Annotated in this window: 209 protein-coding genes, 5 tRNA genes and 1 other RNA gene (1 of these 215 running past the window's edge); 128 read left to right on the plus strand and 87 right to left on the minus strand. The window is 56.2% G+C overall.

The window, feature by feature from the left end; all coding sequences use genetic code 11:
* Positions 1-419 carry the end of a methyl-accepting chemotaxis protein gene (locus tag SK58_RS05645; RefSeq protein WP_015571864.1) on the plus strand. The gene continues 1,129 nt to the left of window position 1, outside the view, so only the last 419 of its 1,548 coding nucleotides appear in the window; its start codon lies beyond the left edge, outside the window; its stop codon occupies positions 417-419.
* 2 nt (positions 420-421) lie between these two features.
* Here the strand turns inward: SK58_RS05645 and fucR are convergent, their stop codons facing one another.
* Both fucR and yghU read right to left on the minus strand, forming a co-directional pair.
* On the minus strand, positions 422-1,171 hold the full coding sequence (gene fucR, locus SK58_RS05650; RefSeq protein WP_040118106.1) for an L-fucose operon activator: 750 nt from the start codon (positions 1,169-1,171) through the stop codon (positions 422-424).
* Positions 1,172-1,247: 76 nt separating this feature from the next.
* The gene (gene yghU / locus SK58_RS05655; protein ID WP_003862465.1) at positions 1,248-2,114 is read right to left on the minus strand and encodes a glutathione-dependent disulfide-bond oxidoreductase; all 867 of its coding nucleotides are present in this window, start codon (positions 2,112-2,114) and stop codon (positions 1,248-1,250) included.
* A 183-nt stretch (positions 2,115-2,297) separates the two neighbouring features.
* Here yghU and gss point away from each other — a divergent pair, with 183 nt between their 5' ends.
* Positions 2,298-4,160 carry a bifunctional glutathionylspermidine amidase/synthase gene (gss, locus tag SK58_RS05660; RefSeq protein ID WP_015571862.1) on the plus strand — a complete coding sequence of 621 codons (1,863 nt, stop codon included), beginning with the start codon at positions 2,298-2,300 and terminating at the stop codon, positions 4,158-4,160.
* Positions 4,161-4,212: 52 nt separating this feature from the next.
* On the opposite strand, the gene pgaD is transcribed toward gss, so the two are convergent.
* From pgaD to pgaA, 4 genes are read right to left on the minus strand one after another with little or no spacing between them, the layout of a single operon-like run.
* The gene (gene pgaD, locus SK58_RS05665; protein ID WP_015571861.1) at positions 4,213-4,647 is read right to left on the minus strand and encodes a poly-beta-1,6-N-acetyl-D-glucosamine biosynthesis protein PgaD; all 435 of its coding nucleotides are present in this window, start codon (positions 4,645-4,647) and stop codon (positions 4,213-4,215) included.
* Positions 4,644-5,975 carry a poly-beta-1,6-N-acetyl-D-glucosamine synthase gene (gene pgaC, locus SK58_RS05670; protein WP_017692672.1) on the minus strand — a complete coding sequence of 444 codons (1,332 nt, stop codon included), beginning with the start codon at positions 5,973-5,975 and terminating at the stop codon, positions 4,644-4,646. Before pgaC ends, pgaD begins: the two co-directional genes overlap by 4 nt.
* On the minus strand, positions 5,968-7,905 hold the full coding sequence (pgaB, locus tag SK58_RS05675) for a poly-beta-1,6-N-acetyl-D-glucosamine N-deacetylase PgaB (RefSeq protein WP_048219495.1): 1,938 nt from the start codon (positions 7,903-7,905) through the stop codon (positions 5,968-5,970). Before pgaB ends, pgaC begins: the two co-directional genes overlap by 8 nt.
* A gap of 8 nt (positions 7,906-7,913) precedes the next feature.
* The gene (pgaA, locus tag SK58_RS05680) at positions 7,914-10,352 is read right to left on the minus strand and encodes a poly-beta-1,6 N-acetyl-D-glucosamine export porin PgaA (RefSeq protein WP_032668063.1); all 2,439 of its coding nucleotides are present in this window, start codon (positions 10,350-10,352) and stop codon (positions 7,914-7,916) included.
* A 668-nt stretch (positions 10,353-11,020) separates the two neighbouring features.
* Between pgaA and SK58_RS05685 the strand changes: the two genes are divergently transcribed.
* A complete protein-coding gene (locus tag SK58_RS05685) occupies positions 11,021-11,548 on the plus strand; it encodes a helix-turn-helix transcriptional regulator (RefSeq protein WP_045324834.1) in 528 nt (175 codons plus the stop codon).
* Between the two features lie 61 nt (positions 11,549-11,609).
* Here the strand turns inward: SK58_RS05685 and SK58_RS05690 are convergent, their stop codons facing one another.
* Both SK58_RS05690 and SK58_RS05695 read right to left on the minus strand, forming a co-directional pair.
* Positions 11,610-14,657 (minus strand): autotransporter family protein, encoded by a 3,048-nt coding sequence (locus SK58_RS05690; RefSeq protein ID WP_048219498.1) that lies wholly within the window; start codon positions 14,655-14,657, stop codon positions 11,610-11,612.
* A 116-nt stretch (positions 14,658-14,773) separates the two neighbouring features.
* Positions 14,774-15,088: a lipoprotein gene (locus tag SK58_RS05695; protein WP_017382737.1), complete on the minus strand. Its 315-nt coding sequence runs from the start codon at positions 15,086-15,088 to the stop codon at positions 14,774-14,776.
* Positions 15,089-15,263: 175 nt separating this feature from the next.
* On the opposite strand from SK58_RS05695, the gene SK58_RS05700 reads away from it, so the two are divergent.
* Together SK58_RS05700 and SK58_RS05705 are read left to right on the plus strand one after the other, a co-directional pair.
* Positions 15,264-15,896, plus strand: coding sequence for a response regulator transcription factor (locus tag SK58_RS05700; RefSeq protein ID WP_048219500.1), 633 nt, complete (start codon positions 15,264-15,266; stop codon positions 15,894-15,896).
* Positions 15,893-17,677, plus strand: a complete 1,785-nt coding sequence (locus SK58_RS05705; RefSeq protein ID WP_048219503.1) for a hybrid sensor histidine kinase/response regulator — start codon at positions 15,893-15,895, stop codon at positions 17,675-17,677. Before SK58_RS05700 ends, SK58_RS05705 begins: the two co-directional genes overlap by 4 nt.
* Before the next feature lie 76 nt (positions 17,678-17,753).
* Here the strand turns inward: SK58_RS05705 and SK58_RS05710 are convergent.
* Both SK58_RS05710 and SK58_RS05715 read right to left on the minus strand, forming a co-directional pair.
* A tRNA-Phe gene (locus SK58_RS05710) sits at positions 17,754-17,829 on the minus strand.
* A gap of 95 nt (positions 17,830-17,924) precedes the next feature.
* Positions 17,925-18,638 (minus strand): DUF554 domain-containing protein, encoded by a 714-nt coding sequence (locus tag SK58_RS05715; protein WP_017692680.1) that lies wholly within the window; start codon positions 18,636-18,638, stop codon positions 17,925-17,927.
* Between the two features lie 181 nt (positions 18,639-18,819).
* Between SK58_RS05715 and SK58_RS05720 the strand changes: the two genes are divergently transcribed.
* The gene (locus SK58_RS05720) at positions 18,820-20,958 is read left to right on the plus strand and encodes an ornithine decarboxylase (protein WP_048220426.1); all 2,139 of its coding nucleotides are present in this window, start codon (positions 18,820-18,822) and stop codon (positions 20,956-20,958) included.
* Positions 20,959-21,033: 75 nt separating this feature from the next.
* Here SK58_RS05720 and SK58_RS05725 read toward each other — a convergent pair whose 3' ends face one another.
* Both SK58_RS05725 and SK58_RS05730 read right to left on the minus strand, forming a co-directional pair.
* Positions 21,034-21,726, minus strand: a complete 693-nt coding sequence (locus SK58_RS05725) for a response regulator (RefSeq protein ID WP_015571854.1) — start codon at positions 21,724-21,726, stop codon at positions 21,034-21,036.
* On the minus strand, positions 21,716-23,353 hold the full coding sequence (locus SK58_RS05730) for an ATP-binding protein (RefSeq protein ID WP_017382937.1): 1,638 nt from the start codon (positions 23,351-23,353) through the stop codon (positions 21,716-21,718). Before SK58_RS05730 ends, SK58_RS05725 begins: the two co-directional genes overlap by 11 nt.
* Positions 23,354-23,698: 345 nt before the next feature.
* On the opposite strand from SK58_RS05730, the gene SK58_RS05735 reads away from it, so the two are divergent.
* Genes SK58_RS05735 through citG form a run of 8 tightly spaced genes read left to right on the plus strand, consistent with a single transcriptional unit; the run spans position 23,699 to position 31,010 of the window.
* Positions 23,699-25,060, plus strand: coding sequence for a 2-hydroxycarboxylate transporter family protein (locus tag SK58_RS05735; RefSeq protein ID WP_015571852.1), 1,362 nt, complete (start codon positions 23,699-23,701; stop codon positions 25,058-25,060).
* Between the two features lie 17 nt (positions 25,061-25,077).
* Positions 25,078-25,941: a fumarylacetoacetate hydrolase family protein gene (locus SK58_RS05740; RefSeq protein WP_015571851.1), complete on the plus strand. Its 864-nt coding sequence runs from the start codon at positions 25,078-25,080 to the stop codon at positions 25,939-25,941.
* 13 nt (positions 25,942-25,954) lie between these two features.
* Positions 25,955-26,977: a [citrate (pro-3S)-lyase] ligase gene (gene citC, locus SK58_RS05745; RefSeq protein ID WP_039269781.1), complete on the plus strand. Its 1,023-nt coding sequence runs from the start codon at positions 25,955-25,957 to the stop codon at positions 26,975-26,977.
* A gap of 16 nt (positions 26,978-26,993) precedes the next feature.
* Complete coding sequence (gene citD, locus SK58_RS05750; RefSeq protein WP_017382935.1) at positions 26,994-27,287, plus strand: citrate lyase acyl carrier protein; 294 nt, start codon at positions 26,994-26,996, stop codon at positions 27,285-27,287.
* Complete coding sequence (gene citE, locus SK58_RS05755; RefSeq protein WP_039269783.1) at positions 27,284-28,159, plus strand: citrate (pro-3S)-lyase subunit beta; 876 nt, start codon at positions 27,284-27,286, stop codon at positions 28,157-28,159. Before citD ends, citE begins: the two co-directional genes overlap by 4 nt.
* A 10-nt stretch (positions 28,160-28,169) precedes the next feature.
* Positions 28,170-29,693, plus strand: a complete 1,524-nt coding sequence (gene citF / locus SK58_RS05760; protein WP_039269785.1) for a citrate lyase subunit alpha — start codon at positions 28,170-28,172, stop codon at positions 29,691-29,693.
* The gene (gene citX / locus SK58_RS05765) at positions 29,690-30,229 is read left to right on the plus strand and encodes a citrate lyase holo-[acyl-carrier protein] synthase (protein ID WP_045347345.1); all 540 of its coding nucleotides are present in this window, start codon (positions 29,690-29,692) and stop codon (positions 30,227-30,229) included. The genes citF and citX overlap by 4 nt, the downstream gene beginning before the upstream one ends.
* Positions 30,207-31,010 (plus strand): triphosphoribosyl-dephospho-CoA synthase CitG, encoded by an 804-nt coding sequence (citG, locus tag SK58_RS05770; RefSeq protein WP_039269791.1) that lies wholly within the window; start codon positions 30,207-30,209, stop codon positions 31,008-31,010. Before citX ends, citG begins: the two co-directional genes overlap by 23 nt.
* Before the next feature lie 79 nt (positions 31,011-31,089).
* Here the strand turns inward: citG and SK58_RS05775 are convergent, their stop codons facing one another.
* The 4 genes from SK58_RS05775 to mutY all read right to left on the minus strand — a co-directional run bounded on the left by SK58_RS05775 (position 31,090) and on the right by mutY (position 35,170).
* Positions 31,090-32,346, minus strand: coding sequence for a nucleoside permease (locus tag SK58_RS05775; protein ID WP_015571846.1), 1,257 nt, complete (start codon positions 32,344-32,346; stop codon positions 31,090-31,092).
* Positions 32,347-32,617: 271 nt separating this feature from the next.
* On the minus strand, positions 32,618-33,694 hold the full coding sequence (mltC, locus tag SK58_RS05780; RefSeq protein ID WP_017382930.1) for a membrane-bound lytic murein transglycosylase MltC: 1,077 nt from the start codon (positions 33,692-33,694) through the stop codon (positions 32,618-32,620).
* A 124-nt stretch (positions 33,695-33,818) separates the two neighbouring features.
* Entirely contained in the window at positions 33,819-34,091 is a 273-nt protein-coding gene (locus tag SK58_RS05785; RefSeq protein WP_003862425.1) for an oxidative damage protection protein, read from the minus strand.
* A 26-nt stretch (positions 34,092-34,117) separates the two neighbouring features.
* Positions 34,118-35,170, minus strand: coding sequence for an A/G-specific adenine glycosylase (mutY, locus tag SK58_RS05790; protein ID WP_169803300.1), 1,053 nt, complete (start codon positions 35,168-35,170; stop codon positions 34,118-34,120).
* A 144-nt stretch (positions 35,171-35,314) separates the two neighbouring features.
* Here mutY and trmB point away from each other — a divergent pair, with 144 nt between their 5' ends.
* From trmB to SK58_RS05805, 3 genes are read left to right on the plus strand one after another with little or no spacing between them, the layout of a single operon-like run.
* Positions 35,315-36,034: a tRNA (guanosine(46)-N7)-methyltransferase TrmB gene (trmB, locus tag SK58_RS05795; RefSeq protein WP_015571843.1), complete on the plus strand. Its 720-nt coding sequence runs from the start codon at positions 35,315-35,317 to the stop codon at positions 36,032-36,034.
* Complete coding sequence (locus SK58_RS05800; RefSeq protein WP_003862421.1) at positions 36,034-36,360, plus strand: YggL family protein; 327 nt, start codon at positions 36,034-36,036, stop codon at positions 36,358-36,360. Before trmB ends, SK58_RS05800 begins: the two co-directional genes overlap by 1 nt.
* 56 nt (positions 36,361-36,416) lie before the next feature.
* Positions 36,417-37,133, plus strand: a complete 717-nt coding sequence (locus SK58_RS05805) for a YggN family protein (protein ID WP_048219507.1) — start codon at positions 36,417-36,419, stop codon at positions 37,131-37,133.
* A 51-nt stretch (positions 37,134-37,184) separates the two neighbouring features.
* On the opposite strand, the gene SK58_RS05810 is transcribed toward SK58_RS05805, so the two are convergent.
* The 6 genes from SK58_RS05810 to SK58_RS05835 are packed head-to-tail and all read right to left on the minus strand — an operon-like array spanning position 37,185 to position 40,900.
* Positions 37,185-37,523, minus strand: a complete 339-nt coding sequence (locus SK58_RS05810) for an endonuclease domain-containing protein (protein WP_048219509.1) — start codon at positions 37,521-37,523, stop codon at positions 37,185-37,187.
* Positions 37,524-37,579: 56 nt separating this feature from the next.
* A complete protein-coding gene (gene hemW, locus SK58_RS05815; protein ID WP_017382926.1) occupies positions 37,580-38,728 on the minus strand; it encodes a radical SAM family heme chaperone HemW in 1,149 nt (382 codons plus the stop codon).
* Positions 38,721-39,314, minus strand: coding sequence for an XTP/dITP diphosphatase (locus SK58_RS05820; protein ID WP_015571839.1), 594 nt, complete (start codon positions 39,312-39,314; stop codon positions 38,721-38,723). Before SK58_RS05820 ends, hemW begins: the two co-directional genes overlap by 8 nt.
* Positions 39,315-39,317: 3 nt before the next feature.
* On the minus strand, positions 39,318-39,614 hold the full coding sequence (gene yggU, locus SK58_RS05825) for a DUF167 family protein YggU (protein WP_023304404.1): 297 nt from the start codon (positions 39,612-39,614) through the stop codon (positions 39,318-39,320).
* A complete protein-coding gene (locus tag SK58_RS05830) occupies positions 39,611-40,177 on the minus strand; it encodes a YggT family protein (protein ID WP_015571838.1) in 567 nt (188 codons plus the stop codon). The genes yggU and SK58_RS05830 overlap by 4 nt, the downstream gene beginning before the upstream one ends.
* Positions 40,178-40,198: 21 nt before the next feature.
* Positions 40,199-40,900, minus strand: a complete 702-nt coding sequence (locus SK58_RS05835) for a YggS family pyridoxal phosphate-dependent enzyme (protein WP_017692690.1) — start codon at positions 40,898-40,900, stop codon at positions 40,199-40,201.
* Positions 40,901-40,917: 17 nt separating this feature from the next.
* Between SK58_RS05835 and SK58_RS05840 the strand changes: the two genes are divergently transcribed.
* Complete coding sequence (locus SK58_RS05840; protein WP_017692691.1) at positions 40,918-41,898, plus strand: type IV pilus twitching motility protein PilT; 981 nt, start codon at positions 40,918-40,920, stop codon at positions 41,896-41,898.
* A gap of 9 nt (positions 41,899-41,907) precedes the next feature.
* Here SK58_RS05840 and ruvX read toward each other — a convergent pair whose 3' ends face one another.
* The 8 genes from ruvX to metK all read right to left on the minus strand — a co-directional run bounded on the left by ruvX (position 41,908) and on the right by metK (position 49,047).
* Positions 41,908-42,324, minus strand: coding sequence for a Holliday junction resolvase RuvX (ruvX, locus tag SK58_RS05845; protein ID WP_006811925.1), 417 nt, complete (start codon positions 42,322-42,324; stop codon positions 41,908-41,910).
* Positions 42,324-42,884: a YqgE/AlgH family protein gene (locus tag SK58_RS05850; protein WP_006811924.1), complete on the minus strand. Its 561-nt coding sequence runs from the start codon at positions 42,882-42,884 to the stop codon at positions 42,324-42,326. The genes ruvX and SK58_RS05850 overlap by 1 nt, the downstream gene beginning before the upstream one ends.
* Before the next feature lie 74 nt (positions 42,885-42,958).
* Positions 42,959-43,906, minus strand: coding sequence for a glutathione synthase (gshB, locus tag SK58_RS05855; RefSeq protein WP_015571835.1), 948 nt, complete (start codon positions 43,904-43,906; stop codon positions 42,959-42,961).
* 31 nt (positions 43,907-43,937) lie between these two features.
* Positions 43,938-44,669 carry a 16S rRNA (uracil(1498)-N(3))-methyltransferase gene (rsmE, locus tag SK58_RS05860; RefSeq protein ID WP_017382923.1) on the minus strand — a complete coding sequence of 244 codons (732 nt, stop codon included), beginning with the start codon at positions 44,667-44,669 and terminating at the stop codon, positions 43,938-43,940.
* Between the two features lie 51 nt (positions 44,670-44,720).
* On the minus strand, positions 44,721-45,428 hold the full coding sequence (gene endA, locus SK58_RS05865) for a deoxyribonuclease I (protein ID WP_003860034.1): 708 nt from the start codon (positions 45,426-45,428) through the stop codon (positions 44,721-44,723).
* 94 nt (positions 45,429-45,522) lie between these two features.
* Entirely contained in the window at positions 45,523-46,020 is a 498-nt protein-coding gene (locus SK58_RS05870; protein ID WP_015571833.1) for a SprT family zinc-dependent metalloprotease, read from the minus strand.
* 58 nt (positions 46,021-46,078) lie between these two features.
* Positions 46,079-47,476 carry a galactose/proton symporter gene (gene galP, locus SK58_RS05875; protein ID WP_015571832.1) on the minus strand — a complete coding sequence of 466 codons (1,398 nt, stop codon included), beginning with the start codon at positions 47,474-47,476 and terminating at the stop codon, positions 46,079-46,081.
* A 416-nt stretch (positions 47,477-47,892) separates the two neighbouring features.
* Entirely contained in the window at positions 47,893-49,047 is a 1,155-nt protein-coding gene (metK, locus tag SK58_RS05880) for a methionine adenosyltransferase (protein WP_003860037.1), read from the minus strand.
* Between the two features lie 660 nt (positions 49,048-49,707).
* Between metK and yqgB the strand changes: the two genes are divergently transcribed.
* The 3 genes from yqgB (at position 49,708) to speB (ending at position 53,031) form a co-directional block, all read left to right on the plus strand.
* A complete protein-coding gene (gene yqgB, locus SK58_RS22155; protein ID WP_057979949.1) occupies positions 49,708-49,839 on the plus strand; it encodes an acid stress response protein YqgB in 132 nt (43 codons plus the stop codon).
* Between the two features lie 8 nt (positions 49,840-49,847).
* Positions 49,848-51,824 carry a biosynthetic arginine decarboxylase gene (gene speA / locus SK58_RS05885; protein WP_017382922.1) on the plus strand — a complete coding sequence of 659 codons (1,977 nt, stop codon included), beginning with the start codon at positions 49,848-49,850 and terminating at the stop codon, positions 51,822-51,824.
* 286 nt (positions 51,825-52,110) lie between these two features.
* A complete protein-coding gene (gene speB / locus SK58_RS05890; RefSeq protein WP_017382921.1) occupies positions 52,111-53,031 on the plus strand; it encodes an agmatinase in 921 nt (306 codons plus the stop codon).
* A gap of 3 nt (positions 53,032-53,034) precedes the next feature.
* Here speB and SK58_RS05895 read toward each other — a convergent pair whose 3' ends face one another.
* Complete coding sequence (locus SK58_RS05895; RefSeq protein ID WP_048219511.1) at positions 53,035-54,246, minus strand: MFS transporter; 1,212 nt, start codon at positions 54,244-54,246, stop codon at positions 53,035-53,037.
* 414 nt (positions 54,247-54,660) lie between these two features.
* Between SK58_RS05895 and SK58_RS05900 the strand changes: the two genes are divergently transcribed.
* The 14 genes from SK58_RS05900 to SK58_RS05965 all read left to right on the plus strand — a co-directional run bounded on the left by SK58_RS05900 (position 54,661) and on the right by SK58_RS05965 (position 67,355).
* Positions 54,661-54,984 (plus strand): Rieske (2Fe-2S) protein, encoded by a 324-nt coding sequence (locus tag SK58_RS05900; RefSeq protein ID WP_003860044.1) that lies wholly within the window; start codon positions 54,661-54,663, stop codon positions 54,982-54,984.
* Positions 54,981-55,289 (plus strand): recombinase-like helix-turn-helix domain-containing protein, encoded by a 309-nt coding sequence (locus SK58_RS05905; protein WP_017382919.1) that lies wholly within the window; start codon positions 54,981-54,983, stop codon positions 55,287-55,289. Before SK58_RS05900 ends, SK58_RS05905 begins: the two co-directional genes overlap by 4 nt.
* A gap of 10 nt (positions 55,290-55,299) precedes the next feature.
* Positions 55,300-56,322, plus strand: coding sequence for an aromatic ring-hydroxylating oxygenase subunit alpha (locus SK58_RS05910; RefSeq protein WP_006811913.1), 1,023 nt, complete (start codon positions 55,300-55,302; stop codon positions 56,320-56,322).
* A complete protein-coding gene (locus SK58_RS05915) occupies positions 56,322-57,071 on the plus strand; it encodes an SDR family oxidoreductase (RefSeq protein WP_015571829.1) in 750 nt (249 codons plus the stop codon). The genes SK58_RS05910 and SK58_RS05915 overlap by 1 nt, the downstream gene beginning before the upstream one ends.
* A gap of 12 nt (positions 57,072-57,083) precedes the next feature.
* Entirely contained in the window at positions 57,084-57,872 is a 789-nt protein-coding gene (locus tag SK58_RS05920; RefSeq protein ID WP_026094260.1) for an IclR family transcriptional regulator, read from the plus strand.
* Positions 57,873-57,950: 78 nt separating this feature from the next.
* On the plus strand, positions 57,951-58,877 hold the full coding sequence (locus SK58_RS05925; protein ID WP_015571827.1) for a VOC family protein: 927 nt from the start codon (positions 57,951-57,953) through the stop codon (positions 58,875-58,877).
* A complete protein-coding gene (locus tag SK58_RS05930; RefSeq protein ID WP_048219513.1) occupies positions 58,874-60,061 on the plus strand; it encodes an NAD(P)/FAD-dependent oxidoreductase in 1,188 nt (395 codons plus the stop codon). Before SK58_RS05925 ends, SK58_RS05930 begins: the two co-directional genes overlap by 4 nt.
* Before the next feature lie 25 nt (positions 60,062-60,086).
* Complete coding sequence (locus SK58_RS05935) at positions 60,087-61,343, plus strand: MFS transporter (protein ID WP_015571825.1); 1,257 nt, start codon at positions 60,087-60,089, stop codon at positions 61,341-61,343.
* Positions 61,344-61,353: 10 nt separating this feature from the next.
* On the plus strand, positions 61,354-61,884 hold the full coding sequence (locus SK58_RS05940) for a cupin domain-containing protein (protein ID WP_015571824.1): 531 nt from the start codon (positions 61,354-61,356) through the stop codon (positions 61,882-61,884).
* Positions 61,885-61,893: 9 nt separating this feature from the next.
* Positions 61,894-62,664, plus strand: coding sequence for an alpha/beta fold hydrolase (locus SK58_RS05945; RefSeq protein ID WP_032649465.1), 771 nt, complete (start codon positions 61,894-61,896; stop codon positions 62,662-62,664).
* The gene (locus tag SK58_RS05950; protein WP_047734789.1) at positions 62,648-63,442 is read left to right on the plus strand and encodes an SDR family oxidoreductase; all 795 of its coding nucleotides are present in this window, start codon (positions 62,648-62,650) and stop codon (positions 63,440-63,442) included. Before SK58_RS05945 ends, SK58_RS05950 begins: the two co-directional genes overlap by 17 nt.
* A gap of 9 nt (positions 63,443-63,451) precedes the next feature.
* The gene (locus SK58_RS05955; protein ID WP_015571821.1) at positions 63,452-64,222 is read left to right on the plus strand and encodes an aspartate dehydrogenase; all 771 of its coding nucleotides are present in this window, start codon (positions 63,452-63,454) and stop codon (positions 64,220-64,222) included.
* Positions 64,223-64,231: 9 nt separating this feature from the next.
* Positions 64,232-65,701 (plus strand): aldehyde dehydrogenase, encoded by a 1,470-nt coding sequence (locus SK58_RS05960; RefSeq protein ID WP_048219514.1) that lies wholly within the window; start codon positions 64,232-64,234, stop codon positions 65,699-65,701.
* A gap of 13 nt (positions 65,702-65,714) precedes the next feature.
* On the plus strand, positions 65,715-67,355 hold the full coding sequence (locus SK58_RS05965) for a thiamine pyrophosphate-binding protein (RefSeq protein WP_039269817.1): 1,641 nt from the start codon (positions 65,715-65,717) through the stop codon (positions 67,353-67,355).
* Positions 67,356-67,437: 82 nt separating this feature from the next.
* On the opposite strand, the gene SK58_RS05970 is transcribed toward SK58_RS05965, so the two are convergent.
* Both SK58_RS05970 and SK58_RS05975 read right to left on the minus strand, forming a co-directional pair.
* Entirely contained in the window at positions 67,438-68,706 is a 1,269-nt protein-coding gene (locus SK58_RS05970) for an OprD family outer membrane porin (protein WP_017382910.1), read from the minus strand.
* A 210-nt stretch (positions 68,707-68,916) separates the two neighbouring features.
* Entirely contained in the window at positions 68,917-69,675 is a 759-nt protein-coding gene (locus SK58_RS05975; protein ID WP_048219517.1) for a metalloprotease LoiP, read from the minus strand.
* A gap of 272 nt (positions 69,676-69,947) precedes the next feature.
* On the opposite strand from SK58_RS05975, the gene tkt reads away from it, so the two are divergent.
* The 7 genes from tkt to SK58_RS06010 all read left to right on the plus strand — a co-directional run bounded on the left by tkt (position 69,948) and on the right by SK58_RS06010 (position 78,338).
* Complete coding sequence (gene tkt / locus SK58_RS05980; protein WP_017382908.1) at positions 69,948-71,939, plus strand: transketolase; 1,992 nt, start codon at positions 69,948-69,950, stop codon at positions 71,937-71,939.
* A 356-nt stretch (positions 71,940-72,295) separates the two neighbouring features.
* On the plus strand, positions 72,296-73,315 hold the full coding sequence (gene epd / locus SK58_RS05985) for an erythrose-4-phosphate dehydrogenase (RefSeq protein ID WP_015571810.1): 1,020 nt from the start codon (positions 72,296-72,298) through the stop codon (positions 73,313-73,315).
* 49 nt (positions 73,316-73,364) lie between these two features.
* Positions 73,365-74,528, plus strand: coding sequence for a phosphoglycerate kinase (gene pgk / locus SK58_RS05990; RefSeq protein ID WP_032102947.1), 1,164 nt, complete (start codon positions 73,365-73,367; stop codon positions 74,526-74,528).
* Between the two features lie 92 nt (positions 74,529-74,620).
* Positions 74,621-75,700 (plus strand): class II fructose-bisphosphate aldolase, encoded by a 1,080-nt coding sequence (gene fbaA, locus SK58_RS05995; protein ID WP_017692704.1) that lies wholly within the window; start codon positions 74,621-74,623, stop codon positions 75,698-75,700.
* A 187-nt stretch (positions 75,701-75,887) separates the two neighbouring features.
* Complete coding sequence (gene mscS, locus SK58_RS06000; protein WP_032102946.1) at positions 75,888-76,742, plus strand: small-conductance mechanosensitive channel MscS; 855 nt, start codon at positions 75,888-75,890, stop codon at positions 76,740-76,742.
* Positions 76,743-76,887: 145 nt separating this feature from the next.
* Positions 76,888-77,523: an arginine exporter ArgO gene (gene argO / locus SK58_RS06005; RefSeq protein ID WP_003860085.1), complete on the plus strand. Its 636-nt coding sequence runs from the start codon at positions 76,888-76,890 to the stop codon at positions 77,521-77,523.
* A gap of 92 nt (positions 77,524-77,615) precedes the next feature.
* Positions 77,616-78,338, plus strand: a complete 723-nt coding sequence (locus SK58_RS06010) for an oxidative stress defense protein (protein ID WP_017382904.1) — start codon at positions 77,616-77,618, stop codon at positions 78,336-78,338.
* Between the two features lie 42 nt (positions 78,339-78,380).
* Here the strand turns inward: SK58_RS06010 and argP are convergent, their stop codons facing one another.
* The gene (gene argP, locus SK58_RS06015; RefSeq protein ID WP_003860089.1) at positions 78,381-79,274 is read right to left on the minus strand and encodes a DNA-binding transcriptional regulator ArgP; all 894 of its coding nucleotides are present in this window, start codon (positions 79,272-79,274) and stop codon (positions 78,381-78,383) included.
* A gap of 127 nt (positions 79,275-79,401) precedes the next feature.
* Here argP and rpiA point away from each other — a divergent pair, with 127 nt between their 5' ends.
* Positions 79,402-80,061: a ribose-5-phosphate isomerase RpiA gene (gene rpiA, locus SK58_RS06020; protein ID WP_003860091.1), complete on the plus strand. Its 660-nt coding sequence runs from the start codon at positions 79,402-79,404 to the stop codon at positions 80,059-80,061.
* 266 nt (positions 80,062-80,327) lie between these two features.
* Entirely contained in the window at positions 80,328-81,560 is a 1,233-nt protein-coding gene (gene serA / locus SK58_RS06025) for a phosphoglycerate dehydrogenase (protein WP_015571805.1), read from the plus strand.
* Between the two features lie 107 nt (positions 81,561-81,667).
* Here serA and SK58_RS06030 read toward each other — a convergent pair whose 3' ends face one another.
* The 3 genes from SK58_RS06030 to zapA form a co-directional block, all read right to left on the minus strand.
* A complete protein-coding gene (locus SK58_RS06030; protein WP_032102944.1) occupies positions 81,668-82,264 on the minus strand; it encodes a 5-formyltetrahydrofolate cyclo-ligase in 597 nt (198 codons plus the stop codon).
* 24 nt (positions 82,265-82,288) lie between these two features.
* Positions 82,289-82,472, minus strand: a non-coding RNA gene (ssrS, locus tag SK58_RS22165) — 6S RNA.
* A 41-nt stretch (positions 82,473-82,513) separates the two neighbouring features.
* Positions 82,514-82,843 (minus strand): cell division protein ZapA, encoded by a 330-nt coding sequence (gene zapA, locus SK58_RS06035; protein ID WP_003860096.1) that lies wholly within the window; start codon positions 82,841-82,843, stop codon positions 82,514-82,516.
* 167 nt (positions 82,844-83,010) lie between these two features.
* On the opposite strand from zapA, the gene SK58_RS06040 reads away from it, so the two are divergent.
* The 8 genes from SK58_RS06040 to SK58_RS06075 all read left to right on the plus strand — a co-directional run bounded on the left by SK58_RS06040 (position 83,011) and on the right by SK58_RS06075 (position 93,041).
* Positions 83,011-83,589 carry a YecA/YgfB family protein gene (locus SK58_RS06040; protein WP_003860099.1) on the plus strand — a complete coding sequence of 193 codons (579 nt, stop codon included), beginning with the start codon at positions 83,011-83,013 and terminating at the stop codon, positions 83,587-83,589.
* 31 nt (positions 83,590-83,620) lie between these two features.
* Positions 83,621-84,934, plus strand: a complete 1,314-nt coding sequence (gene pepP / locus SK58_RS06045; RefSeq protein WP_094089638.1) for a Xaa-Pro aminopeptidase — start codon at positions 83,621-83,623, stop codon at positions 84,932-84,934.
* Entirely contained in the window at positions 84,931-86,109 is a 1,179-nt protein-coding gene (gene ubiH / locus SK58_RS06050) for a 2-octaprenyl-6-methoxyphenyl hydroxylase (RefSeq protein ID WP_045356763.1), read from the plus strand. The genes pepP and ubiH overlap by 4 nt, the downstream gene beginning before the upstream one ends.
* Positions 86,110-86,121: 12 nt before the next feature.
* Positions 86,122-87,324 (plus strand): FAD-dependent 2-octaprenylphenol hydroxylase, encoded by a 1,203-nt coding sequence (gene ubiI, locus SK58_RS06055; protein WP_023295388.1) that lies wholly within the window; start codon positions 86,122-86,124, stop codon positions 87,322-87,324.
* 397 nt (positions 87,325-87,721) lie between these two features.
* Complete coding sequence (gcvT, locus tag SK58_RS06060; RefSeq protein ID WP_003860107.1) at positions 87,722-88,816, plus strand: glycine cleavage system aminomethyltransferase GcvT; 1,095 nt, start codon at positions 87,722-87,724, stop codon at positions 88,814-88,816.
* Positions 88,817-88,839: 23 nt separating this feature from the next.
* On the plus strand, positions 88,840-89,229 hold the full coding sequence (gene gcvH, locus SK58_RS06065) for a glycine cleavage system protein GcvH (protein WP_006811885.1): 390 nt from the start codon (positions 88,840-88,842) through the stop codon (positions 89,227-89,229).
* Between the two features lie 124 nt (positions 89,230-89,353).
* The gene (gene gcvP, locus SK58_RS06070; protein ID WP_032102940.1) at positions 89,354-92,227 is read left to right on the plus strand and encodes an aminomethyl-transferring glycine dehydrogenase; all 2,874 of its coding nucleotides are present in this window, start codon (positions 89,354-89,356) and stop codon (positions 92,225-92,227) included.
* 70 nt (positions 92,228-92,297) lie between these two features.
* Complete coding sequence (locus SK58_RS06075) at positions 92,298-93,041, plus strand: SDR family oxidoreductase (protein WP_048219521.1); 744 nt, start codon at positions 92,298-92,300, stop codon at positions 93,039-93,041.
* 2 nt (positions 93,042-93,043) lie between these two features.
* On the opposite strand, the gene SK58_RS06080 is transcribed toward SK58_RS06075, so the two are convergent.
* The 6 genes from SK58_RS06080 to SK58_RS06105 form a co-directional block, all read right to left on the minus strand.
* Entirely contained in the window at positions 93,044-93,544 is a 501-nt protein-coding gene (locus tag SK58_RS06080; RefSeq protein WP_048219523.1) for a protein disulfide oxidoreductase, read from the minus strand.
* Positions 93,534-94,136: a DsbA family protein gene (locus SK58_RS06085; protein WP_045141943.1), complete on the minus strand. Its 603-nt coding sequence runs from the start codon at positions 94,134-94,136 to the stop codon at positions 93,534-93,536. The genes SK58_RS06080 and SK58_RS06085 overlap by 11 nt, the downstream gene beginning before the upstream one ends.
* 1 nt (position 94,137) lies before the next feature.
* A complete protein-coding gene (locus SK58_RS06090; RefSeq protein ID WP_048219527.1) occupies positions 94,138-96,147 on the minus strand; it encodes a protein-disulfide reductase DsbD family protein in 2,010 nt (669 codons plus the stop codon).
* Between the two features lie 48 nt (positions 96,148-96,195).
* Positions 96,196-96,555 (minus strand): hypothetical protein, encoded by a 360-nt coding sequence (locus SK58_RS06095; RefSeq protein WP_003863427.1) that lies wholly within the window; start codon positions 96,553-96,555, stop codon positions 96,196-96,198.
* 124 nt (positions 96,556-96,679) lie between these two features.
* Complete coding sequence (gene bglA, locus SK58_RS06100; protein ID WP_017382891.1) at positions 96,680-98,113, minus strand: 6-phospho-beta-glucosidase BglA; 1,434 nt, start codon at positions 98,111-98,113, stop codon at positions 96,680-96,682.
* Positions 98,114-98,229: 116 nt separating this feature from the next.
* Positions 98,230-98,961 (minus strand): MurR/RpiR family transcriptional regulator, encoded by a 732-nt coding sequence (locus SK58_RS06105; RefSeq protein ID WP_015571796.1) that lies wholly within the window; start codon positions 98,959-98,961, stop codon positions 98,230-98,232.
* Between the two features lie 266 nt (positions 98,962-99,227).
* Between SK58_RS06105 and SK58_RS06110 the strand changes: the two genes are divergently transcribed.
* Positions 99,228-99,887 (plus strand): PAQR family membrane homeostasis protein TrhA, encoded by a 660-nt coding sequence (locus tag SK58_RS06110; RefSeq protein WP_003863433.1) that lies wholly within the window; start codon positions 99,228-99,230, stop codon positions 99,885-99,887.
* Positions 99,888-99,998: 111 nt separating this feature from the next.
* On the opposite strand, the gene ygfZ is transcribed toward SK58_RS06110, so the two are convergent.
* A complete protein-coding gene (gene ygfZ, locus SK58_RS06115; protein ID WP_048219529.1) occupies positions 99,999-100,979 on the minus strand; it encodes a tRNA-modifying protein YgfZ in 981 nt (326 codons plus the stop codon).
* A gap of 294 nt (positions 100,980-101,273) precedes the next feature.
* Here ygfZ and sdhE point away from each other — a divergent pair, with 294 nt between their 5' ends.
* Positions 101,274-101,540, plus strand: coding sequence for an FAD assembly factor SdhE (gene sdhE / locus SK58_RS06120; protein WP_003863437.1), 267 nt, complete (start codon positions 101,274-101,276; stop codon positions 101,538-101,540).
* Positions 101,521-101,931, plus strand: a complete 411-nt coding sequence (locus SK58_RS06125) for a protein YgfX (protein ID WP_017382887.1) — start codon at positions 101,521-101,523, stop codon at positions 101,929-101,931. The genes sdhE and SK58_RS06125 overlap by 20 nt, the downstream gene beginning before the upstream one ends.
* A 1-nt stretch (position 101,932) precedes the next feature.
* Here the strand turns inward: SK58_RS06125 and fldB are convergent, their stop codons facing one another.
* Complete coding sequence (gene fldB, locus SK58_RS06130) at positions 101,933-102,454, minus strand: flavodoxin FldB (protein WP_015571793.1); 522 nt, start codon at positions 102,452-102,454, stop codon at positions 101,933-101,935.
* Between the two features lie 101 nt (positions 102,455-102,555).
* Between fldB and xerD the strand changes: the two genes are divergently transcribed.
* The 5 genes from xerD (at position 102,556) to lysS (ending at position 108,649) form a co-directional block, all read left to right on the plus strand.
* Positions 102,556-103,452 (plus strand): site-specific tyrosine recombinase XerD, encoded by an 897-nt coding sequence (xerD, locus tag SK58_RS06135; RefSeq protein ID WP_003863442.1) that lies wholly within the window; start codon positions 102,556-102,558, stop codon positions 103,450-103,452.
* A 28-nt stretch (positions 103,453-103,480) separates the two neighbouring features.
* Positions 103,481-104,194: a bifunctional protein-disulfide isomerase/oxidoreductase DsbC gene (gene dsbC, locus SK58_RS06140; protein ID WP_023295380.1), complete on the plus strand. Its 714-nt coding sequence runs from the start codon at positions 103,481-103,483 to the stop codon at positions 104,192-104,194.
* A gap of 5 nt (positions 104,195-104,199) precedes the next feature.
* Positions 104,200-105,933, plus strand: coding sequence for a single-stranded-DNA-specific exonuclease RecJ (recJ, locus tag SK58_RS06145; protein ID WP_048219532.1), 1,734 nt, complete (start codon positions 104,200-104,202; stop codon positions 105,931-105,933).
* Between the two features lie 90 nt (positions 105,934-106,023).
* Positions 106,024-107,122, plus strand: a protein-coding gene (gene prfB / locus SK58_RS06155) for a peptide chain release factor 2 (protein WP_096147815.1) whose coding sequence is annotated in 2 segments (ribosomal slippage) — positions 106,024-106,098 and positions 106,100-107,122 — 1,098 coding nt in all. Because the reading frame shifts where the segments join, the coding sequence is not laid out codon by codon here.
* Positions 107,123-107,131: 9 nt separating this feature from the next.
* Positions 107,132-108,649 (plus strand): lysine--tRNA ligase, encoded by a 1,518-nt coding sequence (gene lysS / locus SK58_RS06160; protein WP_003863452.1) that lies wholly within the window; start codon positions 107,132-107,134, stop codon positions 108,647-108,649.
* Positions 108,650-108,697: 48 nt separating this feature from the next.
* Here lysS and idi read toward each other — a convergent pair whose 3' ends face one another.
* Positions 108,698-109,240, minus strand: coding sequence for an isopentenyl-diphosphate Delta-isomerase (gene idi, locus SK58_RS06165; RefSeq protein ID WP_003863454.1), 543 nt, complete (start codon positions 109,238-109,240; stop codon positions 108,698-108,700).
* A 163-nt stretch (positions 109,241-109,403) separates the two neighbouring features.
* Here idi and actS point away from each other — a divergent pair, with 163 nt between their 5' ends.
* Positions 109,404-110,144, plus strand: coding sequence for an amidase activator ActS (actS, locus tag SK58_RS06170; protein ID WP_022651807.1), 741 nt, complete (start codon positions 109,404-109,406; stop codon positions 110,142-110,144).
* 80 nt (positions 110,145-110,224) lie between these two features.
* Positions 110,225-110,298 (plus strand) — tRNA-Gly (locus SK58_RS06175).
* 251 nt (positions 110,299-110,549) lie between these two features.
* Here SK58_RS06175 and SK58_RS06180 read toward each other — a convergent pair.
* A complete protein-coding gene (locus SK58_RS06180) occupies positions 110,550-110,975 on the minus strand; it encodes a hypothetical protein (protein ID WP_017382883.1) in 426 nt (141 codons plus the stop codon).
* Positions 110,976-111,487: 512 nt separating this feature from the next.
* On the opposite strand from SK58_RS06180, the gene SK58_RS23045 reads away from it, so the two are divergent.
* The 5 genes from SK58_RS23045 (at position 111,488) to SK58_RS06205 (ending at position 115,362) form a co-directional block, all read left to right on the plus strand.
* A complete protein-coding gene (locus tag SK58_RS23045) occupies positions 111,488-111,631 on the plus strand; it encodes a hypothetical protein (protein WP_017382882.1) in 144 nt (47 codons plus the stop codon).
* 259 nt (positions 111,632-111,890) lie between these two features.
* Complete coding sequence (locus tag SK58_RS06190; protein ID WP_017382881.1) at positions 111,891-112,559, plus strand: isochorismatase family protein; 669 nt, start codon at positions 111,891-111,893, stop codon at positions 112,557-112,559.
* A 222-nt stretch (positions 112,560-112,781) separates the two neighbouring features.
* The gene (locus SK58_RS06195; protein ID WP_017382880.1) at positions 112,782-113,957 is read left to right on the plus strand and encodes an OmpP1/FadL family transporter; all 1,176 of its coding nucleotides are present in this window, start codon (positions 112,782-112,784) and stop codon (positions 113,955-113,957) included.
* A 63-nt stretch (positions 113,958-114,020) separates the two neighbouring features.
* Positions 114,021-114,650, plus strand: coding sequence for a winged helix-turn-helix transcriptional regulator (locus SK58_RS06200; protein ID WP_015571785.1), 630 nt, complete (start codon positions 114,021-114,023; stop codon positions 114,648-114,650).
* 100 nt (positions 114,651-114,750) lie between these two features.
* Positions 114,751-115,362, plus strand: a complete 612-nt coding sequence (locus tag SK58_RS06205) for an outer membrane beta-barrel protein (protein ID WP_032619086.1) — start codon at positions 114,751-114,753, stop codon at positions 115,360-115,362.
* A 59-nt stretch (positions 115,363-115,421) separates the two neighbouring features.
* On the opposite strand, the gene SK58_RS06210 is transcribed toward SK58_RS06205, so the two are convergent.
* Complete coding sequence (locus SK58_RS06210; RefSeq protein WP_048219535.1) at positions 115,422-115,820, minus strand: hypothetical protein; 399 nt, start codon at positions 115,818-115,820, stop codon at positions 115,422-115,424.
* A gap of 171 nt (positions 115,821-115,991) precedes the next feature.
* Here SK58_RS06210 and SK58_RS06215 point away from each other — a divergent pair, with 171 nt between their 5' ends.
* Positions 115,992-117,959, plus strand: coding sequence for an alkyl/aryl-sulfatase (locus SK58_RS06215; RefSeq protein WP_048219538.1), 1,968 nt, complete (start codon positions 115,992-115,994; stop codon positions 117,957-117,959).
* A 102-nt stretch (positions 117,960-118,061) separates the two neighbouring features.
* On the opposite strand, the gene SK58_RS06220 is transcribed toward SK58_RS06215, so the two are convergent.
* Both SK58_RS06220 and SK58_RS06225 read right to left on the minus strand, forming a co-directional pair.
* The gene (locus SK58_RS06220; protein ID WP_023295372.1) at positions 118,062-118,946 is read right to left on the minus strand and encodes an SDR family oxidoreductase; all 885 of its coding nucleotides are present in this window, start codon (positions 118,944-118,946) and stop codon (positions 118,062-118,064) included.
* A 61-nt stretch (positions 118,947-119,007) separates the two neighbouring features.
* Positions 119,008-119,397: a YdeI family stress tolerance OB fold protein gene (locus SK58_RS06225; protein WP_032649404.1), complete on the minus strand. Its 390-nt coding sequence runs from the start codon at positions 119,395-119,397 to the stop codon at positions 119,008-119,010.
* Between the two features lie 139 nt (positions 119,398-119,536).
* Here SK58_RS06225 and SK58_RS06230 point away from each other — a divergent pair, with 139 nt between their 5' ends.
* Genes SK58_RS06230 through SK58_RS06245 form a run of 4 tightly spaced genes read left to right on the plus strand, consistent with a single transcriptional unit; the run spans position 119,537 to position 122,028 of the window.
* On the plus strand, positions 119,537-120,040 hold the full coding sequence (locus SK58_RS06230) for a hypothetical protein (RefSeq protein WP_039269853.1): 504 nt from the start codon (positions 119,537-119,539) through the stop codon (positions 120,038-120,040).
* Between the two features lie 9 nt (positions 120,041-120,049).
* Positions 120,050-120,496: a DUF421 domain-containing protein gene (locus SK58_RS06235; protein ID WP_006811854.1), complete on the plus strand. Its 447-nt coding sequence runs from the start codon at positions 120,050-120,052 to the stop codon at positions 120,494-120,496.
* An 11-nt stretch (positions 120,497-120,507) separates the two neighbouring features.
* Positions 120,508-121,026: a 2-oxo-tetronate isomerase gene (locus SK58_RS06240; RefSeq protein WP_039269856.1), complete on the plus strand. Its 519-nt coding sequence runs from the start codon at positions 120,508-120,510 to the stop codon at positions 121,024-121,026.
* 15 nt (positions 121,027-121,041) lie between these two features.
* Positions 121,042-122,028, plus strand: coding sequence for an SDR family oxidoreductase (locus tag SK58_RS06245; RefSeq protein ID WP_040118062.1), 987 nt, complete (start codon positions 121,042-121,044; stop codon positions 122,026-122,028).
* Here SK58_RS06245 and SK58_RS06250 read toward each other — a convergent pair whose 3' ends face one another.
* The 7 genes from SK58_RS06250 to SK58_RS06280 form a co-directional block, all read right to left on the minus strand.
* On the minus strand, positions 122,029-123,654 hold the full coding sequence (locus tag SK58_RS06250; RefSeq protein WP_045907054.1) for an alpha-amylase family protein: 1,626 nt from the start codon (positions 123,652-123,654) through the stop codon (positions 122,029-122,031).
* Positions 123,655-123,662: 8 nt separating this feature from the next.
* Positions 123,663-124,673, minus strand: a complete 1,011-nt coding sequence (cydB, locus tag SK58_RS06255) for a cytochrome d ubiquinol oxidase subunit II (protein WP_015571779.1) — start codon at positions 124,671-124,673, stop codon at positions 123,663-123,665.
* Entirely contained in the window at positions 124,673-126,076 is a 1,404-nt protein-coding gene (locus SK58_RS06260; RefSeq protein WP_017382872.1) for a cytochrome ubiquinol oxidase subunit I, read from the minus strand. Before SK58_RS06260 ends, cydB begins: the two co-directional genes overlap by 1 nt.
* A 70-nt stretch (positions 126,077-126,146) precedes the next feature.
* Positions 126,147-127,019: a manganese catalase family protein gene (locus tag SK58_RS06265; RefSeq protein WP_015571777.1), complete on the minus strand. Its 873-nt coding sequence runs from the start codon at positions 127,017-127,019 to the stop codon at positions 126,147-126,149.
* 17 nt (positions 127,020-127,036) lie between these two features.
* Entirely contained in the window at positions 127,037-127,543 is a 507-nt protein-coding gene (locus SK58_RS06270) for a ferritin-like domain-containing protein (RefSeq protein WP_017382870.1), read from the minus strand.
* A gap of 61 nt (positions 127,544-127,604) precedes the next feature.
* Positions 127,605-128,102: a YciE/YciF ferroxidase family protein gene (locus tag SK58_RS06275; protein ID WP_003862851.1), complete on the minus strand. Its 498-nt coding sequence runs from the start codon at positions 128,100-128,102 to the stop codon at positions 127,605-127,607.
* Positions 128,103-128,192: 90 nt separating this feature from the next.
* Entirely contained in the window at positions 128,193-128,381 is a 189-nt protein-coding gene (locus SK58_RS06280; protein WP_015571775.1) for a con-10 family general stress protein, read from the minus strand.
* 453 nt (positions 128,382-128,834) lie between these two features.
* Between SK58_RS06280 and yjdI the strand changes: the two genes are divergently transcribed.
* Positions 128,835-129,065, plus strand: coding sequence for a 4Fe-4S mono-cluster protein YjdI (gene yjdI, locus SK58_RS06285; RefSeq protein ID WP_015571774.1), 231 nt, complete (start codon positions 128,835-128,837; stop codon positions 129,063-129,065).
* Positions 129,066-129,075: 10 nt separating this feature from the next.
* A complete protein-coding gene (locus SK58_RS06290) occupies positions 129,076-129,348 on the plus strand; it encodes a GNAT family N-acetyltransferase (RefSeq protein WP_003862848.1) in 273 nt (90 codons plus the stop codon).
* Between the two features lie 33 nt (positions 129,349-129,381).
* Here SK58_RS06290 and SK58_RS06295 read toward each other — a convergent pair whose 3' ends face one another.
* Positions 129,382-130,611 carry an amino acid permease gene (locus tag SK58_RS06295; RefSeq protein ID WP_015571773.1) on the minus strand — a complete coding sequence of 410 codons (1,230 nt, stop codon included), beginning with the start codon at positions 130,609-130,611 and terminating at the stop codon, positions 129,382-129,384.
* Between the two features lie 116 nt (positions 130,612-130,727).
* Positions 130,728-131,192: a multidrug/biocide efflux PACE transporter gene (locus SK58_RS06300; RefSeq protein ID WP_017382868.1), complete on the minus strand. Its 465-nt coding sequence runs from the start codon at positions 131,190-131,192 to the stop codon at positions 130,728-130,730.
* 101 nt (positions 131,193-131,293) lie between these two features.
* On the opposite strand from SK58_RS06300, the gene SK58_RS06305 reads away from it, so the two are divergent.
* From SK58_RS06305 to SK58_RS06315, 3 genes are all read left to right on the plus strand, one after another.
* Positions 131,294-132,160 (plus strand): LysR family transcriptional regulator, encoded by an 867-nt coding sequence (locus SK58_RS06305; protein WP_015571771.1) that lies wholly within the window; start codon positions 131,294-131,296, stop codon positions 132,158-132,160.
* Positions 132,161-132,252: 92 nt separating this feature from the next.
* Entirely contained in the window at positions 132,253-133,431 is a 1,179-nt protein-coding gene (locus SK58_RS06310; protein ID WP_017692722.1) for an acetyl-CoA C-acetyltransferase, read from the plus strand.
* Between the two features lie 317 nt (positions 133,432-133,748).
* The gene (locus SK58_RS06315) at positions 133,749-134,432 is read left to right on the plus strand and encodes an oligogalacturonate-specific porin KdgM family protein (RefSeq protein WP_003862842.1); all 684 of its coding nucleotides are present in this window, start codon (positions 133,749-133,751) and stop codon (positions 134,430-134,432) included.
* Positions 134,433-134,585: 153 nt separating this feature from the next.
* Here the strand turns inward: SK58_RS06315 and SK58_RS06320 are convergent, their stop codons facing one another.
* Positions 134,586-135,761, minus strand: coding sequence for an oligogalacturonate lyase family protein (locus tag SK58_RS06320; RefSeq protein WP_032619100.1), 1,176 nt, complete (start codon positions 135,759-135,761; stop codon positions 134,586-134,588).
* 300 nt (positions 135,762-136,061) lie between these two features.
* Here SK58_RS06320 and kduI point away from each other — a divergent pair, with 300 nt between their 5' ends.
* From kduI to SK58_RS06335, 3 genes are all read left to right on the plus strand, one after another.
* A complete protein-coding gene (gene kduI, locus SK58_RS06325; RefSeq protein ID WP_023304358.1) occupies positions 136,062-136,898 on the plus strand; it encodes a 5-dehydro-4-deoxy-D-glucuronate isomerase in 837 nt (278 codons plus the stop codon).
* Between the two features lie 63 nt (positions 136,899-136,961).
* On the plus strand, positions 136,962-137,723 hold the full coding sequence (gene kduD, locus SK58_RS06330; RefSeq protein WP_003862835.1) for a 2-dehydro-3-deoxy-D-gluconate 5-dehydrogenase KduD: 762 nt from the start codon (positions 136,962-136,964) through the stop codon (positions 137,721-137,723).
* Between the two features lie 312 nt (positions 137,724-138,035).
* On the plus strand, positions 138,036-139,451 hold the full coding sequence (locus tag SK58_RS06335; RefSeq protein ID WP_023304357.1) for an arabinose-proton symporter AraE: 1,416 nt from the start codon (positions 138,036-138,038) through the stop codon (positions 139,449-139,451).
* Between the two features lie 84 nt (positions 139,452-139,535).
* On the opposite strand, the gene SK58_RS06340 is transcribed toward SK58_RS06335, so the two are convergent.
* From SK58_RS06340 to SK58_RS06355, 4 genes are read right to left on the minus strand one after another with little or no spacing between them, the layout of a single operon-like run.
* On the minus strand, positions 139,536-140,822 hold the full coding sequence (locus SK58_RS06340) for an ABC transporter substrate-binding protein (protein WP_017382862.1): 1,287 nt from the start codon (positions 140,820-140,822) through the stop codon (positions 139,536-139,538).
* Positions 140,823-140,835: 13 nt separating this feature from the next.
* Positions 140,836-141,963: an ABC transporter ATP-binding protein gene (locus tag SK58_RS06345; RefSeq protein ID WP_023295369.1), complete on the minus strand. Its 1,128-nt coding sequence runs from the start codon at positions 141,961-141,963 to the stop codon at positions 140,836-140,838.
* Positions 141,964-141,975: 12 nt separating this feature from the next.
* Positions 141,976-142,878, minus strand: a complete 903-nt coding sequence (locus SK58_RS06350) for a carbohydrate ABC transporter permease (protein ID WP_032649385.1) — start codon at positions 142,876-142,878, stop codon at positions 141,976-141,978.
* Positions 142,871-143,761, minus strand: a complete 891-nt coding sequence (locus SK58_RS06355; RefSeq protein ID WP_006811834.1) for a carbohydrate ABC transporter permease — start codon at positions 143,759-143,761, stop codon at positions 142,871-142,873. The genes SK58_RS06350 and SK58_RS06355 overlap by 8 nt, the downstream gene beginning before the upstream one ends.
* A 544-nt stretch (positions 143,762-144,305) precedes the next feature.
* On the opposite strand from SK58_RS06355, the gene wzz(fepE) reads away from it, so the two are divergent.
* Positions 144,306-145,442, plus strand: a complete 1,137-nt coding sequence (gene wzz(fepE), locus SK58_RS06360) for an LPS O-antigen length regulator Wzz(fepE) (protein WP_017382859.1) — start codon at positions 144,306-144,308, stop codon at positions 145,440-145,442.
* 33 nt (positions 145,443-145,475) lie between these two features.
* On the opposite strand, the gene SK58_RS06365 is transcribed toward wzz(fepE), so the two are convergent.
* Positions 145,476-145,799: a cupin domain-containing protein gene (locus SK58_RS06365; RefSeq protein ID WP_032649382.1), complete on the minus strand. Its 324-nt coding sequence runs from the start codon at positions 145,797-145,799 to the stop codon at positions 145,476-145,478.
* Positions 145,800-145,934: 135 nt separating this feature from the next.
* On the opposite strand from SK58_RS06365, the gene SK58_RS06370 reads away from it, so the two are divergent.
* Positions 145,935-146,627, plus strand: a complete 693-nt coding sequence (locus SK58_RS06370; RefSeq protein ID WP_032649380.1) for an aspartate/glutamate racemase — start codon at positions 145,935-145,937, stop codon at positions 146,625-146,627.
* On the opposite strand, the gene SK58_RS06375 is transcribed toward SK58_RS06370, so the two are convergent.
* Complete coding sequence (locus tag SK58_RS06375) at positions 146,622-147,548, minus strand: LysR family transcriptional regulator (protein WP_048219544.1); 927 nt, start codon at positions 147,546-147,548, stop codon at positions 146,622-146,624. The two genes, SK58_RS06370 and SK58_RS06375, sit on opposite strands and share 6 nt — an antisense overlap.
* A gap of 120 nt (positions 147,549-147,668) precedes the next feature.
* On the opposite strand from SK58_RS06375, the gene lysA reads away from it, so the two are divergent.
* A complete protein-coding gene (gene lysA / locus SK58_RS06380) occupies positions 147,669-148,931 on the plus strand; it encodes a diaminopimelate decarboxylase (protein ID WP_032649377.1) in 1,263 nt (420 codons plus the stop codon).
* On the opposite strand, the gene SK58_RS06385 is transcribed toward lysA, so the two are convergent.
* Positions 148,901-149,938 (minus strand): LacI family DNA-binding transcriptional regulator, encoded by a 1,038-nt coding sequence (locus SK58_RS06385; RefSeq protein ID WP_003862814.1) that lies wholly within the window; start codon positions 149,936-149,938, stop codon positions 148,901-148,903. The genes lysA and SK58_RS06385 overlap by 31 nt on opposite strands.
* A gap of 299 nt (positions 149,939-150,237) precedes the next feature.
* On the opposite strand from SK58_RS06385, the gene SK58_RS06390 reads away from it, so the two are divergent.
* The 4 genes from SK58_RS06390 (at position 150,238) to SK58_RS06405 (ending at position 154,323) form a co-directional block, all read left to right on the plus strand.
* Positions 150,238-151,563, plus strand: coding sequence for a PTS sugar transporter subunit IIC (locus SK58_RS06390; RefSeq protein WP_032102923.1), 1,326 nt, complete (start codon positions 150,238-150,240; stop codon positions 151,561-151,563).
* 7 nt (positions 151,564-151,570) lie between these two features.
* On the plus strand, positions 151,571-152,998 hold the full coding sequence (locus tag SK58_RS06395) for a glycoside hydrolase family 1 protein (RefSeq protein ID WP_047734889.1): 1,428 nt from the start codon (positions 151,571-151,573) through the stop codon (positions 152,996-152,998).
* A gap of 78 nt (positions 152,999-153,076) precedes the next feature.
* A complete protein-coding gene (locus tag SK58_RS06400; RefSeq protein WP_003862809.1) occupies positions 153,077-153,850 on the plus strand; it encodes a GntR family transcriptional regulator in 774 nt (257 codons plus the stop codon).
* Entirely contained in the window at positions 153,847-154,323 is a 477-nt protein-coding gene (locus SK58_RS06405; protein ID WP_032669290.1) for a GNAT family N-acetyltransferase, read from the plus strand. Before SK58_RS06400 ends, SK58_RS06405 begins: the two co-directional genes overlap by 4 nt.
* On the opposite strand, the gene galR is transcribed toward SK58_RS06405, so the two are convergent.
* The gene (gene galR / locus SK58_RS06410) at positions 154,278-155,300 is read right to left on the minus strand and encodes an HTH-type transcriptional regulator GalR (RefSeq protein ID WP_003862806.1); all 1,023 of its coding nucleotides are present in this window, start codon (positions 155,298-155,300) and stop codon (positions 154,278-154,280) included. The genes SK58_RS06405 and galR overlap by 46 nt on opposite strands.
* Before the next feature lie 617 nt (positions 155,301-155,917).
* Between galR and aas the strand changes: the two genes are divergently transcribed.
* Positions 155,918-158,077: a bifunctional acyl-ACP--phospholipid O-acyltransferase/long-chain-fatty-acid--ACP ligase gene (gene aas, locus SK58_RS06415; protein ID WP_048219546.1), complete on the plus strand. Its 2,160-nt coding sequence runs from the start codon at positions 155,918-155,920 to the stop codon at positions 158,075-158,077.
* The gene (gene lplT, locus SK58_RS06420) at positions 158,070-159,263 is read left to right on the plus strand and encodes a lysophospholipid transporter LplT (protein WP_040118055.1); all 1,194 of its coding nucleotides are present in this window, start codon (positions 158,070-158,072) and stop codon (positions 159,261-159,263) included. The genes aas and lplT overlap by 8 nt, the downstream gene beginning before the upstream one ends.
* 92 nt (positions 159,264-159,355) lie before the next feature.
* Here lplT and SK58_RS06425 read toward each other — a convergent pair whose 3' ends face one another.
* The 3 genes from SK58_RS06425 to mutH all read right to left on the minus strand — a co-directional run bounded on the left by SK58_RS06425 (position 159,356) and on the right by mutH (position 161,568).
* Positions 159,356-160,396 (minus strand): NADP(H)-dependent aldo-keto reductase, encoded by a 1,041-nt coding sequence (locus SK58_RS06425; protein WP_015571754.1) that lies wholly within the window; start codon positions 160,394-160,396, stop codon positions 159,356-159,358.
* Between the two features lie 132 nt (positions 160,397-160,528).
* Entirely contained in the window at positions 160,529-160,747 is a 219-nt protein-coding gene (locus tag SK58_RS06430) for a YgdI/YgdR family lipoprotein (RefSeq protein ID WP_003862794.1), read from the minus strand.
* Positions 160,748-160,875: 128 nt separating this feature from the next.
* A complete protein-coding gene (gene mutH, locus SK58_RS06435) occupies positions 160,876-161,568 on the minus strand; it encodes a DNA mismatch repair endonuclease MutH (RefSeq protein WP_017692735.1) in 693 nt (230 codons plus the stop codon).
* A gap of 683 nt (positions 161,569-162,251) precedes the next feature.
* On the opposite strand from mutH, the gene rppH reads away from it, so the two are divergent.
* From rppH to recD, 12 genes are all read left to right on the plus strand, one after another.
* Entirely contained in the window at positions 162,252-162,782 is a 531-nt protein-coding gene (gene rppH / locus SK58_RS06440; protein WP_003862791.1) for an RNA pyrophosphohydrolase, read from the plus strand.
* Between the two features lie 12 nt (positions 162,783-162,794).
* Positions 162,795-165,041 (plus strand): phosphoenolpyruvate--protein phosphotransferase, encoded by a 2,247-nt coding sequence (gene ptsP / locus SK58_RS06445; RefSeq protein WP_015571752.1) that lies wholly within the window; start codon positions 162,795-162,797, stop codon positions 165,039-165,041.
* 229 nt (positions 165,042-165,270) lie between these two features.
* Positions 165,271-166,146, plus strand: a complete 876-nt coding sequence (lgt, locus tag SK58_RS06450) for a prolipoprotein diacylglyceryl transferase (protein WP_045340076.1) — start codon at positions 165,271-165,273, stop codon at positions 166,144-166,146.
* A gap of 6 nt (positions 166,147-166,152) precedes the next feature.
* The gene (thyA, locus tag SK58_RS06455) at positions 166,153-166,947 is read left to right on the plus strand and encodes a thymidylate synthase (RefSeq protein ID WP_015571751.1); all 795 of its coding nucleotides are present in this window, start codon (positions 166,153-166,155) and stop codon (positions 166,945-166,947) included.
* Positions 166,948-167,131: 184 nt separating this feature from the next.
* Positions 167,132-167,596, plus strand: coding sequence for a prepilin peptidase-dependent protein (locus tag SK58_RS06460; protein WP_040118054.1), 465 nt, complete (start codon positions 167,132-167,134; stop codon positions 167,594-167,596).
* The gene (locus SK58_RS06465) at positions 167,587-168,147 is read left to right on the plus strand and encodes a prepilin peptidase-dependent protein (protein WP_032619109.1); all 561 of its coding nucleotides are present in this window, start codon (positions 167,587-167,589) and stop codon (positions 168,145-168,147) included. The genes SK58_RS06460 and SK58_RS06465 overlap by 10 nt, the downstream gene beginning before the upstream one ends.
* Positions 168,144-168,542 carry a DUF2509 family protein gene (locus SK58_RS06470; RefSeq protein ID WP_023295357.1) on the plus strand — a complete coding sequence of 133 codons (399 nt, stop codon included), beginning with the start codon at positions 168,144-168,146 and terminating at the stop codon, positions 168,540-168,542. Before SK58_RS06465 ends, SK58_RS06470 begins: the two co-directional genes overlap by 4 nt.
* Positions 168,527-168,850, plus strand: coding sequence for a prepilin-type N-terminal cleavage/methylation domain-containing protein (locus tag SK58_RS06475; RefSeq protein ID WP_023295356.1), 324 nt, complete (start codon positions 168,527-168,529; stop codon positions 168,848-168,850). The genes SK58_RS06470 and SK58_RS06475 overlap by 16 nt, the downstream gene beginning before the upstream one ends.
* Positions 168,851-168,862: 12 nt before the next feature.
* The gene (gene recC / locus SK58_RS06480) at positions 168,863-172,237 is read left to right on the plus strand and encodes an exodeoxyribonuclease V subunit gamma (protein WP_048219549.1); all 3,375 of its coding nucleotides are present in this window, start codon (positions 168,863-168,865) and stop codon (positions 172,235-172,237) included.
* A gap of 139 nt (positions 172,238-172,376) precedes the next feature.
* A complete protein-coding gene (gene ptrA, locus SK58_RS06485) occupies positions 172,377-175,259 on the plus strand; it encodes a pitrilysin (RefSeq protein WP_048219550.1) in 2,883 nt (960 codons plus the stop codon).
* Positions 175,256-178,798, plus strand: a complete 3,543-nt coding sequence (gene recB / locus SK58_RS06490) for an exodeoxyribonuclease V subunit beta (RefSeq protein ID WP_032654855.1) — start codon at positions 175,256-175,258, stop codon at positions 178,796-178,798. The genes ptrA and recB overlap by 4 nt, the downstream gene beginning before the upstream one ends.
* The gene (recD, locus tag SK58_RS06495) at positions 178,795-180,615 is read left to right on the plus strand and encodes an exodeoxyribonuclease V subunit alpha (RefSeq protein ID WP_048219552.1); all 1,821 of its coding nucleotides are present in this window, start codon (positions 178,795-178,797) and stop codon (positions 180,613-180,615) included. The genes recB and recD overlap by 4 nt, the downstream gene beginning before the upstream one ends.
* 33 nt (positions 180,616-180,648) lie before the next feature.
* Here recD and argA read toward each other — a convergent pair whose 3' ends face one another.
* Complete coding sequence (gene argA / locus SK58_RS06500) at positions 180,649-181,980, minus strand: amino-acid N-acetyltransferase (RefSeq protein WP_048219554.1); 1,332 nt, start codon at positions 181,978-181,980, stop codon at positions 180,649-180,651.
* Between the two features lie 227 nt (positions 181,981-182,207).
* Between argA and amiC the strand changes: the two genes are divergently transcribed.
* Positions 182,208-183,461, plus strand: a complete 1,254-nt coding sequence (amiC, locus tag SK58_RS06505; RefSeq protein WP_017382840.1) for an N-acetylmuramoyl-L-alanine amidase AmiC — start codon at positions 182,208-182,210, stop codon at positions 183,459-183,461.
* 89 nt (positions 183,462-183,550) lie between these two features.
* On the opposite strand, the gene SK58_RS06510 is transcribed toward amiC, so the two are convergent.
* The 3 genes from SK58_RS06510 to SK58_RS06520 form a co-directional block, all read right to left on the minus strand.
* Positions 183,551-183,627 (minus strand) — tRNA-Met (locus SK58_RS06510).
* Positions 183,628-183,671: 44 nt separating this feature from the next.
* Positions 183,672-183,748 (minus strand) — tRNA-Met (locus SK58_RS06515).
* Between the two features lie 171 nt (positions 183,749-183,919).
* Positions 183,920-183,996 (minus strand) — tRNA-Met (locus SK58_RS06520).
* A gap of 208 nt (positions 183,997-184,204) precedes the next feature.
* Here SK58_RS06520 and mltA point away from each other — a divergent pair.
* Positions 184,205-185,302: a murein transglycosylase A gene (gene mltA / locus SK58_RS06525; protein ID WP_015571742.1), complete on the plus strand. Its 1,098-nt coding sequence runs from the start codon at positions 184,205-184,207 to the stop codon at positions 185,300-185,302.
* Positions 185,303-185,377: 75 nt separating this feature from the next.
* Positions 185,378-186,184: a tRNA cyclic N6-threonylcarbamoyladenosine(37) synthase TcdA gene (gene tcdA / locus SK58_RS06530; protein ID WP_017692742.1), complete on the plus strand. Its 807-nt coding sequence runs from the start codon at positions 185,378-185,380 to the stop codon at positions 186,182-186,184.
* Here tcdA and csdE read toward each other — a convergent pair.
* Positions 186,175-186,621: a cysteine desulfurase sulfur acceptor subunit CsdE gene (gene csdE / locus SK58_RS06535; RefSeq protein ID WP_017692743.1), complete on the minus strand. Its 447-nt coding sequence runs from the start codon at positions 186,619-186,621 to the stop codon at positions 186,175-186,177. The two genes, tcdA and csdE, sit on opposite strands and share 10 nt — an antisense overlap.
* Positions 186,621-187,826: a cysteine desulfurase CsdA gene (gene csdA, locus SK58_RS06540; protein ID WP_015571739.1), complete on the minus strand. Its 1,206-nt coding sequence runs from the start codon at positions 187,824-187,826 to the stop codon at positions 186,621-186,623. Before csdA ends, csdE begins: the two co-directional genes overlap by 1 nt.
* Before the next feature lie 191 nt (positions 187,827-188,017).
* Between csdA and SK58_RS06545 the strand changes: the two genes are divergently transcribed.
* The 4 genes from SK58_RS06545 (at position 188,018) to rlmM (ending at position 191,041) form a co-directional block, all read left to right on the plus strand.
* A complete protein-coding gene (locus tag SK58_RS06545) occupies positions 188,018-188,245 on the plus strand; it encodes a YgdI/YgdR family lipoprotein (RefSeq protein WP_015571738.1) in 228 nt (75 codons plus the stop codon).
* A 350-nt stretch (positions 188,246-188,595) separates the two neighbouring features.
* Entirely contained in the window at positions 188,596-189,513 is a 918-nt protein-coding gene (gcvA, locus tag SK58_RS06550; protein ID WP_003862758.1) for a glycine cleavage system transcriptional regulator GcvA, read from the plus strand.
* A 39-nt stretch (positions 189,514-189,552) separates the two neighbouring features.
* A complete protein-coding gene (locus SK58_RS06555; RefSeq protein WP_003862756.1) occupies positions 189,553-189,948 on the plus strand; it encodes a DUF423 domain-containing protein in 396 nt (131 codons plus the stop codon).
* Positions 189,941-191,041 (plus strand): 23S rRNA (cytidine(2498)-2'-O)-methyltransferase RlmM, encoded by a 1,101-nt coding sequence (gene rlmM, locus SK58_RS06560; protein ID WP_003862754.1) that lies wholly within the window; start codon positions 189,941-189,943, stop codon positions 191,039-191,041. The genes SK58_RS06555 and rlmM overlap by 8 nt, the downstream gene beginning before the upstream one ends.
* Positions 191,042-191,098: 57 nt before the next feature.
* Here rlmM and xni read toward each other — a convergent pair whose 3' ends face one another.
* The 5 genes from xni to queF all read right to left on the minus strand — a co-directional run bounded on the left by xni (position 191,099) and on the right by queF (position 197,513).
* On the minus strand, positions 191,099-191,854 hold the full coding sequence (gene xni, locus SK58_RS06565) for a flap endonuclease Xni (RefSeq protein ID WP_023295348.1): 756 nt from the start codon (positions 191,852-191,854) through the stop codon (positions 191,099-191,101).
* Between the two features lie 112 nt (positions 191,855-191,966).
* Positions 191,967-193,334 (minus strand): L-serine ammonia-lyase, encoded by a 1,368-nt coding sequence (locus SK58_RS06570; RefSeq protein WP_015571736.1) that lies wholly within the window; start codon positions 193,332-193,334, stop codon positions 191,967-191,969.
* 62 nt (positions 193,335-193,396) lie between these two features.
* On the minus strand, positions 193,397-194,686 hold the full coding sequence (locus SK58_RS06575; RefSeq protein WP_003862749.1) for an HAAAP family serine/threonine permease: 1,290 nt from the start codon (positions 194,684-194,686) through the stop codon (positions 193,397-193,399).
* A 503-nt stretch (positions 194,687-195,189) separates the two neighbouring features.
* Positions 195,190-196,554, minus strand: coding sequence for a nucleotide 5'-monophosphate nucleosidase PpnN (gene ppnN / locus SK58_RS06580; RefSeq protein WP_017382837.1), 1,365 nt, complete (start codon positions 196,552-196,554; stop codon positions 195,190-195,192).
* A 116-nt stretch (positions 196,555-196,670) separates the two neighbouring features.
* The gene (queF, locus tag SK58_RS06585) at positions 196,671-197,513 is read right to left on the minus strand and encodes an NADPH-dependent 7-cyano-7-deazaguanine reductase QueF (protein WP_015571734.1); all 843 of its coding nucleotides are present in this window, start codon (positions 197,511-197,513) and stop codon (positions 196,671-196,673) included.
* A gap of 69 nt (positions 197,514-197,582) precedes the next feature.
* Here queF and syd point away from each other — a divergent pair, with 69 nt between their 5' ends.
* The 8 genes from syd to SK58_RS06625 all read left to right on the plus strand — a co-directional run bounded on the left by syd (position 197,583) and on the right by SK58_RS06625 (position 205,917).
* A complete protein-coding gene (gene syd / locus SK58_RS06590) occupies positions 197,583-198,128 on the plus strand; it encodes a SecY-interacting protein (protein ID WP_032619128.1) in 546 nt (181 codons plus the stop codon).
* A 632-nt stretch (positions 198,129-198,760) separates the two neighbouring features.
* Positions 198,761-199,090, plus strand: a complete 330-nt coding sequence (locus SK58_RS06595; protein WP_032649340.1) for a YqcC family protein — start codon at positions 198,761-198,763, stop codon at positions 199,088-199,090.
* Positions 199,087-199,872, plus strand: coding sequence for a tRNA pseudouridine(65) synthase TruC (gene truC, locus SK58_RS06600; protein WP_015571733.1), 786 nt, complete (start codon positions 199,087-199,089; stop codon positions 199,870-199,872). The genes SK58_RS06595 and truC overlap by 4 nt, the downstream gene beginning before the upstream one ends.
* 15 nt (positions 199,873-199,887) lie before the next feature.
* Positions 199,888-200,337, plus strand: a complete 450-nt coding sequence (locus SK58_RS06605; RefSeq protein WP_032619131.1) for a flavodoxin — start codon at positions 199,888-199,890, stop codon at positions 200,335-200,337.
* A 308-nt stretch (positions 200,338-200,645) separates the two neighbouring features.
* Positions 200,646-202,001 (plus strand): galactarate/glucarate/glycerate transporter GudP, encoded by a 1,356-nt coding sequence (gene gudP, locus SK58_RS06610; protein WP_003862734.1) that lies wholly within the window; start codon positions 200,646-200,648, stop codon positions 201,999-202,001.
* Complete coding sequence (locus SK58_RS06615) at positions 202,001-203,341, plus strand: enolase C-terminal domain-like protein (RefSeq protein WP_045333289.1); 1,341 nt, start codon at positions 202,001-202,003, stop codon at positions 203,339-203,341. Before gudP ends, SK58_RS06615 begins: the two co-directional genes overlap by 1 nt.
* Before the next feature lie 15 nt (positions 203,342-203,356).
* A complete protein-coding gene (gene gudD / locus SK58_RS06620) occupies positions 203,357-204,694 on the plus strand; it encodes a glucarate dehydratase (protein WP_048219556.1) in 1,338 nt (445 codons plus the stop codon).
* A 77-nt stretch (positions 204,695-204,771) separates the two neighbouring features.
* Complete coding sequence (locus SK58_RS06625) at positions 204,772-205,917, plus strand: glycerate kinase (RefSeq protein WP_048219557.1); 1,146 nt, start codon at positions 204,772-204,774, stop codon at positions 205,915-205,917.
* A gap of 50 nt (positions 205,918-205,967) precedes the next feature.
* Here SK58_RS06625 and barA read toward each other — a convergent pair whose 3' ends face one another.
* Positions 205,968-208,727: a two-component sensor histidine kinase BarA gene (barA, locus tag SK58_RS06630; protein ID WP_048219559.1), complete on the minus strand. Its 2,760-nt coding sequence runs from the start codon at positions 208,725-208,727 to the stop codon at positions 205,968-205,970.
* A gap of 57 nt (positions 208,728-208,784) precedes the next feature.
* Between barA and rlmD the strand changes: the two genes are divergently transcribed.
* The 5 genes from rlmD to eno all read left to right on the plus strand — a co-directional run bounded on the left by rlmD (position 208,785) and on the right by eno (position 216,467).
* Positions 208,785-210,083, plus strand: a complete 1,299-nt coding sequence (rlmD, locus tag SK58_RS06635) for a 23S rRNA (uracil(1939)-C(5))-methyltransferase RlmD (protein ID WP_023295343.1) — start codon at positions 208,785-208,787, stop codon at positions 210,081-210,083.
* Positions 210,084-210,134: 51 nt separating this feature from the next.
* Positions 210,135-212,366, plus strand: a complete 2,232-nt coding sequence (gene relA, locus SK58_RS06640; protein WP_003862722.1) for a GTP diphosphokinase — start codon at positions 210,135-210,137, stop codon at positions 212,364-212,366.
* Positions 212,367-212,433: 67 nt separating this feature from the next.
* Positions 212,434-213,225, plus strand: a complete 792-nt coding sequence (gene mazG / locus SK58_RS06645) for a nucleoside triphosphate pyrophosphohydrolase (RefSeq protein ID WP_048219560.1) — start codon at positions 212,434-212,436, stop codon at positions 213,223-213,225.
* A 223-nt stretch (positions 213,226-213,448) separates the two neighbouring features.
* Complete coding sequence (gene pyrG, locus SK58_RS06650) at positions 213,449-215,086, plus strand: glutamine hydrolyzing CTP synthase (protein WP_003862718.1); 1,638 nt, start codon at positions 213,449-213,451, stop codon at positions 215,084-215,086.
* Between the two features lie 82 nt (positions 215,087-215,168).
* The gene (gene eno, locus SK58_RS06655) at positions 215,169-216,467 is read left to right on the plus strand and encodes a phosphopyruvate hydratase (protein ID WP_006811784.1); all 1,299 of its coding nucleotides are present in this window, start codon (positions 215,169-215,171) and stop codon (positions 216,465-216,467) included.
* A 52-nt stretch (positions 216,468-216,519) separates the two neighbouring features.
* Here eno and SK58_RS06660 read toward each other — a convergent pair whose 3' ends face one another.
* Positions 216,520-217,344: a MurR/RpiR family transcriptional regulator gene (locus tag SK58_RS06660; protein ID WP_015571725.1), complete on the minus strand. Its 825-nt coding sequence runs from the start codon at positions 217,342-217,344 to the stop codon at positions 216,520-216,522.
* Between the two features lie 167 nt (positions 217,345-217,511).
* On the opposite strand from SK58_RS06660, the gene SK58_RS06665 reads away from it, so the two are divergent.
* From SK58_RS06665 to queE, 3 genes are read left to right on the plus strand one after another with little or no spacing between them, the layout of a single operon-like run.
* The gene (locus SK58_RS06665) at positions 217,512-219,071 is read left to right on the plus strand and encodes a maltose/glucose-specific PTS transporter subunit IIC (protein ID WP_015571724.1); all 1,560 of its coding nucleotides are present in this window, start codon (positions 217,512-217,514) and stop codon (positions 219,069-219,071) included.
* Positions 219,071-219,778, plus strand: a complete 708-nt coding sequence (locus SK58_RS06670; protein WP_048219562.1) for an N-acetylmannosamine-6-phosphate 2-epimerase — start codon at positions 219,071-219,073, stop codon at positions 219,776-219,778. Before SK58_RS06665 ends, SK58_RS06670 begins: the two co-directional genes overlap by 1 nt.
* 54 nt (positions 219,779-219,832) lie before the next feature.
* A complete protein-coding gene (queE, locus tag SK58_RS06675) occupies positions 219,833-220,504 on the plus strand; it encodes a 7-carboxy-7-deazaguanine synthase QueE (RefSeq protein ID WP_015571722.1) in 672 nt (223 codons plus the stop codon).
* 17 nt (positions 220,505-220,521) lie between these two features.
* Here queE and SK58_RS06680 read toward each other — a convergent pair whose 3' ends face one another.
* Positions 220,522-221,919, minus strand: coding sequence for an MFS transporter (locus SK58_RS06680; RefSeq protein WP_017382823.1), 1,398 nt, complete (start codon positions 221,917-221,919; stop codon positions 220,522-220,524).
* A gap of 27 nt (positions 221,920-221,946) precedes the next feature.
* Positions 221,947-223,116, minus strand: a complete 1,170-nt coding sequence (locus tag SK58_RS06685) for a M20 aminoacylase family protein (protein WP_015571720.1) — start codon at positions 223,114-223,116, stop codon at positions 221,947-221,949.
* Positions 223,117-223,287: 171 nt separating this feature from the next.
* Here SK58_RS06685 and SK58_RS06690 point away from each other — a divergent pair, with 171 nt between their 5' ends.
* Complete coding sequence (locus SK58_RS06690) at positions 223,288-225,642, plus strand: helix-turn-helix domain-containing protein (protein WP_040118041.1); 2,355 nt, start codon at positions 223,288-223,290, stop codon at positions 225,640-225,642.
* Here the strand turns inward: SK58_RS06690 and queD are convergent.
* A complete protein-coding gene (queD, locus tag SK58_RS06695) occupies positions 225,627-225,992 on the minus strand; it encodes a 6-carboxytetrahydropterin synthase QueD (RefSeq protein WP_006811776.1) in 366 nt (121 codons plus the stop codon). The genes SK58_RS06690 and queD overlap by 16 nt on opposite strands.
* A 303-nt stretch (positions 225,993-226,295) precedes the next feature.
* On the opposite strand from queD, the gene cysJ reads away from it, so the two are divergent.
* From cysJ to cysH, 3 genes are all read left to right on the plus strand, one after another.
* On the plus strand, positions 226,296-228,101 hold the full coding sequence (cysJ, locus tag SK58_RS06700; protein WP_032654820.1) for an NADPH-dependent assimilatory sulfite reductase flavoprotein subunit: 1,806 nt from the start codon (positions 226,296-226,298) through the stop codon (positions 228,099-228,101).
* Positions 228,101-229,813, plus strand: coding sequence for an assimilatory sulfite reductase (NADPH) hemoprotein subunit (cysI, locus tag SK58_RS06705; RefSeq protein WP_015571717.1), 1,713 nt, complete (start codon positions 228,101-228,103; stop codon positions 229,811-229,813). The genes cysJ and cysI overlap by 1 nt, the downstream gene beginning before the upstream one ends.
* Positions 229,814-229,912: 99 nt before the next feature.
* On the plus strand, positions 229,913-230,647 hold the full coding sequence (gene cysH, locus SK58_RS06710; protein ID WP_017382820.1) for a phosphoadenosine phosphosulfate reductase: 735 nt from the start codon (positions 229,913-229,915) through the stop codon (positions 230,645-230,647).
* Positions 230,648-230,686 lie beyond the last annotated feature (39 nt).

Raw genomic sequence — 230,686 nt, forward strand, 5'->3', positions numbered from 1 at the left:
ACGCCGCGGTGGAAGCGGCCCGGGCCGGTGAGCAGGGGCGTGGCTTTGCGGTCGTGGCGGGAGAGGTACGTAATCTGGCCAGCCGCAGCGCGAATGCGGCCAAAGAGATCGAAGGGCTGATTGCAGATTCCGTTGCCCGCGTGGAGCAGGGGGCGCAGCTGGTGAACGATACCGGCACCACGATGGAAGCGATCCTGCGCGACGTGACGGAAGTGACCGTCATTATGAAGCAGATCGCCACCGCGTCAGAGGAGCAGAGCAAAGGTATTTCTCAGGTCGGCGTTGCCATCACGCAGATGGACGGCGTGACCCAGCAGAACGCCTCGCTGGTGGAGCAGGTTTCCGCTGCCGCCGCCGCACTGGAACGGCAGACCGAAGAACTCCAGCGCTCAGTGCAGAAATTCCGTCTCACCGCGTAACCTCATCGTGTCAGGCCGTCTCTGGCGGCCTGACGTTTATCGCTCTGAATAATATGTGTCACCTGCGACAGCTGACCAATTTTCACTTCGCTTGCCCGCTTAAATTTACTTTTGTCGATCAGCAACAGCGACTGACTGGCACGGTTTAACAGCAGCGCCTTAAAGCCCGCGTTGTGCTCGGACGGATCCCAGAGGACGCCATGCTCATCGACCCCTTCACACGAGAAGATAAACAGATCGATCTCCAGCCCTTTTAGCTGCGTCACCAGCGCCGGATTAACATAGCAGCGATACTTACGCTCAAGCGTTCCGCCGGAGCAGATAAGCGTGATCCGCTCGCGCTTTGCCATCTCGTGGCAGATAGGCAGGCTGTTGGTAAATACGGTGAGGTCGATGTCCGGCAACTGGCGCGCCAGATGAAAGCAGGTGGAGCTGGCGTCGAGGGCGATGGTCATCCCTTCGCTGATCCAGCCCAGCGCGTGGCGGGCAATATCGGCTTTGTCGGCATAATGGCTTTTCAGGCGTGCGCCAAAGGGTTCACCGCTGTCGCGGCTGTCCGGGTGAATCAGACGCGCGCGCCCGTGCTGGCGCAGAAGCTTCCCCTGCTGCTGTAACGACTTCAGATCCCGGCGGATCGTCTCTTTGCTGACGGAGAGCTTTTCAGCCAGCACCTCGGTAGTCAGCCAGTCGCTTTGACTCAGCAGGGTGATAAGGCTCTGCTGTCGGGTCGCTTTTAGCGTCTGGTCTGACATACGAGGCTCCTTGCGCACGCGTGCTGACGCATTTTTCTCATCGCGGAAGAAGGGCGGCGAACCGCCCGGTCATGGATCAACCCTGACGTTTATCTTCCGTCTGGGTATCGAAGTCGCTCGCTGAATGGCGCTCATGCAACTGCTCGTTCAGCTCGCCGTTGGTACGGTTAACAATGCGTCCGCGTTTAACAGCCGGACGATTCGCCACATCTTTTGCCCAGCGCTGCACGTTGGTGTACTTCCCGGCATCCAGGAACTCGGCGGCGTTATACACGCTGCCCAGCGCCACGCAGCCAAACCATGGCCAGACCGCCATATCCGCAATGGTATATTCCTCACCCGCTACGTAACGACCGCGCGCCAGCTGTTTGTCCAGCACGTCGAACAGGCGTTTAGCTTCCATGGTGAAGCGATCGATAGCGTACTCAATCTTCACTGGTGCGTAGTTATAGAAGTGGCCAAAACCGCCGCCGAGGAACGGGGCCGCGCCCTGTAACCAGAACAGCCAGTTCAGGGTTTCCGTTCGTCCTGCCGGATCTTTTGGCAGGAAGTGACCAAATTTCTCGGCCAGATAGAGCAGGATATTGCCGGATTCGAAGACGCGCGTCGGCGGGGTGGTAGAGTGGTCACGCAGCGCCGGGATCTTCGAGTTCGGGTTCACGTCGACAAAACCGCTGGAGAACTGATCGCCCTCACCAATGCGGATTAACCATGCGTCGTATTCCGCGCCCGTCACGCCCAGCGCCAGCAGCTCTTCCAGCATGATGGTCACTTTCTGTCCATTCGGCGTACCGAGAGAGTACAGCTGGAGCGGGTGCGCGCCCACAGGTAGCTCTTTCTCGTGCGTCGCGCCCGAGACGGGACGGTTGATATTGGCGAACGCGCCGCCGTTATTCTGTTTCCATTCCCACACTTTCGGTGGCTGATAGGTGTTATCTGACATGTTGGCCTGCCTTTTTGGTGTTGTGTTGAGGCAGTGTAGCAGGAGATGCAGGAACCGTTTAACGATGCGAGCGTAATGGGCAGGGCGGGTGTATGATAACGCCACCTCTGTCAGTTAATTACAACGTGCAGACGACGACAACCCCACAAAAAAATTGCCGCCTGCCTGTTTTAGGTTGGACACATGCGTAAAGGAACGTTAAGCAGTGACGCACCCTTCGGGACGTTATTAGGTTATGCGCCGGGTGGCGTGGCGATTTACTCTTCAAACTACGGCAGTCTCGATCCGCGTCACTACCCGGAAGACGCGGAATTCCGCAGCTATATCGGCAACGAATACATGGGTCATAAATGGCAGTGCGTTGAATTTGCGCGCCGTTTCCTGTTTCTCAATCACGGGTTTGTCTTTACCGACGTCGGGATGGCGTGGGAGATCTTCTCCCTGCGTTTTTTGCGCCAGGTGGTAAACGACAATATTCTGCCGCTACAGGCCTTTGCCAATGGCTCAAAACGCGCGCCGCAGGCCGGTGCGCTGCTCATCTGGCAAAAGGGCGGTGAGTTTCATGAAACCGGCCACGTCGCCGTTATTACCCAGCTGCTGGATGACAGAGTGCGCATTGCCGAGCAGAACGTTATTCACTCCCCGCTGCCGATGGGGCAGCAGTGGACGCGCGAGCTGCGTCTGAGCGTGGAGGACGGTTGCTATACGCTTCATGACACGTTCAACGATACCGAGATCCTCGGCTGGATGATCCAGACGGAGGAGACGGAACACAGTATTCCTCAGCCGGAGATCGACGGTGAACTACTGAAAATCAGCGGCGCGCGATTGAAGAACAACCGTCAGTTCGACGGAAAATGGCTCAATGAAAACGACGCCCTGCAACAAGCGTACGTTCGCGCCAACGGCCACGTTATCAACAACGATCCCTGCCAGTACTTCACCATTACCGAAAGCGCCGAGCAGGAGCTGATCAAAGCCACCAACGAACTGCATCTGATGTACCTTCATGCCACCGACAAGGTGCTGAAAGACGACAGCTTACTCGCGCTTTTCGACATCCCGAAAATTCTCTGGCCGCGTCTGCGTCTTTCATGGCAGTGGCGTCGTCACCATATGATCACCGGTCGTATGGATTTCTGCATGGATGAGCGCGGCATCAAGGTTTACGAGTACAACGCGGATTCCGCCTCCTGCCATACCGAGGGCGGGCTCATTCTTGAAGAGTGGGTGAAAAACGGCTATCGCGGCACCGGCCACAATCCGGCGGAAGGCTTGCTGGAGGAGCTGACCGGCGCATGGAAGCACAGCCACGCGCGGCCGTTCGTCCATATCATGCAGGACAACGATATCGAAGAGGATTACCACGCGCTCTTTATTCAGCGCTCGCTGATCCAGGCCGGGTTTGAAACCAAAATCCTGCACGGACTGGGCGCGCTGAGCTGGGATGCCGCCGGGCAACTGATTGATGATGAAGGCCGTCACGTCAACTGCGTATGGAAAACCTGGGCGTGGGAAACGGCGATTGAGCAGATCCGCGAGGTGAGCGAAACCGAGTACGCCGCCGTGCCTATCCGTACCGGTCACCCGCAAGGTGAAGTGCGCCTGATTGACGTCCTGCTGCGCCCGGAAGTGCTGGTCTTTGAACCGCTGTGGACGGTGATCCCAGGTAACAAGGCGATCCTGCCGGTGCTGTGGCAGCTGTTCCCGAACCACCGTTACCTGCTGGATACCGATTTTGAGGTCAACGATCTGCTCAAACGGACCGGTTATGCCGTTAAACCGATCGCCGGACGCTGCGGGAGCAATATCGATCTGATCGGCGCCCAGGACGAACTGCTGGACCAGTCCAGCGGCAAGTTTGTTGACCGCAAAAATATCTACCAGCAGCTATGGTGCCTGCCGAAAGTTGACGGCAGATACATTCAGGTCTGCACCTTTACCGTGGGCGGGAACTATGGCGGAACCTGTCTGCGCGGGGATGACTCGCTGGTGGTGAAGAAAGAGAGCGATATTGAACCGCTGATTGTGGTGAAAGATAAATAACGTCTCCCTGTTATAAAAACGCCCCCGCAGGGCATGTTGCGGGGGCGTTTCATTACTGCTCTTCCTCTTCCTGCTGCTCGCTGATCTTCAAATCAATGATCCGGCCAATCTGGTCATGGTAAACCGTCAGCAGGTTGTACTGGCTCATCTCGGACATAATTTGCGGCGTGACGTTAAAACTTTGGGCAAGCTCGTCATGGCGCAACATTTCCGGATGACGCCGCCTCACATGCGCGCGGCGGCGATTGTACTGATACCACAGGATCAGCAGCCAGCCGTTGAACGCGGCAATCAGCAGATAGACCAGCACCGTATTAAAAGAGGCGATAATCACGCTCCAGCGGTGATCGCCCTCCTCGGTTAACTGCATCCACAGCCTGGCGTAAAGGAAAAACAGGAATCCTCCCCAGGCTATCAGCGTTAATGCGGCATCGAAAAGACGCGGTGCCAGCCGATGTTCAGTCAAAATTAACGTATTCTCGTTCATTGAATGCTCCCTTTACCCCGGTCCGGACTGATCCAGCGCGCGCGGGCGCGTTTACGTTTAAGCATGACTTTCGGAAATGCCACGAGGGTGGTAAACAGGCCAATCATCCAGTACACCATCGGGAACCAGATTACCCAGAACAGCGAGCCTGCCACTTTCCGCTCGTAGCGCCGCTCGATATACAAACTGACGAGGAATTGCAGCAGGCACATCACGCCCAGCAGCAGCCCGGTAAACGCCGGGGGAAACAGGCTCGCAACGGCCAGGTTCGCGGGAAGAGGGATAATATGGCTGAGAATGAACAACACCACGGTTGCCCCATAGGCAAACGCCCACAGCGTTGATAGCGCGTACTCAAGAAACAGGGGCCACATGCGATGATGCTCCCAGCGGACCATCTTGCGCAGGTTAACCAGAAACACCTCTGCCCCCCCCTGCGCCCAGCGCAGACGCTGTTTCCACAGCCCCTTTAGCGTCTCCGGCATCAGGATCCAGCACAGTGCCCGCGGCTCGAAAAAGATATCCCAGTGGCGAAGCTGAAGCTTCCAGCTTATGTCGATATCCTCTGTGATCATGTCCGGGCTCCAGTACCCGACATCCGCCAGCGCCTGTCGGCGAAAGGCGGCGATGACGCCGGAGACGGTAAAGACCCGGCCATAGATCCGCTGCGTTCGCTTGATAAGGCCAATAATGGAAGAAAACTCGCCCACCTGAATGCGGCCAATCAGCGTTGAGCGCGTGCGAATACGCGGATTCCCGGTGACGGCCCCAACGTGGGGATACTGAATCAGCGGTGCCACCAGATACGCCGCGGTGTCGCGGTCGAGCAGGGCGTCGCCGTCAATGCAGACCAGCAAATCGCCCCGGGCCGCCGCAGCGCCGGCCTTGAGCGCCACGGCTTTCCCCTGGTTCTCCGCGAGATTAATCACCCGCAGGCGCGGTTGCTCTCGCGCCAGCTGTTGCAGTACCTCCGCCGTGTTATCAGAAGAACCGTCATTGATGGCGATAACTTCCACATTCCAGTACCGCTGACCCAGCGCGGCGCTAATGGTCTCCCGTGCGTTGCGTTCCTCATTGAAGCAGGGAATAAGAATCGAGATTAACGGCTCACCGGCTAAGGCGGGGGCGGGTGTTGCGTTATCCCACGACCAGTGCCGTTCAAGCTGAAACCAGAAATAGAGGCCGCCGGTTACCCAGAGCACGGACATAAAAAGCGGCCAGAAAAAGACAAAGTCCAGAATCAGTTCGCCGGTAAATAGCGCGGCTACGCCTAACGGCAACCCGAATACCAGACACAAAATAGAGAAGGCGATAATGCGATCAGTCATTGTCAGGATACCAGTACGAAGAAAATTCAGGTCTGATACGTGAAATATCAGGTTGGTTGTTGAGGAAGTCGTCGGGGTAATAACCGTAATTTTTGATGCCATTCAGCTGGAGCACCCGCATCCACTCCATCAGACGTTCATCGGCTACGGCACGCTGCGGTTTCTGTGCCCAGTCCCTGGCCTGTAGCTCAAAAATCGTTTTATTCAGCGCGCCGGGGCGTGCGGCGACGGCTTTGACTAAACGCGTCAGCCAGGCATTGCTCTCTTCTGCCGGGACGGACTCCATCAGCGGCATTGCCATCGGCACCGTCCAGTCGTAGGCCGCCAGAAAATCATCGAGATTTTGCGCAAACCATGCCTCGCTTTCCGGCTCGATAATGGGCAACGCGAACATGTTCCGCGCGGTTTTGATCTGCGGGCCACGGATGTTTTTCACCGCCTGGCTCAGGGTGCGGGTAAAGCCGATAAGTCGCTGACTCTTCTGTCGGGTCGTGTCCTGTCCGGCATCGTCAACGTCCGTCAGCACCGCGTCGTCATGAAATAAGATGCCATTGAAGCTGGCATAGCGGGCCAGATCTTCATAGATCTCCGTCACCTGCTGGCGAACCTGCGGACTCCAGGGGGAGAGCCTGATATAGGGCTCGGCGGCCACGGTCAACTCTCCCGTTTGACGATCCCGGCGCTGCACGCGCGGCAAGGCTGGACTGAGATCGAAAGAGAGAACCGGCATCCACGCGAAGACTTTCACTCCCGCGCGGGTTTGTAGCTGCCAGGCGACAAAATTAAAGAGATCGGCCCGGACCGGAAGCCGGCGGTTGGGGAAATAGAGCGCATCGATCCTGCCGTCGCCCCGCGGATCCGAAAACGCCTGGAGAAACACATGGCTGATTTTCATGTCGTAGACCCGCTGGACGAGTTTGTTGATGTTTTTCGTCTGCTGGGCCGGATCGGGATCGTAGACGTAATCGAGATCGACATGCATGACGCGCACCGGGTCAAACTCCTGAACGCGGCTAACCGTGTTGGCAAAGGTTTTTATCGACGGATTTCCGGCGATCAGCAGGCGCGGGATGTTGCCGAGGTCGCGCACGTTTCCCAGCCCGTCCTCCAGGGTAAAGGCCAACTGATAGCCCTGTTTTTGGGCGATAGCGAGCGACGTACCGTTGGCAGCCCCATAGGGCCACACCCAGGCACGCGGCGCTTTTCCCGTCACCTGGGTGATTTTATCGGTGACTTTGCGTACGTCTGCGGCGATCCGCTGGTTGAAGTGTTCATCGGTTTCGTAATGCCCCGTCGCGTTATCATAAAAACGGCTGGCGATGGCGGGTTCACGGCTTCCCTGCGGGTTGGCCGGAATGCCGTAATGCGAGGCCCAGGTATGCGAGCCAATCTCAATCAGCGGGGACTGGCTGAGCTCGCGAACCATATCCCAGGTGGCAAAGCGATCGCGGGGCGTCATCAGACCGCCGAAGTTAACTTTTTGATTTGCCGGCGTATCCACCCAACTGCCCACCGGCGCCCACAGCGCAGGAACGTTCCAGGCCTGAAGCAGAGGCCAGACCCGGGTGTAAAAGCTGCTGTAGCCGTCGTCAAAGCTGAGCAAAACGGCTTTCGGCGGCAGCGCTTTTTTCCCTTCATGCGCATCCAGAATGTCCTGCACGCTGATGGCGTGATAGCCGTTGTGCAAAAGCCAGCTTATCTGCTCGTTTAACGCGCTGGTGCGAACGGAGAGGTAGCGCTGATCGGCGGCATCATCTTCAACGTCGTGGTAGGCCAGGACCAGAAACTGATTCTCCGGCCAGGGTTTGCTGGCCTCCAGCTGCGGCCTCTTTTCAGGGGCCATAAAGGAGAGCGGCTGCGCGCAGAGGCTCGCGCTGAGGTAGAGCCAGCCGATGACGATCAGGCTTACAGAAAAACGTGTGTTCAGCATATTCATCCTTAAAAGCGTAAAGTCGCATCTAACGTGACGGAGAGATTGCTCTCGCGTTTGCCGTCGTAAGGGCGCTTATCCCAGTTCAGCATCACGCCAGTATCGACAACGTTGTTCCACTGGATGCGTTGCCCGTAACCCAGCAGGGTAACGGCACCCGCGGACTGATTTTTCTGCCAGTAGCTGCCCCCTCCTGCCACGAACTGCTGGCTCCAGAGGGTGTCGTAGTGGCGGTACATCTCATGGTCAACGGACAGGGCAGCCGTCACGGACAGATCCCGTGCCGGGTTGTAATAGAGCGTATTCCGCAGGCTGTTTTTACTGGCGGCGATCCCCGGTTCGAGATCCAGCGTCAGGGTCGGGGTCTGCCAGAGACGCTCTTTCCCGGAGAGGGTGTATTCCTGACGGCGGTTGTGGTCTGAGAAGCGGCTGACGGCGGCGTTGAACTGGTATTCACGTCGCTCGTTTTGATACCAGCGCACCCCACCTTCACCCCGGTTGGCGCTGATCCCATTGCGTAATGCCCGTAAGGGTGTGGCGCGTGACAAGCGTTCGAGGTTACCGCTGACCTGCCAGTTATCACTCAGGCTGTAGGTTGTTGAGAGCCGTGCGCCCGGCCTGTTTGTACCGTGATAGCGGTTGCTGGAGAGCTCGGCTTCGAGCGTGAGGTCACGGGGGCGCCACTCAACGCCGCCCAGCAGGTGGCGGCTGATGCCTTTACCTTCGTCGAAATTCCCCTGGGCATAGCGGGCGCCGGCAAACAGCCGCCAGTTATCCGCCACGGGCGGGCCATAGAGCGTGGCGTCCCAGCTCATGTCGTGGCTACCGCTGACGGGGTTATCTGAGTGCAATCCTTTACCCGCGTTCAGACGCAGCTCAGACATATGGTGGACCGCTCTGAGTCTGTCCAGGCGACGGGCGCTGCGATCGGCGGGGGCGCGAGCAATTACGTCAGCAGCCAGTAAATCCATCTGGCGCCACTCCTGAAGGTCCATTGCGACGTAAGCCTGCTGTTTTTCAAGCTCCAGATTCGCGGGTTCAAGCGCCTCTGCTCGTTTAAGCTTTTGCTCGGCCGCGCGCGGCAGGCCTCTGGCCTGAAGCAGGGCGGCATAATCAATCTGTAACCCCTGATTTCCCGGCGCCGTTGATGCCAGACGATACGACAGCTTTTCGGCCTCCGGCAGGGCGTTGGTCGCCAGCAAATAGTTAAGTTTGAGAGACTGTCCGGTGAGCCACCGATCGTTCGGCTGAGCGGTCGGGGATCCGAAATCGTAGCGGGTCCAGGGAACGCTGCGGGTCTCGCGCTCAACGTAGTGGCGGGCGGTCTGATACTGCCCCGTATCCAGCCAGGCGTAGAAAAGCGCATGCTCCTCATCCTGCGGATCGGAGGCGTAGTGTGGATAGCGTTGCACAAGCGAGAAGGCGGCGACGGTGTTTTTCTCCTGCAAATATGCCGAGATCACCCAGCCGATGGCCCAGTCCGGTACCGGATGCTGTGCGGCCGTCAGCGCCTCATATTCGCTAATGACCTGCCGGTAATTACCCTGCGCATACAGGGCGCCAAGCCGATCGATACGTGCAAGGACGACGTCTTCAGCCGCCTGCGGTTCGTTTTGCCAGCGGGAAAGCAGGGCGTGATAGCGATCTAACGCGTTTTGTGCCAGCCGCAGGCGCTCTTTCTCCGTTCTGCCAGGCACATCCGCCAGGCGTACCCTTTCAGCCGCGGCGTTACGCTCAAGGCGGCGGCGCTCCGCGGGAGACATCGCCGCGCTTTGCGACAGCCAGAGTGCAGGCGTGCTTACCCGATTTTCCGTTAACGCATCGATCGTCTCGCGAAGAAGGGCATTATTCCCGGGAGCGGCGTTCAGTGCACGCATGTCCGCCAGCAGCCGGTCCCCGTTTTTTCCCTGGCGCATCCAGACATAGGAGAGCGTCTCAAGGTGCGCGGGAGAAGGATTGTCCTTAACCAGCCGCCGGGCTTCCGAAAGCGCGAGGCGATCTCTGCGGGCATCGGCCAGGGTCTTAACATAGCCGATGCGGTAATCGTCGTTATCTGGCGCAAGGCTGAGCGCCTCTTTCCACAGCGATAAGGCGGATGGCCAGGCTTTTTGGTTTCTTCTGGACTGGGCGACAGCAGCGATGGCGCGAGCGGGCAGCGGCATATAAATACCATAACGCTGCCAGACCCGGATAACCTCATCATCGCGTCCTGCCCAGGAGGCTACCTGTAACCAGTCCGCAACCTGTCCGGGTGTTAAAGCATGCTGTTGCTCATAGCGCTGTAGGTAATCAAGAAACAGAGCGTAATTACCGTTACGTGCCTGTTGTATCTGATGCTCATAAACGGATTCATCAGCCTGAACCAGAACAGGAAAGAGTAAAAGCAGGAGCAATAATATTGTGGTGCGATAAAAGAATAACGTAGTGAAGCTAAGCGATCTTTCCATATCTATTTGCCATTTGTTTATCGTGAATCCATTGCATAACACGGCCGCCTTTTAACTCTGTGTTAAAGGGCATAAAGGAGAACATTAAATCTGAATGATGCTACGTTATGGGGTACTTACTTAAAGGTAATTATGAGCCCTCATCTCAGTGGTCTGATTGGGCTTAATGTACACCCGATATGTTGGGGGATAAATAAGTTGAAAAGCGGCTGGGAGGTTTTGAGATAATTCTGGAAGAAGTAAGTTTTTTAGATAATTCAGTGCAGGATTGTTCTTTTTAACTGATTGATGTTAAATGTTTTTTCTTTTGCTGCTTCCTGTTTTTTTATATTAGAAATGAAGTTCTGCTGAGTTAATTAAAGTACTTTCTGGTGCATGTTTGGGAAGTTTCATGACAAAAATTCTTAATGTTCAGAGAAGTGACTTTTCTGAAATTCTTTTTTATTTATAATTAACGCCAGGCATTGAGTGATAGTCTACAAAAAGTCTAGCTCACCAATGTCATATTGAGGGATGATCAAAGCCAGAAAACATTTGCCGTTAATGTAAAGCGCTATAAACGAAAGCGTTCTTGTTTCTTAAGAGGCGGGCTTGCTTTAATCTAAAAGGGATGGTTAGTGGCGACTTCAATAGTGTTAGTGACTCAGGATTGTTTCCTTGTCAGGGGGATGCGGCTATTTTTCCCGGATATAATTTGCCTCAGTTCGATAGACAGAAACATATTTGATACCGACGCAAATGAATATACTGTACTGATTGATAGCCGTACGCCGCTCCGTTTATATGATTACCTGATACGCCATCCGGCCAGAACGAGAAAAACGATCTGCTGCGTTATGCTGGATATGCGTCCTCGAGAGGAGGATCTTCTCAGTATGAAGCTGTTTATGAACACGTCGCTTACGGCTCCGGATATGGCGTCGTTATTCAATCTGGTGCTTGATATGAAAGGCAGGCGTCTGACAACCAAATGGCTGCTTAACTTACGGCTGAGTCGACACGAAGCGATAATGATCAGGTTGCTGAAGGCAGGGAGGTCAATGGAAGAGATTGCAGATAAGCTGAATATGTCGGTTAAAAGCCTCTATCGCAAGCGAACGGTGCTGTCGGAGCGGTTAGGAGCAGGTAACTTCAACGAGGCGTGTTTGTTTATCTTTAAAAACAAACTGCTGGACGTGGTTGGGAACGATCCCTAGCTTCGTCAGAAGCCAAAAGCAGAAACCCGCCACGAGGGCGGGTTCTTTTAATGGAAATAATTCAGAACGACCAGCGCAGATTGGCGTTAACAGAGTTGACGCGGGTATCCGCACCATATTGTCCCTGGTAACCCACATCCAGCGTCGCAGCACGCGACAGCTGTACGCTCACGCCGATATCACCGACCATCACATCCTCATCCACGGCCTGTCCCTGAGTAATGAACGCGTCGCTGCCCGCAAACGCCATGCGCGAAGAGGTATTCTTATCGCCATAGGCGTGCTGCCAGCCCAACGAACCGTAGAGGTTAACGTGCTTCGGCAACTCGGTCACACCGCGCAACCCGAGTGTCGTATAGAAGGTGTTCATCGTTTCGTTACGGACGCTCAGCGCAGCGGCACCGCCGTCTTCCCTGAAGCTGTCGGTATGCAGCCGGATGTACGATAAATTGACGAACGGCTCAATATTCCTGTCTGGCTGGCCGAAACGGTAGCCCGCTTCGGTGAACGCCAGCAGGGAGTTCGCGTCGTAATCTGACTTCAGCCGATCCGAGAAGCCGCTGAAATCAACATTGCGCTCGCCTTCGATCTTGTGCCAGGTGTAACCCAGCGCGCCGCGAAGGGAGAACGCATCCTGTTGACCCGCCGCATACAGACCAAGGTGATAGTTGTCGGTATCCGTTGAGGAGCGACGGCTGTCGACGTCATAATCACCCCGGCTGTAGCCGAAGTAGCCGCCGACACGCACGTTATGGTCCGCCAGTTTGCGATCTGCCCCCAGCAGGAAGCCGGTGGTGTTGCCGTCCAGCTTGCCCACGTTACCGTCGCCGCTGTTTCGGCTCCAGGAGCTGAAGGTCTGGCCCCAGACGCCATTGTTTTGCGGCTCCGGCTGCTGCACCAGCGACATGGCTAACGGTGGTATCGGCAGGCTGTCGTTATCAAACGCGCGCTGCATCCGCTGGTTTAACACGTTAAACACCTGCGTGCTGCCAGCGATCAGGTTGGACTGCATTGACGGATAAACTTCACCAGAAAGCTGGTTGAACGCCTCGCGCGCTTCCGGTGCGCTCAGCAGAAGCAGCGAGTTATACAGCGCCAGCGACGGGCCGCTTTGCGTCAGCGTGGAGAGCGCGCCTGCGGTATTCCACTGGTTGCTGCTTTGGGCCACGGTCTGGAAAATGCCCGGCTTGCCGCTGCCCGGGTTTTCACCGCCAGGATTCTCACCGCCCGGGTTTTCACCACCAGGATTTTCGCCTCCGGGGTTTTCACCGCCAGGATTCTCACCGCCAGGGTTTTCGCCTCCGGGGTTTTCTCCTCCGGGGTTTTCTCCTCCAGGATTCTCGCCACCGGTCTCTTTCTGCGCGATGGTCAGATCGACGGCGTTGGTGCTTTGCTTAAGCGCCACGTCGAGGAATGCGGATTTGGAGATCGCTCCGGCGAACTCACCGTCGATTCCCCCGTCGGAGGTCAAAATGCGGTAGCTTTGGCCCGTTTTATAGCTGGTTTGCGGATCCAGCGCGGTGACCTGTACCTTAGCCTGATTGCTGATGGTGGTTTTGCCCGATACCAGTAGCTGGTCGCTGCGGCCATCTGCTGCGATATCGACGTCATAGAAGGATTCGCCGATAAAGTTCAGATAGCGTTTCAGCGTCAACGTACCGATATTGCCGTCGCCGGGCGAGATATGTCCGCCGGACAGGATCTCGGTCTGGCCCAGCGTCCCGTTGCCGCCCAGCGTTCCGCCGGACTTGATTGACGCGGCACTGCTGTAACCCACCCCGTTGCTGACGTCTGAACCCGCCGTCGCGTTGAGGATCAGCGTACCGCCGTTCTCCGCGCTAAGGGTCTGGACGTCAAAGATATCGTCTTCTGGCTGGGTATTAATATTGCTGGCAATGATGACTTTACCGCCCCGCGCGGTTACGTTCGCCTTGAGTGCGGAAAGATCGCCGTTCAGCGTCGTCTGCCCGGAGGTATTGATCACATCACCTTCACCGCTCATCGTGTTGCTGAAGAGGTAATTTCCGTCGGTATGGTTGAAGTAGACATAGCTGCCGAACAGTCCGCCACGCAGGCTGATTGCCGTCTTCGCATCGAGGGTACCTGCGCCGCCCGCCGTGCCAAGCGTTGGCTCAGTTAAACCCGTGCCGGTGTCCATATTGCCGCGGCTGCCGATGATGAGCGCACCCCGGTTCGAGCCGGAACCCGATGTCCCCACGATCAGCGCATTGCTGCCAGCGGAAAATGAACCGCCGTCAATCACAGACAGCACGCCATTGCCGTAATCGCCCACGCTCACGCTGCTGCCGCTGGTAAAGCGCGAGTCCTTGCCCGCAATAACCAGCTCGGCGGTTTTCCCTGCCCCGGAGACGCCCGCCACCTGCACGCCGCCAACGTTAACCACCCCGCCGTTCAGCACGTCCAGGTCGCCATAAAGCGTCAACGTACGGCCAACGTTCCACTGTGACCCGCTCCCCGTGACGGTGGCTTTCGGGCTCAGCGTGTCGGTTTCACCCGGCCCGGTACCGTTGCCGATGCGCGCATCGTAAGCGGTGCTGAGCGACGCGCCGTCTTCAATCGCAAGCGTGGAGCGTGCGCCCAGATCGGTGCCTACACTGAGAAAATTACTGGTCACACGAGAGCCGGCACCCGTGGCGATTAGGTGGCTGTCGTAGCCGCGGGTGGTGCCGACAACGATCTCCTTTGCGCTCGCCAGCGCGCCCTCTTCGACTCGCAGGGTGCCGAGGCCAAGATTCAGGTCGCCGCGCAGGACGTACCGATCGTTCACCGCGTTAAGCTCAGCGTCTGGCCCACGGACCGTGACCACGCTTTCATAAATTTTGCCGTCGAACAGCCGACCGATATTGATGTTATAGGCGGTGATTTTGCCATTATCGATCAGCAGGTTTCCGCGTTGGTTACGTCCAACATAAATATCTCCGGTGTAACCCAGCGTTTCGGTAATACGCGACTCGCCATCAAAAAAGGCATCGGCTGCACGCGCGACATCGGCAGGTAAAAAAAGTAACAGCGGCGCGGAAAATAGAGCGAGGTAAAGTCTGGAAAGCGGTGTCTTAACCGCTAAAGAATGTGATGTAGAGTTATTCACGGGCTATCTCCGTACTCATTAGCATGATGTCAGGAACATCGTTTTTATATGAAAACTCAGATACGTCAGATAACGTAAAAGGCGTTATTTCAGTACGCCTTTTAATGCGGTGCTAATTATTTATGTGTGACAACTGGTGTACAGGTTGGCGCGCTCAGCGTCGGCGCAGATCCTAAAATTCCCGGCATCATCATCGATGAACAATCGAAAATACGCCCTTTTTCTGTCGTGGCGCGATAAGAGAGTTTTTGTCCTCCCAGTGCGTCCGGCTGGGCGCCATTAACGTTGGATACGGTTATTTCATCCGATGAGCCCAGTCCCAGCATTTTAGCGGTCTCCGCCTGTAGGAGTGGAATAGCCTGATCGGTTTTCAACGTGGAACAACCGGCTAGCATCAACGTAACGGTTAAAACGATGAGTGGTTTTTTCATAAATTATCCTTGATATCCAACCAGTTAATTTCACTGATTGTATTTATGTTTTCTTTTACCCAAATCAGCGAATAATATATTTCTCTTTCCTAATCGAAAAAACCCTCCTAAAGTAGGGTGGGTAGATAATAATTCATCTGTACTCTAAGATATGCGAAGGTAAAAGGAGGCTCCTTTGGGACAGAATTATGCGTTAGTCGTTGATGACCATCCATTGGTAGCAAGCGGCATCGCCAATTTTCTGATTACACATTGCCAGTTTAAGCAGGCGTGTGTGGTGACGAATGAGGATGATTGCTACCGCCAAATTAGGGATCATGGCCCGCCACGTTTGCTCGTAATCGATTTTTGGCTCTCTTCCGGAACGGCCCTGAAATTACTCAAAGAAGTAAAGCAACTTTACCCACTGGTACGACTCCTGGTGGTCAGCGGGGATGACAATAATGATATCTGGCGCAAAGTTAATGCCGCCGGGGGACACGGTTTTGTATTGAAAAGCGAGCCACCTGAGATGTTCTCGCGGGCCGTTTTCGCACTCACTGATAATCAGACCTGGTTTCCTGAGGGAAACGAAATTTCCGTTAAGACGAATAATGAGAAGTTAAGTAAATTTAACTTAACGCCGCGACAAATAGACGTGTTAAATATGATTATGCGCGGCCTGCCAAATAAACGCATCGCCGCCCAGCTTTCAATTTCTGAGCCCACGGTCAAAGAACACATCAGCAATATATTGAAAAAGATAGGCGTTAACAGCCGGGTCGAAGCCATCACGCTTCTGCATGGCAAGCAGGAACCGTCGGAATGAGGTTTTTTCAGAGCTTACAAAATGATGGTATCTCTGCTCCGGCGCAGATCCGTTTGCTAAACAACACCTTTCTGCGGCTGGTATTCAGCTTTAGTGCGGTACCCTTTGTTGGTATTCCTTTCGCCATCTGGATTTATATGCTTGGGGATGAACTCGGCCCGACGATTATCTGGATAATTATTTATCTGCTATGTGCCGTGGCGATACGAATATTGCACCGACGCTATCAGCGTGAAACGAAAGAAAACGGTGAAAGGGACGTTCTGCGACGCTGGCTTCCGCGTATTAATAATATTGCCTTTATTCACGGGCTGGGAATTTCATCACTCTATTTAATTACGCCACAGACGCAGAATTTTGACTTTTTCCTGTTACTTAATATCAGCATTGCCGCCATCGTCGCCGCCAATGCGACGCATCTGACGCCTGTCATTAGTACCTTTACGCGTTTTTTCTTCGCCTCCTGGGGGGTGCTGAACCTCGGTATTATCTGGCGGCTGGATGAGTTGATGTTCATCGTGCTCATGCTGAATCTGCTTTACGGCTTCGCGATTTACCGCCATGCGTTAACTTCCCATGCGTTCTTTATTCAGCAAGCGCTGCTTGAGGAAAAAAGCTCACGCCTTGCGGAACAGTTTCGTCAGGCCAAAGAGGACGCGGAGCAGGCATTGCTGGATAAAAATCAGTTTCTGACCACCGCCAGCCACGATCTGCGCCAGCCCGTACACGCAATGGGCTTTCTGATCGAAGCCATCCTCCACCGAAACCGGGACGACAGCCTGACGCCGCAACTCCTTGACCTTCAGCAGAGCGTTCGCTCGGTGCATTTAATGCTCAATTCTCTGCTCGATCTGAGCAAAATAGAATCCGGGAATGTCCTCTCTGCCCCGACCAAAGTGGATATCGGTGCTCTGCTCGACTCGGTCATCACGCTGTTTCGTGAAGAGGCCAACAGCCGCGCGCTTAGGCTGTGCATCCGGCGGCCTAAACGCCGTATCGACGTGATGGGCGATCCGCTGCTGGTGCGACAGTCCCTGATTAACCTGATTCAAAACGCCCTTCGCTACACGCTCCAGGGCGGGGTGCTGGTCGCCATCCGACCGCGCGGTGACGAGTGTATGGTGGAGGTGTGGGACACGGGAGTCGGTATCGCCGATGAAGAGAAGGGCAAAATCTTCTCACCTTACTACTGCCCCGAGCTGGCATGGAAGATCGACAGCGCCGGGCACGGGCTGGGACTGGCCGTCGTTGCCCGTTGTGCCAAGCTCATGAAGGTGAAATACGGGATGCAATCTATTGAAGGGAAAGGCTCGCGCTTCTGGATGCGCTTTATCCAATATGCTGGCGAAGATAGCGTGCTGGACACCCCGCCCGCCGCTGACAACACCGCCACGCCGGTACGCTATGCGCCGCTGCACGGTTCCTGCCTGGTCGTTGATGACGACCCGCTGGTGACGTCTGCCTGGGAGAGCCTGATGAGCGTCTGGGGAATCGACGTACGCTGTGCGGCCTCGGCTGAAGAAGCGTTTGCCATAATCGACGACGGCTTTACGCCGTTCGCCGTGCTGTGCGACCAGCGTCTGCGATCGGGCGAAAGCGGCTTCGATATCCTGAAAGCGCTTTTTGAACGTCTGCCGGATATGAGCGGCGCGATAGTCAGCGGCGAATTTAATTCACCGGTTCTGCTGGAGGCGGAGCAGGAGGGGTACCTGGTGCTCCGCAAGCCTCTGGAGCCGGCTAAACTGCATGCGCTGCTGACGCAGTGGTCGGGGTGTCGTTAAGGGAATGCAGAAGTGTCGATTCTGGCGGGTTCAGAATGCAAAAACGGACCTCCGTGGAGGTCCGTTAATATAAATTTGGTGCCCGGACTCGGAATCGAACCAAGGACACGGGGATTTTCAATCCCCTGCTCTACCGACTGAGCTATCCGGGCAACGGGGCGCATTAAACCCGATCCTCCCTCCGGCGTCAACAAAATTTGTTGCTTTCGGCGCAGACTGCACACTCTCTCACCATTTCGTCGCAAACTTAAGCGAAAAAGCGCGTCCAGAGCGCGGAAAGCGGCATCGCGAGCAGCAGGGCAGGGAGCATGTTCACCACTGCAAACATCTTAATGCCACAGATGCGCAGCCCTGTCGCCAGCAGCAACAGGCCGCCGACGGCGGTAAAGTCTGCCATCATCGCTGGCGTTGTCAGCGGCAGGATCAGCGTGGCGCAGGTGGCCAGCGCCAGCTGAATAAGCAACATCGGCACACAAATCGCGGCGACGGCGATGCCTAGGGTGGTGGCAAAAATGGTGGCAGTAAAGAAATCCAGAAACGCTTTCGCAATCAATATGCTGGGATCGCCGGTCATCCCTTCCTGCATCGAACCGAATATCCCCGTGCCGCTGGCGCAGAACAGAATAATGATCGCAACGTAGTTCTGAATAAACGACTCGTGCGTGCCGTGCTTTGCCTTGCCTGGTCGGGCAATCAGATTTTTGGCTTTGCCTACTGCGTGATTAATACCTTTTTCCAGATAGCAAAACTCGCCGATGAGCGCGCCGAGCAGCGTCGCCAGTACCATCACCGGCAGGTTGGCGCATTTCACCACTAAAAGGATACCAATCCCTAACGACGCCAGGCCAAAAATAGAAGGCATGGAGACGCGAATACGCTCCGGCAGGCGCTGACTTAATACTGCCCCAAGTACACCGCCCAGCAATACGGCTCCCGCATTGATAAAGGGTCCAATTACCACGTTTAACTCCTGTTATTTAAGCACTGGCATTGCATGATTATGACACGTCCGTCCCTGATTACGCTTAGCTTTGGGAGGCGTAACGCATACTGATTCCTTCTTGCACCTGAAAATAAAAGGTGACATGATTGCGCGAATTTTCTCCTTCCTGTCTCGCCGTTCGGTGAGGGTGTTTGCGCTTATGAAAACCATGAAAATTGCCGTCAGCCGTGAGCTGGTATCCAAAGTTTCTACGCATCGCGAAAAAGTTATGCTGGATAACACTGATTTCACCGATGTGGCGGCAGTCGTCATTACGGTTGTTGAAAGCTACAGCGGCATTCTCGCATTGCTGAAGCGTACGGGCTTTCAGCTACCGGTATTTATGTTCTCAACAGAGCCAGGAGAGATGCCAGAGGGTGTCACGGCGATCATCTCAGGTAAAGCACAGGAATTGCTGGAACTGGAATCTGCCGCCTGCCGGTATGAAGAGAACCTGCTGCCACCCTTTTTTGACACCCTGAGCCAGTATGTGGCGATGGGAAACAGCACCTTTGCCTGTCCGGGTCACCAGCACGGCGCCTTTTTCAAAAAACACCCGGCGGGGCGGCAGTTTTACGACTTCTTCGGTGAAAACGTGTTTCGTGCTGATATGTGCAATGCCGACGTGAAGCTCGGTGATTTGCTGATCCACGAAGGCTCCGCCAAGCACGCGCAAAAGTTCGCGGCGAAAGTGTTCAACGCGGATAAAACCTACTTCGTGCTGAACGGCACGTCGGCGGCCAATAAAGTGGTGACCAATGCGCTGCTGACCCGTGGCGATCTGGTGCTGTTCGATCGTAACAACCACAAGTCCAACCATCATGGAGCGCTGATCCAGGCCGGGGCAACGCCTGTCTATCTTGAGGCAGCCCGTAATCCGTTTGGTTTTATCGGCGGGATTGATGAGCACTGCTTTGATGAGGCCTGGCTGCGGGAACTGATCCGTGACGTCGCGCCGCAGAAAGCCACCGAGGCGCGCCCGTTCCGTCTGGCGATCATTCAGCTCGGCACCTACGATGGCACGATCTACAACGCCCGTCAGGTGATCGACAAGATCGGTCACCTTTGCGACTACATCCTCTTTGACTCCGCCTGGGTCGGCTACGAGCAATTTATCCCGATGATGGCGGAAACGTCTCCGCTTCTGCTGGAACTGAACGAGAAAGATCCGGGAATTTTCGTGACCCAGTCGGTCCACAAGCAGCAGGCCGGGTTCTCGCAAACGTCGCAGATCCATAAAAAGGATAACCATATTCGCGGTCAGTCGCGCTTCTGCCCGCACAAGCGGTTGAACAATGCGTTCATGCTGCATGCCTCCACCAGCCCGTTTTACCCGCTGTTTGCGGCGCTGGACGTGAACGCCAAGATCCACGAGGGCGAGAGCGGACGCAGGCTGTGGGCGGAGTGCGTCGAGCTGGGCATTGAAGCACGCAAGGCCATCATCGCCAACTGCAATATGATCAAACCGTTTATCCCGCCGGTGGTGGCGGGGCGGCCATGGCAGGATCACCCCACACAGGCTATCGCCAGCGAGCGTCGCTTCTTTAGTTTTGAACCGGGTGCAAAATGGCACGGTTTTGAAGGCTATGCCCGCGAGCAGTATTTCGTCGATCCGTGCAAGCTGCTGCTGACCACGCCGGGCATTGATGCTGAAACAGGTCACTATACCGATTTCGGCATTCCGGCGACCATTCTCGCCCACTACCTGCGCGAGAACGGCATTGTGCCGGAGAAGTGCGATCTCAACTCCATCCTGTTCCTGCTGACGCCAGCCGAGAGCGCGGAGAAGCTAATGCAGCTGGTGGCAATGCTGGGGCAGTTTGAACAGCATATTGAAGACGACACACCGCTCGCGGATGTGCTTCCGACTATCTATCAGAAATACCCGGTGCGTTACCGCGACTACACGATCCGTCAGCTGTGCCAGGAGATGCACGATCTCTACGTCAGCTTTAACGTGAAGGATTTACAGAAGGCGATGTTCCGTCAGGAGAGTCTGCCTGCCGTGGTGATGAACCCGCAGGATGCCAACCAGGAGTACATTCGCGGGAACGTCGAACTGGTGCGTATTCGTGACGCCGAAGGACGCATTGCCGCCGAAGGTGCGCTGCCATACCCGCCGGGCGTGCTGTGTGTGGTGCCCGGGGAAGTCTGGGGTGGAGCAGTACAGCGCTATTTCCTGGCGCTGGAAGAGGGCATTAATATGCTGCCGGGTTTCTCGCCAGAGTTGCAGGGCGTTTACAGCGAGAAAGATGCGGACGGGATTAAGCGGCTGTATGGATACGTATTGAATGTCTGAACGTAGGCCGGGTAAGCGTTAGCGCCACCCGGCGAGTGCCCGGCGGCGCAAGCTTACCGGGCCTACAATACTGCGTCAGGCTTCTGCGCGGCGGTACATCCTTCTCGGATGCCCAATCTTCCCGTACAGCATCTCCACTGTCAGAAAACCCACCTCCACGCAGTGTTCCAGATAGCGCCGGGTGGTGGTTTTACTCAGGCCCGTCTCGCTCACCACCTCATCCACCGTAAAACAGTGCGCCGCCTTGTTGTTAAACAGCATTTGCACCCGCGCCAGCGTGTTCTCCTCTATCCCTTTGCTGCCGTTGTCCAGGCGATAGTTTTTCGCCTGCAATTGATAGAGTGAATCTACGTTCTGCTGGTCGACAATCTTCCAGACGCGCTGCTGTTCGGCAAACTGCACAAAACGTTCCAGCGACTGGCTCAGGCGCTTCCAGGAAACCGGCTTGAGGATGTAGTCGAACGCGCCGTTACGAATTGCCTGGCTACAGGTGTCCATATCGCTGGCGGCGGTGATGAAAATCACCGAGCAGTTGGCGCGGGTGAGCATCGGGTTGCTGATAAGGGTGATGCCTTTGCCGTCCGGCAGGTAGTTATCCAGCAGCATCAGCTTCGGCTGTTTGCTCTCCAGTTGTACCTGCGCGTCGGCCAGCGACGCGGCAATCCCCACCAGCCTCAGGCGCGGATGTTTACCGATAAGCTCCGCGTGCAGTTGCGCCAGTTCGTTCTCGTCTTCAACAATCAGTACGTCGATAAGTTCATGTTGCATAGTCGGTATCTTCCAGTTCCTGTACGGGGTGCCGGGCCGTTCCCGTGGCGGGAATAAACAGTGAGAAAATGGCACCGCGTGGGGTGTTATCGGCAACTTCAATTGCACCGCCAGCCTGTGTGACATAGCTTTCAATCAGATACAGGCCAATACCATGATCGCCGCGCGTTTTGGTGGTGATGCCGCGCTCAAAGATCCGGTCGCGGATCTCCGGTGTGATGCCGACGCCCTGGTCGGCGACTTCAATAATCAGTTCCTGCTCGTTCAGCTTTATCAGCACGTCCACCGGGGCATGCGGGAGCGGTGCACGCTGGGTCGCTTCAATGGCGTTATCCAGCAAGTTCCCGATGATCGAGATAAGTTCCGATTCGAGCAGCGGCAGGAACGGTTTATCCACCCGGCAGGCCGGGTCGAAACTCAGCTCAACGCCTTTTTCACGCGCGCGGGCGGCCTTTCCAAGCAGCAAACCACACAGCGTCGGAGAGCTAAAGCGGGACGAGATAAAGTCCAGCAGCTCCTGAGCGTGTTCCGACTGCGCCTGTATGTAGCGAATCGCTTCGTCATAACGGCCCATATGCAGCAGGCCGGACAGCGTAGTCATGCGGTTCAGCTGTTCATGGCGCATGATGCGCAGGTTATCAACGTAGCGCTTCACCTGGCTGAGCTGGGCGCTGAGCGAGTCGATCTCGTTGCGATCGCGAAAGGTGATCACCCAGCCCTGCAACGCATCTTCCAGCATGATCCGCACCCGGCTGGCAATAACTGTGAGATCGTTAAAGCGACAGATCTCATCGTGGGTGTCTTTCGCAAGCATGGTTTGCGCGTTGAAGAACGGGACGGGCGCGATCACCTGGCTGATGAGCTGACCCCGCAGTTCGCGGGCGGGCTGGCGTAAGCCTAATAATTTACGCGCCGCCTGGTTGATCACCTCAATGCGGAGATCGTCGTCGATGGCAATCACCCCTTCATAAATGGATTCCATCATCGCCTTTTGCTGGCGCACCAGCAGGCCGATTTCGCGCGGCTCCAGAGAGAATATCTGCTTCTTGATGCTGCGGGTGAAGAACCAGGAGAAAATAAACAGGGCGATAAGCAGCAGCACGGCGGCAATCAGGATATTAACCACCTTGTTGACGGTGATGGTGTCCAGATAGCTCGTGAGATAGCCTACCGAAACAATCCCCACCACCTGCCCGGCATCATTAAAAATGGGCGCTTTGCTGCGCAGCGAAATGCCTAACCCGCCCTTGCGGATGGTGATGGTGCTTTTGCCGTGTAATACCTCGTCGTTATCTCCGCCAACCAGCGTTTTGCCTACCCGGTCGGCAAACACGGAGTGGAAAAGATGCAGCCCCTTATTGTCACCAATCACAATAAAACTGGCGTCGCTGCGGGCGGCTATTTTCTGCATAAAGTCATGGATACCCAGGATATCCTTTTGTTCGACTTCTTTTCGCAGGGTAGGAATAAGCGCAATTTCTTCGGCCTGTATTTTTGCGCGTGCGCTCATTTCCTGATAAAGCTGCCTGCCGACATCGACATAATAATATCCGCCCAGTAATGCGAACAGCACTGAGAAAAAGGCGACCAGCGAAATAAACAGCTTGATCTGAAACGATACTTTCATAACTATCACGCGAGATATCAACAGGTCGGCTGAATATATCATCTTTTAAAGCCAGGATGCCCGCTTTGCCGAAAACTTGTGATCCCTTGCACAGCGCAGCCTGTAAAAGATTTTTCCGAAAGTCTCATCCTCTTAAGGTTAAATGAATAAATGTTATTTCTTTGTTCAGTTAAGAAAAGAAACCATAAAAACCACGGCAATAAATAAGGCGTAAATCACATTAAATAAAAGAAACCATTAAAACCATAGCGTCCATTAAAACTTCGCTTTTAATATGCCATCCCTCACATAAAGTAAGCCTTTGTGACTCTAAGCTGAACGCACAAAATAACTAAGGGGCTTATTATGAGCACAACTGACGATTCATTCTCTGTTACCCACGACCCGATTGATATTCAGCGGCCATCGCTCAAAGAGCGCTGGTGGCATATTATGGATACCTGGAAAATCGGCATTATTCCTCTGCCGCTGTTCGTTCTGGCGGGTGCGCTGATTGCGATTGATTGCCTGGGCGGAAAACTGCCGAGCGACATTGTGGTCATGGTGGCCACGCTGGCCTTCTTCGGCTTTGCCTGCGGTGAGTTCGGCAAACGCCTGCCGATTGTCGGCAAGCTCGGTGCGGCGGCAATTTGCGCCACCTTTATCCCTTCCGCGCTGGTCTATTACGGCCTGCTGCCGGACGTGGTGGTTGAGTCCACGACCAAATTCTATAAATCCACCAATATTCTCTACCTCTATATCTGCTGCATTATCGTCGGCAGCATCATGAGTATGAACCGCACCGTGCTGATCCAGGGCTTCCTGCGCATCTTCTTCCCGATGCTGTGCGGTGAAATCGTCGGCATGATTGTCGGCATGGGTGTTGGGCTGGCGCTGGGCCTCGAGCCGTTCCAGATCTTCTTCTTTATCATTCTGCCGATCATGGCGGGCGGCGTCGGGGAAGGGGCGATCCCGCTCTCTATCGGCTATGCCACCCTGCTGCATATGGATCAGGGGGTGGCGCTCGGCCGCGTGCTGCCGATGGTGATGCTCGGCGGCCTGACGGCGATCATTATCTCCGGTTGCCTCAACCAGCTCGGTAAACGCTACCCGCACCTGACCGGTGAAGGCCAGCTGATGCCGAATCGCGCCAACGCTGATGCCACTGTTTCCCAACCTGCGTTCTCCGGCAAAGCGGACGTGACGACCATCGCCTCGGGCGCGCTGCTGGCGGTGCTGCTGTACATGCTGGGCATGCTCGGTCACAAGCTGATTGGTCTGCCAGCGCCGGTGGGCATGTTGTTTATGGCGGTGCTGGTGAAGCTCTGCAACGGCGCCTCTCCGCGTCTGCTGGAGGGTTCCCAGGTGGTGTACAAATTCTTCCAGACCTCCGTGACCTACCCAATCCTCTTCGCTGTCGGCGTGGCGATTACCCCATGGCATGAACTGGTGGCGGCGTTCACCGTCAGCAACCTGCTGGTGATTGTCAGCACCGTTTCCGCGCTGGTGGCGACCGGATTCTTCGTTGGCAAAAAGATTGGTATGCACCCGATTGATGTCGCCATCGTCTCCTGCTGTCAGAGCGGGCAGGGTGGCACCGGTGACGTGGCGATCCTGACCGCAGGCAACCGCATGAGCCTGATGCCATTCGCCCAGATTGCTACCCGTATCGGCGGCGCGATTAACGTCTCTGTCTCACTGCTGATTCTGGGCAACTTCCTCGTTTAAGTTTTCAGGAAAGAACAATGAAACTCGCAAGCTTTTTATACCAGGGAAAACGCAGCTACGGCATCGTACAGGCCGAAGGCGTGATTGATTTGGGCCGCCGCCTGGGCGACCGCTATGGCGACCTTAAAGCGCTGTTGCAGGGGAACGGGCTGGCGCAGGCCACCCGTTTTCTGAACGACGCGGTGGATGTACCGCTGAACGCCATCACCTTCTTACCGGTGATTGTCCAGCCGGAAAAAATCCTCTGCGTGGGCATGAACTATGCCGACAAGCGCAAGGAGTTTGACCAGCACAACCCGGCCCCGACGCTGTTTGTCCGCTTCCCGGATTCACAGACCGGCCACAACGAGCCGGTGCTGAAGCCGCGCCACTCCAGCGAGTTCGACTACGAAGGCGAGCTGGCGGTGATCATCGGCAAAGGCGGGGAGAACATCAGCCGCGACGACGCCCTGCGCCACGTGGCGGGCTACAGCTGTTACATGGACGGCTCCGCCCGCGACTGGCAGCACACCTGGTTCACCGCCGGGAAAAACTGGCGCCAGACCGGGGCGTTCGGCCCGTGGATGGCGACGGCGGATGAGATCCCGGACCCGCACAGCCTGGCGATCCGCACCTGGCTGAACGGCCGCATGGTGCAGGAGGACAACACCAGCAGCATGATCCACAAGGTGGCGGAGCTGATCGAGTATATCAGCACCTTCACCCGTCTCAGCCCGGGCGACGTGATCATCACCGGCTCGCCTGGTGGCGTGGGTAAAAAGCGCAACCCGCCGCTGTTTATGAAGGAGGGGGATCGCATTGAGGTGGAGATCGAGCATATCGGTCATCTGAGCAACGTGATCGTGGAAGCGCCAGCCGTCGGGCTCGCGGCAGCGCACTGAGTAAGGCGGCAGCATGCAATCGCAACCCATTGATTTTCGGCACACCGTTGTGGCGAAACACCCGGAACGCTTAAGCCAAATCCGCTACCTGCTGGCAGACAGCGGCCTTGGCCTGGACAACGACATCACGCTGTTTGTCGAAGCCTGGTCCGGCGCGCAGCTGGTGGGTTGCGCCGGGCTGGCTGCCAACGTCATCAAATGCGTGGCGGTCAACGAGCAGCTTCGTGGGGAAAACCTCAGCGCGCGTCTGCTTGCAGAGGTGGAAAACGCGGCGCTGGAGCGCGGCCATTTTCACCTCTTCCTCTGCACCCGTCCATGCAATAAGGAGCGCTTTGGCCGCAGCGGTTTCTGGCCGATTGCCCAGAGCGGGAACAACGCGGTGCTAATGGAGAACACTCCGCAGGGGATCGCGCGCTACTGCCGATCCCTGCGCGCGAAGCGCCGGTGTGGGGAAAAAACGGGCGCGATCGTGATGAACGCCAATCCCTTCACCCTCGGCCATCGTCATCTGGTGGAGCAGGCAGCGGCGCAGTGCGATGCCCTGCATCTGTTTGTGGTGCGTGAAGACGCCTCGTTCTTCCCGTTCAGCGCGCGCCTTGAGATGGTGCGTGCGGGCGTGGCGCATCTGCCGAACGTGGTGGTGCATGAAGGCTCGCAGTACATCATCTCCCGCGCCACGTTTCCGGCCTACTTCCTGAAGGAGACTGGCAAAGTGCAGCAGGCGTGGAGCGAGATCGACGTGCTGATCTTCCGGGACTATATCGCCCCGGCGCTGGGCATCACGCACCGCTTCATCGGCTCGGAGCCGTTCTGCGACATCACCCGCCAGTACAACCAGACGCTGCACGACCTTCTGGCCTCGCATATTGAGGTGGTGGAGATGCCGCGCATCAAGGCCACCGGCAACGCCATTTCGGCCTCGGAAGTGCGCCGTTTACTCAAGACACAGCAGTTTTCCCGGATCCGGGAGATTGTCCCGGACTCCACCTTCGCGCACCTCGAAGCACATTATCGTGCGAGTGCGGAAGTCGCATAACTATCAGGAATTTATCATGAATATTGTAAGGGAGGCGCTGGCCGGAACGCAGGAGTCCAGCGACCTGATGGTGAAAATCGCCCCCGCTCACGGTGAGCTGGAGATTGTCATCCACAGTGAAGTGATTAAGCAGTTTGGCGAGCAGATACGCCAGGTGGTCAACGACACATTGCGCGCCATGAACGTGCACCAGGGATTAATCATTATTGAAGACAAAGGGGCGCTGGACTGTGTGATCCGCGCTCGCCTGCAAAGCGCGCTTCTGCGTGCCGCCGATGAACAGGCCATCAACTGGGGGGCGCTGAAATGAGCAAACTCCGCCGCAGTATGCTGTTCCTGCCAGGCGCCAATGCCGCCATGCTCTCTACCGCCTTTATCTACCGCCCCGACTCCATCATGTTTGACCTTGAGGACGCCGTGGCCCTGCGCGAGAAAGACACCGCGCGCATGCTGGTGTTCCACGCGTTGCAGCACCCGATGTATCAGGATATCGAAACCGTGGTGCGCATTAACCCGCTGAGCACGCCGTTTGGCCTGCTGGATCTGGAGGCCGCCGTGCGCGCGGGCGTGGACGTGATCCGCCTGCCGAAAACCGATACCCCGGATGACATCTACGAGCTGGAAGGCCACCTCGAGCGCATTGAGCAGGAGTGCGGGCGTGAGGTGGGTTCCACCCGCGTGATGGCGGCGATTGAATCGGCCATTGGCGTCATCAACGCCGTGGCGATTGCCCGCAGCTCCCCGCGCCTGATCGGCATCGCGCTGGCCGCCTTTGACTACGTGATGGACATGCAGACCGAGCGCGGCGACGGCACCGAGCTGTTCTACGCCCGCTGCGCCGTGCTGCACGCCGCCCGCGCCGCCGGTATCGACGCCTTCGACGTGGTGTGGTCCGACGTTAACGACGAAGCCGGGTTCCTGCGCGAGGTCGATCTGATCCGCAAGATGGGCTTCAACGGCAAATCGCTGATTAACCCGCGCCAGATAGACCTGCTGCACAACGCCTACGCCCCGACTCAGGAAGAGGTGGATCACGCCAGAAGGGTGATTGAAGCGGCAGAAGAGGGCGAGCGTAACGGCCTGGGCGTGGTGTCGCTCAACGGCAAAATGGTGGATGCACCGATTATTAACCACGCGCAGGTGGTGCTGGAGCGCGCGGCGGCCTCCGGCGTGCGTCGGTAAGGATGACATAATGAATCAGACAGAACTTCTCCATGTAAATTTCCCCCATCTGCGGGCTCTGAAACCCTTTGATACCGCCCACAGCGCGACGCCGTGGCTGGCGGACAGCGAGGCGAAACACAGCCGCAAGCTCTGCGCCTCTATTGAAGAGGCGATTAAGCGCAGCGGCTTACAGGACGGGATGACCATCTCCTTCCACCATGCCTTTCGCGAAGGCGACCGGGTGATCAACACCGTCGTGGCGCTGCTGGCGCGGATGGGCTTCAAAAATCTGACCCTGGCCTCCAGCTCGCTGATGACCTGCAACGACGCGCTGATCGAACATATCGAGAGTGGCGTCATCACCCGGATTTACACCTCCGGCATGCGCGGCAGGCTGGCGGATGCCATCTCCCACGGGCTGATGGACGAGCCGGTACAAATTCACTCCCACGGCGGGCGCGTGAAGCTGCTCCAGGACGGCGAACTGAACATCGACGTGGCGTTTCTTGGCGTGCCGTGCAGCGATGAGTTTGGCAACGCCAACGGCACGCACGGAAAATCGTGCTGCGGTTCGCTGGGCTACGCCATGGTGGATGCGCACTTTGCCCGTAAGGTGGTGCTGCTGACGGAAGAACTGGTGCCGTTCCCCAATATGCCCGCCAGCCTGGTGCAGGATCAGGTGGACTACATCGTGCAGGTGGAGAGCGTGGGCGACCCGGCGAAAATCAGCGTCGGCGCGGCGCGCGTCACCAGCAACCCGCGCGAGCTGATGATCGCCCGCTATGCGGCGGACGTGATTGAACACTCTGGCTATTTCAAACCAGGCTTCTCGATGCAGACCGGCTCCGGCGCGGCGGCCACCGCCTGCACCCGTTTTATGGAAGAGAAGATGGAGCGCAGCGGCGTGAAGGCGCGCTTCGCCCTTGGCGGCATCACCGGCAGCCTGGTGGATCTGCACGAGAAGGGGCTCATCGAAAAGCTGCTCGACACCCAGTGCTTTGACGGCCAGGCTGCGGCCTCGCTGGCGCGCAATCCGAACCACGTGGAGATCTCCACCAACGTCTACGCCAACCCCGGCAGCAAGGCGGCAAGCTGCGACCAGCTCGACGTGGTGATCCTCAGCGCCCTGGAAATCGACGTCGACTTTAACGTTAATGTCATCACCGGCTCCGATGGCGTGATGCGTGGCGCATCCGGCGGACACTGCGACGTGGCGGCGGCAGCCAACCTGACCATTGTGGTCGCGCCGCTGCTGCGAAGCCGCATCCCGACGGTCGTGAAGCGCGTTACCACCCGCCTCACGCCGGGGGAGAGCATTGACGTGCTGGTCACCGACCACGGTATTGCGGTCAACCCGGCGCGCCCGGAGATCCGCGAGCGACTCATGGAAGCAGGGCTGAAGGTTGTAGATATCAACGCGCTGTATGAGCGAGCGATTTCGTTGACAGGCGTACCGAAACCGATTGAGTTCACCGACAAAATCGTCGGGGTGATCCGCTACCGCGACGGCAGCGTGATCGACACCGTTCGACAGGTAAAGGAGGAAGTGTGACTATTGCGACACCCGTGCGGACGGTTGTCAGCCTGGACGAACTGCTGGCGGCGAAAGAGCGCCGCGCAGCGCGCCAGGCTGACATGCTTGCGCACTATCAACAACCGGTGATCTCCCTCACGCTGGTTACGCCCGGGGAAATCAAAGACAGCCTTCGCTATCGCAACACCATGGGCGTGGCGCTGCAAATGTGCGACCAGCTGCTGTGGGAAAACCGCTGGCAGGTGCTGGACCGTAAGGTGCTGTGGCTACCCACCGGACCTGAAGCCTTGTGGTGCATCGCGCATCCGGCGGCGGAAATTAAGGCGCACTGTGCAGAACTGGAGCAGACGCACCCACTCGGCAGGCTGTGGGATCTGGATGTGATCTGCCCTGAAAACGGCCACGTCGGGCGTCAGTCGCTGGGGGCGAATCTCAGACGCTGCCTGATCTGTGACGAGCCCGCCCACGCCTGTTCCCGTTCGCGCAATCACCCCGCTGAGCAGGTGGTTTCCCGCGTGGAGAAGATGATCGATGACTGGTTTGCTCGCGACTGAACCGCGCCCGGTTGATCTCCCTGCGCTTGCCGCAGAGGCGCTGTGGCAGGAGCTGGAGCTGACGCCAAAACCGGGGCTGGTGGACAGGCTCAATAACGGCTCCCATCGCGATATGGACCATGCCTTGTTTGTCCGCAGCATTATGGCGATTACGCCGTGGTTTGCCCGGTTTGCGGAACTGGGTGAAGCACATGCGGCCAAACCTGCCGATCGGCAGTTGCGGATTCTTCGCCCAATGGGAATGGCCTGCGAGCAGGCAATGTACGCCGCCACGGGCGGGGTAAATACCCACAAGGGCGGGATTTTTGCCCTCGGTTTGCTCTGCTTCGCCGCCGGGCGTGTGAAAAATATCTCTGCGGATAGCCTCTGTTGTGAGGTAAGTAACATCTGTCATGGGCTGGTGGCGAGGGAGCTGGCCGGGCGCAGTGGGCAGGCAACGGCGGGGGAGCGGCAGTTTCAGCTGTACGGTTTAACCGGCGCGCGTGGCGAGGCGGAAAGCGGCTTTGCCACGGTGCGTAAGGCTTTGGATGCGTGGAACGGTCAGTCGCTTCACGGCCTGCTGTTGCGCCTGATGGCGGTAAATCAGGACAGCAATCTCGTTTCGCGCGGCGGCATTGAGGGGCTGCGCTACGTTCAGGGCTACGCGCGGGAATTACTGGCTAACGGCTGGGACTGCGAGGCGTTGCTGAAGATGGATAAGGCATTGATTGAACGCAACCTGAGCCCGGGCGGCAGCGCGGATTTGCTGTCGGTGGGGTGGGTGCTTTCTGGAATAAAATAGCCGGGTGGCGGCTACGCCTTACCCGGCCTACGGTCTGGTTTTGTAGGCCCGGTAAGCGCAGCGCCACCGGGCACAACAATCAATGCGCGATCGGCTGTGCACCGTGCGGCTCGCGCACGTGCTTGTACTTGAACAGCGCGATGAACGCGAAGAACAGCACCAGCGAGTACCCGGCGAAGATCAGCCACACTGGTTGCCAGTTGGTGATGCCGTTAGTGGTATACATCTCAACCACTTTGCCGCTCACCACGCCGCCCAGAATACAGCCGAAGCCGTTGGTCATCATCAGGAACATGCCCTGCGCACTGGCGCGGATTTCAGGCTTCACCTCTTTTTCCACAAACACCGAGCCGGAGATGTTGAAGAAGTCGAAGGCACAGCCGTAAACAATCATCGACAGAACCAGCAGCACGGTGCCGAACGCGCTCGGGTCGCCATAGGCGAACAGACCGAAGCGCAACATCCAGGCGGCGATACTGATCAGCATGACGTTCTTGATACCGTAGCGGCTCAGGAAGAACGGGATGGTCAGGATGAACAGCGTCTCGGAGATCTGCGAGATGGACATCATCACCGACGCGTGTTCGACGATAAAGCTCCCGGCAAACAGCGGATCGTTATCGAAGCTGTGCAGGAAGGTATTACCGAACATGTTGGTGATTTGCAGTTCCGCGCCCAGCAGCATGGAGAAGATAAAGAAGATCGCCATGCGCTTGTTTTTAAACAGTGCGAAGGCGTCCAGGCCAAGCATGGTGCTCCAGCTCTGGTTTTTCTGCTGATTAGATACCGGAATGGTGGGCAGTGTCAGGGTGAACAGCGCCAGCAGTACGGAGAGCGCCGCGCCGATGTAGAGCTGCATATGGCTCAGCTCGAAGCCCGCGAAGCTCACGCCCCACATCGCCATGATAAAGCCGATGGTGCCCCAGATACGGATTGGCGGGAAGTCGGTGACGATATCCAGACCGGCAGATTTCAGGCGATAGTAGGAGATGGTGTTGATCAGGCCAAGCGTTGGCATATAGGCCAGCGAGTTAAGCAGGATCACCATGAACATCGCCCCCGGCGTGGTCACTTCGGCCGCCATAAACAGCGTCCCCGCACCCACCAGGTGGCAAAGCATATACAGCCATTTCGCGCTTAGCCATTTATCCGCCACGATACCGAGCAGCGTTGGCATGAAGACAGCCGCAATACCCAGCGAGCTGTAAACGGCACCGATCGACGCACCATCGAACTTGAGCGTCACAAACATATAGGAGCCGAGTGTAGTCAGCCAGCTACCCCACAGGCAGAACTGCAGAAACGACAAGATTTTAAGCTGCAGCTTAAGGTTCATGTTACTTTCCTCACAAGTGAGCGGGAGATATGTTGTTTTGGGAACATTCAGGGTTGTTATTTGATGCAATTCTATCAGTTGGCAACGATATGTTTTGTTACCTCCCGCAAAAAAATGCAATCCACATTAATTTGCAGTCTGGATTGTGATGCAAATAGCATTTTCGTATGGGTGGGATGAGATGGGTGCGGTCTGATGCCCTCACCCTGGCCCTCTCCCACAGGGAGAGGGGAAGCAGAACACCTTCTCATTGCAGGAGAAGGTGTGTTGACTAGCGGCGACGGTAGTTCTTCTGCGCCGTATTCACCTTATACAGATAGCGGCGTGATTCCGCAGACGGGTGGCGGGTGGTGAGGGTTGAGTAGACATCCCCCGGCGCCATGCTGTTGATGATGTTCGCGGCCTGCACTTTGTCATTTGAGAAGACGCGCAGCACGCTGCCCGCGCCACCGTTATAGGCGGTGATCACCGCATAGCGGCGTGAGGTTGGGTTATCAATCCCGCCCAGGTAGACATTGTTCAGCATCGCCAGGTAGGCCGTACCGGTATCAATGTTGCTTTGCGGATCGAACAGGTAGCTGCGGCTCGGCGTGCCGGATTTCCCCTGTGCGCGGAACACGTCTTTACCGGCGCTGTGCTGTACAACCTGCATCAGCCCCAGCGCGTCGGAACGGCTTACCGCGTAGGGGTTGAACGAGGACTCGGTCTGCATAATCGCCAGGATCAGCGACTCATCCACGCCATACTTACGCGACGCCTGACGCACCATGCCCAGATACTTATGCGCACGCTTGTCGAGGTGGTTCGGCACCAGGTTGATCGTGACGCTGTAGATCACTTTCAGGCCGTTGGTGCGGCTTTTCAGGCGCGTTTGCAGCAGGTAGTCGGCAAATTTCGTGGCGCGGCCTTCCCAGCGGATCGGCTGACCGGTCTGGTCAACGACCTGGCCATACAGAAACGGCTCTTTGGAGATGGTGATGTCATCGGCATCAGAGTAGAGGTCGATAGACCCCGGATCGTCGCCCATCAGCAGGGTTTTGATGATGGCCTGACGTAAATGCGCCGCAGGTTCAGTCCCTGCGATGGTTTCAACCGTAATCGTACCGTCATCGAAGTTGATGTGGCTACGGGTCTGATAGGCGTCGGTGTACTTAACGTAGTCCTTCGGTCCGGCAATAAGAACTTCGTTAAATCCCCATATGTTCTCGATGTTGTGGGCAAACTGCCCCATCAAAATGTCAAAACCGTTGGTGTCCTTGACCCAGGCTTCGTTGTATTCATCGCCTTTTTTGGAAGAACAAGACACAAGCAACGGCGCAACAAGGGCTAGCGCTAAAAGTTTTTTCATCATTCCGGGAGTGCGTGTTGTGTTTGCTTTGGGGTTGCTGTTGCCGGGTGGCGCTGCGCTTTCCCGGCCTACAAAACCGTAGGCCCGTGCAAGCGCAGCGCCGCCGGGCAGCAGCCGCAGAGTATTATTTTTCCGGTGGCGTATAGCCTTCGATATGGACGTCTTTACCCTCGAACAGGAAGTTCACCATCTCCTGCTCCAGCAGTTTGCGGTGTTCCGGGTTCATCATGCTGAGCTTTTTCTCGTTGATCAGCATGGTCTGCTTCTTCTGCCACTGTCCCCAGGCTTCTTTGGAGATCTCGTTGTAAATGCGCTTACCCAAGTCGCCCGGGTAGAGCTGGAAATCCTGGCCTTCAGCGTCGCGCTGTAGGAAAGTACAAAAAATGGTTCTGGCCATACTCATTCCTCTTTGTCTTGCCGATGCTAAACCATTGCACCGACACGTAATTGCTGTAACAGGCGCTCCACGGGAGCCGCCAGCCCGACTGATGGCGGTTGCGCTAAGTTATACCAGAGAGCGGTGCCTTCATCCATGCACGACGTGAATGAGGACACGGGAAGCCACATCGGCACAATATCCAGATGGAAATGGCTGAAGGTATGACGGAACGCGTTGAGTTGCGTCAGGGTATCGGCCGCAATGCCGCGCTGTTCAAGCCATGCCCGAAGCGAGGCTTCATCCTCAAACTGTGGGAAGCAGTATAGACCACCCCACAGGCCACTCGGCGGGCGCTGAGCGAGAAACACCTCATCGCCATGCTGCATCAGCAGCATGTACCCGGTGCGTTCAGGCAGCGTCTGCTTCGGTTTTTTCCCCGGATACTGCGCCCAGGTGTGGTTCGCATACGCCACGCAGAGGTTGTTTACCGGGCAGAGTTCGCACTTCGGTTTTGAACGGGTGCAGACCATCGCGCCCAGATCCATCATCGCCTGGTTAAAACGCTCCACCCCTTTCGCCGGAGTGACCGCTTCACTGATCTCCCACAGGCGTTTCTCAACCTCTTTCTTGCCCGGCCAGCCATCTACGGCGTAGCAGCGTGCGAGCACGCGCTTGACGTTGCCGTCGAGAATAGGGAAATGTTTGCCTAAAGAGAGGGAGAGGATTGCGCCTGCGGTTGAACGCCCGACGCCGGGCAAATCCGCCACCTCGTCAAAGGTCTCCGGGAATTTACCGTTGTGGCGGGTGGCGACCTGCTGTGCGGCTTTGTGCAGGTTGCGCGCGCGGGCGTAATAGCCGAGGCCTGTCCACAGGTGCAGTACCTCGTCCAGCGGCGCGTTGGCCAGATCGGTGATTGTCGGGAAGCGCGCCATAAAACGCTCGAAGTAAGGAATGACCGTCGCGACCTGCGTTTGTTGCAACATCACCTCGGAGAGCCATACTTTGTACGGCGTTTTTTCAATTTGCCAGGGCAGGGTTTTACGCCCGTATTTGTCGTACCAGTCCAGCACCTGGGCTGAAAATTGAGAGGCTTGCATGGTCATCGATTCGCTTAATCAGGGACGCAGATTGCAGCACAGCGTCAATCTGCTGTAAACCGGATCTTTCCCATGCTTGCATAGAAGCCTTAACTTTGGATAATGCCCGTTTCCCGAACATTCTCACAAGCAGACAACTCTTTTATGAAAAACGACGTCATTTCACCGGAATTTGATGAAAACGGTCGCCCGCTTCGCCGTATTCGCAGCTTTGTCCGCCGTCAGGGGCGCCTGACAAAAGGGCAGCAACACGCGCTGGACAACTACTGGCCGGTGATGGGCGTTGAGTTCAGCGAGCAACCGCTCGACTTCACCGACCTGTTTGGCCGCGACGCGCCAGTGACGCTGGAGATTGGTTTTGGCATGGGCACCTCGCTGGTGACCATGGCAAAAGCGCGCCCGGAGCAGAACTTCCTCGGTATCGAAGTACACTCGCCGGGCGTCGGCGCGTGCCTGGCAACGGCCCACGAAGAGGGCGTTGAGAACCTGCGCGTCATGTGTCACGACGCGGTGGAAGTGCTGCACAAAATGATTCCTGACAATTCTTTGAACATGGTTCAGCTCTTTTTCCCTGACCCATGGCACAAAGCGCGTCATAATAAACGCCGTATCGTTCAGGCGCCGTTTGCCGAGCTGGTGAAAAGTAAGCTCAAGCTGGGCGGCGTTTTCCACATGGCAACCGACTGGGAACCTTATGCGGAACATATGCTGGAAGTGATGTCGTCCCTGGACGGGTATAAAAATCAGTCTGAAAGCAACGACTACGTACCGCGTCCGGATTCACGTCCGGTGACAAAATTTGAACAGCGTGGCCATCGTCTTGGTCACGGCGTATGGGACTTAATGTTCGAGAGGGTGAAATAATGGCAAAGAATCGTAGCCGTCGTCTGCGTAAAAAGATGCACATCGAAGAATTCCAGGAAGTGGGTTTCTCCGTTGCCTGGCGCTTCCCGGAAGGCACCAGCGTTGAGCAGATCGATCAGGACGTTGATGCGTTCATCAACGAGGTGATCGAGCCAAACAAGCTGGCCTTCGACGGTAGCGGCTATCTGGCGTGGGAAGGTCTGATTTGCACCCAGGAAGTGGGGAAATGCACCGAAGAGCATCAGGCGCTGGTACGCAAATGGCTTGAAGACCACAAACTGGAAGATGTCCGCGTTAGCGAACTTTTCGACGTTTGGTGGGACTAATAAAGCAAGAACGGGCCAGCATTAGCTGGCCCATTTTGTCTGAGGGAGTGTTAAAGATGCGCAAAACGTTGCTGGCTGTTGCTTTACTGGCAATCGGAACCACCGCCCATGCGGAGTATAAATGTAGCGTCACCCCGCGTGATGACGTGGTGCTGAGTCCGCAAACCGTGCAGGTTAAGGGCGAGAATGGCAATCTGGTGATTACGCCGGATGGCAACGTGACCTTTAACGGCAAACCGCAAAACCTGACGGCCGCCCAGCGCGAGCAGGCGATGGACTACCAGGCCGAGTTGCGTACCGCGCTGCCCTGGATCAACGATGGCGCGCTGACCCGCGTTGAAAAGAGCCGCGTGGCGCTGGATAAAATCATCACCAAAGAGGTGGGGGAGAGCAGCAATATGCGCACCCGCCTGACGAAGCTGGATAAACAGCTGAAAGAGCAGATGAACCGTATTATCGAGACGCGCTCTGATGGCCTGACGTTCCACTATCAGGCGATCGATCAGGTGCGTGCCGACGGTCAGCAGCTGGTGAACCAGGCGATGGGCGGCATTCTCCAGGACAGCATCAACGAGATGGGCGCCAAAGCGGTGCTGAAGGGTGGCGGTAATCCGTTGCAGGGTGTACTGGGTAGCCTGGGCGGACTGCAAACCTCGATTCAGAACGAGTGGAAGAATCAGGAAGCCGATTTCCAGCAGTTCGGCAAAGACGTGTGTAAACGCGTGGTGTCGCTGGAAGACAGCCGGAAGGCGCTGGTGGGGACGCTGAAGTAACGCCTCTGCGCGCAGGACCCCTCACCCCGGCCCTCTCCCACAGGGAGAGGGTTAGGGTGAGGGCATCAGGCATTGCAATCGTTGCAAAATAGCCATCAGCACCTGCTCCTCATTAGTCCTGAATTCATTATTCCAGAACCGTACGACTTCCCAGCCGTTCGCATTCAAAAACTCGGTACGGTGAGAATCATACTTCTCTTTGTTCTGATGCTGCCCACCGTCCAGCTCAATAATCAGCTTCGCCTTAAAGCAGGCAAAATCCACGATATACGGCCCAACCGGCATCTGACGACGAAACTTATACCCGAAGAAACGACGACCTCTGAGCAAATACCAGAGGCGTACTTCTTCGGGTGTCATTTGTTTGCGGAGTTGTTTTGATTTTTCCATCCCCACACTCTGCCAGCCTTTCCCTCAGCCAGCAGAACGGGATGTAAAATTCTGAATCAGCCTTCAGGATTTTCAGCGAGGAACAGCTCAAGAAGGGAGTTTAAGAACAGCTTGCCGTGCTCGGTGATCTGCCAGGACTCATCACACTCGGTCAGATACCCCTGCGCCAGCGCCTCGTCAATCTGCGGACGAATCACTGACTCCGGCAGCCCGGTATAACGCGTAAATTCCGCGCGCGGTGCGGCTTCCAGCAGACGGAAGCGGTTCATAAAGAACTCAAACGGCTTATCCGCCGCCTCGACGTCGTGCTGACGCTCCAGGTAGCGGCCTTCCATATACCCGCGCGGGTGACGCGTTTTGGCGGTACGCAGAATGCGTCCGTCCGGGAAGGTCACTTTGCCATGTGCGCCGCAGCCAATTCCCAGATAATCACCAAAACGCCAGTAGTTCAGATTGTGCTGACACTGATAGCCCGGCTTCGCATACGCCGACGTTTCGTATTGCTGATACCCCGCCGCGGTCAAAAGCTGGTGGCCCTGCTCGAAGATATCCCACAGCGCGTCATCGTCCGGCAGCACCGGAGGACGGGAACCAAACAGGGTGTTAGGCTCAATGGTCAGCTGATACCACGACAGATGCGGCGGATTCAGTTCAATCGCCTGACGCAAATCGTCCAGCGCTTCTTCGAGCGACTGATCCGGCAGGCCATGCATCAGGTCGAGGTTAAAGCTGCGCAGCCCAAGCCCCGTTGCCAGGTTTGCCGCGCGCTTTGCCTCTTCTGGGCCGTGGATACGCCCCAGACGCTTCAGCTTTGGCTCGCTAAAGCTCTGCACGCCGATAGAGATACGGTTCACGCCCGCACGCTGATACTCGACAAAACGGTCGGCCTCAACGGTACCGGGGTTGGCTTCCATCGTAATTTCAGCATCCACTGCCAGGTTCAGGCGTGCGCGCACGCCATCCAGCAGCGTCTGCATCGCCGGGCCTGAAAGCAGGCTCGGTGTACCGCCACCAATAAAAATGGTCTTCACTTCACGTCCCTGTGCGTACGATACATCGGCATCCAGATCGGCCAGCAGATGCGCGACGTAATCATCGTGCGGCACTTCGCCCTTCAGCGCGTGCGAGTTGAAATCGCAGTACGGGCATTTCTGCACGCACCATGGGATGTGAATATAAAGACTCAGAGGCGGCAAATTAGCCATTACGCAGTGCTTCCAGTAACAGTTTCAGGGCGCGTCCACGGTGGGAGATCGCGCTTTTCTCTTCGCGGGTGAGTTCCGCAGCGGTTTTTCCCTCGGTCGGGACAAAGAAAATCGGGTCGTAACCAAAGCCGCCGTTGCCCGCCGCTTCACGGGTGATCACGCCCGGCCAGCTGCCGTGACAGACAATCGGCGTGGGATCTTCCGCGTGACGCATGTAGACCAGCACGCAGTGGAACTGCGCGGTACGCTGTTCGTCAGGGACGTCTTTCAGGGCCACAAGCAGCTTTTCCAGATTCTGCTGGTCGGTGGCGTCCACCCCGGAATAGCGGGCGGAGTAAATCCCCGGCGCACCGCCCAGAAAATCCACGGCCAGACCGGAGTCATCGGCTATCGCGGGCAGTCCGGTGATCTGCGCCGCATGGCGCGCTTTTAGAATGGCGTTTTCGATAAACGTCAGGCCGGTCTCTTCGGCGGAGTCCACGCCCAGCTCGGTCTGAGCCACCACGTCCAGCCCAAAATCATTTAATAGCGAGGCCAGCTCGCGCACTTTACCGGCGTTACCGGTGGCGAGAACAACTTTCTGCATGGTTTAGTCCTGTTCTTTCAGAGCCGCGACTTCCGTCGGGATAGATTGCGGGTTAAGGATTTTTACCTGTTTATGCCGGCCAAGTTCACCTTTCTCAATGATGACCTGGCTTTTAGCGACGCGAAACTGTTTAGCCAGATATTTGGTCAGATGCGCATTCGCCTGGCCGTCAACCGGCGGGGCAGTGATGGCGACTTTTAGCTCGTCGCCATGCAGCCCAACAATACTGTCGCGGCTGGCTTTCGGCTGAATGTACAGCCGCAAAACCAGCCCGTCGGCGCAGGGGCTAACTGCACTCATAACGCCATCCACAGCCCCGGCAGCAGCATATTACCCGTCGCCTGTAACAGTTCCGCGATACCCATATTCAGCACGTACAGCAGCAGAACGAGAAGCATCGGGGAGAAGTCGATTCCGCCCATTGCAGGCAGCAGGCTACGAATCGGGCGCAGCAACGGTTCAGTCAGCTGAATCAACGCGTACTCCACCGGGCTACGGCCCCGGCTTACCCAGCTCATGATCGCCATCACCAGCAGGACCCAGAAGATCAGCGAGCCGACGGTTTTAACCAGGATCAGAACGGCTGAAATCCAGATAATCGGCTGGAAAGTGATGACCATAAACAGCACGATCGCTTTGATAACGCTCAGAATAAACGCCATCAGCAGAGATGAACTGTCAATTGGCCCCATTGCCGGAATGACGCGGCGAAGCGGCCCCACAACGGGCTGCGTGATTTTCACGATAAATTGTGAGAATGGATTGTAAAAATCACAACGGGCCCACTGCATCCAGACGCGCAACAGCAGCGCCATCGTATACAGTTCAATGACCGTTGAAAGCAGGAAAGTCAACGTCTTCATGGCGTTCCTCAGGTTTCCTTATTATTGGGGGTAATCGCGCGCACCGAAAATTGCCGTGCCGATGCGCACCATGGTGCTGCCTGCCGCGATGGCGGCTTCCATATCGTCCGACATGCCCAGAGAAAGCGTGTCTACCGTGTCATAGCGCGCCTTAAGCGCCTCAAATGCTACAGCCATTTGCTGTGCCACGGCAAACTGCCTTTCATAACTTGACTCTGGCGCCGGGATAGCCATCAGCCCGCGCAGGGTTAAGCGCGGCAGCGCCGCCACGTCTGCCGCCAGTGCCTCCAGTTCGCCCAGCGTAATGCCGGACTTGCTGTTTTCATCGCTGATGTTGATTTGAATCAGCACGTTAAGCGCTGGCATCTCCATAGGGCGCTGGTCGCTCAGACGGGTAGCGATGCGCAGACGATCGATGGTGTGGCACCAGTCAAAGTGCTCTGCTACCAGACGGCTTTTGTTCGACTGTAGCGGACCGATAAAGTGCCATTGCAGGTCTGTATTTCCCCGTTCCCGGAAAGCGCGAATTTTATCCACGCCTTCCTGCACATAGTTTTCACCGAAGGCACGATGACCGGCGGCTATCGCTTCTGCGATGGCGCTCGCAGGCTTAGTTTTGCTGACTGCAAGCAACGTAATTTCTTCTGGAGCACGGCCGCAACGCGTTGCCGCGGCTGAGATTTTGTCCCGGACCTGTGCCAGGTTATGCGCAATGTCGTTCATTTTCCGAGGAGTAGTCTATGGATGTGGAAGAAATTGTGGCCCTTAGTGTAAAGCATAACGTCTCCGATCTACACCTGTGCAGTGATTCGCCACCGCGCTGGCGCAGGTCAGGCCGTCTTGAACCTGCGCCGTTTCCGCCCCCGGATGTGGAGGCGTTATTAAAAGCGTGGCTCAACGACGAACAGCAGGGCGCATGGTGGGCAAACGGGCAAGTGGATTTTGCCGTTACCCTCGCAGGCCGTCAGCGGCTGCGCGGCAGTGCGTTTAAGCATATGCTCGGCGTTTCGATTGCGCTGCGGCTGTTGCCGCTGACGTGCCCGCAGCTCTCTGCGCTAGGTGTGCCGCGAGCGATCCCGGAACTACTGTCCAATGACAATGGCCTGATTCTGGTCACCGGCGCCACCGGCAGTGGGAAATCGACCACCCTGGCCGCTATGGTCGATTTCCTCAATCACCAGACGGACGGGCATATTCTGACCCTGGAAGATCCGGTGGAGTTTATGTACCAGAGCGAACGTTGCCTGATCCAGCAGCGGGAGATAGGCCAGCACAGCCCGTCCTTTGCCGAGGCGCTGCGCAGCGCGCTGCGTGAAGATCCGGATGTGATTCTGCTTGGTGAGCTGCGCGACAGCGAGACGATACGCCTGGCGCTGACGGCGGCGGAAACCGGCCATCTGGTGTTAGCCACGCTGCATACGCGCGGCGCGGCGCAGGCGATCGAGCGCCTGGTCGACACCTTTCCAGCGCAGGAGAAAGATCCGGTGCGTAATCAGCTGGCGGGAAGCCTGCGTGCGGTCCTGGCGCAGAAGCTACGTCAGGATGTCCAGGGCGGGCGCGTGGCGCTGTATGAGCTACTGGTGAATACCTCGGCGGCGGCAAACCTGATCCGCGAAGGCAAAACCTGGCAACTGCCGGGCATTATTCAAACGGGGCAGCAGGCGGGAATGCAGAACTTTGAGCAGAGTCTGGCGGAGCGACGGGCGCAGGGGCGGCTGTAGCCCCGGCGCTCAGTAACCCTGTTCGAAATAGCTTTCGAGGATAATGACGGCTGAAGCTGAATCCACGCTGCCTTTGTTCAGCGCCCGGAAGCCACCGTGCTCGAACAGGCCAGCGCGTGCCTCGACGGTGCTCAAACGTTCATCGTGCAGCTTAACGGAGACGCCAAAGCGGCCATGGATTTTGTTCGCGAATTTGCGCGCGCGGGCGGTAAGCGGTTGCTCGGTGCCGTCCATGTTTAGCGGCAGGCCGACAATCACGTCGTCCGGCTGCCACTCTTTGAGCAAGCGCTCAATAAGGTTCCAGTCCGGCGTGCCGTCGTTAGCTTTCAGCGCCGTGAGCGGGCGAGCGGTGCCGGTGATCCGTTGACCCACAGCGACGCCGATGCTTTTGGTGCCGAAGTCGAAGGCGAGAAGGGTGCCGCTCATTACGCGTGCCCCGCAACGCCAGGCATGGTCAGAATATCAATGCCAATCAGTTTTGCCGCGTCACGCCAGCGATCGGCGATAGGGGTTTTAAACAGGATATTCATATCCGCAGGGGCTGTCAGCCAGGCGTTGTCCAGAATTTCTTGTTCCAGCTGCCCTTTTTCCCAGGAGGCGTAGCCGAGCGCAACCAGCACCTCAGAAGGCTGACTGGCAGTGCCCAGCGTTTCAAGCACGTCGCGAGAGGTGGTGACGACGGTGTTATCAGAGATACGAATGCTGGACGAGAAAACCGGCGGGGTATGCAGGATAAAACCACGATCTTCTGCAAGCGGGCCGCCGAGCATCACCGGTTTATCGAGACGGATTTCCGGCAGCCGCGCTTCAGCAGGGATTTTCAGCTTGTCCAGAATGCCTTCCACCTGGAGGTTTTCCAGCGGCTTATTGATGATAATCCCCATCGCGCCGTCTTCGTTGTATTCGCAAATATAGACCACGGAGCGGCGGAAAATCGGATCCTGGAGAGCAGGCATGGCAATAAGAAAGTGATGCTGTAAATTCATTGTCAGAGGTACTGTTTCCTGGTTTAAAAAGCGACAGCGCCCAGTATGGGGATAAACACAGGCGCTGTCACAGGTTATTTCTGTAAACGTTTTTCGATAGCGTCCATCAGCATTCCGGTGATCGAGATCGGGAATTCCGCTTCGATTTCGCGAATGCAGGTCGGGCTGGTGACGTTCACTTCGGTCAGGCGATCGCCGATGATATCGAGACCGACGAAGATCAGGCCTTTGGCTTTCAGCGTAGGGCCGACGCGGCGGGCAATTTCCCAGTCGCTTTCGCTTAACGGACGCGGTTCGCCACGGCCGCCAGCCGCCAGGTTGCCACGGGTTTCCCCTCCCTGCGGGATACGCGCCAGGCAGTAAGGCACCGGCTCGCCGTCTACGACCAGCACACGCTTGTCGCCGTCTTTAATGGCTGGCAGATAGTTCTGCGCCATGCAGTAGCGGGTTCCCAGCTCGGTCAGCGTTTCGGCAATCACGCCAATGTTCGGATCGCCCTCTTTCACGCGGAAGATCGACGCGCCACCCATGCCGTCCAGCGGCTTCATGATGATGTCGCCGTGCTTCTGCCAGAATTCTTTCAGCTGCGTTTTGCTGCGGGTGACGAGCGTTTCCGGCGTCAGGTCAGAGAACCATGCGGTATAGAGCTTCTCGTTGCAGTCGCGCAGGCTCTGCGGCTTGTTGACGATCAGCGTTCCTTTCTCTTCGGCACGCTCAAGGATATAGGTGGCGTAAATGTATTCGGTGTCGAACGGCGGATCTTTACGCATCAGGATCACGTTAAGGTCGGCCAGGGCAATATCCTGCTCGGTACCGAATTCGTACCATTTTTCGTAGTTCTGCTCGACGTTAACGATGCGGGTGCGTGCGCGGGCTTCACCGTTGATCAGGTAAAGATCGTTCATCTCCATATAGTGGAGTTCATAGCCGCGACGCTGCGCTTCCAGCAACATAGCGAAGCTGGAGTCTTTCTTGATGTTAATGTTTGCGATGGGGTCCATCACGATGCCGAGCTTAATCATCTTCTTCTCCGGTTATGGGTCAGGCTTTGCTTCAACCCAGATCGCCAAATCGCACCTGTAGCGCGGTAATGGCGGTGAGTGCCGTTGTCTCAGTGCGCAGAACGCGAGGTCCCAACAGAATATCAGTAAACTGGTAACGCGCCGTCATGGCAATTTCGTCAGCCGACAGGCCGCCTTCCGGGCCAATCAGCAGGCGTACACGCTCAACGGGCAGCGGCAGCGTATTGATGCTGGCGCTGGCGCGCGGATGAAGATTGAGCTTAAGCCCGCTTTCCTCTTCTGCACACCAGTCCTCCAGATCCATCGCCGGGCGGATCTCAGGGATACGGTTGCGGCCGCTCTGTTCGCAGGCCGCAATGGCAATTTTTTGCCACTGCTGGATCTTTTTGTTCAGACGTTCCGCATCCAGTTTAACGCCGCAGCGCTCAGAAAAAAGTGGCGTAATGAGGCTTACACCCAGTTCAATGGATTTCTGAATGGTGAACTCCATCTTTTCCCCACGCGACATCACCTGGCCCAGGTGAATGTGCAGCGGGGATTCCCGGTCGTCCACGTCGCCACGCAGCACCTTCACGTGCACGCTTTTTTTATCGGCGCGCGTAATTTCAGCGTCGAAAACCTGATTAGAGCCGTCAAAGAGCTGAATCGCCTGGCCTGCCCCCATGCGCAGCACGCGACCTACATGGTTTGCGGCATCATCAGACAGGGCGATTTCGCCGCCTGGGGTAATCAGTTCAGGGTGATAGATGCGAGGGATGCGCATAGTCAGAAATTCCATGTGTCATGCGATATAAGCGAATTGCCGTAGTGTAGGTTAGCTCTTTTGCGCCTGGCAAGCCCGCTGGACGTAAGGGTTATGATTCCCCTGGACTTTGGCGATACGTTCGTCGCGCTGGCATTCCCAGTCCGTCACCGGGTAGAGCTTGTCCCAGGCATTGAAGAGCTGCGTCTGCTGGCGGGAAAGATTGAGATCGTAGCGGTCGCGCATATAGAAATAAGTGCGGGCGATGCTGCCGCGTGCGCGGGCAGGTGGTTCGGCGACTTTCTCTTTGAAATCGACCTTCATGGCGCACTGACCGTACTGGCCTTCGCCACCGTTCCACTGGCTGTACATGAAGTTTCCGCGGTCGCCATTAACCTCACCCACGGCGGGTTGCAGGTTGTGCATATCGCTTTCCATCTGGCGGTAGACCGGATCTTTTGCGCAATTTTTACGTCCACCGTCCTGCCAGCACTGGCGCTGGTGGCCAAACTGCCAGGCCGGAACAACGTGTTCCCATTCGATTCGGCTGGCGCGGTTCTCGTTCTTGCGCACCTTATAGCCGCAGGATCCCAGATCCACGACCCCTTTCTTACCCTGCCAGTTAATTTTACAGCCGCAGTAGAAATCACCCGGTACGTCGGCGTTAATCTTTACGCCCGCGGTTTTTGCCTGAGAGAAACTGTGAATACCGTCGGCCAGAGCATGGCCGGAGAGCGCTGTCGCCAGAAAAGCGACCGCGAGAGAAACATTACGGGACATCTTACACTCCGTGTCAAAACGAGCCCGCAACGTAACGAATGTTGTTCCCGTATGCAATCAGTCAGATCAGGAAAGTTCCTGAAAGTTCGAGTGATTATTCCGCAACCAGCGGTTCGCCGCATTTAACGCAGCGATAGGTCGCCTCGCCGCGCACCACACGGTTGTGACGGCGGACGGTAAGCTGGTGCTGCTGACACTGGCAGCGGTAGGGGAAGGTATTGCGGCGTACCGATTCCAGCTCGAACTGATGGGTGCGGCGGGCCGGAACCCCGAGCACCGCCTCCATCATCCATTTCCACTCTTTGCCGTGCGGTGCGACGCGGCCAAAGTGCTTCCACACCAGAAGGTGGGCCAGCTCGTGCGGCACCACTTCGTCGATAAACGCCTGCTGGTTTTCCATCATCAGCACCGGATTCAGGCGGATCTCATACGACTCCAGCCAGGCTGTGCCTGCCGCGGTGCCACGCTGCTGATAGACCAGCTTCGGTTCAGGATAATTGCGGCCGAGCTTCAGGTTGGCCTGGGCGAGTTTTTCCCGCAGGCTGCGCATGACGGCTTGCTGAATGGCGATGGGGAGACGGGGAGCTTTCATAGGGGCAGAGCATAAAGCGGGAAGCGGGGAGGCGCAAGAGGCGCCTCCCGCAGGAGGATCAGTCGTGTGCGCCGATTTCGCGCAGAGGACGACCTTTCATCAGGTTACGTTCAATGTGTTCCAGTGAAACATGTTTGGTTTCAGGAACCAGCCAGATAGTGAGAACGATAAAGAACAGGTTCAGACCGGCGTAGACCCAGAAGGTATTGGCGTTACCCAGGGTATTGAGCATGGTCAGGAACGTTGCGCCGACGATCATGTTGGCAATCCAGTTGGTTGCGGTAGAACAGGTGATACCAAAATCACGCCCTTTCAGCGGCTGGATCTCAGAGCACAGCACCCAAATCAGCGGACCGGCGCTCATCGCAAACCCAATGATAAACATCAGCAGCATCGCCACGGCGAAGTACTGTGCCGTTGGGGAATGAATGCCCATGTGCATCATGGTACCCAGCACGCCCATCCCGACGGCCATCACCAGGAAGCCCAGCGTCAGGGTTGGCTTACGTCCCCAGCGGTCCACCAGACCGATAGCGATAAAGGTCGCCAGCACGTTGGTCAGGCCGACGATCACGGTGCCCCACATCTGTTCGGTGGTGTTGGTGTAGCCCGCCAGTTCGAAGATTTTCGGCGCGTAATACATGATGACGTTCATCCCGGTGAACTGTTGCATGATCTGTAACAGCACACCGAGGAACACCGCGCGGCGGAAGTTGCTGTTCTCTTTGAACAGCGCCCAGCCGGACTGTTTGACCTTCAGGCTTTCGCGGATCTCTTCCAGCTCGTTTTTGGCTTCGGCGCTGGTATCACGCAGGCGTAAGAGCACGCGTTCGGCATCATGGAAGCGGCGTTTGGCGGCGAACCAGCGCGGACTGTCCGGCAGGAAGAAGACGCCAATCAGCAGCAGGATGGCTGGAATGATGATTACGCCCAGCATCCAGCGCCATGCGCCGCTGTAGCTGAATGCGGTATCCGAGAGATAAGCCCCCAGAATACCGATGGTGATCATCAGCTGATACATGGAAATCATGCTGCCGCGGATTTTTTCCGGAGCGATTTCAGACAGGTACAGCGGGGCAGTATAAGACGCCACGCCCACTGCCAGACCGAGCAGCACGCGGGAGATGATCAGCACTTCAACGTTAGGTGCAGCGGCAGAGAACAGTGAGCCGGCAACGAACAGGATCGCGCCGATCATCAGGCTCTTTTTACGCCCGAGCTTAAAGGAGAGCCAGCCGCTGCCGACCGCGCCGACGGCGGCACCGAACATCATGGAGCTAACCACCCATTCCTGAGTGTGTGCGCTAATCTGGAACTCATCGGTGATGAAAGGTAATGCACCGGCAATTACGCCAATATCCAGGCCAAAGAGTAATCCTGCCAGAGCGGCGAGGAAGCAGACGAAGAACGTCATTGCCTTATTGGACGTACGCCCCTGTTTATTATTGTCAGGCATTATGCCCTCCAGTTGGGTTATCAGTTTTTACGATATTAAGAGTAGGTGAGCGGCTCATAAAAATATGTGAGTCAAATCACAACGGTGTAATCGGTTACACTAGCTTGTAACCGTAAAAATAATTAAAGCTTTGAAAATATAGAGGTAAATTAATTGATGTGCATCGCGTTTGTACAAATTTCAGACTTAACTGAAAGGGAATGTAACAGCAGAAGAAATGCGATCATGCAAAGAGAATATTCTGAAAGCGGGGTATAGAGAGTGAGGTGTAAACGGTTCCAAACATTGCCGGGTGGCGGCTGCGCCTTACCCGGCCTACAAAAACTCACTACCCGTAGGTCGGGTAAGGCATAGCCGCCACCCGACATAAAAAAGGCCAGCACAACGGCTGGCCTGTTTAAGCTACTGGCAGTCGATTATTTCAGACCGGCAGCATCACGCAGCAGGGCGGCTTTGTCGGTTTTTTCCCATGGGAAATGTTCGCGGCCAAAGTGACCGTACGCTGCGGTTTCCTGGTAGATTGGGTGCAGCAGATCCAGCATCTGAATCAGACCGTATGGACGCAGGTCGAAGAACTCACGCACCAGCAGGGTCAGCTGTTCAGAAGGCACTTTTTCAGTACCGAAGGTTTCCACCATGATGGAGGTTGGCTCAGCCACGCCGATAGCGTAGGAAACCTGGATCTCACAGCGGTCAGCCAGACCGGCAGCAACGATGTTTTTCGCTACATAACGTGCAGCGTACGCCGCAGAACGGTCAACTTTAGACGGATCTTTACCGGAGAATGCGCCGCCGCCGTGACGTGCCATGCCGCCGTAGGTATCTACGATGATTTTACGACCGGTCAGACCGCAGTCACCCATTGGGCCGCCGATAACAAAGCGTCCGGTTGGGTTGATGAAGAATTTGGTCGCAGAGCTCAGCCATTCAGTTGGCAGAACCGGCTTGATGATCTCTTCCATCACCGCTTCTTGCAGGGATTTCTGGTCAATCTCTTCCGCATGCTGCGTGGAAAGAACCACTGCATCGATACCGACGATTTTCCCGTCGTCATACTGGAAGGTCACCTGGCTTTTCGCATCCGGACGCAGCCACGGCAGGGTGCCGTTTTTACGCACTTCAGCCTGACGCTGCACCAGACGATGGGCGTAGGTTACCGGCGCTGGCATCAGCACGTCGGTTTCGTTGGTTGCGTAGCCGAACATCAGGCCCTGGTCACCCGCGCCCTGTTCCAGCGGATCGGCACGGTCAACGCCCTGGTTGATATCCGGAGACTGTTTGCCAATCGCGCTCAGTACGGCGCAGGAGTTGGCATCAAAGCCCATATCAGAATGTACATAGCCAATCTCACGCACCGTGTTACGGGTGATCTCTTCGATATCAACCCATGCGCTGGTGGTGATCTCACCGCCAACCAGAACCATGCCGGTTTTGACATAGGTTTCACACGCTACGCGCGCCTTTGGATCCTGCGCGAGGATCGCATCCAGCACCGCATCGGAGATTTGGTCAGCAATTTTATCAGGATGTCCTTCTGATACGGACTCGGACGTAAACAGGTGTTTTGCCATGTTTTATTTCACCTAAGAGGAATTTGGTTAGCTCAAGCTGCTGTGTGGAATAGCCATAGGAGATAATTCTACCAAGGCCTACAGGATTTTGACACTGGCAGTCTGAGTGTTAATCGGTATGGATGGATTAACATCTGGACGTCTATTTTAGGTCACTTCTTCACCTGATTTCCAGTTTTTTTTGACTCACCTCTCACTGTGTTGAAAACGCTGCTGGAAATTTTTCCTGACGACGCTGGCAACATGCGCATTTTTGTTTTGCTTTTTAGCGACCTTCTCGGTATAAAACGCGGCGCGCGGCTCATATAAAATAAGCGCTCGATGAACACATCGTGTCGCCACTTCCAGCCGGGTTAAGCAGTGAACTTTTAGCTTTGGCTTGTGGTCCGTTTCAGCAGAGGCGGCCGTGGAGGTGATACCAGATAATGAACCATCGTTTTCCGCTCATTCAGCGCAGCCGTTCTGGCGCGCATTTGATTCCCACCCGCACTTCTGGTCTAAACACCTGCCGATGTTATACCCATCTCGGTGCTTCTCAGGATTCCAGAGCCGGTCACGCTTTGTGAAAACTGAACAAGGGCGCTCTTGTTAATACAGGAGTTTTCTCGTGGTTTCGCCGAACCTTGTCATACAGAGTTCGGATACGTGTTTTACAATGATATGAATAAGAAACCGGTCGCACGGTCTGGATTTCAGCATACTCTGCTGGGAAATGGAGCCGTTAATGGGTTGTTATCGCCGTATAACGCTGCGATAGTAGTCAACTGTTTTACACTTAATACAAAGAGTTGAGGTTCGCTATGTCTGACGACATGTCTTCGCTTTCGCCTTCGTCAGCAGGCGAACAGGGTGTACTACGTTCTATGCAGGAGGTTGCGATGAGCTCCCAGGAAGCCAGCAAGATGCTGCGCACTTACAATATTGCCTGGTGGGGCAATAACTACTACGACGTTAACGAGCTGGGCCACATCAGTGTCTGCCCGGATCCGGACGTCCCGGAAGCGCGCGTGGATCTCGCTAAACTGGTGAAAACCCGTGAAGCGCAGGGTCAGCGCTTGCCTGCACTGTTCTGCTTCCCGCAGATCCTGCAACATCGCCTGCGTTCTATTAACGCCGCGTTCAAACGCGCGCGGGAATCGTATGGTTATAACGGCGACTATTTCCTCGTTTACCCGATCAAGGTCAACCAGCACCGTCGCGTGATTGAGTCCCTGATCCACTCCGGCGAGCCGCTGGGCCTGGAAGCCGGCTCTAAAGCGGAGCTGATGGCGGTTCTGGCGCACGCGGGCATGACCCGGTCGGTGATCGTCTGTAACGGCTATAAAGACCGCGAATACATTCGTCTGGCGCTGATTGGCGAGAAGATGGGCCACAAGGTCTATCTGGTGATCGAGAAGATGACCGAAATCGCGATCGTGCTGGAAGAGGCCGAGCGTCTGAACGTGATCCCACGCCTTGGCGTGCGTGCGCGACTGGCGTCGCAGGGTTCCGGTAAATGGCAATCTTCCGGCGGTGAAAAATCCAAGTTCGGCCTCGCGGCGAACCAGGTGCTTCAGCTGGTGGAAATTCTGCGCGAGCGCGGTCGTCTGGACAGCATTCAGCTGCTGCACTTCCACCTCGGCTCGCAGATGGCCAACATTCGCGACATCGCCACCGGCGTGCGTGAATCTGCGCGTTTCTACGTTGAGCTGCATAAGCTTGGCGTGAATATTCAGTGCTTTGACGTGGGCGGCGGCCTGGGCGTGGACTACGAAGGGACCCGCTCGCAGTCTGACTGCTCGGTAAACTATGGCCTGAACGAATATGCCAACAACATCATCTGGGCGATTGGCGATGCCTGCGAAGAGCACGGCCTGCCGCACCCGACGGTGATCACCGAATCCGGCCGCGCGGTCACCGCGCACCATACGGTGCTGGTCTCTAACATCATCGGCGTTGAGCGTAGCGAAATCACCGAAGCCACGCCTCCGGCAGACGATGCTCCACGCTCACTGCAAAGCATGTGGGAAACCTGGCAGGAGATGCACGAGCCGGGCACGCGTCGTTCCCTGCGCGAATGGCTGCACGACAGCCAGATGGACCTGCACGATATTCACGTCGGCTACTCGTCAGGCACCTTCAGCCTGCAAGAGCGCGCGTGGGCCGAGCAGCTCTACCTGAATATGTGCCACGAAGTGCAGAAACAGCTCGACCCGAGCAACCGCGCGCACCGTCCAATTATCGACGAGTTGCAGGAGCGTATGGCGGACAAAATGTACGTCAACTTCTCCCTGTTCCAGTCGATGCCGGATGCCTGGGGTATCGACCAGCTGTTCCCGGTTCTGCCGCTGGAAGGGCTGAACCACGCCCCGGAACGCCGCGCCGTGCTGCTGGACATCACCTGTGACTCCGACGGCGCAATTGACCACTACGTCGACGGCGACGGTATCGCGACCACTATGCCAATGCCGGAGTACGATCCGGAGAACCCGCCAATGCTGGGCTTCTTTATGGTGGGTGCGTATCAGGAGATCCTCGGCAACATGCACAACCTGTTCGGTGATACCGAAGCGGTTGACGTGTTTGTCTTCCCTGACGGCAGCGTGGAGGTTGAGCTGTCCGACGAAGGGGACACCGTGGCGGACATGCTCGAATACGTTCAGCTGGATCCGAAAAAACTGCTCACCCAGTTCCGCGATCAGGTGAAAAACACCGGTCTGGACGATGCCTTGCAGCAGCAGTTCCTGGAAGAGTTTGAAGCGGGTCTGTACGGGTATACGTATCTGGAAGACGAGTAAGAAAACCTCCCTCTCCCTGTGGGAGAGGGGCGGGGTGAGGGCATCAGGCCGCTGTGCCGCCGATGCCCGGTGGCGCTGCGCTTACCGGGCCTACGAATGTAGTCCGGAGAAGGCGAAGCCGCCATCCGGCAGAATGCTATACTCACTTGAACCCGTATGAATTAACGGCGATAATTCGCCCCAATATGCGATTTACGAATCAATCCCTTCCTCGTCGGGTTTAACGACGCGGAGGGGATTTTTTTTCATCTGTTTTTAATGTATCGACTTTATAAGAGGTCAGGACATGAGCACTTTAGGTCATCAGTACGATAACTCTCTGGTATCTAACGCGTTTGGTTTTTTACGCCTTCCGATGAACTTCCAGCCGTACGACAGCGATGCGGACTGGGTGATCACCGGCGTACCGTTCGACATGGCAACGTCCGGTCGCGCGGGGGGACGTCATGGCCCGGCGGCGATCCGTCAGGTTTCCACCAACCTGGCCTGGGAGCACAACCGCTTCCCGTGGAACTTCGACATGCGCGAGCGCCTGAACGTGGTGGACTGCGGCGATCTGGTGTACGCCTTCGGCGACGCGCGTGAGATGAGCGAAAAATTGCAGGCGCACGCCGAGAAGCTGCTGGCGGCCGGTAAACGCATGCTCTCCTTCGGCGGTGACCACTTCGTGACCCTGCCGCTGCTGCGCGCCCACGCGAAGCACTTCGGCAAAATGGCGCTGGTGCACTTCGATGCGCACACCGACACCTACGCGAACGGCTGTGAATTCGACCACGGCACCATGTTCTATACCGCGCCGAAAGAAGGCCTGATCGATCCAAACCACTCCGTGCAGATCGGCATCCGCACCGAGTTCGACAAAGACAACGGCTTCACCGTACTCGACGCGGGCCAGGTGAACGATCGCGGCGTGGACGATATTCTGGCTCAGGTTAAGCAGATCGTCGGCGACATGCCTGTCTATCTGACCTTCGATATCGACTGCCTGGATCCGGCATTCGCACCGGGTACCGGTACGCCGGTGATCGGCGGCCTGACATCAGACCGCGCCATCAAGCTGGTGCGCGGCCTGAAGGATCTGAACATCGTCGGGATGGACGTGGTGGAAGTGGCTCCGGCCTATGACCAGTCCGAGATCACCGCGCTGGCCGCGGCGACCCTGGCGCTGGAAATGCTCTACATCCAGGCGGCGAAAAAAGGCGAATAAGCCTTACGCGCTGATTGCTGCTGCGCGCCGCATGCGCAGCAGCAACATTCCCCCGGCAAGCAGGGTGACAACCTGCGAGACGACCAGCACCGAAAAGCCTGAACTGACCGACCCCACCGATCTCATCACCATCCCCATCAGCAGCGGAATAAACGCCGCGCAGATATTGCCGATCCCATTGATTATGCCGTAAGCGCTGCCCACGGCGTCCCGGGCGGCGTGATGCTGGATTACCGCAGGAATAGCCGCTCCCTGAAGCCCCCAGAACACGTTGGCAGACAGCATAAAGAGCGCCAGCCATGCGGGCTGATGGCTGAGCATCAGTGCGATCACGGAGAGTGCCGTCAACGTACCGCCCACCACAAACAGTACCGGTGCCTGTTCCGGACGCATTTTATCGAGCAGCACGCCACCCAGAAACTTTGACCCCAGACTGAGCAGGAAGGGGATCGCCGCAAGCCAGCCCGTGGCATGCAGCGAGAAGTGGTGCTCGTCACGCAGCCATGCGGGCAGCCACGCGCTGCTGCCCCACAGATAGCTCAGCGTGGCGATTTCAACCAGCAGGATCCAGCCCAGCAGCGGCGTCTGCCAGGCCAGCGTGAAGGTGTGAACAAACCCCGGTTTTTTCATCTTCACCGGGCTGTGTGGCGCGGGCAGAAAACGCCAGATGAGCCCGCCGCCCAACACCAGATTCATCACCGCCAGGGCGTAAAACGACCCGGCCCAGCCCAGATGCGACATCAGCCAGGTCACCAGCGGAAAGCCCACGGCCAGCCCGAGCGAGACGCCCAGCGCGGTCACGGCGTTGGGTTTGCCGATCTCTTGCGCGCTAAAGTTATCGCTGATAAAGCGCGTTTTCAGTGAAAAAAGCGGTCCCTCCGCGATCCCCAGAATCACGCGGGCGATGAGCATTCCCGTCAGCGAGCCGAGCAAAGGTGAAGCCGCGCAGACCGCGGCCCAAATCGCAATGCTGCTTAATAATCCCTGCCGATAATGAAGTTTGCTTTCAATAACTGGCGTTAATAATAAAGCGGAAAACCCATAACCCAGAAGAAAGCAGGTCATGAGCAGGCCCTGTAACATTCTGTTTTCATTTAACTGAAAATGTTCGGCAAATTCCGGGTTTAAAATCATTACCGAGATATTTACCCGATCGACGTAGGAAATAATAATGAGTAATAACAGTGCAATTGTACCTTGCCATCTTGCCGTCATCATGCCCGCCTTACGTTTTCATCTATTTATATTTTTATCAAAGTGATTGTCACGGATCTAAAATGGTTCACTGGTGAAACTCATTGTTTATTAAGAGTAAATAAATTTTTTGTTTCACAGGTGAAACGCCGAAGATGTGACGTTACTTTATTTTTAAGGAACAAAAAGAAAAGAAGTCAATATCTTTTATTGAAATGTCGAGGGCATTAATAAATCGTATTTATCACGCCGCGATAATGAAAATTTCATATCGCTGCATTTTTTCGTGATCCTTTGCACACTTAGTTAATTAATACCTGTTTGATTAACAAATTCGTCACATTGTCGCTTGACGAAACATTCATCGCTTTTATATTGACCGTATTAAATAAGAAACAGAGTTTCATATATGAAACAAAAGCCTGGAGGATCGTGATGAGCTGGATAGGCGTATGTGACGCAGAACAAGTACAGGAAGATTTCCCTTTTAGCGGCAACGTCGACGGTAAAGAGATCGGCGTTTACCTGATCGACGGTGAATATTACGCGCTGGAGGACGTATGCCCGCACGCCTATGCCCTGCTGAGTCAGGGCTTCGTGGAAGACGGCAAGGTGGAATGCCCGCTGCACGAGGCGGTGTTCGACGTCAAAACTGGCCAGTGCCTGCACGGCCCCGGTGGTCGCAACCTCAACCGCTACCCGGTTCGGGTCTTTGAAAATCAAATCCAGATTACCTTCGTCGAGGAGACCGTGGCATGAGCGACACCCTGAACTACAACCCGGCGTTGCCGGAAAGCCGCCAGTTTACCCCACCGGCAGAGGGCGGTAACGGTGCCATTCATAAGCCAGGCGATTACACCAACCTGATCTGGCAAACCCGCAGCCGCGAGCCGGAAAGCTGGGAAGTGAAGCTGATTGCGACGCTGGAAGATCTCTTCGAGCAGGGCGTTGAAACCTTGCCGGAGCTGGTAAGCGGGCTGAACGCGGTGCGTATGCACGACCAGCAGGGCGAGCCGTGGAGCGACGCCAGCTTCCAGGCATTCTTACAGGTTAACGGCTACTGAGGGCAACGCGATGACGACGACCGTACAAAACTATCTTGATAAAGGCCTGCGCGGCCTCTGGTATCCGGTGCTGGCGAGCTGGGAAGTGCAGTCTGCGCCGGTGGGCATCACCCGCCTGGGCGAGCAGATTGTGGTCTGGCGCAATAAAGATGGACAGGTTCAGGCGCTGGAGGACCGCTGTCCGCATCGCGGTGCGCGCCTGTCGATGGGCTGGAACCTCGGGGACCGCATTGCCTGCTGGTATCACGGCGTAGAGGTGGCGGGCAACGGCGAGGTGAAAGACGTGCCCGCCGTGGATAAATGTCCGCTGGTCGGCCAGCAGTGCGTGCGCAGCTATAACGTGCAGGAGGCGCACGGCGCCATCTTCCTGTGGTTTGGCGTCACCGCGGACCAGCAGCCGGACGAACTGACCTTCCCGGATGAACTCGCCGACACGGAAAACTTCAGCAACTTCCTCTGCACCGCCGCGTGGAAATGTAATTACCAGTACGCGCTGGAAAACGTGATGGACCCGATGCACGGCACCTATCTGCACTCCTCGTCGCACTCGATGGCGGAAGGGGATCGCAAGGCCGACATGGTGCTCCAGCCGACCAAAACCGGCTTTATTTTCGAGAAAAAAGGGCAGAGCGGCGTCAATTTTGACTGGGTGGAGCTGGGCAACAGCGGCACCTGCTGGATGCGCCTCTCCATTCCGTACAAGAAGCGCTTCGGACCGGGCGGCCACTTCTTTATCGTCGGCATGGTGGTGCCGGAAGATAACGACAACTGCCGCGTCTTCTTCTGGCGCATCCGCCGCGTACAGGGCTGGCAGCGCGATATGTGGCGCTTCATGTACCGCAACCGGCTGGAAAAACTGCACTGGGAAGTGCTGGAGCAGGACCGCGTGGTGCTGGAGAGCCTGGCGCCAAACGCGCGCGATCATGAATACCTGTATCAACACGACGTTGGCCTCTCGCGCCTGCGCCGCATGATGCAAAAAGCCGCCAAAGAGCAGCTGGCGATGCGTGAAGCACAGCAGGGAGCCGCCTGATGAAGGGGCTGCTGAGCGGCAAGCGCATCGTGGTGACCGGTGCCGCGCGCGGGCTGGGCTACCACTTTGCCCAGGCCTGCGCGGAGCAGGGCGCGGCGGTGGTGATGTGCGACATCCTCAAAGGCGAGCTGGCCGAGAGCGCCCACCGGCTGCGCGAGCAGGGCTATGCGATCGAATCGCACGTTATTGATCTGGCCGATCAGCACTCCATCGACCAGGTGTTCAGCGCCATTGGCGAGCAGGGGCAGATTGACGGCCTGGTGAACAACGCGGCGATGGCGACGGGCGTCGGCGGCAAAAACATGCTTGATTACGATCCGGATCTCTGGGATCGGGTGATGAGCGTCAATGTCAAAGGCACCTGGCTGGTGACGCGCGCCGCCGTGCCGCTGCTGCGCGAAGGGGCAGGCATTGTGAACGTGGCGTCCGACACCGCGCTGTGGGGCGCGCCGCGCCTGATGGCCTACGTCGCCAGTAAAGGGGCCGTGATTGCCATGACCCGCTCAATGGCGCGCGAGCTGGGGGAAAAACGTATCCGTATCAACGCCATCGCACCAGGGCTAACCCGCGTCGAGGCGACGGAATATGTCCCCGCCGAACGGCATCAGCTCTACGAAAACGGACGCGCGTTAACCGGGGCACAGCAGCCGGAAGACGTCACCGGCAGCGTGGTCTGGCTGTTAAGCGATCTGTCGCGGTTTATCACCGGACAGCTGATCCCGGTCAACGGCGGTTTTGTCTTTAACTAAGGTAGGGCGATGATGGCAAACGATCGGGAAGTGAAGTATCTGGTGCCGGGGCTGGAGCGCGGTTTACAGCTGCTGTTGGCCTTTGGCGAGCAGCATCGCGAACTGACCTTTGCCGAGCTGCACCGGCTGGTGGATATGCCGAAGGCCACCGCCTACCGCGTGGTACAGACGCTGGAGTTCATGGGATTTCTGGAGCGCAACACGCGCACCAATACCTTTTCGCTGGGCATGAACGTGCTGCGCCTGGGCTTTGAGTACATCGCCTCGCTGGACGTGGCGCAGGTCGGCCAGCCGGTGATCGAGCAATTGCGCGACGTGAGCCAGTGCAGCAGCCATCTGGCGATCCGCGACGGGCGCGACATTATCTACATCGCCCGCGTCAGCGCCGCCGGGTCGCGCATCAACCAGGTCAGTATTGGTACCCGTCTGCCGGTGCACTGCACCTCGCTCGGCCGCATGCTGTTGACCGATATTTCCCGCGCTGATTTCGAACAGCTGTTCCCGCATGAGCGTCTGCCGGGCAACACGCCGGGGCAGCTTCACGACCGCGAAGCCCTGTGGCAGATGGTGCAGCAGGACAAAGCCCGCGGGTATGTCATCGGCGAATCCTTCTTCCGCCACGGCATCTCTTCCATCGTCTACCCGGTGTATGACCGAAGCGGCCGCGTGGCGGCGGTGGTCAGCATTCTAGTGCCGTCGGAGGAGATCCCGCAGAGCGACCGCGAGCGCCTGCAAAACGAGGTTCGCCTCGCGGCGGATAAAATTTCTGGCTTCTTAGGGTATTTGTCACAGGCCAGTTAAATCAGTGAGTTAACGTCAGGCGCTTGACTGCGTCGGGCATGTTTTACGCCCAATCTGGGCCAGATGAGGCAACGAACGATGAGTGTAACCGGAATTGAAAAGCTGGAATTTGGTGTGGAAGACCTGACGCACTGCGCCAAATTTATGCGTGATTTTGGCCTGACGGGCGATGCCAGCGGCCAGCGTTTCACCACCCTGAGCGGCGCGCGCGTGGAGCTTAACCCGATCGACAGCCCCGACCTGCCGCCCGCGTTTGAAGCGGGCAACACCCTGCGCCGCATGACCTGGGCGGTTGCCAGCCAGTCTGATCTGGACGCGCTGCGCCCGAAGCTGGCGCAACAGCCAGGTTTTCGTGAAGTGGGCGACGCGCTGGAGTGCCTGGACCCGAACGGCATGACGCTGCGCGTGCAGGTGACCCAGCAAACTGACGTGGAGCTGAACGTCGAGCCGATTAACCAGTGGGGCGATGCCCGCCGTATCGACACCCCCAGCCCGGTTTACGATCGCGCCCAGCCGATCAACGTGGGGCATGTGGTGTTCTTCGTGGAAGAGCTGGCGGCAGTGGAGAAATTCTACCGCGAGGTGCTCGGCTTCCAGGTCTCGGACCGCTATATCAACCGCGCCGTGTTCCTGCGCTGCGGCGTGCGCGGCGGCCATCACAACCTGTTCCTGCTGCAACTGCCGAACCGCAAGCGCGGCCTCAACCACGTGGCCTTCACCGTGCGCGACATCCACGAGGTGATCGGCGGCGGTATCGCGATGAATAAACATGACTGGAGCACCTTTATCGGGCCGGGCCGTCATCCGGTGTCGTCGGCGTACTTCTGGTACGTCAACAGCCCGACCGGCGGGGCGTTTGAGTATTACACCAACGATGATTATCTGACGGAAAACTGGCAGCCGCGCGAGCTGGAGCATTCGCTGGTCTCCTTTACCGAGTGGGCGGTGGAAGGCGGGATTGACCACGACACGCGCCGTCAGCAGAAAAAGCCGGAGGCGGTATGACATCGCGCATTGTCATTATCGGCGGCGGTCAGGCGGGCGGCTGGGCGGCGAAAACCCTGCGCGATGAGGGTTTCGACGGCGAGATTTGCGTGGTAGCGGAAGAAGAATGGGATTTCTACGAGCGCCCGCCGCTGTCGAAAGCGTCTTTGCTGGAGCCGAACGCGGCGCTCCCAAGGCTGTTTACCGACGAGGTGCAGCAGGCGCTGAACCTGGCCTGGTACCGGCCGCTGCGCGCTGAATCTGTCGATCGCGATGAGAAAAAAGTCGTTCTTAGCAACGGCGAGCGGCTTAGTTACAACATCCTTTTAATCGCTACCGGCGGTCGGGCGCGCCTGCCTTCGCAGGCGTGGGCCAGCCATCCGCAGGTCTATACCCTGCGCCACTGGCAGGACGCGCAGCGCCTGAAAAGTCGTCTGGCGGAAAGTAAAAAACTGGCGATCGTCGGCGGCGGCTGGATCGGACTGGAGATTGCTGCCTCGGCGCGCAAAAGCGGCGTGGCGGTCACCCTGTTCGAGCAGCAGCCCGCGCTGTGCATGCGCTCGGTGAGCGGCGAGGTGTCGCAGCGCTTAGAGGCCCTTCACCGCGAGCAGGGCGTGGATATCCGTACCGGCTGCGGCGCGCTGGAGCTGGAGGACGATAACGGCCTGCCGGTTATCCACTGCGACGGCCAGCGTGAAACCTTTGATGCGGTCGTGGTTGGGATCGGCGTCGATCTCAATCTGGAGCTGGCGCGCGATGCGGGGCTGAAAACCGGGCGCGGGATCGTGGTGGATGCCCAGGGACGCACGTCGGATCCGTTCATCTTTGCCGCAGGAGATGTCGCCCAGCACCATCACTACGGCCTGTGCATCCAGTCCTGGGCCTTCGCCCAGAACCAGGCGGTGGCGACGGCGAAAGCGATGCTCAACCCCGATGCGCCGGGCTATGACGACGCGCCGTGGCTATGGTCGGATCAATACCAGCACAACATCCAGATCCTCGGCATTCCGCAGCCGGGCAGCAGAACGGTAGTGCGTGAAGAAACGCTGTACTTCTCGCTGGACGACAACGGGAGGCTGACGCAGCTGGTGGCGTTCGACGATGCGCGTACCGTCAAGCTGGCGAAGCGCTGGATGGCGGCGGGGCGGGATCTGTCCGACGTGCCGCTCGCCGACCCGACCTTTTCACTGATGTCACTGCGATAGCTAACCCGCACCCGTAGGGGGAGAGATGACCACACTAGAGACTAACACCGCGCCGGTTGAGGCGAGCGGTGAGGGGACCCGCACGCCCGAAAAAGCGGTGCGCTGGGCCATCCCGCTGTCGCTGCTGGCCTGCGTGCTGCTGGCGTTTTTCGACAAAATCAGCATCGCGGCGCTCTTTTCGGATACCCATTTCCAGCAGGCGATGGGCATTGATTTCGACACCACGCGTCTCGGCATTTTGATGAGCGCTTTCCTGCTGAGCTATGGCTTCTCATCGGTGTTTTTAAGCGGTTTAGGCGACAAAATCGCGCCGCTGCGCCTGCTCACCGGGATGATGGCGGTGTGGTGCGTGCTGATGGTGGCGATGGGCTTTACCCATAACTACACGCTGATGATCGTCCTGCGTATTCTGCTGGGCGTGGCGGAAGGACCGCTGTTCCCGCTGGCCTTCGCCATCGTACGTCACAACTTCCCGCAGCATTTACAGGCACGCGCCACCATGCTGTGGCTGCTGGGGACCCCGGTGGGCGCGGCGATTGGTTTCCCGCTTTCCCTCTGGCTGCTGAACACCTTTGGCTGGCAGAGCACTTTCTTTGTGATGGCCATGCTTACCGTGCCGGTGCTTATCTTTGTGCGCATTGGTCTGCGCGGGATCCGCCTGGAGGCAAAACCCGGCACCTCGCAGGCGTCCCGGGACGAGCGGCGCGCGGCGCGGCGTGAGCTGTTCGTCAGCCCGCACTTCTGGATCATCTGCATCTTTAACATCGCTTTCCTGACCTATCTGTGGGGCATCAACGGCTGGCTGCCGGGCTACCTGATCAAAGGCAAAGGCATTCATCTGGAGCACGCGGGCTGGCTGTCGTCGATGCCGTTCATCGCCATGCTGGCAGGGGAAGTGATTGGCGCGTGGCTCTCGGACAGGGTCGATAAGCGCGCGGCGGCATGCTTTATCTCCATGGCGGGGGCGGCCGTCGGGCTGGCGGCGGTGATGCACCTTGATACCCCGCTGGCCGTCATCGCGGCGATGAGCTTCAGCACCTTTATGTGGGGCACCGGCGCACCCAACATTTTCGCCCTGCTGGCGAAGGCCACCCATCCCCGGGTGAGCGCCACGGCGGGCGGTATCTTCAACGGGCTGGGAAACTTTGCGGGCGCGCTGTCGCCGGCGGTGATGGGTGCGCTTATCGCCTTCACCCACAGCATGGATTCCGGGCTGATTTTTCTGGCGGTGATGGCGGCGGTGGGCTGCGTCCTGTTACTGCCGCTGCTGAGACGTTACTGAGGAGAGTGTCATGACTGATTCAACCGTAACCAACACAACAGGCATCAAACCTGACCATCTGACGATGGAAGAGTGGGTCGAGTCGCGCATCGCGCGCTTCGAAGGCCGTAAATACGACTGGAACGCGCTGAAGTTCCAGGCCGATTTTGACCCGAAATACCGCCGGGCGCAGATGCGCTACATCGGCACCGGCGCAACGGGCGTCGCGAACGACACCAACACCGTGCAGGCGGACCATTTTACCTTCTCCACCATGGTGCTGCCGTCGAAGTGCGAAGGGCCGCTGCACCTGCACGACGACGTGGAAGAGGTGTTCTTCATGCTTAAAGGGCAAATCACGCTGATGATCCAGGACGGCGACAACTACACCGAAACCGTGCTGCGCGAGCGTGATCTGATCTCCGTTCCGCCGGGCATCTATCGCGGCCTGTTTAACCACGGCGAAGAAGAAGCGCTGATGTGCGTCATGCTGGGGACCAACAAGCCGGAAATCCCGACCTATCCGTCCGACCATCCGCTTTCCAAAGTGAAGCGGAACTAAGGGGGCATGATGACGGGTTTTCGTGAACAGGGAAGCGGTATTCCGCTGATGCTGCTGCACGGGATCAGCTCCGGCGCCGCCTCCTGGCACAAGCAGATGGCGCTGAACGGTTTTCGCGTGCTGGCGTGGGACATGCCCGGTTACGGCGAAAGCCCGATGCTGGCCGTAGCGCGGGCGAACGCGGGGGATTACGCCGACGCGCTGGCGGCGATGCTGGATCGCGCCGGTGTCTGGCAGGCAGTGCTGGTCGGCCATTCCCTGGGGGCGCTGGTGGCCAGCGCCTTTGCCGCGAAGTTCCCTGAGCGCGTCATCCATCTGGTGCTGGCCGACGCCGCGCAGGGGTACGGCAATGCCGCGCCGGAGCAGCGGGAGCAGGTCTGGCGTAACCGCGAGCAGCAGATGGCGCTGGGGGGCGACATCCTCGCCCAGACCCGCGCCGCGAAGCTGCTGCGCCCCGGCGCGCGCGCGGAAGATATCGCCACCGTCGCGTCGGGCATGCGGGCGCTGCGCCCGGAAGGCTATCTCGCTGCCGCGTGGATGCTGGCACATGACGACATTCACGGCTGGCTTAAACGCTATTCCGGCACGTTTGAAGTCTGGTGCGGCGAGCAGGATGCCATCACCCAGCCGGAACTGGTTCAGGGTCTGGCGCTGCGCTACGGCATGCCGTTTATCGCCATTCCGCAGGCCGGGCACGCCAGCTATCTCGATAACGACGCGTTTTTCAACCAACAGCTTTTACGCATTAACGAAGAGGTGCGCGATGAATGCACAAATTGACGGGCGCGTAGCGGTCGTTACCGGCGGTTCTTCCGGCATTGGCTTTGAAACGCTGCGCCTGCTGCTGGGTGAAGGGGCGAAAGTCGCCTTCTGCGGCCGTGACCCGGACCGGCTCGCCAGCGCCCATGCGACGCTGCAAAACGAATTTCCTCACGGGGAGATTTTCGCTTACCGCTGCGACGTGCTGAACGCCGACGAAGTTCAGGCCTTCGCGGATGCGGTGCAGGCGCGCTTTGGCGCGGCGGATATGCTGATCAACAACGCCGGGCAGGGCTACGTGGCGCACTTCCATGACACCCCGCGCGAGGCGTGGCTGCACGAAGCCGAACTCAAACTGTTCGGGGTGATTAACCCGGTGCAGGCGTTTCAGCCTCTGCTGGAGCAGTCAGACATTGCCTCTGTTACCTGCGTGAACTCCCTGCTGGCGCTACAGCCGGAGGAGCACATGATCGCCACCTCCGCCGCTCGTGCCGCGCTGCTGAACATGACGCTGACGCTGTCGAAAGAGCTGGTGGGCAAAGGCATTCGCGTCAATTCCATTCTGCTCGGCATGGTGGAATCCGGCCAGTGGCAGCGCCGCTTTGAAAACCGGGCGGACAAAAGCCTGAGCTGGCCGGAATGGACGGCGGATATCGCGCGCAAGCGCGGCATTCCAATGGCGCGCCTCGGCAAGCCGCAGGAGCCCGCGCAGGCGCTGCTGTTCCTCGCTTCGCCGCTGGCCTCGTTTACCACCGGCGCGGCGCTGGACGTTTCCGGCGGCTTCTGCCGCCATCTGTAAGGACACATCATGAAAAAGGTAATGTTGATTGGTTTTGGCGCCATGGCGCAGGCGGTGATTGAGCGCCTGCCCGCCGGCGTGGCTATCGGCTGGATCGTGGCGCGCGCGTCTCACCATGCCGCCATTCACGACCAGTTTGGCAATGCGGTCGAGGCGCTGACGTCGCCGATGGCGTGCGCACAAACGCCGGATCTGGTGCTGGAATGCGCCAGCCAGCAGGCGGTGGCCCAGTACGGGGAAGAGATCCTGCGTCGCGGCTGGCATCTGGCCGTCATTTCCACCGGCGCGCTGGCGGACAGCGCGCTGGAGCAGCGTCTGCTCGCTGCGGGCGGAAAACTGACCCTGCTTTCCGGTGCGGTGGCCGGTATCGACGGGCTGGCGGCGGCGAAAGAGGGCGGCCTTGAGCGCGTCACCTATCAGTCGCGCAAAAGCCCGGCCAGCTGGCGCGGCAGCTATGCCGAGCAGCTTATCGATCTGAATGCGGTGTCAGAGGCAAAGGTTTTCTTCGAGGGCAGCGCCCGCGAGGCGGCGCGCCTGTTCCCGGCGAACGCCAACGTGGCGGCGACCGTGGCGCTCGGCGGCGTCGGGATGGACGACACCCGCGTGCAGCTGATGGTTGACCCGGCAACGAAACGCAATACCCACACGCTCCACGTGGAAGGATTGTTCGGCGAGTTTCATCTGGAGCTGAGCGGACTGCCGCTGGCTTCTAATCCTAAAACCTCCACCCTGGCGGCACTGAGCGCGGTGCGCGCCTGCCGCGAGCTGGCCCTGAGCTGAGGAGTGACGATGGACGATCTGAAGATTTTTATCGGCGGCCAGTGGCGACACGGCGGCGGCAACCCGATGCAGAGCCACTTCCCGGCAGACAGGTCGATCAACGCGACGCTGAATGCCGCCAGTCTGGATGACCTGGAGGAGGCGGTAGCCGCCGGAGAGCGCGCCTGGCGCGATCCCGCCTGGCGTAACAGCCTGCCGCATATGCGCGCGAAGATCCTGCATAAGGTTGCCGATCTCATTGAATCCCGCGTCGACGCGCTGGCGCAGATGCAGAGCCGCGATAACGGCAAGCCGCTGGCGGAAGCGCGCGGGCTGGTGTTGAGCGCGGCGGGAACGGCGCGCTACTTTGCCGCCGCCTGCGAGCTGCTGGAAGGGGAACTGCCCACGCCGCGCCAGCCGGATCTGCTGACGCTGAGCCGCTACGAGCCCCTTGGCGTGGTGGCGGCCATCACGCCGTGGAACTCGCCGATTGCCAGCGAAATGCAGAAGGTCGCACCGGCGATTGCCGCCGGAAACGCGGTGATCCTCAAGCCGGCCGAAGCCACGCCGCTGATGGCGCTGGAGCTGGCGCGGATTTTTGAACAGGCCGGGCTGCCCGCCGGGCTGCTGAGCGTGCTGCCGGGCAAAGGCTCGGTGATTGGCGATGCGCTGGCGCGCCATCCTCGCGTGCGCAAAATCTCCTTTACCGGTGGAACCACCACGGGCCGCCATCTGGCGCACGTGGCGGCGGAAAAACTGATCCCGGCCTCGCTGGAGCTGGGCGGCAAATCGCCGACCATCGTGCTGGAGGATGCTGATATCGAACAGGCCGCGCGCGGGATCTGCTATGGCATTTTCAGCTCGGCGGGGCAGGCGTGTATCGCCGGATCGCGGCTGTTTATCCACGAGAGCATTTACGCCCCGCTGATGGCGAGGCTGCTGGAATTAACTCGCGGGCTGCGCGTCGGACACCCGTTTACCGACGGCGTGCATGTCGGACCGCTGATCGGCGAAAAACATCGCCAGAGCGTGATCGAGTACGTCGAACTGGCGAAGCGTGAAGGGGGCCGCGTGCTGTGCGGCGGCGAGATCCCCGCCGATCCCGCTCTGGCAAACGGCAGCTTTTTCCTGCCCACGATTATCGAAGGGTTGAGCAACAGCGCCCGCGCCTGTCAGGAAGAGATCTTCGGCCCGGTACTGGTGGCGATGCCGTTTGCCGATGAAGCCACGCTTATCCGCGAGGCGAACGACTCGGTTTACGGCCTGGCAGCGGGGATCTGGACACGCGATACCGGTCGCGCCCTGCGTCTCAGCGAGCAGCTGGAGGCAGGCACGGTGTGGATCAACACCTACAAAGTCTTTGCGATTTCGACCCCGTTCGGGGGCTTTAAAGAGAGCGGTCTGGGCCGCGAGAAGGGTATCCAGGGGCTGAAAGCCTGGATGCAACAAAAGAGCATTTATCTGGCGACGGGTAACAGCGTCAACCACTGGTGCGACTGAGAAAGGGTGAGCAATGAGCGAAATGATAACCGTCGGCGACGCCATCGCCAGAACGCTGGAGCAGTATCAGGTTGAGGCCATCTACGGCGTCATCTCCATTCACAACCTGCCGATCGCGGATGCGGTTGGGCAGCGGGGCAATATCCGCTTTGTGCCCGCCCGCGGTGAAGCCGGTTCCGTCACCATGGCCGACGCCCACGGGCGCTTTTCCGGCCTCGGCGTGGCGCTGACCAGCACCGGCGCGGGGGCGGGTAATGCGGTAGGCGCGCTGGTGGAAGCCATGAATGCCTGCACGCCGCTGCTGCATTTAACCGGGCAGGTTGAGAAAGCCTGGCTGGACGCCGACACCGGGTTTATCCATGAAACCCGTGACCAGCTGACCTTCCTGAAGGCCAGCTCAAAACGGGCGTACCGCATCAGCAATGCGAATCAGGCGATAGCGATTCTGCATAAAGCTATCCAGGACGCGCAGACCCCGCCGTGCGGACCGGTCTCGGTGGAAATCCCGATTGATATTCAGGGCGCCAAAATTCCGCTGTCGCTGGTGACTAAACCGGTTAAACCGGCATCGGTTCCAGCCGTGGATACCGGAATGGTTGACGCGCTGTGGGCGCAGCTCAAACAGGCGAAACAGCCGCTGCTGTGGCTGGGGGGCGGGGCGCTGGGCAGCGCAGACGCGGTTAAAACGCTGGCGGATGCGGGCATCACCGTGATTTCCAGCACCCATGCGCGCGGCGTGCTGCCGGACAGCCACCGCGCCAGCCTTCGCGCGTTCCACAACTCGCCGTCGGTGGAGGCGCTGATTGCGCAGTGTGATTTTACGCTGGTGGCCGGTTCTCGCCTGCGCAGCAACGAAACCCGATCCTGGACGCTTGAGCTGCCTTCCCCGCGGGTGCAGATCGATATCGACCCGGCGGCGGCGAGCCGTAACTACCTGATGGATAGCACGTTGATAGCCGATTGTTCAGCGGTGCTTGGCGCGCTGGCTGAAAAAGTACAGGGCCGCGAGTGGGGCAGTCCCCAGTGGGATATGCAGGTGCAGCAGGCGGTCGGGCAAGCTGAGCAGGGGCTGCGCGAGCAGTGCGGCGCCTATGCGAAGCTTAACGACGCCATAGCAAAAGCCCTGCCGAAAGACGGCCTGCTTGTGCGCGATATCACCGTGTCCGGCAGCCTGTGGGGTAGCCGCCTGTTCAGGGCTAACGGTCCGATGATGAACATTCACTCCCTCGCCGGGGCGATTGGTATGGGGCTGCCGATGGCCATCGGCACCGCGATTGCCAACCCGCAGCGCAAGGTGGTGGGGCTGGTGGGCGACGGCGGCCTGAGCCTCAATTTAGGCGAGCTGGCGACGCTGGCGCAGGAGAAAGCCAACGTGACGCTGCTGGTCATGAACGACGGCGGCTACGGGGTGATGCGCGGTATTCAGGATAAGTATTTCGGCGGGCGTCAGTATTATAACGCGCTGCATACGCCGGACTTTACCCTGCTGGCGCAGGCGATTGGCCTTCAGGCGTGGAGCGTTGAGCGGGCAGAGGATTTTGATGCGGTGATGACGGAGGCGCTGGCGATGCCGGGGCCGTCGGTAGTGGAAGTGCGGATGGGGCAGATTGGCGCCCTGAAGTTTGCCGGGCCGCCGCAGAAGACGCTTTACTAGCTGTTTCCCCTCATCCTAACCCTCTCCCACAGGGAGAAAACGGTAGGCCGGGTAAGGCGAAGCCGCCACCCGGCTTTTTTCATCAGAACACGTTAAACGGGTATTCCACGTAAGCGCGGATCTCGTCCCCGCCCACGTTGTACTCGCTGGCGTTGCTGGAGACGCGCAGTACGGAGTAGCGCAGCTTCAGCTTCAGATCTTTCGCCGGGCCATCCTGCACCTGGTACTGGATCTGGTTAAACCACTCGTGCTCTTTGCCATTGCTGGTTTCAGAGGTTTTGATGTTATCGCCGCGCACGTAGGCGGTGGTCCAGCTCAGGCCCGGTAAACCAAGGCCGCCAAAGTCCAGACCGTAGGATGCCTGCCAGGAACGTTCATCTTCGCCGTTGAAATCAGACCAGTAGGAGTTCGCCAGCCAGATGGTGTTACCGCCGTCACCCACGCCGCCTTTGTCGCGATAGCCGCCGTAGTTGTAGCCGGTACTGCCGCTGCTCTGCTGGTACGCCACTTTGAACGTGTGAATGTCCCAGATATAGCTCGCTGCCAGGCTCCAGATGGTGTTGCTGCGGCCCGTGTTGAGGCTGTCCGCGTAATGCTGGTCGAGACGGGAGTTATAGCCGTTGAAGTCGAGCACCAGCTGCTGCCCGGTACTGAACGGCTGTTTGAAGTTCATGCCCAGGTACTGCTTGTTCATCACCTCTTCGTTATGAGAGGCGTACAGCGCGCCGCTGAACTGGTCGTTAAACTGATAGCTCGCACCGCCGAAGGAGAGGCTCTTCAGTCCGCTGTCGTGGCGGTCATCGCTTTTACGCTGCTCGTCGGTGAAGTAACCGGCGTTGACTTCCAGACCGTCGATCTCTTTCGAGGTCAGCAGGGTGCCGGTGTAGCTTTCAAACAGCAGGCGGGAGCTGTCGGATGTAATGATTGGCAGTTCAGGACGCTGGTTCCCGTAGCTCAGCACGGTATTGGAGATGCGCATTTTGGCCGTCGCGCCAAACTTTGCCAGATCGGATTTTGCCCGGCCGTCGTCTTCCTGCTTAAAGAAGTCGATGCCGCCCGCGCCGCTCTTGCCGCGGCCACCGTCCAGACGCACGCCATACTGCGCGATACCGTCCACGCCGAAGCCCACCAGCCCTTCGGTATAGCCGGATGCAAACGTGGCGATGATCCCCTGACCCCATTCGGCTTTGTCCTGCTGGCCCTGATGGTAGTCGCGGCTGATATACGCATTGCGTAAAAACAGATCCAGATGGCTGTCGTCAATAAAACCCTTGCTGTCGGATTGCTGGCTTGCGGCGGCAGGTAATGCGGCAAATAAACTTAAAGCAATTAATGATAATTCTTTTTTCACGGAGGGAACGTCTCTGTCTGGATATATTAATTTGAATAACTGCGGAAGAGATAATTACCGGAAAAAGTTACCTTTGCAATAATTATGTGACCAGACATTTCTGTGTGACAGGGCAGATTTGGCGGGGCTTTCAGGGGTGTTATCGATACGTGCTTTTAAGTTAACAATTCATGCGAAATAAAAAGGAGGCAAAACTGCCTCCTTCTGAAATTATTTAATTCCGTCTGCCGCCATACGGTCGCGAATATGCTGCGCACGCTCTTCCGAAGCCGGGTGATCGTCAAACATGGAGCTTTGACGGCCCTCCTCCAGTTTCGCCAGTTTTTCGAAGCTGGTAGCTAAACCCGATGGATTGATGCCGCGTTTGCGCAACAGATCGTAAGAGTAGTCATCCGCTTCCGACTCCTGACGCTGGGAGAACTGCGAGTTCACCAGTTTTTCGCCCAGGTCGCCCAGCTGCGACTGGGACAGGCTGCCGACGATGCCGCCCGCAGAGGCCGCCGCTGCGCGCACGGCATTGGTGCCCAGCGCAACCTGCATCCCTTTCTTCACGTGACCCAGTGCAACGTGACCCATTTCATGGCCGATCACCGCTTCCACTTCGTTGTCGGTCATCATGTCCATCAGGCCGCTGTAAACGCGGATACAGCCGTTCGCCATCGCAAAGGCGTTGACGTCTTTCGCCATATACACCTTGTAGTTCACCGGCTGACCGTTAATGTTGTCGCCCAGCGCGGAAGCAATCTTGTTCAGACGCTGCGTGTAGGTGCTGTTTGCCGGGGCAAGCGTAGCTTTTCCATCCATATCCTTACAGGCCTCGTCGCTCAACGCTTTCACCTGCGCATCGCTCAATGAGTAGGCCTGAAAAGCTTCTGCGCCTGAGGTCATCAGGCCGTTAGAATCCATATTCTGACAGCCGCTTAGCAGGAGCGTTGTTCCCACAGCCAGCCCGATTGCACGCATTTTCATGATGTTGCTTCCGTACTCGTTAATCTGAATTAATTCCGAAAAATGCACCGTCAACGAAGCCGGTGTCGGGCTAAGTATAAGGAATATCGACAGAGGCGGGCGAGCAGATTGCGCAACATGCGAGCATGATCCAGAGATTTCTTAAGCTGCAAAAGAATGGTCCATGTACATGCCCTGCGGCTTGGGTTACATTGTTGGCACTTTTTTCCGGCGTAGCCCAAAACGCGCTGTCGTCAAGGGCATGGCCTTTAACAGTCCGATCTGGAGTTAAAATGTCCTCACGTAAAGAGCTTGCTAATGCTATTCGTGCGCTGAGCATGGACGCAGTACAGAAAGCCAAATCCGGCCACCCGGGCGCCCCTATGGGCATGGCTGACATCGCCGAAGTCCTGTGGCGTGATTTCCTTAACCACAACCCGCAGAACCCGGCATGGGCAGACCGCGACCGTTTCGTGCTGTCTAACGGCCACGGCTCTATGCTGATCTACAGCCTGCTGCACCTCACTGGCTACGATCTGCCAATCGAAGAGCTGAAAAACTTCCGTCAGCTGCACTCCAAAACTCCAGGTCACCCGGAAGTGGGCTACACCGCTGGCGTTGAAACCACTACCGGTCCGCTGGGTCAGGGCATCGCTAACGCCGTAGGGATGGCGATTGCAGAGAAGACCCTGGCGGCGCAGTTTAACCGTCCTGGCCACGACATCGTTGACCACTTCACCTACGCCTTCCTGGGCGACGGCTGCATGATGGAAGGCATTTCTCACGAAGTGTGCTCCCTGGCAGGCACCCTGAAGCTGGGTAAACTGGTTGCGTTCTACGACGACAACGGCATCTCCATCGACGGTCATGTTGAAGGCTGGTTCACTGACGACACCGCCGCACGTTTCGAAGCCTACGGCTGGCACGTTGTGCGCGGCGTTGATGGCCACGATGCTGACTCGATTAAACGTGCCGTAGAAGAAGCGCGCGCCGTGACCGACAAACCGTCCCTGCTGATGTGCAAAACCATCATCGGCTTCGGTTCTCCGAACAAAGCGGGCACTCATGACTCCCACGGCGCACCGCTGGGCGACGCGGAAATTGCACTGACCCGTGAAGCACTTGGCTGGAAACACCCTGCCTTCGAAATCCCGTCTGAAATCTACGCTCAGTGGGATGCGAAAGAAGTGGGCCAGGCGAAAGAAGCGGCCTGGAACGAGAAGTTCGCGGCATACGCGAAAGCCTTCCCTCAGGAAGCGGCTGAATTCACCCGTCGTATGAAAGGCGACATGCCGTCTGACTTCGACGCGAAAGCGAACGAATTCATCGCGAAGTTGCAGGCGAACCCAGCCAAGATCGCCAGCCGTAAAGCATCTCAGAATGCGATCGAAGCGTTTGGCCCTCTGCTTCCAGAATTCCTCGGCGGCTCCGCTGACCTGGCGCCATCAAACCTGACCCTGTGGTCCGGATCTAAGCCAATCAACGAAGATACTGCCGGTAACTACATCCATTACGGTGTACGTGAATTCGGGATGACCGCGATTGCCAACGGTATCGCTCTGCACGGTGGCTTCCTGCCGTACACCTCTACCTTCCTGATGTTTGTGGAATATGCACGTAACGCCGTGCGTATGGCTGCGCTGATGAAACAGCGTCAGGTGATGGTCTACACCCACGACTCTATCGGTCTGGGCGAAGACGGTCCTACCCACCAGCCAGTAGAGCAGGTGGCTTCTCTGCGCGTGACCCCGAACATGAGCACATGGCGTCCATGTGACCAGGTTGAATCTGCGGTGGCGTGGAAATACGGCGTTGAGCGTCATGATGGCCCGACCGCACTGATCCTCTCCCGTCAGAACCTGGCGCAGCAGGAGCGTACCCCAGAGCAGCTGGCAAACATCGCGCGCGGTGGTTACGTGCTGAAAGATTGCGCAGGCCAGCCTGAGCTGATCTTCATCGCGACCGGTTCTGAAGTTGAACTGGCCGTTGCCGCATGGGAAAAACTGACTGCTGAAGGCGTGAAAGCGCGTGTGGTTTCTATGCCATCTACCGATGCGTTCGACAAGCAGGATGCCGCGTACCGCGAATCCGTACTGCCTAAAGCGGTCTCCGCTCGCGTGGCAGTGGAAGCGGGTATCGCTGACTACTGGTTCAAATACGTTGGCCTGAACGGCGCTATCGTCGGTATGACCACGTTTGGTGAGTCTGCGCCAGCTGAACAGCTGTTTGAAGAGTTTGGCTTCACCGTTGAGAACGTTGTCGCTAAGGCGAAAGAACTGCTGTAATTGCCGTTTTGCCCGGTGGCGCTAACGCTTACCGGGCCTACAAATGGCATAAAATGTAGGCCGGGTAAGCGTTAGCGCCACCCGGCTTTTTTGTATGCACGATTCCTCAGACATGTAACTGCTCTGTAAATTATTCCACCGAAAATGTGATGCAAGTCATATAGCTCGCTTATTCATCTGGACAGAGATTCCTTTTATTCCCCGATTCGCTTATTCTTGCTGAAGCGTTTCAGTCGATTAAATGTTCGACAATTGACCAATCAATCGCAGTTTGTGACAGCAAGGATTCCCCTTCGGGCGTCGCTGGATTACTCTTTCAGCCACCTCAAACTCAGGGATAGCTTTGCAGGAGATCTATGACCGTACGCGTAGCGATTAATGGCTTCGGTCGCATCGGACGCAACGTGGTTCGTGCTTTATATGAATCCGGGCGTCGTGCGGAAATCACCGTGGTGGCAATCAATGAACTGGCGGATGCTGCGGGCATGGCGCATTTGTTGAAATATGACACCAGCCACGGTCGCTTTGCCTGGGACGTTCGCCAGGAAAGGGAACAGCTGTTCGTCGGTGACGATGCCATCCGCGTGCTGCATGAGAACAGTATTGAAGGGCTGCCCTGGCGCGAACTGGGTGTGGATGTGGTGCTGGACTGTACCGGCGTGTACGGTAACCGTGAACATGGCGAAGCGCATCTGAATGCTGGCGCGAAAAAAGTGCTGTTCTCCCATCCCGGCAGTAACGACCTCGACGCCACCGTCGTGTTTGGCGTCAACCAGCACGAGCTGCAAGCTGAACACCGCATTGTCTCCAACGCCTCCTGCACCACCAACTGCATTATTCCGGTCATTAAACTGTTAGACGATGCGTATGGCATTGAATCCGGCACCGTGACCACGATTCACTCCGCCATGCACGATCAGCAGGTCATCGACGCCTACCATCCGGATTTACGGCGCACTCGCGCGGCGAGCCAGTCCATCATTCCGGTGGATACGAAACTGGCTGCCGGGATCACCCGTATTTTCCCGCAGTTTAACGACCGTTTCGAAGCGATTGCCGTGCGCGTGCCGACGATAAACGTCACCGCAATCGATCTTAGCGTGACGGTGAAAAAACCGGTAAAAGCCTGTGAAGTCAACCTGTTGCTGCAAAAAGCGGCACAGGGAGCATTTCATGGTATAGTTGACTATACGGAATTACCGTTGGTCTCAGTAGATTTTAACCACGACCCGCACAGCGCCATCGTGGATGGCACGCAGACGCGAGTCAGTGGTGCGCACCTTATCAAGACGCTGGTCTGGTGTGATAACGAATGGGGCTTTGCTAACCGAATGCTCGACACCACGTTAGCCATGGCCGCAAAAGGTTTCAGGTAGAGCGCACCTTGCGCTTGCAAAACTTTAAGAATCAACGAGAGGATTCACCATGTCTGTAATTAAGATGACCGATCTGGATCTGGCAGGTAAACGCGTTTTCATCCGTGCCGATCTGAACGTACCGGTTAAAGATGGCAAAGTGACCAGCGACGCGCGTATCCGTGCATCTCTGCCAACCATTGAACTGGCTCTGAAGCAGGGCGCTAAAGTGATGGTCACCTCCCACCTGGGCCGTCCAACTGAAGGCGAGTACAACGAAGAGTTCTCTCTGCTGCCGGTTGTTAATTACCTGAAAGACAAACTGTCCAGCCCGGTTCGCCTGGTGAAAGATTACCTGGACGGCGTAGACGTTGCCGAAGGTGAGCTGGTTGTTCTGGAAAACGTTCGCTTCAACAAAGGCGAAAAGAAAGACGACGAAACCCTGTCCAAAAAATACGCTGCGCTGTGCGACGTATTCGTGATGGATGCATTCGGTACGGCTCACCGTGCGCAGGCATCTACCCACGGTATCGGTAAATTCGCAGACGTCGCCTGTGCAGGTCCGCTGCTGGCTGACGAACTGGAAGCGCTGGGTAAAGCACTGAAAGAACCTGCTCGTCCAATGGTCGCTATCGTTGGTGGTTCTAAAGTTTCTACCAAACTGACCGTACTGGATTCCCTGTCCAAAATCGCTGACCAGCTGATCGTTGGCGGTGGTATCGCGAACACCTTCGTTGCTGCGCAAGGCCACAACGTGGGTAAATCCCTGTACGAAGCGGATCTGGTTGACGAAGCCAAACGTCTGCTGAGCACCTGTGATATCCCGGTTCCAACTGACGTTCGTGTAGCTACCGAGTTCTCCGAAACCGCTACCGCAACCCTGAAATCTGTTAACGACATCAAAGATGAAGAGCAGATTCTGGACCTGGGCGACGTTTCTGCACAGAAACTGGCTGAAATCCTGAAAAACGCAAAAACTATCCTGTGGAACGGTCCTGTCGGCGTGTTCGAATTCCCGAACTTCCGCAAAGGGACTGAGATCGTGGCTAATGCTATCGCAGACAGCGAAGCGTTCTCTATCGCAGGCGGTGGTGACACCCTGGCAGCTATCGATCTGTTCGGTATCGCTGACAAGATCTCCTACATCTCCACTGGTGGCGGCGCATTCCTCGAATTCGTGGAAGGTAAAGTCCTGCCAGCAGTAGCAATGCTCGAAGAGCGCGCTAAGAAGTAAGCCATTCAGGGGCAGGGAAACCTGCCCAATTTTCAGCGCGCTTATCAGAGCTCGCACCTTTTCTAACGGCCGAAGATACAGGACTAAGCAACATGTCTAAAATTTTTGATTTCGTAAAACCTGGCGTTATCACTGGTGATGACGTACAGAAAGTGTTCCAGGTAGCTAAAGAAAACAACTTCGCTCTGCCAGCAGTTAACTGCGTAGGTACCGACTCCATCAACGCCGTACTGGAAACCGCTGCAAAAGTTAAAGCACCGGTTATCGTTCAGTTCTCTAACGGCGGCGCTGCGTTCATCGCAGGTAAAGGCGTGAAAACTGACGTTCCTCAGGGCGCTGCTATCTTGGGTGCTATCTCTGGCGCACATCACGTTCACCAGATGGCTGAGCACTACGGTGTTCCGGTTATCCTGCACACTGACCACTGCGCGAAAAAACTGCTGCCGTGGATCGACGGTCTGCTGGACGCAGGTGAAAAACACTTCGCAGCAACCGGTAAGCCACTGTTCTCTTCTCACATGATCGACCTGTCCGAAGAGTCTCTGGAAGAAAACATCGAGATCTGCTCTAAGTACCTGGCGCGTATGTCCAAAATGGGCATGACCCTGGAAATCGAACTGGGTTGCACCGGCGGTGAAGAAGACGGTGTGGACAACAGCCACATGGACGCTTCTGCTCTGTACACTCAGCCAGAAGACGTTGATTACGCTTACACCGAGCTGAGCAAAATCAGCCCACGCTTCACCATCGCAGCGTCCTTCGGTAACGTACACGGCGTATACAAACCAGGTAACGTGGTTCTGACCCCGACCATCCTGCGTGATTCTCAGGAATACGTGTCTAAGAAACACAACCTGCCGCACAACAGCCTGAACTTCGTCTTCCACGGCGGTTCCGGTTCTTCTGCTCAGGAAATCAAAGACTCCGTAAGCTACGGCGTAGTGAAAATGAACATCGATACCGACACCCAGTGGGCAACCTGGGACGGTATCCTGCAATACTACAAAACCAACGAAGCTTACCTGCAAGGTCAGCTGGGCAACCCGAAAGGCGAAGACCAGCCGAACAAGAAATACTACGATCCACGCGTATGGCTGCGCGCTGCCCAGACTTCTATGATTACTCGTCTGGAGCAGGCATTCAAAGAACTGAACGCGGTTGACGTTCTGTAATTTGAGCTGTTCATAGCCTCAAGAAGGTCCGCATATGCGGGCCTTTTTTTATGCCTTTTCAATAGCCTGATGCCTCTGTTTTTGTGATCTGTTTGGCAATATCATGGCTTTTTGTTTACCCTTTACTGACCTGCCTGTCTCCGTGTGGGATAGATTTTGTGGTTTTTATGAGCATAAGGAAAGATAAATGGAAGATCTCGGTGTTGTAGATAGCATCAATAACGCTGGCTCCTGGCTGGTGCGCAACCAGGCGCTCCTGATTAGTTACGCTGTGAATATTGCGGCGGCAATCGCCATTATTATTGTGGGGATGATCGTTGCCCGCACGGTTTCCCGGGGCGTTAATCGCGTAATGCTATCCCGTCATATCGATGCAACCGTTGCTGATTTCCTTTCTGCGCTGGTGCGTTACGGGATTATTGCGTTTACCCTCATTGCGGCAATGGGGCGGGTCGGTGTACAGACCGCTTCGGTCATTGCCGTACTTGGTGCCGCTGGTCTGGCCGTAGGTCTCGCTCTTCAGGGCTCGCTGGCTAACCTTGCAGCTGGCGTACTGTTAGTGACGTTCCGTCCTTTCCGTGCCGGAGAGTATGTTGATCTCGGTGGCACTGCGGGCACCGTGCTGAACGTGCAGATTTTTTCTACCACGCTGCGTTCGGCAGACGGCAAAATCGTCATTGTGCCAAACAAGAAAGTGATTGATGGCAACATTACTAACTTCTCTCGTGAGCCGGTTCGCCGTAATGAACTCATTATCGGGGTTGGCTATGATTCAGATACTGAGTTGGTGAAAAAGCTGATTACCGATATCATCGAATCAGATGACCGCATTCTTAAAGATCGCGAAATGACCGTTCGCCTGAACGAGTTGGGCGCGTCATCCATTAATTTTGTGGTGCGCATCTGGAGTAAAAGCGGCGATCTGCAAAACGTTTACTGGGACGTGCTGGAGCGCATTAAGCGTGATTTCGATGCCAACGGCATCAGCTTCCCGTACCCGCAGATGGACGTAAACGTCAAAAAAATCAAAGAAGCAGAGTAACGTCTCTCGTAGGCCCGGTAAGCGTCAGCGACACCGGGCTTTTCTTTTATTAGCCCGGCTAATCCCCAATTAATATTATCAATTTCCTCTAATGCCGTTCCCGCAGTATAGTCTGCCTCCAGGACAACTCTGCGAGAATTACGTCATGTTATCTTATTATTTTCAAGGGCTTGCATTAGGTGCGGCCATGATCCTTCCCCTTGGTCCACAAAATGCGTTTGTGATGAACCAGGGCATTCGCCGTCAGTATCATCTGATGATTGCCCTGCTGTGCGCGGTGAGCGATTTGCTACTGATTTGCGCCGGGATTTTTGGCGGCAGCGCCTTGCTGATGCAGTCGCCGTGGCTGCTGGCGCTGGTTACCTGGGGCGGCGTAGCGTTTCTGCTGTGGTACGGGTTTGGCGCCCTGAAAACGGCCATGAGCAGCAATCTTGAGCTGGCGAGCGCCGAAGTGATGAAGCAGGGGCGCTGGAAGATTATCGTCACCATGCTCGCCGTGACGTGGCTTAACCCGCACGTTTATCTTGATACGTTCGTGGTGCTCGGCAGCCTGGGTGGACAGCTGGACGTTGAGCCCAAGCGCTGGTTTGCGCTCGGTACGGTCAGCGCCTCCTTCCTCTGGTTCTTTGGTCTTGCGATCCTGGCGGCATGGCTGGCGCCCCGTCTGCGCACCGCTAAAGCGCAGCGCATTATCAATACCCTGGTTGGGCTGGTGATGTGGTTTATTGCCTTCCAGCTGGCGAAAGAGGGCATTCATCACGTACAGGGATTGTTCAACTAAGCGTTGTCTTATGGACATCTGAACAAGACCCGCTAAGCTTGCTGGCATGAGCCCTGTTGATGGGGCACTCTTCGCAACATGGAGGAATGACAGTGAAGTTTAAGGTGATGGCCCTGGCGGCATTAGTAAGTTTAGGTGCGGTGTCGGTGCAGGCGAATGAACTGCCAAACGGCCCGCACATTGTCACTTCAGGCACGGCAAGCGTGGATGCGGTACCGGATGTTGCAACCCTGGCAATTGAAGTGAACGTGGCGGCGAAAGATGCTGCTTCCGCCAAGAAACAGGCAGACGATCGTGTTGCGCAATACCTCTCTTTCCTGGAACAGAACGGTGTCGCGAAAAAAGACATCAGCTCTGCGAACCTGCGTACCCAACCGGATTACGACTACCAGAACGGCAAAAGCATCCTGAAAGGCTATCGCGCCGTGCGTACTGTGGAAGTGACTGTACGCCAGCTTGATAAGCTCAACGGATTGCTGGATGGTGCGCTGAAGGCTGGGCTGAACGAAATTCGTTCCGTCTCGCTGGGCGTTGCGCAACCGGAGAAATATAAAGACGAAGCGCGTAAAGCGGCGATTGATGATGCCATTCATCAGGCGCAGCAGCTGGCATCCGGCTTCAAGACCAAGCTCGGTCCGGTTTACAGCGTGCGCTACCACGTTTCAAACTACCAGCCAAGCCCGATGGTTCGGATGATGAAGGCGGACGCCGCGCCGGTTTCTGCTCAGGAAACCTATGAGCAGCCAACCATTCAGTTCGACGATCAGGTTGATGTGGTGTTCCAGCTGGAGCCGACTGAAAAGCCCGCTCAGTAACCCGTAGGCCGGGTAAGGCGTAGCGGCCACCCGGCTTTTCTTTTAATCCTGCCTCAAAACCTTATGCCCAAACGCCAGCAGTGCGTCAGTGACGTTGCGCATCATGCGGCTTTCCGGCGCAAAACGGTGCCAGTACAGCATCCGGCGCTGATACAGCCCCGGGGTTAAATCAATCAGCTCACCGCTTTTCAACTCTTTCTCAATCTGCAAATGCGGGATCATGCAGCAGGTGGTTCCCTGACGCGCGAGCTGTACGAAGGCTTCGGACGAGTTAACGATATGACACGGCACGCTGCCCGGCGGCAGATCGAAGTTTTGTTGCAGGAAGGCCTGATGCATATCGTCCAGATGGTCGAACGCGACGGCAGGCGCTTTCAGCAGCGCGGCGCGGGTCACACCGTTCGGGAAGTAGCGCTCGGCAAAGGCTTTTGAACCGACAAACAGGTAATCCAGCGCGCCCAGCTGATCCACCAGACAGCTTGGCAACGCCTGAGGCTGAATACTGACCGCACCAACCACTTCGCCACGGCGCAGGCGCTCCTGGGTGCGGGTCTCGTCTTCAACCTGGAGATTCAGGCGGATAGGGGAGTCGGCCAGCACCGGCGCAAGGGCCGGCAGCAGCCAGGTTGCCAGACTGTCGGCGTTCACCGCCAGCGACAGCAGCAGCGGCGTGGAGCCGGTCTGTTCATCGCCCAGCCACTCATCTTCCAGCAGTTCAACCTGCCGCAGCAGGGCGAGGAGCTTTTGTCCTTGCTCCGTCGGACGCGGCGGTACGGTACGCACCAGCAGCGGCTGCCCGAACATGTTTTCAAGCTGTTTGATACGCTGTGATACGGCGGACTGGGTGATGCACAGCTTTTGCGCCGCGCGCTCAAAACCGCGTTCACGAATAACTGCATCAAGTGCCTGTAGTGTTCTGTAGTCCGGACGTTTCATTGCTCTGGCTGACTCCTTAATTTTGCTTAATCTGCACTATGACACAATTTTCCCTTCGTGGCAGACGAAATCCATTCGACGTGTTCTATAATGCGCCCTGAGTTTTCACACCACAGGCAAAACGATCATGACGCAGGATGAACTGAAAAAAGCAGTAGGATGGGCCGCTCTCCAGTACGTACAGCCGGGTACCATTGTCGGTGTTGGTACGGGGTCGACGGCGGCGCACTTTATCGATGCGCTGGGCACGATGAAGGGGCAGATCGAGGGCGCGGTTTCCAGCTCCGATGCTTCCACGGAAAAGCTGAAAAGCCTCGGCATTACCGTTTTCGACCTCAACGAAGTGGACCGTCTGGGCATTTACGTTGATGGCGCGGATGAAATCAACGGCCACATGCAGATGATCAAAGGCGGTGGCGCGGCGCTGACCCGCGAAAAAATCATCGCTTCCGTGGCGGATAAGTTCATCTGCATCGCGGACGCCTCCAAGCAGGTCGACATTCTGGGGAATTTCCCGCTGCCGGTCGAAGTGATCCCGATGGCGCGCAGCGCCGTGGCACGTCAACTGGTGAAGCTGGGTGGTCGTCCGGAATACCGTCAGGGTGTGGTGACCGACAACGGCAACGTGATCCTCGACGTTCATGGCCTTGAGATCCTCGATGCCATTGCGCTGGAAAATGCGATCAACGGCATTCCAGGCGTCGTTACCGTAGGGTTATTTGCCAACCGTGGCGCGGACGTGGCGCTGATCGGCACGGCTGACGGTGTAAAAACCATCGTAAAATGATCTGACGGGGGGAGCGCTCCCCCCGCTAAAAAAATTTTGAAAAGCTAAATTCGGTGACTTGTGTCACGTTTTTCCGCCTCTTTTGCCGATCCTGCCACGTTCGTAATTATCCGCAGCATTTTCCTCTGCCATTTTGCTCTGTATGACTTTTCTTCAGAGTGCCGACGCAAACGTTCATATTGCTGCAATAGTTTTTTTTGATATGTTGGCTGCACGGGATTTATATCCAGCACAACATCAGTTCAGATAAAAACAGGGTCGGGTAAATGGCAAAGGTATCACTGGAGAAAGACAAGATTAAATTCCTGCTGGTTGAAGGCGTGCACCAGAAAGCGCTCGATAGCCTTCGCGCAGCAGGCTACACCAACATCGAATTTCACAAAGGCGCGCTGGACACTGAAGAGCTGAAAGCGTCCATCCGTGATGCCCATTTCATTGGCCTGCGATCCCGTACCCAACTGACTGAAGACGTTATTGCTGCGGCGGAAAAGCTGGTGGCGATTGGCTGTTTCTGCATCGGCACCAACCAGGTTGATCTGAATGCCGCCGCAAAACGCGGTATCCCGGTCTTTAACGCGCCGTTCTCTAACACCCGTTCCGTGGCGGAGCTGGTGATTGGCGAGCTGCTGCTGCTCCTTCGCGGCATTCCGGAAGCTAACGCCAAAGCGCACCGTGGCGTATGGAATAAGCTGGCCGCGGGCTCCTACGAAGCGCGTGGTAAAAAGCTCGGGATTATCGGTTACGGCCACATCGGTACGCAGCTCGGTATTCTGGCGGAATCCCTCGGCATGCACGTGTTTTTCTACGATATCGAAAGCAAGCTGCCGCTGGGTAACGCGACGCAGGTGCAGCATCTCTCTGATCTGCTGAATATGAGCGACGTGGTCAGCCTGCACGTGCCGGAAAATGCGTCCACCAAAAACATGATGGGGGCGGAAGAGCTGGCGCTGATGAAGCCGGGCGCTCTGCTGATCAACGCCGCGCGTGGTACGGTGGTTGACATTCCTGCGCTGTGCGACGCGCTGAAGCGTAAGCATCTGGCGGGTGCGGCGATTGACGTGTTCCCGACGGAACCAGCCACCAACAGCGATCCGTTCACCTCTCCGCTGTGCGAGTTCGACAACGTGATCCTGACGCCGCACATCGGCGGTTCTACTCAGGAAGCGCAGGAGAATATCGGCCTGGAAGTGGCGGGTAAACTGAGCAAATATTCCGACAACGGTTCAACGCTCTCTGCGGTGAACTTCCCGGAGGTGTCTCTGCCGCTGCACGGTGGGCGTCGTCTGCTGCACATCCACGAAAACCGTCCTGGCGTGCTGACCGCCATCAACCAGATTTTTGCCGAGCAGGGCGTTAACATTGCCGCGCAGTATCTGCAAACTAACTCGCAGATGGGTTATGTGGTGATTGATATTGAAGCGGATGAAGATATCGCCGAGAAAGCATTGCAGAGCATGAAGGCCATTCCGGGGACGATTCGCGCGCGCCTGTTGTACTGATGGTGCGAGGTAAATGCAAAACGGTAACGATAGTTACCGTTTTTTATGTTTTCACCCTCTCCCTGTGGGAGAGGGCTGGGGTGAGGGCATCTGGCCGCACGCTTGGTTCACCACTCCCACAACTTCGATGGCGTCACCACCGCCGGCAACGGCACATCCCATTTCTCTACGGGTAATGCCTCCACGCCCTGGCAATCATGCGCATACCCCACCGGCTGCAATCCGTACTGCTGCCAGTTTTGTAGCGTCCTGTCATAGAATCCCCCGCCCATGCCCAATCGCTGGCCCTGCTCGTCAAACGCCACCAGCGGCGTAATCAGCACATCCAGCCCGGAAAGCGGGAGCACGTCGCGCACGTCGAGTTTGGGTTCGGTGATTTTCAGACGATTCACCACCAGCTCGCTGTGCGGATGGTAGTGCAGAAACAGCAGATTGCCCGGGCTAAAGGGATGCAGAACCGGCAGGTAAACTTTTTTCCCGGCGCGCCAGAGCTGGTCGATAAGCGGTTGGGTATCCAGCTCACCATCAAACGAGAGAAACAGCGCGACGGTGTTTGCCATCACCACAGGCGGATAGGCCATCATGCGGGCGGCGGCCTGCTGGGCAAACTGTGCCTGTTGCTCGGCGCTTAGGGCGCGACGACGCTGGCGAATAAGCTGACGGATGTCCTGGCGTGAAGCAGAAACTTCAGGGAGTTGAGTCATGGTAGTCGGTAGAAGAAAAGAGAGGGAATCTCCGAGATGCCGCCGCAGGCTGTAACCCTTGAACCCTTGGTTCAAGGTGAATGTGTCGTCATAGTTTTAAGGCTTCTCGGACGAACCGAGCATGCTCACCAACCATGGAGCGCCACATTCTTGTGGTATGAAATATCGGCTCAGGGGACTGGCCCGCTTGCGAACATCTCAGAGAAATTTTGTCTTCACAGTTACTCTACCATAGTCAACTGAGAAGTGTTATTCAAACTTTGGTCCCGGTCTTTCGGGACTGCGACCTTGATCAAGCAATGCCTGTTCTATGGTCTGCTGGAGCATTTTAATGCGCTGCTCCATGCTTGCCGCGTAATCGCGGGTCTTCGCTTTTTCCTGAGTCAGTTCATAGCTGATGTTCAACGCGGCGATGAAAACCAGCTGCTCAGTATTTGTGACTCTAGTGCGTTCTTTTAGATCTTGCAACCGCTGATTCAAATCGTCCGCAGCCTGATTCAAGGCATCCCTTTGTTCAGGCGGACAATTCACTCGCAGTGAACGGCCAAAAATCTGGAGATCGACGGGTTGTGCAGACATGCCACCTTCCTGCTGATTGACTGCGCTGCCTTCGCATACTGCCCCGGGGGCTGCGAAGGGGCGACACTATAGCTACCCTGATGTGAAGATACAAGCCCTTTTCTGGTATCACCAGGGTCCAAAGTGGTAGCATATCATGAATATCCTCCCTTTGATGACGAATGCGTATGTCTATACAGAACGAAATGCCTGGTTACAAGGATTTAAACCAGTTACTGAACCAGCAGGGAGTCGGTCTGACCCCTGCCGAAATGCACGGTCTGATCAGCGGCATACTGTGCGGCGGAAACAGCGACAGCTCATGGCAGCCGCTGATCCACGACCTCACCAACGAAGGGCTGGCGTTTGGCCACGAACTGGCGGAAGCGCTGCGTAAAATGCACGCCGCAACCAGCGATTCCCTGGAAGACGATGGCTTTCTTTTTCAGCTTTATCTGCCTGAAGGCGACGATGTCAGCGTCTTCGATCGCGCTGATGCGCTCGCGGGTTGGGTAAACCACTATCTTCTTGGCCTGGGCGTAACCCAGCCTAAACTGGATAAAGTGACCGGCGAAGCGGGTGAAGCGATCGACGATCTGCGCAACATCGCCCAGCTCGGCTACGATGAAGACGAAGACCAGGAAGAGCTGGAGATGTCTCTCGAAGAGATTATCGAGTACGTACGCGTGGCGTCTCTGCTGTGCCACGACAACTTTACGCGCTCGCAGCCGACCGCGCCGGAAGTTCGCAAGCCAACATTACACTAAGAAAAATAACGCACAGGAGGGTGTCATGGTTATCTCCAGTCAAGAGTATTCTCGCCGTCGTCAGGCGCTGCTGGCAAAAATGCAGCCGGGAAGCGCTGCCCTGATTTTCGCCGCGCCGGAAGTGACGCGCAGCGCCGACAGCGAATACCCCTATCGCCAGAGCAGTGATTTCTGGTACTTCACCGGGTTTAACGAGCCGGAAGCGGTACTGGTGCTGATTAAAAGCAATGACACCCACAACCACAGCGTGATTTTTAACCGCGTGCGCGATCTGACCGCGGAAATCTGGTTTGGCCGCCGCTTAGGACAGGAGGCGGCGCCGGAAAAACTGGGCGTGGACCGCGCGCTGGCCTACAGCGAAATCAACCAGCAGCTCTACCAACTGCTGAACGGTCTGGACGTGCTCTATCACGCCCAGGGCGAATACGCGTATGCGGATGACATTGTTTTCACCGCGCTGGATAAGCTGCGTAAAGGCTCACGTCAGAATTTGTCTGCACCCGCCACCCTGACGGACTGGCGACCGATGGTGCATGAGATGCGCCTGTTCAAGTCTGAAGAAGAGCTGAACGTGATGCGCCGCGCGGGCGAAATCAGCGCCCTGGCGCATACCCGCGCCATGGAAAAGTGCCATCCCGGTATGTTCGAGTACCAGCTTGAAGGCGAAATTCACCATGAATTTAACCGTCACGGTGCGCGCTTCCCGTCCTATAACACCATCGTAGGCGGCGGGGAAAATGGCTGCATTCTGCACTACACCGAAAACGAAAGTGAACTGCGCGACGGCGATCTGGTGCTGATTGACGCCGGCTGTGAATATCAGGGTTACGCGGGCGACATCACCCGTACCTTCCCGGTGAACGGTAAATTCACCTCCGCGCAGCGTGAAATCTATGACATCGTGCTTGAGTCTCTGGAGACCGCGCTGACGCTGTTCCGTCCTGGCACCTCCATCCAGGAGGTTACGGGCGAGGTGGTGCGCATCATGATTACCGGGCTGGTGAAGCTCGGCATTCTGAAAGGCGATGTGGACACCCTTATAACCGAAAACGCCCATCGTCCGTACTTTATGCACGGCCTGAGCCACTGGCTGGGGCTGGATGTGCATGACGTCGGGGCATACGGTCCGGAACGTTCGCGCGTGCTGGAGCCTGGCATGGTGCTGACCGTTGAGCCGGGGCTGTACATCGCGCCGGATGCCGACGTGCCGGAACAGTACCGCGGGATCGGCATTCGTATTGAAGATGACATCGTCATCACGGAAACCGGTAACGAAAACCTGACCGCGACCGTGGTGAAAAAAGCCGACGACATCGAGGCGCTGATGGCGGCGGCACGCGGATGAGCGTAATCATTGTTGGCGGAGGCATGACCGGCGCTACTCTGGCGCTGGCTATTTCGCAGTTAACCCAGGGCCAGCTTCCGGTGCATCTCGTCGAGGCGGTCGCGCCGCAGGCGGCCGATCATCCCGGTTTCGACGCCCGCGCTATCGCGCTGGCGCAGGGAACCTGTCAGCAGCTTGCGCGTATTGGGATCTGGCAGGCGATAGCGGATTGTGCAACGGCGATCGGCACCGTTCACGTCAGCGATCGCGGGCATGCCGGGTTTGTGACGCTGGATGCCCACGATTATCGGATCGAGGCGCTGGGGCAGGTTGTCGAGCTACATGACGTAGGGCTGCGGCTGTTCCGTCTGTTACAGGACGCGCCTGGCGTCACGCTGCACTGTCCGGCGCGCGTCGCCAGCTTCAGCCGCTGTGACGAGGCCGTCAGCGTGACGCTGGACAACGGCACCACGCTGGAGGGGCAACTGCTGGTGGCGGCAGATGGTTCACGCTCCGCGATCGCCACGCAGTGCGGCGTCGAATGGCGCTCTGAACCCTATGGGCAGGCGGCGGTCATCGCTAACGTCTCCACGGCTGGCGCGCATAACGGCAGGGCATTTGAGCGCTTCACGGAGCACGGCCCGCTGGCCATGCTGCCGATGTCGAACGGGCGCTGCTCGCTGGTATGGTGCCATGCGCAGGATCGGGCCGATGAGGTTCTCTCCTGGTCCGACGAACGTTTTTGTTCCGAGCTGCAAAAGGCCTTCGGCTGGCGGCTTGGGCGCATCACCCACGCCGGAAAACGCGTGGCCTATCCGCTCGCGCTGACGACCGCATCGCAGACTGTCTCCCATCGCGTCGCCCTGGTCGGCAACGCCGCGCAGACGCTGCACCCCATCGCCGGGCAAGGCTTCAACCTTGGCCTCCGTGACGTAATGAGTCTGGCAGAGCTCCTGGCCCGGACATGGAGCGAACAACAGGATTGTGGCGCATACTCAGTGCTGAGCCATTACCAGAAACGACGCCAGGCGGACAAAGCGGCGACCATTGGCGTCACCGACGGTTTAGTCCACCTGTTTGCCAATCGCTGGGCACCGCTGGTTGCGGGTCGCAACCTTGGGCTGATGGCGATGGAACTGTTCATTCCGGCACGTGACGTGCTGGCGCAGCGGACCCTGGGTTGGGTCGCGCGTTAAGGAGTATTGACCGTGCAAAATGTTGATGTCGCCATTGTGGGCGGCGGAATGGTAGGACTGGCGCTGGCCTGTGGTTTACAGGGCAGCGGCCTGCGCGTGGCCGTGCTTGAGCAAAAAGCGCCGCAGCCTGTGGCGCAGGATGCACCGCCGGAGCTGCGCGTCTCGGCGATCAATGCCGCCAGCGAAAAGCTACTGACGCACCTTGGCGTCTGGTCTGAAATCGTGGCGCTGCGTGCCAGCTGTTACCATGGCATGGAAGTGTGGGATAAAGACAGCTTCGGCCATATCGCGTTTGACGATGAAAGCATGGGTTACAGCCACCTTGGACACATCGTTGAAAACGCGGTGATCCACCACGCGCTGTGGCAGAAAGCACAGCAGTGCAGCGACGTCACGCTGATCGCACCGGCGAAACTCCAGCAGGTGGCGTGGGGCGAAAACGACGCGTTTATCACTCTTGAAAGTGGCGACATGCTGACCGCGCGTCTGGTGGTGGGTGCCGACGGCGCCAATTCCTGGCTGCGTAACAAAGCGGATATTCCGCTGACCTTCTGGGATTACCGCCATCACGCGTTGGTGGCCACAATCCGCACCGAAGAGCCGCACGGCGGCGTGGCGCGCCAGATTTTCCATAATGACGGCATTCTGGCCTTCCTGCCGCTTGCCGATCCGCATCTCTGCTCCATCGTCTGGTCCTTAGAGCCGGAGAAAGCGCAGCAGATGCAGGAGGCGACGCCGGATGCCTTCAGTCAGGCGCTATGCGTGGCGTTTGATAACCGTCTGGGCCTGTGCATGCTTGAAAGCGAACGCCAGACGTTTCCGTTAACCGGTCGCTACGCGCGTCAGTTTGCCGCGCACCGTCTGGCGCTGGTGGGGGATGCGGCGCATACCATTCATCCGCTGGCCGGGCAGGGGGTGAACCTCGGCTTTATGGACGCGGCTGAGCTGGTTGAAGAGCTGCGTCGCCTGCATCGGGAAGGCAAAGATATTGGCCAGCATCTGTATCTGCGTCGCTACGAGCGCAGCCGCAAACACAGTGCGGCGATGATGCTGGCGGGGATGCAGGGTTTCCGCGAGCTGTTTGCCGGAGCGAATCCGGCGAAAAAACTGCTGCGCGATATTGGCCTCAAGCTGGCCGACACTCTTCCCGGCGTAAAACCGCAGCTTCTTCGTCAGGCAATGGGCCTCAACGATCTTCCCGACTGGTTACGTTAATCTCGATCCCCGTCACACTTTATTTTCCCGGCCTCCGCGCCGGGGAAATTTCCTCGTTTGAAATAATCTAATTTCACGTCATTTTTCGCATTAGAAAATCTAATCTTACTATTTTTATGTTACGGAAATTCGGCCCGTTTTTCCGCACGAAATATCACCATCTGCTAAATTCTGTTAGATCATTGTTAATTTTATGCGGGTTTAATCGCATTTTCCCAGTGAATAACTCTGTAGGCTTTTCAGCGATTTTTGGTCATAAGCTAATGTGATGACCCGTTTTACCTTATGGTTAAGCGCCGGTTTCGGTGGTAAGTTCAGGTAAAAGAGAACGTTTGCGTCGGCCCCCGATCGCGAGGCCGACACCGGGTTTCACGGTGAATTTTTCAACGAGGAAAAGATGGCTCAACAGACTCCTTTGTACGAACAGCACGTGTTGTGCGGCGCCCGCATGGTGGACTTCCACGGCTGGATGATGCCGCTGCACTACGGCTCGCAGATTGATGAGCACCACGCGGTGCGCACCGATGCCGGTATGTTCGACGTGTCTCATATGACGATTGTCGACCTGCGCGGTAGCCGCACCCGGGAGTTTTTGCGTTATCTGCTGGCAAATGACGTCGCCAAACTGAAGACGCCGGGCAAAGCGCTCTATACCGGCATGCTGAATGCCTCGGGCGGCGTGATTGATGACCTTATCGTCTATTACTTCACTGAAGATTTCTTCCGCCTCGTTGTAAACTCCGCCACCCGCGAAAAAGACCTCTCCTGGATTTCCCAACACGCTGAACCTTACGCCATCGACATCACCGTCCGTGACGATCTGTCACTGATCGCCGTGCAGGGGCCGAACGCGCAGGCGAAAGCCGCCTCTCTGTTCAGCGACGAGCAGCGCAAAGCCACCGAAGGCATGAAGCCGTTCTTCGGCGTGCAGGCGGGCGATCTGTTTATCGCCACCACCGGCTACACCGGTGAAGCGGGCTACGAAATTGCCATGCCAAACGAGAAGGCCGCTGATTTCTGGCGTGCGCTGGTGGAGGCGGGCGTGAAGCCTGCGGGCCTGGGCGCGCGCGATACGCTGCGTCTGGAAGCGGGGATGAACCTCTACGGTCAGGAGATGGACGAAGGCGTCTCTCCGCTGGCGGCCAACATGGGCTGGACCATTGCGTGGGAACCGGCTGACCGTGATTTTATTGGCCGTGAAGCGCTGGAGATGCAGCGCGAGAAGGGCACTGAACAGCTGGTAGGCCTGGTGATGAAAGAAAAAGGCGTTCTGCGCGGCGAGCTGCCTGTACGCTTCACCGATGCCGATGGCAATCATCGCGAAGGCGTGATCACCAGCGGAACGTTCTCCCCGACGCTCGGCTACAGTATTGCCCTGGCACGCGTGCCGGCGGGGATTGGCGAAACGGCGGTGGTGCAGATCCGCAACCGCGAAATGCCGGTCAACGTGACCAAACCGATTTTTGTTCGCGCCGGTAAGCCGGTCGCCTAACTATTTTTATCAGGAGAACTTCAATGAGCAATGTGCCAGCAGAACTGAAATACAGCAAAGAACACGAGTGGCTGCGCAAAGAGGCGGACGGCACTTACACCGTTGGGATCACCGAGCACGCGCAGGAGCTGCTGGGCGACATGGTGTTTGTTGACCTGCCGGAAGTGGGCGCAACCGTGAGCGCAGGCGACGACTGCGCGGTGGCGGAATCCGTTAAAGCGGCCTCTGACATCTACGCCCCGGTAAGCGGTGAAATTGTTGCCGTGAACGACGCGCTGAGCGACTCCCCGGAGCTGGTCAACAGCGAACCGTATGAAGGCGGCTGGATCTTCAAGATCAAAGCCAGCGACGAAGCGCAGGTTGCCGCGCTGCTGGATGCGACCGCGTACGAAGCACTGTTAGAAGACGAGTAATCAGTAATCCCCCTCTCCCTTTGGGAGAGGGCAGGGGTGAGGGTGCCAATCTTCCCCTCACCCTAACCCTCTCCCAAAGGGAGAGGGAACTTAAATTCACTGCACGTTTCAGGAACCATCGCTCATGACACAGACTTTAAGCCAGCTTGAAAACCGTGGCGCTTTCATTGAACGTCACATTGGGCCGGATGCTCAGCAACAGCAGGAGATGCTGAAGACAGTTGGCGCGGATTCATTAAACGCACTGATCGGCCAGATCGTGCCAAAAGACATCCAGCTTGCCACGCCGCCGCAGGTAGGCGAGTCCACGACGGAATTCGCCGCGCTGGCGGAGCTGAAGGCCATCGCCGGCCTTAACAAGCGCTATAAGTCTTATATCGGCATGGGCTACACCAACGTGCAGTTACCGCCGGTGATCCTGCGTAATATGCTGGAAAACCCGGGCTGGTACACCGCTTACACCCCATATCAGCCAGAAGTCTCCCAGGGCCGTCTGGAAGCGCTGCTGAACTTCCAGCAGGTGACGCTGGATCTGACCGGTATGGATATCGCCTCTGCCTCGCTGTTGGATGAAGCCACTGCCGCCGCCGAAGCGATGGCGATGGCGAAGCGCGTGAGCAAGCTGAAAAACGCCAACCGCTTCTTCGTCGCGGCGGACGTGCATCCCCAGACGCTGGACGTGGTGCGCACCCGTGCGGAAACCTTTGGCTTTGAGGTGATTGTCGACGACGCGGAAAAAGTTCTGGATCACCAGGACGTCTTCGGCGTGCTGTTGCAGCAGGTGGGCACCACCGGGGAAGTGCACGACTACGGCGCACTGATCGCCGAGCTGAAATCCCGTAAGGTTATTGTTAGCGTCGCCGCTGATTTTATGGCGCTGGTGCTGCTGACGGCGCCAGGCAAACAGGGCGCGGATATTGTCTTCGGCTCAGCCCAGCGTTTCGGCGTGCCGATGGGCTACGGCGGCCCGCACGCGGCGTTCTTTGGCGCGAAAGATGAATTTAAACGTTCCATGCCAGGCCGTATTATCGGCGTATCGAAAGATGCCGCCGGTAACACCGCGCTGCGCATGGCGATGCAGACCCGCGAGCAGCATATCCGCCGCGAGAAAGCGAACTCCAACATCTGTACCTCGCAGGTGCTGCTGGCTAACATTGCCAGCCTGTACGCGGTGTTCCACGGTCCGGCTGGCCTGAAACGTATTGCCAGCCGCATCCACCGTCTGGCCGATATCCTGGCCTGCGGTCTGCAACAGAAAGGTCTCAGGCTGCGTCATGAACACTATTTCGATACCCTGTGCGTCGAGGTGGCAGACAAAGCGGCCGTGCTGGCGCGCGCCGAGGCAGCGCAAATCAACCTGCGCAGCGACATTCACAATGCGGTCGGCATTACGCTGGACGAAAGCACCACCCGTGACGATATCCTGACCCTGTTCAACGTATTGCTGGGTGACGCACACGGTCTGAACGTTGATACGCTCGACAAAGAGGTTGCGCTCGACAGCCGCTCCATTCAGGAAAGCATGCTGCGCGACGACGCGATCCTGACTCACCCGGTGTTCAACCGCTATCACAGCGAAACCGAGATGATGCGTTACATGCACTCTCTGGAACGTAAAGATCTGGCGCTGAACCAGGCGATGATCCCGCTGGGCTCCTGCACCATGAAGCTGAACGCCGCGGCTGAGATGATCCCAATTACCTGGCCTGAATTCTCTGAGCTACACCCGTTCTGCCCGGCTGAGCAGGCGGAAGGTTATCACATGATGATCAACCAGCTCTCCGACTGGCTGGTGAAGCTGACCGGGTACGACGCGCTCTGCATGCAGCCGAACTCCGGTGCGCAGGGTGAATACGCTGGTCTGCTGGCGATCCGTCACTATCACGAAAGCCGCAATGAAGGCCACCGTGATATCTGCCTGATCCCAAGCTCTGCCCACGGTACCAACCCGGCTTCTGCCCAGATGGCAGGAATGGAAGTGGTGGTTGTGGCGTGCGACAAAAACGGCAACATCGATCTGGCCGACCTGCGCGCCAAAGCCGAGCAGGCGGGCGACAAACTCTCCTGCATCATGGTGACCTACCCGTCCACCCACGGCGTGTACGAAGAAACTATCCGTGAAGTGTGTGATGTGGTGCATCAGTTCGGTGGCCAGGTTTACCTCGACGGCGCAAACATGAACGCCCAGGTGGGCATCACCTCTCCGGGCTTTATTGGCGCGGATGTGTCGCACCTGAACCTGCATAAAACGTTCTGCATTCCGCACGGCGGTGGCGGCCCGGGCATGGGTCCTATCGGCGTGAAGGCGCACCTGGCACCGTTTGTGCCGGGCCACAGCGTGGTGCAGATTGAAGGCATGCTGACCCGTCAGGGCGCGGTCTCCGCGGCACCGTTCGGCAGCGCCTCTATCCTGCCAATCAGCTGGATGTACATCCGCATGATGGGCGCGGAAGGGCTGAAGCAGGCAAGCCAGGTGGCGATCCTCAACGCCAACTACATCGCAACGCGTCTGAAGGACGCCTATCCGGTGCTCTATACCGGCCGCGACGGTCGCGTGGCGCACGAATGCATCCTCGATATTCGTCCTCTGAAAGAAGAGACGGGCATCAGCGAGCTGGATATCGCCAAGCGTCTGATCGACTACGGCTTCCACGCGCCAACCATGTCGTTCCCGGTAGCGGGTACGCTGATGGTTGAGCCGACCGAATCTGAAAGCAAGGTGGAGCTGGATCGCTTTATCGACGCAATGCTGGCGATCCGCAGCGAAATCGACCGCGTGAAAGGCGGGGAGTGGACGCTGGAAGATAACCCGCTGGTGAACGCGCCGCATACCCAGAACGAACTGGTGGCAGAGTGGAACCACGGTTATACCCGCGAGCTGGCTGTCTTCCCGGCAGGTGTGGCAAACAAATACTGGCCAACCGTGAAACGTCTTGATGATGTTTACGGCGACCGTAACCTGTTCTGCTCCTGCGTGCCGATGAGCGAATACCAGTAACGTTGTTCCTGTAGTAACGTAGGCCGGGTAAGGCGAAGCCGCTACCCGGCTTTTTTATTGGGAGAAAAGAATGGCAATTGCACTGGTCACCGGCGCCAGCCGGGGTATTGGTAAAGCCACCGCGCTACAGCTGGCACGCGAAGGCTACACCGTTGCGGTGAATTTTCATCACAACATCAAAGCCGCGACGGACGTCATTAATCAGATCGTGGACGCGGGCGGTAAAGCCTTTGCCGTACGCGCGGACATCAGCGATGAAGCGCAGGTGATGGCGATGTTCGACAGCATCGATCGCGAAGGTGAGCCGCTCGCCGCGCTGGTGAACAACGCCGGGATTTTGTTTGAACAATCCACCATCGAAAATCTCTCCGCTGAACGTATTAACCGCGTGCTGGCTACCAACGTCACCGGCTATTTTCTCTGCTGCCGTGAAGCGGTTAAGCGCATGTCGCATAAACACGGCGGCAAGGGCGGCGCGATTGTGAATGTCTCCTCGGCGGCGTCACGGCTGGGCGCGCCGGGGGAATATGTGGATTATGCCGCCTCAAAAGGGGCGGTGGATTCCCTGACTACCGGCCTCGCGCTGGAGGTGGCGGCGCAGGGCATTCGCGTTAACGGCGTGCGGCCAGGCCTGATTTATACCGATATTCACGCCTCCGGCGGCGAGCCGGGGCGTGTGGATCGGGTGAAGTCGATGTTACCGATGCAGCGTGGCGGTCAGCCGGAGGAGGTCGCCCAGGCCATTGTCTGGCTGCTGAGCGACAAAGCCTCCTATGTCACCGGTAGCTTCCTGGAGCTGGCTGGCGGGAAGTAACGCTACGACGCCAGCCACAGCCGCAGGCGCATTCCCCAGCCGCTGGTCCAGCCGGTGGTGATCGACTTCACTTCACCGTGAGAGATCACCACCAGCGTTGGCGTAACCTTAACGTCCCACTCACGCGCCAGTTCTCCGCTGACGTCGTTGACCGTGGGCATCGTCGCCTTCTTCTTCCTCATCCAGGTTTCGAGCGTCGCGTTATCGCCCGAGCGCAGCGCAACCGACATCACGTTACCCCCGTCCGCGGCAAGCGCCGCCACCGACGGCGTGGTGTAGCGGCAGACGCCGCACCATGTCGCCCAGACGTAGACCAGCAGCGGTCGCTCCTTACTCATGGCGATAAGATCGACGGGCTGGCCGTCGAGGGTGTGCAGTGCCGTCGCGGAGAAATTCTGCGGCAGCGCGGGCTGGCGGAAATAGTCCACCGCCAGGCTCACGGCTACGCCAATCAGCAGCCACACGCCCAGCTCGCGCAGCAGGCGCGGAAGCTTACTTGCCACGGGCGTTTGCCAGCTGTTCTTTGACCAGCCCCTCCAGGTCGTCATACGGAATTGCGCCCGCCACCATCTGGTCGCCGATAATGGTCGCCGGGGTACCCTGAATATTCAGCACCTGCGCCAGGATGAGGTTCATCTTTAGGCTGTCCATGGTTTTATCATCCGTTTTAATGCTGTCCGTTCCGGTCTTTACCTTCGCGGCGGCGATGCTGGCGTCATCGTGATAGCCCTTTTTCATCATCAGCCGCTGGTGGAGCGCCCAGAATTTATCCGGCGCCTGCTGCCACGTTGAGAGTGCCGCTTTCGCGGCATTTACCGAGCTTTGTCCCTTGAACGGCAGCAGTTTGACGATGAGCTGCACGTCGGGATTTTCCTGCACGATTTTCTCAAGCATTGGGTCGAACTGCTTGCAATACGGGCAGTTGTAGTCAGTGAAGGAGACGATGGTCAGCTTCGGCGATGTCGCGCCGGTTCGCGGGCTGTTGGGGTCGTTAAACAGCAGTTTTGCCAGCTGGTCGCTGGAAGCGTCATCAGAAGGTGCGGCGAAACCGAACGTTGATAACGACAGCAGAAGTAAGGCAACGAAGGCTCTCATGTTATTTTCCTTTTGCATCGGACAGGGTGCTCAGCACCGCTTCGCGGCTTAACAACGCAGGCAGCACGTGGCCCTGCGGTAATCCCGGTCCGTAGATCTGGTTAAACGGTACGGCGGCGCTGCCGCGCGTGGTTAAGAACTGGCTGATGGTATCTGAGGGGCGGCTCCAGTCGCCGCGCAGGGCGACAACGTCCGGGGCGGAGAGCGCATCCTGCACGTCGTCGCGCAGCAGCACGTTGTATTTATTGGCTTTACAGGTCACGCACCAGTCGGCGGTCACGTCGACGAACACCCGTTTGTTCTCCGCCAGCGCGCGGGCAATGGCCTGCTCGCTGAGCGGCTGCCAGTGAATACGATCGCGGCGGGAACCCTCGCCGCCGGAACCGGATACAAACGCGACCGCCCCGGCCACCACTACAGCTAATACCCCGGCGCGCAGTGCCGTTTGCCAGCGGTAGCGCCAGGCGGTGACCAGCAGCAGCGTAAGGATCAGGAACACGCCCAGCGTGATGACGGGCAGGCTGCCAATGTGCACCGTCAACAGGCTCAGCAGCCACAGCGATGAGCCGAGCATCATCATCCCCAGCACTACGCGTACGACGTTCATCCAGCGTCCCGGACGCGGCAACCGCTGGGCCAGCCCCGGCCAGGCCGCCACCAGCAGCCACGGCAGGCTCATGCCGATACCCATAGCCAGGAAGATCCCCCACAGCAGGGGAAGCGGCGCCGCCAGCGCGACCGAGACCGCCGTACCCAGGAACGGCGCGGTGCAGGGTGTCGCCAGCAGCGTGGCAAACGCGCCTTGCCAGAAATGACCCGCAAGCCCGTTGCCGCCGCGCGTGGCGATGAAGGTGCTGGCGCCGGAAGGGAGACGGATTTCAAACAACCCCAGCAGGCTGGCGCTGAAAAGCACCATCACCAGCGCCATCGCGCCAATAAACCACGGATTCTGGAACTGGATCCCCCAGCCGAGCGCCTGATTGCCTAAGCGTAAAACCGTCATCATCAGCGCCAGCGCGAGGAACGAGATCACGATCCCGGCTACCGACGCAAGAAACTGTCGGCGTACCTGACCCCGCGCCTGCCGTTCGGTTTGCATCAGCGTGCCTAGCTTCATGGCCAGCACGGGCAGTACGCAGGGCATGACGTTAAGGATCAGACCGCCCGCCAGCGCCATCAGCAGCACCCAGCCTAACGAGAGCGTCGGCGCGGCGTTCCCCGGCTGAATGCTCAGGCTGGACTCCTGCGCCTGCCCGCTATCGGCCAGAACCAGCGACAGGGTTTTGCCGCTGAGGTTGGGCGCGGCCTCGCCCCAGCTGTCCGTCACGGGCACGGTGGCGACCAGCGAGTCACCGCGCACGGTGAGGGCCGGTTTGCCGAAATCAACATCATCCATACCGTCGATAAACAGGGACGGCGCCTGCCAGCCTGCGTCACGCTGCGCCGTTACGGTCAGCTTGCCGGGGGCATAGGTGGCGTTAAGCGTTGAGGTCAACCCGCCGCTGAGCGGAAGGGTGCCCATGGCCCGACTGAAATCGTAATCAAAACCGGCGCCTGCGGATGCGGTCATGTTCAGCGAAAACGGGTAGTCGGTAAGAATACAGACGTTGCTACAGGTGGAGAGCGTCAGTACGCCGCTCAGGATCTTCGGGACGTCGCCCCGCAGAGTGATGGGAAAGCTGACATCGCCGTGGTAGCCCTGCGTGGTGATGCCCGCGACGTCGAAACGCTGCGGCACAGGCCAGCGCCAGATCGCCTCGACGGGCTGATGCCATTTAATCGCGGGTGCGACGCCGCCTTCGCCCGGCGAGCGCCAGTAGGTTTTCCAGCCTTTTTGCAGGGCGACGTCCAGCAGCAGGCGGGTTTCGCCAGTGCTTTCGGGTTGCGCACGCAGCCTGACGCTGGCGTGCTGATTATCGGCGGCGCGCAGCCAGCCGCTGTCGGCAGCCTGGCTGAGGGGCAGCCATAGCCAAAGCAGGCAGACCAGCAGTCGCCTGAATACAGTAAACATAAATTTTCTCCGTAAATAATGAATTAACCTGAAGTAACAGGCGAAGGCTCATTCACGGAAGACGCATAATCGCAGATGCACCCTTAACCGGGGCGGGGAGATAACGCGGGGAGGCCACTGCCGTTCGCGGCGCGGTGGACTGGCTGCCAGCAACGCCAGCAGCAGGGTGACGGCAATCAGGGCGCCTTCAAACAAAACAGGCGGGACCGACATCAGCGACTTAGCGCTAAGCTCACACGGGGTTACCGGTGCGTCGGTACTCTCCTGCCCCTGCTGGACAGACTGGCTCGTGGCGGTGACGTTCATGACAAGCGCGTGCATCCCGGCCATCCGCTGGGCGGTGCATATCAGCACCACCAGGCAGGCCAGGGCTACAAGCAGGATAGCGTTGCGTTGTCGCTTGATCATGTTCGCCTCAAATATTCAGGACGCCTATATTATCGGGCGAACATATTTTGGCAACGCAAAAGCTGTAAAGAAGTGTCTGGAAGATAAGCGGTTTGCCCTCTCCGCTTGCAGAGAGGGCGAGCCATTACAGCGTTTCGCCGTTGCTGGCAATGACGGTTTTATACCACTCAAAGCTCTTCTTACGGGAGCGGGACATGTCACCGGTACCGTCGTCGTGCTTGTTGACGTAGATAAAGCCGTAGCGCTTACTGTACTGGCCGGTGGTGAAGGAGACGCAGTCGATGCAGCCCCACGGCGTGTAGCCCATCAGATCCACGCCATCCCAGGTCACCGCCTTCATCATCTCTTCCACGTGGGCGCGCAGGTAGTCGATGCGATAGTCATCGTTGATGCTGCCGTCCTCTTCCACGGTGTCGTAGGCGCCGAAACCATTTTCCACGATAAACAGCGGCTTCTGATAACGTTCGTACAGTTCACACAGCGAATAGCGCAGGCCTACCGGATCAATCTGCCAGCCCCAGTCGGACGCCTTGACGTGTGGGTTCGGCACGCTGCCCTCGAAGCCGGAAATGGCGTCACCGGTACCGCCTTCCGCTTTGACCGCGTTGGTCATGTAGTAGCTGAAACCTAAGTAATCGCAGGTGCCTTCACGCAGGATCTGCTCGTCGCCCGCTTCCATTTTGATGGAGAAGCCACGGCGCTCCCACTCGTTCAGCACGTAAGACGGGTAGTAGCCGCGCAGCTGTACGTCGGTAAAGACGTAGCGCTCGCGCATGGATTCCTGAGCGAACATGACATCTTCTGGCTTGCAGGAGTACGGATAGAGCGCCACCATCGCCAGCATGCAGCCGACTTTCATTTCCGGGTTAATGCGGCGTGCGGCTTTCACCGCCAGCGCGCTGGCCACGAACTGGTGGTGCAGCACCTGGTACATGGTCTCTTCCGGGTTGTCGTGCTCGGTATAGACCACGCCAGAGCAGCAGTAGCCGAACAGCGGCGCACGCCAGTTGCGCTGGTTGTTGATTTCGTTGAAGGTCATCCAGTATTTGACCTTATTTTTGTAGCGCTCAAATACCACTTCCGAGAAGCGCACAAAGAAATCGACCACTTTACGGTTGGTCCATCCGCCATATTCCTGAACGAGGTGCAGCGGCATTTCAAAGTGGGAGAGGGTGATCACCGGCTCGATGTTGTACTTCAGCAGTTCATCGAACATGTCGTCGTAAAACTTCAGCCCCTCTTCGTTTGGCTGAGTTTCGTCGCCTTTCGGGAAGATGCGCGTCCAGGCGATGGAGGTACGGAAACATTTGAAGCCCATCTCGGCAAACAGCCTGATGTCTTCTTTGTAATGGCCGTAGAAGTCGACGGCTTCGTGGTTCGGGTAATATTTGCCTTCAATCACTTCCTGCGTGATTTCTCGCGGAACGCCGTGTGCGCCGCCGGTGAGCACGTCGCAGATGCTTGGCCCTTTGCCGCCTTTGTTCCAGCCGCCTTCAACCTGGTGCGCCGCTACCGCGCCGCCCCATAAAAAATCTTTCGGTAAGGTGAGTTTTTTCATCTTTGCTATTCTCAATTCAGGACTTATTGATTTCGAGTCTAGCAAAGCGGAATTAAATGTCACGATATAACATTTTGCGGAAATTGTAATTTGTCACATCAAAAAAACAGGATGTTTTATTCTGTTAATTTCTTCGCCAGTTTCCGGCCTAATGATTCCAGAATATAGATGACGGGAATTTGCGTGGTGATATCGTAAACGCCGCCAATGCGCGTTTGCGGTACGTGCCAGGAGAGGTTAAAGTCCGCCAGCTTTGCGAGACGTGAATGTTCGTGGCTGGTGACTGAGAGCACCTTGCAGTGGTGCAGGCTGAACTGGCTGGCGAAGCGCAGGATCTCCTCGGTTTCGCCGGAGACGGAGAGTACAATAGCCAGCGCATTTTTAGCCATATCGTTAGTGACCGGGAAATAAGGATCGTCGATATGGTTACTGAATTTCCCGATATTTGAAAAGAAACGTGCGCCATATTTTGCCAGCGATCCGGAGGTGCCCGCACCGACAAAAATAATTCGTTCAGATGATAAAATAATATCGACTGCGTTATCTAATAGCGCATCAAACTCTTCGTTATTTACGCTTTTAAAGAAGCTGATGATTTCACTGGCACCAAAATTCGCCTGCTGCGGCTCGTTCTGCTCCAGATAGAGTTTAAAGCGCACCCGAAATTCCGAGTAGCCATCGCAGTTAAGCTTGCGGCAGAAGCGCAGGATGGTAGTAGTGGAAACGCCCGCCGCATCCGCCAGCTCGCGGATGGTCATGTACATCACTTTATCGCGGTTCTTAATGACATAGTTGTAGACCATCATTTCCAGATTGTTGAGGCTGGCAATGGCGGAATGGCTGAACATACTCACAATGGCTAAACTCGCTGTCGGACACTATTCCTGAAGCATACCATGATGACGAAGGGCGGGAGACGGATTTATCTCCTTGATTACTTAGATGTTAATGAAATCATTTACACCTGTGCGGTGGATTGTTTTTATATTATGCTGATTTATAAAGATAAATCTTGAATGTGGATTTATTTTAGCTAACAGGTGTTCACTGGAATCATTCTCAGTTAGCATAGACTGGCGATGAATAATCATCTTTTGTTTTCCCGGAGTTAAGTATGGTGAGCAGACCATTAATCGCACAGGGATATTCGCTGGCTGAGGAAGTAGCCAACAGTATAAGCCACGGCATTGGCCTGGTTTTTGGGATTGTCGGCTTAGTGTTATTGCTGGTACAGGCAGTGGATACCAACGCCAGCGCGATGGCCATTACCAGCTACAGTCTGTATGGCGGGAGTATGATCCTGCTTTTCCTGGCCTCAACGCTGTATCACGCTATTCCGCATCAACGGGCGAAGATATGGCTCAAGAAATTTGACCACTGCGCTATCTATCTTCTTATTGCGGGTACCTATACGCCGTTTTTGCTGGTGGGGCTCAACTCACCGCTGTCGCGTGGCCTGATGATTGTGATCTGGAGCCTGGCGCTGCTGGGGATCCTGTTTAAGCTGACTATTGCGCACCGGTTTAAAGTGTTGTCGCTGGTTACCTATCTGACAATGGGCTGGCTGTCGCTGATTGTGGTGTATCAGTTAGCCATTAAGCTGGCGGTGGGGGGCGTGACGCTTCTGGCGGTGGGCGGGGTAGTCTACTCGCTGGGCGTGATTTTCTACGTCTGCAAGCGTATTCCGTACAACCATGCCATCTGGCACGGCTTTGTGCTGGGCGGCAGCGTGTGCCACTTCCTGGCAATTTATCTGTATGTTGGGCAGGTGTAGTTTTTTTGTAAGGTGCGGTCTGATGCCCCCACCCCGACCCTCTCCCACAGGGAGAGGGAGAATATCAACACCGTAGGCCCGGTAAACGCAGCGCCACCGGGCGATACAGCATCAATCTTCCAGAGAATACGGTAGCGGCTCAATGCTGAGCGTGTTTGCATCATCCCGCACGCGGAACACGCTGTCGGGCTCCATATCATTATTCATGACAACCTGCACCAGCAGGCGGCCATCATCGAGCTGGACGGCGGCTAACACGGTGCCGGTACGGCGCCAGTTTTCGCCCATCTTCATCTCAAGATCTTCACCCGCTTCCGGCACACGGCTGGCGTGACCAGCCAGTGTCCACAGGGCGCGTTTGTTCGCGCCGCGGAATTTCGCACGCGCCACCATTTCCTGACCGGTGTAGCAGCCCTTCTTAAAGCTGATACCACCCAGCGCCTGGATGTTTGTCGCCTGCGGGATAAACTGCGCGCTGTTTGCCGCGTCAATCACCGGCAGGCCCGCTTCGATGTTCAGCGCCAGCCACTGCTGGCTGTTGTTGAACTGTGCTTCACCGCGCAGGGCGTCAGTGACGCGTTCCGCCGTTGCTTCGTCGGTTACCAGCAGGAAGCGCTCCGCCGGGTGTTCGAACCACAGAATGGAGGTCGCTCCCTCGCTGACCAGCTGTTTTTCAGCATCCGGCAGCTCGGCAAACAGGTTTTTCAGCGCTGCACGCGCCTGGAAACCCGCGACCCCCAGCAGAACGTGTTCATCGTCCGGGGCGATGGTGACTTTAGAAAAGACCGCGTATTTTTTCAGCTCTTTAAGCTGGGCGTCACGCAGGCTGCGGCGCTCAATAAAGGCGAATCCGTCCTGACGGCGGAACAGACGCAGGTTGCTCCACATTTTGCCTTTTGGATCGCAATGCGCGGCCAGCAGATGCTGGTGCTCAGTCAACTGCGCCACGTCCGCCGTGACCTGGCCTTGCAGGTATTTTTCACTGTCCGCACCAGTCAGTGTCGCCAGTGCCCAGTCATCAAGAGTAATCAGCGTCAGCGGCAGACGCGCAGAGGCGGCGGGCTGGCGAGGAGAAAATGGTGTAAATGCCATAGTGATGTCCTGAATTGCTTAACGCTTTGATAATACCTAATGGTAAAAGAGACTGTATTCAATGCAAGCGCTTTCAGCAGGCCATTCGTGCCATTACGCGGTTATGCGTGGCGCTACGCAAAATAGTGTAATCCGCTGTCTTTATAAGGATTATTCAGGGAGCCTGCTCGAGGTTCGCAATATTCCAGTAAAGAAACGGTCAAAAACACGTTACACTAGCAGGTGTTCCCGGAGAGCAATAATGAATACCAAACGGGATACCGACTGTGCCAAACGTAATGCAGGAAACAGAACATGGATATTAACAACAAGGCCCGTATTCACTGGGCGTGCCGTCGCGGCATGCGTGAACTTGATATCTCCATCATGCCTTTCTTCGAGTATGAGTACGACAGCTTAAGCGATGACGATAAGCGCCTGTTTGTCCGTCTGCTTGAGTCTGACGATCCGGATTTATTCAACTGGCTGATGAATCACGGCAAGCCCGCCGACACCGAGTTGCAACGGATGGTGCAATTAATTCAAACACGGAATCAGGAACGTGGTCCTGTGGCAATCTGATCTTCGCGTCTCGTGGCGCTCACAGTGGATGTCCTTACTGCTCCACGGGCTGGTGGCGGCACTGGTGTTATTGGTGCCGTGGCCGCTTAGCTATACCCCTCTGTGGTTGCTATTGCTGTCGTTTGTGGTGTTTGACAGCGTGCGCAGCCAGCGTCGAATCAACGCCCGTCAGGGTGAAATTAAGCTGCTGATGGATTCTCGCCTGCGCTGGCAGGGAAAAGAGTGGGAGATGATGGGGACGCCGTGGATGCTTAATACCGGGATGATGCTACGGCTGCGTCGGGTCGAGGATAACCGTCGCCAGCACCTGTGGCTGGCCGCAGACAGTATGGATCCTGCGGAGTGGCGAGATCTGCGCCGGTTGATCGTGCAACAGCCGACGCAGGAGTAAATCAGCTGAACTGCTCGGCCATCTCACCCAGAATCTGCTCGCACCAGCTCTGGAGGCGCTCGTCGCTAAGATCGTACTGGTTGGTTTCATCCAGCGCGAGCCCGACAAACAGCTGACCGTCGGCAATAATCGGTTTTTGACTGGTGAACTCATAGCCTTCCGTAGGCCAGTAGCCGATAAAGGTCGCGCCCTTTGGCGCCAGTTTGTCGTGCAGCATGCCGAGTGCGTCAAGGAACCACTCCCCGTAGCCCAACTGGTCGCCCATGCCGTACATCGCAATGATTTTGCCTTCAAAATTGACTGAATCGAGCTGATCCCAGATGGCTTCCCAGTCTTCCTGAATCTCACCAAAGTCCCAGGTAGGGATACCCAGAATCAGCACATCGTACTGCTCCATCAAGGCAACCGCGTCATCTTTCAGGTTATGCAGCGTCACCAGTTCCGGGCCAATGATGTCACGAATTTTCTCCGCCGCCATTTCGGTGTAGCAGGTGCTGGAACCATAGAACAGACCAATATTCATCGCGTAACTATCTCAATTCTTGCTATGACTTTGCGCGTAGTGTACCAGAAACCGATGGCATTCAGGCATAATGGCCAGATTGCAGAACCAAAGGGGCTGATGTGGAAAAGGATCTCGCACTCATCGAACAGTTTCTCGACGCGCTATGGCTGGAGAAAAACCTCGCTGAAAATACGCTCAGCGCCTATCGTCGGGATCTCACGCTGCTGGTCGAGTGGCTGGCGCATCGGGGGCTGACGCTTGAAAGCGCGCAAAGCGATGACCTGCAAGGGTTACTGGCTGAGCGGATGGAAGGGGGGTACAAAGCCACCAGCTCCGCACGTCTGCTGAGCGCCATGCGCCGCCTGTTCCAGCACCTGTACCGCGAGAAGATCCGCGCGGATGACCCCAGCGCACTGCTGGCATCGCCTAAACTGCCTCAGCGGCTGCCAAAAGATCTCAGCGAAGCACAAGTTGAGAGATTATTACAGTCGCCCGCAGTTGACCTTCCGCTGGAGTTACGCGATAAAGCCATGCTTGAACTATTGTATGCCACGGGCTTGCGCGTTTCCGAGCTGGTGGGCCTGACGATGAGCGATATCAGCCTGCGTCAGGGCGTGGTGCGCGTTATCGGTAAAGGGAACAAAGAACGGCTGGTGCCGCTGGGTGAAGAGGCGGTCTACTGGCTGGAGACGTATCTGGAACACGGGCGTCCATGGCTGCTGAACGGCGTCTCCATAGATGTATTGTTCCCGAGCCAGCGCGCGCAGCAGATGACGCGACAAACGTTCTGGCATCGCATTAAACATTACGCCACACTGGCGGGTATTGACAGTGAGAAGCTGTCGCCGCACGTTTTGCGTCACGCCTTCGCGACGCATCTGTTAAACCACGGCGCTGATTTACGCGTGGTGCAGATGTTGCTTGGACACAGCGATCTTTCAACGACGCAAATATACACCCATGTCGCGACGGAACGCCTGCGGCAGCTACACCAACAGCACCACCCTCGCGCGTGAGTGCCGACGAATTGTTACAGGAACAAATATGAAAAAGTCTTTAGCGCTGCTCACACTGCTGGCAGCTTCGATTTCCGGTATTGCCCATGCGGACGATGCCGCCATTAAACAGTCTCTGACGAAACTCGGCGTCGCCAGCAGCGAGATCCAGCCAGCGCCGGTGGCTGGCATGAAAACGGTGCTGACCAACAGCGGCGTGCTGTACGTGACCGAAGACGGTAAGCACATCATTCAGGGGCCTATGTACGACGTGAGCGGCGCGCAGCCGGTGAACGTCACTAACCAGCTGCTGATGAAAAACCTGAACGCGCTCGAAAAAGAGATGATTGTCTACAAAGCGGCGCAGGAAAAGCACGTTATTACCGTCTTCACCGACATCACCTGCGGCTACTGCCACAAGCTGCATGAAGAGATGAAAGACTACAACGCGCTGGGCATTACCGTGCGTTACCTGGCTTTCCCACGCGCCGGCGTGCAGAGCCAGCCTGAGCAGGATATGAAAGCGATCTGGTGTGCGAAAGACCGCAACAAGGCCTTTGATGACGCGATGAACGGCAAAGGCGTGAAGCCCGCGTCCTGCGATATCGACATCGCTAACCACTACGCGCTGGGCGTACAGTTTGGCGTGAGCGGTACGCCAGCCATTGTGCTGAGTAACGGCTACGTGGTGCCGGGCTACCAGGGGCCAAAAGAGATGAAGGCGTTCCTCGACGAGCACCAGAAACAGATGGGTGGTAAATAATTCGCGTGAAAGCCCCGATAAAACTGCGCCGCCGCGATGCGGGTGAAACCGCGGATTTACCAGACACGCTTCCGCTGCTGTTAAAGCGGCTGTACGCCAGCCGTGGCGTGCGTACGGCAAGCGATCTTGAGCGCAGCGTCAAAGGCATGCTGCCCTGGCAAGCGCTGAGTGGCATCGAAAAAGCGACTGAAATGCTCTACGACGCGTTCCGGGAAGGCACGCGGATTGTCGTGGTGGGCGATTTCGATGCCGACGGCGCAACCAGTACCGCGCTGAGCGTGCTCAGCCTGCGTGCGCTGGGCTGCGATAACGTGACTTACCTGGTGCCGAACCGGTTTGAAGACGGCTACGGCCTCAGCCCGGAAGTGGTCGTTCAGGCCCACGCCCGTGGCGCACAGATGATCATGACCGTGGATAACGGGATCTCTTCTCATGCGGGGGTCGATCATGCCCATGCGCTGGGGATCCCGGTACTGGTCACCGATCACCACCTGCCAGGAGAAACTCTGCCTGCCGCCGAAGCCATCATTAACCCGAACCTGCGCGACTGCGATTTCCCGTCGAAATCGCTGGCCGGAGTAGGGGTGGCGTTTTATCTGATGCTGGCGTTACGCACGTTGCTGCGAGATAAGGGCTGGTTCGAATCGCGCGGGATTGCCGTGCCGAACCTCGCGGAGTATCTCGATCTGGTGGCGCTGGGAACCGTGGCGGACGTGGTGCCGCTCGATACCAATAACCGTATTCTCACCTGGCAGGGCTTAAGCCGCATTCGGGCAGGTAAATGCCGTCCGGGGATTAAGGCGCTGCTGGAAATTGCCAACCGCGATCCGCTGAAGCTTGCGGCAAGCGATTTAGGCTTTGCCCTCGGCCCGCGCCTGAACGCGGCGGGGCGGCTGGATGATATGTCGGTTGGCGTTGCGCTGCTGCTGTGCGACAACATCGGCGAAGCGCGCGTGCTGGCCAGTGAGCTGGACGCACTCAACCAGACCCGTAAAGAGATTGAGCAGGGCATGCAGGCCGAAGCGCTGACCCTGTGCGAAAAGCTGGAGCGCAGCGGCGATACCCTGCCGGGCGGGCTGGCGATGTATCACCCCGAATGGCACCAGGGCGTGGTGGGCATTCTGGCGTCGCGCATTAAAGAGCGTTTCCACCGCCCGGTGATCGCGTTCGCCCCCGCCGGGGACGGCACGCTGAAAGGCTCCGGTCGTTCCATTCAGGGTCTGCATATGCGCGATGCGCTGGAGCGTCTGGATACGCTGCATCCGAACCTGATGATTAAGTTCGGCGGTCACGCGATGGCGGCAGGCCTGTCGCTGGAAGAGGCGAAGTTCGACGAATTCCAGCGTCTGTTTGGCGAACTGGTCACCGAGTGGATCGATCCGGCTCTGTTGCAGGGTGAAGTGGTTTCTGACGGTGAGCTTTCACCGGCTGAAATGACCATGGAGGTGGCGCAGATGCTGCGCGATGCCGGCCCGTGGGGGCAGATGTTCCCAGAGCCGCTTTTCGACGGACGTTTTCGTTTGCTGCAACAGCGCATCGTGGGCGAACGCCATCTCAAAGTGATGGTGGAACCGGTCGGCGGCGGACCGCTGCTCGACGGCATCGCCTTTAACGTTGATACCTCCATCTGGCCGGACAACGGCGTGCGCGAGGTTGAGCTGGCCTATAAGCTGGATATTAACGAGTTCCGCGGTAACCGCTCCCTTCAGATCATCATCGACAATATCTGGCCAATTTAGCGTCAGTAATCTCTATAAAAAAGGGCGTGGATTCGGTACAATCCCGCTCTTATCACCGCATTTTGACAAGCTCATAAAAGAAAACAGACCATGTTTGAAATTAATCCGGTAAAAAACCGCATTCAGGACCTCACGGAGCGCTCTGACGTTCTTAGGGGGTATCTTTGACTACGATGCCAAGAAAGAGCGTCTCGAAGAAGTAAACGCCGAGCTGGAACAGCCGGACGTCTGGAACGAACCTGAGCGCGCTCAGGCGCTGGGTAAAGAGCGTTCCTCCCTCGAAGCCATCGTAGATACGCTGGATCAAATGGCGCAGGGTCTGGAAGATGTTTCTGGGCTGCTGGAGCTGGCTGTCGAAGCCGACGACGAAGAAACCTTTAACGAAGCCGTGGCAGAGCTCGACGTGCTGGAAGAGAAGCTGGCGCAGCTGGAATTCCGTCGCATGTTCTCCGGCGAATACGATAGCGCTGACTGCTATCTCGATATTCAGGCAGGTTCTGGCGGTACCGAAGCGCAGGACTGGGCGAGCATGCTGATGCGCATGTACCTGCGCTGGGCGGAAGCGCGCGGTTTCAAAACCGAGATTATCGAAGAGTCCGAAGGTGAAGTGGCGGGTATCAAATCCGTCACCATCAAGATTATTGGCGATTACGCCTACGGCTGGCTGCGTACTGAAACCGGCGTTCACCGCCTGGTGCGTAAGAGCCCGTTCGATTCCGGCGGCCGTCGTCACACCTCCTTCAGCTCCGCGTTTGTCTACCCGGAAGTGGATGAAGATATCGATATCGACATCAACCCGGCGGACCTGCGTATCGACGTTTACCGCGCATCCGGCGCGGGTGGTCAGCACGTTAACCGTACGGAATCTGCGGTGCGTATTACCCACATTCCAACCGGGCTGGTAACACAGTGCCAGAACGACCGTTCCCAGCATAAGAACAAAGACCAGGCCATGAAGCAGATGAAAGCGAAGCTTTATGAGCTGGAGATGCAGAAGAAAAATGCTGAGAAGCAGGCGATGGAAGACAACAAGTCCGATATCGGCTGGGGCAGCCAGATCCGTTCTTACGTCCTTGATGACTCCCGCATCAAAGACCTGCGTACCGGGGTTGAAACCCGCAACACGCAGGCGGTGCTGGACGGCAGCCTGGACCAATTTATCGAAGCAAGTTTGAAAGCAGGGTTATGAGGAACCAACATGTCTGAACAACAAGCACAGGGCGCTGACGCGGTAGTCGATCTTAACAACGAACTGAAAACCCGCCGCGAGAAGCTGGCAGCGCTGCGCGAGCAGGGCGTGCCGTTCCCGAACGATTTTCGTCGTGACCACACCTCAGACCAACTGCACGCAGACTTCGACGGTAAAGAGAACGAAGAGCTGGAAGCGCTGAACGTTGAAGTGTCCGTGGCGGGCCGCATGATGACCCGTCGTATCATGGGTAAAGCGTCCTTCGTGACCTTACAGGACGTTGGCGGCCGCATTCAGCTGTACGTCTCTCGTGACGACCTGCCGGAAGGCATCTACAACGAGCAGTTCAAAAAGTGGGACCTCGGCGATATCCTGGGCGCTAAAGGTAAACTGTTCAAAACCAAGACCGGTGAACTGTCTATCCACTGCACCGAACTGCGTCTGCTGACCAAAGCCCTGCGCCCGCTGCCGGACAAGTTCCACGGTTTGCAGGATCAGGAAGCGCGCTATCGTCAGCGTTACCTGGATCTCATCTCTAACGATGAATCCCGTAAGACCTTCAAAATTCGCTCCCAGATCATGGCCGGTATTCGCCAGTTCATGGTTAACCGCGACTTTATGGAAGTAGAAACCCCGATGATGCAGGTGATCCCAGGCGGTGCCTCCGCCCGTCCGTTCATCACCCATCACAACGCCCTGGACCTGGACATGTACCTGCGTATCGCGCCGGAACTGTATCTGAAGCGTCTGGTGGTCGGCGGTTTCGACCGTGTGTTTGAGATCAACCGTAACTTCCGTAACGAAGGTATCTCCGTACGTCATAACCCAGAGTTCACCATGATGGAACTCTATATGGCGTATGCGGATTACAAAGATCTGATCGAGCTGACCGAATCCCTGTTCCGCACCCTGGCGCAGGACATTCTGGGCACCACCCAGGTGCCTTACGGTGAAGAGGTGTTCGACTTCGGCAAGCCGTTCGAAAAACTGACCATGCGCGAAGCGATCAAGAAATACCGTCCGGAAACCAACATGGCGGATCTGGATAACTTCGACTCTGCGAAAGCGATCGCTGAAAGCATCGGTATTAAGGTTGAGAAGAGCTGGGGTCTGGGCCGTATCGTGACCGAGATCTTCGAAGAAGTGGCCGAAGCGCATCTGATTCAGCCGACCTTCATCACCGAATACCCAGCGGAGGTGTCTCCCCTGGCGCGTCGTAATGACGAGAACCCGGAAATCACTGACCGCTTCGAATTCTTCATCGGTGGCCGCGAAATCGGTAACGGTTTTAGCGAGCTGAACGATGCAGAAGATCAGGCGCAGCGCTTCCAGGATCAGGTTAACGCGAAAGCGGCAGGCGACGACGAAGCGATGTTCTTCGACGAAGACTACGTGACCGCGCTGGAGCACGGCCTGCCGCCGACGGCTGGCCTGGGTATCGGTATCGACCGTATGGTGATGCTGTTCACCAACAGCCACACCATCCGCGACGTGATCCTGTTCCCGGCGATGCGTCCGGTGAAATAAGCCTTTAAGACGTAAAAAAAGCCCCGTGCGTTTATCGCCGGGGCTTTTTTATTGCGCCGCGAAGGCGCTGAGTTTTTCACGCGCGGTGTTCGCTTCCTGCACCATCCACGGGCTAAATGCCCACGGTGTGGCGTCCAGCGCGCGGAATAGCGCGTCCAGCTCCACCCACTGATACTCCATTACTTCATCGTCATTGATTGCGAGGGTATTCGTTACGCGGGCGGCATAGACCGGGCAGATTTCGTTTTCAACGATCCCTGACGGGTCGGCTTCACGGTAGCGGAACTCCGGGGCAATGGGGGTGATGTCTGTGATTTCGGCGCCGACTTCAAAGCGACAGCGGCGGATAATCGCCTGCTCTGTCGCTTCGTCGGCCTGTGGATGACCGCAAACGGAGTTGGTCCATACGCCGGGCCAGGCTTTTTTACTTAATGCGCGCCGGGTGATCAGACATTCTCCATTAGCGTTAAACAGCCATGAAGAGAAGGCCAGGTGTAGCGGGGTGTGTGACGTGTGCGCGGCGTACTTCTCCTGAGTGCCAATCACCTTTCCCTGGTCATTTACCAAAATAACGTGTTCTTGAATACTCATTGATGCTCCAGTGCCAAAATGCTTAATGGTTCAGCACCATCAGCGGAATTATTATACTGCATTCTTATGCGAACGGTTTGGCCCACAGAGCGGAAAAGGGCATGACCGGCATCAGTTTGGGCTGCTATCATAGTGCGCCATTCACGCTGACCGAGGAGCTGTTTTGTTTGCAGGAAGCCTGACGAGAAACCCGATCATTGCCGTTTTCTGCCTGACGCTGACGCTACTTGTAGCAGGATGCTCGGGGAGTAAATCTTCGGATATGGGCAGTTATTCCGGTGCAGTCTATACCGTTAAGCGCGGGGACACGCTCTACCGCATCTCACGCGCCACGGGAACCAGCGTGAAGGAGCTGGCGCGCCTGAATAATATCTCTCCACCGTATACTATTGAGGTAGGGCAGAAGCTCAAGGTTAACGGCGGTTCCTCCTCAGGGAAAAAGTCCTCAACGCGTAAAACAGCCAAAGTCACGCCATCCTATCAGGTGCCTAAATCATCCTGGCCGCCGGTTGGTCAGCGCTGCTGGATCTGGCCTGCAAGCGGAAAAGTGGTTGCGCCGTACTCGCTCTCGGAAGGTGGCAATAAAGGTATTGATATCGCTGCCGCACGCGGCACACCGGTTTACGCTTCAGGGGCCGGGAAGGTGGTCTATGTCGGTAACCAGCTTCGTGGATACGGTAACCTGATCATGATTAAGCATGGTGAGGACTACATTACGGCGTATGCGCATAACGACACGATGCTGGTCAATAACGGCCAGAACGTGAAGGCGGGGCAGAAGATTGCGACCATGGGCAGTACCGGGACGGATACGGTTAAGCTGCACTTCCAGATCCGCTATAAGGCCACGGCCATCGATCCGCAGCGTTATCTTCCGGCGCAGGGCAGTAAGCCGAAGTGCTAAGTGATTATTTAATCGCCACTTAGTGGGGGAAAGGCTTGTATGAAGAGGCGTAAGGTCTATAATGCCTTACGCACCTCAAAGCGGGCGTAGTTCAATGGTAGAACGAGAGCTTCCCAAGCTCTATACGAGGGTTCGATTCCCTTCGCCCGCTCCAGAATTTCCCCAAGAAGAACCGTTCAAAAACTCTCTTTATTTCAGTAGGTTGCTCAGTAGCGCTGACTAACTTGTTTAGGCGTTATGTCCTGTAGAGCATTGACGTCCTCCCTGCACACGAAATGCAGGTAACCCTCTGACAGTCTTATGAAATCGCTGTGCTACGCTTGTCTTCTAACCTCTAAGGGGCTTAATGGTTTCTGTTGTCTAAAACCAGAAGAGAAAGAGCCAGCGTGGCAGCTGGCTATGTTTTTAGTATGGTGATGCGGTTAAATAGACAGGGACGGAGTAGATCGAGCCACCTGCCAGATAATCCGCAGGGCTGTGAAAGGTGTAAATGGTTCCCTTCACGGAAAGGTAGATCGCATTATTCTCGACCTTCTTCAATGCATCTTTGTCCGTGGTGATCATGAAAGGCTGGTGATCGTTCTCCAGACTCGCCATAAACGCTTTATCATCTTTGGTTACATCATAGAGATAGAAACGGTAGGAAAAGCCTGTGGTGGCTCCTGCACTCGCTTCTGTGATGTAAAGATTAGCCAGATTGTTAACTTTCGCCTTCTTAATAATCACTTGCTCAAGTGGTGAAAAGTGCAGCAAGTTGTATATCCCATAGGCGACAACAGCCAACAGGATCAGAAGTAGATACCGCTTCTTAAAAACCTGTGCGTTTTGCATAGTCGATACCCGCTCTTATCCAGTACTGGTCGTTAGGATCATCACCGTAAGGCGTTGAGCCAAACCAATCACCAAAAGCCGGATCCGTTGTTCCTGCGCGGCTTTGCGTTAAGCCATAGGTAAGCTGGAATAGCCATTTTCACTTTTTCCTCATGCTGTTATAAAAAAAAACCATAGAGAAAGTGTACCTATATGTGAGAGGGCAATAAACGATTAAATCTAACAAAATCATTAATTTAAATGTGATTAAATTTGAGTTAAGTTAAACTAAAGGGAAGGTAGGCATTGCACCCTCTCGATTATTGCAAAGCCCGTATGTAATCTGGCAAGGCTTTCAATTGGCTATCTTTCATCGCCGGAACAGGAATACCCCTATCAGTCTTTCCTGTACTGGCGTACCTGCTTCCCCCTTTCGTTCATTGTTATGATCGGTTGTCGGCATAACACGCTAAGTTGCACATTTCCTGTACCCTGGATACCCTGAGATTAATCCTAATAACTCAAGGGTGAGTATGGCTACCGGGAAGAGAAAGAACCAAAAGGAATCACCTGAAGAAGAGTTAGATCGCTTGCTGGATGAGCTTGAACTCACAGAGGAGCAACGGGAGTTTATCGAATCCATGCGGGAGGATAAGGGCGATCCCAGTAATGAATAACGCTTGCCTTCAGCCGAACGAATACGAATGGCCGCGTAACGGCATTGTAAAGATTTCTTCTCCTCACGAGGGCTTTCCGTCAGCGTCGATGGCTCAGCGTACCGTGCCAGAAATTGTCCTGAAATGATGCGGTATTCAGACCGGATCGGACTACTATTCATTAGGATTTATCAATGCATTATACCCTGACCATGTGCATGTAAAATCGCGGAGCCGGGAGAGTTGACGGCAATGTAAAAGAAATCATGAGGAAAGAAATATGGCTGCTACAAACGGTATGATTGATACTGATGACGCTGTAATTTTACTCATCGACCATCAGAGTGGCTTATTCAACACGGTACGTGATGTGCCTGTACCAGACCTTCGTAATTATGTGACAGCGATAGCCAAAGTTGCCACGCTTTTAAATATCCCGGTGATCACCACGGCCTCTGTTCCTGACGGTCCCAATGGCCCGCTCATCCCGGAAATTCACAAATATGCACCCCATGCCGTGTATGTTCCACGCACCGGGCAGATTAATACCTGGGATAATCCGGCGTTTGTGAAGGAAGTGGAAAAGACGGGCAGAAAGACCCTGATTATTGCCGGCACGCTCACCAGCGTCTGCATGGCGTTCCCTGCGGTTAGCGCTGTCCAGGAGGGGTATAAGGTTTACTGTGTTGTGGATGCCTCGGGGAACTGGTCCAAAATCGCGACCGATACCACCATCGCGCGCGTGGCTCAGGCGGGGGCGATCCCTACCGATACGTTTGCCATTGTCGCTGAATTAATGAGAACCTGGAACCGCGAGGAAGGTTCTCGCTTTGCTGAGATCCTGGCAGAGCATGTCTGTCCGGAATATAAGTGCCTGATTGAAAGTTTCGGCAAAGCTCAGGAAATTGCCAGAACGGGCCCGGAAACCAATCTGGAGCATTATAAGTAAGGCCGGATAAACCTGAACAAAATTCCTGGATTTTATCGTCCTGTACCTGAGCGTATTACAGGTGCAGGACGTAGCGGCGCCTTATTCCGGACGTCGCTGAATTGTCAGAGATATTAAGAGGGGCTGAACCGCGCATAATTTAAAATTAAACCCTCTTCCTTTTTACGTCATCAGGCGCCCCTGTTATATCTGTCGGCAAATTTTTTATTTCCCGGATCGCAGATGAAAACACGACTCCTCCTGTGCGCGGGCTTATTTGCCGCCTCCAGTGCCCATGCCAGCGCCCTCTATTTTTATGAAGCCGGCACCGAAGATACCGCGCTTGCCGGAGCAGGGCAGGCGGCTCGTGCGCAGGATGCCTCGACAATCATGACCAACCCTGCTGGCATGACGCGCCTGCCGGATCATATGGTCACTGGCGGGTTACAGGTTATGGATGGCTCCATCGACAACCAGCTGGATAACCATGCCCATCAAAGCCCCGGCGACGTGATGAAAACCATCCCGAATGCCAGCGCCTTTTATAGCCAGAAGATAAACGATGATCTTTATGCCGGGATCGGGCTTTACGGTAATTACGGTCTGGGGATCGATTACGGTAGCTGGGCGGGCGACAGGCTGATTAAAAAGAGTACCCTGGTTGCAATGACGCTCAGTCCGTCACTGGCATACAAGCTCAACGACCGACTCTCAATAGGGGCGTCCGCCAACGTTAATTACGGTTATTTCTCGCTGACCCGCAACGTTAATGATAATGACTATCGGCAGCATGATGAGGACTGGGCCATGAGCTATCGGCTTGGGCTACTCATGCAACTGACCGACCAGACGCGAGCCGGTATTACATGGAACAGCGAGACGAACTATCGCTACTCTGTTAACGGCAAAGCTCGAGTACAGAATGGTGCCTACGACCTCCCGGTGTCGGCACAAATCAGCGCGCCGCAGCAAATCATGCTCAGTCTTGTGCATGATATTAACCCTCGGTGGTCGGTTATGGGCGATCTCGGCTGGCAGGACTGGAGCCAGTTCGGTGCCCCGCAAATCGTCGTTGGGGATCGGCAACTGAACAACGTCAGCCGCCTGAAGGATACGTGGCACGGCGCGGTGGGCGTGCAGTATCGTCCAACACCTCAGTGGCGACTGAATACCGGTGTGGCGTTCGACAGCTCGCCGTATGAGAGTCAGAGTGATGTGGCCTTAACTTTACCCACCGGGGATGAGTGGCGATTTGGCACGGGAGCCCAGTATCAGATCACCCCGGCCAGCAATATTGGTATTGCCGTGTCGTATCTTCATATGCAGTCGTCGCATGTGAAATCCCCGACGGCGTTTGCCGGAAGTTACGATCATCCTTATCTTTGGTTTGCCAGCGTCAACTACAGCTATCAGTTTTGATCGGCTAACCGCTTAAAATATATGGTCTATAATGGCAGATATTGAATGTCAGAAGGTTGTACCATGCATATTTTACCGCCTGTTCGACCCGAAAAATCCATCGAAAGACTGACCGCCATCCTTGAGCCGATAGCGGAGAAAGTGCACGTTGTTCCGCGTAAGCGACTCACCTGGTTACGGAAGGGGAAACAGCAGATGTACCTCTTTCTGGAAGGAGAGCTGTCCCTGCTGCGGGCTTCGGATGGACTGGTGGTAGTGACCGTTTACGAGCCGCATTTGTTTGGTATTGCAGAGATGATCCAGCCTACGCAGGGGCACCTTCTCCGTGCTGAAAGAGAGTCGACTATTTTACGTCTCGATGCGGACAAGGCGGCTGAGTTGTTTCGTGCCGAGGGCGTCTGGGAGGATGTCGCCGCGCTGCTCTCATACCATACGGCCTATTTAATATTCCGTGATGCCCAGGTACTCCAGCAGCGTACCTATTCCGTTATTCGTAACCACCTTCAGGAAATGATTTTGCTCCCGGAAGAGACGCGTTTGCGTACCACGATTCTGGAATATATCCAGGATCGTACGCTGCTCTCTCGCAGCAGTATACTCAATGTATTATCTGCCCTTAAGCAGGGGGAATATATCGCCTTTAAGCGCGGTGGATATCTGCTTGAGGTCAGACATTTACCCGAGTCATTCTAGCGGAAGTTTAAAATTAAACAGAAATGCAATTAACGCTACCGTTAATTTTCTATATCGTTTGCTTTCTCAGATTTAACATTATCAAGTAAACGGTATATTTATGAAAAAGACAGTTATCGCATTGATTATGGCTAATGCATTTACCGCCACTTCCGCGTTCGCCGCCGCTGATGCGGGCACCTGGTATAGCGGGGCTAAATTCGGTTGGTCTCACTATTTTGATACCAATATGGGTTCAAAAGCGTTTGAGAACACGTATTCCGATCACTTCGATTTTAACCATGATAATGTCGGCGGGGGTGTTTATACGGGTTATCAGATTACCCCATGGCTTGCGGTAGAAGGTGGTTATGATTATTTAGGTAACATGCAGATTAAAGGTCAGCATGGCGCCGGGGCGCAAATGAAGACGCAGGGCCTGCAAATGTCTCTGAAGGCCAGTTATGCCCTGACCAGTGACTGGGATATTTACGGCCGTGCCGGCGCAATGGGCTATCGCGCTGAATCCGATGTAAGTGGTCACAATCGTTTTGAAACCGGTGTGCGCCCGCTTGCAGCCGTGGGTACTGAATACGCTTTCAATAAAAACTGGGCGGGCCGCCTGGAATATCAGTGGGTAAGCAACGTGGGCAATGTTAACCAGATCGGCGTGAGCAGCGACCTGAGTTCCGTCACCGCAGGGCTTAGCTATCGCTTTGGTCAGTACGACTGATGCCCGTGATATGCCCATTAATAAAAACCCGGCTGCTTATGTTGCCGGGTTTTTTATTTTCAGCTGGTGAATAACGGTTCAAGAATGATATGAATATTTTGCAGGCCCATGACATTATTATCTTTCAGGTATTGCTGATTAACCATATCTAACTGTTCCAGTTTGGTCAGCGAGGCATAGACGCGTTGAACGTCACTGTCCGCAACAAAAATTTCTTTTGCGGTGGTGTCCTGTAGATACTGTGATTTTACGCTGCGCGTTAAGGTCTCGATCTGCTGTTTATTTTCCTGATAAAGAGACGCGATATGCGATATCTGTGCCTGCGGCGGTTTTTCCCCCGGCAACACCAGTGGAATTTGCAGATGATTAATTTTTTCAACATTGTCTGGTTGGGGAGAACTACAGGCTGTTAATGTGCTGAGGGTTAATACAGCGAAAAAGAACGGCAGGCTCTTCATCGAATCACTCCGGGGAAATAACTGGACTCAGCATTATCCCTTAAGGACGCAGTGACGAAAGAATAAACTAATTTATTTATAAACGTTATTTCCATAGGTTAAAGATAAGCCTGGTGATAGCCTCCTTTCCCCCCATGTACCGCCAGCGTGAATATAACTCCTCGAGGAAGTATGAAATTTAAAACTCTCGTTAGTGCGATAGCCGTTGCTGGTCTGCTATTAGTGTCGTTGACCTCATTGCCTGTCCTGGCACAAAAGGAAGGGAAGGGAGCCACTGTCCATACGAAAGAGATGAATGATGCACTTTATGGTCAACTGCCCTTCTTCGATAAGACGGATTTCCGAAATGCGCACAAAGGCTTTATTGCCCCGCTGCCACCCGCGGTGATTAAAGGCGAAAAAGGCGCCGTTATCTGGAACCCCCAGAAATACGCTTTTATCAAAGAAGGGCAAAAAGCGCCGGATACCGTCAACCCGAGCCTGTGGCGTCAGGCGCAGCTGAATACTATTGGCGGTCTGTTTGAGGTCACGGAAGGCGTCTACCAGATCCGTAACCTCGATCTGTCGAATATGACGATTATAGAGGGCAAAGAGGGGATCACGGTTATCGATCCAACGGCCAAAGCGGGCATGGATCTTTACGTTCAACATCGTGGCAAACGCCCGGTTGTTGCCGTTATTTATACCCATAGTCATGTCGATCATTATGGCGGCGTGCGTGGCGTAGTCGATGAAGCGGGAGTGATAACCGGCAAAGTGAAAGTCTATGCTCCAGCAGGTTTTATGGAAGAGGCGGTATCGGAAAATATCATGGCCGGAAATGCCATGAGCCGCCGTGCCAGTTATATCTACGGAAACCTGTTAAAGGCCAATGTAAAAGGTCAGGTAGGGGCGGGTCTGGGGACGACCACCTCAGCCGGGACGGTCACGCTTATCGCGTCCACTCACGCCATTACCGAAGACGGGCAGAAAGAGATCATCGACGGTCTCACCTATGATTTTATGCTGGCGCCGGGGTCGGAAGCGCCGTCTGAAATGCTCTGGTATGTGGAAGAGAAAAAGCTGATTGAAGCAGCAGAGAACGTCACTCACACCCTGCACAATACTTACTCGCTGCGCGGGGCGAAGATACACGATCCGCTGGCATGGTCAAAATACATCAATAACGCCCTCGATCGTTGGGGGGATAAAGCGGAAATTATTATCGCGCAGCACCACTGGCCTACATGGGGTAATAAGAAAGTGGTGAAGCTGATGAAAAGCCAGCGTGATATCTACCGCTATATCAATGACCAGACGCTGAGGCTGGCGAATAAAGGGCTGACGAGGGATGAGATAGCCGCTAATTTCGCCCTGCCTTACGGGCTGGCGAAATCCTGGGCAGGCCGTGGCTATTACGGCTCGGTAAGCAACAATGTCAAAGCCACCTATGTCTACTATCTTGGCTGGTTCGACGGCAATCCGGCGACGCTCAATGAACTGCCTCCGGTCGAGGCGGCGAAAAAATATGTCGATTACATGGGCGGAGCCCGCGCGATCCTTGAAAAAGCCCGGGTTGATTATGCCCGGGGAAATTACCGCTGGGTGGCGCAGGTGATGAATAAAGTCGTTTTTGCCGATCCCAATAATAAGGCGGCGCGCGAACTGGAAGCGGACGCGTTTGAACAGCTGGGATACCAGGCTGAGTCAGGACCCTGGCGTAACGCCTACCTCACCGGTGCGCAGGCGTTGCGTAACGGCGTGAAGAGGATGCCGACGCCCAATACCGCCAGCCCGGATGCGGTCCGTGCCATGTCGACTGAGATGATTTTTGACTACTTCGGCGTTCACCTTAACGGCGTCAGAGCCGCGAATGCCAGAGGGATTTTTAACGTTGATCTGGGCCGCGAGGGCGGCAGGTACAAGCTGGAGCTGGAGAATGGCGTGCTGAACCATAGCGCCAACGCTCAGGCACAAGATCCGGATGCAACCATCACGCTCAGCCGCGAAACGCTGAATAAAATCATCCTCAAAGAGACCACGTTGAAAAAGGCGCAACAGGCAGGAGAGGTGACGATCGTCGGCAATGCCGCGAAGGTAAACGAAATGCTGCGCTGCATGGAGAGCTTCAGCTTCTGGTTTCCTGTCGTCACCCCTTAAACGTAATAAAGGCTGCTTTCGCAGCCCTTTAGCTTTCGCCTGCAACAATTTGCCGGGTGGCAGCTTCGCCTTACCCGGCCTACACTCTGCGAGCCTTGAGCGCTAGATGACGCCATCCCCGCCGTCTGAACACCACACCTGCCCGGAGGTGTATGAACACTCATCCGAGGCCAGGGTGACATACAGCGGTGCGATCTCCACGGGCTGTCCCGGGCGTCCCAGAGGGGTACTCTCGCCAAAGTGTTTCACTTTCTCCTGTGGCTGCCCACCGCTGGGCTGAAGCACGGTCCAGTAAGGTCCCGGCGCTACCGCATTCACGCGTATCCCTTTCGGTCCCAGCTGTTTCGCCAGCGCTTTGGTGAACACCGCGAGACAGGCTTTGGTCTGCGCATAGTCAAGCAGTACGGCGCTCGGTTTCACCGCCTGTACAGATGAGGTGTTAATGATGGAGGCGGGGGCTTTCATGTGGCGCAACGCCGCCTTTGTGATCCAGAAAGGCGCATAGACGTTGGTCTTAAAGGTCGCGTCAAAATCTTCCGTGGTCAGTTCTTCCAGCGACTCACGGTACTGCTGGCGGCCTGCGTTATTCACCAGGATATCCAGCCCGCCCAGTTTTGAGACGGCCTGCTCCACAAGGCTCTGACAAAAAGTTTCGTCCCGCACATCGCCCGGAAGCGCGACGGCATTCCGTCCTTCCGCTTTAATCAGGGCGATGACTTCCGCTGCGTCTTCTTCCTCTTCCGGCAAATAGTTAATCGCGACATCTGCCCCTTCGCGGGCATAGGCAATGGCTACCGCGCGTCCTATGCCGGAATCGCCCCCGGTAATTAGCGCCTTCTTACCGGCAAGACGACCATGCCCTTTGTAGCTCTTCTCGCCGTGGTCGGGTACGGGTTCCATCTCTGAGGCCAGGCCCGGTGGCGTCTGAGGCTGCTCCGGGAAAGGTGGCGTTGGGTAAGCGTTCGTACGTTGTTCATTATCACTCATAGCTAACTCCTTGTTAGGGGTGAGATTTGATGGATAGTTACAGCGTTAACGCTTCGCTGAATTATTTTTGCAAGTGGCTGACCCGCACTACGGGTGGGGATGATTTTTTATCGAGCGAGCCGCTAATACTGATCATGTTGTCAGGTTCCACGGTTCTGTCGTCAAATACGGCTTTCGGGATAATAACGTCGATTTTCCCGGTTTTATCCTGGAATACGTATTTATCGCCATTGCCATCAATAAGATTACCGCGCAATGAAATAGAGGCACCATCATGCATCTCTTTCGCCTGAGTAATGGTCATAATGCGCGCATCATCGGTACCACGATAACCGCTATCCAGCGCATGCGGCGGTGGCGGCGCGTCACCCTTTTGTAACCCGCCGTTATTATCTGCCCATGCAGTAGGGATAATTAATATAAACAAGGCTGAAATCACTGATAATTTCATCTGATATCCTTCATTTTGGATGTCTTGACTTATTAAGTATTGTTGCTATTCCTTTATGTGGCAAATGTGATAAGTCTTAAAAGCATTTGCACAGGAAAATCATAAATTTCGGCAATTAAGCGAAACGGTGACCACAGCCATGGAACCAAAAAATGAAAAAGTGCCTGGGATAAAAGAGAGTAGCCGTTTACTGACGTTTGAGTATGCATTTCGCCAGGTGGGTTTTATTGTGCTGTTAGCTATTATCGTGGCGGCAATTGCCGGGCTGTTTTCAAGCGGTGTGGTCAGCGACGTGGAGAAAACAAACGATGCAAAATCTCTGACCCTGAACTATGAGCGCTTCGGTCGCCGCCAGACCGAATCGCGGATGGCGGTGACGTTTCCGGTGACGTCTGAGGGGAAATATACCCTCAGCATGACCAGCGAAAGCAGCGACGCATATGAGCCCGGCAGCGTCTGGCCACAGCCGGACAGCATGTACAGCCGGGGGAATACCCTGTTTCTCGTCTACGATCGTTTACAACAGACCGATAAATTTACCGTTTTGTTATTTATCACGCCGTCAAAAGCAGGGAAGTGGACAAACAGCATCCGCGTAAACAACGAGCCAGATATCCATTTCTGGCAGTTTATTTACCCCTAGGAGTCGAATATGGACATGGTTTTTCGTGCCCTGGCAATTTACCTGTTTCTGGTCATTGTGTTTAAAGTTGCCGGGCGACGCGCTCTGCTACAAATGACCAGTTTTGACCTTATTTTGCTCTTAATTATCAGTGAGGCGACACAACAGGCGCTGCTTGGCGAAGATTTCTCCGTCACCGGCGCGATGATTACAATAACGACGCTGGTGGTTGTGGATATTATTTTTGGCCTGCTGAAAAAATATTTTTCCACTGTCGAGAATATTCTTGATGGCACGCCGGTGATATTGGTGGAGAACGGTGTTCCCCTTGCCGATAAACTGAAAAAGGTCGATGTATCCTGTGATGATATATTGGTATCAGCCCGCCAGAATCACGGTATTACAGAATTGAAGGAGATTAAATACGCTATTCTTGAGCGTAATGGTCATATTTCTATTATTCCTGACGAAAATTAAGGGGCAATGCGATGAGCAACCTTATTCACGACAGCAACAGCACCATCAGCGAGCTGACGAAAAAGCTCGCCACTCAGCTTACGGACAGAGGTTTGCGGTTAACCACCGCAGAGTCCTGTACCGGCGGCAATCTCGCGGTTGCGCTTTGTGCCGAAGAGAACACGGCGGAATTTTATGACGTTGGCATGGTGGTGTTCAGCGATGCGGCGAAGGAGAGGATCCTCGGCGTGCGGCACGAAACCATTGAGCGCTTCACCGCCGTCAGTGAACAAACGGTGACCGAGATGGCCGCTAAAATTCGCGAAATTGCCGAGGCGGATATTGGCCTTGCCATCAGCGGCTATGCGGGACCGGAAGGCGGAGACGATGGCACCGCAGCCGGTACGGTCTGCTTCGGCTGGAATATTTGCGGACAGACCGAAACCCGCACCGTGCTGTTTTCCGGTGAATGTCAGGATGTGGTGGATAAAGCGGTGCGTTATTCCCTGTCTGAACTGATCGAAATACTCTCCGGCTGGGATAACGTCTGAAACAAGGGGAAGGCTATGGCTGTGATCGTTATTACCGGCGGTACGGCGGGCGTGGGGAAAGCCACGGCGCTGCACTTTGCCAAGGCGGGCTACGATGTGGGCATCATTGCCCGCGACGAGCAGAGCCTGCGCTCCACAGAAGAGGAGTTGCGCCGTTTCGGGATCAACGCCTGCGCCGTTCAGGCCGACGTGGCGGACAGCAAGGCGGTGACCGATGCTGCTAACGAGATTGAATACCGGCTTGGGGCCATCGATGTGTGGGTGAATAACGCCATGGGCGGGATGCTGGCGCCGTTTCGCACCATGTCCCCGGAGGAGTTTCGCCGCGTCACCGAGGTGACCTATCTGGGCTATGTTAACGGCACCCGCGCCGCGCTGGAGTTAATGACCCCACGCGATCGCGGAACGATTATTCAGGTTGGCTCCGCGCTGGCCTACCGTTCCATTCCCTTGCAGTCAGCCTACTGCGGGGCGAAAGCCGCAATCCGCGGATTTACCGATGCTGTGCGCACCGAACTGATGCATGAAAACAGCCGGGTGCAGATCGCAATGGTACAGATGCCGGGCCTCAATACGCCGCAGTTCGAGTGGGCGAGGAATAAATTTGCCTGGGCGATGCGCCCGGTTCCTCCCGTTTTTCAGCCGGAAGTAGCTGCCAGCGCTATTTTTAAGGTGGCGCAGAAACCGGTGCGGGAACTGTGGGTGGGCAGCAGCACCGTCCAGTCGATTGTCGGGCAATTTCTTTTCCCCGGCTTTCTGGATCGGCTGATGGTTAAAAAGGCCTGGGAAGGGCAGATGACCGATACGTTAAATGCGGATGACCGTCAGGACTATCTGGATCAGCCGGTTAACGACCTGCATAAAATCCACGGGCACTTCACCGACGAAGCAAAAGAGCGCGCTATCAGCGTCACCTCCGGCATGCCGGGGAAAGTGCTGCTCGGCTCCCTTGCCGTCACGGGCGCGATCGTGGCCCGTCTGCTGCTCTCGCGGAGACGATAATCAGCGCAGTGCGGTACGATCGGTCCAGAACCAGCGGTAGCCATAGCCGCTGAGGTTAAGCGCGACGGTTTTGCCGCACACCAGCGCGTCGTCGTAACGTTTGTCCGCCAGGCAGGCGGTCCAGGTCGCATGCCGGATCCCTCTGGCGGTAAAATTAACGGGCTTATCGCTGAAGTTAACGAAGGTCAGAATGCTGCGCGTGTCGGTTTCGTAATAGATCCCCAGTACCGCATCGCTGTCGATATTAATAAGACGAAACGGCGCGACGCCGATCTCAGGGAACTCCGAGCGCGTATTGGCGATATCGATAATGCAGTGCAGGAGTGAGTTGCGGTGCAACAGCGAATCCGCCACGTTGATTTTTTGATAGCGGTACGGGCCGTGGTCAATCATCGGGGCGACAAAAGTTTCCGGGTCGGCATCTGAGAAACCGCCGCCTTGCGATCCGGCCCACTGCATCGGGGTGCGTACGGCGTAACGCTCCTCAAGATCCAAATCATCCCCCATACCAATCTCATCCCCGTAGCGCATGACCGGTACGCCCGGTAGCGAAAACAAGACCGCATGGCAAAAGGCCAGCCGCTTTCGATCGCCATTAAGCATCGGCGCCAGACGGCGGCGGATACCTCGCTGATACACACTCATCTCTTCGTCAGGGGCAAAGGTATCGATGACGGTTTGCTTCGCTTTTTTACCTATCCCTTCCAGATCCAGCTCATCATGATTGCGCAGCCAGTTGGCGAAGCAGCAGGAGTCCGGCGGCACAATCATCTTCTTCACCGCGTTGCGCAGCGGTCGTGCGCTCTTCTCTGCCAGGCTGACGTAAAAGTACTTATTGAGCCAGAAATTCAGCACCAGGTTGAGCCGGTCGTTCTGACCAAAATAATCTTTGTAGGCCTCCACCTCCACGTCGACTTCGCCGAGCAGGATCGCGTCCGGGTTACGCTGCTCAATAAGACGGCGCAAATGCTCCAGGATCCACAGGCCGCGTTTTTCATCCCCACGTCCGGCCTGTTTTGTCAGGTGCGATGCCGCATCCAGGCGAAAGCCCGACACCCCGAGCTTTAGCCAGAAGATGATGATGTTCTCAATCTCCTTTAGCACCGCAGGGGAGGCGAGATTGAGATCCGGCTCGTGGTGATAAAACATATGCCGGTAGTATTGCCCCGCCTCGTCGTCCCATGTCCAGATGCTCTTCTCCACGCCGGGGAACATCGGCGGCGTATCGTCGTCGTCCGTGTCGGACCACAGGTAATAGTCACGGTAGGGTGACTGGGGGTTGCGGCGGGCCTGTTGAAACCAGGGATGCGCATCCGAGGTATGCTGGATCAGCAGCTCAATAATGACCTGCATCCCCAGCTCCCGCGCCTGTTCAATAAAGGCGATGATATCGTTGAGCTTGCCGAAGCGGGGATCGACCTGCAAATGGTCGCTCACGTCATAGCCTTCATCGAGAAAAGGCGTGAGGTAAAACGGGGTGATCCAGATAACCGTCGCGCCCATCCGACGGATGTAGCGCAGCTTCGCGGTGATTCCGGCGATGTCGCCACAGCCATCGCCGTTAAGATCGTAAAACAGGGCGGTATCAATCTGGTAGATAATGGCGCGTGTATGCCAGCCTGCCATAGCAATCCTTAATGATAACCTTCGGTATCAGACACTTTGCCCCGGAAGACGTAATAGCTCCAGGCGGTATAAACCAGGATCACCGGGATGATTAACAGCGTACCAATCAGCATAAACAGCTGGCTGGCAGGCGGCGCGGCGGCTTCCCACAGGGTGATGTGCGGCGGAATAATGTGTGGCCACAGGCTGATGCCCAGGCCGCTAAAGCCGAGGAAGATCAGGCCCAGCGTTAACAGGAACGGACGGGCATGGCTGTCAGGATTGCGCGTCAGCCGCCAGATCCACAGGCTGAATACCGCGACCAGAACCGGAACTGGCAGGAACCAGAAGAAGTTAGGCAGAGTAAACCAGCGCTCGGCGACAAACTGCCAGCCGAGCGGGGTCCAGATACTTACCACCGCAATAACGGCAATCAGCGCCAGCAGCACGTGGCGGGTCAGCTCGCGCATCCGGTTTTGCAGCGCGCCTTCACTTTTCATGATCAGCCACGTGGTAGCCAGCAGGGTATAGGCGACAATTAAGCCCAGCCCGCAGAACAGATTAAACGGGGTGAACCAGTCCAGCGAGGAGCCCACAAAGCGACGCCCTTCCACGTCAAAGCCGTTGATCATCGCGCCAACCACGATCCCCTGGCTGAAGGTTGCCAGCAGGGAACCGCCGGCAAAGGAGTAGTCCCAGAATTTGCGGTGTGAAGGGGTCGCCTTAAAGCGAAACTCAAACGCCACCCCGCGGAAAATAAGCCCGATCAGCATGGCCGTCAGCGGGATGGTCAGGGCATCGATAATCACTGCGTAGGCCAGCGGAAACGCGCCGAACAACCCTGCACCGCCGAGAACCAGCCAGGTTTCATTTCCGTCCCAGACCGGGGCGACGCTGTTCACCATCACGTCGCGCTCTTTGGCATCGCCCACAAAGCTGAACAGCATGCCGATACCGAGATCGAAACCGTCCATGATGATGTACATCAGCGTGGCGAAGACAATAATGGCAAACCAGATGACCGGAATATCGACGCCCATCAGATCTTCTCCTCTTCCGGAACGGACTCGGCGGCGGACAGCGGACGGGCAGGGGTGCCCGACGTATTAGACGTTAGCGTGCCCACAGGCTGCGGACCTTTCTTAATCAACCGGGCGAGATACACATAACCCACGCCAAACACCGAACAGTAGACCACGATAAAGGCCAGCAGGCTGATGCTCATCTGCAACGTGCTGTGCAGAGACACCGCATCTATCGTGCGCAGATAGCCGTAAACGACCCACGGCTGGCGGCCCACTTCGGTGGTGACCCACCCGGCGAGCAGCGCGAGCAGTCCGGCAGGCCCCATACAGAGGGCAAACCAGTGGAATGGCCGCGAGTGATAGAGTCGACGGCGATAGCGCAGCCAGACGCTCAGCACGCCAAGGGTAATCATCAGCAGCCCCATGCCGACCATAATGCGGAAGGACCAGAAGACGATGAGCGAGTTAGGGCGGTCCTCTTTCGGGAAATCCTTCAGCGCCGGGACCTGTTTATCCAGGCTGTGCGTCAGGATCAGGCTGCCGAGCGCGGGAATTTCAAGCCCGTATTTGGTGCGCTCCTCTTCCATATCCGGTACGCCAAACAGCAGCAGCGGGGTGGCCTCGCCGGGCGGGTTTTCCCAGTGGCCTTCAATCGCGGCGATTTTGGCAGGCTGGTGCTCAAGCGTATTCAGGCCGTGCATATCCCCAACCACGGCCTGAATGGGCGCGACCAGCAGCGCCATCCACATGGCCATGGAGAACATTGTGCGAATAGCGGGCGTATCGTTACCGCGCAGCAGATGCCATGCCCCGGATGCGCCCACAAACAAGGCGCTGCACAGGAAGGCGGCGATGGACATATGGATCAGGCGGTAAGGGAATGAGGGGTTAAAGATAATGGCCAGCCAGTCTTCGGGAATGACCTGACCGTTCTGAATACTGAAGCCCTGCGGGGTGTGCATCCAGCTGTTGGAGGCGAGGATCCAGAAGGTGGACATCAGCGTGCCCAGCGCCACCATGCAGGTGGCAAAGAAGTGCAGGCCGGGGCCGACCTTGTTCCAGCCGAACAGCATCACGCCTAAGAAACCAGCTTCCAGGAAGAAGGCAGTTAACACTTCATAGGTGAGCAGAGGGCCGGTTATGCTGCCTGCGAACTGGGAAAAACCGCTCCAGTTAGTCCCAAACTGGTAAGCCATCACCAGCCCGGAAACCACGCCCATACCAAAGTTAACGGCGAAAATTTTCAGCCAGAAATGGTATAGCGAGCGCCAGACATCATTTTTGGTGCGAAGCCACATGCCTTCGAGAACCACCAGATAGCTCGCAAGCCCGATGGTGATCGCCGGGAAGAGAATATGAAAAGAGACGGTAAAGGCGAACTGTATCCTGGCCAGATGAAACGCATCAAGCTCGAACATGCTCCGTACCTCTGGAACTGATAGCGCACAAGGCATTGCCAGACAGCCTTAGGCTGCCTGGCAAAACCGGTTACGGTTTTTTCTTACCTGCACCAAGCTCGGCACCGGTAAGCGGATCGGCATTGGGGTCGGATTTCGTGCGTGCGCACATCGCTTTGACCAGCGTTTCCTGCTCTGTAGTGAGCGTTACGCTTGCGCCGCCGTCACCGCCATCGACCGCTGGCTGAGGAGATTCCACGTAGTCGAAGTGCTTATCGCTGTTCCAGCTGCCGCGAACTTCTCCCCCCTCAGACATATTGTAGTACTTGTTGGTGTACTCTTCGATTGGCGGCAATTTACCCGGTGGGAAATTGTTACGGATCGACTGGAGCGCCTTCTCAAACGAGAGCTGGTGTGCTGCCTCACGCGTCATTAAAAACGCCAGCGCATCTTTAACACCCGGATCGTCCGTTACGTTAATAAGCCGTTCGTAGATAATTTTGGCGCGCGCCTCGGCCGCTATGTTAGAGCGCAGATCCGCGGTCGGTTCGCCAATGGTATCCACGTACGCCGCCGTCCACGGTACGCCTGCGGAGTTAGTAAGCGGAGTACCGCCGCCGTAGAGCAGCGAGGTGATATGACTGTCGTTGCCGTTCTCGGTCATGGAGCGGTACAGTTCCGCTTCATTTTCAACGCCTTCCGCCAGTTCGCCTTTCGCACCCTTATTCAGCATACCCACCAGGGTGCCGATAATTTCCAGGTGACTTAACTCCTCGGTCGCGATATCCATCAGCATATCTTTACGACCGGGATCGTCGTCGCTCAATCCTTGCGTAAAGTAACGACATGCCGCGGCAAGTTCGCCCTGTGGCCCGCCAAACTGCTCAAGCAGAAGATTGGCCAGGCCCGGATTCGGTTCGGCTACGCGTACCGTGTATTGCAGCTGTTTTACGTGTCGAAACATACATTCTCCCTCTTTTGTTATTTTTTAGCTTCAACGCCATCCGCGTCGGAGCGCAGCAGGAACTGTTCCGTCGTCTGTGGAATATGCTGGAGCAGCCAGTCTGCCATCTGGCGCTCTTCTTCCAGAATGGATTCAAGGGCTGGAATGGAGGCGGTATCGCCCGCTTGTTTGGCCGCAGCCAGCAGAGAGGTGTAGCAGGCAATTTCAAACTGCTCAAAAACGTAGCCGCTGATAGAGCCTTTAACAATTTCGTCGGAAGGGAACATGCCGCCAATGGACTGGCCGAGCGCCGCCATTTTACTCATGGAATCTTTTATGACTGAACGGGAAATATCATTGCGGTCGAGAATTTCTTCCAGCACGGTAATTTGGTGTTTAGTTTCATTAACGTGTTGTTCAATTCGTGCACGTAAGTCGGGATAATTATCAATACGGCTGGCCATTGATTCCAGCATGGATTCGGCTTGCTTTTCCATCGCATGGGCATCGCGTAGCCAATCATGGTAGTGTTCTACATGATTCATAATTAACTCCTGTGATTTATTTTCTGGTTAATTTTTGGTGCTGATGCTCATCAGATATTAATTATCCTTTCTGGGCTTTTTGATTAATATTACCGACAGCCAGATCGGTTAATTTGAGATCGGTTTCTTTTTCTTCTTCCAGCGTTTCGGCAAGAAGTTTAACGGCTTTTTTATAGCCTAATTGTTCAGCCAGGGTGGCCAGGGTGCCGTAGCTGGCAATTTCGTAATGTTCAACTTTCTGAGCTGCGGCAATTAATGCAGCGTCACGCACTTCATTTTTCTCAGTGCTCTCAATAACTTCGTTGGCTTCTTCAATTAAGCCTTCCATCGCAACGCATTTCATGCGCTTCAGTTTGAGGCCGGATTCCTGCTCAATAATCTGATCGATACGTTCGATCTGTCCCTGCGTCTCTTCGAGGTGAGCCGTGAACGCGGCACTCAGCTTCTCGCTGGATGCGGCGCGAGCTAATTTGCTTAGCGCGCGGGTCAGCTGCTTCTCAGCGCTGTAGGTGTCGGATAACAGGTGAATAAATACATCTTCAACAGTTTTCATATTCATATTTTCGCTCCAGTGAAATAAAGGGAAGGTACTGCGAGCCGACGGGCCCGCAGCATGCTCTCGGTATATTTATAAGAGCTTTAAATAAGATCAGGAGTTATCAGATTTACGGCCTCCGCCGTGACTGCTCTGTCCCCCTTTCTTACCCGCTTCAGATGCGCGTTGCGGATCGTTTTTGAAATTACCGCCGCTGTGCTGGCCGCCTTTACGTCCAGCTTCTGATGCCTTTTCACGGTCTTCAGCGAAATTACCGGAACCACCACGATGTTGCTCTGCCATATATCAACCCTCATGTTGCGTTTATGTCAGGAGATACGATAAGTAATTCGTATCAGTTGTCGTTCAGAAATTAACATTAGTCGTTATGTGAGAAGAGTCAAATTTCTTGTCTGGGTTGTTTTGCGGTAATTTTGCAGGGAGTGAAGAAATACCGCTTCGTTACGAGTTTTAAAAACGGATGGGAAATCCATCAGTTAGATGAAAATAAATCCGGAGGTTAAGATTGCGCTTAGCTAATAATCCTAATGTGAACGTGGCGTGAATTATTACAAGAATTGACACAGCGCAAAAATATATCTTCGCAACGGGTGTTCTTGTATTCGGAATAATCCTATGAACGTGAAGAAGTCATGCGCTGAAAAGAGTGTGGCTAAACCTCGTTTTTGACGTGGTCAGGCGGATCGGGTGAGGGTATGCTTCTTTTGTCACCACAATAATTACAGAGGCAATGTCATGGATCAGGAGCTACTGGATGCGGGGTACCGGGCCTATACCGGTGAGAAAATCGATGTCTACTTCAACACCGGGATCTGCAAACACTCGGGCAACTGCGTGCGCGGCAGCGCGAAGCTGTTCGATCTGAAGCGTAAACCATGGATCGCGCCGGATGAAGTAGATGCAGAAACGGTTATGCGCGTAATTGATACCTGCCCGAGCGGTGCGCTGAAGTACCGCCAAAAATAAGCGAGGAACCATGGAAATTCTTGAAGGCCATAACAAGTTTTACGTCAACGACGCCGAAGGCAATCAGGTAGCGGAGATCGTCTTTGTCCCGACCGGCGAGCATCTGAGCATCATTGAGCACACCGATGTGGATCCGAGCCTGAAAGGGCAGGGTGTGGGTAAACAGCTGGTGGCGAAGGTGGTAGAGAAGATGCGCGGTGAGAATCGTAAAATTATCCCGCTGTGTCCATTTGCGAAGCATGAGTTTGATAATACGCGGGAGTATGACGATATTCGGGCGTAAAACAGATGCCCGGCATTGCGCCGGGCAGCATACTCAACCCACAAACATCACCGACACACACAGCACACCCACAATCAGCGTCAGCAGGTTACCGATGGAGCGGTACGGTTTTAATGACGGGATCAGGTACGTCGACAGCGTCGGCATGATGAACAGGATCATGGCGATAAGCGGACCGCTGATGGCATAAATCATTGAGATCGCATTCGGGTTGATGCAGCAGACCGCAAAGGTAATCAGCGACACGCCGAGAATCGAAATCGCGCGGTTAAAGGCGCGGCTTTTCTTCACACCCACCTGATTCAGCGACGATTTCACAATTTCCGTTGCCCCTTCAATCACGCCAAAATAGGTGCCGAGGAACGATTTCGACATCGCAATAATCGCCACGATAATGCCGGAAATGCCCAGCCATGCCGGGGACGATGGCATCATCGACAGCGCGGACAGGATCGTCACCCCTTCCTCTTTTGCCGCCACGATATACGACGGTGGAATCGAAAGCAGGCAGCTGAACACAAAGAACAGCACGCTGAGGCAGATGATCAGGTACGCCACTTTCATGATTTTTTTGCATTTACCCATCGCCTCTTCACCGTATTTCTCGCGACGGTCTACGGCGAAGGTCGAGATGATCGGAGTATGGCTAAAAGCGAAAACCATCACCGGGATCGAAATCCACACCTGGTGCAGCGTATGCTGGTCGAAGGCCATCTGGCTGGTCAGCAGCGACGGCTGCCAGCTGCCCGTCAGATACAGCGAGACAAACAGGAAATAGGCGATCAGCGGAAAGACAAGGAAACCCATCACCTTAATGGTGATGTGCCGCCCCATCAGGAAGATCAGATTCAAAATCAGCACTACGCCAAAGCTCACCAGCATCCGCATGCCGGTATCCACCGTCATCCGTTTCGCCAGCTGTTCAGTGAGTGAGTTGGTTATCGCCACCGCGTAAATCAGAACTACCACAAAGAAGGCCACAAAATAGAGTGTGGTGATCAGGTTGCCGATCTTTTTGCCGTAGTAATGCGAAACGGCACCGGTGATCCCTTCGTTGCCTTTCGTCTTCGACGACAGAATAAATTGCGCCAGCGCTTTATGCGGCCAGTAGGTTAAGGGATACGCCACAAGGGCGGTGATCAGCAGGACAATCGCGCCAGCAGAGCCGAGCTGAATGGGCAAGAACAGGGTTCCTGCGCCCACGGCAGTGCCGTAGAGGGCGAAACTCCAGAGAGTCTCTTCTTTTGACCAAATTTTCGACATTAGAGCAACGTATCAACTATAAAACGAACAAAAAGGAGTGCAATTTACCATAATTATGCGTTGAGGTCGCCGTTGCTTCGCAGGGGGTGGGCCGGAGCAGGTCTCCGGCCGGAAGGTTATTCGCTTGCCAGGGCGCGTCGTTGCTGGCGGCGCTTGATGATTTTCTCCCGCAGGGTGTCGTACGCCCAGTTGTAGAGCATGGTGTACGGCAGGAAGAACAGAAAGAAACCAATTTCCAGGGTAAAAGCCTGGAGCAGCGTCACGCCCAGCACGGCGGCAACGATGGTTACGCCAATCACAATAAAGCCGCATTCAAAACCCAGGGCATGCAGGGCGCGCACTTTCGCCGTGCGCTTCACCCGCTGGACGGGCCAGAAACGGTCGAAGCCAAAGTTATAGATAATGTTCCAGAGCATTGCCGTGGTCGCCAGAATAATGGTGAGCCCCCCCATTTCAACCACCGAGCGCTGCATTAGCCACGCGGCCGTCGGGGCGAGGATCGCCGTAGCAATGCCTTCAAAACAGACGGCATGGAAGATCCGCTCCGGCAATTTACGTTGGAGTGCATCCTGATATTGCATATTTACCTCATATAGACGCCAGTATGGGCGTTGATGCCGCCTATTCTTATCGTTTAAGGTGATATATAAAAGATGGTATCCATCGATAAAGTAGATACATCATGCGTTACTCTCCCGAAGCACTGACCGCGTTTGTTGAAACTGTCGCCGCAGGTTCGTTTTCTGCTGCGGCACGGCGGCTGCGTAAAAGCCAGTCCACCATCAGCACCTCCATTGCCAACCTTGAAGCTGACCTTGGCTTTGAGCTGTTCGATCGCTCGGCGCGTCACCCGGTATTAACCGCCCAGGGTGAACAGGTGCTGGGCTATGTCCAGTCGATACTCGCCGCCAGCGCGCGCCTGGATGAGCTGGCCGTATCGTTAACCGCGCAAACGGAGGCGCGTTTTACCTTTGTTCTCTCCGATACGCTTAACCCGGCCGTGCTGGAAGAGATGATGAGCCAGTTCGACCAGCGTTTTCCGCACACGGAATTTGAGTGCCTGATTGGAGAAGAGGAGGACGTGATCGATCTGCTGCAAAAGGAGCGGGCGCAAATTGGCCTGACGGAAGCGCGCGACAGCTACCCGACCGATATTGGCGCGACCCGTCTGCCTATGCAGACGCGGATGGCCATCTACGTTTCTGCCGGACATCCTCTGGCAGGGCAACATGAGACGCAGGCGGACGAGCTGCATGGCTGGCGCGAGCTGCGGCTGAGCACCTATCTTGAACGGGAAGCGCCCCTTTCGCGCGGGCCGGTCTGGTCTGCGCCGAATTACCTGTTACTGCTGAGCATGGCGGTACAGGGCTTTGGCTGGTGCGCGTTACCCTGCGCGCTGGTCGACGAATTTGCCGCGTCGAAATCGCTGGTGCAGCTGAACGTGCCGGGCTGGCCGAGGTCGATTGCCATCGATCTGGTATGGAACAAACGAACCCCGCCCGGCGTCGCCGGAAGCTGGCTGCGCCAGTACTTACAGGACGCACGATAATCCTGTGACTAAACTCACTAATTTTAAACATTTGCGTCAATTGTTGATAACAATCCTCTACTATCGTCATGTCATTTTGCACAGAGGTCGTGATGAAAGATGTCGTTATAGTGGGTGCGTTACGTACGGCTATCGGCTGTTTTCAGGGAGCGCTTGCGCGTCACTCTGCGGTTGATCTTGGCAGCGTGGTGGTAAGAGCGCTGGTGGAACGCAGCGGGGTTGCCGCACATGAAATTGATGAGGTGATCCTGGGCCAGGTGCTGACCGCTGGCGCGGGACAAAACCCTGCGCGCCAGGCGGCGCTGAAGGGCGGCCTGCCTAATACCGTTTCGGCAATTACCATCAACGATGTCTGTGGTTCAGGTTTGAAAGCGCTCCATCTTGCAACGCAGGCCATCCAGTGTGGTGAAGCGGATGTGGTCATTGCCGGCGGGCAGGAGAATATGAGCCGCGCCCCGCATGTCCTGACCGACAGCCGGACCGGCGCGCAGCTCGGGAACAGTCAGCTGCTTGACAGCCTGGTTCACGACGGGCTGTGGGACGCCTTCAACGACTACCATATGGGCGTAACGGCGGAAAACCTGGCGCGGGAATACGGTATCAGCCGCGAGCTTCAGGATGCATATGCCCTCAGCTCACAGCAAAAAGCGCGTGCAGCGATCGACTCCGGGCGTTTTCGCGATGAAATTGTCCCGGTCAGTACCCAGCGCCAGAACGGCGAAGCGCTCATCGTCGATACCGACGAGCAGCCGCGCACCGATGCCAGCGCAGAAGGGCTGGCAAAACTCGATCCGGCCTTTGAAACGCTCGGTTCCGTAACGGCAGGCAACGCCTCATCCATTAACGACGGTGCGGCGGCGGTGATGATGATGAGTGAAAGCAAAGCCCAGGAGCTGGCGCTGCCGGTGCTGGCGCGGATCAAAGCGTTTGCCAGCGTGGGCGTTGATCCCGCGTTAATGGGGATCGCCCCGGTCTATGCCACGCGCCGCTGCCTGGAGCGGGCGGGCTGGGAGCTGAACGATGTGGATCTGATTGAGGTCAACGAAGCTTTTGCTGCACAGGCGATCTCGGTCGGGAAAATGCTGGAATGGGATCCGCTGCGGGTCAACGTCAACGGCGGAGCCATCGCGCTGGGCCATCCCATTGGCGCCTCCGGCTGCCGCATTCTGGTGTCGCTGGTCCACGAAATGAAAAAGCGTAACGCCCGAAAAGGGATCGCAACGCTCTGTATTGGCGGGGGGCAGGGGGTGGCCCTGGCTATCGAACGGTAATTTCTCCCTCTGCGCACAGAAAACCTCCCACGGGAGGTTTTTTTGTGTCCGCAGAATCCTTTTTTAACACTTATGCGTTCTTTCTGAAGCCCGCAATAATTATTGCGCGGTTAATTATTTGCTTTGTGAAGTGCTTAATGTGATCTCACGCCTGAAATTTACGGTTGATACCCTTTTTTTGTTGATGGGGTTCACGTCGATCTTTGCCAAAAAAAATGAAACAAATAATTTCGATCCTTGTCACTAAAATAACGATGCATAAAAAATAAACTCAAGTTTCATAAAAACGAAACGTTATTTTAATTGAGGGTTTTTTCATGTTTAAGAAATCTCTGCTCCTTGCTTCCCTTATTAGTGCCTCTTTTGCGGCTAGCGCCGTTACCGTCGATCTGCGTCACGAATATATTGACAGCGGCTCGAATGCCGACCGTGTTGCCGTCTCGCACCGCTTTGATAATGGCTTTGGTTTTTCAGTCGAGGCGAAGTGGAAATCAGGCGGGGACAAGGCAGATCAGCCATTCGCGGATGTAGTGGGGAACGGTCACGAAGATCAGATTAGCTGGCGCTGGAAAGCGACAGACAATATCGCCCTGACCCCTGCGTTTACGATTGAAAGCACAGACAGCCGCACCATTTATAAACCGAATCTGCATGTGCAATATAGCTTCGACAATGGCTTCTACGTGGCTGCGCGTTACCGTTACGAATATACCCGCTACCCGTCAAGCTCAAATAAGGACGATGATAAAGTTAACCGTGGCGATGCGTGGGTCGGTTGGGTATTAGGTGACTGGCGTACCGAGCTGAACTATGTTTACGCGAAAAGTTCTGAAGGCGTGGCCCGAAATAACAATAAAGATTATTCCAACGAATATAACGCCAAGCTGGCCTACAAATGGGATAAAAACTGGGCGCCGTATGTGGAGGTGGGCAACGTGGGGGTTAAAGACACGGACGAACGCCAGACCCGTTTCCGTTTAGGCGTGGCGTACTCCTTCTGATAATTTATCTTCTTCGCTAAAACTGCCGGGTGGCGCTTCGCTTACCCGGCCTACACCTTCCTTCCACTCCGTCGTTTCGTATGTCGCGCAATCACCCAAAAAAAAGCCCTCCGAAACGGAGGGCAAGGCCAGTTACAGAAACACTAACTCAAATCAGACATGCAACATTTCAGGTTGCTCAGGGAGTTTCGCGATATAGAGGGCCGGTTTGCCGTCTTTATCGGAACTGTACAGCACCGCTTTTTCGTCCGGCGTGAAGGACGGATGCGGGTGGGTTACCTGGCGGCTGTTCGCCACCGTAGCCCATGAGGTGTCATGACGGGCGATGCGGTAACAGGCTTTCTTCGCCACGTCAAAGGCATACAGATAAGGATCGTTATCAATGGTGTAGCCGCCGGTGTCTTTCACATCGACAGGCGTACCGGAGCCGTCGCCAACCAGCAGGGTGCCGTCGACGTTGCTCATCAGGTGCGAACAGGCGGGCATATTCATTACCGCTTCATTCACGCCGGTGTCCGGGTTGAAGCGGGAGATGGTGCGCCCTTGCTGACCTTTCAGGTAAGAAACGTAGATCAGCGCGGACCCGTCCGGCACCCAAAATTCATGTGTACAGCTTTCACCTTCCGCGTGCGTTTTCACTTTCCGCACGTTGCTGCCATCTTCGTTCACCAGCCACATGCGGGCGTCGACCAGGTCGTGCGGCCCTTCATGACAGAAGGCCACGGTATTGTCATCGAACGGGCGATAAATCGGATGTCCCAGCCAGATCTTCTCGTCATGAATGGTGGTGCTTTCACCCGTTTTCAGATCAACGCGCAGCAGGCGGCAGTGCGGCCCTTTGTGGAAGAAGTCGTGGAAAATTTTCCAGTCGTTGAGTGGCGTCCAGTCACGTCTGGCAATCTCAATACCCACCAGTTTGGTGCAGTCGCTGTTCGCGACCCAGGTGCCGTAGCCGACCCACTCTTCCGGGACGCGGTACACTTCGCGCTCTGCCAGCGTCTGTAAATCCACCTCCAGCAGGGTGCGATCGTTCTTCACATAGTAGAGGGATTTATCGTCCGGAGAGAGGAACCCGCCAAAGGTGTTATCACCCGCGCCTTCGGTCAACTGTACCGCTTCGGCGTTTTTCAGATCCAACAGGTAATAGTTCCAGTGACCGTCGAACTCCCCGGCGAACAGCAGGTGGCTGCCATCGTTAAAGAAGCACTTCTGGTAAAAGTAGTTGCGATGACAGGTTACTTCCGGTGGGGTCAGGCGGGTGACTTCCACGCCTGTATCCGGATCGCGGCTGACCTCATAGCTCAGCTTGACCCGCATACCTTTAGCCATAATGCACTCCTTTGAACGCGTAATGTAGGTTGAAAACTAGGTGATAAATTATCAAAACGTTGTTTCATTATGTGTGACTGACAGCGCACTTTCTCAGTTTCATTAACCAGAATGAGGGTCTTAAAGATTTATCGTGATCGAAACACCATTTCTGGCATAAACAAGCAGAAAAAATGAAACGTTGTTTTAAATGCAATTGAAAACCCCGTGGTCAGGGGATAATATGTGTTCATCACGAAAACGGAACGTTGTTTCGTTAATTATCTTTGCCTTCGGGCACGATCAATTCTGGAGGTTTACGTGGACGTCAGACAAAGCATCCACAGTGCGCACGCTAAAACGCTGGATACTCAGGGGCTGCGCAGTGAGTTTTTAGTTGAGCAAGTGTTCGAAGCCGACAAGTACACCATGCTCTACAGCCATATTGACCGCATTATTGTGGGCGGGATTATGCCGGTGGCGAAAACCGTCTCCGTGGGCGGTGAAGTGGGCAAACAGCTGGGCGTGAGCTACTTCCTCGAACGCCGTGAACTGGGCGTGATTAACATCGGCGGGCCGGGCACCATTACCGTTGATGGCCAGTGCTACGAAATTGGTCACCGCGACGCGCTGTACGTCGGCAAAGGGGCGAAAGAAGTGGTGTTCGCCAGCATTGATGGCAGCAAACCGGCGAAGTTTTACTACAACTGCGCCCCGGCTCATACGACTTACCCCACCAAAAAAGTCACGCCAGCGGATGTTGCCCCGGTGACCCTTGGCGATAACCTCACCAGCAACCGTCGCACCATCAACAAATACTTTGTTCCGGATGTGCTGGAAACCTGTCAGCTCAGCATGGGGCTGACCGAACTTGCGCCGGGCAACCTGTGGAACACCATGCCGTGCCATACCCACGAGCGCCGCATGGAGGTCTACTTCTATTTCAACATGGATGAAGACGCCTGCGTGTTCCACATGATGGGACAGCCGCAGGAGACGCGCCATATCGTTATGCACAACGAGCAGGCGGTCATTTCGCCGAGCTGGTCCATCCACTCTGGCGTGGGAACGAAAGCCTATACCTTTATCTGGGGTATGGTCGGTGAAAACCAGGTCTTCGATGACATGGACCACGTCGCTGTTAAGGATCTGCGCTAGTCGCAGGCAGTTAAGTATATATCTGCCTGTTGCTGACAGGCGCTGAACGATTAAGGAATAAACATGATTCTGGATGCATTTTCTCTGCAAGGTAAAGTGGCTGTGGTTTCCGGTTGTGACACCGGGCTGGGGCAGGGTATGGCGTTAGGTCTGGCTGAAGCGGGCTGCGATATCGTCGGGATTAACATCGTTGAGCCAACGGAAACCATCGAGCGCGTTACCGCACTGGGCCGCCGTTTCCTGAGCCTGACCGCGGACCTGCGCAAAATCGATGCGATCCCTGAGCTGCTGGATCGCGCGGTGGCGGAGTTTGGGCATATCGATATTCTGGTCAACAACGCCGGCCTGATCCGTCGTGAAGACGCGATTAACTTCAGCGAAACGGACTGGGACGACGTGATGAATCTGAACATCAAGAGCGTGTTCTTTATGTCCCAGGCGGCTGCGAAGCACTTCATCGCCCAGGGGAAAGGGGGCAAGATCATCAATATTGCCTCCATGCTCTCTTTCCAGGGCGGCATCCGCGTGCCGTCTTACACCGCATCGAAGAGTGCCGTGATGGGCGTGACCCGTCTGCTGGCGAACGAGTGGGCGCAGCACAACATCAACGTCAACGCGATTGCGCCGGGCTACATGGCCACCAACAATACCCAGCAGCTGCGTGCGGATGAAGAGCGCAGCGCGGCAATCCTGGAGCGTATTCCAGCGGGTCGCTGGGGTCTGCCGAGCGATCTGATGGGCCCGGTTGTGTTCCTGGCGTCCCCTGCTTCGGATTATATTAACGGCTACACCGTTGCCGTTGACGGCGGCTGGCTGGCACGATAATTCACCCCGAATAAAGAACCTCTGCCCTCGGGTGGAGGTTTTTTTTGCGCCAAAATTGGCTTTATCCATATCCTTAAAGATGAAAAATCCATACTGAAAAGGAATGAATGACGGGTGTCACACATTTATTGCTTAAATATTAACTAATTAATAAAAAATAAGGTTAAACCACCCTGATTTGAAATTGTAATGTCCATCACAGATCGGTATGTCGTAGCGAAATAATCCATATCTTCACCAGTTCCGGCCTGACACTTTCTTCCGGTATCTCGTAATTTCACTTAACGAATTTCGCTGTTGAGGCAGGAAACTATGACATCTGTAAATGACTCTACCCTTATGCCCGCTGCGCTGCGCGATACCCGACGCATGAACCAGTTTGTTTCTGTTGCGGCCGCCGTAGCCGGTTTACTGTTTGGTCTGGATATCGGCGTTATCGCTGGCGCACTGCCCTTTATTACCGACCACTTTACGTTAAGCAACCGCCTGCAAGAGTGGGTGGTGAGCAGCATGATGCTCGGCGCGGCCATCGGCGCGCTCTTTAACGGCTGGCTGTCGTTCCGTCTCGGGCGCAAATACAGCCTGATGGTCGGGGCGATCCTGTTTGTTGCCGGCTCTCTTGGTTCAGCGTTTGCAACCAACGTTGAAGTGCTGCTGCTCTCCCGCGTGCTGCTGGGCGTGGCGGTGGGTATCGCGTCCTACACCGCGCCGCTTTACCTCTCCGAAATGGCGAGTGAAAACGTGCGCGGGAAGATGATCAGCATGTACCAGCTGATGGTGACGCTCGGTATCGTGCTGGCGTTCCTGTCGGATACATACTTCAGCTACAGCGGCAACTGGCGGGCAATGCTTGGCGTGTTGGCGCTGCCTGCGGTGCTGCTGATTGTGTTAGTCATTTTCCTGCCGAACAGCCCGCGCTGGCTGGCGCAAAAAGGGCGTCACGTGGAGGCGGAAGAGGTGCTGCGCATGCTGCGCGACACGTCTGAAAAAGCGCGTGAAGAGCTGAACGAAATCCGCGAGAGCCTGAAGCTGAAGCAGGGCGGCTGGTCGCTGTTTAAGGCAAACCGCAACGTGCGCCGCGCGGTGTTCCTCGGCATGCTGTTACAGGCGATGCAGCAGTTCACGGGGATGAACATCATCATGTATTACGCCCCACGCATCTTTAAAATGGCCGGTTTTACCACCACCGAACAGCAGATGATCGCCACGCTGGTGGTAGGGCTGACCTTTATGTTCGCCACCTTTATCGCGGTGTTCACCGTTGATAAGGCCGGACGTAAACCCGCCCTGAAAATTGGCTTTAGCGTGATGGCGCTCGGCACCTTAATACTCGGCTACTGCCTGATGCAGTTCGATAACGGCACGGCGTCCAGCGGCCTCTCCTGGCTCTCCGTCGGCATGACCATGATGTGCATCGCCGGTTACGCGATGAGCGCCGCGCCGGTGGTGTGGATCCTGTGCTCTGAAATTCAGCCGCTGAAATGCCGTGACTTTGGTATCACCTGTTCCACCACCACCAACTGGGTGTCGAACATGATCATTGGCGCGACCTTCCTGACGCTGCTGGATGCGATTGGCGCGGCAGGCACCTTCTGGCTCTATACGGTGCTGAACGTGGCGTTTATCGGCGTGACCTTCTGGCTGATTCCGGAAACCAAAGGCGTGACCCTGGAGCATATTGAACGCAAGCTGATGAGAGGGGAGAAACTACGTAATATCGGCGTGTAATGTCATTGCCCGGTGGCGCTTCGCTTACCGGGCCTACGATAGCCTGTAGGCCGGGTAAGGCGTAGCCGCCACCCGGCTTTGTGTTTACCGCATCGCACGTCTCAAAATACGCTCCGCCTGACGCTGGAAGTCAGCGGCCGTCTCTTCCACGGTTTTCTGCCCGTAGTCGATATACTGCAAAGAGGTACCGAACTGCGCCACAATCTGTGGGTCGTCAAAGTATGGCGAGACGGTGAGTTTCGCCGGCAGCGACTGCGCCAGGCGCAGGCCCGCCACGGATGGATCGTCCTCTTTAATGGTGCCGTCTTCGGTCAGATACTGCACCGCCACTTTGCTCAACGGCACGCCGCGCTCAAGACCCAGCGTATCAACCCCTTCTTTGCTGTTGAGCAGGAAGTTAATCAGCTTCGCTGCCGCTTCCGGGTTTTTGGTCGTCTTACCAATCGACAGCATCTGCGCCGGTTTGAAGAACAGACCCGCGTCGGTGGCGCCCGGCAGCATTGGGTAGCTGCCCAGCTCCAGTTTCGCCGGTGGCTTCAGGTTGTCGGAATATTTGTTGATGGTGGAGTTCCACATGTAGGTGCCGCCCCATTCACCCTGGATCCACGGCTTCATCTCATACATGTTGCTCTTACCGAACGAGGCATAGTATTTGGTGTCCGGCATGACGTGGCTGTCGATCAGCTTTTTGTAGGTCTGGAAAAACTCCACCCACTGTTCCTTTGTGTAGCTGAACTTTTTGGTTTTCTCATCCACCGCAGGAATGTTGTACTTCTGGATCATGTACGAATTCAGCAGCGCCAGCGTATCCTGGTGCTCCAGGATCACCGGATAGTATTGCTTGCCGAGCTTGCTCTCGAAGGTTTTACCGGCCGCCATCAGCTCGTCCCAGGTTTTCGGGTACGCAATACCCGCTTTTTTCCAGGTTTCGTCATTGAAGTAGAACACGCGCGCCGTCACCGAGATCGGAATGCCGTTCAGCTTGCCGTCCACGGTGGTGGTTTGCAGCTCTTTGGGATCGAACTGCGACAGGTCGATCACGTCCTTCATCTTGTTCAGATCGTAGAAGCCGTCACCGGTTTTGGAGAAGATCGGCAGCCAGTTCCAGTTGGTCTGCATCACGTCCGGCTCGGTGCCGCCCGCAATCTGGGTGGTCAGACGGGAGAGGTGACCGTCCCAGCCGGTGTATTCCGCTTTTACGTTGATGTCCGGGTTCTGCTTATGGAACTCTTCCAGCGCTTTCAGAGTGACCTGGTGACGGCCATTGCCGCCCCACCAGGACATCCGTAAATCCACATTCTGCGCCATTGATGGCAAAGCGGTAAGGCCCAGGGTCGCGGAGATTGCTGCGCTTAAAAGCACTTTTTTCATTTTTATCACTCCATCAGAGAGAGAGGTTCTGTTCAGTTTTTGCGTCAAAAATATGACACTTGTTCATCTCAAACGTGAAATACACCTTACGATGAAGCCCTTTATCAATCATTGGCTTAGCTTCATCGGACGGGATTCGGGCGGTCAGTTCGTAGTCCGCGACCTTCAGGTACACAAAGAATTCGTGGCCCATGTTCTCCACGCGCACCATCTCCCCGCTACAGCCGCCATTCGGGAAGGGCTCATCAGAGAGCGACACAAATTCCGGGCGCACGCCGTAGAAGATCTCCTGACCCGCGTAAGCCGCGACTTTCTCCTGCTTCTCCGCGTTCAGCGGCATGGTTTCATCGCCAATGGCGATGTGCAGCTGGCCCGCTTTTTCGACCAGCACGCTTTTGCGTATATTCATCTCCGGCGCGCCGATAAAGCCCGCCACGAACATGTTCTTCGGCTTGTGGTAGAGGTTGTCCGGCGTGTCCACCTGCATGATATGGCCGAGCTTCATCACGCAGATGCGGTCGCCCATGGTCATCGCTTCGGTCTGGTCGTGGGTCACGTAAACGGTGGTCGCCGGTTTTCCTGACTTCTTCAGCTGCTTGTGCAGGTCAGAAATACGGATACGCATCGAAGCGCGCAGTTTGGCGTCGAGGTTTGAAAGCGGCTCATCGAACAGGAACACATCCGGTTTTTTCACAATCGCACGGCCTACCGCCACGCGCTGCGCCTGGCCGCCGGAAAGCTGGCGCGGCAGGCGGTCGAGCAGCTCTTCCAGCTCAAGAATTTTGGCGGCTTCATTCACCTGAGACTCAATCTGATCTTTCGGCAGTTTGCTCAGCTTGAGACCAAAGGCCAGATTCTCGCGCACCGTCATGTGCGGATAGAGGGCGTAGTTCTGGAACACCATTGCAATACCGCGCTCTTTCGGCGCGAGGTTGTTCACGATCTTGTCGCCGATGCGCACCTCGCCGCCGCTGATGGTTTCCAGCCCCGCCAGCATGCGCAGGGTCGTGGATTTGGCGCAGCCGGATGGGCCGACGATCACCATGAATTCCCCTTCAGCAATTTTAAGATCGATAGCGTGTACCGCTTTAAAGCCGTTGGAGTAGACCTTTTCCAGCTTGTTGAAAATAACTTCAGCCATGGTATTTCCCTCTTAACCTTTAATTCCGCTGCTGGTGACGCCCTGTACGAAGTAGCGCTGTGCCAGGAAGAAGACAATGATGGATGGCAGAATGGAGATGCTCGCCATTGCCAGAATTTCGTTCCACGGCGCGCCTTCGGTGACGTCGATGGACATTTTCAGCGCCAGTGCGATGGGGTATTTATCCACGCTGTAGACGTAAATCAGCGGCCCGATAAAGTCGTTCATGGACCACATGAACTGGAACAGGGCGACGGAGATAATGGCCGGTTTCAGGATCGGCACCACCACGTACCACAGCACCTGAATGGAGTTACAGCCGTCTATCTGCGCCGCCTCTTCCATGTCACGCGGGACGCCGCGCAGGAACTGGATCAGCATGAAGACGAAGAACCCCTGAGTGGCGAAGGCCAGCGGCAGGTACAGCGGCATATAGCTGTTGAGCATGCCCATTTCACGGAACATCAGGTACTGCGGGATCAGCAGCACGGTGCTGGGCAGCAGCATGGTGGTGATGAGCGTAGCGAACCAGAACTTCTTCCACGGGATCTCGAAGCGGGCAAAGCCGTACGCCACGATGGTGGAGGAGATAATGGTCAGGATCACTTTCGGGATCACATACTTAAAGGTATTCAGCATGTAATGGCCGAAGTTGTACTCGGTGCCGGTTTTCCAGCCGTTTACGAAACCATCCCAGGTGGCGTGGGCTGGCCACAGGCTCAGGGTGGTGAAGATCTCGTGGTTCGGTTTGAACGACGCGGAGAACATCCACACCAGCGGGTAAAGCATCAGCAGGCCGACAGCCAGCAGGATCACATAGCGAACGGTGGCGTTGATTTTCTCTCTGCGCAGCGTGCGGGCCACTTCGCGTTCGGCGACGCTTCTTGCCGTGGAGAGTTGTTGAATATCAGCCATTTTTGCCTCCTTTATCGGCGGAGTAGAACACCCAGTATTTCGACGACTTAAAGGCGATACCGGCGAAGACAGCCACCACCAGGAACAGGACCCACGCCAGCGCCGCGCCATAGCCCATATCGAAATACTTAAACGCGGTGTCGTAGATGTAGAGCGAGAACAGATAGGTCGAATAGGTTGGCCCGCCGCCGGTAATCACGTACGGCCCGGTAAATTCCTGGAACGCCTGCGTGGTCTGCATGATGAAGTTGAAGAAGATCACCGGCGTAATCAGCGGCACGGTCACCTTCATGAACATCTGCCATTTCGATGCGCCATCGATCATCGCCGCTTCATACTGGGACTGCGGGACGTTTTGCAGCGCGGCCAGGAAGATGACCATCGCGGAACCGAACTGCCAGACACGTAGCAGGGTAACGGACATCAGCGCCAGCGACGGCTCGCCCAGCCAGTTCACCGGATCAAAGCCAAATACACCGATAAAGCTGTTCAGCAGACCATCAATGGCAAATAAGGCGCGCCACAATACGGCAATGGCGACGGAACTGCCGAGGATTGACGGAATATAGTAGGCCGTTCGGAAAAAGCCGATGCCGCGTAATTTAAAGTTCAGGACAAAGGCAATGCCTAATGCAAAGGCGAGCTTTAACGGGATGGTTAAAAATACATAGGCAAAGGTCACGCCCATGGATTTCCAGAAGAGCGTGTCTTCGGTAAACATGTAGCGATAGTTTTCAATGCCGTTAAACACCGGCGGACTCATCAAATCGTAATCCGTAAAGCTGAGGAAAAACGATGAGACGAAGGGGAATGCCGTAAAGAGTATCAGCCCGATGATGTAGGGTGATATCCATGCGAGCCCCAGCAGCTTGTTTTCATTCATACATACCTACCTGGCAATCAATGGTTTAATACGAAATCTGCTTTGTTACATTTTCCCAGGCCTGCGATGCGCGGCATGAGAGCTGAAATTCAGGGTGCAACGTCTGGCAACGGCGAAATCTACGTTTGTTTTTTAACGCTTTTTTGTCTTTCTTTGTGCTGTAAGCGCTTCTGGTTTCAAAAGAGCTGAACCGGCGTTCTTGGATACTAAAACATCGTTTTATTTTATATTATTGCGATTTGTTTCTGCGTCATTCGCTTAATGGTGGAAATGTGATCGGCGTCGAAACGCTGTTTCAATATAGTGAGGGAGGTGGCATTTTTGACTTTTCACGAAGCTTTGCCGCCGGCCATGAGGAAGAGATAACGAAGCAAAAAGGGAGCGGGAATAAGAATAGTCACGCAGCGTGGCTAACTACCAGATCTGATAGCAGGTCTACAGATGTACCAATTCGTCATTCAGATAATTCTTACATTCTTGTATGATTTGTTACACCGGAACCAGTCAGGCAGAATTTCACTGCATCCTTAAAAGAAGAACAGTTATGTCAGCGATGGATTTCAAAAAACATACGGATCTCAACTTTCCTCACTATGCTCCCCCGGCGGTCAGCGCTAAAGAAATAGATCTTCTGGGTCTGCTGGACGTCCTGCTGGCAGCAAAAAAACGCATCATCACCATTGTCTTTGCATTTGCACTGGTCGGCCTGGCAATCGCCTTTCTGATACCGCAAAAATGGACCAGTAAAGCGGTCATTACGCCCGCGGAACAGACGCAGTGGAGTTCGCTGCGCCAGATGATGGTGGCGCTCCAGGTGCTTGATGTCGACGTGAAAATTACCCGTGCGGATGTGTTTAATCTGTTTATCAAAAAGTTTCAGTCCCAGTCTCTGCTTGAAGAGTACATGAAGAGCTCACCTTACGTGATGGCTCAGCTCGATGGCGCTCAGGTTGACCCGCTGGAGCTGCACCGCGCGGTGGTCAATATTGCCGAAAAGATGAAAGCCGTTGATAACACGCAGGAAAAAAATGCCGATAAAGCACCGTACCTCTCCTGGACGTTAAGCTTCACTGCCCCAACGGCAGAGGACGCGCAGAAAGTGTTGAATGGTTACATTCAGTACATCTCCCGCATCGTCGAGCAGGAGACCATGCAAAACATTCGCGATCAGCTGATCCTGAGAACCAAAACGGTTCAGCAGCAGCTGGAGCTGGATCGGGTCCGTCTGACAAATATCCATAATACCAACCTGCAACGCCTGAACTACTCGCTGGAAGTGGCGAACGCGGCGGGGATCAAAAAGCCGGTCTACAGCAATGGACAGGCGGTGAAAGACGATCCGGATTATTCCGTCGCCCTCGGTGCGGACGGGATTGCGCAGAAATTGCAGATTGAAAAAAATCTGAAGGATGTTTCTGAGCTGAACGCCGATTTCCAGAACCGCGAATACTATCTGGCACAGCTGCAAAAACTTTCCTTCGAAGATGTGAGCCTGGAGCCGTTCAAATACCAGCTTTCACCTTCTATGCCGGTGAAAAAAGATGGCCCGGGCAAAGCCCTGATCGTGCTGCTGGCGTGTATTCTGGGTGGACTGTTCGCCTGTGGCAGCGTGCTGCTGCGCGAGGCAATGAGCACCCGCAACCCGCTGCCGGAACAACTTCCTGAGCCGGTTACGGAATAACTTCAAAAAAGGCGCTCAACTGAGCGCCTTTTTTTATTTCAGGAAATCTTCGCGAACCGGCGTAAAGGTATCCAGCAGGGTGCCGGGTTTCAGGCAAACGCAGCCGTGCATCACGTGCGGCGCTTTATAGAGGGTGTCGCCCGCCATCACCACATGCTTCTCCTCGCCAATGGTGAACTCAAATTCCCCCGAGAGAACGTAGGTGAGCTGCTCATGCGAATGGTTATGCATCGGGCCAATCGCGCCTTGCTCGAAATTCACTTCCACCGCCATCATCCTGCCGTCGTGCGCCAGAATACGACGCGTCACGCCGTTGCCCAGATCCTCAAGCGTGGTCTCTTTATGGAAAATAAACATATTTTCGCCCTGTTATGTAATGAAACATTGTTTCAATTAATTTATCTCACCCGCGGCGAAAAGGAAACGTTTAGCCAAATAACTGGAAAGGCGATCACAAGTTTGCTTCACTGGGTGAAACGCACAGGAGGAAAGATGAAAACGATCGGTCTGTTAGGGGGCATGAGCTGGGAATCAACGATCCCGTACTACCGCCTGATTAATGAAGGTGTCAAACAGCGTCTGGGCGGTCTGCATTCGGCCAGCCTGCTGCTGCACAGCGTGGATTTCCATGAAATAGAAGCCTGCCAGTCGAGCGGGGAGTGGGACAAAGCCGGGCAGATGCTGGCGGACGCCGCGCTCGGGCTGGAGCGTGCGGGCGCGCAGGGTATTCTGCTGTGTACCAACACCATGCATAAGGTGGCGTCGCACATTGAAGACCGCTGTTCGCTGCCGTTCTTACATATCGCGGATGCCACCGGGCGTGCCATACGTGCCGCCGGCATGACGCGCGTGGCGCTGCTGGGGACGCGCTACACCATGGAGCAGGATTTTTACTGCGGGCGGCTGAACAGCCAGTTCGGGATTGAAAGCCTGATCCCTGAAGAGGCTGACCGGGCGCGCATTAACCAGATTATTTTTGATGAGCTGTGTCTGGGCACCTTCAGCGAAACGTCGCGCGCATGGTACGTCAGCGTGATTGAGAAACTGGCGCAGCAGGGGGCGGAAGGGGTTATCTTCGGCTGTACCGAAATTGGCCTGCTGGTGCCGGCAGACCAAAGCCCGATAACGGTCTTCGATACCGCCGCCATCCATGCCGCGGATGCGGTGGAGTTCATGCTGTCATAGTGGTTTTTGCAGGTCAGGTAAGCGAAGCGCCACCTGACGCGCGTGCGCAATCAGGTGTTCACTAAAGGCATCAACCAGCGCTGAGGCGGGCCGGTGCAGCGGGCGGATCAGGCTCACGGTAAAGGGAACGGAAACGCTAAAACGGCGCAGAACCACGCCGCTGCTGGCGTAGTCCATGGCCGTGAGCGGGTTCACCACCGAAATACCCACGCCCGCGCGCACCATCGCGCAAATAGACGCCGCACTGTGCGTTTCCATCACCATCCGCCGCTTCACCTGATGTTCGGCAAACAGGCCATCCAGAAGCTGCCGGTAGCTGTCGGTCTGCGACAGGCTGATATAGTTCTCACCGTGAAAATCCGCCGGCGTCAGCTCCGCTTTGTGGGCAAGCGGATGGCAGGCAGGCAGCACGCAGACCTCATCCAGCGACAGTAGCTCCGTGCGTTCCGTTCCCGCTGGCGTGACGAGGGTTTCGGTCAGACCCAGATCGTGGCGCTGGGCCGAAAGCCACTCCTCCAGCAGCGGCGACTCCTGCGGCACGATGGTCAGGCTGACCTCCGGATAGCGGGCCAGAAACGGCTGTAACAGTACCGGCAGGAATGACTGGGAAAAGACCGGCAGGCAGACGATGGACAGCTCGCCCTGGCGGAACTCCCTCAGGCTCTCTGCCGCGCTCACGATCCTGTCCAGCCCGTACCAGGAGCGCTGAACCTCCTCAAACAGGCGTAAACCCTGCACCGTTGGATGCAGCCTGCCGCGGGCGCGTTCAAACAGCTTCAGCCCCAGCACTTTCTCAAAACGCGCCAGCTCACGGCTGACCGTCGGCTGCGAGGTGTGCAGCATGTGCGCGGCTTCAGTGAGATTGCCGGTGGTCATTACCGCATGAAAAATCTCGATATGGCGTAGGTTAACGGCGGGCATAGGGCACCTGATGGCTGAGCGTAGTCCATATCATTTTTGCATAGACTCACGATAAAACGATATTTTTTATTCTCTTCAGGCTATGGCGTAATGATAAAAAACAGATTTCCGGAGACGACCATGCCACGCCCACTCAACCAGACCGAGACCGATTTAAATGCCGATAACCTGCTGCGCCTGCCTGCCGAATTCGGCTGCCCGGTGTGGGTCTACGATGCGCAGATTGTCCGCGAGAAGATCGCCGCGCTGCATCAGTTTGACGTGGTGCGTTTTGCGCAGAAGGCCTGCTCCAATATTCATATTCTGCGCCTGATGCGCGAGGAGGGCGTGAAGGTTGACTCCGTATCGCTGGGTGAGATCGAACGTGCGCTGGCGGCCGGGTTTGATCCGAAAGCCGACAGCGACGCGATCGTCTTCACCGCTGACCTGATTGACGACGCCACGCTGGCGCGCGTGCACGAGCTGCAAATCCCGGTCAATGCCGGTTCGGTGGATATGCTGGAACAGCTTGGGCAGGTCTCTCCTGGCCATCGCGTCTGGCTGCGCATCAACCCGGGCTTTGGTCACGGTCACAGTCAGAAAACCAACACCGGGGGCGAAAACAGCAAGCACGGGATCTGGTATGCCGATATGCCTGCGGCGCTGGAGGTTTTACAACGCTACAACCTCAAGCTGGTGGGCATTCACATGCATATCGGGTCCGGCGTGGATTACGGCCATCTTGAGCAGGTCTGTGGCGCCATGGTGCGTCAGGTTATCGATTTTGGTCAGGATCTGGAGGCGATCTCCGCCGGGGGAGGGCTTTCGATTCCTTACCGCGAAGGGGAAGAGGCGATCGACACGGATCACTATTACGGCCTGTGGAGCGCCGCGCGTGACAGCATCGCCGCCCATCTGGGCCATGCGGTGAAGCTGGAGATTGAGCCGGGTCGTTTCCTGGTTGCCGAGGCCGGCGTGCTGGTGGCGCAGGTGCGGAGCGTGAAGGAGATGGGAAGCCGTCACTTTGTGCTGATTGATGCTGGCTTCAACGATCTGATGCGCCCGTCCATGTACGGCAGCTATCATCACATCACCGCACTTGCCGCCGATGGCCGCGATCTGGTTAACGCCCCGCGCATCGAGACCGTTGTTGCCGGCCCGCTGTGTGAATCCGGTGACGTCTTTACTCAGCAGGAAGGCGGGAAAGTCGAAACCCGTTCGCTGCCAGAGGTAAAACCGGGAGATTATCTGGTGCTGCATGATACCGGTGCGTACGGGGCGTCTATGTCTTCCAACTACAATAGCCGCCCGCTGCTGCCGGAAGTATTGTTTGATAACGGCGTGGCGCGGCTGATTCGCCGTCGCCAGACCATTCAGGAGCTGCTGGCGTTAGAGCTGGTCTGATTAAACCAGGGCCCCGTCGTCACCGAATCGCGTAACACCAGGGTGCCGGTGAACGGCGGGATCGCTTCAACCGGCTGGTTTTTTGCCAGCCGGATCGCCTGGTCGATCGCCGTGACGATCATGTTGTCGATCGGCAGATACACCGACGACAGGGCAGGCTCCAGCCACTTTGCGCTGGGGGCATCGTCAAAACCAAACAGCGAAATATCCTGCGGGATCTTCAGCCCGGCCTGGTGTAATGCTTTGGAGGCGCCCAGGGCCATATCATCGTTACAGGCAAACAGGGCGCTGAACGATGTCTTTTCCGCAATCAGCTCCTTGCACAGCTCGTAACCCCGCGTCATGCCTGCATCGCCGTATTTAATCCGCCGCTCGTCGAGACGAATACCGTGCTTCTCCAGCGCCTTACGGTAGCCCATCAGTCGCGCTTTACCCGTTGGCGTGTGGATCGGGACGGTGATACAGGCGATCTCCCGGTGGCCCTGGCTTATCAGGTAATCCACCGCTTTGAAGGCTGCGTCCTGCTGTTCAAAGAAGACGCAGCGATCCGCCGCCTGGCTCACTTCACGGTTAATGATCACCAGCGGCGTCTGCACGCTGTTGATCAGCTTCAGGATCGTCTTTTCGCTCATGTAACGCGTATACAGCACGATGGCGTCGCACTTGCGATCGGCGAGCATCTGGACCGCCTGTTCTTCCTGCTCAGGGGCGTCGTGACCGTCGGTAACAATCAGCTGTTTTCCGTGCTTTTCGGTCTGCCGTGACGCCTGCTGTAGCAAACGACCAAAGTAAAAACCGTCGAACGTCGAGACGACCAGACCAATGCTGTTGCTGGTCTGGTTAGCCAGCGAACGCGCGAGAAAGTTCGGACGATAGCCCAGCTCCTCCATCGCGCGAAATACCTGCTGACGCGTGCTCTCTTTAACCTGACCTGTGCCGTTCAGCACGCGCGAAACGGTGGCCTTCGACACGCCCGCACGCAGTGAGACATCCAGCATTGTTGCCATTCGAAATTCCTGTTTCCACGTAATGGTTTGCAGTTTAACACAGACCATCCGGCGCATAAGCGACGTGGGAAGGGCAAAACCCCATAACGATCACGCTTTTCGGTAACGATCCTCGCCCGCGGGATAAATGCCTGTCATTGGCATGCCAAAATGGTGATAAATCGCAATCTGGAATACCTCTTACCTCATTGAGAGCTTAATCACAGAACAAAGCGCCTGTGGACGCTATTTTTGGCATACCAATAGTATCCGGCTGTCCATCTTATTCAATAAAAGCCCTTTTACTGAGGTATTACCCTATGGCATTTCAGGAAAAACTGATCGACGCTCTGGGCAGTTTTGCCACCACCTTCAACAGCTATCGCTATATCCAGGCGATTAAGTCTGCGTTTATTACCTTAATGCCGGTCATCATTGTGGGGGCGTTCTCGGTACTGATCTCCAATATGGTGCTGGATCCGAAAAACGGCCTGGCGAGCTTTCAGTCGCTGTCGTTTCTGGCGGCGTTAAAGCCGATCACCAGTGCGCTGAACTATGCCACGCTCAACTTTCTCAACATCGGCGCGGTGTTTTTAATCGGCATTGAGCTGGGGCGTATTAACGGCATTAAGTCCCTGTTCCCCGGCCTGCTGGCGGTGATCTGCTTTATCTGCGTGACGCCGACCACGGTGGAAATGCTGGTGGACGGCGAGATGCACGTGGTGAAAGACGTGCTGCTGCGCCAGTTCTCGGATACCCGCAGCCTGTTCCTCGGCATGTTTATCGCCATCCTGTCAGTGGAGATTTACTGCTGGCTGGAAAACCGCAAGGGGCTGAAAATCAGGATGCCGGACACGGTGCCGCCGAATGTCGCCGCGTCGTTCTCTGCGCTGATCCCGGCCATTATCACCACCACCGCCATCGCCACCTTTGGCTTCGTGTTTCATCGGGTTACCGGAATGTATCTCTACGACGCGGTTTACCAGGTGGTGCAACAGCCGCTGGAGCGCGTGGTGCAAAGCCTGCCGGGGATCCTGCTGCTGATGTTTGTCGCCCAGCTGTTCTGGGTGATTGGTATTCACGGCAACCAGATGATCAAGCCGATCCGCGAGCCGCTGCTGCTGGGGGCAATCACTGTCAACATGAGCGCGTTCGAGCAGGGCAAAGAGGTGCCAAACATCATCACCATGCCGTTCTGGGATGTGTATATGAGCATTGGCGGCTCAGGGCTCACTATCGGTCTGCTGATCGCGGTGATGATTGCCACCAAACGCAAAGAGATGAAGGAGATCGCCAAGCTCTCCATCGGTCCTGGCCTGTTTAACATCAACGAGCCGGTGATCTTCGGGATGCCAGTCATGCTCAACCCGATCCTGGCTATCCCGTTCATCATCACGCCGCTGGTGACGGGCTCGATTGGCTACTTTGCCACCGTGACCGGATTTGCCGGGAAAGCCGTGGTGATGGTGCCCTGGACCACGCCGCCGCTGATCAACGCCTGGCTGTCAACCGCGGGCTCCATGGGGGCGGTGATCACCCAGTTTATCTGCATCGTGACTGCGGTGATCATCTATCTGCCGTTTGTGAAAATTGCCTCACGCCGCGCAGATCAGGCCGCACTGCAACAAGCCACCGATAACGCATGAGGACAGGATGAGCATAAAACAGATAACCATACCGCCAGATTTTATGCTGGGCGCGGCGGCATCGGCCTGGCAGACCGAGGGCTGGAGCGGCAAAAAGCCGGGGCAGGATTCGTGGATCGATCTCTGGTACAAGAACGATCGTCACGTCTGGCACAACGGCTACGGCCCGGCGGTGGCAACCGACTTTATCAATCGCTTTCGCGAAGACGTGGCGCTGATGAAGCAGGCGGGACTGACGCACTATCGCACCTCGATCAACTGGTCGCGCTTTTTGACCGACTATGAAAACGCCACCGTAGATGAAGAGTACGCCGCCTATTACGACGCGCTGTTCGATGAAATGCACCGTCAGGGCATTGAGCCGATGATCTGCCTGGAACACTACGAATTGCCGGGCGTGCTGCTGGAGACCTACGGCGGCTGGGCGTCGAAGCACGTCGTCGAGCTGTTCGTTCGCTATGCGGAAAAGGTGTTTGAGCGCTTTCACGGCAAAGTCACCCGCTGGTTTACCTTCAACGAGCCGATTGTGGTCCAGACGCGCGTCTACCTCGACGCGCTGCGCTGGCCCTATGAGCAGAACACCAGCACCTGGATGCAGTGGAACCACCATAAGGTGCTGGCGACGGCGAAAGTGGTGAAGCTGTTTCGCGAGAAAGGGTATGACGGCTCGGTGGGCTGTATTCTTAACCCGGAAGTGACCTATCCGCGCTCGCGCGCGCCGCATGACGTGCGGGCGGCAGAGATGTACGATCTGTTCTATAACCGCGTCTTTCTTGACCCGCTGGTGCACGGGCGCTATCCGCAGGCGCTTTTTACCCTGCTGGCGCAGCATCAGGTGCAGTGGGATTACACGGCTGACGAGCTGGCGCTGATTGCCGACAACACCGTCGACGAGCTGGGCATTAACCTCTATTACCCGCATCGCGTCAAAGCCCCGTCCCGCGCCTGGCACCCGGAGACGCCGTTCCACCCGGCGTACTACTACGAGCCGTTCGAGCTGCCGGGGCGGAGGATGAACACCTCCCGCGGCTGGGAGATCTTCCCGCGCATTATTTACGACATGGCGATGCGGATTAAAAACGACTATCGCAACATTGACTGGTTTGTAGCGGAAAGCGGGATGGGCGTGGAGAACGAAGCGCAATTTCGCAATCGCGACGGCATTATCGATGACGCGTACCGCATCGCGTTTCTCAGCGAACATCTTTATTACACGCTGCTGGCGCGGGAGGCGGGGGCTAACTGCCACGGCTATATGCTGTGGGCCTTCACCGACAACGTCTCCCCGATGAACGCGTTTAAAAACCGCTACGGGCTTATTGAGATCGACCTTGAAAACCATCGCGCACGGCGGGCAAAGAAATCAGCGTCCTGGTTCCGCCAGCTGCGCGATGAGCGTGTGCTGACGCTCAGGGTTGACGATGAATGGAAGTAAGCCTTCTGGTAAAATAGCGCACAAACTGGCCGGGAGGACGTCCGGCCCGCGCATTAACTGAAAAACACAGGTGAAAACGTGGATAAGGCTGTCATCCTGCCGGAAAAAAAACAGTACCAGGAGATTGGCGAGGATTTACGGGCGCAGATTATCCAGGGGCATTATCCCGTGGGATCGCGTCTGCCGCCGGAGCGCAACATCGCCGAGACGTATGGCGTGAGCCGCACTATCGTGCGCGAGGCGCTGCTGATGCTTGAGCTACAGGGGACGGTGGATATTCGCCAGGGGTCTGGTGTGTACGTGATGCGCATTCCGGAGGAGCATGAAAACGAGGAAGAACGTTTTCTGAACAGTGACGTGGGTCCGTTTGAAATTCTCCAGGCGCGTCAGCTGCTTGAAAGCAACATTGCCGCCTTTGCCGCAAAAATGGCGACGCGGGCGGATATCGACAACCTGCGCCGCATCATCGAGCAGGAGCAACGGGCTATTGCCGCCGACGATCGCAGCCAGGACAACAACAAAATGTTCCACCTTGTACTGGCGGGGGCCACACAAAACCAGATGCTGCTGGCGACCGTTGAAAGCGTCTGGCATCACATGGACAGCAGCCCGCTGTGGCAGCAGTTTAATGGCCACATCGCCAGCCGCGCATGGCGGCTGAAATGGCTCGGCGACAGGCAAACCATTCTCGCTGCGCTCCGCCGCCGCGACGTGATGGGGGCGTGGCAGGCGATGTTCCAGCATCTTGAAAACGTCAAAAAGAGCCTGCTTGAGCTGTCAGACGAGGACGCGCCCGATTTTGACGGCTATCTCTTTGAATCGGTCCCCCTTTTCCAGGGGAAGCTGGTGTGAATATACTGCCGCTTCACGCTGCGCCGCAGTTTACACAGCGGGTGATCGACTGGATCTGGAACGCGTTTGGTGAAGGTATGCCGCGTGCCTTTTTCCAGAGCATTGTTGAGCACAGCCTGACGCCGGGCGAGTTACCGCTCACCTTTATTGCCGTTGAGGATGACCAGCTGCTGGGCACCGTTGGGTTGTGGCGTTGCGATTTAATTTCCCGACAGGATCTCCACCCCTGGCTGGCTGCGCTGTATGTCGATGAAGCCGCCCGGGGAAACGGGCTGGCGGGAAAACTTCAGCGGCATGTTATCGGCTACGCGCGACGCGCCGGATATCACGAGCTTCATCTCTGGTCTGCCTGCCGCGACTTCTACGAACGTTACGGCTGGCACTACATTGGCGATGCGCTGGAATACCCGGATAAAACCGTCCATCTCTATCGCTGTTCGCTCACGGCTTCCGCGGGCGATACCACCGAGTGACGGCGCACTAAGGTTGGGCTGAACAGGTGGGTAATTTCCGGTGGCGGGCGATGCTCGGCCAGCGCTAACGCCAGTTCTGCCGCCTGCGTTGCCATGGTCACAATCGGGTAGCGCACGGTGGTCAGGCGAGGGCGCACGTAGCGCGACACCAGCACATCATCAAAGCCAATCAGCGAAATTTCTGCCGGGACGTCAATCCCGTTATCATTCAGCACGCCCATTGCGCCGGCGGCCATGGAGTCGTTATAGCTGGCCACGGCGGTGAAATTCCGCCCGCGGCCCAGCAGCTCCGTCATCGCCTGCTCGCCGCCACTCTCATCCGGTTCTCCGTACGCCACAAGACGATCGTTGCACGGCAGACCGGCTTCGCGCAGCGCGTCGTAATAGCCCTGAAGGCGATCTTCCGCATCGGAAATTGGGTGGTTGGAGCACAGATAACCAATTCGGGTATGGCCCTGCTGGATCAGATGACGGGTTGCGAGCCATGCGCCGTAACGGTCGTCGAGCGCCACGCAGCGGGTTTCAAAACCGGGAATAATACGGTTGATAATCACCATCCCCGGCATCTGTTTCATCAGATGGATCAGCTCGGCGTCGGGGATCATTTTTGCATGGACCACCAGCGCCGCACAGCGATGACGGATCAGCTGCTCAATGGCCTGGCGCTCTTTCTGTTCATTGTGGTAGCCATTACCAATCAGCAGGAAATTTCCGGTGTGATAAGAGACTTGTTCTACGGCTTTGACCATCGCACCGAAAAACGGATCGGATACATCTCCGACCACCAGCCCGATGGTTTCTGTCGACTGCTGGGCAAGGGCGCGCGCGTTGGCGTTAGGGTGATAATTCAGGTTTTCCATGGCGTCCTGCACGGCCTGGCGCGATGCATCACTCGCTTTAGGGGAGTTGTTGATCACGCGGGAGACGGTCGCGACGGAAACACCGGCCAGACGAGCCACATCCTTAATTGTCGCCATTCAATACCTTCTTATTGGGGTAAGCGTTTACACACTAACTAGTGTTGCGGAAAAGCGGCGCGCATTCAAGGGGAGCGGGTGAGCGTCCTCTGCAAACGTGAAGCAGAACATCCCTCACGGTGTAATCGTTACACGGCCAGTCATGTCTGAATAATGTCAATCTGAACCTTTAGTTACACTTTGCCTCAGGCTGTTGCGATTGTCCGTTAGCAACGATGCGTAGTGAATTGCTAGAGTCGAGATCCCAGAGGTATTGATAGGTGGAATCAACTTCGGTTGATTAACACGATTTACACCAACCTGCGTTTTACGCAGGTTTTTTTTTGCCTGTAAGTTCAACCTGTAACAGCAAAAGAGAATATTCACACCTGGTTGCACTTCGGCTCATTCCCTTGCGTTTTCCCGCTGGCGAAGCCTGTCGCCGGAGGCCACAATCAAGATCCCAGAGGTATTGATTGGTGAGAATTCCTGGTACGTTTTCGTACTCTTCTCTTGCACCAACCTGCGCGGATGCGCAGGTTTTTTTTCGCCTCTGTTTTTGCTATCGCTCCCTCACTACTTCTCGTGTAATCTGCCACCATTTATACCTTTCACACTGGCTGGCAAAGGGAGTTGAAATGCTTTTTGGGTTCTTCCGCACACTGTTTCGTGTCCTGTTTCGCATCCGCGTGACTGGCGATACGCAGGCACTCTATGGCGAGCGTGTGCTTATCACACCGAATCACGTCTCTTTTCTTGATGGCGTATTGCTGGCGCTGTTTTTGCCCGTGCGGCCCGTCTTCGCGGTTTACAGCTCCATCAGTGAAAAATGGTACATGCGCTGGCTCAAACCGCTGATTGATTTTGTCCCGCTCGACCCAACCAAACCGATGATGATTAAACATCTGGTGCGTCTGGTTGGGCAGGGGCGCCCGGTGGTTATCTTCCCGGAAGGGCGTATTTCAGTGACGGGCTCCCTGATGAAAATTTACGACGGGGCCGGTTTTGTCGCGGCGAAGTCTCAGGCCACCGTCGTGCCGCTACGCATCGACGGGGCTGAGCTAACCTTTTTCAGCCGTCTGAAAGGGCTGGTGAAGCAGCGTCTGTTCCCGAAAATTACGCTGCATATATTACCGCCGACGTCACTGCCGATGCCCGAGGCGCCGCGCGCGCGCGACCGCCGTAAAATCGCCGGGGAAATGCTGCACCAGATTATGATGGAAGCGCGCATGGCCGTTCGCCCGCGCGAAACGCTGTATGAATCGTTGCTGTCGGCGCAGTATCGCTACGGTGCGAAGAAAAACTGCATCGAAGACATCAATTTTACGCCGGATACCTACCGTAAGCTGTTGACCAAAACGCTGTTTGTCGGGCGTATCCTGGAAAAGTACAGTAAACAGGGCGAAAAGATCGGCCTGATGCTGCCAAACGCGGGTATCAGCGCGGCGGTAATCTTTGGTGCCGTCTCCCGGGGCCGCATTCCGGCGATGATGAACTACACGGCGGGCGTGAAAGGGCTCTCCAGCGCGATTACCGCAGCACAAATCAACACCATCTTTACCTCCCGCCAGTTCCTGGATAAAGGCAAGCTGTGGCACCTGCCGGAACAGCTGACGCAGGTGCGCTGGGTGTTCCTGGAAGATCTGAAAGCAGACGTCACGACCGCCGACAAGCTGTGGATTTTCGCGCACCTGCTGATGCCGCGTATGGCGCAGGTTAAGCAGCAGCCGGAGGATGATGCCATTATCCTCTTTACCTCCGGCTCTGAAGGCAACCCAAAAGGTGTGGTTCATAGCCACAAAAGCATTCTGGCGAACGTCGAACAGATTAAAACTATTGCTGACTTTACCGCCAACGATCGCTTTATGTCGGCGCTGCCGCTGTTCCACTCCTTTGGTCTGACCGTGGGTCTCTTTACGCCGCTGCTGACCGGTGCCGAGGTGTTCCTCTACCCAAGCCCGCTGCACTACCGCATTGTGCCGGAACTGGTTTATGACCGTAACTGCACGGTGCTGTTCGGGACGTCCACCTTCCTCGGTAACTACGCGCGCTTCGCCAACCCGTATGATTTCTTCCGCGTACGCTACGTGGTGGCGGGCGCGGAAAAACTCCAGGACAGCACGCGCCAGATCTGGCAGGACAAGTTTGGCCTGCGCATTCTGGAAGGCTATGGCGTGACGGAGTGCGCGCCGGTGGTCTCCATCAACGTTCCGATGGCGGCAAAACCGGGAACGGTTGGCCGCATTCTGCCGGGGCTGGATGCGCGTCTGCTGGCGGTGCCGGGTATTGAAGACGGCGGACGTCTTCAGCTGAAAGGGCCGAACGTCATGAACGGCTATCTGCGTGTGGAAAACCCGGGCGTGCTTGAGGCGCCGACGGCCGAGAACGTCAATGGCGAGGTTGAAACGGGCTGGTACGACACGGGCGATATCGTGCGCTTCGACGATCAGGGCTTCGTGCAGATCCAGGGACGTGCAAAACGCTTTGCCAAAATCGCCGGGGAAATGGTCTCTCTTGAAATGGTCGAAACGCTGGCGACCGCCGTCTCGGCGGAGAAAATGCATGCGACCGTGGTGAAAAGTGATGCCGGTAAAGGCGAGGCGCTGGTGCTCTTCACGACAGACGGTGAACTGAAGCGTGACGCGCTGCTCAGGTATGCACGCGAACACGGTATCCCCGAGCTGGCGGTTCCCCGCGATATTCGTTACCTCAAACAGTTACCGGTGCTGGGCAGCGGTAAACCCGATTTCGTGACCCTGAAGGGCATGGTTGAAGAGGCAGAACAGCAAAATGCGTGAGTCAGTGCACACTAACACTTCAATCTGGTCGAAAGGCATGATGGCGGTTATCGCCGCCCAGTTTCTTTCCGCGTTCGGCGATAACGCGTTGCTGTTTGCCACGCTGGCATTGCTGAAAGCTGAGTTTTATCCCGACTGGAGCCAGCCGATCCTACAGATGGTGTTTGTGGGTGCTTACATCGTATTTGCGCCGTTTGTCGGCCAGGTGGCGGACAGCTTCCCGAAAGGTCGGGTCATGATGTTTGCCAACAGCCTTAAGCTTCTGGGCGCGGCAAGTATCTGCTTTGGTATCAACCCGTTTGTCGGCTACACGCTGGTGGGCATTGGTGCGGCAGCCTACTCCCCGGCGAAGTACGGCATTCTGGGTGAGCTCACCACCGGTGATAAGCTGGTGAAGGCCAACAGCCTGATGGAGTCCTCCACCATTGCGGCTATTCTGCTGGGTTCGGTGGCGGGTGGCGTACTGGCAGACTGGCATGTGCTCGCCGCGCTTGGCATCTGCGCCCTGATGTACGGTGGCGCGGTGATCGCCAACCTGTTTATCCCCAAACTGGCCGTGGCGCGTCCGGGGCAATCCTGGCGCTTCGGGCCAATGACCGGCAGCTTCTTCAACGCCTGCCGCGTACTGTGGCGTAACGGTGAAACACGCTTCTCGCTGATGGGCACCAGCATGTTCTGGGGGGCCGGCGTTACGCTGCGTTTCCTGCTGGTGCTGTGGGTGCCGGTGGCGCTGGGCATTACTGACAACGCCACGCCGACTTATCTGAATGCCATGGTCGCCGTCGGGATTGTTGTCGGGGCCGGGGCTGCGGCAAAACTGGTGACGCTGGAAACCGTCGCGCGCTGCATGCCTGCGGGGATCCTGATTGGCGTCGGCGTTCTGTTCTTCTCCCTGCAACATGCCCTATTGCCTGCCTATGCCCTGCTGTTGCTGATCGGCATGTTGGGCGGTTTCTTTGTGGTGCCGCTAAACGCGCTGTTGCAGGAGCGCGGCAAGCAGACCGTTGGGGCGGGTAACGCCATTGCGGTGCAAAACCTTGGTGAAAACATGGCGATGTTACTGATGCTGGGGATTTACTCGCTGGCGGTAAAAGCAGGTGCGCCGGTCGTGGCAATCGGGGTAGGATTCGGCGCGCTGTTCGCGCTGGCGATTAGCGGGCTGTGGGTCTGGCAGCGTCGTCGTTGAATTGTGCGGCCTGATGCCCTCACCCCGGCCCTCTCCCCGGGGAGAGGGTGAAAACCCTAAAAACGGCAACGCACGTTGCCGTTTTGCTTTTATTACGGTGCCGGGTAGGTATAAACCTGATGCACCGCTTCAATCTCCGCTAATACCTCTTCACTCAGGTTCAGATGGAAACTCTCAATATTGGTTTTCAACTGATCCATCGTCGTTGCGCCGAGCAGGGTACTCGCCACAAAAGGCTGACGACGCACGAAGGCCAGCGCCATCTGCGCCGGATCGAGTCCGTGGCGTTTCGCGATATCCACGTAGGCCGCAACGGCTTTTTGCGTCTGCTCGCCGCTATAGCGGGTGAAGCGGCTGAAAAGGGTGTTACGCGCGCCAGCCGGTTTCGCGCCGTTCAGGTATTTGCCCGTCAGGGTACCGAAGCCCAGGCAAGAGTAGGCGAGCAGCTCCACCTCTTCGTACTGCGTCACCTCCGCCAGACCCACTTCATAACTGCGGTTCAGCAGGCTGTACGGGTTCTGAATGGTCACTATGCGCGGCAGATCGTGTTTATCGGCCAGATGCAGATAGCGCATCACGCCAAACGCCGTCTCGTTGGAAACGCCAATGTAGCGGATCTTACCCGCCCGCTGGCACTCCGTGAGCGCTTCCAGCGTTTCCAGCAGGGTAACGGCCGGAGCACTTTCGTTCCAGGTGTAGCCAAGCTTACCGAAGCAGTTCGTCGGACGCTGCGGCCAGTGCACCTGATAAAGATCGAGATAGTCGGTTTGCAGGCGCTTGAGGCTGGCATCCAGCGCGGCACGGATATTCTTGCGATCGAGGATCTGGTTAGGGCGGATCCCGGCATCGTTATTACGGGAAGGGCCGCTGACTTTGGAGGCGATGACCAGCTTTTCGCGATTGCCGCGTTTCGCCAGCCAGTTGCCGACATACGTTTCAGTAAGACCTTGTGTTTCCGGGCGGGGAGGAACGGGGTACATCTCCGCCACGTCAATCAGGTTAATGCCCTGGCTGACGGCGTAATCGAGTTGTGCATGGGCATCGGCTTCGCTGTTTTGTTCACCAAAAGTCATGGTGCCCAACCCCAGTTGGCTGATCTCCAGAGCGCTGTGGGGGATACGGTGATAATGCATAGCCGGTTTCCTTTTTTAGACATACAGACTGCGTCAGGAACCTCCCGACAAAGGAATATAAACATGGCAGAGGGAAGGCAAAAGGGGAAGGAAAAAATCAAAAAGGCCAGCAAGCTACTGACCTTTATCTGTTTAACGCTCGATGATCTGGGAGACTTCGTCGCGATTAATCTGCATTTGATTGCCTTCGCGATCGCGGTAACTCACCAGACCGGTATCGTCGTCGACTTCGGGTTTGCCATCGGTCAGGATCATACGACCATCTTTCGTTGACATGACATAGTCGCTGCTGCAACCCGATACCGCAAACGCTAAACCGACTGCTGAGATAATTACTGCCCATTTTTTCATCGTTCTCATCCTCACCTGGCTCGTATCAAATCATAGTGTAGTAATAACCTGATATTACGACAGGTGAAAGGGGGGAAATCTTAAAAAGGAGGAGATTATGTTAGCCGGAGCGCAAAATTGGTAAAAAACTATGTTTTCAACAGGAAGTGGCGTGCCAGCAGCGCCCCGGTGAAATTCTTTTTAAGATAGAAACCGCGCGGCAGCGTCAGGATCGGTTCGCCCTGTGCGCCTACCGCTTCAGTGAGCGCTTTGCTGTTGGCGGCTTTGGGACGAAGTTGCAGCACTTCGCCATGCCGGGCGGTGATACGCTCAACCTGTCCCAGCACAATCATGTCCATCAGCTCTTCCCAGTCCTGGGAAAGCTGTCTCTCCTCTTCTTCATTCGGGCTCCAGAGCAGCGGGGCGCCAACGCGACGCTCAGCCAGCGGGATCTGCCTGTCGCCCTCAACGGGTACCCACAACACCCGCTTCAGCTTATGCCTGACGTGGCTGGTTTCCCATGTCACTCCGCTGTTACCTGTGAGCGGCGCAACGCAGACAAAGGTGGTTTCCAGCGGCCGTCCCTGGCTATCGATGGGGATCGTCTTCAGTTCCACCCCCAGCGCCGCAAAATCTTGCTCGGGTTTACTGCCCGCGCTTGCGCCCAGCCAGCGTTCCAGCAACACGCCGATCCAGCCCTTATCACGCTTTAGATCGTTAGGTATCGTCAACCCCGCCATCACGGCCAGCTCGCCCAGTGAATAGCCTGCCAGGCGTTGTGCCTGCTGGAGCAACTGGGCTTCACTGACGGGAGGAGAGAGCAGTGGGGCGAGAGAATGCATGCTAACGACCTTTTGATTAAAAAATGAGCTGATATTTTATCCCTTGTGGACAGAGTTTACCTTTTTCTGTGCACCTATTCCATGTGGATGATTTATATCATCTTTTTTAGAATACAATCCGTCCCGCGGCGGCTAAAAAACAGGTTGTGCAATTCTGGTCACTGACAATAAACAGGATCTTACACCATGTTATCCACAGAAAAATGGGATAACTGGGAATAACTGCCACTACTGTTTCAATTTACAGCCTTGACGTGCGATGAAAATCGAATTTTCACACAAATTGTGCCTAACTTATTGGCACAAACTGTGGATAAAACCGACGCTGTTCGATCTTTCATCAGCAGGAGGATCTTTGATGTGATGATCGTCACGTTTATCGTCCTGGATACCCTTAATTTCAATATAATCATATGAATTTAAATGATTTGTTATAAGCGGGGTAAATTGGCGGCTCGTCGGGCTACAAGGTTGTTCATCGGTAATTCCGCACTTCTTCACAACTATATCCACAGAAAAGGTGAATAAAAAAGGTCTCTGTCGCCCGAATCTGTTTATAACTCCGCACTAAATTGTGAGTTATTCAAATGTTATTAGGTTGCAGGCCTGTAAGAGAGTGGTTTACCGCCTCCCTGTAGTGTGAAACAATCATTCATATATCAGATTTAGTTTGGGGTAGTCCGGTGATTGATGACGATGGCTACCGCCCAAACGTAGGAATAGTAATTTGTAATCGTCAGGGCCAGGTGATGTGGGCCCGGCGATATGGTCAGCACTCCTGGCAGTTCCCGCAAGGCGGGATCAATCCCGGAGAGTCCCCAGAACAAGCGATGTACCGGGAGCTGTTTGAAGAGGTTGGTTTAAGCCGAAAAGATGTTCGCATCCTGGCTTCGACCCGCAACTGGTTGCGTTACAAGTTACCGAAACGTTTGGTGCGTTGGGACACAAAGCCGGTTTGTATCGGCCAGAAACAGAAGTGGTTTCTTTTGCAGTTGGTGGGCAACGATTCAGATATCAATATGCAAACCAGCAGCACGCCAGAGTTTGATGGCTGGCGCTGGGTAAGCTACTGGTATCCGGTTCGTCAGGTCGTGTCATTTAAGCGCGATGTATATCGTAGGGTGATGAAAGAGTTCGCAAGTGTCGTGATGCAGCTTCAGGAGACGCCTCCGAAGCCACAGAGCGCACCTGCCTGGCGACGTAAAAGAGGTTAAGCTACGCAAATCATGCTCACCCGCTTGCGAGAAATAGTTGAAAAGGTTGCCAGTGCGCCTCGCCTCAACGAGGCGCTGAATATTCTGGTGACGGACATCTGTCTTGCGATGGAAACCGAGGTCTGTTCGGTCTACCTGGCCGACCATGACCGACGTTGCTACTACCTGATGGCAACCCGCGGTTTAAAAAAACCACGGGGACGCACCGTCACGCTCGCGTTTGATGAAGGTATTGTTGGCCTGGTCGGGCGACTGGCGGAGCCAATCAACCTTGCCGATGCGCAAAAACATCCCAGCTTCAAATATATCCCTTCCGTCAAAGAGGAGCGGTTCCGCGCTTTCCTTGGCGTGCCGATTATTCAGCGCCGTCAACTGCTTGGCGTGCTTGTTGTCCAGCAACGAGAGTTGCGGCAGTACGATGAAAGCGAGGAGTCTTTCCTCGTCACGCTGGCAACGCAGATGGCTGCGATCCTCTCCCAGTCTCAGCTGGCAGCCCTTTTTGGGCAGTATCGTCATACCCGCATCCGCGCGCTTCCGGCCTCGCCGGGCGTCGCGATTGCCGAAGGCTGGATGGATGCCACGCTCCCCCTGATGGAGCAGGTCTATGAAGCCTCGACGCTGGATGAAGCGCTTGAGCGCGAACGGCTTACCGCTGCGCTGGAAGAGGCGGCGAATGAGTTTCGTCGCTACAGCAAACGCTTTGCCGCTGGCGCTCAAAAAGAGACGGCGGCCATTTTCGACCTCTACTCACACCTGCTTTCCGATGCGCGTTTGCGTCGTGAGTTATTTGCCGAGGTCGATAAAGGTTCGGTGGCAGAGTGGGCGGTTAAAAAGGTCATTGAAAAATTTGCCGAGCAGTTTGCGGTGCTGACTGACGGTTATCTGAAAGAGCGCGCCGGCGATTTACGCGCGCTTGGGCAACGTCTGCTGTTCCACCTTGATGATACTATTCAGGGGGCGAATGCCTGGCCGAGCCGGTTTGTACTGGTGGCCGATGAACTCTCGGCGACGACGCTGGCGGAATTACCGCAGGACAGGCTGGCGGGCGTAGTGGTGCGCGATGGCGCAGCTAACTCCCATGCCGCCATTATGGTGCGCGCGCTCGGTATTCCGACCGTGATGGGGGCGGATATTCAGCCCTCCGTACTGCACCGCCGTACGCTGGTGGTGGACGGATACCGCGGTGAGTTGCTGGTGGATCCTGAGCCGGTTCTCCTTCAGGAGTACCAGCGTCTTATCAGCGAAGAGAATGAATTAAGCAAGCTGGCGGAAGATGACGTCAACCTGCCCGCGCAGCTCAAGAGCGGTGAGCGTGTGAAGGTGATGCTCAATGCTGGCTTAAGCCCTGAGCATGAAGAGAAGCTCGGCAGCCGCATCGATGGCATCGGCCTCTACCGCACCGAAATACCGTTTATGCTGCAAAGCGGCTTCCCGTCAGAAGAGGAGCAGGTGGCGCAGTATCAGGGCATGTTGCAGATGTTTAACGATAAACCCGTCACGTTGCGCACCCTGGACGTCGGCGCGGATAAGCAACTGCCCTATATGCCCATCAGTGAAGAGAATCCCTGCCTCGGCTGGCGTGGGATCCGCATAACCCTCGATCAGCCGGAAATCTTCCTTATCCAGGTTCGTGCGATGCTGCGTGCCAACGCGGCCACGGGGAATCTCAGCATTTTGCTGCCGATGGTCACCAGTATTGACGAGATCGACGAAGCGCGGCGGTTGATAGAACGTGCAGGGCGCGAAGTGGAAGAGATGATCGGCTATGCGATCCCTAAACCCCGTATCGGCGTGATGCTTGAAGTGCCTTCGATGGTCTTTATGTTGCCGCAGCTGGCGACCCGCGTTGATTTTATCTCCGTTGGCACCAACGACTTAACGCAATACATTCTGGCGGTCGATCGCAACAATACGCGCGTTGCCAGCATCTACGATAGCCTGCATCCGGCGATGCTTCGTGCCCTGGCGATGATCGCCCGCGAAGCCGAGCAGCATAATATCGACCTGCGCCTGTGCGGTGAAATGGCCGGCGATCCGATGTGCGTGGCGATCCTGATTGGTCTCGGTTTCCGTCACCTGTCAATGAACGGACGTTCCGTTGCGCGTGTGAAATACCTGTTACGTCACATCGAACAAGATGAGGCGCGCGAACTGGCCGCGCGTAGCCTGGAAGCACAGCTGGCAGCCGAAGTGCGCCATCAGGTGGCTGCGTTTATGGAGCGACGCGGCATGGGCGGTTTGATCCGCGGCGGCCGCTGATCCCCACAAAATAATGACGGCTCGGACGACCCCCTCTCCCTTGAGGGAGAGGAATGGGGTGAGAGGGGAACAGCGCGCATGAAACCCTATACACATCTTTTACATCTCAGGCGCATCCTCCGCGCCTGCCTTATGCTATGATTCGCAACTTTGGAGCACCTGCCAACGGCGGGAATGCAATTCACCCGCTGTCCACTTTCAGCGGAATAACAACATCTTGTGGTGACAGATGAACAGTGGTTATCTGCATTTTCCGGAATTCGATCCGGTTATTTTCTCAATAGGACCTGTAGCGCTGCACTGGTACGGACTGATGTACCTGGTGGGCTTCGTTTTTGCCATGTGGCTTGCTGGCCGTCGCGCCAGTCGTCCGGGTAGCGGCTGGACGAAGAACGAAGTGGAAAACCTGCTTTATGCCGGCTTCCTCGGTGTGTTCCTGGGTGGTCGTATCGGATATGTCCTGTTCTATAATTTCCCGGTATTCCTGAACGACCCGCTCTATCTGTTCCGCGTCTGGGACGGCGGCATGTCCTTCCACGGCGGGCTGATTGGTGTGATCCTTGTCATGGTGATCTTCGCCAGACGCACCAAACGCAACTTCTTCCAGGTGGCTGATTTTATTGCGCCGTTAATCCCGTTTGGACTGGGCGCAGGGCGTCTGGGCAACTTCATCAACGGTGAGCTGTGGGGGCGTGTCGATCCGGGCGTGCCGTTTACCATGCTGTTTCCGGGCTCCCGCGCGGAAGATATCGCGCTGCTGCCTTCGCATCCTGAGTGGCAGTCCATTTTCGATACCTACGGCGTTCTGCCGCGCCATATGTCACAGCTCTATGAGCTGGCGCTGGAAGGCGTGGTGCTGTTCATTATCCTGAATCTGTATATCCGCAAACCGCGTCCAATGGGGGCTGTCTCTGGTCTGTTCCTGATTGGCTACGGCGCGTTTCGTATCATCGTCGAGTTCTTCCGCCAGCCGGATGCGCAGTTTACCGGTGAATGGGTACAGTACATCAGCATGGGGCAGATCCTCTCCATCCCGATGATTGTCGCGGGTGCCATTATGATGATTTGGGCGTATCGTCGTCGTCCACAGCAACAACTTTCCTGAGGAATCATGAAACAGTATCTTGAATTGATGAAAAAAGTGCTCGACGAGGGCACGCCGAAAAACGACCGCACCGGCACCGGTACGCTCTCCATTTTTGGCCACCAGATGCGCTTCAATCTGCAAGAAGGCTTTCCTCTGGTGACAACGAAGCGCTGCCATCTGCGCTCGATCATTCATGAACTGCTCTGGTTCCTGCAAGGCGATACCAACGTTGCTTATCTGCATGAAAACAATGTCTCCATCTGGGACGAGTGGGCAGATGAGAACGGCGACCTGGGGCCGGTCTACGGCAAGCAATGGCGCGCCTGGCCTACCCCGGACGGCCGCCATATTGACCAGATCACGACCGTCATGAACCAGCTGAAAAATGACCCGGACTCGCGCCGTATCATTGTCTCTGCCTGGAACGTGGGGGAACTGGATAAAATGGCGCTGGCGCCTTGCCACGCGTTTTTCCAGTTCTATGTGGCGGACGGCAAGCTCTCCTGCCAGCTCTATCAACGCTCCTGCGACGTGTTCCTCGGCCTGCCGTTTAACATCGCCAGCTACGCGCTGTTGGTGCACATGATGGCGCAGCAGTGCGATCTTGAAGTGGGCGATTTTGTCTGGACGGGCGGTGATACCCACCTCTACAGCAATCATATGGAACAGACGCATCTCCAGCTGACGCGCGAACCGCGTGCATTGCCGAAGCTGGTGATCAAACGTAAACCGGAATCGATCTTCGATTACCGTTTTGATGATTTCGAGATTGAGGGTTACGACCCGCATCCCGGCATTAAAGCTCCTGTCGCCATCTGATACGGCAAATCCTGACACAACCGGTGCTCTTTAGCGCCGGTTTTTTTTCACGCCCGTTTTGTTTTTCGAGCCTGTTTCCAGAGATGATGCAACGCGTTGCAACGGGTGAAAATCTCCTGAAAGCGGCTCTTAAAGTTCTGGTTTGACGCTCGCACCGTTTTTGCTATTCCGCCACACTCCCGCCATGAAAAACGAACAAGGCTTTACGCTTATCGAAACCCTTATCGCCGTTTCGCTGACAGTGATCCTCAGCGCCACAGGGCTCTATGGCTGGGACAGCTGGCAGCAGCGGCAGCGGCTTTGGCAAACCGCCTGCCAGGTGCGGGATTACCTGGTGTTTTTGCGCAATGACGCCAACCGTCACAACAGCGAGCACAGGATCGCGCTGTATAACGACGGTGAAAAGGAGTGTCTGGCCAGTTCAGCGGTGACCGGTTGTGACAGCGGCGGACCGTTCGTGATGAAGCCGATGTGGCCCGAGGTCACGATAAGCGACATAACCCCTGCGCTGGGATTTTACGGTTTAAGGGATACCGCATGGGCCGGACATATCCGCGTGCAGAGCCGCGCTGGTGGGTGGTGGGTTATTGTCTCAAATGGCGGACGTATCAGGCTGTGTAATGCCGCAGGAGAAGGTGCATGCCAGTAAATCGAAAAGGGTTTTCCCTGCTGGAAGTGCTTATTGCGATGACGATAAGCAGCATTCTGTTACTCAGCACGTCACGTTTTTTACCGGGGCTACAGCGGGGTGTTTTACTGCAATCCGGACAGCAGGAGCTGGAGGATGAGGTCTGGCAACGTCTGTTCGCGATCGGTAAACAGTTTCAGAGGGCAGGATATTGTGCAGGGCATTGCCAGGGGCAGGGGATGATCATCGGCAGGCAAGGACGATGTGCGATTGTGCTATGGGATGCGAACAGCAACGGCCAGTGGGATAGCACCGCGTCAGAAAACGACAGTACGGGATTCCGGCTTGAGTCCGGATCGCTTGAAACGCTGCGGGGCGCCACATCCTGTGACGGTAAGGGATGGGATAAGCTCACCGACCCGGATCGGGTCCTGATAGAGCAATTTATGGTCACTAAAACCGATCATGATGGCTTTGCGCCGGTCATCAGTATCGAGCTGCGTGCCCGCCGTAAAGGTGAACTGACCGCACCCTTTTCGGCTCGCCACACCGTAACAGGGTTTAATCTGTGAATCGTCAGCGGGGCATGTCATCGCTGGCGCTGGTCCTGCTGTTGCTGGTGCTCGGCACGCTGATCCTCACCGGATTAAATCAGCAGCTGCAAACCTTTAGCACGCTGGTAAGTGGCGAGAGTTTGTCTGTTCGCCAGCAGGCTACCGTGCAATCTGCACTGGAGTGGGGGCGCGTTCAGGAATGGGCTTTACAGCCAGAGGTTCAGTGCAAACAGACACAACGTTTGCGGGTCTGTATAAGGCTGTTTGGGGCGCGTGTGTTGCTTATTGCCGGCAATGACAATCTATTGCTATGGCGAGGCGGGGACATCTCGGAGGGGCAGATACGCTTTTCCGCCCACGGCTGGAGTGATTTCTGCCCCCTTAAGGAAAGTACGCTATGTCAGTTACCCTGAGCAGACAAAAAGGATTTAGCATGGTTGAGGTTTTGCTGGCAATGATGTTGCTGGTTGTGGTTGTGATGGCGTTATCCGGCTATCATCGCGCGCTGGCAGCCCGGTATGCGGCGCTTAGCCAGTATCGTCAGCTATGGCATCATGCGTGGAATCAGTCGCAGATCTCAACATTAACGCTCCCGCCGGGCTGGCAGGTCAGTCGGGGGCAGACAACACAGTCCGGATGTGTCAGCATCACGGTCACACTTATTTCTCCTATGGGGCGGCAGGGCGCGTTGACGCGTCTGCATTGCCCGGTTAGCCGCTAGTCGGGAGCGTTTATGCTAAGGGTTTACCACTCAAATCGTCTGGATGTGCTGGAAGCACTGATGGAGTATATCGTTGAGCAAGAGCGTCTTGACGATCCGTTTGAGCCAGAAATGGTGCTGGTGCAGAGCACCGGTATGGCGCAGTGGCTGCAAATGTCCCTTTCGCAGAAATTTGGCATTGCGGCGAACATCGATTTTCCGCTGCCCGCGAGCTTTATCTGGGAGATGTTTGTTCGCGTCCTGCCGGATATTCCTGAGCAGAGCGCCTTCAACAAACAAAGTATGGCCTGGAAACTGATGACGCTGCTGCCGGCCATGCTGGCGCATGATGAGTTTGCCATGCTGCGGCACTACCTGAATGACGACACCGACAAGCGTAAACTTTTCCAGCTGGCCTCACGTACTGCCGACCTCTATGACCAGTATCTGGTTTACCGTGCAGAATGGCTGATTCGCTGGGAAGCGGGAGAATTAGTCGATGGGTTACCGGAAGCGCAAATCTGGCAGGCGCCGCTCTGGAAAGCGCTGGTCGAGCATACCGGGAAACTCGGTCAGCCTAAGTGGCACCGTGCTAACTTGTACGATCGCTTTATCTCGATACTCGAGAACAGCGCAGAACGGCCAGCCCGTTTGCCGTCACGCGTGTTCATTTGCGGTATCTCCGCGCTGCCGCCTGTCTACCTGAACGCGCTAAAAGCGCTCGGTAAGCACACTGATATCCATATCCTTTTTACCAACCCGTGTCGGCACTATTGGGGGGATATTCAGGATCCGCGCTGGCTTTCACGGCTGGTCACCCGTCAGAGAAAACGCCTCTTTGAGGAACGCGCCGTGCCGCTGTTTAAAGACAGTGAAAATGCAGCGCAGCTTTTTGATGAAGAGGGGATTCAAAACCTGCCGAACCCGCTGCTTGCCTCGTGGGGCAAGCTCGGACGCGACTATATTTATCTGCTTTCTGATATCACCTCCTCGGGAGAAGGGGATGTGGATGCGTTTGCGGATATTACGCCGGACAGCCTGCTGCACAATATTCAGCTTGATATTCTGGATTTAGAAAACCGTGCCGTTGCCGGGATCACTGCCGAAGAGTTTGCGCGAAGCGATAAGAAGCGAAAACTGGATCCTGACGATCGCAGTATCGCGATCCACGTTTGCCACAGCCCACAGCGTGAAGTTGAAATTCTTCATGACCGCCTGCTGGCCATGTTACAGGACGATCCAACCCTGACGCCGCGCGATATCGTGGTGATGGTGGCGGATATCGACAGCTACAGCCCGTTTATTCAGGCGGTATTTGGCAGCGCAACGGGCGACCGCTATCTGCCCTACGCCATCTCTGACCGTCGCGCTCGTCAGTCACACCCGGCGCTACAGGCCTTTATCAGCCTGCTTTCGCTGCCTGATAGCCGGTTTATCTCTGAGGATGTGCTGGCACTGCTGGATGTGCCAGTTCTGGCCGCACGTTTCAACATTAACGAAGAGGGGTTGCGCTATCTGCGCCAGTGGGTCAACGAATCCGGTGTCCGCTGGGGTATCGACGATGATAACGTCCAGGAGTTCGAACTCCCTGCGACCGGCCAGCATACCTGGCAGTTTGGCCTGACGCGCATGCTGCTGGGGTATGCAATGGAGAGCATCCACGGCGAATGGAATGACGTACTGCCTTACGATGAGTCCAGTGGGTTGATCGCGGAACTGGTTGGTCACTTAGCCTCGCTGCTGATGCAGCTCAACCGCTGGCGCCGTGCGTTGATGCAGCCCCGCCCGCTCGAAGAGTGGCTGCCGGTTTGCCGCGAAATGCTGAATGATTTCTTCCTGCCGGACAGCGAAACTGAAGCCGCCATGGCGCTTATCGAGAAGCAGTGGCAGGCCATCGTTGATGAGGGGGTTAATTCGCACTATCACGAGGCGGTTCCTCTTTCGCTTCTGCGTGATGAACTGACGCAACGTCTCGATCAGGAGCGTATCAGCCAGCGCTTCCTTGCGGGACCGGTGAATATTTGTACCCTGATGCCAATGCGTTCAATCCCGTTCAAAGTGGTCTGTCTGCTTGGCATGAACGACGGTATTTATCCGCGTGCGCTACCACCCCTGGGCTTTGATCTCATGAGCGCACAACCGAAGCGGGGCGACCGCAGCCGCCGCGATGATGACCGATATCTCTTCCTTGAGGCGCTGATGTCTGCGCAAAGCAGGCTGTATATCAGCTACATTGGACGTTCAATTCAGGATAACAGCGAGCGTTTCCCGTCTGTGCTGGTGCAGGAGCTGGTGGACTACATTGGACAGAGCCACTATCTGCCGGGCGATGAAGCCTGCAACTGCGACGAAAGCGAACGTCGGGTGAAAGCGCATATCACCTGTCACCATAGCCGTATGCCGTTTGATCCTGTCAACTACGTTCCTGATGAACTGCAAAGCTATGCCCGCGAGTGGCTTCCCGCCGCGAAGAACGAGGGGACACCGCAAACCGATTTTATTCAGGCGCTCGAACCGCTCGCCATAGACACCCTCACGTTTGAGCAGCTACAGCGCTTTTGGGCGCACCCGGTTCGGGCGTTTTTCCAGCAACGCTTGCAGGTGAATTTCCGCTCTGAAGAGAGCGAAATCCCCGATGCGGAACCGTTTATTCTTGATGGGCTGGAGCGTTTTAAGCTTAATTCCCAGCTTCTGAATGCGCTGGTTGACGAAGAAGACGCCAGTAAACTGTTCCGACGTTACAGGGCGTCGGGATTACTTCCGTATGGTGCATTCGGTGAAATCGTCTGGGATGCCCAGTGCGAGGAGATGCGAGCGCTTGCTGACCGCGTTATCGCGTGTCGGCAGCCGGCGAGCAGCATTGAAATCGATCTCGATTGTAACGGTATGCACCTCAGCGGCTGGCTCACGCACGTGCAGTCTGACGGGCTGCTGCGCTGGCGCCCATCCATGCTCAGCGTTTCACATGGCCTGCAACTCTGGCTCGAACATCTTGTCTACAGTGCGAGTGGTCACGAAGGTGAAAGCCGGTTGTTTGTCCGTAAGGACGGCGAATGGCGTTTCCCGCCGATGGAGCCTGAGCAGGCGTTGACGTATCTGTCGCTTTATATTGAAGGTTACCGTCAGGGCATGAACAAACCTCTGCTTTTGCTGCCTGAAAGTGGAGGAGCATGGATAAAAGCCTGTTATGACACGCAGAATGATGCCATGTTAACGGATGAGGCTTCGCTCCAGAAAGCGCGCAGCAAGTTTTTGCAGGCCTACGAAGGGAACATGATGGTACGTGGCGAAGGTGACGATGTCTGGTATCAACGTTTATGGCGAACGCTGGAGCCAGACTATTTCGACATTATCACCCAGGAGGCGCAACGCTACCTGTTACCGTTGTTCAAATTTAATCAGTCCTGAGCGTTGTATAAAAATTGCGCAGTATGAGGTGTTCATTTATGATGCACCTCTTATCACGGACTGATGTACCCAAAGAAAGAGATGCTGGCGTGTCCAGCACGCACGTTGTTAATGATGTAGCCGTGATAAAGAGGTCGTAATGCCAGGCAGCACCTTGTTCAAAGCGTTTGTTTTGTTTATCGCCCTTTGGGCTCCCGTCACTCAGGCCGATTCCGGTTGGCAACCTGTCCAGGAAACAATCCGTAAGAGCGATAAGGACACCCGTCAGTATCAGGCGATTCGTCTTGATAACGGGATGACCGTGCTGCTTGTTTCCGATCCTCAGGCGGTGAAATCGCTCTCCGCGCTGGTTGTGCCGGTGGGTTCGCTGGAAGATCCTGACGCCCATCCGGGACTGGCGCACTACCTTGAGCACATGACGCTGATGGGCTCTAAAAAATACCCACAGCCTGATAGCCTGTCCGAATTTCTGAAAATGCATGGCGGCAGCCACAACGCCAGTACCGCGCCGTATCGCACCGCGTTTTACCTGGAAGTGGAAAATGATGCGCTTGACGGGGCGGTGGACCGTCTGGCGGATGCCATCGCCGCACCGCTGCTGGATAAAAAATACGCTGACCGTGAACGCAATGCCGTGAACGCCGAACTGACGATGGCGCGCACGCGAGACGGTATGCGCATGGCGCAGGTTAGCGCTGAAACCATCAATCCGGCGCACCCAGGTTCGCGCTTCTCAGGCGGCAACCTTGAAACGCTGAGCGACAAGCCAGGTAGCCCGGTGCTCGATGCGCTGCATGCGTTTCGTGAAAAATACTATTCTGCCAATCTGATGAAAGCGGTTATCTACAGCAATAAACCGTTGCCGACGCTGGCAAACATGGCCGCGCAGACCTACGGTAGGGTGCCAAATAAAAATATCGATCTGCCGAAGATTAACGTGCCGGTTGTCACGGACGCGCAAAAAGGCATTGTTATTCACTATGTACCAGCCTTGCCGCGCAAGGTGTTACGCGTTGAATTCCGTATTGATAACAACACGGCGCAGTTCCGCAGCAAAACCGACGAGCTGGTGACCTATCTTATCGGCAACCGCAGCCCGGGTACGCTCTCCGACTGGCTGCAAAAGCAGGGGCTGGTGGAAGGTATTCGCGCTGACTCCGATCCCGTTGTTAACGGGAATAGCGGCGTGCTGGCCATCTCCGCGACGCTGACCGATAAAGGGCTGGCTCACCGGGACGACGTCGTTGCGGCCATTTTCAGTTACCTCTCTCTGCTGCGCGATAAAGGCGTCGATAAACGCTACTTTGACGAGCTGGCGCACGTGCTGGATCTCGATTTCCGCTATCCCTCTATCACGCGTGATATGGACTACGTTGAGTGGCTGGCAGATACCATGATCCGCGTGCCGGTGGAACATACGCTGGATGCGGTAAATATTGCCGACCAGTATGACGCCGGAGCGCTCAAAGCGCGTCTGGCGATGATGACTCCGCAGAATGCCCGGGTCTGGTATATCAGCCCGAACGAACCGCATAACAAAATGGCCTACTTCGTTGATGCCCCGTATCAGGTTGAAAAAATCAGCGAACAGACCTTCGCGGGCTGGCAGGAAAAGGCGGGGGAAATTGCGCTGGCGTTACCGGAACTTAACCCCTACATCCCGGACGATTTCTCGCAGATCAAACCCGCAAAGGCGTATCCGCACCCGGAGCTGATTGTTGATGAGCCGACGCTGCGCGTGGTCTACACCCCAAGCCGCTATTTCGCCGACGAGCCAAAAGCGGATGTTAGCGTGGTGCTGCGTAACCCCAAAGCAATGGACAGCGCCAGAAACCAGGTGCTGTTTGCGCTTAACGATTATCTGGCCGGTATTGCTCTCGATCAGCTCAGCAACCAGGCTGCCGTTGGTGGTATTAGTTTCTCCACTAACGCCAATAACGGCCTGATGGTGAATGCCAACGGCTATACCCAGCGTTTGCCGCAGCTGTTCCAGGCGCTGCTGGACGGTTATTTCAGCTATACGCCTACGGAAGAACAGCTCGAGCAGGCTAAGTCCTGGTATGCCCAGATGATGGATTCTGCCGAGAAGGGTAAAGCCTACGATCAGGCGATTATGCCAGCACAGATGCTGTCGCAAATTCCGTACTTCCAGCGCGAAGATCGCCGCGCGTTATTGCCCTCAGTCACCTTAAAAGAGGTGCTGGCTTACCGTGATGCGCTGAAAACCAATACCCGTCCGGAGTTCCTGGTTGTAGGGAATATGAGCGAAGATCAGGCTAAAACGCTGGCGCAAAACGTCCGTGCGCAACTGGGTTCAAAAGGCGATGAGTGGTGCCGTAACCAGGATGTGCTGGTAGAGAAAAAGCAGAACGTGATCTTCGAAAAAGCGGGAAGCAGCACGGATTCCGCGCTGGCCGCGGTGTTTGTCCCTGTCGGTTATGACGAATTTACCAGCTCTGCCCAGAGTGCGGTTCTCGGTCAAATTATTCAGCCGTGGTTTTACAACCAGCTGCGCACCGAAGAGCAGCTGGGCTATGCGGTATTCGCTTTCTCTATGAATGTGGGCCGTCAGTGGGGGCTGGGCTTCCTTCTGCAAAGCAGCGACAAGCAACCCGCTTACCTGTGGCAGCGTTATCAGGCGTTCTTCCCGCAGGCGGAAGCAAAACTGCGCGCCATGAAGCCGGAAGAGTTTGCCCAGATCCAGCAGGCGGTTATCGCCCAGGTGATGCAGCCGCCGCAGACGCTGGGTGAAGAGGCCTCGCAGCTGAGCAAAGATTTTGATCGCGGTAATATGAAATTTGATTCGCGTGATAAAATAGTGGCCGAAATAAAACAGCTGACGCCACAAAAGGTTGCCGATTTCTTCCATCAGGCGGTAGTAAAACCGCAGGGTATGGCCATCCTGTCTCAGGTTTCTGGCAGCCAGAACGGGAAAACGGACTACGTAAAATCAAAAGAGTGGACCGTCTGGAAGAGCGTCAGCGCGCTGCAACAAACTATGCCCTGGAGTAAGAAAGAATGACCCATACCGCTGAGCCGCTTGATCCCCTAAGTTTACCTCTACAGGGTGAGCGACTGATTGAAGCCTCAGCGGGAACGGGAAAAACCTATACCATCGCCGCGCTCTATCTGCGTCTGCTGTTGGGGCTCGGCGGCAACGCCGCTTTTTCGCGCCCGTTAAGCGTGGAAGAGCTGCTGGTGGTAACCTTCACCGAAGCGGCCACTGCCGAGCTGCGTGGCCGTATTCGCAGCAACATTCATGAGCTGCGCATCGCCTGTTTGCGTCAGACGACGGATAACCCCCTCTACGCGAGCCTGCTGGACGAGATTGCGGACAAGCAACAGGCTGCGCAATGGCTGCTGCTGGCCGAGCGGCAAATGGATGAAGCGTCCGTCTTCACCATTCACGGTTTTTGTCAGCGCATGTTAAGCCTGAATGCGTTTGAATCCGGCATGCTCTTTGAGCAGCAGCTTATTGAAGATGAATCCGAGCTTCGCTATCAGGCCTGTGCGGATTTCTGGCGTCGTCACTGTTATCCGTTGCAGCGCGACATTGCCGAAGCGGTTCACGCCCTGTGGAAAGGTCCGGAAGAGCTTCTTCGCGCCATCGACCGTTACCTGCAAGGCGAAGCGCCGGTCATTAAATCTCCGCCGCCTGCCGATGAAACGCTGGCCTCGCGCCATGAAAAGATCGTCGCCAAAATTGCGACGCTTAAGCAGAAGTGGAATGAGTCGGTTGGTGAAATTGATGCAATCATCGAAAACTCAGGCATCGACAGACGCAAGTTCAACCGTGGGAACCAGGGGAAGTGGATCGAAAAGATCAGCGTCTGGGCCCAGGAGGAGACGCGGGGCTACCAGCTTCCGGACGCGCTGGAAAAATTTTCGCAGCGCTTTTTGACCGAGCGAACCAAAGCCGACGGCATTGTGCCTGAGCATTCCCTGTTTGTGGCGATTGATGCGCTGCTTGCGGAGCCATTAACGCTCAATGACCTGATGATCACACGCGCCATGACGGAGATCCGCCAGGCCGTCGCGCGCGAAAAACGTCGCCGGGGCGAGCTGGGGTTTGATGACATGCTGAGCCGCCTGGACGAGGCGCTGTCCAGCGAGAATGGTGAAGCGCTCGCCAGCGCGATCCGTACCCGTTTTCCGGTGGCGATGATTGACGAATTTCAGGACACCGACCCTCAGCAGTACCGCATTTTTCGCCGCATCTGGCGACAGCAGCCCGACACTGCCCTGTTGTTGATAGGCGACCCTAAACAGGCGATTTACGCCTTCCGTGGCGCAGATATCTTCACCTATATGAAAGCCCGTAGTGAGGTTGTCGCGCATTACACGTTAGACACTAACTGGCGTTCCGCGCCGGGGATGGTTGAGAGCGTCAATGCGCTGTTCAGCCGTATGGAGACGGCGTTCATGTTCAATGAAATCCCTTTCCTGCCGGTGAAATCCGCCCCAAAAAACGCATCCCTGCGCTTCGAAGTCAGTAGCGCGGTGCAACCCGCCATGACCTTCTGGCTGCTGGAAGGGGAAGGCTATGGGGTTGCCGACTATCAGGCGGCGATGGCCCAGCACTGCGCCGCGCAAATCCGTGACTGGCTGAGCGCAGGCGCGCGCGGCGAGGCGCTGCTGTGGAAGGGGGAACAGGCGAATCCAGTTAAAGCCTCTGATATTACCGTGCTGGTGCGCAGTCGTCAGGAAGCGGCGCTAATCCGCGATGCGCTAACGTTGCTGGATATTCCGTCAGTGTATCTTTCTAACCGCGACAGCGTGTTCGACACGCTGGAAGCCCAGGAAATGCTCTGGCTGCTTCAGGCGGTGCTGGCCCCGGAGCGCGAAAATACGCTTCGAAGCGCGCTGGCCAGTTCCATGCTGGGGTTGAACGCGCGCGATATTGATGAGCTCAACCATGACGAAAACGCATGGGATACGGTGGTGGAAGAGTTTGTCCATTACCGTGAACGCTGGCAAAAACGCGGCGTCATGGCGATGCTGCGCGAATTGATGACGCGGCGCCAGATTGCCGAAAATATGCTGGCGTCATCGGGCGGTGAAAGGCGTCTTACCGATATTTTACACATCAGCGAACTGTTGCAGGAAGCCGGCACCCAGCTTGAAAGTGAACATGCCCTCGTGCGCTGGCTGGCGCAGCAAATCGCGGATCCAAACAGTAACGCCTCAAGCCAGCAGATGCGTCTTGAGAGCGATAAGCATCTGGTGCAAATCGTCACCATTCACAAATCGAAAGGTCTCGAGTATCCGCTGGTCTGGCTGCCCTTTATCGCCAACTACCGCGTTCAGGATCAGGCCTATTATCATGACCGCGAGACTTTCGATGCGGTGCTCGATCTCAGCAAGGCGGAAACCAGCGTTGAGCTGGCGGAAGCGGAGCGTCTGGCGGAGGATTTGCGCCTGCTTTACGTGGCGCTGACCCGTTCTGTCTGGCATTGCAGCCTGGGTGTCGCGCCGGTTTTCCGCCGTCGCGGGGAGAAAACAGGGGAGAGCGATTTCCATTTAAGCGCCTTAGGGCGGCTTATTCAGCGTGGTGAGCCTAAAGATGCGGCGGGGTTGCGCCTCTGTATTGAGTCGCTTTGCGGAGACGATATCGCCCTCCATATCCCTTCTCTGCCAGACAACAGCCGCTGGGAAATGGCGCAAGAGCCCGCGACCGATCTTAACGCGCGCCAGATCACACGGGTGCTTGCCGACGACTGGCGCGTCACCAGCTATTCTGGCCTGCAACAGCACGGGCAAAGTATTGCGCAGGATCTCATGCCGAAGCTGGACGTGGATGCCGCAGGGGTGGGCGATGTTCCGGTTGAACCGACGTTAACTCCACATCAGTTCCCACGCGGCGCGTCGCCGGGCACCTTTTTGCACAGCCTCTTTGAAGAGCTTGATTTCACCCAGCCTGTCAGTGAGGAGTGGGTGCTGAAGATGTTGCAGAGCGGAGGCTATGACGCGCACTGGCAGCCCGTTCTCACTGACTGGATCAACGCCATTTTGCAGGCGCCGCTGACGGCGCAGGGCTTCTCTCTTCGCCAGTTAACGGCCAAAAATAAGCAGGTTGAGATGGAGTTTTATCTGCCCGTCGCAGGCCCGCTTAAGGCCGACGCGCTCGATGCGCTTATCCGTCAGTACGATCCGCTGTCAGCCGGTTGCCCGCCGCTGAACTTCCGTCAGGTGCAGGGCATGCTGAAAGGGTTTATCGACCTGGTCTTCCGTCACGAAGGACGGTACTACCTGCTGGATTACAAATCGAACTGGCTGGGCGAGAACAGCGAAGCCTATACCCAGCAGGCGATGGCGGCAGCCATGCAAATGCATCGCTACGATCTGCAATATCAGCTCTATACCCTGGCGCTGCACCGCTATTTGCGCCACCGTATTGCGGATTATCGCTACGACGATCATTTTGGCGGTGTCATCTATCTGTTCCTGCGCGGGGTTGATGCTGCCGATCCGCGCTCCGGGATCTTCAGCACTCGTCCGGATGCGGAATTGATTAATAAAATGGATAACCTGTTTGCAGCAAACACGGAGGAGATGGCATGACGATGCAGGACTTATTGCTGGATGCGGTAGAGCAACGCGTGCTGCGTCAGCTGGACGTGCAGTTTGCCATGATGATTGCCGCTGACCAGCCCGCCGTGATGCTTGCCGCTGCCCTGTTGAGTAAAGATGCCGGAGAGGGGCATGTGTGTCTGCCGCTCTCGCGTCTGGTGGTTGACGAGAAAATGCCGCCTGTCCTCCAGTCCTGCTTTGCGCTGCTGGGAGATAAGGTGGACTGGCAGAAAATCTTGCGTGAATCGTCAGCCGTCGGGCCGGGAGACAACCAGGCACCGCTGATCCTGACGGGGGAGCGCTTATACCTGAACCGCCTGTGGCGAAACGAACTGACGGTAGCGCGTTTCTTTAGTGAGACCAATGCGCCGCTTCCCTGCGACGAAGCACAGCTTCGCCAGACGCTGGACAGGCTGTTTGACTCCGGTGAGGCCACAGACTGGCAGAAAGTGGCGGCAGCCGTCGCCCTGACGCGGCGGATCTCGGTGATATCCGGCGGCCCGGGAACCGGGAAAACAACGACCGTCGCAAAGCTGCTGGCAGCCCTGATACAGCTTTCAGGCGAGCAGCGATGCCGTATTCGTCTGGCGGCGCCCACCGGGAAGGCCGCGGCGCGTCTGACCGAATCACTGGGCGGTGCGATGCAACGGCTGCCGCTCACCCAGGAGCAGCTTGCGCTTTTCCCGGGTGAAGCAAGTACTCTGCACCGTCTGCTCGGCGCGCAGCCGGGTAGCCAGCGGCTGCGCTACCATGCGGGCAATCCGCTGCATCTGGACGTGCTGGTGGTGGATGAAGCCTCCATGATCGACCTGACCATGATGTCGCGCCTGATCGATGCGCTGCCACCCCATGCGCGCGTGGTTTTCCTGGGCGATCGCGATCAGCTCGCCTCTGTAGAAGCCGGGGCGGTGCTGGGGGATATCTGTACCTACGCCAGTTACGGTTATACCCCCGCGCGGGCGCAGGAGCTCGCCCGTCTGACCGGTTGCTCGCTTGAACCCGATCACACGCCGATCGCGGGCGCACTGCGTGACAGCCTGTGCCTGCTGCAAAAAAGCTACCGTTTCGGTAGCGACTCCGGCATCGGCCAGCTGGCTGCGGCGGTCAACCGTGGCGACAGGCACGCCACGCGCACGGTGTTTGACGGTTCCTTCACTGACATTGAAAAGAAATCGCTGCAAAGCGGGGAAGAGTATCAGGCTATGCTTGAGGAGGCTCTTCAGGGATACCAGCATTTTCTGAGCTGCGTGCAGCAGCGCAGTCAGCCCGGGCAGGTCATCGCCGCATTTGGCGAATACCAGCTTCTGTGCGCATTGCGGGAAGGGCCGTTTGGCGTCACGGGCCTGAACGACAGGCTGGAGCAACTGCTGGTGCAGAAACGCAAAATTAACCGTCAACAGCATTCGCGATGGTATGAAGGCCGGCCAGTGATGATCTCCCGCAACGACAGTGCGCTGGGGCTGTTCAACGGCGATATCGGCATTGCGCTCGATCGCGGTAACGGACTGCGCGTCTGGTTCCAGCTACCGGACGGCAGCGTGAAGTCCGTCCAGCCCAGCCGCCTGCCAGAGCATGAAACGGCATGGGCGATGACGGTACACAAATCTCAGGGCTCCGAGTTCAACCATGCGGCGCTGATCCTGCCGACCCAGCTGTCGCCGGTTGTGACCCGCGAGCTGGTCTACACCGCCATTACCCGTGCGCGCCAGCGTCTGTCGCTGTATGCGGATGAGCGCGTGTTGAGTCAGGCGATAGCCACCCGTACTGAGCGCAGAAGCGGATTAAGCGTGATATTTGAATCTGTCTGAGTGAACGCCCTCTCCAGCAGGAGAGGGTGACTGTTATCCCAGGTCCGCCATTAACACCTTCGAGCGGCGCTGGTAGTTGTACATCTCTTTCTTACTTTCCGGCAGGGAATCAATATCCACCGGCGTGAAGCCGCGCTCCTGGAACCAGTGAATGCTGCGCGTGGTAAGCACGAACAGCTTGCTCAGACCCATCTGGCGCGCCTGTGCCGCCACGCGTTCAAGCAGCAGTTCCCCCCGTGAGGAGCTACGGTAATCAGGATGCACGGCGACGCACGCCATTTCGCCAATCTGCTCTTCCGGGAACGGATAAAGCGCCGCACAGGCAATGGTCAGGTTATCCCGCTGAATGATGGTGAACTTGTCGATCTCCATCTCCAGCTGCTCACGGGATCGGCGAACCAGAATGCCCTGTTGTTCCAGCGGACGGATCAGCTCCAGAATGCCGCCGATATCGTTGATGGTGGCACGGCGGATCTGCTCGGCGCTCTCCATGACGATCTGCGTACCGATCCCGTCCCGGGAGAACAGCTCCTGCAACAGCGCGCCGTCTTCCTGATAGCTGATCAGGTGGCTCCGGCGCACCCCGCTACGGCACGCTTTAACGGCGCCGCGCAGAAAACGCACGGTACCGGAATAGTAATCGCCTTCTGCTTCCAGCGCTTCGACGCGCGCCTGGGCTTCATTCGGAAAAAGTTCTGGCACAATCACGCCCTCATCGTTCACGACACCCTGTGAGGAGCAAAAGCCGATCATTTTTTCCGCTTTCAGCTTGATGGCCAACTGGGTGGCAATCTCTTCTGAGGTCAGATTAAAACTTTCACCCGTTACGGAGACGGCAACGGGTCCCATCAGGACGATCGCGCCATTATCTAACTGGCGGTGAATGGCTTCTTCATCAATACGGCGGATGCGGCCGCTGTGGCAGTAATCCACGCCATCGTCCACGCCGAGCGGCTGAGCGATGATAAAGTTGCCGCTCACCACGTTGATGTGCGCGCCCTGCAACGGCGTATTATTCAGGCTCATCGACAGGCGGGCGGTGATATCGAGCTGCAACAGACCCGCCGCCTGTTTGACCAGCTCGTGGGTTTTCGCATCCGTCACGCGCGTGTGTTTGTGGTAGATCGGCTCATGGTGATGGGCGGCCAGGTTGGCTTCGATTTGCGGACGTGCGCCATACACCACCACCAGACGGATGCCGAGGCTGTGCAGCAGGCCGATATCATTGACGATGCTGGAAAAGTTTTCATGCTCAATGGCTTCGCCGCCAAGCATGATGACAAACGTTTTTCCCCGATGGGTGTTGATATAGGGAACAGAATGGCGGAATCCCTGGACCAGTTCGGTTCTGCGTTCCTTAACCATGACACAACCCTTAGTGAATGTTTATTCGTAATTTCTGTATTTTTATTCGATTGTGGCCGCGTGTGCAAGCCTAAATTTTCTGCGACCCACAGAAAATAATAAGTAATCCGTGCGTTAACGTATGATTGTTTACCCTTTTATAGATGACAGTTTATGCGTCATTCGTTAAAGTTTTCGGTCAATTTGGGCGTTTTGTCCATCAATCAGATTTCTTGCTCGGGAGAAGCATGTCGGGATCCAATTCAGCAATAAGCCGCCGCCGCCTGTTAAAAGGGGCCGGGGCGATGTGGTTGCTTAGCGTCAGCCAGGTGGGTCTTGCCGCCACAAGCCAGGTAGTCGCGGTGCGCGTCTGGCCGTCGTCGACCTATACGCGCGTGACGGTCGAGTCCAATCGCGTGCTGAAATACAAGCAATTTGCCCTCAGCAATCCTGAACGTGTGGTGGTTGATCTCGAAGGTGTAAACCTCAACTCCGTGCTTAAAGGCATGGCAGCTCAGATCCGTGGCGACGATCCCTTTATCAAATCGGCGCGCGTCGGGCAGTTCGATCCGCAAACCGTGCGCATGGTGTTTGAGCTGAAGCAGAACGTGAAACCTCAGCTCTTTGCCCTTGCGCCTGTAGCCGCCTTTAAGGAGCGTCTGGTGATGGATCTCTATCCGGCGAATGCGACGGATATTCAGGATCCGCTCCTGGCATTACTTGAGGATTACAACAAAGGCGATCTCGACAGCCAGGTTCCGCCAGCGCAAAGTGGCCCACAGCCGGGCAAGGCGGGGCGCGATCGCCCGATTGTGATCATGCTCGATCCTGGCCACGGCGGAGAAGATTCCGGCGCCGTCGGGAAATATCGCACCCGCGAAAAAGATGTGGTGCTGCAAATTGCCCGTCGTCTGAAGGCCTTGATCGACAAAGAGGGCAATATGCGCGCCTACATGACGCGTAACGAAGATGTCTTTATCCCGCTGAAGGTCCGCGTGGCAAAAGCGCAAAAGCAGCGCGCGGATCTGTTTGTCTCTATTCACGCGGATGCCTTCACCAGCCGCCAGCCGAGTGGATCTTCAGTGTTTGCCCTGTCAACGAAAGGGGCGACCAGTACCGCCGCGAGATACCTGGCGGACACGCAGAACGCCTCGGATTTAATTGGTGGCGTGAGCAAAAGTGGCGACCGTTACGTCGACCATACGATGTTTGATATGGTGCAGTCGCTGACCATTACCGACAGCCTGAAGTTTGGTAAAGCGGTGCTGGGCAAGCTGGGCCGGGTCAACAAGCTGCACAAAAACAGCGTCGAGCAGGCCGGATTTGCGGTACTGAAAGCGCCAGATATTCCATCCATTCTGGTCGAAACCGCGTTTATCAGTAACGTGGAAGAGGAACGTAAGCTCAAGACGGCTAAATTCCAGCAGGAAGTGGCGGAGTCGATTCTGGCGGGGATCCGGGCCTACTTCTCAGACGGGGAAACGCTGGCGCGGCGGGGGTAGGGCATTAAGCCGGGTATCATGCCCGGCATTTTCACAAACGCCAGATACAAAAAAACACCCTTCAGGGTGTTTATTGTTTTAAGAAGTGTTGGTTGCGGGGGCCGGATTTGAACCGACGACCTTCGGGTTATGAGCCCGACGAGCTACCAGGCTGCTCCACCCCGCGTCCGTCTTTCTACACTTGTAGAAACTTACTTCTTCAAATTTGATTGGTTGCGGGGGCCGGATTTGAACCGACGACCTTCGGGTTATGAGCCCGACGAGCTACCAGGCTGCTCCACCCCGCGTCCGTCTTTTTGCTTCGTATTTCAAACCACATCTGCGTTGACTTTCCTCGTTCACCTCAGTCACTTACTGGAGTAAGTTCCTAAGGATTCACTGCGTCGTTGCCTTGCTGTGATTCGAACTACTTCGCAAAAACTTCTACTGTCGTAGAAGATACTTCATCAAATTTTAATTGGTTGCGGGGGCCGGATTTGAACCGACGACCTTCGGGTTATGAGCCCGACGAGCTACCAGGCTGCTCCACCCCGCGTCCGTGGAAGCGCACTATACTCGGATAGGTTTGTGATGCAACCCCTTTTTCACATAATTCATTATTTTGTATGCAAAATGAACGGCAAAAGCTACTTTGGACTATTTTTTGTGCAGAATTTGCCAAAGGGAAGGTGATTGCATTTCATTAACACGGTGGGTTTGTTATCTTCATCTCGCGGAATTGGGCAACTAAAAGACGAGATATAATGAAAGGACGTTGGGCGAAGTATCTGATGACAGGCGCAATGGTGGCGATTCTTGCGGCCTGCTCTTCCAAACCGACCGATCGCGGTCAACAGTATAAAGACGGGAAGTTATCCCAGCCTTTCTCTTTAGTTAACCAGCCAGACGCCGTGGGCGCTCCGATCAATGCCGGAGACTTCTCCGAGCAGGTCTACCAGATCCGCACTGCTTCTCCGCGTTTATACGGTTCGCAGAACAATGTCTATAGCGCCGTCCAGGACTGGCTGCGTGCAGGCGGTGATACCCGCAATATGCGCCAGTTTGGTATCGATGCCTGGCAGATGGAGGGGGCGGATAACTACGGTAACGTCCAGTTCACCGGTTACTACACCCCGGTTGTCCAGGCGCGACACACACGCCAGGGCGAGTTCCAGTATCCCATTTACCGTATGCCGCCGAAACGCGGTCGTCTGCCGTCCCGCGCCGAGATCTACGCTGGCGCGCTGAGCGAAAATTACGTGCTGGCCTACAGCAACTCCCTGATGGACAACTTCATTATGGACGTGCAGGGCAGCGGCTATATTGATTTTGGCGACGGCTCGCCGCTGAACTTCTTTAGCTACGCCGGGAAAAATGGCCATGCCTATCGCAGCATCGGTAAGGTGCTCATCGACCGTGGCGAAGTGAAACGAGAAGATATGTCGATGCAGGCGATCCGCGAGTGGGGCGAAAAACACAGCGAAGCGGAAGTGCGTGAGCTGCTTGAGCAGAACCCATCGTTTGTCTTCTTCAAACCGCAGAACTTTGCGCCGGTGAAAGGGGCGAGCGCCGTCCCGCTGATTGGCCGCGCTTCTGTAGCATCGGATCGTTCGATTATCCCGGCAGGTACTACGCTGCTGGCGGAAGTTCCACTCCTCGACAACAACGGCAAATTCAACGGTAAGTATGAATTACGCCTGATGGTGGCGCTGGACGTGGGTGGGGCGATCAAAGGCCAGCACTTCGACATTTATCAGGGCATCGGCCCGGATGCCGGCCATCGTGCAGGCTGGTATAACCACTACGGACGCGTGTGGGTGCTGAAGGCAGCGCCGGGTACCGGAAACGTATTCAGCGGCTGATTGTGGTATTCTGAGGGCAAGACGGATTACGGTTCAGGGTGAGGAATACCTCACCCTTTTTACATCTGAGGTTTTATGTCTGTGGTAATCAGCGATGCCTGGCGCCAGCGTTTCGGCGGCACGGCACGGTTATATGGTGAAAAAGCCCTGCAACTGTTCGCGGATGCGCATGTCTGCGTGGTGGGCATTGGTGGTGTGGGTTCGTGGGCGGCAGAAGCGCTGGCGAGAACCGGCATTGGCGCAATTACGTTGATTGATATGGATGACGTCTGCGTCACTAACACTAACCGTCAGATCCACGCCCTGCGTGATAACGTCGGTCTGGCGAAGCCCGAGGTGATGGCGGAGCGTATTCGTCTCATCAACCCGGAGTGTAGGGTGACGGTGATCGACGACTTTGTGACGGCAGATAATGTCGCGGAGTACATGAGCAAAGGCTACAGCTATGTGATTGATGCCATCGACAGCGTGCGGCCAAAAGCGGCGCTGATCGCTTACTGTCGTCGTTACAAGGTGCCGCTGGTGACAACGGGCGGCGCGGGTGGACAAATTGATCCGACGCAGATCCAGGTGGCGGATCTGGCGAAAACCATTCAGGATCCGCTGGCCGCTAAGCTGCGCGAGCGCTTAAAAAGCGACTTCAACGTGGTGAAAAATAGCAAAGGCAAGCTGGGCGTGGACTGTGTGTTCTCGACAGAAGCGCTGGTTTATCCGCAGGCGGATGGTTCGGTCTGTGCAATGAAAAGCACGGCGGAAGGGCCAAAGCGGATGGATTGTGCCTCAGGGTTTGGAGCGGCCACCATGGTGACCGCCTCCTTCGGCTTTGTGGCGGTCTCTCACGCCCTGAAGAAGATGATGGCGAAGGCGGAACGTCAGGCCTGAGCCTCACGGGCGGCATCCAGCACCGCGTCGTTTAGCGCAATCAGTCCCTGACCGCGCGAGGCGCTAAGCTGCGCGCGAAGTCCCAGCTCATCAAACAGCGCCAGCGGAGAATGCGCCAGCAGTTCTGCGGCGCTTTTCCCTTCGATTGCGGTCAACAGCACCGCCAGCAGACCGCGAACAATGCGTCCCTCGCTGTCGCCGAAGAAATGCAGTTTCTCACCGGATACGCTAAACCCAAGCCAGACGCGGTTCTCGCAGCCTGCGATCTCCTTCGCCTGTGATTTCAGCTCGTCTGACAGCGTGGGCAACTGTTTACCCAGCAGGATCAGCTGACGATATTTATCTTCCCACTGCGTGAGCGGGACGAAGGTCTGTTTTAACGTCTCTTCAGTAATAACGGTGCCGAACGGGTGTCCGGCTAAAGCTGAACTTGTCATTAATCCACCAGTAATTCCAGGGCGCGGTCGACGGCGGAAACCAGCGCATCGACGTCGCTTTTTGTATTGTACGGTGCAAACGAGGCGCGCAGGGTACCGCTCACGCCAATAGCCGCCAGCAGCGGCTGGGCGCAGTGCTGTCCGGCACGCAGGGCAATGCCATATCCGGCAAGCAACGTCACCATGTCGCTATGGTGCACGCCCGCGAAATCAAAGGCGAGCAGGCTGGAGTCCTGGACGCGGAACGAGCGAAAACCCGGACGTTTTTTCAGTTCTTCTTCCGCCAGCGTCGCCAGACCCCGGCTCCAGCTTTCAGCCTGAACCACGTCCGTTTCTGCCAGCCATTCGAGCGCTGCGCTCAGACCGATAACCCCGGCCACGTTTGGGGTACCGGCTTCCAGGCGGTAGGGCACATCCTGCGTTTTAAAACCGTCGAAGGTGACTTCGGTAATCATCTTGCCGCCGCCGAGCCACGGCGTCATCCGGGCCAGCAGTTCAGCTTTGCCGTACAGCGCGCCGATACCGGTTGGCCCGTACAATTTGTGTCCTGAGAAGGCATAGAAGTCGATATCCAGCGCCTGAACGTCAGCCGGAAAATGCACCACACCCTGCGCACCGTCGACCATCACCACCACGCCGCTGGCATGGGCAATCTCAATGGCACGCGCCAGATCCGGGCAGCCGCCGGTGACGTTGGACATCTGCCCCAGCGCCAGAATACGGCTGCGCGGCGTAATCAGCTCAGGCAGACGCGCCACGTCAGGCAGGAAGTCCGCACCCAACGGGAGCTTTACAACCTGTGCCCCGGTTTGTTCGGCCACCATCAGCCAGGGTACCAGGTTGGCGTGGTGTTCCGCCTCGCTGACGATGATCTCATCCCCGGGCTGCAACAGCGGACGCGCGTAACATTGCGCCACCATGTTAATGGCCTCGGTGGTGCCCCGCGTCCAGACGATGTTCTTACCGCTGTCAGCATTGATCAGGCGCGCGACCTGATCCCGTGCGGCTTCGTATTGCGCCGTTAAGCGCTGCGCGTCGGCATACTGGCTGCGGTGCACGTTCCCGGCGCTCAGGCTGTAAAACTGGCGGGTTGCCTCAATCACCGCCTGCGGTTTAAGGGCCGTGGCGGCGCTATCAAGATAAATGCCGGCATCGGCCAGCGCAGGAAACTGTGCGCGAAACTGCGCAGGACTGAAAGCGTTCATGGAATTCCTCATATCGATTCTACGATCGTCGCGCAAATTCATCGGCAGGGCAAGGAAGTTGATATCTATCAGATTTGTCTGCTTATCCTGGCGAGTCTGAAAAAGCAGGTTATGCTAAATAGTGTTAGGCGGATGTTTTAGCCTGTTATAAATCGAGGTTTGAATAGCATTAATTGCTAAAGGAGATAATCATGAAAAAGACAGCTGCAATCATTTCTGCCTGTGCGTTGACCTTTGCCCTGAGCGCCTGTTCTGGTAATAACTACGTAATGCATACCAACGATGGTCGATCTATCGTCTCTGAAGGGAAACCGACAACCGATAATGATACCGGGATGATTTCTTACAAAGATGCTAACGGGAACAAACAGCAGATCAACCGCAGTGATGTGAAAGAGATGAAGGAAATCGAGCATTAACAGTTAGATAAGCGAAAAAAAAGCACCGCAAGTTGGCGGTGCTACATTAATCACTATGGACAGACAGGGTAAATGTACAGGAAGTGAAAAATTGGTAGCGTTGCTACCGTGGTCTGAATCGCAGACCAATTGCAAACACAACAACACAACATCACAACCGTAAGCCAAAAGCCCTTCAGAACACGCATTCCAAAAAAAGCTTTTCGTTCCGGCTCAGGAAGTGCCGCCACTATAGGTATTTGCTGGTAGTTCCTCAACGGACAAATTATAATGGCTCAGATAAAAAAAACTAATAGGTTAAACGTTTTTTCCTATATGTTAAATCTCGTTAACATCTAAGCCAGATAACCATGTCCAAGCGATTGCCACCCCTAAATGCATTACGTGTTTTTGATGCAGCAGCACGCCACCTCAGCTTCACCCGCGCAGCCGATGAGCTTTTTGTGACACAGGCCGCAGTAAGTCATCAAATCAAGTCTCTGGAGGATTTTCTGGGGCTTAAGCTGTTCCGTCGACGCAACCGTTCGTTGCTGTTGACCGAAGAGGGGCAGAGCTATTTTCAGGATATTAAAGAGATTTTTTCCCAGCTGACGGAAGCCACTCGCAAGCTTCAGGCCCGGAGCGCAAAAGGCGCTCTGACTGTGAGTTTATTGCCCAGTTTTGCCATTCAGTGGCTGGTGCCGCGACTCTCAAGCTTTAACTCAACTTATCCGGGAATCGATGTCCGAATCCAGGCGGTGGACCGTCAGGAAGACAAGCTGGCAGATGATGTGGACGTGGCGATTTTTTACGGTCGCGGTAACTGGCCGGGCTTGCGTGTGGAAAAATTATACGCAGAATATCTGTTGCCGGTCTGTTCACCGCTGCTGCTGACGGGGGATAAAGCGCTCAAAACGCCCGCCGATCTGGCGCAACATACGCTTTTGCACGATGCTTCGCGTCGCGACTGGCAAACTTATACCCGCCAGTTAGGTCTTAATCATATAAACGTGCAGCAGGGGCCCATTTTTAGCCACAGCGCGATGGTGCTACAGGCTGCCATTCACGGGCAGGGCGTGGCGTTGGCAAACAACGTTATGGCGCAGTCCGAAATTGAGGCAGGCCGTCTGGTTTGCCCATTTAACGATGTACTGGTCAGCAAGAATGCATTTTATCTGGTTTGTCATGACAGTCAGGCAGAACTGGGTAAAATAGCCGCTTTCCGGCAGTGGATACTGGCGAAAGCGGCAAGCGAGCAAGAAAAATTCCGCTTCAGGTATGAACAATAACGTTTGTGTGCCGGGCACGCATCAATTCAGGACTTAAACATGACCAGCCGATTCATGCTGATTTTCGCCGCGGTGAGTGGCTTTATTTTTGTAGCTCTGGGCGCGTTTGGCGCGCATGTCTTAAGCAAATCTCTGGGCGTTGTGGAGATGGGTTGGATCCAGACCGGCCTTGAATATCAGGCGTTCCACACGCTGGCAATTTTTGGGCTGGCGGTGGCGATGCAGCGCCGCATCAGCATCTGGTTTTACTGGAGCAGCGTCTTTCTGGCGCTGGGTACCGTACTGTTCAGCGGCAGTCTTTACTGTCTGGCGCTGTCGCATTTACGCCTGTGGGCGTTTGTTACACCTGTCGGCGGCGTCAGCTTCCTGGCGGGTTGGGTGTTAATGTTTATCGGAGCTATCCGTCTGAAACGCAAGGGCGTTGTTCATGAATAAGGTTGTTTTATATTGTCGCCCGGGGTTTGAGAAAGAGTGCGCCGCGGAAATCACCGATAAAGCGGCGAAGCGTGAAGTCTTTGGATTCGCTCGCGTCAAAGAGAACGCGGGCTATGTGGTATTTGAATGCTATCAGCCTGATGATGCCGACAAGCTGGCGCGCGAACTGCCGTTCAGCTCATTGATTTTCGCCCGTCAGATGTTTGTCGCGGGCGAACTGCTGAAAGATCTTCCGCCGGAAGATCGCATCACGCCGATTGTTGGCCTGTTGCAGGGTGTGGTGGAGAAGGGCGGCGATTTGCGCGTGGAAGTGGCCGACACCAACGAAAGCAAAGAGCTGATGAAGTTCTGCCGTAAGTTCACCGTGCCGCTGCGCGCGGCGCTGCGTGATGCGGGTGTGCTGACAAACTACGAAACGCCAAAGCGCCCGGTCGTGCATATCTTCTTTATTGCGCCAGGATGTTGCTACGCCGGCTACTCGTATACCACCAATAATTCGCCGTTCTTTATGGGGATCCCGCGTCTGCGCTTCCCGGCAGATGCGCCGAGCCGTTCAACCCTGAAGCTGGAAGAGGCGTTTCACGTCTTTATCCCGGCGGACGAGTGGGACGAACGTCTGGCAAACGGCATGTATGCCGTCGACCTTGGCGCGTGCCCGGGCGGCTGGACCTATCAGCTGGTGAAACGCAATATGTGGGTTTCGTCTGTGGATAACGGCCCGATGGCGCAAAGCCTGATGGATACCGGGCAGGTCACCTGGCTGCGTGAGGATGGCTTCCGCTATCGCCCGAACCGCAACAACATCTCCTGGATGGTGTGCGACATGGTAGAAAAACCGGCGAAAGTCGCGGCGCTGATGGCCTCCTGGCTGGTGAACGGCTGGTGTCGTGAGACGATTTTCAACCTCAAGCTGCCGATGAAAAAGCGCTACGAAGAGGTGTCGCAGAACCTGGCCTATATTCAGCAGCAGCTGGACGAACACGGGATTAACGCGGAAATCCAGGCGCGTCAGCTTTATCACGACCGCGAAGAAGTGACGGTCCATATCCGTCGCTGGTGGGCGGCAGTGGGTGGGCGTCGCGACGAGCGATAACGTTTGTAACGCCCGGTGGCGCTGCGCTTACCGGGCCTACAAAATCGTGTAGTTGTTTTAACGTTCTAACCTTAACTGCTGTAAATTCCCGTCCAGCTGTAAATCCGTCTGTAGCGTCGCCACCTCCCGGCAGATAAACGCCATCTCTTTATGCGCCTCCAGCTTTTTGCGCCATTTTTCCGGCACTTCATCAAGCCTGGCGTAAATTCCTTCCAGACTCTGAAACTCCGTCAGCAGCTGTGCGGCGCTTTTGGGTCCAATACCGGCGACACCCGGCACTTTAGAGCTGCTGATCCCCGCCAGCCCCCAGTAATCCGGCAGTTGCTCAGGCGATACGCCAAACTCGCTGGCAATGAATGGCGCGTCCAGCCAGCGTTTTTGAAAGTAGTCCCGGATGCGGATCGTTGGAGAGAGCAGCTGGCAGTAGCCTTTGTCGGTTGAAACGATAGTCGCCTGATGCCCGGCGCTCGCGACTTTAACCGCCAGCGTTGCGGCTAAATCGTCAGCCTCATTACCGTGGGCGCCCCAGCACGGAACGCCGCGCTGCTCAAAGGCCGCGCGGATAGCGGGCATTTCTGCGTGCAGATCGTCCGGCATCGGCGCACGTCCGGCTTTGTAGTCCGGCAGGCGCTGGTGCCGCCAGCCGGTATTGCGTGCTTCATCGTCGAATACGGCAACAGCGTGGGTGGGTTCGCTATGGCGAATGAGCTGCTCCAGCGCGTGTAAACAGGTGTCCTTGCAGGGGGTGCCCTGTACCGCATGAATACGGCGAATCAGGTTAAGTGCATCGACGATAAGCAAATGAACGGCCACAGATAATCTCCCTTCTGTCTGATAGGTGAAGGGTAACACTGAGCGCAGCATGAAACTATGAATGGTGGGGAAAACAGGAAGAAGCCTCGCAAAACGAGGCTTCCTGAGAGGCTTAATCGCAGGTGACGATCTTCATCGCCAGGCCACCGCGGGAGGTTTCGCGGTATTTGGCGTTCATATCTTTACCGGTTTCGTACATGGTTTCGATAACCTTGTCGAGGCAGACGCGCGGTTCGCTGGTACGACGCAGCGCCATACGGGCCGCGTTCACCGCTTTCACAGAGGCGATGGCGTTACGCTCGATGCATGGCACCTGGACCTGTCCGCCGACCGGATCGCAGGTCAGCCCCAGGTTATGTTCCATGCCGATTTCCGCCGCAATACAAACCTGCGCAGGACTTGCGCCCAGTAATTCGGCCAGACCCGCCGCCGCCATAGAGCAGGCGACGCCCACTTCACCCTGACAGCCCACTTCCGCGCCGGAAATCGAGGCGTTCATCTTGTACAGTGAGCCAATCGCACTGGCGACCAGCATATACCGCGCGAGTGAGTTTGCATTCACTTCACGGATAAACTTGTCGTAATACGCCAGAACCGCCGGAACAATTCCGCACGCCCCGTTGGTTGGCGCGGTGACGACGCGGCCACCCGCGGCGTTCTCTTCGTTCACCGCCAGCGCGAACATGTTGATCCAGTCGACGACGGCCATCGGGTCGGTGGTGGTTTTGTCGGTGCTGACCAGCATGCGGCGCAGCGCAGCCGCACGGCGCGGAACACGCAGTTTACCCGGCAGCACGCCTTCGGTGGTGATCCCGCGCTCAATGCCGCTGCGCATCACTTCCCAGACGTTAGCGAAGTGCTGTTCCAGCTCCTCTTTGCTGTGCAGGGCCAGCTCGTTTTTCATCATCAGGCCGGAGAGAGAAAGCCCTGTCTCCTGGCAGTGACGCTGTAAGTCGGCCGCGTTTTTGTAAGGGTACGGCACATCAACGGCAGAATTGGTACTTTGACCAAAATGGTCCTCGTCGACGATAAACCCGCCGCCGATGGAGTAATACGTCTGGCTGTAAACCGCTTTGTCGCCGGCCAGCGCGGTAATGCGCATGCCATTCTCGTGCAGCGACAGGTTATCCGCATGGAAATTCATGCAGTGATCAACCGGGAATTCAACCTCATGCTCGCCGTTCGCCAGCAGCAAACGACCGTGGGTGTTCACGTCCTGGATAAAGCCAGGTATTGCATCAATATCAACGGTATCCGGCAGATTACCCGCCAGCCCCATGATAATGGCAATATCGGTATGGTGGCCTTTACCGGTCAGGGAAAGGGAACCATATACATCGACAACCACGCGGGTGATGTCGTGCAAAATGCCGCGTGCAATCAAGTCATCCGTGAATTGTTTACCGGCTTTCATTGGTCCGACGGTGTGAGAGCTAGAAGGACCAATACCGATTTTGAAGATATCGAATACGCTAATCATGATGCGTCCATTGCTTCAGTCAGAGGGGAGAAGTGCGCCGTCCGCAGACGGCGCAGGAGGTATTAGCTGAACAGCGAGTAGAAAATAGCGGAGATGGCAATCAGGCCCATCACAACAACGAACACGTTGCTGATATGGCCGCTGTATTTACGCATCGCAGGCACTTTCTGAATCGCGTACATCGGCATCAGGAACAGGATCATCGCGATAATTGGGCCGCCCAGGGTTTCAATCATGCCCAGAATGCTTGGGTTCAGGGTGGCTACCGCCCAGGTGGTCACCAGCATGAACAGCGCAGTGATTTTGTTCAGACGGTTGATTTCAATGGTCTTGCCTTTACCACGCAGAGATTTAATCACCATGCCGTTGAAGCCTTCACGTGCGCCCAGGTAGTGGCCCAGGAAGGATTTGGTGATGGCTATAATTGCGATGATCGGCGCCATCCACGCAATCAGCGGTGCGTTAAAGTGGTTTGCCAGGTAAGACAGAATAGAGATGTTCTGCTCTTTCGCCGCCGCCAGATCCGCCGGGGAGAGGCTCAGCACGCAGCTGAACACGAAGAACATTACGGTCAGTACCATCATGATGTGCGCGCGAGCCAGGATGCTGGAGCACTTCTTCTCTGCGCCATTGCCGTACTCTTCACGCTTCGCTACTGCGAAGGAAGAGATGATTGGCGAGTGGTTGAAGGAGAACACCATCACCGGGATCGCCAGCCACAGGGTCAGCAGCAGACCGTTGCCGGTCGTGGATGCGCTGCTCAGAGACAGGGTTTCCAGCGCAGCGCCGTTCCACTGTGGGATCAGGTACAGAGCCAGCACCATCAGAGCCGCAACAAACGGGAACACCAGCACGCTCATCGCTTTCACAATCATCTGCTCGCCGAAGCGCACGATGGTCATCATACCGACGATCAGGATCAGGGACAGAATCGCACGTGGCGGCGGGGTCATCTGAAGCTGGTGCATCATAAAGCTTTCTACGGTGTTGGTGATAGCAACGCTGTACACCAGCAGAATCGGGTAAATCGCGAAGAAGTAGAGCAGGGTAATCAGCTTACCTGCGCCGACGCCGAAGTGTTCTTCAACGACTTCAGTGATATCTTCGCCCGGGTTTTTACCGGACAGCACGAAGCGGGTCAGGCCTCGGTGCGCAAAGAAGGTCATCGGGAAGGCGATGAGGGCCATGATGATCAGCGGGATCATACCGCCGACACCTGCGTTGATAGGAAGGAACAGTACACCAGCGCCGATTGCTGTGCCGTACAGGCCAAGCATCCACATGGTATCCGTTTTGCGCCAACCGCTTCGGGATTCAATCGAAGCAACGGTGCTGGTTTGAGTGGTTTCCATCTGTATCTCCTGAGGAAGCAAATTGTCAGGTTTTTAGTCAAATCCGATGAAAAAGCGCCTGACGGTAATATGAAATTCGTTCAGTGACGGTTTTTTAATAATTTTTGCCCGTAACTATTGGCGGGCGGAAAGATACATTCTAGTTATGAATCTATCAGTGATCGCGATCCCAAATGCAATAATCCACTTGTGATGTGGGTATCTTTAGACCATTTATCTGTTAAAAAAACATCAAAAAGAATTTACGGGCGCGAAGGCTACCATTAACGACATGTTTTCGAAAAGGTCGACCCGCGAGATAGGTGTCTTTCGCTGTAAAGAAATGGGATTTTAGGATTTTCTGGCGGGTAATTTCGATTAAGACTGATTATTTACGGTTTCAAAAACGAGGTAATCGTTTGCGCAGGCGTCAGATTTGTTAATAACATTGAAGATCGCTATGAATTGCAACACGAATAAAAAAGCCGGATGACGATCCGGCTTGAGAGGAGAGGAATGTCGCTTTACTTGATGATTTCGTAACACGGAATATAGGCAGAGCCTGGAAGCTTCATGCGGTGCTGAGCGACAAAGCCCTGCAACATATCATCCATGCGGTGCATCATCTCCGGATCACCGTGGATCTTATACGGGCCAAACTCTTCAATTGCGCGTATCCCCACCTCTTTCACGTTCCCCGCCACGATGCCAGAGAAGGCGCGACGCAGGTCGGCAGCCAGCACTTCCACCGGCTGATCCGGATAGAGTTTGAGGTTCGCCATGTTCTCATGCGACGGCTCGAAGGGGATCTGAAGATCCGGTGCGATACGGATGGACCAGTTAAAGCTGTAGGCATCCCCGGTATCACGACGATTCTCTTTCACCAGCGGCATCGCTTTTTTCATCTGACGGGCCACTTCTGCGGCATCGTCAATAATAATGCGGTAGTGACGGCGCGCGTCTTCGCCCAGCGTATGCACGATAAACTCGTCCAGCACGCGGAAGTAGTCGGCGCTCTCTTTCGGGCCGGTCAGGATCAGCGGCAGAACCTGATCTTTGTTGGCCGGATTCATCAGGATCCCGAGCAGATAAAGCAGCTCTTCCGCCGTACCTACGCCGCCCGGGAAGATGATGATGCCGTGCGCGATACGGACAAACGCCTCAAGACGCTTTTCGATATCCGGCATAATAATCAGTTCGTTAACCAGCGGGTTAGGCGGCTCAGCGGCGATGATCGACGGCTCGGTCATGCCGATAAAACGGCCTTCTTTATAGCGTTGCTGCGCGTGACCTACTGCCGCGCCTTTCATTGGCGCTTCCATCGCGCCAGGACCGCAACCGGTACAGATATTCAGTTCGCGCAGGCCGAGCTGCGTCCCCACGCGGCGGGCATACAGGTATTCGGTTTCGTTAATGGAGTGACCACCCCAGCAGACGACCATGTTCGGCGCTTCGCCCACGTGCAGGGCGCGGGCGTTACGCAGAATGGAGAAGACCAGGTTGGTGATATGAACGGAACTTTCCAGGTCAAGATGCTGGAATCGTCCGGCGTTGCTGATCTGTCCGTTAACAAACAGAATGTCGCGCAGCACGGCAAACAGGTTGGCCTGAAGTGAGCGAATAATACGCCCGTCGACAAAAGCGTCTTCCGGCGGGTTGATCACTTCCAGCTTCACCCCGCGCTCGCGGCGCAGCACGTTGATATCAAAACTTTCGAAGCGGGACAGCAGCTCTTTACTGTTGTCGGTCAGGCTTCCGGAGTTCAGTACGGCAAGTGAACAGTTACGAAACAGTTGATAAAGGTCGCTACTGGCGGTGCGTTTAAGCATGTCCACTTCCAGCTGCGACAACATATCCATAGAGCCAAGCGGGCTAATATGTGTAATCAAGTGAGCTCCTTATGGGACGATTATCGTCTTTCCCTGTTGATTACAATAGCCCTGGCTTATGACGTTTCACAACACTTCGGGCGGAATACCGCCCGCATATTGTGAAAATATTTATCTTACTGGCGCACCAGCCGTCCGGTGGCAGGCACAAAATCGGTATTGGTGCGCCACGGATTGATATCCAGACCGCCGCGACGGGTGTAGCGGGCGTAAACGCTCAGCTTTTCGGGCTGGCAGAAACGCTGGATGTCGTTGAAGATGCGCTCCACGCACTGCTCGTGGAATTCGTTGTGATGACGGAATGACACCAGGTAACGCAGCAGCTTTTCACGGTCAATCTGCGGGCCGCGGTACTGGATCTGTACCGAGCCCCAGTCCGGCTGATGGGTGATAAGGCAGTTGGATTTCAGCAGATGGCTGACCAGCGTCTCGTTGACCACTTTTCCGCCCGCCGCGTTTTCCAGGTAGTCGGTGCTAAATTCATAGCTTTCCACCTCAATGTCCTGATCGTCGATGCAGGTGCCGTGGAAATGGGCGACAGGCTGTCCTTCCAGCTCATGCAGACGGTATAACGAGACGGTTACGTTCCCCTGCGCGCACGCGCTTAAATCACGTTCAAGCGTCTGTTGCACCTCGTCCCAGCTGTTGAATTTGGTCTGGTTAAAGCTGTTGAGATAGAGCTTAAAGCTCTTGGATTCGACCAGGTTTACGCTGGCGTAATCCAGCTCGACGTGGCCCACGGCCACCTGCGGCAGACCGCGCGCATTCAGCCAGGAGAGTTCGTACAGCGTCCAGATGTCGCCGCCGACAAACGGCAGCGCGTCAGCGTGCAGCCCGAGCGGATCGCGGTTCAGACTGCGCGGCACGCCCTGCAACAGGCTTGCATCGTAGGTGTCGCGGTAATCGGTCGATTTACCCAGCGTTAAGCCCGTTAACGCCTGATGATTTTCGTAAGACATGTTTCATAGCCACTTTACAGGTACACTTATGGGCTGAGTTTATCCTGTCTTACAAGAAGAGAGAAATCGGTGGATATCGAAACTGCGAATGCCCTGACGTCCTTCACGACCCGCTATTGCGATGCCTGGCATGAAAAGCGGGGGACGTGGCCGCAAAGTACTGACTTATATGGCGTGCCGTCACCGTGCATTATCGCTTCGCAGGATGATTACGTTATCTGGCAACCGAAACCGTTCACGGGCGAGCACAATGTAAATGCGGTTGAACGCGCGATGGACATTGTGATACAACCTGCGCTTCATGCATTTTATACCACGCAGTTTGCCGGGGATATGACTGCATGTTTTGCAGGACAGCCGTTGACGCTGCTGCAAACCTGGAGCGAAGACGATCTGCAACGCGTTCAGGAAAACCTCATTGGTCACCTGGTCACGCAAAAACGCCTTAAGCTCTCTCCGACTCTTTTTATTGCGACGCTCGACAGTGAACTGGACGTCATTTCTGTCTGCAACCTGTCTGGCGAGGTCATCAAAGAGACGCTCGGCACCCGCAATCGCGACGTTCTCGCGCCTTCACTTGCGGATTTTCTTACTCAAATTGAGCCGCTTCTGTAATCCATGATGCTACTGGACGTGTGAGAGATCTCTTACACGCTCTGTGAGACATCGCCGAAACAATTAGAGTTGCCTTAGGAATTTCAGATTAATATTAACTTTTCTTTCAACAGGTTAGTGGTTTTCTGAAAGGGAATCCCCCGTTTCGCCTGGCTTACATTGCTTACAAGGTGGGTTGTAAGACGAAGCAGAATAGCGGATTCTATCTGTGTCGACAGGATGCCGACACGAGAAACGAACATCAGGATGATGGCGTTTCTTACCAGGGACACGTCAGGATGACGCCGCAGGAAGGCCTCAGGATGAAGCAAAGTGGATCACGCAGGATGCGTAAGGGACACCTCCAGGAAGGAGAACGAGAGCCGGTCAGGATGGTCGGTGGGTCAGGATGGCCAGGACGTTTCAGGATGAAACCTACACATCAGGACGATGTGAGCAGGAAGCAAAAGGTAAAGGGATGACCAGGCCTTCGGGCATCAGGAAAAGTTGTCACGGATGAGCAGGGAGCACGTATTGTAGCTGGAATGCTGCGAAACGAACCGGGAGCACTGTTTTTACAGTGCTCCCTTTTTTTATTTCTGTCTTCCGCAATGCTATGCTTCGCGCCATTCCGTTTTTCAGTTGAGGTATATATGTCGCATTATGACAACGTTCGTGCGCAGTTGCACGCCATCGAAGCCCTTATGCGCCAGCATCAGCTGTGGCAGGATAACGCGCCGCAGCCAGACGCGTTCGCCAGCACCCAACCGTTTTGTCTGGATACGCTGGCCCCGTTCGAGTGGCTCCAGTGGGTCTTAATTCCGCGTATGCACGCGCTGCTGGAAGGTGGTCACGCGTTGCCCGCGTCTTTTGCCGTCTCTCCCTATTACGAAATGGCGCTGGAAGCGACCCACCCGGCGCGTGCCATGATGCTGGTGGAGCTGGAAAAGCTCGATGCGCTTTTCGCCGGTGACGATGCATGACGCTTGAGATCCTTTATCAGGATGAGTGGTTAGTGGCGGTGAATAAACCGTCCGGCTGGCTGGTGCACCGTAGCTGGCTCGATCGCGATGAGAAAGTGGTGGTCATGCAAACCGTGCGCGATCAGATCGGTCAGCACGTCTTTACTGCTCATCGTCTGGATCGGCCAACCTCTGGCGTTCTGCTGATGGGGCTTTCCAGTGAGGCGGGTCGACTGCTTTCGCAGCAGTTTGAGCAGCACCAGATGCAAAAGCGCTACCACGCCATCGTGCGTGGCTGGCTGACGGATTCCGCCACGCTTGATTATCCGCTGGTGGAGGAACTGGATAAAATCGCCGATAAATTTGCCCGCGAAGATAAAGGCCCGCAGCCTGCGGTGACCGACTATCGCGGTATGGCGACCACAGAACTGCCGGTGGCGACCAGCAAATTTCCGACCACGCGATACAGTCTGGTTGAGCTTTTGCCCAAAACCGGGCGCAAGCACCAGCTTCGCCGTCACCTTGCGCACCTGCGCCACCCGATTATCGGCGACAGCAAGCACGGCGATCTGCGCCAGAACCGCAGCGCGGCAGAGCACTTTGGCTGTAACCGGCTGATGCTGCACGCCAGCGAGCTACGCCTGACGCACCCGTTTACCGGCGAACCGCTGACTATTCGCGCGGGGCTGGACGAGGTCTGGATGCAGGCGCTGTCACAGTTTGGCTGGCTGGGACAACTCCCCGAAAATGAAAGGGTTGAGTTTGCCGCAGGCAACGTTCAGGATGAACAGCAAGCGCAATAATTACGGGAGCAAAGCATGGCTGAAGTAGGCATTTTTGTCGGCACGATGTACGGCAACTCGCTGCTGGTGGCGGAGGAAGCGGAAGCAATCCTCGTAAACCAGGGCCATAAAGCAACGGTCTATGAAGATCCGGAGCTGGCGGACTGGGAAAAGTATAAAGATAAATACATCCTGGTGGTGACCTCCACCACCGGGCAGGGCGATCTGCCGGACAGCATCGTCCCGCTTTTCCAGGGCATTAAAGACCAGCTTGGCTATCAGCCAGATGTTCACTATGGCATCATCGCCCTCGGCGATAGCTCTTACGCTAATTTCTGCGGCGGCGGTAAGCAGTTCGACGCGCTGTTGCAGGAACAGCGTGCTCAGCGCGTCGGAGAGATGTTGCTGATTGATGCGGGTGAACACCCTGAGCCAGAAAGCGAATCAAACCCGTGGGTCGAGCACTGGGCAACGCTGCTTAAATAACCCTGCGCTATACCAATGCCAGGCCGGGTCAGGCGTAGCCGCCACCCGGCATTACACCCCGCCCCAAACGCCATTTCCGTGAACCACCTTCCACTCCTCTGGGCTTATGCCCTAAACAACCTCCCTCATGCCCTTCAATACTGTGTTTTTGCACGGTGAGGTGAAGAGGCACTCCTTCATATACTTTTCCCGTCACTATAAAACGGCTTCTGGCCGTACCAAAACCAAACACAAATCTCTCATTCTGATTACCCTACAGGTGCTGTACAGAATGAACCAGGCGAAAGCTATGTTTCAGGAGTGCAACAATGAGTACATTAAGCCACGCGGCGAGCAGCGCTGAGAAGCGCACCAACGCCCGCTACTGGATAGTGGTGATGCTGTTTATCGTCACCTCTTTCAACTACGGCGACCGTGCCACGTTATCCATTGCCGGCTCTGAGATGGCAAAGGACATCGGACTTGATCCGGTAGGTATGGGTTATGTTTTCTCCGCATTTTCATGGGCCTACGTAATCGGCCAAATCCCTGGCGGCTGGCTGCTGGACCGCTTTGGTTCAAAACGGGTCTATTTCTGGTCCATTTTCATCTGGTCGATGTTTACCCTGTTACAGGGCTTCGTGGATATCTTCAGCGGCTTCGGCATTATCATTGCGCTCTTTACCCTCCGCTTCCTGGTGGGCTTAGCGGAAGCGCCATCGTTCCCTGGCAACAGCCGTATTGTGGCCGCCTGGTTCCCGGCGCAGGAGAGGGGAACGGCGGTAGCCATCTTTAACTCGGCGCAATACTTTGCGACGGTTATTTTCGCGCCAATCATGGGCTGGCTGACGCACGAAGTGGGCTGGTCGCACGTCTTCTTCTTCATGGGCGGGCTGGGGATCGTCATCAGCTTCATCTGGCTGAAAGTGATCCACGAACCAAACCAGCATCCGGGCGTGAACAAGAAAGAGCTGGACTACATTGCTGAAGGTGGGGCGCTGATCAACATGGATCAGAAAACCCAGAAAGCTAAAGTTCCGTTCAGCCAGAAATGGGGGCAGATCAAACAGCTCGTCGGCTCACGAATGATGATCGGTATCTATCTCGGCCAGTACTGCATTAACGCCTTAACCTACTTCTTTATCACCTGGTTCCCGGTTTACCTGGTGCAGGCGCGTGGGATGTCGATTCTGAAGGCGGGGTTTGTCGCCTCCGTGCCGGCCATCTGCGGCTTCGTGGGTGGGGTGCTTGGCGGGGTCATCTCCGACTGGCTGATGCGTCGTACCGGTTCGCTGAATATTGCGCGTAAAACGCCAATCGTACTCGGCATGCTGCTCTCCATGACCATGGTGTTCTGTAACTACGTCAGCGCGGAGTGGATGATTATCGGCTTTATGGCGATGGCCTTCTTCGGTAAAGGCATTGGCGCACTGGGCTGGGCGGTGATGGCAGATACCGCGCCGAAAGAGATCAGCGGCCTGAGCGGCGGTCTGTTCAACATGTTTGGCAACATTTCCGGCATTGTCACCCCAATCGCTATCGGTTACATCGTCGGCACCACTGGCTCCTTCAACGGCGCGCTGATTTATGTAGGCGTCCATGCGCTGGTGGCGGTACTCAGTTATCTGGTGCTGGTGGGTGACATCAAACGAATCGAACTGAAACCTGTTGGGGAGCGCGGATGATGACAACGCAATCAAGCCCGATCGTGACGGAGATGAAGGTCATTCCGGTGGCGGGGCAGGACAGCATGCTGCTCAACATTGGTGGCGCGCATAACGCCTGGTTCACCCGCAACATTGTGGTGCTGACCGACAGCGCAGGGAATACCGGCGTCGGGGAAGCGCCTGGCGGAGAGGTGATTTACCAGACGCTGGTCGACGCCATCCCGCAGGTGGTTGGGCAGGAGGTCGCCCGCCTGAACAAGGTGGTTCAGCGGGTGCATAAGGGTAACCAGTCGGCGGATTTTGATACCTTCGGCAAAGGCGCCTGGACGTTTGAACTGCGCGTTAACGCGGTGGCGGCGCTGGAGGCGGCCCTCCTCGATTTACTGGGCAAGGCGCTGAACGTGCCGGTCTGCGAACTGCTGGGGCCAGGCAAACAACGTAATGCGGTAACGGTGCTGGGCTATCTGTTCTACGTTGGCGACCGGACGAAAACCGATCTGCCGTATCTGGAACGCTCGCCGGGCAGCCACGAGTGGTATCACCTGCGTCATCAGGAGGCGCTCTCTGGCGAGGCGGTGGTACGCCTTGCAGAGGCGGCGCAGGATCGCTACGGCTTCAAAGACTTCAAGCTGAAAGGCGGCGTTCTGCCCGGCGAGCAGGAGATTGACAGCGTGCGCGCGTTGAAAAAACGCTTCCCGGAGGCACGCATCACCGTCGATCCGAACGGCGCCTGGCTGCTGGATGAAGCTATCGCGCTGTGCAAAGGGCTGGGCGACGTGCTGACCTACGCGGAAGATCCGTGCGGCGCCGAGCAGGGATTTTCTGGCCGCGAGGTGATGGCCGAATTCCGCCGCGCTACCGGGCTGCCGGTTGCGACCAACATGATCGCCACCAACTGGCGTGAAATGGGCCATGCGGTGATGCTGAATGCGGTGGACATACCGCTGGCGGACCCGCACTTCTGGACCCTTTCCGGCGCGGTGCGCGTGGCGCAGCTGTGCGATGACTGGGGGCTCACCTGGGGCTGCCACTCCAATAACCATTTCGACATTTCGCTGGCGATGTTTACCCACGTTGGCGCGGCGGCGCCGGGCAACCCGACCGCCATCGATACGCACTGGATCTGGCAGGAAGGCGAAGCGCGCCTGACCAAAAATCCACTTGAAATCAAAAACGGCACAATTGCCGTACCGGATGCGCCGGGGCTGGGCGTGGAGCTTGACTGGGATCAGATCCACAAGGCGCATGAAGCGTATAAAAAACTGCCGGGCGGCGCGCGCAACGACGCAGGCCCGATGCAGTACCTTATCCCCGGCTGGACATTTGACCGTAAGCGCCCTGTATTTGGACGTCACTGATAAGAGGATCGAACGATGAGCACATTTTCTACCCCTGTAGTCACCTCCATGCAGATCATTCCTGTCGCGGGACATGACAGCATGCTGATGAACCTGAGCGGCGCCCATGCGCCGTTCTTCACCCGTAATATTGTGGTGATCAAGGACAACTCAGGGCATACCGGTGTCGGTGAAATCCCGGGCGGGGAGAAGACCCGTAAAACGCTGGAGGACGCCATTCCGCTGGTGGTGGGTAAAACGCTGGGCGAGTACAAAAATGTGCTGACTCGCGTGCGTACGACCTTTGCCGATCGTGATGCGGGTGGCCGTGGTCTGCAAACGTTTGATCTGCGCACCACTATCCATGTGGTCACGGGCATTGAAGCCGCGATGCTGGATCTGCTGGGCCAGCATCTTGGCGTCAATGTCGCCTCCCTGCTGGGCGACGGCCAACAGCGCAGCGAAGTGGAAATGCTCGGCTACCTGTTCTTTATCGGCAACCGCAAACTCACCCCGCTGCCGTACCAGAGCCAGCCGGACGAAAAATGCGACTGGTATCGTGTGCGTCACGATGAAGCGATGACCCCGGACGCGGTGGTGCGCATGGCGGAAGCCGCGTATGAAAAATATGGCTTTAATGACTTCAAGCTGAAAGGCGGTGTACTGGCGGGTGAAGAAGAAGCAGAGGCGATCGCCGCGCTGGCGAAGCGCTTCCCGCAGGCGCGCGTCACGCTGGATCCGAACGGTGCCTGGTCGCTTGATGAGGCGATAAAAATCGGTAAGCAGCTTAAAGGCGTGCTGGCCTATGCGGAAGATCCGTGCGGTGCAGAGCAGGGGTTCTCCGGACGTGAAGTGATGGCGGAGTTCCGTCGCGCCACCGGGCTGCCAACCGCCACCAACATGATCGCGACCGACTGGCGTCAGATGGGGCACACGCTCTCGCTGCAATCGGTGGACATTCCGCTGGCAGACCCGCACTTCTGGACGATGCAGGGCTCGGTTCGCGTGGCGCAGATGTGCCATGAGTTCGGCCTGACCTGGGGCTCGCACTCCAACAACCACTTCGACATCTCGCTGGCGATGTTCACCCACGTGGCGGCTGCCGCGCCGGGCAACATTACCGCCATCGACACCCACTGGATCTGGCAGGAGGGCAACCAGCGCCTGACCAAACAGCCGTTTGAAATCAAAGGCGGTATGGTACAGGTTCCTGCTACGCCGGGTCTGGGCGTAGAACTGGATATGGACCAGGTCATGAAAGCGCATGAGCTGTACCAGAAACACGGCCTGGGCGCGCGTGATGACGCGCTGGCGATGCAATACCTGATCCCAGAGTGGACATTCGACAATAAACGTCCGTGCATGGTACGATAAGCGCATTGGGACCGCTCCCATGAGTGGTCCCTTACGTGGTGTATGCTTAACGTAACTAACATGCGTAAGGATGGCTTATGAAAATTGTTATCGCTCCGGACTCGTATAAGGAAAGCTTGAGCGCGCTGGAGGTGGCGACAGCGATAGAGGTCGGTTTTCGCGACATTTTCCCGTCAGCGGACTATGTCAAATTACCGGTTGCCGATGGTGGCGAAGGGACGGTGGAAGCGATGGTGGCAGCCACGCATGGGCGTCTTGTCCATGTTCCCGTTACCGGGCCTTTGGGTGAACGCGTGGAAGGGTTTTTCGGGTTATCCGGAGACGGGAAAAGCGCCTTTATCGAGATGGCGGCAGCGAGCGGTCTGGAGCTTGTTGCTCCCGCAAAGCGTAACCCGTTAATCACCACCTCCTGGGGAACCGGGGAACTGATCCGTCATGCGCTGGATGCGGGCGTTAAGCATATCATTATTGGCATTGGAGGCAGCGCGACCAATGACGGTGGCGCAGGCATGGTGCAGGCGCTGGGCGTAAAACTGCTGGATGCGAAAGCGCAGCCCGTAGGGCCGGGCGGCGGCGAACTGGCAAGCCTTGCGCATATCGATCTTAGCGGGCTGGATAAGCGGCTGGCAGACTGTCGAATTGAAGTGGCCTGCGATGTAACCAACCCTCTGATCGGCGAGACAGGCGCTTCTGCGGTATTTGGTCCGCAGAAAGGGGCGACGCCGGAGATGATCAGGACGCTGGACAACGCGCTGGCGCATTACGCAAAAATTATCGCCCGGGATCTGGATATTGACGTCTTAAACCTGGCGGGCGGCGGTGCGGCTGGCGGAATGGGGGCGGCGCTGTATGCATTTTGCGGCGCACAGCTCCGTCAGGGGATTGAGATTGTCACCGATGCCCTGCATCTTGATGAACAGGTCGCGGACGCCGATCTGGTGATCACGGGCGAAGGGCGTATCGACAGCCAGACGATCCACGGCAAAGTGCCCGTTGGCGTGGCGAGAGTCGCGAAACGCTATAACAAGCCAGTTATCGGCATTGCCGGCAGCCTGACGGCGGATGTTGGCGTGGTGCATGAGCATGGACTGGATGCCGTATTCAGCGTGATCTACACCATCTGCTCGCTGGAGGATGCGCTGGAAAATGCGCAACAGAATGTACAGTTGGCCGCAAGGAATATTGCGGCGGTGATAAAGATGGGGCAGGGGATGTCGCGTTAACGTTCGTGCTCCTGTAGGCCCGGTAAGCGAAGCGCCACCGGGCTTTGGTCTTAGCTCCCCAACACCTTCATTGCTTCCCGCGTCACGTTGTCCATCTCGTCCAGCAGCTCCAGGAACTCCGGTTCGAGATCGGATTCTGGCGTACCCGCGCGGAGCTGCTGTTCAAGCAACTGGCAGAGATTTTTCAACCGCGGTACGCCGCTGTAGCCGCAGCTGCCGTGCAGTTTATGAATGGCTTCCAGCAGTCCTTCGGGGTTTTCACCCACCAGCTGTTCTTCAACCTTGTTACGGATCTCAGGCAGGAAGTCCACCAGCATTTGCAGCATATCGCGGGCCAGATCGGGTTTGCCTGCCGCCTGGCGCAGCGCCAGTTGCCAGTCAAACGTGGCATTCTGGTTAACGCTGATCTCCGGCGATTCAGCTGTAATGGTGTATGTCCCGCCAATGTGCCCCGGCTTGTAGCGCAGCAGCAGGCTGTGCAGCTTCTCTTCGTCGATCGGTTTCGCCAGATAATCGTTCATGCCCGCACCCAGCAGTTTCTCTTTTTGCCCCGCCATCGCGTGCGCCGTCACGGCAATCACCGGCGTCTGCTGCTGGTGCGGAAGCTGGCGAATCAACTCGCAGGCGCGGATGCCATCCATGCCCGGCATCTGAATATCCATCAGGATCAGGTCGAACTGCATCTGTTTGGCTTGTTCCACGGCTTCGGCGCCGCTGGTACACAGCTCAACATGCTGAACCTGATCCTCAAGCAGCACGCCAATCAGCTTCAGGTTCGCCGGGTTGTCGTCCACGGCCATCACCGTCATCGGCAGCTTATGTTCGTCGTTTTCCAGCGGCAGGGACTGATGCGTCAGACGGCAATATTCGGTCAACGCAGGTAACAGCCGTGTGGCGGTGAGGGGTTTCAGCAGACACGCCGCCGCTCCGTCGTTTTTCAGCTCTTCGGCGTTGATTTGGGCGTGGCACGGCAGCGCCAGCAGCAGGTAGTCCGTCATTGAGGCCGCCTTCGCCAGGCGTTCCTGCTGCATGGTCAGTTCTCCGGTAAACGTCACCGGAATCCCCAACAACAGGATATCGTAATGATCGTTCGCCAGCGCGGAGAAGGTCGGGCTGTAGATTACCTCCAGCGGCGTGCTGCTTAATACATCCAGCGTACACTGCGCCGCCGCGGCGTTCGGTTCCACATAGGCCAGACGCATCCCTTTCAGGCACCCGGTGACCGGGCCGTCGGTCTGCACGTTCGGGTTAAGATCAAGGTTGATATGGAACCAGAAGGTTGAGCCCCGGTTAGGCTGGCTGTGGAAGGAGATATCGCCTCCCATCTCTTTCACCAGCTTTTGGGTGATCACCAGCCCCAGGCCCGTTCCGCCGTGACGACGGGAAATGCTCGCATCGGCCTGGCGGAAAGCCTGGAACAGACGCGTCTGATCGCGCTCCGGAATACCGATGCCGGTATCCCGGATCTGCACTTCAATCTGGACTTTGTTATTACTGAGCGCCCTTTTTTCGACCAGAATGTCGATGTTGCCGCTCTCGGTGAACTTAATCGCGTTGCCCACCAGATTGGTAATGACCTGTTGCAGGCGCAGCGGGTCGCCAATAACGTTATCCGGCACATCATTTTTAATATTGAGCGTCAGTTCCAGACCCTTATCATGCGATGAGTGGGCAAGAAGCGTGACCACGTCATCCAGCGTGCTGCGCAGCGGGAAGGGAATACTCTCCAGAATCAGCTTGCCCGCTTCCAGCTTCGAGAAGTCCAGTACGTCGTTAATAATGGTCAGCAGGTTGTTGGCTGAGCGTTCAATGGTATGCAGATGGTCACGCTGGGTCGGGTTCAGCTCGCTTTTGAGCGTCAGACGGGTGAAGCCAATCACCCCGTTCAGCGGCGTGCGCAGCTCGTGCGACATGTTCGCCAGGAACTCAGACTTAATACGTGCCGCCTCCTGCGCACGTTTTTTCGCCAGATCCAGCTCCACGTTCTGGATCTCCATCTGCTCCAGCGTTTCGCGCAGGTCAGAGGTGGCCTGGTCAACGTTGTGCTGCATTTCTTCGTGATAAGCCGCCAGCGACATCGCCATTGAGTTGATGCCATTTTTCAGCATATCCAGCTCGCCGAGCATAAAGCCTTCCACGCGGCTGTCGAGCTGACCCCGGCGGATCCGGTCAACGGTATTCACCATGTTGCGGATAGGCCCCGTGACGTCGCGCATCAGTCGCCAGCCGAAGATCAGCGCGATGCCGATACAGAACAGCATCATCACGCCGGAGATGAATATTTCTTTGTACTGCTGGAGCCGTACCGACTTAAGATCCAGCTCCAGCGCCACATATCCCAGCATATTATTGCTGGACTTCGCATCGGACTGGGCGGATTCATCGGGTGAATAGCTTTCGGAGATAATCGGCGTGCGCAGGATCATGATATCGCCGCGCCGCAACACCGTAAGGTGACGCGGGAAGGGGGTACCATCCGGGATTTTCAGCGACGTGGGATCCAGATGGAAATTCGAGGTGACGAACAGATGGTTATGCTCATCGTAAACGGAAATGGCGCGCACAATCTCTGAATGACGGCGGTGCAGCACGCTGATTAACTGACCAATGGATTCACGGTTTTGCAGGTTCATACCGTACTCGCTGGAGACGGCCAGCGGTTCGATAATGCTGGCCCCGGCATCTTCAAGCTGTCTCTGCAAATCGTTATAGCGATGCACCACAAAGAAAATGCTCAGCAGCAAACCGATGAGAACGGTAGGAGCGAGGATCAAAATCATCATGCGCGCGCGCAGGCTGTAGTTGGTCATGGAGTTCCGTTATGGGACAATCAGGCTAATTATGTTTATTTGAGAACAATCTCGGCGATGGCGCAATTCTACTCTGCAAAACGACGCGTGACGACGCGTCAGATCATAACTGTTGAAGCCACGGACCTCGATCCTTTTGGACAGGGGGTGGCGCGTCACAAGGGTAAGACACTGTTTATCACAGGTTTGCTGCCAGGAGAACGCGCAGATATTACGCTGACGGAAGAAAAACGTCAGTATGCGCGCGGTCAGGTCAAGCGCCGTCTTAATGATAGCCCGGAGCGCGTGATGCCTCGCTGCCCCCATTTTGGCGTCTGCGGTGGCTGCCAGCAACAGCATGCCAGCACAGAATTACAGCAAAAAAGTAAAAGCAGCGCGCTGGCCCGCCTGGTCGGACACGACGTGAATGACATCATTGCCGATCGGCCCTGGGGCTACCGTCGCCGCGCTCGGCTGAGCCTCAGCTACCAGTCCAAAACCGAGCGGCTGGAGATGGGTTTTCGCAAAGCCGGCTCCAGCGATATCGTCTCTGTCACGCAGTGCCCTGTTTTGGTGCCCCATCTTGAGGCGTTGCTCCCGGACGTGCACCACTGTCTTGCATCGCTGGATGGCGTGCGTTCGCTGGGCCATGTCGAACTGGTGCTGGCCAACAGTGGCCCGCTGATGGTACTGCGCCACACCGCGCCGCTGTCAAAGGCAGATCGCGAAAAACTGGAACGCTTTTCGCATTCTCATGAGCTTGCGCTTTTCCTCGCGCCGCAAAGCGAGATACTTGAGCAGGTCAGCGGAGAAGCGCCCTGGTATGCGTCAGACGGGCTACGCTTAACGTTCAGCCCGCGGGATTTTATCCAGGTTAACGACGGCGTGAACCAGCAGATGGTGGCGAACGCGCTGGCGTGGCTGGACGTACAGCCCACTGACCGGGTGCTCGATCTGTTCTGCGGTATGGGGAACTTTACCCTGCCGCTGGCCCGCAAAGCAGCAAGCGTGGTCGGGGTGGAAGGCGTTGAGGCGCTGGTGGTGAAAGGCCAGGAAAACGCCCAACAGAACGGCTTGCAAAATGTGACATTCTTTCATCAAAATCTTGAGGATGATGTTACTCAGCAACCGTGGGCTAAGCAGGGCTTTGATAAGATCCTGCTCGACCCGGCGCGCGCAGGTGCGCCGGGCGTGATGCAGCATATAATTAAACTCGCGCCTGAACGCGTGGTCTATGTTTCCTGTAACCCGGCGACGCTTGCCCGTGACAGCGAAGCATTATTGAGCGGGGGTTACCAGATTCGACGTCTGGCAATGCTGGACATGTTCCCGCACACTGGTCATCTGGAATCGATGGTGTTGTTCGAGCACATCTAATGAGTTTGGCTTGTCGACTTCGACAGGCCCTTGTCCCTAAAGGAGAGGACGATGGTTGCGGTAAGAAGTGCACATTTAAATAAAGCTGGTGAGTTTGACCCTCAAAAATGGATCGCAAGTCTGGGGATTTCCAGCCAGCAGTCGTGTGAACGCTTAACCGAAACCTGGGCCTATTGTTTACGCACAACGCAGGGGCATCCGGACGCTGAACTGCTGTTGTGGCGCGGCGTGGAGATGGTTGAAATTCTCTCCATGCTGAACATGGATATCGAAACGCTACAGGCCGCACTGCTGTTCCCCCTGGCGGACGCCGACGTGGTGACGGAAGACGTCCTGCGTGAAAGCGTCGGCCAGTCCGTCGTGGCGCTTATCCACGGCGTGCGTGACATGGCAGCCATTCGTCAGCTTAAAGCCGCGCAAACGGACTCTGTCTCTTCCGAGCAGGTGGATAACGTCCGTCGCATGCTGCTGGCGATGGTAGATGATTTCCGCTGCGTGGTGATCAAGCTGGCCGAACGGGTTGCCCATCTGCGTGAAGTGAAGGATGCGCCGGAAGACGAGCGCGTCCTGGCCGCTAAAGAGTGTACGAATATCTATGCGCCGCTGGCGAACCGTCTCGGTATCGGGCAACTGAAGTGGGAGCTGGAAGATTACTGCTTCCGCTATCTGCATCCGGCGGAATACAAACGCATTGCAAAATTGCTGCACGAACGCCGCATTGACCGCGAGCACTATATCGAGGAATTTGTCAGCGGGCTGCGCCAGTCGATGAAAGAGGAGAATGTGCGCGCCGAGGTCTACGGGCGTCCGAAGCACATCTACAGCATCTGGCGCAAAATGCAGAAGAAACATCTCGCCTTTGACGAGCTGTTTGACGTGCGCGCCGTACGTATCGTGGCAGAGCGTCTCCAGGACTGCTATGCCGCGCTGGGGATAGTGCATACTCACTTCCGCCATCTGCCGGATGAGTTCGATGACTACGTCGCCAACCCCAAACCAAACGGCTATCAGTCTATTCATACCGTGGTGCTCGGCCCTGGCGGCAAAACGGTGGAAATTCAGATCCGTACCAAACAGATGCACGAAGACGCCGAGCTGGGCGTGGCGGCGCACTGGAAATACAAAGAGGGTACCTCCGGCGGCGGTCGCTCCGGTCACGAGGACCGTATCGCCTGGCTGCGTAAGCTGATTGCGTGGCAGGAAGAGATGGCCGACTCCGGCGAAATGCTCGACGAAGTGCGCAGTCAGGTCTTCGACGATCGCGTCTACGTCTTTACCCCGAAAGGGGATGTTGTTGATTTGCCGGCAGGCTCCACGCCGCTCGATTTCGCCTACCACATCCACAGCGATGTGGGGCACCGTTGCATCGGGGCGAAGATCGGCGGACGTATCGTACCGTTTACCTACCAGCTCCAGATGGGCGATCAGATTGAAATCATCACCCAGAAGCAGCCAAACCCAAGCCGCGACTGGCTGAATCCGAACCTCGGTTACGTTACCACCAGCCGTGGGCGCTCTAAAATCCACGCCTGGTTCCGCAAGCAGGATCGTGACAAGAACATCCTTGCCGGTCGTCAGATCCTGGACGACGAGCTGGAACATATCGGGATAAGCCTGAAAGAGGCGGAGAAGTTCCTGCTGCCACGCTACAACTTCAACGAGCTCGACGAACTGTTAGCGGCGATTGGTGGCGGCGATATCCGCCTGAACCAGATGGTGAACTTCCTGCAAGCGCAGTTCAACAAGCCAAGCGCAGCGGAGCAGGATGCGGCGGCGCTGAAACAGCTCCAGCAGAAAACCTACGCTCCGCAGCAGCGCAGCAAGGACAATGGCCGCGTGGTGGTTGAAGGGGTGGGTAACCTCATGCACCATATTGCCCGCTGCTGCCAGCCGATCCCGGGAGACGATATTGTCGGCTTTATCACCCAGGGGCGTGGCATCTCGATTCACCGCTCCGACTGCGATCAGCTTGCAGAGCTGCAATCGCATGCGCCGGAACGTATCGTGGAAGCCGTCTGGGGGGAGAGCTACTCGGCGGGTTACTCGCTGGTGGTGCGCGTCACTGCCAACGACCGCAGCGGCCTGCTGCGCGACATCACCACCATTCTCGCCAACGAGAAGGTCAACGTGCTGGGCGTTGCCAGCCGCAGCGATACCCGCGAGCAGCTTGCCACCATCGATATGACTATCGAAATCTATAACCTTCAGGTGCTGGGCCGCGTACTCGGCAAACTGAATCAGGTGCCGGATGTGATTGACGCGCGTCGTCTGCACGGCGGCTAAACATCCTCTTCTGTAGGCCGGGTAAGGCAACGCCGCCACCCGGCTCAGGCATTTAATGGAATCTGTTATGACTCAAATCGACCGCCTGCTTGGCATCATGAAACGCCTGCGCGATCCGGAAAACGGCTGCCCGTGGGATAAAGAGCAGACTTTCGCCACCATTGCGCCTTACACGCTGGAAGAGACCTACGAAGTGCTGGACGCGATTTCGCGCGAAGATTTCGACGACCTGCGCGGTGAGCTGGGCGACCTGCTGTTCCAGGTTGTGTTCTACGCGCAGATGGCGCAGGAAGAGGGGCGCTTTAACTTTGACGATATCTGCGCCGCTATCAGCGACAAGCTGGAGCGTCGTCATCCGCATATTTTTGGCGATGCCTCCGCAGGCAACAGTGCGGAAGTGCTGGCGCGCTGGGAGCAGATAAAAAGCGCCGAACGCGCTGAAAAATCCCAGCACTCGACGCTGGACGACATTCCCCTGAACCTTCCCGCGCTGATGCGCGCGCACAAAATTCAAAAGCGCTGCTCGGCGGTAGGGTTTGACTGGAACTCTCTCGGCCCGGTGCTGGAAAAAGTGCACGAAGAGATCGACGAAGTGATGCATGAAGCGCAGCAGGCCGTTGTGGATGAAGCAAAGCTGGAAGAGGAGATGGGCGATCTGCTGTTTGCGACCGTCAACCTTTCGCGCCACCTCGGTGTAAAAGCGGAAACCGCCCTGCAAAAAGCGAACATTAAATTCGAGCGACGCTTTCGCGAAGTTGAGCGGATTGTGGCCTCGCGCGGTCTGGAAATGAGCGGGATTGACCTCGACGCGATGGAAGAAGTCTGGCATGAAGTAAAACGCCAGGAACATGATCTCTAACGAGATTTTGCGATCAAGCGCAATTTGTGTGATTTTTTAAATGACAAGCGCTTGATTTGCGTCAAAAAAATTTACCCAAAAGGGGCTATTTTCTCACTCCTTATGTTTGTCATGGCCTGGAGTGGAGACGGAGAATGAAAGTTTGTGGCGCTCGTCGTGTTCGGGTATACTACTTTCCCGTCCTGGTTATTCCATCGTTTCACCCTAACTTCTCAGGTTCAGCATGACAACGAACTATATTTTTGTGACCGGCGGGGTCGTATCCTCTCTGGGTAAAGGCATTGCCGCAGCCTCCCTCGCAGCCATTCTTGAAGCCCGTGGCCTCAATGTGACCATGATGAAACTGGATCCGTACATCAACGTCGATCCTGGCACCATGAGCCCAACCCAACACGGGGAAGTGTTCGTTACTGAAGACGGCGCTGAAACCGATCTGGATCTTGGCCACTACGAGCGTTTCATCCGTACCAAAATGACCCGTCGTAACAACTTTACGACTGGCCGTATCTACTCTGACGTTCTGCGTAAAGAGCGCCGTGGTGACTACCTGGGCGCGACCGTGCAGGTCATCCCACACATCACTAACGCCATTAAAGAGCGTGTCCTTGCCGGTGGCGAAGGGCATGACGTTGTGCTGGTTGAAATCGGCGGTACCGTAGGGGATATCGAATCCCTGCCGTTCCTCGAAGCGATTCGTCAGCTGGCGGTAGATATTGGTCGTGAGCACGCGCTGTTCATGCACCTGACGCTGGTGCCTTACATGGCGGCGGCAGGTGAAGTGAAAACCAAACCGACTCAGCACTCTGTTAAAGAGCTGCTCTCCATCGGTATTCAGCCTGACATCCTGGTTTGCCGTTCCGATCGCGCGATTCCGGCAAACGAACGCGCGAAAATTGCATTGTTCTGTAACGTGCCTGAAAAAGCCGTTATTTCAATGAAAGATGTCGATTCCATTTATAAAATCCCGGGCCTGTTGAAATCACAGGGTCTGGACGATTATATTTGTAAACGATTCAGCTTGAACTGTCCGGAAGCTAACCTGTCTGAATGGGAGCAGGTGATTTACGAAGAAGCCAATCCGGGCGGCGAAGTGACTATCGGTATGGTCGGCAAGTACATCGAACTGCCAGATGCCTATAAGTCAGTTATCGAAGCGCTGAAACACGGTGGTCTGAAGAATCGCGTCTCTGTGAACATCAAGCTGATTGATTCACAGGATGTGGAGACGCGCGGCGTTGAAATTCTTAAAGATCTGGATGCTATCCTCATCCCTGGCGGCTTCGGCTACCGTGGTGTTGAAGGCAAGATCGCCACTGCACGCTATGCGCGTGAAAACAATATTCCATACCTCGGTATCTGCCTGGGTATGCAGGTTGCGCTGATTGAATTTGCGCGCAACGTAGCGGGAATGGAAAACGCGAACTCTACGGAATTTGTGCCAGACTGTAAGTACCCTGTTGTGGCGCTGATTACGGAATGGCGCGACGAAGACGGTAACGTCGAAGTCCGTACCGAGAAGAGCGATCTGGGTGGCACCATGCGTCTTGGCGCACAGGCCTGCCAGCTGTCCGACGATAGCGTGGTACGCAAGCTGTACGGCGAGCCGGTCATCACCGAGCGCCATCGTCACCGCTATGAAGTCAACAACATGTTGTTGAAACAAATTGAAGCTGCGGGTCTGCGTGTTGCGGGCCGTTCCGGGGATGATCAGTTAGTCGAGATCATCGAAGTGCCTAACCATCCGTGGTTCGTGGCCTGCCAATTCCACCCGGAATTTACTTCTACGCCGCGTGACGGGCATCCGCTGTTTGCAGGCTTCGTGAAAGCCGCCAGCGAGTACCAGAAGCGTCAGGCGAAGTAAAAAAAGTTAGAACGGCAACGCGTACCTTTGGTACGCGTTGTTTGTCTGGAGTTTTAGTTTAACTTGTACTGAGGAAAATCTAATGTCCAAAATCGTTAAAGTCATCGGTCGTGAAATCATCGACTCCCGTGGTAACCCGACCGTTGAAGCTGAAGTTCATCTGGAAGGTGGTTTCGTCGGTATGGCAGCGGCTCCATCAGGTGCTTCTACAGGTTCCCGCGAAGCGCTGGAACTGCGTGATGGCGACAAATCCCGTTTCATGGGCAAAGGCGTACTGAAAGCGGTTGGCGCTGTTAACGGTCCTATTGCTCAGGCTATCGTTGGCAAAGATGCTAAAGATCAGGCTGGCATCGACAAGATCATGATCGATCTGGACGGTACTGAAAACAAATCTAACTTCGGTGCGAACGCAATCCTGGCCGTTTCCCTGGCGAACGCCAAAGCGGCAGCGGCAGCTAAAGGCATGCCACTGTTCGAGCACATCGCTGAACTGAACGGCACCCCAGGCAAATACTCCATGCCTGTACCAATGATGAACATCATCAACGGTGGTGAGCACGCAGACAACAACGTTGATATTCAGGAATTCATGATTCAGCCAGTTGGCGCGAAAACCCTGAAAGAAGCGGTACGTATGGGTTCTGAAGTGTTCCACAACCTGGCTAAAGTTCTGAAAGCTAAAGGCATGAACACGGCTGTTGGTGACGAAGGCGGCTACGCGCCAAACCTGGGTTCTAACGCAGAAGCACTGGCTGTTATCGCTGAAGCAGTTAAAGCAGCAGGCTACGAGCTGGGCAAAGACATCACCCTGGCGATGGACTGCGCAGCATCTGAATTCTACAAAGACGGTAAATACGTTCTGGCCGGCGAAGGCAACAAAGCGTTCACCTCTGAAGAGTTCACCCACTTCCTGGAAGACCTGACCAAACAGTACCCAATCGTTTCTATCGAAGACGGTCTGGACGAGTCTGACTGGGATGGTTTCGCATACCAGACCAAAGTACTGGGCGACAAAATCCAGCTGGTTGGTGACGATCTGTTCGTAACCAACACCAAGATCCTGAAAGAAGGCATCGAGAAAGGCATCGTTAACTCCATCCTGATCAAATTCAACCAGATCGGTTCTCTGACCGAAACGCTGGCTGCGATCAAAATGGCGAAAGACGCTGGCTACACCGCGGTTATCTCTCACCGTTCTGGCGAAACTGAAGACGCTACCATCGCTGACCTGGCTGTTGGTACCGCTGCTGGCCAGATCAAAACCGGTTCTATGAGCCGTTCTGACCGTGTTGCTAAATACAACCAGCTGATTCGTATCGAAGAAGCGCTGGGCGAAAAAGCACCTTACAACGGTCGTAAAGAGATCAAAGGCCAGGCATAAGCCTGAACCTTCGTTCTTATGAAAAAACCCGCTTCGGCGGGTTTTTTGTTTTCTATAGCAGAAGCGGCAACGTGGCGCTTGCCGTTTGCTGGCTAACGTCACCGTAATGGCTGTCTACTGCAATAAGGGAAGTGGTTAGCAGTTCAACCAGTAGCATCACGCCAACCTTGGCGTTGAGCGCACCCGCGCTCAGCGGTCCCTCGGGTTTGGCTGCAACCAGCTGTAAATCGCTCAGGGAGGCCAGCGGGCTGCGAGGCGTATTGCTGAGTGCCAGTACCTTAACGCCCCTCTTGCGGGCGAGTTTCACCACGTGAAGCAGATCCCGTGTAGAGCCGGAACTTGAGATGGCCACCACCAGCGTCTCTTTCGAGAGCGTCGTCGCATTCATGGCGGCGCGATGCATATCGCTAAACAGCTGTGCAGGTTTGCCGAGTCGCAGCAGCTTGTAATGCAAATACTCCCCCAGAATCGCGCTGGCCGCCACTCCGTAAATTTGCACTGACTGCGCCTGATGCAGGGCCAGTGTCGCCTGTTCAAGCTGGGCCCGGTCGAGGAGTTTTGCGGTATCTTGCAGCGCCTGGACAGACTCATCCACCACGTTATCTATTGCATCTCCTGCCTGACGCTCCGGCAAACCCTGCTGAATATCCAGCGCAAGCGCCATTTTAAATTCGTTATATCCCTTACAGCCCAGCGTGCGGCAAAGGCGTGTGACGCTGGCCTCGCTGGTGCCGCTTTCACGCGCCAGCTCGGTGATCGTCAGGTAGAGCACCCTGGCAGGATCGTTGAGGACAAACTCCCCCAGTTTTTGTTGCGTTGGGCTGTACCCGGAAGCCTCCTGGCGTAGCTTCAGCAGCAGGTTTTCATGGTCCGACATGCTAGATCCTTAATGCGTTTCTCTGCCAACTAGTGTGGCGGAAAGCGGGGGAGAGATGCCAGTCATTTCGAAAAAGTATGATCGGTGTCCTGGTTTTTGGTGGTAATTTTCACAATTAAAAATATATATGGTAAAAATTTTCATCAATAACCAGGGGGGATAAAAAAATGATGCAAATGTTCAGCGGAGCGTCTTCCGGCGGATGGTTTGAAAAAGCGCAGCGCTTCGGCAAATCCTTTATGTTACCCATCGCCATACTGCCCGCAGCAGGTCTGTTGCTGGGGATCGGCGGGGCGCTATCGAATCCGAATACGCTTACCGCGTATCCATTTTTAGACGTTGGCTGGCTACAGGCCATCTTTACCATCATGAGCAGCGCAGGCTCGATTGTGTTTGCAAACCTGTCGGTACTGTTTGCTGTTGGGGTCGCCGTTGGGCTGGCAAAAAATGATAAAGGCACGGCAGGGCTGGCGGCGTTACTCGCTTATCTGGTGATGAATGCCACTATCAATGCGCTGCTGATCCTGACCGGAAAACTGGCGCATGAGAACCCGGGCGCCGTAGGGCAGGGCATGACGCTGGGTATTCAGACGCTTGAAACGGGCGTGTTTGGCGGGGTAGTTATTGGGCTGGTGACCTGCGCACTGCATCATCGGTTTAATAAAATCGCGCTTCCGCAATTCCTGGGCTTTTTTGGCGGCTCACGCTTCGTTCCCATTATCAGCTCACTGGCGGCGATACTCGTCGGCGCGCTGATGACCGTGGTCTGGCCGAATTTTCAGAAGCTGATCTTTGGCCTCGGCGGGCTGGTGGATGCCACCGGCTATCTGGGGACGTTGCTGTACGGCTTCATCCTGCGCATGCTTGGCCCGTTTGGTTTGCACCACATCTTCTATCTTCCGTTCTGGACCACCGCGCTTGGCGGCAGTGAAATTGTTAACGGTCACCTGGTTGAGGGCACGCAGCGGATCTTCTTCGCCCAGCTCGCCGACCCGAACACGCAGCATTTCTATGAGGGCACGTCGCGCTTCATGTCCGGGCGCTTTATTACCATGATGTTTGGTCTGCTCGGCGCCTGCCTTGCGATGTACCACACGGCCAGGCCGGAGAACAAAAAGCGGGTTGCCGGGCTGCTGCTCTCTGCGGCGTTAACCTCATTCCTGACGGGAATTACCGAGCCCATAGAGTTCTCATTCCTGTTTATTGCCCCGGTGCTGTACGTCATTCATGCGCTGTTTGACGGGCTGGCGTTCATGCTCGCGCACATGCTGCACATCACCATCGGACAAACATTCTCCGGCGGGTTTATTGATTTCGTGCTGTTCGGCATTTTGCAGGGGGAAGCGAAAACTAACTGGATGTTCGTCCCGCTGGTGGGCGTACCGTGGTTCTTCCTTTACTACTGTACCTTCCGCTATCTGATCAAACGTTTTGATTTTGCCACGCCGGGCCGTGAAAAGGAGGCGTTGGCTGACGAGGCTACCCTGCCGCAAAGCGAGCGCGCCGCGGCGGTGATCGCCGGGCTGGGAGGAAAAGACAATCTGGATGACGTTGACTGCTGCGCCACGCGCCTTCGCGTCACGGTGAAAGACGGTAGCAAAGTCAATGAATCTGCACTGAAAGCGACCGGCGCCCGCGGCGTAATCGTCCGCGGCAACGGTGTCCAGGTCATCTATGGACCGCACGTCACCATTATCAAAAACGAAGTAGAAGAGATCTTATCGTAATGAAAACTGTACTGGATAACCTGAAAGGAAAACTGGTCGTCTCCTGCCAGGCGCTGGAAAACGAACCGCTGCACAGCCCGTTTATTATGTCGCGAATGGCGCTGGCGGCGGCCCAGGGCGGTGCCGCTGCGATCCGCGCCAATAGCGTGGTGGATATTGAGGCTATCAAAGGGCTGGTCTCACTGCCGGTAATCGGCATCATCAAACGAGACTATCCGGACAGCGAGGTGTTCATCACCGCAACGCTCAAAGAAGTGGATGAGTTGATGGCGGTCGGCCCGGAGATCGTTGCGCTGGATGCGACCGCCCGGAAACGGCCCGGTGGCGGATCGCTGGACAAGCTGATCGCGCAGATCCGCACCCGTTACCCTTCGCTGCTGCTGATGGCGGATATTGCCACCGTGCAGGAGGCCGTGACCGCGCAGGCGCTGGGGTTTGATTGCGTCGGAACCACCCTTTACGGTTATACGGCGGAGACTGCGGGCCATTCGCTACCGGAAAATGACTGCGCGTTTTTGAAAGAGGTGCTGTCTGCCGTCACGATCCCCGTGATTGCTGAAGGTAACGTGGATACGCCTGAACGCGCGGCCAGGTGTCTGACGCTGGGGGCGCACACGGTTGTCGTCGGCGGGGCGATCACCCGACCACAGCAAATTACGGAACGGTTTATGGCGGCAATTGGCGCGCAAAGCACCGATGGAGCATGATCATCTGACGGGGATCTGCGATACTTATCGTTTATCCCCTTAACAGAGTTGACTATGCAGTACCCGATTAACGAGATGTTCCAGACCCTGCAAGGCGAGGGTTACTTTACCGGCGTTCCCGCTATCTTTATTCGTTTACAGGGATGCCCGGTTGGCTGCGCCTGGTGTGATACCAAACATACGTGGGATAAGCTCGCAGATCGGGAAGTGTCGCTGTTCAGCATTCTGGCGAAAACCAAAGAGAGCGATAAATGGGGCGCGGGCAGCGCGGAAGATCTGCTTGCCATTATTAGTCGTCAGGGCTGGACGGCGCGGCATGTGGTGATCACCGGCGGGGAACCCTGCATTCACGATCTGATGCCGCTCACCGAACTGCTCGAGAAGAACGGCTATAGCTGTCAGATCGAAACCAGCGGCACCCATGAAGTGCGCTGCTCCCATTCAACGTGGGTTACGGTTTCACCAAAAGTGAATATGCGCGGCGGGTATGACGTACTGTCGCAGGCGCTTGAGCGTGCTGATGAGATCAAACATCCGGTGGGGCGCGTGCGTGACATCGAAGCGCTGGATGAACTGCTGGCGACGCTGACGGACGAAAAGCAGCGCGTGATCGCGCTACAGCCTATCAGCCAGAAAGACGATGCGACCCGTCTGTGCATTGAAACCTGTATCGCCCGCAACTGGCGGCTGTCGATGCAGACGCACAAATATCTGAACATTGCCTGATACTTTTGTGGCCCCGCTTAACGCGGGGCTTTTGTTGTTGGCAGTAAAGCCCAGGTCACGACTGCCGACCCAAGGCAAATCGCACTGTTGAAAAGCAAGGCATACTGCGCGGCACTGGCCGTTCCCATCGGCAGCCATAGCGCGTACAGCGATGCGGTGACCGCGATACCCATTGCGCCGCCCAGGGAACTGCCCATCTTATAGATCCCAGAAGCCACCCCCACTTTGTTTTCAGGGGCATTCATTACCGCCGTGTCCGTTGAGGGCGTGGCGTAACATCCGAGCCCCAGCCCGAATAAAATATTGCTCAGAAAAACGGTAACAATGTAGACCTCTTTGCTTAAGAAGGTGCATGAAATCAGCGAAATACCTGTTGCGGTCAGCAGCGGGCCGGTCATCATCGGCAGCCTGGCGCCATAGCGCTGAAGCAGTTTTTCACCCACCCGGATCATCGCCAGTACGGTAACCAGATACCCCAGCGTCATCATGCCTGTCTGTAGCGGTGACAGATGATGGCCTTGCTGCAACCAGATGCTGGCGATCATCATGGTGCCAATGCAGCCGTTGAGCAGGAAATTTGAGAATACCGAGGCGCTATAGGCCCGGTTTTTAAACAGGGCGAAATCGATCAGCGCCGCATCGCCTTTCCGCCGCCCGGTAACGATAAAGCACATCAGTGCAATCACGGCTCCACACAGTACAAGAAGCGATAAACTGCTGCTCCAGCCCCAGCTGTGTCCTTTGCTGATAAACAGATTGAACAGCACCAGCATAAGGACAAAACTCACCAGGCCGCTGATATCCAGTTTGTGTCGACACGCATCAGGGCTGCGGCTTTCCGGCGTGGCGCGGATAAGCAATAGCGCGACCAGAGCCACCACCATCGACAGAATAAAAATCCAGCGCCAGCCCAGCGTGGTGGCGATGGCGCCTCCCACAAACGAGCTCAGGCCACTCCCGCCCCATGAACCGATAACCCAGAAACTGATTGCGCGCTGGCGTGCTTTACCTTCATACCAGGTTTTAATCAGCGCCAGCGTGGCGGGCATAATGCAGGCCGCTGATAGCCCCTGTATCGCTCGTCCCAACAGAAACAGGACGGGCTCCCATGAAATGAACAGCAGACCACTCCCGATCATGCTCAGGATCAGGCCAATCATGGTCAGGCGCATGCGCCCAAACTTATCGGCAAACCCACCGCAGGCGACGACAAAACAGCCGCTGAACAACGCGCTCAGGCTGACGGCCAGCGTAAGGGTTTCGAGGGCAATATCGAGGCTATTCTGCATGGCCGGAACCACGTTGATAACCGACTGGGCAAACAGCCAGAATGTCAGAACGCTCATGACGATACCCGCCAGCAGCCGATCGTTACCGGCGTAGGCGGATGCGCCTGTCAGGGAAACGGTACTCATAGTGCAGCCCTCCCGGGAAGGTGCGAATCAGCGCAGATAGTGTTCGGTCAGTGCGGCCCACAGCGCCGCGCCGGTGAGGAGAATGTTGTCGTTAAAGTCGTAGCCCGGGTTATGTACCATGCAGCGGTCAGGCTCATCCCCGGCGCCAAGCGTGAAATAGCATCCATTGGGATTTTTCTCGAGCATGAAAGCAAAGTCCTCGCTGCCCATAAACGCATTGACCTCCGCGACGGCATCCTGACCGAACAGATCGGTGGCGACGCTGCGCACCATCTCGTTGGCTTGCGGATTGTTTTTCAGCACCGGGCTGCCGTTAATGTGTCGAATGGTGGCCGTCGCATTGAAACTTTCCGCCTGTGCAACGGCGATATCATGGATACGCTGTAGCACGGTTTGCCGCACGCGTTCATCCAGCGTGCGTACGGTAAGTTTCATCAACACTTTGTCGTTGATAATGTTAGGGGCGTGCCCGGCCTGAATGCTGCCTACGGTAACGACGGCTGGCTGGAAGGGGGTAATGTTGCGCGAAACAATGGACTGCAACGCGATAGTGATATGACAGGCAACCAGGGTGGCGTCAACGGTATGTTCTGGCACCGCGCCGTGACCACCCACGCCGTTAACCTCAATATGAAGGGTGTCGGAAGAGGCCATCATGGCGCCATCGCGCAGACCAATTTTTCCGAGGGGCTGTGACGGCATATTGTGCAGACCAAAGATGTGGTCGCAGGGGAACAGGTCAAACAAACCGTCCTCTACCATAACGCGTCCGCCATACAGAAGTTCTTCCGCGGGCTGAAAAATAAGGTGCAGCGTGCCGTTAAAATTACGGGTGCGTGCCAGGTACTCCGCTGCATACAGGAGCGTTGTGGTGTGGCCGTCATGACCGCAGCCGTGGAATTTACCCTCAACGGTACTGCTCCACGCCTTGCCGTTGTTTTCCTGCATTGGCAGCGCATCCATATCGGCGCGCAGGCCCAGGCGTTTATGCCCGTTACCCACCTTCAGTGTGCCGACCACACCGGTTTTCGCCAGGCCGCGATGAACCTCATATCCCCATTCCTGAAGCAGAGCTGCAACGCGATCGCTCGTGTTGTGCTCCTCAAAACCAATTTCAGGATGCTGATGAAAATAGTGACGTAATTCAGTGAACCGGGCTTCGTTGCCACGCAGAGCTTCGATAATTGGATGTGTCATTTTTGTTATCCTTTTTCTGCCAAACGATGATAATTTCGAGTCTATGACGATCGTCCCGCCTGAAAATGCATTTTTTTGTTGTAAAGCGACGGCTTTATTTTGATTGTTTTTCATACAATTCAGTTATGACAAAAAAGATCAGGTCATTTTTTGTCTTTGGTGAGGGGTAAGATGGCGCAATGGGGAGATGAGTTTTGGATAGAGATTCAGGACATTCGCCACTGCGTGGAGGATGAAGGCGATACGCTAACGTTGCTCTGGGTGCTGGAAGGGCGGGCAGAGCTGAACACCGAAGTGGGACATGACATCCTGGAGGCCAATACCCTTGCTATCATCAACCGTCATCGGCGCTGGCAGTTCACGAGCGAAACGGCAAATGTCACCCTGCGCGTAACCCTTTCCGGGCGCTGGGTCGTCCAGCTCTGCAATGATTTTTTTGCCCATGATTATGCTGTACCGGCAGAAGCCGGAGGCGTCTGGCCCCAATGCGATGCGCTTCGCGATCTGCTGCGCCAGCTTCTTGTGGTCACCCTCATCAACGACCCGCACCGCTACCGGCTGGAGGCGTACCGCTGGCTGAGCGAGATATTGCTGTTGCTGACCAGCCGCTTTCAACAGCCCGCTCGTATGCTGTCCCGGGAACTTTCCTCAGCGCACAGCAAACGCATCGCCCGGGTGATAGAGCGGATCAATGCCAGTTATTCCCGCCGTATTACGCTTGCGGAAATCGCCGCGAGTGAATATGTCTCTGAAGCCTGGCTCTCTCGTCTCTTTCGCAAGGAGGTGGGGATCAGTTTCATGCAGTACATCACCCACCTGCGGCTGGAAAAGGCGGCCGACGCTCTCCGGCTGACGAACCGACCGCTGCATCAGATTGCGCTTGAGCAGGGTTTCGCCAGCACGCGTATGATGAGCGATCGGTTCAGGCGTGTTCACAATATGTCTCCGGGTGAGTTTCGTAAGGCCCGGCGCCAGCACCCGGAGGCGGCACGTATTCGGACGGACAGGCGTGAGCAGCGCTATCCGGTCGCCGTGGACAAGCTGTTTAGCCTGCTCAATGAACCGGTGGCGCGCGGTTGGGGAGCCTCGCCGCTCATCGTTCATCCGCAGCAGGAGCAGAGCCTGGATCTTGAGCAGCTTAATCCTCTTTCTGCCTCGCTGCGCCGTATGCGGGTGGTCATTACCCTGCGTGAGCTCGACGATTTGCTGCGTGAGGACGTTCGACAAAATCTGGAGGCGATAAATGAGGCCATTCCCATTGAGGGGATTGATATCGCCGAACCTTTTCTCAGCAGTCGTCTGTTTGCCACCGGGTGGGATGACCCCCAGATGGCGGGCTACGCCTGCTGGTACAATCTGCATCAGCTCTTCACCTGGCTGGCAAAAAAGCAGTGGACGGTGCTACTGCACACCGGCGTAACGACCCGTCGCGATCTTCTTACCCGTTTTTTACAACAGTCGGTTAATCATTTTTCGCCAGAGATCACCGCGGGCTGGCACTTCGTCATGCACTGGTCAACACAGGCGAGTGAGGAGACCCGGGAGCAGGTCTGGCTGGCCCAGCAAAAGGCAATACGAACTTATCTTCCGCAGGCAAAGTTTGGTTTATGGCACCGATTTGCCCCCGTCAGCGCGGGCGTAAGCGACGATACCCTGTTCAGTTCAGCCATCCTGATGCAGGCCGATTTTCTTGCCTGTTCGGCCGATGCCAATGAGCTTCTCGATCCCGCGCAGCTGGAGGCAACCCCTCTCTCCTCAACGGAAAATTATCCGATACTGAAGGTCCGCCAGATCCTCGCCGCCCTTCGCCTGCGTAAATGTTCGCTTCCCGTCTGGCTTCTCTCCTGGAATACCCTCACCGGCAACACGCGGGCGACAAACGGCTGGTTTTTTCGTGGGGCGCTGCTGATGCAGAACCTGCTCGGGCTTTCGGAGCAGGTCTGGCTGGCGGGATTCTGGCTCAATTCTGGCCTTCAGGGAGAAGCTCGTGCGAACAACACCATCGATACCTCAAGCCTGGCGCTACAGTATAACCATGGTCTGCCGCGTCCGGTTTATTGGGTACTCTGGCTCTGGCAACGTCTGCGGGGCGAGGTGCTGGTCAATGATAAGCGTGTCCTGCTTACGCGCCATCGCAATGGTTATCAGCTGTTGCTGCGTAATGTGGTGGTTTTTAATCCGCTCCTTTCCAGTGAAGAAGCATTCATCCAGCGTTTTCGCCAGCAGTATCATTTACACCTGAAGGGAATGCGCGGTAAATGGCGAATTAAATGTCATCTGTTTGATCAGCACAACGGCGCGCTCTATCCGTTACTTGAAGGGGTTGGCAGCGAAAGCGGCCCTGATGAAGAGATGTGGCGCTGGATAGCGCATAAAGCGCGTCCAACGCTTTCCGTACGCGATGAACGCCTTTATGACGGCTGGCAACTGAGTGAATCACTGGAGAGTAATGCGCTGGTGCTCTACGAGTTTACGCCGCTCGTGCCTCGTGAGGCCGCAACGGAGGAGATTCACTCCCCGCGGTAGACGCAGCCTGCCGTGCAGGTCTCTTTGATCATCACTGCGCTCAGCAGCGGGACCAGCGGTTTCATCTGATCCCAAATCCATTTCGCCAGCACTTCGCTGGTCGGGTTTTCAAGGCCCGGAATATCATTCAGATAGTAGTGATCGAGACGATCGTAGGTCGGCTTAAACGCAGCCTTCAGTTCGGCAAAGTCCATGATCCAGCCCGTATGGGGATCGACTTCACCGGTGATTTCAAGACGCACCATAAACGAGTGTCCATGCAGGCGGCCACATTTGTGCCCGGCAGGAACGTGTGGAAGGTGGTGTGCGGCTTCGAAGGTGAAATCTTTAAACAGTGTGGTGGACATCATAGCTCTCAGGAATGCGGAAAAAACCGCCGCATAGTACCGGAAAGCACAATTTTTATCATTAACTAAAACGGCTCTGAATGGTCACCGCCTCGTATTCATGGTGTTTATCGGCCTTTATTGTTTTATTTCAAATAGTTATTTAATCGCTTTTATCGTTAAGAACGATAACTAAAACAGGTTAGTCCATTTGGTTATTTATTATTTCCATCCCTTCTTTAATTGTTATTATCCCCGCCGTTAACCTTATCTTCAGTTTGGATTTATTCGCTTAAAGTCCGCTTTGCTACTGGAACATAACGACGCATGACAACACAGGCCCCACCTTCAAATTTGCTTCCCCTTAACCCGGAGCAACTGGCGCGCCTACAGGCCGCGACTTCCGATTTTTCACCCACCCAGCTCGCCTGGGTCTCCGGCTATTTCTGGGGAATGCTCAATCAGCAGCCGGGTGCTGTGGCTGGCGTCCCGCCAACGGCCGTTGAAATTCCTGCCATCACGCTTATCTCCGCTTCGCAAACGGGTAATGCCCGTCGTGTGGCCGAAGCGCTGCGTGATGACCTGCTCGCCGCGAAGCTGAACGTCAACCTGGTCAACGCCGGGGATTATAAATTCAAACAGATCGCGTCAGAAAAACTGCTGGTGGTGGTGGCCTCAACGCAGGGGGAAGGTGAGCCTGCGGAAGAAGCCGTCGCGCTGCATAAGTTCCTGTTCTCGAAAAAAGCGCCCAGGCTGGAGGGCACCGCCTTTGCCGTCTTCGGCCTCGGTGATACGTCCTATGAATTTTTCTGCCAGTCCGGTAAAGACTTCGACAGCAAGCTGGCGGAGCTGGGTGCAGAGCGCCTGCTGGATCGCGTAGACGCTGATGTCGAATACCAGGCCGCCGCCGCCGAATGGCGGACGCGCATCGTTGAGGTGCTGAAGGCCCGCGTCCCGAAAGAGACGCCAGCGCAAGCCGCCGTTACCGCAGCGGGCACCGTCAACGAAATCCACACCAGCCCTTACACGAAAGAGGCGCCGCTGACGGCGAGCCTGTCGGTAAACCAGAAAATCACGGGCCGTGATTCGGAAAAAGACGTGCGCCATATCGAAATCGATCTCGGTGACTCCGGCCTGCGTTATCAGCCTGGCGATGCGCTGGGCGTCTGGTATCAGAACGATCCGGCGCTGGTGAAAGAGCTGGTCGAGCTGCTGTGGCTGAAAGGCACGGAGCCGGTCCAGGTGGAAGGTAAAACCTTACCGCTCTCTGAGGCGCTTCAGTGGCATTTCGAGCTGACGGTGAACACCGCCAACATCGTTGAAAACTTCGCCACCTTAACGCGCAGCGAGTCCCTTCTGCCGCTGGTGGGGGACAAGACGAAGTTACAGCATTACGCCGCGACGACGCCGATTGTCGACATGGTGCGTTTCTCCCCGGCACAGCTGGATGCCGACGCGCTGATCGGCCTGCTGCGTCCGCTGACGCCGCGTCTTTACTCCATCGCCTCTTCACAGGCGGAAGTGGAAAACGAAGTCCACATCACCGTTGGCGTGGTGCGTTACGACATCGAAGGCCGCGCGCGGGCGGGCGGGGCGTCGGGCTTCCTGGCCGACCGCGTGGAAGAAGAGGGCGAGGTGCGCGTCTTTATCGAACACAACGACAACTTCCGCCTGCCGGCGAACCCGGAAACGCCGGTGATCATGATTGGCCCGGGCACCGGCATCGCACCGTTCCGCGCCTTTATGCAGCAGCGTGCAGCGGACGAGGCGCCGGGTAAAAACTGGCTGTTCTTCGGCAACCCGCATTTTACTGAAGATTTCCTCTACCAGGTTGAATGGCAGCGCTACGTCAAAGAGGGCGTGCTGACCCGCATCGATCTGGCCTGGTCCCGCGATCAGAAAGAAAAAGTATACGTACAAGACAAACTGCGCGAACAGGGCGCAGAGCTGTGGCGCTGGATCAATGACGGCGCCCACATTTATGTCTGCGGCGACGCCAATCGCATGGCGAAAGACGTTGAGCAGGCACTGCTGGAAGTGATTGCCGAATTCGGCGGTATGGATGCCGAAACGGCGGATGAATTTTTAAGTGAGCTGCGCGTAGAGCGCCGTTATCAGCGAGATGTCTACTAATGAGCGAAAAACATCCTGGCCCACTGGTGGTCGAAGGCAAACTGTCTGATGCCGAGCGCATGAAGGTAGAGAGCAACTACCTGCGCGGTACCATTGCCGAAGATTTAAATGACGGCCTGACCGGCGGTTTCAAAGGCGACAACTTCCTGCTGATCCGTTTCCACGGTATGTACCAGCAGGACGACCGCGATATCCGCGCCGAACGTGCCGAACAGAAGCTGGAGCCGCGTCATGCGATGCTGCTGCGCTGCCGCCTGCCGGGTGGCATCATCACCACCAAACAGTGGCAGGCGATCGACAAGTTTGCCGGTGAAAACACGATTTACGGCAGCATCCGTCTGACTAACCGTCAGACCTTCCAGTTCCACGGCATTCTGAAGAAAAACGTCAAGCCGGTGCACCAGATGCTGCACTCCGTGGGGCTGGACGCGCTGGCGACCGCCAACGACATGAACCGTAACGTGCTTTGCACCTCGAACCCGTATGAGTCCGAGCTGCACGCCGAAGCGTACGAGTGGGCGAAGAAGATCTCCGAGCACCTGCTGCCACGCACGCGTGCCTATGCGGAGATCTGGCTCGATCAGGAGAAAGTCGCGACCACGGACGAAGAGCCGATCCTCGGTCAGACCTACCTGCCGCGCAAATTCAAGACCACGGTGGTTATCCCGCCGCAGAACGATATCGACCTGCACGCCAACGACATGAACTTCGTGGCGATTGCCGAAAATGGCAAGCTGGTCGGCTTTAACCTGCTGGTGGGCGGCGGTTTGTCCATCGAGCATGGGAACAAGAAAACCTACGCCCGCACCGCGAGCGAGTTCGGCTTCCTGCCGCTGGAGCACACGCTGGCCGTGGCTGAGGCGGTGGTTACTACCCAGCGCGACTGGGGCAACCGTACCGACCGTAAAAACGCGAAAACCAAATACACCCTGGAGCGTGTAGGCGTCGAGACGTTCAAAGAAGAAGTGGAGCGTCGCGCGGGGATCAAGTTTGAGCCGATCCGCCCTTACGAATTCACCGGTCGCGGCGATCGCATTGGCTGGGTGAAAGGTATCGATAATAAATGGCACCTGACGCTGTTTATTGAAAACGGTCGTATTCTGGATTATCCGGGCCGCCCGCTGAAAACCGGTCTGCTGGAAATTGCTAAGATCCATAAAGGCGAGTTCCGCATTACCGCCAACCAGAACCTGATTATTGCCGGCGTGCCGGAAAGCCAGAAGGCGAAGATCGAGAAGCTGGCGCGCGATCATGGGTTGATGAATGCGGTTAAACCGCAGCGTGAAAACTCGATGGCCTGCGTGTCGTTCCCGACCTGCCCGCTGGCGATGGCCGAAGCGGAACGTTTCCTGCCGTCCTTCACTGATAAAGTGGAAGCGATTCTGGAAAAACACGGTATTCCGGACGAGCATATTGTTATGCGCGTCACCGGCTGCCCGAACGGCTGCGGTCGCGCGATGCTGGCCGAGCTGGGTCTGGTGGGCAAAGCGCCGGGTCGTTACAACGTGCACCTTGGCGGCAACCGTATGGGGACGCGCATTCCGCGTATGTACCGTGAAAATATTACGGAACCGGAAATTCTTGATTCCATCGACGAGCTTGTCGGGCGCTGGGCGAAAGAGCGCGAAGCGGGTGAAGGCTTCGGCGACTTTACGGTGCGTGCGGGCATCATTCGCCCGGTGCTCGATCCCGCCAGGGATTTCTGGGAGTAACGCATCCTTTGCCCGGTGGCGCTTCGCTTACCGGGCCTACGGGTTTTGTAGGCCGGGCAAACGCAGTGCCGCCCGGCAAAACAGGCAAACGAGGTTCTTATGTCCGTACTCGATCTTAACGCCCTTAATGACCTGCCAAAAGTCGAACGCATTCTGGCCCTGGCAGAAACCAACGCCCAGCTGGAAAAACTCGACGCCGAAGGGCGCGTGGCGTGGGCGCTGGAAAACCTGCCGGGTGACTATGTGCTGTCGTCAAGCTTTGGCATCCAGGCGGCGGTCAGCCTGCACCTGGTGAATCGGATCCGCCCGGACATTCCGGTGATCCTCACCGATACCGGCTATCTGTTCCCGGAGACCTACCAGTTTATTGACGAGCTGACGGACAAGCTCAAGCTTAACCTCAAAGTTTACCGCGCGACGGAAAGCGCGGCCTGGCAGGAGGCGCGCTACGGCAAGCTGTGGGAACAGGGCGTTGAGGGCATTGAGAAATACAATGAGATCAACAAGGTCGAGCCGATGAACCGGGCGCTGAAAGAGTTGAACGCTCAGACCTGGTTCGCGGGCCTGCGCCGCGAGCAGTCCGGGAGCCGGGCAACGCTGCCGGTGCTGGCGGTGCAGCGCGGCGTGTTCAAAGTGCTGCCGATCATCGACTGGGATAACCGCACGGTGTACCAGTATCTGCAAAAGCACGGGCTGAAGTACCATCCGCTGTGGGATCAAGGCTACCTGTCGGTAGGCGACACCCATACCACGCGTAAATGGGAACCGGGAATGGCGGAAGAAGAGACGCGATTCTTTGGGCTGAAGCGCGAGTGCGGGCTGCACGAAGGGTAATGTTTTTTCGCCCGGTGGCGGCTACGCCTTACCGGGTCT

The sequence above is a fragment of the Enterobacter sp. BIDMC93 genome (assembly GCF_001037805.1).
GTDB lineage: Bacteria > Pseudomonadota > Gammaproteobacteria > Enterobacterales > Enterobacteriaceae > Enterobacter > Enterobacter hormaechei_C.

Bases quoted from the DNA above. Each gene is read 5' to 3' on its own strand.
- fucR (WP_040118106.1), bottom strand. From the start codon at position 1,171: ATGTCAGACCAGACGCTAAAAGCGACCCGACAGCAGAGCCTTATCACC.
- yghU (WP_003862465.1), bottom strand. From the start codon at position 2,114: ATGTCAGATAACACCTATCAGCCACCGAAAGTGTGGGAATGGAAACAG.
- gss (WP_015571862.1), top strand. From the start codon at position 2,298: ATGCGTAAAGGAACGTTAAGCAGTGACGCACCCTTCGGGACGTTATTA.
- pgaD (WP_015571861.1), bottom strand. From the start codon at position 4,647: ATGAACGAGAATACGTTAATTTTGACTGAACATCGGCTGGCACCGCGT.
- pgaC (WP_017692672.1), bottom strand. From the start codon at position 5,975: ATGACTGATCGCATTATCGCCTTCTCTATTTTGTGTCTGGTATTCGGG.
- pgaB (WP_048219495.1), bottom strand. From the start codon at position 7,905: ATGCTGAACACACGTTTTTCTGTAAGCCTGATCGTCATCGGCTGGCTC.
- pgaA (WP_032668063.1), bottom strand. From the start codon at position 10,352: ATGGAAAGATCGCTTAGCTTCACTACGTTATTCTTTTATCGCACCACA.
- SK58_RS05685 (WP_045324834.1), top strand. From the start codon at position 11,021: ATGCGGCTATTTTTCCCGGATATAATTTGCCTCAGTTCGATAGACAGA.
- SK58_RS05695 (WP_017382737.1), bottom strand. From the start codon at position 15,088: ATGAAAAAACCACTCATCGTTTTAACCGTTACGTTGATGCTAGCCGGT.
- SK58_RS05705 (WP_048219503.1), top strand. From the start codon at position 15,893: ATGAGGTTTTTTCAGAGCTTACAAAATGATGGTATCTCTGCTCCGGCG.
- SK58_RS05720 (WP_048220426.1), top strand. From the start codon at position 18,820: ATGAAAACCATGAAAATTGCCGTCAGCCGTGAGCTGGTATCCAAAGTT.
- SK58_RS05725 (WP_015571854.1), bottom strand. From the start codon at position 21,726: ATGCAACATGAACTTATCGACGTACTGATTGTTGAAGACGAGAACGAA.
- SK58_RS05730 (WP_017382937.1), bottom strand. From the start codon at position 23,353: ATGAAAGTATCGTTTCAGATCAAGCTGTTTATTTCGCTGGTCGCCTTT.
- SK58_RS05735 (WP_015571852.1), top strand. From the start codon at position 23,699: ATGAGCACAACTGACGATTCATTCTCTGTTACCCACGACCCGATTGAT.
- SK58_RS05740 (WP_015571851.1), top strand. From the start codon at position 25,078: ATGAAACTCGCAAGCTTTTTATACCAGGGAAAACGCAGCTACGGCATC.
- citC (WP_039269781.1), top strand. From the start codon at position 25,955: ATGCAATCGCAACCCATTGATTTTCGGCACACCGTTGTGGCGAAACAC.
- citD (WP_017382935.1), top strand. From the start codon at position 26,994: ATGAATATTGTAAGGGAGGCGCTGGCCGGAACGCAGGAGTCCAGCGAC.
- citE (WP_039269783.1), top strand. From the start codon at position 27,284: ATGAGCAAACTCCGCCGCAGTATGCTGTTCCTGCCAGGCGCCAATGCC.
- citF (WP_039269785.1), top strand. From the start codon at position 28,170: ATGAATCAGACAGAACTTCTCCATGTAAATTTCCCCCATCTGCGGGCT.
- citG (WP_039269791.1), top strand. From the start codon at position 30,207: ATGACTGGTTTGCTCGCGACTGAACCGCGCCCGGTTGATCTCCCTGCG.
- SK58_RS05775 (WP_015571846.1), bottom strand. From the start codon at position 32,346: ATGAACCTTAAGCTGCAGCTTAAAATCTTGTCGTTTCTGCAGTTCTGC.
- mltC (WP_017382930.1), bottom strand. From the start codon at position 33,694: ATGAAAAAACTTTTAGCGCTAGCCCTTGTTGCGCCGTTGCTTGTGTCT.
- SK58_RS05785 (WP_003862425.1), bottom strand. From the start codon at position 34,091: ATGGCCAGAACCATTTTTTGTACTTTCCTACAGCGCGACGCTGAAGGC.
- mutY (WP_169803300.1), bottom strand. From the start codon at position 35,170: ATGCAAGCCTCTCAATTTTCAGCCCAGGTGCTGGACTGGTACGACAAA.
- trmB (WP_015571843.1), top strand. From the start codon at position 35,315: ATGAAAAACGACGTCATTTCACCGGAATTTGATGAAAACGGTCGCCCG.
- SK58_RS05800 (WP_003862421.1), top strand. From the start codon at position 36,034: ATGGCAAAGAATCGTAGCCGTCGTCTGCGTAAAAAGATGCACATCGAA.
- SK58_RS05805 (WP_048219507.1), top strand. From the start codon at position 36,417: ATGCGCAAAACGTTGCTGGCTGTTGCTTTACTGGCAATCGGAACCACC.
- SK58_RS05810 (WP_048219509.1), bottom strand. From the start codon at position 37,523: ATGGAAAAATCAAAACAACTCCGCAAACAAATGACACCCGAAGAAGTA.
- hemW (WP_017382926.1), bottom strand. From the start codon at position 38,728: ATGGCTAATTTGCCGCCTCTGAGTCTTTATATTCACATCCCATGGTGC.
- SK58_RS05820 (WP_015571839.1), bottom strand. From the start codon at position 39,314: ATGCAGAAAGTTGTTCTCGCCACCGGTAACGCCGGTAAAGTGCGCGAG.
- yggU (WP_023304404.1), bottom strand. From the start codon at position 39,614: ATGAGTGCAGTTAGCCCCTGCGCCGACGGGCTGGTTTTGCGGCTGTAC.
- SK58_RS05830 (WP_015571838.1), bottom strand. From the start codon at position 40,177: ATGAAGACGTTGACTTTCCTGCTTTCAACGGTCATTGAACTGTATACG.
- SK58_RS05835 (WP_017692690.1), bottom strand. From the start codon at position 40,900: ATGAACGACATTGCGCATAACCTGGCACAGGTCCGGGACAAAATCTCA.
- SK58_RS05840 (WP_017692691.1), top strand. From the start codon at position 40,918: ATGGATGTGGAAGAAATTGTGGCCCTTAGTGTAAAGCATAACGTCTCC.
- ruvX (WP_006811925.1), bottom strand. From the start codon at position 42,324: ATGAGCGGCACCCTTCTCGCCTTCGACTTCGGCACCAAAAGCATCGGC.
- SK58_RS05850 (WP_006811924.1), bottom strand. From the start codon at position 42,884: ATGAATTTACAGCATCACTTTCTTATTGCCATGCCTGCTCTCCAGGAT.
- gshB (WP_015571835.1), bottom strand. From the start codon at position 43,906: ATGATTAAGCTCGGCATCGTGATGGACCCCATCGCAAACATTAACATC.
- rsmE (WP_017382923.1), bottom strand. From the start codon at position 44,669: ATGCGCATCCCTCGCATCTATCACCCTGAACTGATTACCCCAGGCGGC.
- endA (WP_003860034.1), bottom strand. From the start codon at position 45,428: ATGTCCCGTAATGTTTCTCTCGCGGTCGCTTTTCTGGCGACAGCGCTC.
- SK58_RS05870 (WP_015571833.1), bottom strand. From the start codon at position 46,020: ATGAAAGCTCCCCGTCTCCCCATCGCCATTCAGCAAGCCGTCATGCGC.
- galP (WP_015571832.1), bottom strand. From the start codon at position 47,476: ATGCCTGACAATAATAAACAGGGGCGTACGTCCAATAAGGCAATGACG.
- metK (WP_003860037.1), bottom strand. From the start codon at position 49,047: ATGGCAAAACACCTGTTTACGTCCGAGTCCGTATCAGAAGGACATCCT.
- yqgB (WP_057979949.1), top strand. From the start codon at position 49,708: ATGAATAAGAAACCGGTCGCACGGTCTGGATTTCAGCATACTCTGCTG.
- speA (WP_017382922.1), top strand. From the start codon at position 49,848: ATGTCTGACGACATGTCTTCGCTTTCGCCTTCGTCAGCAGGCGAACAG.
- speB (WP_017382921.1), top strand. From the start codon at position 52,111: ATGAGCACTTTAGGTCATCAGTACGATAACTCTCTGGTATCTAACGCG.
- SK58_RS05895 (WP_048219511.1), bottom strand. From the start codon at position 54,246: ATGACGGCAAGATGGCAAGGTACAATTGCACTGTTATTACTCATTATT.
- SK58_RS05900 (WP_003860044.1), top strand. From the start codon at position 54,661: ATGAGCTGGATAGGCGTATGTGACGCAGAACAAGTACAGGAAGATTTC.
- SK58_RS05905 (WP_017382919.1), top strand. From the start codon at position 54,981: ATGAGCGACACCCTGAACTACAACCCGGCGTTGCCGGAAAGCCGCCAG.
- SK58_RS05910 (WP_006811913.1), top strand. From the start codon at position 55,300: ATGACGACGACCGTACAAAACTATCTTGATAAAGGCCTGCGCGGCCTC.
- SK58_RS05915 (WP_015571829.1), top strand. From the start codon at position 56,322: ATGAAGGGGCTGCTGAGCGGCAAGCGCATCGTGGTGACCGGTGCCGCG.
- SK58_RS05920 (WP_026094260.1), top strand. From the start codon at position 57,084: ATGGCAAACGATCGGGAAGTGAAGTATCTGGTGCCGGGGCTGGAGCGC.
- SK58_RS05925 (WP_015571827.1), top strand. From the start codon at position 57,951: ATGAGTGTAACCGGAATTGAAAAGCTGGAATTTGGTGTGGAAGACCTG.
- SK58_RS05930 (WP_048219513.1), top strand. From the start codon at position 58,874: ATGACATCGCGCATTGTCATTATCGGCGGCGGTCAGGCGGGCGGCTGG.
- SK58_RS05935 (WP_015571825.1), top strand. From the start codon at position 60,087: ATGACCACACTAGAGACTAACACCGCGCCGGTTGAGGCGAGCGGTGAG.
- SK58_RS05940 (WP_015571824.1), top strand. From the start codon at position 61,354: ATGACTGATTCAACCGTAACCAACACAACAGGCATCAAACCTGACCAT.
- SK58_RS05945 (WP_032649465.1), top strand. From the start codon at position 61,894: ATGACGGGTTTTCGTGAACAGGGAAGCGGTATTCCGCTGATGCTGCTG.
- SK58_RS05950 (WP_047734789.1), top strand. From the start codon at position 62,648: ATGAATGCACAAATTGACGGGCGCGTAGCGGTCGTTACCGGCGGTTCT.
- SK58_RS05955 (WP_015571821.1), top strand. From the start codon at position 63,452: ATGAAAAAGGTAATGTTGATTGGTTTTGGCGCCATGGCGCAGGCGGTG.
- SK58_RS05960 (WP_048219514.1), top strand. From the start codon at position 64,232: ATGGACGATCTGAAGATTTTTATCGGCGGCCAGTGGCGACACGGCGGC.
- SK58_RS05965 (WP_039269817.1), top strand. From the start codon at position 65,715: ATGAGCGAAATGATAACCGTCGGCGACGCCATCGCCAGAACGCTGGAG.
- SK58_RS05975 (WP_048219517.1), bottom strand. From the start codon at position 69,675: ATGAAAATGCGTGCAATCGGGCTGGCTGTGGGAACAACGCTCCTGCTA.
- tkt (WP_017382908.1), top strand. From the start codon at position 69,948: ATGTCCTCACGTAAAGAGCTTGCTAATGCTATTCGTGCGCTGAGCATG.
- epd (WP_015571810.1), top strand. From the start codon at position 72,296: ATGACCGTACGCGTAGCGATTAATGGCTTCGGTCGCATCGGACGCAAC.
- pgk (WP_032102947.1), top strand. From the start codon at position 73,365: ATGTCTGTAATTAAGATGACCGATCTGGATCTGGCAGGTAAACGCGTT.
- fbaA (WP_017692704.1), top strand. From the start codon at position 74,621: ATGTCTAAAATTTTTGATTTCGTAAAACCTGGCGTTATCACTGGTGAT.
- mscS (WP_032102946.1), top strand. From the start codon at position 75,888: ATGGAAGATCTCGGTGTTGTAGATAGCATCAATAACGCTGGCTCCTGG.
- argO (WP_003860085.1), top strand. From the start codon at position 76,888: ATGTTATCTTATTATTTTCAAGGGCTTGCATTAGGTGCGGCCATGATC.
- argP (WP_003860089.1), bottom strand. From the start codon at position 79,274: ATGAAACGTCCGGACTACAGAACACTACAGGCACTTGATGCAGTTATT.
- rpiA (WP_003860091.1), top strand. From the start codon at position 79,402: ATGACGCAGGATGAACTGAAAAAAGCAGTAGGATGGGCCGCTCTCCAG.
- serA (WP_015571805.1), top strand. From the start codon at position 80,328: ATGGCAAAGGTATCACTGGAGAAAGACAAGATTAAATTCCTGCTGGTT.
- SK58_RS06030 (WP_032102944.1), bottom strand. From the start codon at position 82,264: ATGACTCAACTCCCTGAAGTTTCTGCTTCACGCCAGGACATCCGTCAG.
- zapA (WP_003860096.1), bottom strand. From the start codon at position 82,843: ATGTCTGCACAACCCGTCGATCTCCAGATTTTTGGCCGTTCACTGCGA.
- SK58_RS06040 (WP_003860099.1), top strand. From the start codon at position 83,011: ATGTCTATACAGAACGAAATGCCTGGTTACAAGGATTTAAACCAGTTA.
- ubiH (WP_045356763.1), top strand. From the start codon at position 84,931: ATGAGCGTAATCATTGTTGGCGGAGGCATGACCGGCGCTACTCTGGCG.
- gcvT (WP_003860107.1), top strand. From the start codon at position 87,722: ATGGCTCAACAGACTCCTTTGTACGAACAGCACGTGTTGTGCGGCGCC.
- gcvH (WP_006811885.1), top strand. From the start codon at position 88,840: ATGAGCAATGTGCCAGCAGAACTGAAATACAGCAAAGAACACGAGTGG.
- gcvP (WP_032102940.1), top strand. From the start codon at position 89,354: ATGACACAGACTTTAAGCCAGCTTGAAAACCGTGGCGCTTTCATTGAA.
- SK58_RS06075 (WP_048219521.1), top strand. From the start codon at position 92,298: ATGGCAATTGCACTGGTCACCGGCGCCAGCCGGGGTATTGGTAAAGCC.
- SK58_RS06085 (WP_045141943.1), bottom strand. From the start codon at position 94,136: ATGAGAGCCTTCGTTGCCTTACTTCTGCTGTCGTTATCAACGTTCGGT.
- SK58_RS06090 (WP_048219527.1), bottom strand. From the start codon at position 96,147: ATGTTTACTGTATTCAGGCGACTGCTGGTCTGCCTGCTTTGGCTATGG.
- SK58_RS06095 (WP_003863427.1), bottom strand. From the start codon at position 96,555: ATGATCAAGCGACAACGCAACGCTATCCTGCTTGTAGCCCTGGCCTGC.
- bglA (WP_017382891.1), bottom strand. From the start codon at position 98,113: ATGAAAAAACTCACCTTACCGAAAGATTTTTTATGGGGCGGCGCGGTA.
- SK58_RS06105 (WP_015571796.1), bottom strand. From the start codon at position 98,961: ATGTTCAGCCATTCCGCCATTGCCAGCCTCAACAATCTGGAAATGATG.
- SK58_RS06110 (WP_003863433.1), top strand. From the start codon at position 99,228: ATGGTGAGCAGACCATTAATCGCACAGGGATATTCGCTGGCTGAGGAA.
- ygfZ (WP_048219529.1), bottom strand. From the start codon at position 100,979: ATGGCATTTACACCATTTTCTCCTCGCCAGCCCGCCGCCTCTGCGCGT.
- sdhE (WP_003863437.1), top strand. From the start codon at position 101,274: ATGGATATTAACAACAAGGCCCGTATTCACTGGGCGTGCCGTCGCGGC.
- fldB (WP_015571793.1), bottom strand. From the start codon at position 102,454: ATGAATATTGGTCTGTTCTATGGTTCCAGCACCTGCTACACCGAAATG.
- dsbC (WP_023295380.1), top strand. From the start codon at position 103,481: ATGAAAAAGTCTTTAGCGCTGCTCACACTGCTGGCAGCTTCGATTTCC.
- lysS (WP_003863452.1), top strand. From the start codon at position 107,132: ATGTCTGAACAACAAGCACAGGGCGCTGACGCGGTAGTCGATCTTAAC.
- idi (WP_003863454.1), bottom strand. From the start codon at position 109,240: ATGAGTATTCAAGAACACGTTATTTTGGTAAATGACCAGGGAAAGGTG.
- SK58_RS06180 (WP_017382883.1), bottom strand. From the start codon at position 110,975: ATGCAAAACGCACAGGTTTTTAAGAAGCGGTATCTACTTCTGATCCTG.
- SK58_RS23045 (WP_017382882.1), top strand. From the start codon at position 111,488: ATGGCTACCGGGAAGAGAAAGAACCAAAAGGAATCACCTGAAGAAGAG.
- SK58_RS06190 (WP_017382881.1), top strand. From the start codon at position 111,891: ATGGCTGCTACAAACGGTATGATTGATACTGATGACGCTGTAATTTTA.
- SK58_RS06195 (WP_017382880.1), top strand. From the start codon at position 112,782: ATGAAAACACGACTCCTCCTGTGCGCGGGCTTATTTGCCGCCTCCAGT.
- SK58_RS06200 (WP_015571785.1), top strand. From the start codon at position 114,021: ATGCATATTTTACCGCCTGTTCGACCCGAAAAATCCATCGAAAGACTG.
- SK58_RS06205 (WP_032619086.1), top strand. From the start codon at position 114,751: ATGAAAAAGACAGTTATCGCATTGATTATGGCTAATGCATTTACCGCC.
- SK58_RS06210 (WP_048219535.1), bottom strand. From the start codon at position 115,820: ATGAAGAGCCTGCCGTTCTTTTTCGCTGTATTAACCCTCAGCACATTA.
- SK58_RS06215 (WP_048219538.1), top strand. From the start codon at position 115,992: ATGAAATTTAAAACTCTCGTTAGTGCGATAGCCGTTGCTGGTCTGCTA.
- SK58_RS06220 (WP_023295372.1), bottom strand. From the start codon at position 118,946: ATGAGTGATAATGAACAACGTACGAACGCTTACCCAACGCCACCTTTC.
- SK58_RS06225 (WP_032649404.1), bottom strand. From the start codon at position 119,397: ATGAAATTATCAGTGATTTCAGCCTTGTTTATATTAATTATCCCTACT.
- SK58_RS06230 (WP_039269853.1), top strand. From the start codon at position 119,537: ATGGAACCAAAAAATGAAAAAGTGCCTGGGATAAAAGAGAGTAGCCGT.
- SK58_RS06235 (WP_006811854.1), top strand. From the start codon at position 120,050: ATGGACATGGTTTTTCGTGCCCTGGCAATTTACCTGTTTCTGGTCATT.
- SK58_RS06240 (WP_039269856.1), top strand. From the start codon at position 120,508: ATGAGCAACCTTATTCACGACAGCAACAGCACCATCAGCGAGCTGACG.
- SK58_RS06245 (WP_040118062.1), top strand. From the start codon at position 121,042: ATGGCTGTGATCGTTATTACCGGCGGTACGGCGGGCGTGGGGAAAGCC.
- SK58_RS06250 (WP_045907054.1), bottom strand. From the start codon at position 123,654: ATGGCAGGCTGGCATACACGCGCCATTATCTACCAGATTGATACCGCC.
- cydB (WP_015571779.1), bottom strand. From the start codon at position 124,673: ATGGGCGTCGATATTCCGGTCATCTGGTTTGCCATTATTGTCTTCGCC.
- SK58_RS06260 (WP_017382872.1), bottom strand. From the start codon at position 126,076: ATGTTCGAGCTTGATGCGTTTCATCTGGCCAGGATACAGTTCGCCTTT.
- SK58_RS06265 (WP_015571777.1), bottom strand. From the start codon at position 127,019: ATGTTTCGACACGTAAAACAGCTGCAATACACGGTACGCGTAGCCGAA.
- SK58_RS06270 (WP_017382870.1), bottom strand. From the start codon at position 127,543: ATGAATCATGTAGAACACTACCATGATTGGCTACGCGATGCCCATGCG.
- SK58_RS06275 (WP_003862851.1), bottom strand. From the start codon at position 128,102: ATGAATATGAAAACTGTTGAAGATGTATTTATTCACCTGTTATCCGAC.
- SK58_RS06280 (WP_015571775.1), bottom strand. From the start codon at position 128,381: ATGGCAGAGCAACATCGTGGTGGTTCCGGTAATTTCGCTGAAGACCGT.
- yjdI (WP_015571774.1), top strand. From the start codon at position 128,835: ATGGATCAGGAGCTACTGGATGCGGGGTACCGGGCCTATACCGGTGAG.
- SK58_RS06290 (WP_003862848.1), top strand. From the start codon at position 129,076: ATGGAAATTCTTGAAGGCCATAACAAGTTTTACGTCAACGACGCCGAA.
- SK58_RS06295 (WP_015571773.1), bottom strand. From the start codon at position 130,611: ATGTCGAAAATTTGGTCAAAAGAAGAGACTCTCTGGAGTTTCGCCCTC.
- SK58_RS06300 (WP_017382868.1), bottom strand. From the start codon at position 131,192: ATGCAATATCAGGATGCACTCCAACGTAAATTGCCGGAGCGGATCTTC.
- SK58_RS06305 (WP_015571771.1), top strand. From the start codon at position 131,294: ATGCGTTACTCTCCCGAAGCACTGACCGCGTTTGTTGAAACTGTCGCC.
- SK58_RS06310 (WP_017692722.1), top strand. From the start codon at position 132,253: ATGAAAGATGTCGTTATAGTGGGTGCGTTACGTACGGCTATCGGCTGT.
- SK58_RS06315 (WP_003862842.1), top strand. From the start codon at position 133,749: ATGTTTAAGAAATCTCTGCTCCTTGCTTCCCTTATTAGTGCCTCTTTT.
- SK58_RS06320 (WP_032619100.1), bottom strand. From the start codon at position 135,761: ATGGCTAAAGGTATGCGGGTCAAGCTGAGCTATGAGGTCAGCCGCGAT.
- kduD (WP_003862835.1), top strand. From the start codon at position 136,962: ATGATTCTGGATGCATTTTCTCTGCAAGGTAAAGTGGCTGTGGTTTCC.
- SK58_RS06335 (WP_023304357.1), top strand. From the start codon at position 138,036: ATGACATCTGTAAATGACTCTACCCTTATGCCCGCTGCGCTGCGCGAT.
- SK58_RS06340 (WP_017382862.1), bottom strand. From the start codon at position 140,822: ATGAAAAAAGTGCTTTTAAGCGCAGCAATCTCCGCGACCCTGGGCCTT.
- SK58_RS06345 (WP_023295369.1), bottom strand. From the start codon at position 141,963: ATGGCTGAAGTTATTTTCAACAAGCTGGAAAAGGTCTACTCCAACGGC.
- SK58_RS06350 (WP_032649385.1), bottom strand. From the start codon at position 142,878: ATGGCTGATATTCAACAACTCTCCACGGCAAGAAGCGTCGCCGAACGC.
- SK58_RS06355 (WP_006811834.1), bottom strand. From the start codon at position 143,761: ATGAATGAAAACAAGCTGCTGGGGCTCGCATGGATATCACCCTACATC.
- SK58_RS06365 (WP_032649382.1), bottom strand. From the start codon at position 145,799: ATGTTTATTTTCCATAAAGAGACCACGCTTGAGGATCTGGGCAACGGC.
- SK58_RS06370 (WP_032649380.1), top strand. From the start codon at position 145,935: ATGAAAACGATCGGTCTGTTAGGGGGCATGAGCTGGGAATCAACGATC.
- SK58_RS06375 (WP_048219544.1), bottom strand. From the start codon at position 147,548: ATGCCCGCCGTTAACCTACGCCATATCGAGATTTTTCATGCGGTAATG.
- lysA (WP_032649377.1), top strand. From the start codon at position 147,669: ATGCCACGCCCACTCAACCAGACCGAGACCGATTTAAATGCCGATAAC.
- SK58_RS06385 (WP_003862814.1), bottom strand. From the start codon at position 149,938: ATGGCAACAATGCTGGATGTCTCACTGCGTGCGGGCGTGTCGAAGGCC.
- SK58_RS06390 (WP_032102923.1), top strand. From the start codon at position 150,238: ATGGCATTTCAGGAAAAACTGATCGACGCTCTGGGCAGTTTTGCCACC.
- SK58_RS06395 (WP_047734889.1), top strand. From the start codon at position 151,571: ATGAGCATAAAACAGATAACCATACCGCCAGATTTTATGCTGGGCGCG.
- galR (WP_003862806.1), bottom strand. From the start codon at position 155,300: ATGGCGACAATTAAGGATGTGGCTCGTCTGGCCGGTGTTTCCGTCGCG.
- aas (WP_048219546.1), top strand. From the start codon at position 155,918: ATGCTTTTTGGGTTCTTCCGCACACTGTTTCGTGTCCTGTTTCGCATC.
- lplT (WP_040118055.1), top strand. From the start codon at position 158,070: ATGCGTGAGTCAGTGCACACTAACACTTCAATCTGGTCGAAAGGCATG.
- SK58_RS06425 (WP_015571754.1), bottom strand. From the start codon at position 160,396: ATGCATTATCACCGTATCCCCCACAGCGCTCTGGAGATCAGCCAACTG.
- SK58_RS06430 (WP_003862794.1), bottom strand. From the start codon at position 160,747: ATGAAAAAATGGGCAGTAATTATCTCAGCAGTCGGTTTAGCGTTTGCG.
- mutH (WP_017692735.1), bottom strand. From the start codon at position 161,568: ATGCATTCTCTCGCCCCACTGCTCTCTCCTCCCGTCAGTGAAGCCCAG.
- ptsP (WP_015571752.1), top strand. From the start codon at position 162,795: ATGCTCACCCGCTTGCGAGAAATAGTTGAAAAGGTTGCCAGTGCGCCT.
- lgt (WP_045340076.1), top strand. From the start codon at position 165,271: ATGAACAGTGGTTATCTGCATTTTCCGGAATTCGATCCGGTTATTTTC.
- thyA (WP_015571751.1), top strand. From the start codon at position 166,153: ATGAAACAGTATCTTGAATTGATGAAAAAAGTGCTCGACGAGGGCACG.
- SK58_RS06460 (WP_040118054.1), top strand. From the start codon at position 167,132: ATGAAAAACGAACAAGGCTTTACGCTTATCGAAACCCTTATCGCCGTT.
- SK58_RS06465 (WP_032619109.1), top strand. From the start codon at position 167,587: ATGCCAGTAAATCGAAAAGGGTTTTCCCTGCTGGAAGTGCTTATTGCG.
- SK58_RS06475 (WP_023295356.1), top strand. From the start codon at position 168,527: ATGTCAGTTACCCTGAGCAGACAAAAAGGATTTAGCATGGTTGAGGTT.
- recC (WP_048219549.1), top strand. From the start codon at position 168,863: ATGCTAAGGGTTTACCACTCAAATCGTCTGGATGTGCTGGAAGCACTG.
- ptrA (WP_048219550.1), top strand. From the start codon at position 172,377: ATGCCAGGCAGCACCTTGTTCAAAGCGTTTGTTTTGTTTATCGCCCTT.
- recB (WP_032654855.1), top strand. From the start codon at position 175,256: ATGACCCATACCGCTGAGCCGCTTGATCCCCTAAGTTTACCTCTACAG.
- recD (WP_048219552.1), top strand. From the start codon at position 178,795: ATGACGATGCAGGACTTATTGCTGGATGCGGTAGAGCAACGCGTGCTG.
- argA (WP_048219554.1), bottom strand. From the start codon at position 181,980: ATGGTTAAGGAACGCAGAACCGAACTGGTCCAGGGATTCCGCCATTCT.
- amiC (WP_017382840.1), top strand. From the start codon at position 182,208: ATGTCGGGATCCAATTCAGCAATAAGCCGCCGCCGCCTGTTAAAAGGG.
- mltA (WP_015571742.1), top strand. From the start codon at position 184,205: ATGAAAGGACGTTGGGCGAAGTATCTGATGACAGGCGCAATGGTGGCG.
- tcdA (WP_017692742.1), top strand. From the start codon at position 185,378: ATGTCTGTGGTAATCAGCGATGCCTGGCGCCAGCGTTTCGGCGGCACG.
- csdE (WP_017692743.1), bottom strand. From the start codon at position 186,621: ATGACAAGTTCAGCTTTAGCCGGACACCCGTTCGGCACCGTTATTACT.
- csdA (WP_015571739.1), bottom strand. From the start codon at position 187,826: ATGAACGCTTTCAGTCCTGCGCAGTTTCGCGCACAGTTTCCTGCGCTG.
- SK58_RS06545 (WP_015571738.1), top strand. From the start codon at position 188,018: ATGAAAAAGACAGCTGCAATCATTTCTGCCTGTGCGTTGACCTTTGCC.
- gcvA (WP_003862758.1), top strand. From the start codon at position 188,596: ATGTCCAAGCGATTGCCACCCCTAAATGCATTACGTGTTTTTGATGCA.
- SK58_RS06555 (WP_003862756.1), top strand. From the start codon at position 189,553: ATGACCAGCCGATTCATGCTGATTTTCGCCGCGGTGAGTGGCTTTATT.
- rlmM (WP_003862754.1), top strand. From the start codon at position 189,941: ATGAATAAGGTTGTTTTATATTGTCGCCCGGGGTTTGAGAAAGAGTGC.
- SK58_RS06570 (WP_015571736.1), bottom strand. From the start codon at position 193,334: ATGATTAGCGTATTCGATATCTTCAAAATCGGTATTGGTCCTTCTAGC.
- SK58_RS06575 (WP_003862749.1), bottom strand. From the start codon at position 194,686: ATGGAAACCACTCAAACCAGCACCGTTGCTTCGATTGAATCCCGAAGC.
- queF (WP_015571734.1), bottom strand. From the start codon at position 197,513: ATGTCTTACGAAAATCATCAGGCGTTAACGGGCTTAACGCTGGGTAAA.
- SK58_RS06595 (WP_032649340.1), top strand. From the start codon at position 198,761: ATGTCGCATTATGACAACGTTCGTGCGCAGTTGCACGCCATCGAAGCC.
- truC (WP_015571733.1), top strand. From the start codon at position 199,087: ATGACGCTTGAGATCCTTTATCAGGATGAGTGGTTAGTGGCGGTGAAT.
- SK58_RS06605 (WP_032619131.1), top strand. From the start codon at position 199,888: ATGGCTGAAGTAGGCATTTTTGTCGGCACGATGTACGGCAACTCGCTG.
- gudP (WP_003862734.1), top strand. From the start codon at position 200,646: ATGAGTACATTAAGCCACGCGGCGAGCAGCGCTGAGAAGCGCACCAAC.
- SK58_RS06615 (WP_045333289.1), top strand. From the start codon at position 202,001: ATGACAACGCAATCAAGCCCGATCGTGACGGAGATGAAGGTCATTCCG.
- gudD (WP_048219556.1), top strand. From the start codon at position 203,357: ATGAGCACATTTTCTACCCCTGTAGTCACCTCCATGCAGATCATTCCT.
- SK58_RS06625 (WP_048219557.1), top strand. From the start codon at position 204,772: ATGAAAATTGTTATCGCTCCGGACTCGTATAAGGAAAGCTTGAGCGCG.
- barA (WP_048219559.1), bottom strand. From the start codon at position 208,727: ATGACCAACTACAGCCTGCGCGCGCGCATGATGATTTTGATCCTCGCT.
- rlmD (WP_023295343.1), top strand. From the start codon at position 208,785: ATGGCGCAATTCTACTCTGCAAAACGACGCGTGACGACGCGTCAGATC.
- relA (WP_003862722.1), top strand. From the start codon at position 210,135: ATGGTTGCGGTAAGAAGTGCACATTTAAATAAAGCTGGTGAGTTTGAC.
- mazG (WP_048219560.1), top strand. From the start codon at position 212,434: ATGACTCAAATCGACCGCCTGCTTGGCATCATGAAACGCCTGCGCGAT.
- pyrG (WP_003862718.1), top strand. From the start codon at position 213,449: ATGACAACGAACTATATTTTTGTGACCGGCGGGGTCGTATCCTCTCTG.
- eno (WP_006811784.1), top strand. From the start codon at position 215,169: ATGTCCAAAATCGTTAAAGTCATCGGTCGTGAAATCATCGACTCCCGT.
- SK58_RS06660 (WP_015571725.1), bottom strand. From the start codon at position 217,344: ATGTCGGACCATGAAAACCTGCTGCTGAAGCTACGCCAGGAGGCTTCC.
- SK58_RS06665 (WP_015571724.1), top strand. From the start codon at position 217,512: ATGATGCAAATGTTCAGCGGAGCGTCTTCCGGCGGATGGTTTGAAAAA.
- SK58_RS06670 (WP_048219562.1), top strand. From the start codon at position 219,071: ATGAAAACTGTACTGGATAACCTGAAAGGAAAACTGGTCGTCTCCTGC.
- queE (WP_015571722.1), top strand. From the start codon at position 219,833: ATGCAGTACCCGATTAACGAGATGTTCCAGACCCTGCAAGGCGAGGGT.
- SK58_RS06680 (WP_017382823.1), bottom strand. From the start codon at position 221,919: ATGAGTACCGTTTCCCTGACAGGCGCATCCGCCTACGCCGGTAACGAT.
- SK58_RS06685 (WP_015571720.1), bottom strand. From the start codon at position 223,116: ATGACACATCCAATTATCGAAGCTCTGCGTGGCAACGAAGCCCGGTTC.
- SK58_RS06690 (WP_040118041.1), top strand. From the start codon at position 223,288: ATGGCGCAATGGGGAGATGAGTTTTGGATAGAGATTCAGGACATTCGC.
- queD (WP_006811776.1), bottom strand. From the start codon at position 225,992: ATGATGTCCACCACACTGTTTAAAGATTTCACCTTCGAAGCCGCACAC.
- cysJ (WP_032654820.1), top strand. From the start codon at position 226,296: ATGACAACACAGGCCCCACCTTCAAATTTGCTTCCCCTTAACCCGGAG.
- cysI (WP_015571717.1), top strand. From the start codon at position 228,101: ATGAGCGAAAAACATCCTGGCCCACTGGTGGTCGAAGGCAAACTGTCT.
- cysH (WP_017382820.1), top strand. From the start codon at position 229,913: ATGTCCGTACTCGATCTTAACGCCCTTAATGACCTGCCAAAAGTCGAA.